Source organism: Achromobacter sp. HZ01, from assembly GCF_003267925.1.
Lineage (GTDB): Bacteria > Pseudomonadota > Gammaproteobacteria > Burkholderiales > Burkholderiaceae_B > Achromobacter > Achromobacter pulmonis_A.
Window position 1 is genome coordinate 568,160 of sequence record NZ_LWKV01000003.1, and the last position, 189,522, is coordinate 757,681.

General features: G+C 67.7%; 165 protein-coding genes, 1 other RNA gene and 1 pseudogene (1 of these 167 running past the window's edge). 100 read left to right on the forward strand and 67 right to left on the reverse strand.

Annotated elements, in window-relative coordinates; all coding sequences use genetic code 11:
* From A6B37_RS18695 to A6B37_RS18745, 11 genes are all read left to right on the forward strand, one after another.
* A protein-coding gene (locus A6B37_RS18695; RefSeq protein WP_102774557.1) for a hypothetical protein crosses the window boundary here: on the forward strand, window positions 1-153 show its end. 306 nt of this gene lie to the left of the window's left edge; the window shows 153 of its 459 coding nt (coding positions 307-459); its start codon lies off the left edge, out of view; the stop codon is at window positions 151-153.
* On the forward strand, window positions 150-749 hold the full coding sequence (gene rpoE / locus A6B37_RS18700; RefSeq protein ID WP_043543305.1) for an RNA polymerase sigma factor RpoE: 600 nt from the start codon (window positions 150-152) through the stop codon (window positions 747-749). The genes A6B37_RS18695 and rpoE overlap by 4 nt, the downstream gene beginning before the upstream one ends.
* A gap of 12 nt (window positions 750-761) precedes the next feature.
* Complete coding sequence (locus A6B37_RS18705; protein ID WP_102774421.1) at window positions 762-1,274, forward strand: sigma-E factor negative regulatory protein; 513 nt, start codon at window positions 762-764, stop codon at window positions 1,272-1,274.
* Window positions 1,274-2,335: a MucB/RseB C-terminal domain-containing protein gene (locus A6B37_RS18710; protein WP_111826594.1), complete on the forward strand. Its 1,062-nt coding sequence runs from the start codon at window positions 1,274-1,276 to the stop codon at window positions 2,333-2,335. The genes A6B37_RS18705 and A6B37_RS18710 overlap by 1 nt, the downstream gene beginning before the upstream one ends.
* Window positions 2,336-2,369: 34 nt before the next feature.
* Entirely contained in the window at window positions 2,370-3,842 is a 1,473-nt protein-coding gene (locus tag A6B37_RS18715; protein WP_111826595.1) for a DegQ family serine endoprotease, read from the forward strand.
* A gap of 232 nt (window positions 3,843-4,074) precedes the next feature.
* Complete coding sequence (lepA, locus tag A6B37_RS18720; protein ID WP_102774424.1) at window positions 4,075-5,868, forward strand: translation elongation factor 4; 1,794 nt, start codon at window positions 4,075-4,077, stop codon at window positions 5,866-5,868.
* A 23-nt stretch (window positions 5,869-5,891) separates the two neighbouring features.
* Entirely contained in the window at window positions 5,892-6,776 is an 885-nt protein-coding gene (gene lepB / locus A6B37_RS18725; RefSeq protein WP_102774425.1) for a signal peptidase I, read from the forward strand.
* 2 nt (window positions 6,777-6,778) lie between these two features.
* Entirely contained in the window at window positions 6,779-7,540 is a 762-nt protein-coding gene (gene rnc, locus A6B37_RS18730; protein WP_111826596.1) for a ribonuclease III, read from the forward strand.
* Window positions 7,537-8,427, forward strand: a complete 891-nt coding sequence (gene era / locus A6B37_RS18735) for a GTPase Era (RefSeq protein WP_111826597.1) — start codon at window positions 7,537-7,539, stop codon at window positions 8,425-8,427. Before rnc ends, era begins: the two co-directional genes overlap by 4 nt.
* The gene (gene recO / locus A6B37_RS18740) at window positions 8,420-9,007 is read left to right on the forward strand and encodes a DNA repair protein RecO (RefSeq protein WP_102774428.1); all 588 of its coding nucleotides are present in this window, start codon (window positions 8,420-8,422) and stop codon (window positions 9,005-9,007) included. Before era ends, recO begins: the two co-directional genes overlap by 8 nt.
* Window positions 9,008-9,012: 5 nt before the next feature.
* Window positions 9,013-9,921, forward strand: coding sequence for a LysR substrate-binding domain-containing protein (locus tag A6B37_RS18745; protein ID WP_111826598.1), 909 nt, complete (start codon window positions 9,013-9,015; stop codon window positions 9,919-9,921).
* Between the two features lie 115 nt (window positions 9,922-10,036).
* Here A6B37_RS18745 and A6B37_RS18750 read toward each other — a convergent pair whose 3' ends face one another.
* From A6B37_RS18750 to A6B37_RS18790, 9 genes are all read right to left on the reverse strand, one after another.
* Window positions 10,037-11,134 carry a pyridoxal-phosphate dependent enzyme gene (locus A6B37_RS18750; RefSeq protein WP_111826599.1) on the reverse strand — a complete coding sequence of 366 codons (1,098 nt, stop codon included), beginning with the start codon at window positions 11,132-11,134 and terminating at the stop codon, window positions 10,037-10,039.
* Between the two features lie 6 nt (window positions 11,135-11,140).
* On the reverse strand, window positions 11,141-12,121 hold the full coding sequence (locus tag A6B37_RS18755) for a succinylglutamate desuccinylase/aspartoacylase family protein (RefSeq protein ID WP_111826600.1): 981 nt from the start codon (window positions 12,119-12,121) through the stop codon (window positions 11,141-11,143).
* Between the two features lie 19 nt (window positions 12,122-12,140).
* The gene (locus A6B37_RS18760) at window positions 12,141-13,109 is read right to left on the reverse strand and encodes a tripartite tricarboxylate transporter substrate binding protein (protein ID WP_102774432.1); all 969 of its coding nucleotides are present in this window, start codon (window positions 13,107-13,109) and stop codon (window positions 12,141-12,143) included.
* Between the two features lie 90 nt (window positions 13,110-13,199).
* Window positions 13,200-14,471: an MFS transporter gene (locus A6B37_RS18765; RefSeq protein WP_111826601.1), complete on the reverse strand. Its 1,272-nt coding sequence runs from the start codon at window positions 14,469-14,471 to the stop codon at window positions 13,200-13,202.
* A 4-nt stretch (window positions 14,472-14,475) separates the two neighbouring features.
* A complete protein-coding gene (locus A6B37_RS18770; RefSeq protein ID WP_111826602.1) occupies window positions 14,476-15,393 on the reverse strand; it encodes an aldo/keto reductase in 918 nt (305 codons plus the stop codon).
* A 73-nt stretch (window positions 15,394-15,466) separates the two neighbouring features.
* Window positions 15,467-16,177, reverse strand: coding sequence for a Bax inhibitor-1/YccA family protein (locus A6B37_RS18775; RefSeq protein ID WP_111826603.1), 711 nt, complete (start codon window positions 16,175-16,177; stop codon window positions 15,467-15,469).
* Window positions 16,178-16,304: 127 nt separating this feature from the next.
* Window positions 16,305-16,607 (reverse strand): hypothetical protein, encoded by a 303-nt coding sequence (locus tag A6B37_RS18780; RefSeq protein ID WP_111826604.1) that lies wholly within the window; start codon window positions 16,605-16,607, stop codon window positions 16,305-16,307.
* A gap of 53 nt (window positions 16,608-16,660) precedes the next feature.
* Window positions 16,661-17,125, reverse strand: a complete 465-nt coding sequence (locus tag A6B37_RS18785; protein WP_102774436.1) for a DNA polymerase III subunit chi — start codon at window positions 17,123-17,125, stop codon at window positions 16,661-16,663.
* 22 nt (window positions 17,126-17,147) lie between these two features.
* Entirely contained in the window at window positions 17,148-18,656 is a 1,509-nt protein-coding gene (locus tag A6B37_RS18790; protein WP_111826605.1) for a leucyl aminopeptidase, read from the reverse strand.
* A 57-nt stretch (window positions 18,657-18,713) separates the two neighbouring features.
* Between A6B37_RS18790 and lptF the strand changes: the two genes are divergently transcribed.
* Complete coding sequence (gene lptF, locus A6B37_RS18795) at window positions 18,714-19,817, forward strand: LPS export ABC transporter permease LptF (protein WP_102774438.1); 1,104 nt, start codon at window positions 18,714-18,716, stop codon at window positions 19,815-19,817.
* 9 nt (window positions 19,818-19,826) lie between these two features.
* Here lptF and A6B37_RS18800 read toward each other — a convergent pair whose 3' ends face one another.
* Window positions 19,827-20,747 (reverse strand): LysR family transcriptional regulator, encoded by a 921-nt coding sequence (locus A6B37_RS18800; RefSeq protein ID WP_102774559.1) that lies wholly within the window; start codon window positions 20,745-20,747, stop codon window positions 19,827-19,829.
* 201 nt (window positions 20,748-20,948) lie between these two features.
* Between A6B37_RS18800 and A6B37_RS18805 the strand changes: the two genes are divergently transcribed.
* From A6B37_RS18805 to A6B37_RS18820, 4 genes are all read left to right on the forward strand, one after another.
* Window positions 20,949-22,166, forward strand: coding sequence for an ABC transporter substrate-binding protein (locus A6B37_RS18805; RefSeq protein ID WP_102774439.1), 1,218 nt, complete (start codon window positions 20,949-20,951; stop codon window positions 22,164-22,166).
* An 89-nt stretch (window positions 22,167-22,255) separates the two neighbouring features.
* Window positions 22,256-23,749 carry a CoA-acylating methylmalonate-semialdehyde dehydrogenase gene (locus A6B37_RS18810; RefSeq protein WP_102774440.1) on the forward strand — a complete coding sequence of 498 codons (1,494 nt, stop codon included), beginning with the start codon at window positions 22,256-22,258 and terminating at the stop codon, window positions 23,747-23,749.
* Between the two features lie 94 nt (window positions 23,750-23,843).
* Window positions 23,844-24,788 carry a CysB family HTH-type transcriptional regulator gene (locus A6B37_RS18815; protein WP_102774441.1) on the forward strand — a complete coding sequence of 315 codons (945 nt, stop codon included), beginning with the start codon at window positions 23,844-23,846 and terminating at the stop codon, window positions 24,786-24,788.
* Window positions 24,789-24,979: 191 nt separating this feature from the next.
* On the forward strand, window positions 24,980-25,303 hold the full coding sequence (locus tag A6B37_RS18820) for a DUF2325 domain-containing protein (RefSeq protein WP_102774560.1): 324 nt from the start codon (window positions 24,980-24,982) through the stop codon (window positions 25,301-25,303).
* A gap of 129 nt (window positions 25,304-25,432) precedes the next feature.
* Here the strand turns inward: A6B37_RS18820 and A6B37_RS18825 are convergent, their stop codons facing one another.
* Window positions 25,433-26,101, reverse strand: coding sequence for a C40 family peptidase (locus A6B37_RS18825; protein WP_168202247.1), 669 nt, complete (start codon window positions 26,099-26,101; stop codon window positions 25,433-25,435).
* A gap of 300 nt (window positions 26,102-26,401) precedes the next feature.
* On the opposite strand from A6B37_RS18825, the gene A6B37_RS18830 reads away from it, so the two are divergent.
* The 6 genes from A6B37_RS18830 (at window position 26,402) to ltaE (ending at window position 34,316) form a co-directional block, all read left to right on the forward strand.
* Window positions 26,402-28,291, forward strand: a complete 1,890-nt coding sequence (locus tag A6B37_RS18830) for a propionate--CoA ligase (protein WP_111826606.1) — start codon at window positions 26,402-26,404, stop codon at window positions 28,289-28,291.
* Window positions 28,288-28,695 carry a heme-binding protein gene (locus tag A6B37_RS18835; protein ID WP_102774444.1) on the forward strand — a complete coding sequence of 136 codons (408 nt, stop codon included), beginning with the start codon at window positions 28,288-28,290 and terminating at the stop codon, window positions 28,693-28,695. Before A6B37_RS18830 ends, A6B37_RS18835 begins: the two co-directional genes overlap by 4 nt.
* A 113-nt stretch (window positions 28,696-28,808) precedes the next feature.
* Window positions 28,809-30,032, forward strand: coding sequence for an MFS transporter (locus A6B37_RS18840; protein ID WP_168202263.1), 1,224 nt, complete (start codon window positions 28,809-28,811; stop codon window positions 30,030-30,032).
* Between the two features lie 253 nt (window positions 30,033-30,285).
* Window positions 30,286-32,265, forward strand: coding sequence for an acetate--CoA ligase (gene acs / locus A6B37_RS18845; protein WP_168202248.1), 1,980 nt, complete (start codon window positions 30,286-30,288; stop codon window positions 32,263-32,265).
* Between the two features lie 119 nt (window positions 32,266-32,384).
* On the forward strand, window positions 32,385-33,272 hold the full coding sequence (locus A6B37_RS18850) for a DMT family transporter (RefSeq protein ID WP_102774447.1): 888 nt from the start codon (window positions 32,385-32,387) through the stop codon (window positions 33,270-33,272).
* Between the two features lie 33 nt (window positions 33,273-33,305).
* On the forward strand, window positions 33,306-34,316 hold the full coding sequence (ltaE, locus tag A6B37_RS18855) for a low-specificity L-threonine aldolase (protein ID WP_111826609.1): 1,011 nt from the start codon (window positions 33,306-33,308) through the stop codon (window positions 34,314-34,316).
* A 16-nt stretch (window positions 34,317-34,332) separates the two neighbouring features.
* Here ltaE and A6B37_RS18860 read toward each other — a convergent pair whose 3' ends face one another.
* The 3 genes from A6B37_RS18860 to A6B37_RS18870 form a co-directional block, all read right to left on the reverse strand.
* Window positions 34,333-34,677 carry an antibiotic biosynthesis monooxygenase gene (locus A6B37_RS18860; RefSeq protein ID WP_111826610.1) on the reverse strand — a complete coding sequence of 115 codons (345 nt, stop codon included), beginning with the start codon at window positions 34,675-34,677 and terminating at the stop codon, window positions 34,333-34,335.
* 77 nt (window positions 34,678-34,754) lie between these two features.
* The gene (locus tag A6B37_RS18865) at window positions 34,755-35,606 is read right to left on the reverse strand and encodes an NAD-dependent epimerase/dehydratase family protein (RefSeq protein ID WP_111826611.1); all 852 of its coding nucleotides are present in this window, start codon (window positions 35,604-35,606) and stop codon (window positions 34,755-34,757) included.
* A gap of 42 nt (window positions 35,607-35,648) precedes the next feature.
* Entirely contained in the window at window positions 35,649-37,295 is a 1,647-nt protein-coding gene (locus tag A6B37_RS18870; RefSeq protein ID WP_168202249.1) for an electron transfer flavoprotein-ubiquinone oxidoreductase, read from the reverse strand.
* 112 nt (window positions 37,296-37,407) lie between these two features.
* Between A6B37_RS18870 and A6B37_RS18875 the strand changes: the two genes are divergently transcribed.
* From A6B37_RS18875 to A6B37_RS18885, 3 genes are all read left to right on the forward strand, one after another.
* The gene (locus tag A6B37_RS18875; RefSeq protein ID WP_181391011.1) at window positions 37,408-37,857 is read left to right on the forward strand and encodes an acyl-CoA thioesterase; all 450 of its coding nucleotides are present in this window, start codon (window positions 37,408-37,410) and stop codon (window positions 37,855-37,857) included.
* Between the two features lie 152 nt (window positions 37,858-38,009).
* A complete protein-coding gene (locus A6B37_RS18880) occupies window positions 38,010-38,708 on the forward strand; it encodes a CoA transferase subunit A (RefSeq protein ID WP_111826612.1) in 699 nt (232 codons plus the stop codon).
* Between the two features lie 11 nt (window positions 38,709-38,719).
* A complete protein-coding gene (locus tag A6B37_RS18885) occupies window positions 38,720-39,370 on the forward strand; it encodes a CoA transferase subunit B (protein ID WP_111826613.1) in 651 nt (216 codons plus the stop codon).
* Window positions 39,371-39,463: 93 nt separating this feature from the next.
* Here the strand turns inward: A6B37_RS18885 and A6B37_RS18890 are convergent, their stop codons facing one another.
* The gene (locus A6B37_RS18890) at window positions 39,464-39,925 is read right to left on the reverse strand and encodes a GNAT family N-acetyltransferase (protein ID WP_111826614.1); all 462 of its coding nucleotides are present in this window, start codon (window positions 39,923-39,925) and stop codon (window positions 39,464-39,466) included.
* A gap of 182 nt (window positions 39,926-40,107) precedes the next feature.
* Between A6B37_RS18890 and A6B37_RS18895 the strand changes: the two genes are divergently transcribed.
* The 13 genes from A6B37_RS18895 (at window position 40,108) to ftsB (ending at window position 55,384) form a co-directional block, all read left to right on the forward strand.
* A complete protein-coding gene (locus A6B37_RS18895; protein WP_102774455.1) occupies window positions 40,108-40,983 on the forward strand; it encodes a MurR/RpiR family transcriptional regulator in 876 nt (291 codons plus the stop codon).
* Complete coding sequence (locus tag A6B37_RS18900; RefSeq protein WP_102774456.1) at window positions 40,980-41,960, forward strand: isoaspartyl peptidase/L-asparaginase; 981 nt, start codon at window positions 40,980-40,982, stop codon at window positions 41,958-41,960. The genes A6B37_RS18895 and A6B37_RS18900 overlap by 4 nt, the downstream gene beginning before the upstream one ends.
* A 44-nt stretch (window positions 41,961-42,004) precedes the next feature.
* Window positions 42,005-43,888 (forward strand): dipeptide ABC transporter ATP-binding protein, encoded by a 1,884-nt coding sequence (locus A6B37_RS18905; protein ID WP_111826615.1) that lies wholly within the window; start codon window positions 42,005-42,007, stop codon window positions 43,886-43,888.
* A 64-nt stretch (window positions 43,889-43,952) separates the two neighbouring features.
* A complete protein-coding gene (gsiB, locus tag A6B37_RS18910) occupies window positions 43,953-45,506 on the forward strand; it encodes a glutathione ABC transporter substrate-binding protein GsiB (RefSeq protein WP_102774458.1) in 1,554 nt (517 codons plus the stop codon).
* Window positions 45,507-45,597: 91 nt separating this feature from the next.
* Entirely contained in the window at window positions 45,598-46,518 is a 921-nt protein-coding gene (gene gsiC, locus A6B37_RS18915) for a glutathione ABC transporter permease GsiC (RefSeq protein WP_102774459.1), read from the forward strand.
* Window positions 46,519-46,525: 7 nt separating this feature from the next.
* Window positions 46,526-47,425: a glutathione ABC transporter permease GsiD gene (gsiD, locus tag A6B37_RS18920; protein ID WP_102774460.1), complete on the forward strand. Its 900-nt coding sequence runs from the start codon at window positions 46,526-46,528 to the stop codon at window positions 47,423-47,425.
* Between the two features lie 103 nt (window positions 47,426-47,528).
* Window positions 47,529-48,623, forward strand: a complete 1,095-nt coding sequence (locus tag A6B37_RS18925; RefSeq protein WP_111826616.1) for a P1 family peptidase — start codon at window positions 47,529-47,531, stop codon at window positions 48,621-48,623.
* A 22-nt stretch (window positions 48,624-48,645) separates the two neighbouring features.
* A complete protein-coding gene (locus tag A6B37_RS18930; protein WP_102774462.1) occupies window positions 48,646-49,479 on the forward strand; it encodes a M55 family metallopeptidase in 834 nt (277 codons plus the stop codon).
* Window positions 49,480-49,502: 23 nt separating this feature from the next.
* Window positions 49,503-51,293 carry an aminopeptidase P family protein gene (locus A6B37_RS18935; protein WP_111826617.1) on the forward strand — a complete coding sequence of 597 codons (1,791 nt, stop codon included), beginning with the start codon at window positions 49,503-49,505 and terminating at the stop codon, window positions 51,291-51,293.
* Window positions 51,294-51,474: 181 nt separating this feature from the next.
* On the forward strand, window positions 51,475-53,127 hold the full coding sequence (locus A6B37_RS18940; protein WP_102774464.1) for a CTP synthase: 1,653 nt from the start codon (window positions 51,475-51,477) through the stop codon (window positions 53,125-53,127).
* A gap of 203 nt (window positions 53,128-53,330) precedes the next feature.
* On the forward strand, window positions 53,331-53,615 hold the full coding sequence (locus A6B37_RS18950) for a DUF1330 domain-containing protein (RefSeq protein WP_102774466.1): 285 nt from the start codon (window positions 53,331-53,333) through the stop codon (window positions 53,613-53,615).
* 4 nt (window positions 53,616-53,619) lie between these two features.
* Entirely contained in the window at window positions 53,620-54,906 is a 1,287-nt protein-coding gene (eno, locus tag A6B37_RS18955; protein WP_102774467.1) for a phosphopyruvate hydratase, read from the forward strand.
* Window positions 54,907-54,967: 61 nt separating this feature from the next.
* On the forward strand, window positions 54,968-55,384 hold the full coding sequence (gene ftsB / locus A6B37_RS18960) for a cell division protein FtsB (RefSeq protein WP_111826618.1): 417 nt from the start codon (window positions 54,968-54,970) through the stop codon (window positions 55,382-55,384).
* A gap of 53 nt (window positions 55,385-55,437) precedes the next feature.
* Here the strand turns inward: ftsB and A6B37_RS18965 are convergent, their stop codons facing one another.
* From A6B37_RS18965 to A6B37_RS19035, 16 genes are all read right to left on the reverse strand, one after another.
* Window positions 55,438-56,124 carry a TadE/TadG family type IV pilus assembly protein gene (locus A6B37_RS18965; RefSeq protein ID WP_102774469.1) on the reverse strand — a complete coding sequence of 229 codons (687 nt, stop codon included), beginning with the start codon at window positions 56,122-56,124 and terminating at the stop codon, window positions 55,438-55,440.
* A 59-nt stretch (window positions 56,125-56,183) separates the two neighbouring features.
* Window positions 56,184-57,113 (reverse strand): Hsp33 family molecular chaperone HslO, encoded by a 930-nt coding sequence (hslO, locus tag A6B37_RS18970; RefSeq protein WP_111826619.1) that lies wholly within the window; start codon window positions 57,111-57,113, stop codon window positions 56,184-56,186.
* A gap of 73 nt (window positions 57,114-57,186) precedes the next feature.
* A complete protein-coding gene (locus tag A6B37_RS18975) occupies window positions 57,187-57,708 on the reverse strand; it encodes a gamma carbonic anhydrase family protein (RefSeq protein WP_111826620.1) in 522 nt (173 codons plus the stop codon).
* 22 nt (window positions 57,709-57,730) lie between these two features.
* Window positions 57,731-59,425 (reverse strand): AMP-binding protein, encoded by a 1,695-nt coding sequence (locus A6B37_RS18980; protein ID WP_111826621.1) that lies wholly within the window; start codon window positions 59,423-59,425, stop codon window positions 57,731-57,733.
* 126 nt (window positions 59,426-59,551) lie between these two features.
* The gene (locus A6B37_RS18985) at window positions 59,552-60,394 is read right to left on the reverse strand and encodes a UDP-2,3-diacylglucosamine diphosphatase (protein WP_102774473.1); all 843 of its coding nucleotides are present in this window, start codon (window positions 60,392-60,394) and stop codon (window positions 59,552-59,554) included.
* Window positions 60,395-60,484: 90 nt separating this feature from the next.
* A complete protein-coding gene (locus A6B37_RS18990) occupies window positions 60,485-61,000 on the reverse strand; it encodes an RDD family protein (protein ID WP_111826622.1) in 516 nt (171 codons plus the stop codon).
* Window positions 61,001-61,074: 74 nt separating this feature from the next.
* Window positions 61,075-62,334, reverse strand: coding sequence for a saccharopine dehydrogenase family protein (locus A6B37_RS18995; RefSeq protein ID WP_111826623.1), 1,260 nt, complete (start codon window positions 62,332-62,334; stop codon window positions 61,075-61,077).
* A 38-nt stretch (window positions 62,335-62,372) separates the two neighbouring features.
* The gene (locus A6B37_RS19000; protein ID WP_111826624.1) at window positions 62,373-63,470 is read right to left on the reverse strand and encodes a carboxynorspermidine decarboxylase; all 1,098 of its coding nucleotides are present in this window, start codon (window positions 63,468-63,470) and stop codon (window positions 62,373-62,375) included.
* Between the two features lie 115 nt (window positions 63,471-63,585).
* The gene (locus A6B37_RS25990) at window positions 63,586-63,780 is read right to left on the reverse strand and encodes a hypothetical protein (RefSeq protein ID WP_146748015.1); all 195 of its coding nucleotides are present in this window, start codon (window positions 63,778-63,780) and stop codon (window positions 63,586-63,588) included.
* A gap of 383 nt (window positions 63,781-64,163) precedes the next feature.
* Window positions 64,164-64,352: a hypothetical protein gene (locus A6B37_RS19005; RefSeq protein ID WP_168202251.1), complete on the reverse strand. Its 189-nt coding sequence runs from the start codon at window positions 64,350-64,352 to the stop codon at window positions 64,164-64,166.
* 199 nt (window positions 64,353-64,551) lie between these two features.
* The gene (locus tag A6B37_RS19010) at window positions 64,552-66,123 is read right to left on the reverse strand and encodes a THUMP domain-containing protein (protein WP_111826625.1); all 1,572 of its coding nucleotides are present in this window, start codon (window positions 66,121-66,123) and stop codon (window positions 64,552-64,554) included.
* A gap of 32 nt (window positions 66,124-66,155) precedes the next feature.
* The gene (locus A6B37_RS19015) at window positions 66,156-66,578 is read right to left on the reverse strand and encodes a CopD family protein (protein ID WP_102774563.1); all 423 of its coding nucleotides are present in this window, start codon (window positions 66,576-66,578) and stop codon (window positions 66,156-66,158) included.
* Window positions 66,579-66,678: 100 nt separating this feature from the next.
* Window positions 66,679-68,130: a bifunctional 2-methylcitrate dehydratase/aconitate hydratase gene (locus A6B37_RS19020; RefSeq protein ID WP_111826626.1), complete on the reverse strand. Its 1,452-nt coding sequence runs from the start codon at window positions 68,128-68,130 to the stop codon at window positions 66,679-66,681.
* Between the two features lie 82 nt (window positions 68,131-68,212).
* Window positions 68,213-69,406, reverse strand: coding sequence for a 2-methylcitrate synthase (gene prpC / locus A6B37_RS19025; RefSeq protein ID WP_102774483.1), 1,194 nt, complete (start codon window positions 69,404-69,406; stop codon window positions 68,213-68,215).
* 84 nt (window positions 69,407-69,490) lie between these two features.
* Window positions 69,491-70,381: a methylisocitrate lyase gene (gene prpB, locus A6B37_RS19030; RefSeq protein WP_102774484.1), complete on the reverse strand. Its 891-nt coding sequence runs from the start codon at window positions 70,379-70,381 to the stop codon at window positions 69,491-69,493.
* Between the two features lie 193 nt (window positions 70,382-70,574).
* Window positions 70,575-71,564, reverse strand: coding sequence for a malate dehydrogenase (locus A6B37_RS19035; RefSeq protein ID WP_049072248.1), 990 nt, complete (start codon window positions 71,562-71,564; stop codon window positions 70,575-70,577).
* 368 nt (window positions 71,565-71,932) lie between these two features.
* Here A6B37_RS19035 and A6B37_RS19040 point away from each other — a divergent pair, with 368 nt between their 5' ends.
* The 8 genes from A6B37_RS19040 (at window position 71,933) to A6B37_RS19075 (ending at window position 79,076) form a co-directional block, all read left to right on the forward strand.
* Window positions 71,933-72,712: a GntR family transcriptional regulator gene (locus tag A6B37_RS19040; protein WP_102774485.1), complete on the forward strand. Its 780-nt coding sequence runs from the start codon at window positions 71,933-71,935 to the stop codon at window positions 72,710-72,712.
* A gap of 144 nt (window positions 72,713-72,856) precedes the next feature.
* Window positions 72,857-73,270 (forward strand): succinate dehydrogenase, cytochrome b556 subunit, encoded by a 414-nt coding sequence (gene sdhC, locus A6B37_RS19045; RefSeq protein WP_102774486.1) that lies wholly within the window; start codon window positions 72,857-72,859, stop codon window positions 73,268-73,270.
* Window positions 73,270-73,653: a succinate dehydrogenase, hydrophobic membrane anchor protein gene (gene sdhD / locus A6B37_RS19050; RefSeq protein WP_102774487.1), complete on the forward strand. Its 384-nt coding sequence runs from the start codon at window positions 73,270-73,272 to the stop codon at window positions 73,651-73,653. The genes sdhC and sdhD overlap by 1 nt, the downstream gene beginning before the upstream one ends.
* Window positions 73,654-73,656: 3 nt before the next feature.
* Window positions 73,657-75,435 carry a succinate dehydrogenase flavoprotein subunit gene (gene sdhA / locus A6B37_RS19055; RefSeq protein WP_111826627.1) on the forward strand — a complete coding sequence of 593 codons (1,779 nt, stop codon included), beginning with the start codon at window positions 73,657-73,659 and terminating at the stop codon, window positions 75,433-75,435.
* Window positions 75,436-75,453: 18 nt separating this feature from the next.
* Entirely contained in the window at window positions 75,454-76,170 is a 717-nt protein-coding gene (locus A6B37_RS19060; protein ID WP_102774489.1) for a succinate dehydrogenase iron-sulfur subunit, read from the forward strand.
* Between the two features lie 102 nt (window positions 76,171-76,272).
* Window positions 76,273-76,533 (forward strand): succinate dehydrogenase assembly factor 2, encoded by a 261-nt coding sequence (locus tag A6B37_RS19065; protein WP_102774564.1) that lies wholly within the window; start codon window positions 76,273-76,275, stop codon window positions 76,531-76,533.
* Window positions 76,534-76,553: 20 nt separating this feature from the next.
* A complete protein-coding gene (locus tag A6B37_RS19070; RefSeq protein WP_102774490.1) occupies window positions 76,554-77,864 on the forward strand; it encodes a citrate synthase in 1,311 nt (436 codons plus the stop codon).
* 102 nt (window positions 77,865-77,966) lie between these two features.
* Window positions 77,967-79,076 carry a hypothetical protein gene (locus A6B37_RS19075; protein ID WP_111826628.1) on the forward strand — a complete coding sequence of 370 codons (1,110 nt, stop codon included), beginning with the start codon at window positions 77,967-77,969 and terminating at the stop codon, window positions 79,074-79,076.
* Window positions 79,077-79,091: 15 nt separating this feature from the next.
* Here A6B37_RS19075 and A6B37_RS19080 read toward each other — a convergent pair whose 3' ends face one another.
* The 3 genes from A6B37_RS19080 to mdeB all read right to left on the reverse strand — a co-directional run bounded on the left by A6B37_RS19080 (window position 79,092) and on the right by mdeB (window position 84,854).
* Window positions 79,092-79,544 carry a DUF2214 family protein gene (locus tag A6B37_RS19080; RefSeq protein ID WP_102774492.1) on the reverse strand — a complete coding sequence of 151 codons (453 nt, stop codon included), beginning with the start codon at window positions 79,542-79,544 and terminating at the stop codon, window positions 79,092-79,094.
* Window positions 79,545-79,683: 139 nt separating this feature from the next.
* Window positions 79,684-81,981 carry an NADP-dependent malic enzyme gene (locus tag A6B37_RS19085; protein WP_102774493.1) on the reverse strand — a complete coding sequence of 766 codons (2,298 nt, stop codon included), beginning with the start codon at window positions 81,979-81,981 and terminating at the stop codon, window positions 79,684-79,686.
* A 185-nt stretch (window positions 81,982-82,166) separates the two neighbouring features.
* Window positions 82,167-84,854 (reverse strand): alpha-ketoglutarate dehydrogenase, encoded by a 2,688-nt coding sequence (mdeB, locus tag A6B37_RS19090; protein ID WP_111826629.1) that lies wholly within the window; start codon window positions 84,852-84,854, stop codon window positions 82,167-82,169.
* Window positions 84,855-85,068: 214 nt separating this feature from the next.
* On the opposite strand from mdeB, the gene A6B37_RS19095 reads away from it, so the two are divergent.
* Complete coding sequence (locus A6B37_RS19095) at window positions 85,069-87,117, forward strand: oligopeptide transporter, OPT family (RefSeq protein WP_102774495.1); 2,049 nt, start codon at window positions 85,069-85,071, stop codon at window positions 87,115-87,117.
* Window positions 87,118-87,266: 149 nt separating this feature from the next.
* Here the strand turns inward: A6B37_RS19095 and A6B37_RS19100 are convergent, their stop codons facing one another.
* The 4 genes from A6B37_RS19100 to A6B37_RS19115 form a co-directional block, all read right to left on the reverse strand.
* Window positions 87,267-88,496 (reverse strand): M20/M25/M40 family metallo-hydrolase, encoded by a 1,230-nt coding sequence (locus A6B37_RS19100; protein ID WP_111826698.1) that lies wholly within the window; start codon window positions 88,494-88,496, stop codon window positions 87,267-87,269.
* A 5-nt stretch (window positions 88,497-88,501) separates the two neighbouring features.
* Window positions 88,502-90,184, reverse strand: a complete 1,683-nt coding sequence (locus A6B37_RS19105; RefSeq protein WP_111826630.1) for a hydantoinase/carbamoylase family amidase — start codon at window positions 90,182-90,184, stop codon at window positions 88,502-88,504.
* Between the two features lie 11 nt (window positions 90,185-90,195).
* Window positions 90,196-91,137, reverse strand: coding sequence for an allantoinase PuuE (gene puuE / locus A6B37_RS19110; protein ID WP_111826699.1), 942 nt, complete (start codon window positions 91,135-91,137; stop codon window positions 90,196-90,198).
* A 256-nt stretch (window positions 91,138-91,393) separates the two neighbouring features.
* On the reverse strand, window positions 91,394-92,410 hold the full coding sequence (locus A6B37_RS19115; protein ID WP_102774497.1) for a 1-aminocyclopropane-1-carboxylate deaminase: 1,017 nt from the start codon (window positions 92,408-92,410) through the stop codon (window positions 91,394-91,396).
* Between the two features lie 192 nt (window positions 92,411-92,602).
* On the opposite strand from A6B37_RS19115, the gene A6B37_RS19120 reads away from it, so the two are divergent.
* The 9 genes from A6B37_RS19120 (at window position 92,603) to A6B37_RS19160 (ending at window position 104,091) form a co-directional block, all read left to right on the forward strand.
* Window positions 92,603-93,073, forward strand: coding sequence for a winged helix-turn-helix transcriptional regulator (locus A6B37_RS19120; RefSeq protein WP_111826631.1), 471 nt, complete (start codon window positions 92,603-92,605; stop codon window positions 93,071-93,073).
* A 328-nt stretch (window positions 93,074-93,401) separates the two neighbouring features.
* The gene (locus A6B37_RS19125; protein WP_111826632.1) at window positions 93,402-96,269 is read left to right on the forward strand and encodes a 2-oxoglutarate dehydrogenase E1 component; all 2,868 of its coding nucleotides are present in this window, start codon (window positions 93,402-93,404) and stop codon (window positions 96,267-96,269) included.
* Window positions 96,270-96,361: 92 nt separating this feature from the next.
* A complete protein-coding gene (gene odhB, locus A6B37_RS19130) occupies window positions 96,362-97,588 on the forward strand; it encodes a 2-oxoglutarate dehydrogenase complex dihydrolipoyllysine-residue succinyltransferase (RefSeq protein ID WP_111826633.1) in 1,227 nt (408 codons plus the stop codon).
* Window positions 97,589-97,690: 102 nt separating this feature from the next.
* Entirely contained in the window at window positions 97,691-99,118 is a 1,428-nt protein-coding gene (gene lpdA / locus A6B37_RS19135) for a dihydrolipoyl dehydrogenase (RefSeq protein ID WP_102774501.1), read from the forward strand.
* 80 nt (window positions 99,119-99,198) lie between these two features.
* Window positions 99,199-100,290, forward strand: a complete 1,092-nt coding sequence (gene zapE / locus A6B37_RS19140; protein ID WP_102774503.1) for a cell division protein ZapE — start codon at window positions 99,199-99,201, stop codon at window positions 100,288-100,290.
* Between the two features lie 163 nt (window positions 100,291-100,453).
* Window positions 100,454-100,735, forward strand: coding sequence for a DUF3649 domain-containing protein (locus tag A6B37_RS19145; protein WP_102774504.1), 282 nt, complete (start codon window positions 100,454-100,456; stop codon window positions 100,733-100,735).
* The gene (locus A6B37_RS19150; protein WP_111826634.1) at window positions 100,732-102,360 is read left to right on the forward strand and encodes a PepSY-associated TM helix domain-containing protein; all 1,629 of its coding nucleotides are present in this window, start codon (window positions 100,732-100,734) and stop codon (window positions 102,358-102,360) included. Before A6B37_RS19145 ends, A6B37_RS19150 begins: the two co-directional genes overlap by 4 nt.
* Complete coding sequence (locus A6B37_RS19155) at window positions 102,357-102,680, forward strand: DUF3325 domain-containing protein (protein ID WP_102774506.1); 324 nt, start codon at window positions 102,357-102,359, stop codon at window positions 102,678-102,680. Before A6B37_RS19150 ends, A6B37_RS19155 begins: the two co-directional genes overlap by 4 nt.
* Window positions 102,681-102,747: 67 nt before the next feature.
* Window positions 102,748-104,091 carry a tryptophan--tRNA ligase gene (locus A6B37_RS19160; protein WP_111826635.1) on the forward strand — a complete coding sequence of 448 codons (1,344 nt, stop codon included), beginning with the start codon at window positions 102,748-102,750 and terminating at the stop codon, window positions 104,089-104,091.
* 79 nt (window positions 104,092-104,170) lie between these two features.
* On the opposite strand, the gene tex is transcribed toward A6B37_RS19160, so the two are convergent.
* On the reverse strand, window positions 104,171-106,543 hold the full coding sequence (gene tex / locus A6B37_RS19165) for an RNA-binding transcriptional accessory protein Tex (RefSeq protein WP_111826636.1): 2,373 nt from the start codon (window positions 106,541-106,543) through the stop codon (window positions 104,171-104,173).
* A gap of 203 nt (window positions 106,544-106,746) precedes the next feature.
* On the opposite strand from tex, the gene A6B37_RS19170 reads away from it, so the two are divergent.
* Window positions 106,747-108,843 (forward strand): ATP-dependent DNA helicase, encoded by a 2,097-nt coding sequence (locus tag A6B37_RS19170; protein WP_102774509.1) that lies wholly within the window; start codon window positions 106,747-106,749, stop codon window positions 108,841-108,843.
* A gap of 33 nt (window positions 108,844-108,876) precedes the next feature.
* Here A6B37_RS19170 and A6B37_RS19175 read toward each other — a convergent pair whose 3' ends face one another.
* The gene (locus tag A6B37_RS19175; protein WP_102774510.1) at window positions 108,877-109,665 is read right to left on the reverse strand and encodes an outer membrane protein assembly factor BamD; all 789 of its coding nucleotides are present in this window, start codon (window positions 109,663-109,665) and stop codon (window positions 108,877-108,879) included.
* A 107-nt stretch (window positions 109,666-109,772) separates the two neighbouring features.
* Between A6B37_RS19175 and A6B37_RS19180 the strand changes: the two genes are divergently transcribed.
* The 12 genes from A6B37_RS19180 (at window position 109,773) to A6B37_RS19235 (ending at window position 119,876) form a co-directional block, all read left to right on the forward strand.
* Entirely contained in the window at window positions 109,773-110,783 is a 1,011-nt protein-coding gene (locus A6B37_RS19180) for an RluA family pseudouridine synthase (RefSeq protein ID WP_102774511.1), read from the forward strand.
* Window positions 110,771-111,538, forward strand: coding sequence for a peptidoglycan editing factor PgeF (gene pgeF, locus A6B37_RS19185; RefSeq protein ID WP_111826637.1), 768 nt, complete (start codon window positions 110,771-110,773; stop codon window positions 111,536-111,538). The genes A6B37_RS19180 and pgeF overlap by 13 nt, the downstream gene beginning before the upstream one ends.
* A gap of 123 nt (window positions 111,539-111,661) precedes the next feature.
* Entirely contained in the window at window positions 111,662-113,299 is a 1,638-nt protein-coding gene (gene phaC, locus A6B37_RS19190; RefSeq protein ID WP_111826638.1) for a class I poly(R)-hydroxyalkanoic acid synthase, read from the forward strand.
* A gap of 73 nt (window positions 113,300-113,372) precedes the next feature.
* On the forward strand, window positions 113,373-114,110 hold the full coding sequence (phbB, locus tag A6B37_RS19195; protein WP_102774514.1) for an acetoacetyl-CoA reductase: 738 nt from the start codon (window positions 113,373-113,375) through the stop codon (window positions 114,108-114,110).
* Window positions 114,111-114,226: 116 nt separating this feature from the next.
* Entirely contained in the window at window positions 114,227-114,793 is a 567-nt protein-coding gene (gene phaR, locus A6B37_RS19200) for a polyhydroxyalkanoate synthesis repressor PhaR (RefSeq protein ID WP_042792481.1), read from the forward strand.
* Between the two features lie 225 nt (window positions 114,794-115,018).
* Window positions 115,019-115,555, forward strand: coding sequence for an iron transporter (locus A6B37_RS19205; protein WP_102774515.1), 537 nt, complete (start codon window positions 115,019-115,021; stop codon window positions 115,553-115,555).
* Between the two features lie 2 nt (window positions 115,556-115,557).
* Entirely contained in the window at window positions 115,558-115,911 is a 354-nt protein-coding gene (locus A6B37_RS19210) for a cupredoxin domain-containing protein (protein ID WP_181391014.1), read from the forward strand.
* Between the two features lie 14 nt (window positions 115,912-115,925).
* Window positions 115,926-116,777 (forward strand): FTR1 family protein, encoded by an 852-nt coding sequence (locus A6B37_RS19215; RefSeq protein ID WP_102774516.1) that lies wholly within the window; start codon window positions 115,926-115,928, stop codon window positions 116,775-116,777.
* A 39-nt stretch (window positions 116,778-116,816) separates the two neighbouring features.
* On the forward strand, window positions 116,817-118,214 hold the full coding sequence (locus A6B37_RS19220) for a 4Fe-4S binding protein (protein ID WP_102774517.1): 1,398 nt from the start codon (window positions 116,817-116,819) through the stop codon (window positions 118,212-118,214).
* 58 nt (window positions 118,215-118,272) lie between these two features.
* Complete coding sequence (locus A6B37_RS19225) at window positions 118,273-119,145, forward strand: PhzF family phenazine biosynthesis protein (RefSeq protein ID WP_102774518.1); 873 nt, start codon at window positions 118,273-118,275, stop codon at window positions 119,143-119,145.
* A 66-nt stretch (window positions 119,146-119,211) separates the two neighbouring features.
* Window positions 119,212-119,502 (forward strand): nucleotidyltransferase domain-containing protein, encoded by a 291-nt coding sequence (locus tag A6B37_RS19230; protein WP_102774519.1) that lies wholly within the window; start codon window positions 119,212-119,214, stop codon window positions 119,500-119,502.
* The gene (locus tag A6B37_RS19235) at window positions 119,499-119,876 is read left to right on the forward strand and encodes a DUF86 domain-containing protein (protein WP_111826639.1); all 378 of its coding nucleotides are present in this window, start codon (window positions 119,499-119,501) and stop codon (window positions 119,874-119,876) included. Before A6B37_RS19230 ends, A6B37_RS19235 begins: the two co-directional genes overlap by 4 nt.
* Before the next feature lie 127 nt (window positions 119,877-120,003).
* Here the strand turns inward: A6B37_RS19235 and A6B37_RS19240 are convergent, their stop codons facing one another.
* From A6B37_RS19240 to cphA (A6B37_RS19260), 5 genes are all read right to left on the reverse strand, one after another.
* On the reverse strand, window positions 120,004-120,342 hold the full coding sequence (locus A6B37_RS19240; protein ID WP_102774521.1) for a BON domain-containing protein: 339 nt from the start codon (window positions 120,340-120,342) through the stop codon (window positions 120,004-120,006).
* Window positions 120,343-120,415: 73 nt separating this feature from the next.
* The gene (locus tag A6B37_RS19245) at window positions 120,416-120,580 is read right to left on the reverse strand and encodes a DUF1328 domain-containing protein (protein ID WP_006389411.1); all 165 of its coding nucleotides are present in this window, start codon (window positions 120,578-120,580) and stop codon (window positions 120,416-120,418) included.
* Window positions 120,581-120,607: 27 nt separating this feature from the next.
* Window positions 120,608-120,808 (reverse strand): CsbD family protein, encoded by a 201-nt coding sequence (locus A6B37_RS19250; RefSeq protein ID WP_042792487.1) that lies wholly within the window; start codon window positions 120,806-120,808, stop codon window positions 120,608-120,610.
* 565 nt (window positions 120,809-121,373) lie between these two features.
* Window positions 121,374-123,944 carry a cyanophycin synthetase gene (cphA, locus tag A6B37_RS19255; RefSeq protein WP_102774522.1) on the reverse strand — a complete coding sequence of 857 codons (2,571 nt, stop codon included), beginning with the start codon at window positions 123,942-123,944 and terminating at the stop codon, window positions 121,374-121,376.
* Between the two features lie 62 nt (window positions 123,945-124,006).
* Window positions 124,007-126,622, reverse strand: a complete 2,616-nt coding sequence (gene cphA, locus A6B37_RS19260; protein ID WP_111826640.1) for a cyanophycin synthetase — start codon at window positions 126,620-126,622, stop codon at window positions 124,007-124,009.
* Window positions 126,623-126,882: 260 nt separating this feature from the next.
* On the opposite strand from cphA (A6B37_RS19260), the gene A6B37_RS19265 reads away from it, so the two are divergent.
* A complete protein-coding gene (locus A6B37_RS19265; protein WP_111826641.1) occupies window positions 126,883-129,168 on the forward strand; it encodes an ABC transporter ATP-binding protein in 2,286 nt (761 codons plus the stop codon).
* Between the two features lie 20 nt (window positions 129,169-129,188).
* On the forward strand, window positions 129,189-129,659 hold the full coding sequence (locus tag A6B37_RS19270) for a DUF1854 domain-containing protein (protein WP_111826700.1): 471 nt from the start codon (window positions 129,189-129,191) through the stop codon (window positions 129,657-129,659).
* Window positions 129,660-130,011: 352 nt separating this feature from the next.
* Here A6B37_RS19270 and A6B37_RS19280 read toward each other — a convergent pair whose 3' ends face one another.
* A complete protein-coding gene (locus A6B37_RS19280) occupies window positions 130,012-131,142 on the reverse strand; it encodes a GNAT family N-acetyltransferase (RefSeq protein WP_111826643.1) in 1,131 nt (376 codons plus the stop codon).
* 87 nt (window positions 131,143-131,229) lie between these two features.
* Between A6B37_RS19280 and A6B37_RS19285 the strand changes: the two genes are divergently transcribed.
* The 4 genes from A6B37_RS19285 (at window position 131,230) to A6B37_RS19300 (ending at window position 134,791) form a co-directional block, all read left to right on the forward strand.
* Window positions 131,230-132,051 (forward strand): ferritin-like domain-containing protein, encoded by an 822-nt coding sequence (locus A6B37_RS19285; protein ID WP_111826644.1) that lies wholly within the window; start codon window positions 131,230-131,232, stop codon window positions 132,049-132,051.
* A 4-nt stretch (window positions 132,052-132,055) separates the two neighbouring features.
* Window positions 132,056-133,273, forward strand: a complete 1,218-nt coding sequence (locus A6B37_RS19290) for a lytic murein transglycosylase (protein ID WP_111826645.1) — start codon at window positions 132,056-132,058, stop codon at window positions 133,271-133,273.
* A gap of 112 nt (window positions 133,274-133,385) precedes the next feature.
* Window positions 133,386-133,802 carry a YidB family protein gene (locus A6B37_RS19295; RefSeq protein ID WP_111826646.1) on the forward strand — a complete coding sequence of 139 codons (417 nt, stop codon included), beginning with the start codon at window positions 133,386-133,388 and terminating at the stop codon, window positions 133,800-133,802.
* A 50-nt stretch (window positions 133,803-133,852) separates the two neighbouring features.
* Complete coding sequence (locus tag A6B37_RS19300) at window positions 133,853-134,791, forward strand: DUF4434 domain-containing protein (RefSeq protein WP_246842515.1); 939 nt, start codon at window positions 133,853-133,855, stop codon at window positions 134,789-134,791.
* A 12-nt stretch (window positions 134,792-134,803) separates the two neighbouring features.
* On the opposite strand, the gene A6B37_RS19305 is transcribed toward A6B37_RS19300, so the two are convergent.
* The 5 genes from A6B37_RS19305 to A6B37_RS19325 form a co-directional block, all read right to left on the reverse strand.
* Window positions 134,804-137,095, reverse strand: coding sequence for a hypothetical protein (locus tag A6B37_RS19305; RefSeq protein WP_111826648.1), 2,292 nt, complete (start codon window positions 137,093-137,095; stop codon window positions 134,804-134,806).
* Window positions 137,092-138,777 (reverse strand): glycosyl transferase family protein, encoded by a 1,686-nt coding sequence (locus A6B37_RS19310; protein ID WP_111826649.1) that lies wholly within the window; start codon window positions 138,775-138,777, stop codon window positions 137,092-137,094. The genes A6B37_RS19305 and A6B37_RS19310 overlap by 4 nt, the downstream gene beginning before the upstream one ends.
* Window positions 138,778-138,792: 15 nt before the next feature.
* Window positions 138,793-140,994 carry a cellulose biosynthesis cyclic di-GMP-binding regulatory protein BcsB gene (locus A6B37_RS19315; protein WP_111826650.1) on the reverse strand — a complete coding sequence of 734 codons (2,202 nt, stop codon included), beginning with the start codon at window positions 140,992-140,994 and terminating at the stop codon, window positions 138,793-138,795.
* Window positions 140,995-141,032: 38 nt separating this feature from the next.
* The gene (gene wecB / locus A6B37_RS19320) at window positions 141,033-142,184 is read right to left on the reverse strand and encodes a UDP-N-acetylglucosamine 2-epimerase (non-hydrolyzing) (RefSeq protein WP_111826651.1); all 1,152 of its coding nucleotides are present in this window, start codon (window positions 142,182-142,184) and stop codon (window positions 141,033-141,035) included.
* Window positions 142,185-142,437: 253 nt separating this feature from the next.
* Window positions 142,438-143,976: a sensor domain-containing diguanylate cyclase gene (locus tag A6B37_RS19325; protein ID WP_111826652.1), complete on the reverse strand. Its 1,539-nt coding sequence runs from the start codon at window positions 143,974-143,976 to the stop codon at window positions 142,438-142,440.
* A 209-nt stretch (window positions 143,977-144,185) separates the two neighbouring features.
* Here A6B37_RS19325 and A6B37_RS19330 point away from each other — a divergent pair, with 209 nt between their 5' ends.
* The 6 genes from A6B37_RS19330 (at window position 144,186) to A6B37_RS19350 (ending at window position 151,528) form a co-directional block, all read left to right on the forward strand.
* Entirely contained in the window at window positions 144,186-146,213 is a 2,028-nt protein-coding gene (locus tag A6B37_RS19330; protein WP_246842527.1) for an alkyl sulfatase dimerization domain-containing protein, read from the forward strand.
* Window positions 146,214-146,347: 134 nt separating this feature from the next.
* Window positions 146,348-146,749, forward strand: a complete 402-nt coding sequence (locus A6B37_RS19335) for a DUF2946 family protein (protein ID WP_111826654.1) — start codon at window positions 146,348-146,350, stop codon at window positions 146,747-146,749.
* 157 nt (window positions 146,750-146,906) lie between these two features.
* A complete protein-coding gene (locus A6B37_RS19340) occupies window positions 146,907-148,967 on the forward strand; it encodes a TonB-dependent copper receptor (RefSeq protein WP_111826655.1) in 2,061 nt (686 codons plus the stop codon).
* A gap of 119 nt (window positions 148,968-149,086) precedes the next feature.
* Window positions 149,087-150,256, forward strand: a complete 1,170-nt coding sequence (locus tag A6B37_RS19345; protein ID WP_111826656.1) for an MFS transporter — start codon at window positions 149,087-149,089, stop codon at window positions 150,254-150,256.
* Between the two features lie 98 nt (window positions 150,257-150,354).
* Entirely contained in the window at window positions 150,355-150,867 is a 513-nt protein-coding gene (locus A6B37_RS25995) for an anti-virulence regulator CigR family protein (RefSeq protein WP_146748016.1), read from the forward strand.
* A 370-nt stretch (window positions 150,868-151,237) separates the two neighbouring features.
* On the forward strand, window positions 151,238-151,528 hold the full coding sequence (locus A6B37_RS19350) for a DUF4148 domain-containing protein (RefSeq protein ID WP_111826657.1): 291 nt from the start codon (window positions 151,238-151,240) through the stop codon (window positions 151,526-151,528).
* A gap of 2 nt (window positions 151,529-151,530) precedes the next feature.
* Here the strand turns inward: A6B37_RS19350 and A6B37_RS19355 are convergent, their stop codons facing one another.
* The 7 genes from A6B37_RS19355 to A6B37_RS19385 form a co-directional block, all read right to left on the reverse strand.
* Window positions 151,531-152,343, reverse strand: coding sequence for a ChbG/HpnK family deacetylase (locus A6B37_RS19355; protein WP_111826658.1), 813 nt, complete (start codon window positions 152,341-152,343; stop codon window positions 151,531-151,533).
* A 16-nt stretch (window positions 152,344-152,359) separates the two neighbouring features.
* Window positions 152,360-153,838, reverse strand: a complete 1,479-nt coding sequence (locus A6B37_RS19360) for a phospholipid carrier-dependent glycosyltransferase (protein WP_111826659.1) — start codon at window positions 153,836-153,838, stop codon at window positions 152,360-152,362.
* Window positions 153,822-154,862 carry a glycosyltransferase family 2 protein gene (locus A6B37_RS19365; RefSeq protein ID WP_111826660.1) on the reverse strand — a complete coding sequence of 347 codons (1,041 nt, stop codon included), beginning with the start codon at window positions 154,860-154,862 and terminating at the stop codon, window positions 153,822-153,824. The genes A6B37_RS19360 and A6B37_RS19365 overlap by 17 nt, the downstream gene beginning before the upstream one ends.
* Before the next feature lie 66 nt (window positions 154,863-154,928).
* Window positions 154,929-155,282, reverse strand: a complete 354-nt coding sequence (locus A6B37_RS19370) for a DUF190 domain-containing protein (RefSeq protein ID WP_246842517.1) — start codon at window positions 155,280-155,282, stop codon at window positions 154,929-154,931.
* Window positions 155,279-158,524 carry a CusA/CzcA family heavy metal efflux RND transporter gene (locus A6B37_RS19375; protein ID WP_111826661.1) on the reverse strand — a complete coding sequence of 1,082 codons (3,246 nt, stop codon included), beginning with the start codon at window positions 158,522-158,524 and terminating at the stop codon, window positions 155,279-155,281. Before A6B37_RS19375 ends, A6B37_RS19370 begins: the two co-directional genes overlap by 4 nt.
* 3 nt (window positions 158,525-158,527) lie before the next feature.
* A complete protein-coding gene (locus A6B37_RS19380; protein ID WP_111826662.1) occupies window positions 158,528-159,700 on the reverse strand; it encodes an efflux RND transporter periplasmic adaptor subunit in 1,173 nt (390 codons plus the stop codon).
* Window positions 159,701-159,738: 38 nt separating this feature from the next.
* Complete coding sequence (locus tag A6B37_RS19385) at window positions 159,739-160,935, reverse strand: TolC family protein (RefSeq protein WP_246842518.1); 1,197 nt, start codon at window positions 160,933-160,935, stop codon at window positions 159,739-159,741.
* A 216-nt stretch (window positions 160,936-161,151) separates the two neighbouring features.
* Between A6B37_RS19385 and A6B37_RS19390 the strand changes: the two genes are divergently transcribed.
* Window positions 161,152-162,483, forward strand: coding sequence for a heavy metal sensor histidine kinase (locus A6B37_RS19390; protein WP_111826664.1), 1,332 nt, complete (start codon window positions 161,152-161,154; stop codon window positions 162,481-162,483).
* A gap of 188 nt (window positions 162,484-162,671) precedes the next feature.
* Window positions 162,672-163,358 (forward strand): heavy metal response regulator transcription factor, encoded by a 687-nt coding sequence (locus A6B37_RS19395; protein ID WP_111826665.1) that lies wholly within the window; start codon window positions 162,672-162,674, stop codon window positions 163,356-163,358.
* A 35-nt stretch (window positions 163,359-163,393) separates the two neighbouring features.
* Here the strand turns inward: A6B37_RS19395 and A6B37_RS19400 are convergent, their stop codons facing one another.
* Entirely contained in the window at window positions 163,394-164,557 is a 1,164-nt protein-coding gene (locus tag A6B37_RS19400; RefSeq protein ID WP_111826666.1) for a porin, read from the reverse strand.
* A 484-nt stretch (window positions 164,558-165,041) separates the two neighbouring features.
* On the opposite strand from A6B37_RS19400, the gene A6B37_RS19405 reads away from it, so the two are divergent.
* Complete coding sequence (locus A6B37_RS19405; RefSeq protein ID WP_111826667.1) at window positions 165,042-165,344, forward strand: DUF4148 domain-containing protein; 303 nt, start codon at window positions 165,042-165,044, stop codon at window positions 165,342-165,344.
* A gap of 76 nt (window positions 165,345-165,420) precedes the next feature.
* Here the strand turns inward: A6B37_RS19405 and A6B37_RS19410 are convergent.
* From A6B37_RS19410 to ompA, 7 genes and pseudogenes are all read right to left on the reverse strand, one after another.
* A pseudogene (locus A6B37_RS19410) lies at window positions 165,421-165,705 on the reverse strand (type II toxin-antitoxin system RelE/ParE family toxin); the annotation flags it as partial.
* A 30-nt stretch (window positions 165,706-165,735) separates the two neighbouring features.
* Window positions 165,736-165,987 (reverse strand): type II toxin-antitoxin system Phd/YefM family antitoxin, encoded by a 252-nt coding sequence (locus A6B37_RS19415; RefSeq protein WP_111826669.1) that lies wholly within the window; start codon window positions 165,985-165,987, stop codon window positions 165,736-165,738.
* 250 nt (window positions 165,988-166,237) lie between these two features.
* Window positions 166,238-166,626: a transfer-messenger RNA gene (gene ssrA / locus A6B37_RS19420) on the reverse strand.
* 80 nt (window positions 166,627-166,706) lie between these two features.
* Entirely contained in the window at window positions 166,707-167,885 is a 1,179-nt protein-coding gene (locus A6B37_RS19425) for an MFS transporter (protein ID WP_111826670.1), read from the reverse strand.
* A 244-nt stretch (window positions 167,886-168,129) separates the two neighbouring features.
* Window positions 168,130-168,804 carry an HAD-IA family hydrolase gene (locus A6B37_RS19430; RefSeq protein WP_102774895.1) on the reverse strand — a complete coding sequence of 225 codons (675 nt, stop codon included), beginning with the start codon at window positions 168,802-168,804 and terminating at the stop codon, window positions 168,130-168,132.
* Window positions 168,801-169,529 carry a bifunctional 2-polyprenyl-6-hydroxyphenol methylase/3-demethylubiquinol 3-O-methyltransferase UbiG gene (gene ubiG / locus A6B37_RS19435; RefSeq protein WP_102774894.1) on the reverse strand — a complete coding sequence of 243 codons (729 nt, stop codon included), beginning with the start codon at window positions 169,527-169,529 and terminating at the stop codon, window positions 168,801-168,803. The genes A6B37_RS19430 and ubiG overlap by 4 nt, the downstream gene beginning before the upstream one ends.
* Before the next feature lie 150 nt (window positions 169,530-169,679).
* Window positions 169,680-170,273, reverse strand: a complete 594-nt coding sequence (gene ompA, locus A6B37_RS19440) for an outer membrane protein OmpA (protein WP_102774893.1) — start codon at window positions 170,271-170,273, stop codon at window positions 169,680-169,682.
* Between the two features lie 414 nt (window positions 170,274-170,687).
* On the opposite strand from ompA, the gene gyrA reads away from it, so the two are divergent.
* The 15 genes from gyrA to cysM all read left to right on the forward strand — a co-directional run bounded on the left by gyrA (window position 170,688) and on the right by cysM (window position 187,120).
* Window positions 170,688-173,357, forward strand: coding sequence for a DNA gyrase subunit A (gyrA, locus tag A6B37_RS19445; protein WP_102774892.1), 2,670 nt, complete (start codon window positions 170,688-170,690; stop codon window positions 173,355-173,357).
* Window positions 173,357-174,487 carry a 3-phosphoserine/phosphohydroxythreonine transaminase gene (gene serC / locus A6B37_RS19450; protein WP_168202252.1) on the forward strand — a complete coding sequence of 377 codons (1,131 nt, stop codon included), beginning with the start codon at window positions 173,357-173,359 and terminating at the stop codon, window positions 174,485-174,487. The genes gyrA and serC overlap by 1 nt, the downstream gene beginning before the upstream one ends.
* Complete coding sequence (gene pheA, locus A6B37_RS19455; protein ID WP_111826671.1) at window positions 174,480-175,565, forward strand: prephenate dehydratase; 1,086 nt, start codon at window positions 174,480-174,482, stop codon at window positions 175,563-175,565. Before serC ends, pheA begins: the two co-directional genes overlap by 8 nt.
* A gap of 11 nt (window positions 175,566-175,576) precedes the next feature.
* A complete protein-coding gene (gene hisC / locus A6B37_RS19460; protein ID WP_111826702.1) occupies window positions 175,577-176,698 on the forward strand; it encodes a histidinol-phosphate transaminase in 1,122 nt (373 codons plus the stop codon).
* A complete protein-coding gene (locus A6B37_RS19465) occupies window positions 176,695-177,597 on the forward strand; it encodes a prephenate dehydrogenase/arogenate dehydrogenase family protein (RefSeq protein WP_111826672.1) in 903 nt (300 codons plus the stop codon). The genes hisC and A6B37_RS19465 overlap by 4 nt, the downstream gene beginning before the upstream one ends.
* Window positions 177,598-177,602: 5 nt before the next feature.
* Window positions 177,603-178,925: a 3-phosphoshikimate 1-carboxyvinyltransferase gene (aroA, locus tag A6B37_RS19470; RefSeq protein WP_102774888.1), complete on the forward strand. Its 1,323-nt coding sequence runs from the start codon at window positions 177,603-177,605 to the stop codon at window positions 178,923-178,925.
* 13 nt (window positions 178,926-178,938) lie between these two features.
* Window positions 178,939-179,634, forward strand: coding sequence for a (d)CMP kinase (cmk, locus tag A6B37_RS19475; protein ID WP_102774887.1), 696 nt, complete (start codon window positions 178,939-178,941; stop codon window positions 179,632-179,634).
* Window positions 179,635-179,787: 153 nt separating this feature from the next.
* Window positions 179,788-181,500 carry a 30S ribosomal protein S1 gene (gene rpsA / locus A6B37_RS19480; RefSeq protein ID WP_168202253.1) on the forward strand — a complete coding sequence of 571 codons (1,713 nt, stop codon included), beginning with the start codon at window positions 179,788-179,790 and terminating at the stop codon, window positions 181,498-181,500.
* 3 nt (window positions 181,501-181,503) lie between these two features.
* Entirely contained in the window at window positions 181,504-181,863 is a 360-nt protein-coding gene (locus A6B37_RS19485) for an integration host factor subunit beta (protein WP_013392394.1), read from the forward strand.
* Between the two features lie 156 nt (window positions 181,864-182,019).
* Window positions 182,020-182,334 (forward strand): LapA family protein, encoded by a 315-nt coding sequence (locus A6B37_RS19490; RefSeq protein WP_102774885.1) that lies wholly within the window; start codon window positions 182,020-182,022, stop codon window positions 182,332-182,334.
* A 51-nt stretch (window positions 182,335-182,385) separates the two neighbouring features.
* Entirely contained in the window at window positions 182,386-183,600 is a 1,215-nt protein-coding gene (gene lapB / locus A6B37_RS19495) for a lipopolysaccharide assembly protein LapB (RefSeq protein ID WP_102774884.1), read from the forward strand.
* A complete protein-coding gene (gene rfaE1, locus A6B37_RS19500) occupies window positions 183,597-184,538 on the forward strand; it encodes a D-glycero-beta-D-manno-heptose-7-phosphate kinase (RefSeq protein WP_102774883.1) in 942 nt (313 codons plus the stop codon). The genes lapB and rfaE1 overlap by 4 nt, the downstream gene beginning before the upstream one ends.
* Entirely contained in the window at window positions 184,535-185,527 is a 993-nt protein-coding gene (gene rfaD / locus A6B37_RS19505) for an ADP-glyceromanno-heptose 6-epimerase (protein ID WP_111826673.1), read from the forward strand. Before rfaE1 ends, rfaD begins: the two co-directional genes overlap by 4 nt.
* A gap of 156 nt (window positions 185,528-185,683) precedes the next feature.
* On the forward strand, window positions 185,684-186,130 hold the full coding sequence (locus A6B37_RS19510; RefSeq protein ID WP_102774881.1) for a DUF655 domain-containing protein: 447 nt from the start codon (window positions 185,684-185,686) through the stop codon (window positions 186,128-186,130).
* 81 nt (window positions 186,131-186,211) lie between these two features.
* Entirely contained in the window at window positions 186,212-187,120 is a 909-nt protein-coding gene (gene cysM / locus A6B37_RS19515) for a cysteine synthase CysM (RefSeq protein WP_102774880.1), read from the forward strand.
* A 221-nt stretch (window positions 187,121-187,341) separates the two neighbouring features.
* On the opposite strand, the gene mltB is transcribed toward cysM, so the two are convergent.
* Complete coding sequence (gene mltB, locus A6B37_RS19520; RefSeq protein ID WP_102774879.1) at window positions 187,342-188,496, reverse strand: lytic murein transglycosylase B; 1,155 nt, start codon at window positions 188,494-188,496, stop codon at window positions 187,342-187,344.
* Between the two features lie 10 nt (window positions 188,497-188,506).
* Between mltB and A6B37_RS19525 the strand changes: the two genes are divergently transcribed.
* On the forward strand, window positions 188,507-189,430 hold the full coding sequence (locus tag A6B37_RS19525) for a histone deacetylase family protein (protein ID WP_210405811.1): 924 nt from the start codon (window positions 188,507-188,509) through the stop codon (window positions 189,428-189,430).
* Window positions 189,431-189,522 lie beyond the last annotated feature (92 nt).

Genomic DNA, 189,522 nt, shown 5'->3' on the forward strand with positions numbered 1-189,522 from the left:
TTGCCCACCGGGAGTACCGCCTTTACCCCTAGCACCATCACCCTCACCGTCTGGCAGCGGACGCTGCGACCCGAGTCCTGGCGGCGCCTGTGCCTGCTGACGGGCACGGCGCGGCGCACGCCGCCGGCGGCCGGCCCCCAGGAGGCGTCATGAGCGAGCGCGAAGTCGACGCCGAGCTTGTCGCGCGCGTCCAGCGGGGCGACAAGAAAGCCTTCGACCTGCTGGTGCTCAAGTACCAGCGCAAGATCCTCCGCCTGCTGGCCCGGATGATCCGCGACCCCGCGGAAATCGAAGACGTGGCCCAGGAAGCCTTCATCAAGGCCTACCGCGCCCTGCCCCAGTTCCGGGGGGAGAGCGCCTTCTACACCTGGCTGTATCGCATCGCGATCAACACCGCGCGCAACTGGCTGGCCTCCCAGGGCCGGCGTCCGAGCGCGCCCAATGCGATAGAAACGGAAGACGGTGAAACTTTTAACGAAACCGACAACCTAACCGATATAAGCACGCCGGAATCCATGGTCGCCAGCCGCGAAATCGCCGAAACGGTGAACGCGGCCATCGAGGAATTGCCTGAAGAGTTGCGCACCGCAATCGTCCTGCGTGAAATCGAAGGTATGAGTTACGAAGACATCGCCCAGAGCATGGACTGCCCGATCGGTACGGTGCGCTCCCGCATTTTTCGTGCGCGTGAAGCCATCGCCACCAAGTTGCGCCCATTGCTAGGCACCGATGACGAGCGTCGCTGGTAAGGAGTGGCAGTCATGCAAACAGCAGCCAAATCCGTCGAGATATCCGAGTCCTCCTGGGAGGAGTCGCTCTCCGCCTGGATGGACGGAGAGGAATCCGACGATATTTTTCCCGGCTTGTTGTCCCGCGAGGGACGCCAGACCTGGGACACCTATCACTTGATCGGTGATTCCCTGCGCAACGCCGACCTGGCGCTGACCCCCAGTTCGGCCTTCCAGGCCCGGCTGGCGCGCGCCCTGGACGCGGAATTGCCCATTGTCGCGGCGCCTCGGCGCCGCTCGCCTTTGCGCGTGGGCCTGTCCGGCCTGGCGGTGGTGGCGGCCGTGGCGACCGTCGCCTGGGTGGCGCAGCCCTACCTGACCGGCGAATCCGGCGGGGAAGTGCGGGTGCTGGCCGACGCCAGCGCGCCGTCGTCGGCCTCGGCCGCGGACGATTCCGGCCTGCGCGACTACCTCGAGGCGCATCGCCAGATGGCCGGCCCCAGCGCCGTGCGGCAGGTGTCGTTCGAGATGGGAGCGGGGCGCTGATGGCGTTGGTGATTCCATCGCGCTGGCCGGTGCTGGGTCTGGGACGAACCGCTACCTTGCAGGCCCATCGCGCCGCCTGGTTTGCCGTAACGCTGTTCACCGTTTTCCTGGCGGCGCAGGAGCCGGCCCGCGCCGCCGACGCCGCGCCGCCCGCCGAGGACGTGGTGCAGCTGCTCACCAGCATCCAGCAGGCGGCCCGCAAGCAGGACTACGCCGGCGTGTTCATGTATCAGCAGGGCGAGACCATGCAGTCCTCGCGCCTGGTGCACGTCCTGGACGGCACCGGCGAGCGCGAGCGCCTAGAGATCCTCGACGGCCAGCCGCGCGAATACCTGCGCCACAACGACGACGTGCAGTGCCTGATCCCCGAGCGCAAGACAGTGCTGCTGGAGCGCCGCCGCGGCGACCGCTTCCCCGGCCTGCTGCTGGGCGAGGCCGCCGGCCTGTCCGAGAACTACACGATCCGCACCGAGCCCAAGCTCTATCGCGTCGCCGGCCGCGAGTGCCGCCTGATCACCATAGAGCCGCTGGACAAGCTGCGCTACGGCTACCGGCTGTGCGCCGACGTCGAGACCAATCTGCTGCTCAAGGCCCAGACCCTGAACGCCGCGCGCGGCGTGGTCGAACAGGTGGCCTTTACCTCGCTGCGCCTGGGCGCCGAGGTCGATCCCCAGCTGCTGACTTCCCGCTGGAGCACGCGCGACTGGAAGGTGATGGAAGCCGCCATGAAGCCGGTGGACCTGGCCGCCCAGGGCTGGCGCATTCCGGCCCCCAAGGGCTTCAAGACCGTCATGCAGGTGACCCGGGCCATGGGCCGCGGCGCCACGGTCAGCCAGATGGTATTGTCTGACGGGTTGGCGGCCATTTCCGTGTTCATCGAGCCCTACGACAGCCAGCGCGGACACCGTCCGCCCCATGGCGCGGCGCAGCGCGGTTCGATTACCGTATATGGCACGCGCATCGCGGATTTCTGGCTGACGGCCGTGGGCGAGGTGCCCGTGGCCACGCTGGAACAGCTGGCCGAGTCCACAGAATACGTGCCCGCCGCCGGGTCCCGCTGATCCGGGGCGGCAAGCAGCAATTTCGGAGAAGTCTATGAATGCAATGACAGTGTCGAACGGGTATTTCCGACGCTTTCTGGCGGCCGCCGCGCTGGGCGTGGTGATGTCCGTCGGCCAGGCGCCGGCGGCGCTGGCCCAGGCGCCGACGGTCGCTTTGCCTGATTTCACCAGCATCGTCGAAAAGGCCGACCCCGCGGTCGTGAACATCCGCACCACGGCCACCGTGCCGGTGCGCGGCATGGGACCGGGCGGCGGCAACGACCCCTACGAGCTGTTCCGCTGGTTCTTCGGCCCCGAATTCCAGCCGCCGGGCGCGCCGCCGTCGCCGCGCCAGCGTCCCCAGCCCCAGCCCGAAGAGCGCACCGTGCCGCGCGGCGTGGGCTCGGGCTTCTTCATTTCCGAAGACGGCTACATCCTGACCAACAACCACGTGGTCGTGGACGCCACCGACATCTACGTCACCCTGACCGACGGCCGCGAATTCAAGGCCAAGGTCATCGGCACCGACGAGCGCACCGACGTGGCCCTGATCAAGATCGAGGCCAAGGACATGACGCCGCTGGTCATCGGCGATCCCAAGAAGCTCAAGAAGGGCCAGTGGGTGCTGGCCATCGGCTCGCCGTTCGGCCTGGATTCCACCGTGACCTCGGGCATCGTCAGCGCCATCGGCCGCGACACCGGCGAATACCTGCCCTTCATCCAGACGGACGTGGCGGTCAACCCCGGCAACTCGGGCGGCCCGCTGATCAACCTGGAAGGCGAGGTGGTGGGCATCAATTCCCAGATCATTTCGCGCAGCGGCGGCTTCATGGGCATTTCGCTGGCCATCCCCATCGACGAGGCCATGCGCGTCGTCGACCAGCTGCGCACCACCGGCAAGGTCACGCGCGGACGCGTCGGCGTGCAGATCGGCGAAGTCGGCAAGGACGTGGCCGAGGCCATCGGCCTGCCCAAGGCCGAAGGCGCGCTGGTCAGCAGCGTCGAGCCCGAAGGCCCGGCCGAGCAGGCCGGCGTGCAGCCGGGCGACGTGATCCTGAAGTTCAACAACGAACCCATCAAGCGCTGGTCCGACCTGCCGCGCATCGTCGGCGAAACCAAGCCGGGCACCCGCGCCGACATGCAGGTGTGGCGCAAGGGCAAGACCGTGACGCTGACCGTCAAGGTGGGCGAGATCCCGACCGAGAAGAGCCCGGCCGCCGGCAAGCAGGGCGCGGCGCCCGTGCCCGAGGCCACCAACGCGCTGGGCCTGGGCGTGGCCGACGTGCCGGCCGACGTGCAGAAGAAGCTGCGTATCAAGGGCGGCGTCCAGGTCAAGATCGCCGAGGGCGCGGCCGCCAAGGCCGGCCTGCAGGAAGGCGACATCGTGCTGGCCCTGAACGACACCGACGTCACCAGCGCCAAGCAGTTCGGCGAACTGGTCGCCAAGCTCGACAAGGGCAGGGCGGCCGGCCTGCTGGTGCGCCGCGGCGACCAGACCCAATGGGTGGCGGTTCCCGCCAGCAAGTGATGCTTTACGGCGACGCCCCTGAAAAGGGGCGTTTTTTGCCGTCGCGGGCCTGGCGGCAAAAAAATGGTTCAAGACCGGCTAAAATGGCTGGTTGCCGCAAGAGGGGGCGCATGGCGCCCCCTCGTTTTGCCCGGGCTATGCCCACAGGCACCCCTCTCGTCAGCCGTGCGTACTCCGGCGGCGGTGTCTTCCGGCCTTGTGCCGAGTGTTCCGTCCCCTTATAACTTCAAGCATGCAGCATATCCGCAACTTCTCCATCATTGCCCACATCGATCATGGCAAATCGACCCTGGCCGATCGCCTGATCCAGCGCTGCGGCGGATTGGCGGACCGCGAAATGTCGGCGCAGGTGCTCGACTCGATGGAAATCGAGCGCGAGCGCGGCATCACCATCAAGGCGCAGACGGCCGCCCTGCACTACAAGGCGCAGGACGGCAAGGTCTACAACCTGAACCTGATCGATACCCCGGGGCACGTGGACTTCTCCTACGAAGTCAGCCGCTCGCTGTCGGCCTGCGAAGGCGCGCTGCTGGTGGTCGACGCCTCGCAGGGCGTCGAGGCCCAGACCGTGGCCAACTGCTACACCGCCATCGAGCTGGGCGTGGAAGTCGTGCCGGTGCTCAACAAGATGGACCTGCCCCAGGCCGATCCCGAAGGCGCGCGCCAGGAAGTCGAGGACGTGATCGGCATCGACGCCTCGCAGGCCGTGCTGGCCAGCGCCAAGACCGGCATGGGCATCGACGAAATCCTCGAGGCCATCGTCGCCCGCGTGCCGGCGCCCCAGGGCGATCCCGACGCGCCGCTGCAGGCGCTCATCATCGACTCGTGGTTCGACAACTATGTGGGCGTGGTGATGCTGGTGCGCATCATCAACGGCGTGCTCAAGCCCAAGGACAAGATCCTGCTGATGGCCTCCGGCGCCACCCACCTGTGCGAGCAGACCGGCGTGTTCACGCCCAAGTCGCAGCAGCGCCCGCACCTGTCGGCCGGCGAAGTGGGTTTCGTCATCGCCGGCATCAAGCAGCTTGCCGACGCCAAGGTGGGCGACACCATCACGCTGGCCGGCAAGCCGGCCGCCGCGCCGCTGCCGGGCTTCAAGGAAGTCAAGCCGCAGGTGTTCGCCGGCCTGTACCCGGTGGAAAGCTCCGAGTACGACCAGCTGCGCGACTCGCTGGAAAAGCTCAAGCTCAACGACGCGGCGCTCATGTTCGAGCCGGAAGTCTCGCAGGCGCTGGGCTTCGGTTTCCGCTGCGGCTTCCTGGGCCTCCTGCACATGGAAATCGTGCAGGAGCGCCTGGAGCGCGAGTTCGACATGGACATCATCACCACGGCGCCGTCCGTGGTGTACGAGGTCGAGCAGCGCGACGGCTCCATCATCACGGTCGAAAGCCCGTCGCGCATGCCGGAGATCGGCAAGATCGCCGACATCCGCGAGCCCATCGTCAAGGTCACGCTGTTCATGCCGCAGGACTACGTCGGTCCGGTCATGACGCTGTGCAATAACAAGCGCGGCGTGCAGATCAACATGAGCTACCACGGCCGCCAGGTGCACCTGGTCTACGAGATCCCGCTGGCCGAGATCGTGCTGGACTTCTTCGACAAGCTGAAGTCGGTCTCGCGCGGCTACGCCTCGATGGACTACGAGTTCCAGGAATACCGCTCGGCCGACGTGGTGCGCGTGGACCTGCTGATCAACAACGACCGCGTCGACGCGCTGGCCATGATCGTCCACCGCAGCAACGCGCGCCACCGCGGCCGCGACGTGGTGACCCGGATGCGCGGGCTGATCCCGCGCCAGATGTTCGACATCGTGATCCAGGCCGCCATCGGCGCCGAAATCATCGCGCGCGAAAACGTGAAGGCCCTGCGCAAGAACGTGCTGGCCAAGTGCTACGGCGGCGACATTTCGCGCAAGAAGAAACTGCTGGAAAAGCAGAAGGCCGGCAAGAAGCGCATGAAGCAGGTGGGTAGCGTGGAAATCCCGCAGGAGGCCTTCCTCGCCATCCTGCAGGTGGAAGACAAATAGAACCAAAAGAAGGCGGTTAGCTGATGAGTTGGAACTTTGCCCTGATCCTGTTTGTATTGCTGGTGGTGACCGGCATTATCTGGGTGCTCGATCTGGCGGTGCTGCGGCGGGGCCGGGAACGCCGGGCCCAGGCGGCGATGGCGCAATACGACGCGGCCCTGGTCGGAGACGCCCAGGAAGCCGAGCGCCTGCGCCGCGAGGCCGGCGACGCGGCGCGCCGCGTGCCGTGGTGGGTGGAGTACGCGGTCAGCTTCTTCCCCGTGATTCTGTTCGTGTTCCTGCTGCGCTCGTTCGTGGTCGAGCCGTTTCGCATCCCGTCGGGCTCCATGCTGCCCACGCTGCAATCGGGCGACCTGATCCTGGTGAACAAGTTCAGCTATGGCCTGCGCCTGCCGGTCATCGACAAGAAGGTGATCGAGGTGGGCGAGCCCAAGCGCGGCGACGTGTTCGTGTTCCGCTATCCCGTGGACCCGGACGTCGATTACATCAAGCGCGTGGTCGGCCTGCCGGGCGACGAGATCGCCTACCTGGACAAAAAACTGTATATCAACGGCGAACTGGTGCCGCACGTGCGCGACGGGGATTATTTCGAACCCGACCGTGTCTCGTATATTGCGCAATATAAAGAGAAGTTGGGCGAAGTTGAGCACCAGATCCTGCTGGATGAAGGCAAACCGCAGGAATACGGGCCGATGTGGCAATTTCCCAACCGTCAGAACTGCCAATACAGCCGCAATGGGGTACGCTGCAAAGTACCCGAAGGCCAATTTTTCGCTATGGGCGATAATCGGGACAACAGCGCGGACAGCCGGTACTGGGGCTTCGTACCCGAATCCAATATCGTCGGACGCGCGTTCTTCATCTGGATGAATTTCAGCGACCTCAGCCGCATCGGCCGGTTCAACTGATTATGTCGCTAGCCACGCTAGAAAACCGCCTGGAGCACCACTTCGGTGATCCGGCATTGCTCGAACAGGCGCTGACGCATCGCAGTCACGGTTCGCGCCATAACGAGCGCCTGGAATTCCTCGGGGATTCCGTGCTGAACTTCGTCGTCGCCGCGATGCTGTTCGAGCGCTATTCCAAGATCGACGAGGGCGACCTCTCGCGCCTGCGGGCCAACCTGGTCAAGCAGGCCTCGCTGGCCGACATCGCCCAGCGGCTGGAGCTGTCGCAATACCTGCGCCTGGGCGAGGGCGAACTCAAGAGCGGCGGTTTCCGCCGTCCCTCGATCCTGGCCGACACGGTCGAGGCGCTGTTCGGCGCCGTGTTCCTGGACGCCGGCTTCGACGCCGCGCGCCGCGTGATCGTGCGCCAGTACCAGCCGGTGCTGGCCTCGGTCGATCCCAAGACCCTGGGCAAGGACGCCAAGACGCTGCTGCAGGAATTCCTGCAGGGCCGCAAGCTGGCGCTGCCGCAGTACACGGTGGTGGCCACGCACGGCGCGGCCCACAGCCAGCAGTTCGAGGTCGAATGCGCCATCCCGGCGCTGGAGATCAAGGTCATGGCCGCGGGCGCCAGCCGCCGCGCGGCCGAGCAGTCGGCGGCCAAAGTGGCGCTGGAGGCCGCGTTGGCCGTCAGCCCGGCTTCCAAGGCTGCCCGCAAGTCGGGCAAGGCGCGCAAGACCGCGCAATTGTCGCTGCCGGTGGCAGTGGCTCAAGAGACTAAATGAGCGATACCCCTTTCCGTACCGGCTTCGTTGCCATCGTCGGCCGTCCCAACGTCGGCAAATCCACGCTGACCAACGCCCTGATCGGCTCGAAGATTTCGATCGTCTCGCGCAAGGCGCAGACCACGCGCCACCGCATCCACGGGGTGCTGACGCGCGAGCATGAACAGTTCGTGTTCGTCGACACGCCGGGCTTCCAGACGCGCCACGGCGGCGCCATGAACCGCATGATGAACCGCGTGGTCACGCAGGCGCTGGCCGATGTGGACGTGGTGGTGCACGTGGTCGAGGCGGGCAAGTGGTCCGAGGGCGACGCCAAGCTGCTGCCGCTCTTGCCCGCGCCGGAGCGCACCATCCTGGCCATCTCCAAGATCGACGCGCTCAAGAACCGCGACGATCTGTTCGCCTTCGTCTCCAAGATCATGGCGCTGCATCCGTTCGGCGCGGTCGTGCCGGTCAGCGCCACCAGGAACCAGCAGCTCGACCAGCTGCTGCAGGAAATCGCCGCGCGCCTGCCCGAAGGCGAGCCGATGTTCGAAGAGGACACGCTGACCGACCGGCCCATGCGCTTCATCGCCGCCGAGCTGGTCCGCGAGAAGATCTTCCGCCTGGTGGGCGACGAACTGCCCTACGGCTGTACGGTCGTGATCGAGCAATGGGAAGAGAACGACAAGGGCGCGCGCATCGCCGCCTGTGCGGTGGTCGAGCGCGACAGCCACAAGCCCATCCTGCTGGGCGCGGGCGGCATGCACATGAAGCGCATCGCTACGGAGGCGCGGCAGGACATCGCCAAGCTGCTGGACAAGCCGGTGCACCTGGAGGTCTACATCAAGGTGCGCAAGGGCTGGTCCGACCGCGAGGGTGCGCTGCGCGACCTGGGCTATGAGTAGAAGGGCGCCTCGCGTCCAGGACCGACCCGGCTATATGCTGCACGCCACCGCGTGGCGTGAGACGTCCCTCATCGTTCAGACTTTCTCGCGCGACCACGGCTGTGTGGCCATGGTCGCCAAGGGCGCCAAGCGCCCGTATTCCGTGCTGCGGCCCGTGCTGTCCGCGTTCCAGCCGCTGCTGCTGTCCTGGACCGGCAACGGCGAGGTCAAGACGCTCACGCGCGCCGAGATCGCCGGCATCCGGCCGCTGACCGGCACCGCGCTGATGTCGGCCTGGTACATGAACGAGCTGCTGCTGCGGCTGCTGCCGCGCGAAGACGCCCACCCCCTGCTGTTCGACGCCTACGATTTCGCCCTGCAGCAGCTTTCGGGCGGCACGCGCGCGGCCGGCGCGCTGCGCCGCTTCGAATGGACGCTGCTGCGCGAGACCGGCTATGGCGTGGACGAGGCGCCGCCCGATTTCGACGATCCGGCGATCGAGCCGGCCCTGCGCCGCGACCTGCGCGAGCGCCTGGCCGAAATCCTCGCCGGCCGGCCTTTGTCCACGCGCCGCGTGCTGCTGGACCTGCAGCGCATCTGAGCGCCATGACCTTCACGCTCAAACAGGTCGAGACCTTCCGCACCGTCTACGAGACGGAAAGCGTGACCGCCGCCGCCCGGCGGCTGGACGTGTCGCCGGCCACCGTCAGCGCGACCCTGGCCGCGCTGGAAGCCAGCATCGAGCTGCGCCTGTTCGAGCGCGTGCGCCAGCGCATGCAGCGCACCCCCGAGGCGACGCTGCTGTACGAGGAAATCCGGCGCCTGAACGTCGGCCTGGAGAGCCTGGGCCGCAAGATCCGCGCGATCCGCGGCGCCGCGCAGCCGCGGCTGCGCGTGGGCTGCATCCACGCTTACAGCGGCGCCATCATCAGCGACACCATCGCGCGCTTTCGCGCCCGCTATCCCGACACCGCGCTGTACCTGCAGATCCGGGATTCCAACACCTTGCGCGACATGGTGGTGTCGGGCGAGCTGGACCTGGCCGCCGTGGCCGACGAGTCCGAACTGGAAGGCCTGCGCGGCCACCGGCTCGCCAGCCTGCGGGCCGTGGCGGTCTTTCCGCGCAACCATCCGCTGGCGCGCCTGGAGTGCGTGGAGTTCTCGCACCTGGCCGGCGCCGACGTGATCGCGCTCAACGCCGAGGACGGTTCGCGCAAGCGCCTGGACGCCTTGCTGGCGCAGGCCGGGCAGCATCTGAAGGTGGCGATCGAAACGCCGTATTCCAGCACCGTGTGCCAGCTGGCGCTGGCCGGCCACGGCGTGGGCATCGCCAATCCGGCGACCGCGCTCGGCATGGAAGCGGCCGGCCTGGGCCATCGGCCGCTGGCCGCGTCCGTGCATTTCGAATGCCACATGATCCTGCACGGCAGCCGCCCCTTGTCCGAGGCGGGGAAGTTCTGGGCCACCTGTTTGCGCGCGGCCTTGGCGCCGCTGGTGGAGCGGTATGGGGTTTAGGTTTCGGGCGGGGTGATGGGTCTCGCGCTGCACCCATCCTACATTCCAGACGTAGGATGGGTGCAGCGCGAAGAACCCCTGAGCAAGAACACGAACATCAAACGCGCGAAACCCATCACCCCCGCCGCCCATCCGAAGTCAACACCAGCACGACCGACGATTCCGCGTCCAGCAGTCCCGACCGCCGCAGCCGCGACACCGCCGCCAGCGCCGCGGCCGACGACAGTTCGGTGGCCAGCCCGGCGCGCTCCAGGCGCTGCTGCGCCTGCGCCGCGGCGGCGTCGGACACTTCCACGGGCGAGCCGCCCGAGCGCGCCAGCGCTTCCAGCGACTGCAGCGTGCTGGTGCTGCCGGCGATCGAGTACTGGTCCGTCACGCCCTCCCAGTTGCCGCGCGCATCGCCCGTGGCGCGCGCCCGCGACAGCCGGGCATAGGGCTCGACCGCGTGCATGCGGGGCAGGCGGTCGATGCGGCCGCTTTCCCGCAGATGCTGCCAGCCCAGGTAAATGCCCCACAGCAGGTCGCCGCGCGCGGTGGGCACCACGATATCGGTGGGCACGCCGCAGGCTTCGAAGATCTCCAGCGCGATGGGCTTGTAGCCTTCCACGCCATAGGCATGGGTGCCCACCGGCGGATTCAGATAGTTGGTGCCGGCGAACGCGCCGTGGTCGCGGCACAGGTCCGCGACATAGGGCCAGCGGCTCAGGCTGTCGTCGAAGGCGCGCAGGCGCGCGCCGAAGCGCTGCATGGCGTCGCGCTGCAGCGGCGGGCAGTCGCGCGTGATGGCGATGTCGGCCTCCAGGCGCGCCGCGGCGCAATAGGCGGCCAGCGATACGCCGGCGTTGCCGCTGGAGGCCGCCGCCACGCGGGTGGCGCCGGCCAGGCGCGCGCGCGAGACCAGCTGGGCCGCCATGCGGTCCTTGTGGCTGCCGGTGGGATTGGCGCTTTCGCACTTGAGCCACATCCGGCCGACGCCCTCGGCCTGCGCCAGCGCCGGCGCGGCCAGGCAGGGCGTGGCGCCTTCGCCCAGCGTCACCGGGTCCAGCACCGGCAGCGGCATGGCCGCATCCCCGCCGGGCTCGTAGCGGCATTCCAGCGAGGCGGGGTGGCCGGCCTCCAGGCAGCCGGGGCAGCCTTCGGGATAGTCGGCGACGGGCCACAGGCGTTCGCAGCGGATGCAACGCAGGCCGGACAATCTGGGGTTCATCTGCATGGTTCTTCAGTACCTCGAAGGAAGCGTATCCAGGGGAAGGGCGGGCGCGATCTGGAACAGGCAGTCGCCCTCGCCGCTGCGGGCGATGGCGCGCAGGCACACCACGGTGCCGCTTTGCGGGCTGACCAGCGCGCGCGGCGCAAGCTCGGGGCGGGCGGGTTCTATCAGCTGGCCGATGCGCTGGCGCGCCGTGACCGCCTGTCCCAGCTCCACGCCGGGGACGAACACGCCCGCTTCGCGCGCGCGCAGCGTGGCGGCCGGCGCGTCCAGGTCGTAGAGCCGGACCTCGGGGTTGCGCGGCAGCGGGCGGCCGGGCAGCAGGCCCAGCTCGGTCAGGCAGCCCAGCAGCCCGTCGCGGCAGCGTTCGACCAGGGCGGCGCTGGTTTCGCGGCCGCCGCCGATCTCCGCGCTCAGGCGCAGCACGCCGTGGCGGCTGGCGGCGGCCGGCATGGACCCGGCTTCGACGCCGCGGAAGAACACGCATTGCGGCAGCCCGAAGGCGCGCGCCAGGCCCGCCAGGCGCGGATCGTAGGCGTCCTCGCCGTACCGGGTGATCACCGACGAAGGCAGGTAGCGCAGCGAGGCGCCGCCGCTGTGCACGTCCACCAGCGCCTGGATGCGCGGCAGCAGCCGGGCCTCCAGCGCGGCGGCCACGCTTTCGGTGTAGCCGCGCGCCGGCGCGCCCAGGAAAGCACGGTTCAGGTTGCCGCCGTCGGAAGGCGAGAGCCGGGTGCCGGCCAGCGAGGCCTCGACGTTGGCCGCCGGCAGCAGGTAGACCGTGCCGCGCTGGAGCATGCCGGGCAGGCTGTGCCACAGGTCCAGGATGGCCGCCTGGCCTTCCCATTCGTCGCCGTGCACGCCGGCCATCAGCGCGACGGCCGGCCCGGGGCCGGCGTCGATCCTGAGCACCGGCACCGTGACCCGGCGGTAGGCCGATTCGTTGGTGGCGGCGGCGCAGGAAAAATCCTCGCGGCTTACCGTGGCCATGCGCGCGCTCCTGCCTGGCTCAATCCAGCGTGGTGCCGGCGGCCTTGATGATGCCTTCCCATTTGGGCAGCTCCTTGCGAATCTGGGTCTGTACGTCCTGCGGCGTGCCGCCCAGCGGTTCCTGGGAGCGGCTGCGCAATTCCTTGCTGACATTGTCCGAGCGCAGCGCCTGGTTCATGGCCTCGTTGAGCCGGGCAATGACGGCGGGCGGCGTGCCGGCTGGCGCGACCAGCGCGCTCCAGGCCGACTGCTCGTAGTCGGGGTAGCCCTGCTCGGCCACGGTGGGCACGTCGGGGTTGGAGGCGGCGCGTCCGCGCGTGGTGACGGCCAGCGCGCGCAGGCGGCCGTCCTTCAGGTTGCCGATCAGCGGCGGCAGGTTTTCCATCATCGAATCCACGTGGCCGCCCAGCAGGTCGGACAGCTGCGCGGCCGTGGCCTTGTACGGAATCTGGCGCACCTCGGCGCCGGTCTGGGCGATGAACAGCTTGACGCCGACCTCGCTGGTGGTGCCGGGGTCGGCCGAGGTCATGGTCAGGCGCTGCGGCTGGGCGCGGCTGGCTTCGATGAAACCCTTCAGGTCGCGATAGGGCGAGGCCGCGTTCACCACGATGACGTTGGGCGTTTCGGCCACCAGGCCGATGGGCGCGATGTCGCGGTCCAGGTCGTACAGCTGCTGCTTGAACAGGTAGCGGTGCAGGACCAGCGTGCCCACGTGGGCGTAGCCGATGGTGTAGCCGTCGGGCGCGGCGCGCACCACGGCCTGGGTGCCGATGCGCCCGCCCGCGCCGACGCGGTTCTCCACCACCACCGGCTGGCCCAGCTGGCGGCTCATTTCCTGCCCGATGAGGCGGGCGGTGATGTCGGCGTTGCCGCCGGCGGCGGCCGGCACGATCAGCGTGATCGCGCGTTCCGGGTAGTCGGCCAGCGCGGCAGGCGCGGCCAGGCAAAGCGACAGGGCGGCAAGACAGGCGATGGCGTTGCGGTTCATGGCGGTTCCCGAGGCATTGAAAGCGCTGCCATTGTGCGGCGGCGGCCCCCGGAATCCGTTTGGGCCAATGATATGCATGTTCAGTAAAACCTAATCGCCGTCGGCGCGCCGCCCCAGCGCGTAACCTACGGCCGCCGCGCCCAGCGCGAAGGCGGCGCCCAGCAGCGCGACCAGGGCCGCGCCGTGGCCCAGCATGTCCACGCCCGCCTTGACCCAGCCGCTGGCCGCGTCGCCGGCGCGGTAGACCACCGTGTCGATCACGTTCTTGGTCTTGTACTTGTCCTCGGGCGGGACCGTGGTGAACAGCATTTCGCGCCCGGGCCGGATGAGCGCGTATTCGCCCACGCGGCGCGCGATCATGACCGCCGCCAGCACGCCGAAGACCGGATACGCCGCCAGGACCAGGAACCCGGCCGCCATCGCCAGCGGCACCGCGGCCAGCAGGAAGCGCAGCCCCAGCCGCGCGGCCACGCGCCCGGTGACGAACACCTGCGACAGCAGCGAAAGCGCCTGGACCGTGAAATCCAGCACGCTGAAGACCCGGATGCGCTGCGCCGTGTCGGGAAAGGCGTCGGCCACCAGCCGCGCCTGCTCCATGTAGAGAAAGGTGTTGAGCGTGGCCAGCAGGATCACCAGCAGCGAGATTCCCATCAGGTAGCGCGAGCGGAACACGCCCGACAGGCCGGCCAGGATCGAGCCTTCGATGGGACGCCGCATGTCGTCATTGGCCGTCTCCTGGCGGTCGGCGGCGCGCCAGCGCAGCAGACGGACCTTGAGCGGCAGCGTCGCCGCCAGCAGCAGCGCCGACAGCAGCAACAGGCCGGCCGGGCCCAGCGCGCCGGCCAGCAGCCCGCCCAGCAGCGGGCCGCACAGCCCGCCCGCGCTGGCGCCGGCGGCGATCAGGGCGAACAGGCGCTTGGCCGATTCCATGCGGAACACGTCGGCCATCAGGCTCCAGGCGATGGAGACCACGAACAGGTTGAACACCGACAGCCACACGTAGAACACGCGCGCGGCCCAGGCGCTGCCGGGCAGCAGGTGCAGCACCGCGCCGAAGCCCGCCATGGCCAGGGCGAACACGGCGTAGACCCAGCTCACCAATGTGGCGCGCGGCACCCGCGCCGACAGCCAGCCGAACAGCGGCGCCACCGCCAGCATGGCCACGAAGGTGGCGGTGAACAGCCATTGCAGCTGGTCCACGCCGGCCTGTATGCCCATGGTTTCGCGGATCGGGCGCAGCATGAAATAGCCGCAGAACAGGAAGAAGAAAAAGGCGAAGCCGCAGGCCGCCGGGCCCAGTTCGTCCTCGCGTATGCCCAGCGCCAGCGCCGCTCGGCCCCGCAGGGTGGCTGGGGGCGCCATGCCGTCAGGCCAGCAGGGCGGCGATGCGTTCGCGCAGCGCGGCGTCGGGCTGCTGGCCGAACCCCGCGCGGGCGTTGTCCGCCATGTTGGCCGGCTTGGAGGTGGCGGGGATCACCGCCGTCACGGCGGGATGGCCGATGATGAATTTCAGGAACAGCTGCGCCCAGGAGGTGCAGCCCAGCTCCGCGGCCAGCGGTGGCAGCGCCATGCCGCGCACCTGGCGAAACAGCGCCCCGTCCTGGAACGGCCGGTTCACCAGCACCGCCACGCCCCGCGCCTGGCAGGCCGGCAGCAGGCGCTTTTCGGCGTTGCGCGCGCCCACCGACAGGTTGACCTGCACGAAGTCGGGCCGCTCGCGCTCGACCAGCGCGGTCAGCTCGTCATGCGCATGGTCGGCGTAATGCGTGATGCCGACGTAGCGGATCACGCCCTGGCGTTTGAGGTCGCGCAGCAGCGCCAGCTGGTTGGCGGTGTCTATCAGGTTGTGCACCTGGACCAGGTCCAGCTTGTCGCTGCCCAGCGCCTTTTGCGACTGGCGCAGCTGGCGCATGGCCGACTCGTGCCCCTGCGTGCTGATCTTGGTGGCCAGGAAGGCCTGCGACCACAGGCCGCCGTTGCGGGCCAGCAGCGCGCCGGTCACGGCTTCGGCGTGGCCGTAGCTCGGGGCCGTGTCGATCAGCGAGCCGCCCGCCTGCAACAGCGTGTCCAGCACCTGGGCCAGCGGCGCCAGGGCGGCGGCGTCGCCGGGCGGAACGTTGAAGGTGTCGGCCGTGCCCAGCCCTATCACCGGCAGCGCCTCGCCGGTGGCGGGGATGGCGCGCGTCAGCATGGGCGCCTGCCGGCTGAGCGCGCGGGCGGTCCAGGACGGGCCGAGCAGGGCGGCGCCGGCGGCGGTCTGGATGAAGCGGCGGCGATTCGGCATGGCGCGGGCTTCCCGAATGAAAAAAGGGCCTACATGGAAATGTAGGCCCTTTGGACTGGCAGGCGGACGGCGATTACTCGCGGTTACCGCCGAAGATGCCCAGCAGCATCAGCAGGTTGGAGAAGACGTTGTACACGTCCAGGTAGATCGCCAGCGTGGCGGACACGTAGTTGGTTTCGCCGCCGTTGACCACGCGCTGCAGGTCCACCAGCATGAAGGCCGAGAAGATCACGATGGCCAGGACCGAGATGGTCAGCATCAGCGCCGGCAGCTGCAGGAAGATGTTGGCCAGGGCCGCCACCAGGATCACCACCGCGCCGATGAACAGGAACTTCTGCAGCCCCGAGAGATCGCGCTTGATGGTGGTGGCCAGCGTGGCCATGGTGCCGAACACGACGGCCGTGCCGCCGAAGGCCGTCATGACCAGCTGGGCGCCGTTGCCCATGCCCAGCACGAAGCCGAGCAGGCGCGACAGCATGATGCCCATGAAGAAGGTGAAGGCCAGCAGCAGGGCGACGCCCAGCGAGTTGTTCTTGTTTTTCTCGATGGCGAACATCATCCCGAACGCGCCCACCAGGAACACGATCGCGGACAGGCCGGGGCTGGCGCCCATGACGGTGTTGATGCCGGTGTACAGGCCCACGGCGGCGCCCAGCACGGTGGGGATGAGCGACAGCGCCAGGAGCCAATAGGTGTTGCGCAGGACCTTGTTGCGCGCGACCTCGCCCGGCGCGCCGGCCAGCGCGCCGGAACGGTTAAAAGGGGACGGACGATATTCGTTCATGGAGAACTCCTGTGTGCGGCGAAATGACGATTGCCTAGAATTAGATGCGAAGGATACCTTACAGTTCCCTGAAGAATCCAGTTTCGTCAGGAATTAGACCAGACGCCGGGCGAAGGTTCCAGGCGGATCAACCCGGGCGCACGTCGCGCAGCACGCGGGCCACGATGACGGGTAGCTCGGCGTCCATGCGGGCCTGGATCTGTTCGACGGCGTCGGCCAGCGCCTGCTGCATGAGCTGTTCCACCTCGGCCTGCAGGCGGGCGCTGAGCACCGCCGGGTCGGGCAGGGGGACGGATCTGGCCGGCGCGGGCTGCGCCACTTCGGTCAGCACCGGAAACGCCTCGTCGGCGTCGTCCGCGCCCGGGGGTAGCGCGGGTTCGGCCCGCTGGGTCAGGGTGGGGATGCCGGGGTCGTAGCGGCGAGAGGGCATGTTGGCTCCCGAAAATCGATGGGGCGGCGGCGCGCGGAGCGCCGGCTGCCGGTTCAGCCGCCGGCGGACTGGCGGCTGAGGTCGTGGCTGTGCGGCGTATGGCCGGCGCCCTGGTAGGCGCGCCAGCGCTGGCGCGCGGCCTGCTTGTCCTCGGGGTCGTCGGAGACGATTTCGAGCAGCCTTTCGAAGGCCTCGAAGCCGGGCGGGCAGTCGTTGTCCAGGTTCAGCAGCCAGGCGGGGGGCGGCTGTTCGCCCTGGCCCGCGGCCGCCGCGGCCTGCTGCGGATCGCCCGCCGTCAGCACCACCGGGGTGTCGGCCGCCAGCGGGTCGTTGGCCAGCACGTGCGGCACGAAAGACGTGTCGTCGAACGCCCACAGCATGCGGTCGAACGCGGCCAGGCGGCTGCCGTCTTTACAGTACACCACCAGCCGCTGGCCTGCCAGGTAGCGCTTGCGCACGACCTGGCAGGCCATGCGCAGGCGGTCCGGCGCGCCGAAGGCGAAATCGATGCGCGTCATGCCGGATACCGTCGCAGGCGCTTCAAGCCTGGTCCAGCAGGTACTGCATCAGCAGCGGCACGGGGCGGCCGGTGGCGCCCTTGTCCTTGCCGCCGCGCCAGGCGGTGCCGGCGATGTCCAGGTGCGCCCACGGATAGGCCGTGGCGAAGCGCGACAGGAAGCAGGCCGCCGTGACCGCGCCGGCCGGGGGGCCGCCGATGTTGGCCAGGTCGGCGAAGTTGGACTTCAGCTGTTCCTGGTAGGCCTCGTCCATGGGCATGCGCCAGGCCGTGTCCAGCGAGGCGCGGCCGGCGGCGGCCAGCGCCTCGGCCAGCGCGTCGTCCTTCGAGAACAGGCCGCTGTTGACGTTGCCCAGGGCGACCACGCAGGCGCCGGTGAGGGTGGCGATGTCGATGACGGCCGAGGGCTTGAAGCGCTCGGCGTAGGTCAGCGCGTCGCACAGCACCAGGCGGCCTTCGGCGTCGGTGTTGAGGATTTCGATGGTCAGGCCGGACATGCTGGTGACCACGTCGCCCGGCTTGTTGGCCTTGCCGCTGGGCAGGTTTTCGCAGGCCGGGATCAGGCCGACCACGTCCAGCGGCAGCTCCAGCTCGGCCAGGGCGCGGAACGAGCCCAGCACGCTGGCGGCGCCGCACATGTCGTACTTCATTTCGTCCATGGTGGCAGCGGGCTTGAGCGAGATGCCGCCGGCGTCGAAGGTGATGCCCTTGCCGACCAGCACGATGGGGCCGGGGGCGTTCTTCGCGGTCTTCTTGGCGGTTTTGCTGCCGGCGTGGCGCAGCACGATGAAGCGCAGCGCCTCGTCGGAGCCGCGCGCCACCGACAGGAACGAGCCCATGCCCAGCGCCTCGACCTGCTTCTTGTCCAGCACTTCGACCTTGAGCGACTTGAATTCGCGCGCCAGGCGCTTGGCGGTTTCGCCCAGGTAGGTGGGGGTGCAGATATTGCCGGGCAGGTTGCCCAGCGTGCGCGTCAGTTCCATGCCGTTGGCGATGGCGGCGCCTTCGCGCAGGCCTTTCTGGGCCTGGGCGGCGTCGGCGCGCTCGACGACCTGCACGATCTTCTTGAGCTTGGGACGGGCGTCGCGGTCGGGCTTGCCGAAGCTCGCGTCGTAATGATAGGTGGCGTTGCCGGCGGCGATGGCGGCGCTGCGCGCGCGGGCCGCGACGGCCACGTCGGCGATGGGGTCGGCGACCAGCGTGGACACGCCTTCGGCGAGCTGGGCGGCCACGCAGGCCGCGGCGAAGGCCTGCTCGGCCGAGGCGTGGGCGCGGGCCGAGTATTCCTCCTGCTTGCCCAGGCCCACCAGCACCACGCGCTGCGCGGTCACGCCGGGCAGGTTGCGCAGCGTCAGGGTCGAGCCGGTGCGGCCGCGGAACTCGGCCTTGACCACCGCGCGCACGGCGCCGTTGGAGGCGCGGTCGATGAGGTCGGCGGCCGGGCTCAGCACGCCTTCCGCATAGACGCCGACGGCCAGGGCGGCGGTTTTCACCTGGTGCAGGGAAGCAGTGGTCTGTGTGCTAAATTCCATGAGGGTTTCCCGTGTACGTCTGTGTATGATGCGGTCGATTATCCCGCATATTCTCCCATGTCTCTATTCAAACGATCGGTCGTCAGCGAGATCACCAGTCACGCTGTCGTTGTCTTCTCCACTCTGCTCGTCGTGTGGCTCAGCGTGTTGCTCGTGCGCCTGCTCGGCGAAGCCGCGGGAGGCAACATCGGGGCCGACGTGGTGCTGGTGCTGGCCGCGCTGTCGACCATCACGGCCCTGCCGACCGTGCTCGCGGTCTCCGTCTTCATCGCGGTCCTGACCACGGTCACGCGCAATTACCGCGAATCCGAAATGGTGGTGTGGTTCGCCAGCGGCCTGTCGCTGGCCGACTGGCTCAAGCCCGTGCTGCGCGTGGCCATTCCGGTGGCGCTGGCGGTGGCCGGGCTGACGCTGGTGGCCGCGCCGTGGGCCTATCGCCAGATCGGCGAATACCACGAACGCTTCGAGCAGCGCTCCGACCTGGCCAAGGTCACGGCCGGCCAGTTCGCCGAATCCTCCGGCGGCAGCCGCGTGTTCTTCGCCGAAGATCCGCTCGACGCCAGCGACGAGCTCGGCACCGTGTTCGCGCGCGAAACCGGTCCCGAATGGCTGAGCGTCCTGACCGCCAGCAGCGCGCACAGCGAAACGCAGCCCAACGGCGACCGCTTCCTGGTGCTGGGCGAAGGCCACCGCTACGATCTCAAGCCGGGCACGCCGGAACTGCGCCTGGTGCACTTCGAGAAATACGGGCTGCGCCTGGAAAGCAAGGCGGGCGCCGATCCGGTGGCCGAGGCCCGCGCCGCCGCCGAGCGCTCGTCCAAGGCGCGCACCACCATGCAGCTCATGGAAGACAACACCGACAGCAGCTGGTCGCAGGTCATGTGGCGCATCTCGCTGCCGCTGGCGGCGCTGAACCTGGCGCTGCTGGCGATTCCGCTCGGGGCGGTCAACCCGCGCCTGGGCCGCTCGGGCGACCTGCTCATCGCGGGCCTGGTGGGCCTGCTCTATATGAACCTGATCAACCTGTCGCGCGCCTGGATCTCGGGCGGCAAGCTCAGCTTCGGCGTGGGCGTGTGGGCCATCCACGGCGTGGTGGCCCTGTTGACGGTGTTCCTGCTGATGCGCCGCCTGCGCGTGAAGGCGCCGCGCAACAACGCCTGAGCCCGGCCGTCACGGCAGGTATTTCATGGTGCCGCGGCGGCCGGCCAGCAGGTCGGCGTTCTTCAATATCGACCTGCGGATGAACTCCCACAAGACCGTCACGCGCTTGAGCTTGCGCAGGTCTTCGTGGCAGTACATCCAGAACGAGCGGGTGATGGCCACCTCGTCCTCCAGCACTGGCTTGAGCCGCGGGTCCTGCGCGGCGATGAAGCAGGGCAGGATCGCCAGCGACTGGCCCTGCAGCGTGGCGTGGTATTGCGCCACCACGCTGGTGCTGCGCAGCACCACCTTGCTGGCCGGCAGCAGGTCTTCCAGATAACGCAGGCGTTCGCTGAACAGCAGCTCGTCCACATAGCCGATGAAGGAATGGCCGGCCAGGTCCGCGCGCGACGTGATCGGCGGGTGCCGGGCCAGGTAGCCCGGCGTGCCATACAGGCGCAGCGTGTAGTCGCACAGCTTGCTGCATACGTAGGGGCCGCGCTGCGGGCGTTCGATGGTGATGGCCAGGTCGGCCTCGCGCTTGGACAGGCTGACGAAGCGCGGCACCGGCAGGATGTCCAGCGTGATGTGCGGATAGCGTCGCTGGAAGTCGGCGGCCAGCGGCGTCAGCACATAGCTGCCGAAGCCCTCGGTGGCGCCGATGCGCAGATGCCCGGACAGCGCCTGGCCGATGCCCGACAGGTTCTCGCGCGCGGAGTGCACCGCGCTTTCCATCTGTTCGGCGTGGACGAAGAGACGCTGGCCGTCGTCGGTCAGCATGAAGCCGGCGCTGCGCGATTTCTCGAACAGCAGCGTGTCCAGCTCCGCCTCCAGCGCGCGGATGCGCCGCGACACCGTGGTGTGTTCGACCCCGAGCTTGCGCGCGGCCGCGCTGACCCGCTGCGTGCGGGCCACTTCCAGGAAATACCGCAGACTGTCCCAATCAAGCACGATCCGGCGCTCCGCGCCCGCGCCGCCATGGCGGCGGCGGGCATCCATCCTATTGTTCATTCATGCACAAGGAATGTGCATTTCTGGCCTTGCTTGTTGATTTTCACACATCTACACTGGGTTGGCAGGTCCAGGGGGAACCCCCGGGGCCGCAGGCCGCAAAGACGGCGCAACAACGCATAAAACTCAGGAGACAAATCCATGAAATTGCACGCACGCGGGCTGGCCGCAGGGCTGTGTCTGGGCGCCGCCCTGGTCGCCCAGGCCCATGCGGCGGATAAGCCGCCGGTGAAGATCGGGATTCTGACCGATATGTCGGGCACCTACGCCGCCATGGGGGGCGCGGGATCGGTGGCTGCGGCCCAGTTGGCGATCGACGATTGCCTGGCCGCGGAGTGCAAGGGCATGAAGATCGAGCTGGTGTCCGCGGACAACCAGAACAAGGCGGACGTGGGCGCGGCCAAGGCGCGCGAATGGTTCGACCGCGACGGCGTCACCGCCATCGCCGACCTGACCAACTCCGCCGTGGCGCTGGCGGTGCAGGGCATCGCGCGCGAAAAGAACAAGGTCGTGATGTTCTCCGGCCCGGCCACCACGGCCCTGACCAACAAGGAATGCTCGCCGGTCGGCTTCCACTGGATGTTCGACACCTATTCGCAATCGGCCGGCGGCGCCAAGGCCACGGTGCGCGCGGGCGGCAAGTCCTGGTTCTTCATCACCGTGGACTACGCCTTCGGCCACTCGCTGGAAGCCGACACCGCCAAGGCCGTGCAGGCCCTGGGCGGCACGGTCGCCGGCAGCGTGCGGCATCCGCTGAACGCGCCCGACTTCGCTTCCTACCTGCTGCAGGCGCAAAGCTCCAAGGCGCAGGTGGTGGCGCTGGCCAACGGCGGCCAGGACACCGTCAACGCCGTCAAGCAGGCGCGCGAATTCGGCATCGTGGCGGGCGGCCAGCGCCTGGTGTCGCTGCTGATCTTCCTGTCCGACCTGCGGGCGCTGGGCCTGGAGAACGCCCAGGGGCTGTCGTACGTCGACGGCTTCTACTGGGACTACGACGACAACACCCGCCAATGGTCCGGACGCTTCGAAAAGGCCTTCCGCGGCCTCAAGCCCACCATGACCCAGGCCGGCGTGTATTCCAGCGTGCTGCACTACCTGCGCGCGGTGGCGGCTACCGGCAGCACCGACGGCAAGGTGGTGGCCGACAAGATGCGCGAGCTGCCCATCAAGGACCCGATCATGCGCAATGCCTCGATCCGTCCCGATGGCCGCGTGATCCACGATATGTACCTGTACGAAGTGAAGAAGCCCGCGGAATCCAAGGGCGGCTGGGACTATTCCAAGCTGGTGGCCACCATCCCGGCCGCCGAGGCCTTCCAGCCCCTGTCCGATTCCACGTGCCCGCTGGTGAAGAAATAAGGCAATGCGGGCGCCGCCCCCGCGGCGTCCGCTGAATCCATGAACGCGGAGTCCGCTCCGCATCGACTAGGCAGTGTGAGGAGCATCAAATGAGTGAAGTCCCGCGCGTTCCGCTATTGATCGGCGGCAAGCTAGTGCAGTCCAAAACCACCGAATGGCGAGACGTGATCAATCCCGCTACCCAGGAGGTCGTCGCCAAGGTTCCCTTCGCCACCCGCGAGGAACTGGACCTGGCCGTCTCCAACGCCAAGGAGGCCTTCAAGACCTGGCGCAACAGCGGGCAGGGCTTGCGCATGCGCGTCATGCTGAAGTTCCAGGAGCTGCTGCGCGCCAACACCGGCAAGCTGGCCGAGATGATCACCCGCGAGCACGGCAAGACCCTGCCGGACGCCGAGGGCGAAGTCGGCCGCGGCCTGGAAGTGGTCGAACATGCTTGTTCCATCGCCAACCTGCAATTGGGCGAATACGCCGAGAACGCCGCCACCGGCATCGACGTCTACACCCTGATCCAGCCGCTGGGCGTGTGCGCGGGCATCACCGCGTTCAACTTCCCGGTGATGCTGCCGTGCTTCATGTTCCCGATCGCCGTGGCTTGCGGCAACACCTTCGTGCTCAAGCCCTCCGAGCAGGACCCGACGTCCTCGCTGTTCCTGGCCCAGCTGGCGCTGGAAGCCGGCCTGCCGCCGGGCGTGCTCAACGTCGTGCATGGCGGCCCCGACATCGCCAACGGCCTGTGCGAGCATCCCGACATCAAGGCGGTCTCGTTCATCGGCTCGACCCGCGTGGGCACCGAGATCTACAACCGCGCCTCGGCCGCCGGCAAGCGCTGCCAGTCCATGATGGGCGCCAAGAACCACTGCGTGGTGCTGCCCGACGCCGATCCCGAAGTCGCGCTGAACCAGCTGCTGGGCGCCGCCTTCGGCGCGGCCGGCCAGCGCTGCATGGCCTCGTCCGTGGCCGTGCTGGTCGGAGAAGCGCGCAACTGGCTGCCCGACTTCGTCGAGCGCGCCAAGAAGCTCAAGGTCAACGCCGGCACCGACCGCGCCGCCGACCTCGGCCCGCTGGTCTCGCCCAACGCCAAGAAGCGCGTCGAAAGCCTGATCCAGAAGGGCGTGGACGAAGGCGCCAAGCTGCTGCTCGACGGCCGCGAACTGAAGGTGGCCGGCTTCGAGCAGGGCAACTTCGTGGGCCCGACCATCTTCGAAGGCGTCACCGAGAACATGACCATCTACACCGAAGAAATCTTCGGCCCGGTCCTGTGCGTGGTGGGCGTCGAAACCCTCGAAGAAGCGGTGGAGTTCATCAACCGCAACCCCAATGGCAACGGCGTGGCGCTGTTCACCCAGGACGGCGGCGCGGCCCGCTACTTCCAGAACAACATCGACGTTGGCCAGGTCGGCATCAACGTGCCGATCCCGGTGCCGGTGGCCTGGTTCAGCTTCACCGGCTCGCGCGCCTCCAAGCTGGGCGACCTGGGTCCCAACGGCAAGCAGGCGGTGCAGTTCTGGACGCAGACCAAGACCGTCACCGCGCGCTGGTCGGCCCATGCCAAGAGTGTGAACACCACGATCACGATGCGCTGAAAGCGGGACGCCTTGCGCCTAAGCATATACAAATAAGTCATATAGCAAGGCGTCCTTATTACTTATAATTGGCCCGTCTAACAGGGGCCAATTCATGAACCTGCAGCAATTTCGTTTCGTGCGGGAAACCATCCGGCGCGACTTCAACCTCACCGAAGCCGCCCGGATGCTCTATACCTCCCAGCCGGGGGTATCCAAGGCGATCATCGAGTTCGAGGACGAACTCGGCATCAAGATCTTCGAACGCCACGGAAAACGCATCAAGGGGCTGACCAAGCCCGGCCTGGCGGTGTCGCAGGTCATCGACCGCATCATGCGGGAAGTGGACAACCTCAAGAAGGTCAGCGACGAGTTCGCGCGCCGCGACGAGGGCGGCCTGGTCATCGCCTGCACCCACACCCAGGCGCGCTACCTGCTGCCCAGGGTCATTCCGGCGTTTCGCAAGCAATTCCCCAAGGTCCACCTGTCGCTGGCCGAAGGCAGCCCCGCCCAGCTGGCGGAAATGGTGCTGCACGAGCAGGCCGACCTGGCGCTGGCCACCGAATCGCTGGCCCTGACGCCCGGCCTGGCCACGCTGCCGGTCTACGCCTGGGAGCACACGGTGGTGGTGCGCCCGGACCATCCCCTGGCCGAACTGACCTCCAGCGCCGCCAAGCGGCTGACGCTGGCGCAGTTGGCCGAATACCCCATCGTCACCTATGACCGCGCCTTCACCGGCCGCACCACCATAGACGAGATCTTCGCCAACCAGGGCATACACCCGGACATCGTCCTGGAAGCCATCGACGCCGACGTGATCAAGACGTACGTCGACGTAGGATTGGGCATAGGCATCATCGCCGGCGTGGCCTACGACCCGCGGCGCGATTCCAACCTGGTCGGGCTGGCCGTGGGCCACCTGTTCGGCACGCATACCACCCGTGTGGGCGTCAAAGCGGGCGTGTTCCTGCGGGACTACGTCTACACGTTCCTGGAAATGCTGGCGCCGTCCCTGACCCGCGCGGTGGTGACCGAAGCCGTGCAGGGAAGCCCCAAGTAGGCTTGGCATGCCTTCGCGGGCCACCCGCACGGCGCCTTCGGGCGCCATTTTTTTTGTCGATCCGGGGATCTCGCTATCCCCGTTCAGGGGCTCATAAAAATAATTAAATAAGAACCGATCTCATTTGGGTTGACTAAAAAATGGGAATCATTATCATTACTACCAGTCTCAACGACCCAGCGAGGTTCATCATGACCGCAGGACTCAGTGCAGTGATAGTGGGCGCCGACCGCCTCGGCAACATTCCCGACCTACTCAAGGGGCACAACATTTCGATCACGCACCACATCAGCGGGCGCGATCCTTCGCACCAGAAAAAAACCTTGCAGCTGCCCTCGGGCACCCAGCTCGTCATCCTGCTGACCGACTTCCTCGGCCACAACGTCATGAAGACCTTCCGCAACGCGGCGCAACGCGGCGGCATCCGGGTCGTCGCTTGTCGCCGCTCGGTATGCAGCATGCAGCAGGCGCTGCAGCAATGCGGCCTGTGCGCGCACGCAGGCACGGTGCACTAGGCAGGTCCTGCCGCCGGGGCAAGCTGGGTAGACCCGCTGCCGGCAGGCCGCAAGATCAAGGCAAAACGCCGCCGGACTTCGCAGTCCGGCGGCGTTTTGCTTATGCGTTATCCGGGGGGGGCGGGCGGATCAGTTGGCCGCGCGGGCCGAGGCGATCAGGCTGTTGTCCAGGCGGCGGGCGCCGTTATAGCGCTTGGCCCAGTAGGTCATGGTCATGTTCTCGACGCGGACCACGCCGCCGGAACTGGGCGAGTGCACGAAACGGTCGTCGCCAAGATAGATGCCGACGTGCGAATAGCGGCGGCCCAGCGTGTTGAAGAAGACCAGGTCGCCGGCCTTCAGTTCGCTCTTGTCGATGACGGTGCCCTGGCGCGCCATTTCGGCGGCGTTGCGCGGCAGTTTCAGGCCCAGCGAGCGTTCGGCCGTGTAGGTGACCAGGCCGCTGCAATCGAAACCGGTGTCGGGAGAACTGCCGCCGAAGCGGTAGCGGATGCCGAGGTAGTTCAACGCTTCGCTGACCATGGCGTTGTCGCTGTCGACGCCGGTGTGGGGCTTCTGGCGCTCGCGCTTGAATTTCTGCGCCACCAGCATGCCGATGGGGTCGTAGCTGGCTGTCAGCGCGCCGGATTCGTAGGGATCGATTTCCGACGTATAGGCGGTAGACTTTTGACTTGTGCCGGCACAGCCGGCCAGAACCACGCACGCCGCCAGCGCCAGCAATTGCAGACTGCGAGGCAGACCGCGGCTTGCTTGGCCCGGGGATGAATTCAGTCGCGCGCGTGTGGAGTGTCGATGCATTCGCCTGGGGAAGATCTGCTGATGACGGCAGAAAACACGGCGATCACCGTGAATCCGGCCAAGATGTCAGCAAAATCAACATTTTTGTACAACTTCGCGGGGATTCTACCAAACTTTCAAGTCCGGTTTGTGACGTTTGTGTCACTTTAAGGACTTTAATGTCCATGCAGCGTGGACGTCGGGCAGAATGTTTTGACTTGCGGCAAGCCTCGTGCAAGGTTCGCCTACCAAAATGTGGCTGAAAGATTCCAGAAAAAAGCAATCAGCCCAAAGGCGGAAGAAAGATAACAGGAGACATAAATGCAAAAAACCCGGGATTTCCATTACCGCTCGGTACATGACCGCGACGCGTTCTGGCGCGAACAGGCCGACCGCGTGCATTGGGAGACGCTGTTCGAGTCCGTGCTGGACTTTTCGCGCCCGCCGTTCGCCAAGTGGTTCACGGGCGGGCGCACCAATCTCTGCTACAACGCGGTCGACCGTTGGCTGCCGACCCAGGCCGACAAGCCGGCCCTGATCTGGGTCTCCACGGAAGTGGACCGCGAGCGCGTCTATACCCGCCAGGAGGTCTACGACGAGGTCAACGCGGCCGCCGCCATGCTCAAGGAACTGGGCGTGGGGCGGGGCGACCGGGTGCTGCTTTACATGCCGATGGTGCCGGAAGCCGTGTTCGCCATGCTGGCCTGTGCCCGTATCGGCGCGGTGCATTCGGTGGTGTTCGGCGGTTTCGCCTCGGTCAACCTGGCGCAGCGCATCGACGATGCGGCGCCCAAGGTGGTGGTCTGCACCGACGGCGGTTCGCGCGCCGGCAAGGTGGTGCCGTACAAGCCGCTGCTGGACCGCGCGCTGGCCCTGGCCAAGTCGCCGCCGGCCTCGGTCGTGGTGTTCGACCGCGGCCTGGCGCCGTTCGAGCCGGTGGCCGGGCGCGACCTGGACTACGCCACGCTGCGCCAGCGCCACCAGGGCGCGCGGGTGCCGGTCGAATGGCTGGAGTCGTCCGAGCCCAGCTATATCCTCTACACCTCCGGCACGACCGGCAGGCCCAAGGGCGTGCAGCGCGACACCGGCGGCTACGCCGTGGCGCTGGCTTCGTCCATGGAATACCTGTTCAACGGCAAGGCCGGCGACACCTTCTTCTGCACCAGCGACATCGGCTGGGTGGTGGGCCATTCCTATATCGTCTACGGCCCGCTGATCGGCGGGCAGGCCACGGTGCTGTACGAAGGCACGCCGGTGCGTCCGGACGGCGCGATCCTGTGGAAGCTGGTCGAGCAGTTCGGCGTCAACACGCTGTTCTCGGCCCCGACCGCGGTGCGCGTGCTCAAGCGCCAGGACCCCGAACTGCTCAAGCGCCACGACCTGTCCTCGCTGCGCGCGGTCTACCTGGCGGGCGAACCGCTGGACGAGCCCACGGCGCAATGGATCTCCAGCGGCCTGGGCAAGCCCATCATCGACAATTACTGGCAGACGGAGTCGGGCTGGCCCATCCTGTCGGCGCAGCCGGGCGTGGAAAAGGTGCCCACCCGCTATGGCAGCCCGTCGTTCCCGGTGTACGGCTTCGATGCGCGCATCGTCAGCGAATCCACCGGCGAGGACCTCGGGCCCGACCAGAAGGGCGTGGTGGCCATCGTGCCGCCGCTGCCGCCCGGCGCCATGTCCACCATCTGGGGCGACGACGAACGCTTCGTGCAGACCTACTTCACGTCCATCCCGGGTCGCCAGGTGTATTCGACCTTCGACTGGGGCCTGGTCGACGCCGACGGCTACTGGTTCATCCTGGGCCGCACCGACGACGTGATCAACGTGGCCGGCCACCGGCTGGGCACGCGCGAGATCGAGGAATCGGTCAACAGCCACAGCGCCATCGCCGAATGCGCGGTGGTGGGCGTGGCCGACTCGCTCAAGGGGCAGGTGGCGATGGCCTTCGCCGTGCTCAAGAATCCCGCCGGCGCCGAGACGCCGGAGGCGGCAAAGCAGCTGGAAGGCGATATCATGCGGCTGGTGGAAGATCAGCTGGGAGCGGTGGCCCGACCCGCCAGGATCAGGTTCGTGGGCGCGTTGCCCAAGACCCGCTCCGGCAAGGTCCTGCGCCGCGCGATCGTCGCGGTATGCGAAGGACGCGATCCCGGAGATCTGACCACCATAGAAGATCCAACCGCCCTGGAACAGATAAAGGAGTCGCTGCAATGAATACCAAGCCCGTGCTGAGCGCCGAAGACGTCAAGAAGATCCTGGCCGCGGCCGAAGCACACGCCCTGCAGAACAAGTGGGCCGTCACGATCTCCGTGGTCGATGACGGTGGCCACCTGCTGGGCATGCTGCGCCTGGACGGCGCGGCTCCGATCTCGGCGCACATCGCTCCGGCCAAGGCCAAGACCGCGGCGCTCGGCCGCCGCGAGTCGCGCGTCTACGAAGAGATGATCAACAACGGCCGCTACTCGTTCCTGTCGGCCCCCTCGCTCGACGGCCTGCTCGAAGGCGGCGTGCCGGTCGTGGCCGATGGCCACGTGGTCGGCGCGGTCGGCGTGTCCGGCGTGAAATCGAGCGAGGACGTGCTGATCGCTCAGGCAGGTATCGCCGCGCTGGGCCTATGAGCGATGGCATGCCGCCGCAGGCGCCGTCCGGCGCTTGCGCGAAAAACGCCGGGGCAGGCGACGACAGTCCCCTGAACCCCGGCGTGGCCAGGCGCGAAGTCTGGGCCTGGGCCATGTACGACTTCGCCAATTCCGGCTACACCACCGTGATCCTCACGGCGGTGTTCAGCACTTATTTCGTCGGCGTGGTGGGCGGGCGCGCCCCGTGGGCCACGCTGGCATGGACCGCGGCGCTGTCGCTGTCCTATCTGCTCATCATGCTGACCATGCCCGGCCTGGGCGCCCGCGCCGACGCGCGCGCCGGCAAGCGCCGCCTGCTCTACGCGAGCACGGTGGGCTGCGTCGCGGCCACGCTGATGCTGACCCAGGCGGGTCCGGGCGACGTCTGGCTGGCGCTGGCCGCCATCGTCGTCTCCAACTACTGCTATTGCGTGGGCGAGTCGGTGGTCGCGGCCTTCCTGCCCGAACTCGCCAGGCCCTCGGCGCTGGGGCGGGTCTCGGGCTGGGGCTGGAGCTTCGGCTATTTCGGCGGCATGCTGACGCTGGGCCTGTCGCTGCTGGTCGTGACGCAGGCCGAGGCGCGCGGCGCGGGCGCCGAGCAATTCGTGCCCTGGGTCGTCGTCGTCACCTGTACGGTGTTCGCGCTGGCGGCGCTGCCGTCTTTTTTCATGCTGCGCGAGCGCGCCCGGCCGCAGCCCGGCCAGACCCAGGCGCTGCACATGCTCAAGCGCCTGGCCTACGCCTGGCGCGAGACCGGACAGCACTTTCCCGAGTTCCGCCGGCTGCTGATGTGCATCGCCTGCTACCAGGCCGGCATCTCGGTGGTGATCACGCTGGCGGCCGTCTACGCCTCGGAAGTCATGGGCTTCACCACGCCCCAGATCATGCTGCTGGTGTTCACCGTGAACATCGGCGCGGCGGCGGGCGCGTTCTCGTTCGGCTACGTGCAGGACCGCATCGGCCACAAGCCGGCGCTGGCCATCACGCTGGCCGGCTGGATCGCGATGGTGCTGGTGGCCTACGCCGCCGTGACCGCGCCGGTGTTCTGGGTGGCCGCCACGCTGGCCGGGCTGTGCATGGGCACGACCCAGAGCGCCGGCCGGGCCATGACGGGCGCGCTCGCGCCCGCGGGCCGGCTGGCAGAGTTCTATTCGCTGTGGACCTTCGCGGTGCAGCTCGCCGCCGTGATCGGTCCGCTGACCTATGGCCTGGTGACCTGGGCCACGCACGGCAACCATCGCCTGGCGATCCTGGTGACCGGCCTGTTCTTCGTCGGCGGCCTCATCCTGCTGGCGCGCGTGGACGTGCGCAGCGGCCTGGCGCGGCGGGGCGCCTGACTCGCGAAAGCGCCGCCGCGGCTGCTATCCTTATGGTCTGCCCAGCGGCGCCGCCACCATGCGGCGCCGATGCGCCAATGGCTTGTGCGGGCCGCGAGGCCTATGCCCTGCGATCCCGGCGCTCCAGGCGCCTGCGCACGCGGACTCCGGCCCGCATTTTGCGTAAGGTGCCCGTAAGAGCGTGGCGATACGGTTGCAGGTAGGTCTGAAAAAGCGGCACAAACAACAGAATCACCGATTGGAGACAAAAATCATGTCGAACGCTATTGAGTCCGTCCTGGTGGAAACCCGCGTATTCCCGCCGCCCGAGCGCGCGGCGCAGGGCGCCGCGATTCCCAGCATGGACGCCTACAACGCGCTGTGCGCCCAGGTCGAGAACGATTTCGACGGCTTCTGGGCCGGCCAGGCGCGCGACAACCTGCAATGGACCAAGCCCTTCACGCAGGTCCTCGACGAATCCGACGCGCCGTTCTACCGCTGGTTCGGCGACGGCGAACTCAACGTTTCGGCCAACTGCCTGGACGTGCACCTCACCAACGGCAACGCCGACAAGACCGCCATCATCTTCGAATCCGACGACGGCAAGGTCGACAAGATCACGTACCGCGAACTGCTGGCGCGCGTGTGCCGCTTCGCCAACGGCATCGCCGCGCTGGGCTACAAGAAGGGCGACCGCGCCATCATCTACATGCCGATGTCGATCGAAGCCGTGGTCGCCATGCAGGCCTGCGCGCGCCTGGGCGTGACGCACTCGGTGGTGTTCGGCGGCTTCTCGGCCAAGAGCCTGCAGGAGCGCATCGTGGACGTGGGCGCCACGCTGGTCATCACGGCCGACGAGCAGGTGCGCGGCGGCAAGACCATCCCGCTCAAGCCGGCGGTCGAGGAAGCCTTCGCCATGGGCGGCTGCGAAGCCGTCTCCAAGGTCATCGTGTACCGCCGCACCGGCGGCAAGGTGCAGTGGAACGAAGGCCGCGACCTCTGGATGCATGACGTGGAAGCCGGCCAGGCCGACACCTGCGAACCGGTGCCGGTCAACGCCGAGCACCCGCTGTTCATCCTCTACACCTCCGGCTCCACCGGCAAGCCCAAGGGCGTGCAGCACTCGTCGGCGGGCTACCTGCTGTGGGCGCTGCTGACCGTGAAGTGGACCTTCGACGCGCGCAAGGACGACGTCTACTGGTGCACGGCCGACGTGGGCTGGGTCACCGGCCACACCTACATCACCTACGGCCCGCTGGCCGCCGGCCTGACGCAGGTGGTGTTCGAGGGCGTGCCCACCTACCCGAACGCCGGCCGCTTCTGGGACATGATCGCGCGCCACAAGGTCAACACCTTCTACACCGCGCCCACGGCGATCCGCTCGCTGATCAAGGCGGCCGAGGCCACGCCCGAAGCGCATCCTGGCAACTACGATCTCGACAGCCTGCGCATCATCGGCACGGTGGGCGAGCCCATCAACCCCGAAGCCTGGATGTGGTATCACAAGAACGTGGGCCGCGAGCGTTGCCCCATCGTGGACACCTGGTGGCAGACCGAGACCGGCGGGCACATGATCACCCCGCTGCCCGGCGCCACGCCGACCAAGCCGGGTTCCTGCACCTTGCCTCTGCCTGGCATCGCGGCGGCCATCGTCGACGAGACCGGCGCCGACGTCGAGCAGGGCAACGGCGGCTTCCTGGTGGTCAAGCGTCCGTGGCCGGCCATGATCCGCAACATCTGGGGCGACCCGGAGCGCTTCAAGAAAAGCTATTTCCCGTCCGAGCTTCGCGGCTACTACCTGGCCGGCGACGGCGCGCAGCGCGACGCCGACGGCTATTTCTGGATCATGGGCCGCATCGACGACGTGCTGAACGTCTCCGGCCACCGCCTGGGCACGATGGAAGTCGAATCGGCCCTGGTCGCCCACGAAATGGTGGCCGAGGCCGCGGTGGTGGGCCGTCCGGACGATACGACGGGCGAGGCCGTGGTGGCCTTCGTGGTGCTCAAGCGCGCCCGCCCCGAAGGCGACGAGGCGCAGGCCATCGCCAAGACGCTGCGCGACTGGGTGGCCAGGGAAATCGGCCCCATCGCCAAGCCCAAGGACATCCGCTTCGGCGACAACCTGCCCAAGACGCGTTCGGGCAAGATCATGCGCCGCCTGCTGCGCGTGGTCGCCAAGGGCGAGGAAGTCACGCAGGACGTCTCCACGCTGGAGAACCCCGCCATCCTGGAACAGCTGTCCAAGCCGCTGTGAGCGGGCCCGGCCGGCGCCGTCCGGCCGCGCGCTGCGCGACAGGCGCATAATGTGAGGCGCCCGTGCTCTTTCCGGCACGGGCGCCTTCTTTTTTTCTCGAACAACACGGAGTCGAAGACGTGAGCCGCAGCAGTTTCGATCGCGCAGGGCTGGCCCTGATGCTCAGCACCATCCTGGTCTGGGCGGGTAGCTGGATCGCGATGAAGCTGATCGTGCCCTACATCGGCCCGTTCGATTTCGTCGCGCTGCGCTACGTATCGGGCAGCCTGGTGCTGTTCGCGCTGGCCATCGCGACCCGCCGGCCGCTGGCCATGCCGCCGTGGAAGCTGACGCTGCTGATCGGCCTGACCCAGACCGCGGGCTTCCAGGGCTTCGTGCAGACCGCGCTGGTGACGGGCGGGGTCGGCAAGGTCTCGCTCATGGCCTACACCATGCCGTTCTGGGTGATCCTGTTCGCATGGTGGCTGCTGCGCGAACGGCCCACCGCCACGCACGCGCTGGGCATCGGCCTGGCCGCCGTCGGCCTGGTGTGCTTCGTCGAGCCCTGGAACGGCCTGGGCGACATCCGGCCGGTGCTGCTGGGGCTGGGCAGCGGCCTGAGCTGGGGCGTGGGCACCGTGCTGTCCAAGCGCATGTTCGAGCGTCACGCACCGGACGTGATGACGTTCACCGCGTGGCAGATGCTGTTCGGCGGCCTGGTGATGGTGCCGGTGGCCTGGCTCATGCCGCAGATGCCGGCGCAATGGGGCTGGCAGCTCTGGGCCGGCATGGTCTATATCGTGCTGATCGCCACCGCCGCGGGCTGGCTGCTGTGGCTGCAGGTCGTGCGCCGGGTGCCGGCCTCCATCGCCGGCCTGTCCAGCCTGGGCGTGCCGGTGGTGGCCATGCTGCTGGCCTGGCTGCTGCTGTCCGAGCGGCCCACTGCCGTGGAACTGGGCGGCATGGCGCTGATCCTGGCCGGCATCTGGGTGGTGAGCCGCGCCGCGCCGGCCCAGCGCGCCGACTGACCGGACCCCCATCCCATTTATCGAGGACTAATCATGATCGATCTGCGCAGCGACACCGTCACCCGACCCTCGGCGGCCATGCTGCAGGCCATGGTCGCCGCGCCGCTGGGCGATGACGTGATGGGCGACGATCCCACCGTGATCCGGCTGCAGGAAGCGGTGGCCGCGCGCGCCGGCAAGGAGGCGGGCCTGTTCTTCCCGTCCGGCACGCAGAGCAACCTGGGCGCGCTGATGGCGCATTGCGGGCGCGGCGACGAATACCTGGTGGGCCAGCTGGCCCATACCTACAAGTACGAAGGGGGCGGGGCGGCCGTGCTGGGCAGCATCCAGCCGCAGCCGATCGAGCACGCCGAAGACGGCACGCTGCCGCTGGAAAAACTGGCGGCGGCGCTCAAGCCGGCCGACGACGCGCACTTCGCGCGCACCCGTTTGCTGGCGCTGGAGAACACCTTCCACGGCAAGCTGATCCCGGCCGCCTACGTGCAGGCCGCCACCGACTGGGCGCGCCGCCACGGCCTGGCCACGCATCTGGACGGCGCGCGCGTGTTCAACGCGTCCGTGGCCAGCGGCCTGCCGTTGGCGCAGCTGTGCCAACCCTTCGATACGGTGTCGATCTGTTTTTCCAAGGGCCTGGGCGCGCCGGTGGGCTCGGTCCTGGCGGGCAGCGCCGAACTGATCGCGCGCGCCCACCGCTGGCGCAAGATGTTGGGCGGCGGCCTGCGCCAGGCCGGCGTACTGGCCGCGGCCTGCCTGTACGCGCTGGAACACAACGTCGAGCGCCTGGCCGAAGACCATTCCAATGCGCGCCTGCTGGCCGAGGGCTTGCGCGGCATCGCCGGCGTCAGGGTGCTGAGCCAGGACACCAACATGGTGTTCGCCGAATTCGAGCCCGCGCGCTGCGAGGCGCTGACCGCCGCGCTAGGCGCCGAGGGCATTCTGATGCGCGCCGTCTATGGCGGCCCGACGCGCCTGGTCACGCACCTGGACGTGTCCGCCGACGACGTGCGCCGGGTGGTCCAGGCCGTGGCGCGGCACCTGGCCTGAGGCCGCGGGCGCAGCCTCAGCCGTGCCGTTCGCGGCTGTCGGCCGGGGCCTGTTCGCGCTCGTGCATGCCGTAGTCGCGCAGCACCTGCGCGACCCGCAGCCGGTAGCCGGCGAACACGCCGCCGCGCCCGGCTTCCTGTGCGCGGCGGTGCGATTCCAGCGAGCGCCAGCGCCGCACGGCGTCTTCATCGCGCCAGAACGATAGCGACAGCAGCTTGCCCGGCTGACTCAGGCTCTGGAAGCGTTCGACGGAAATAAAGCCGTCGACGGCCCGCAGGTCCTCGACCAGTCCCGCGGCGATGGCCAGATAGGGCTCGGGATTGCCGTCGGCCGGCTGGACTTCGAATATCACGGCGATCATGGGGTGTGGTCCTTGGCAGTGTCGGGATGGCGCCAGTATCCGGCGCGTGCGCGGCCCACGCTTCGGCGCGCGGCGAACTATGCCTGCGGCGGCCGGGCCTCGGCCAGCAGCGCGGCGTAGCCCAGGCGCGAGTCGGGCCACTGCAGCGTGAAGCCGCTGGCACGCAGACGGGCGTTGCTGAGTTTCTTGCTGCCGACGTTGGCCGGGGCGGGCGCGGTGCGCGGCGCGGGCGCGCCGGCCAGCCTGGCCAGCTCGGCGTACAGCGTATGCAGGGGCAGCGGCGTGTCGTCGCAGCCGATGTACACCGGCGCGGCCTCGGGCAGCAGCGCCAGATGCGCCACGGCCGCGGCGGCGTCGTCGATATGGATGCGGTTGGCCCAGTGTTCGGGCTGGCGCGGCGCGCCGGCCGCGCCGCTGCGCAGGCGTTCGATCAGCTGCAGCCGGCCCGGGCCGTACAGGCCCGCCAGCCGCAGCGCCGTGGCGGGCAGGCCGCGCGCCGCCAGCGCGGCCTCGGCCTGCAGCAATATGCGGCCGTTCTCGCCCAGGGGAGCAGGGGGCGTGTCTTCGGTGACCCAGTCGCCGTCGTGCTCGCCATAGACGGCGCTGGAGGACACGAACACGATCCGCGCCAGCCGCGAGGCGTCCAGCGCGTCCAGCACCCGCGCCAGGCCGTCGATGAATACGCCGCGATAGGCCGCGGCGTCGCGCGCGCCGGGCGCAGGCAGGTGGATCAGGCGCGTGACGCCTTGCGGCAGCGCGCCGACTCCGCCGGGCGCGGCGATGTCGCCGCGCAGCCAGCGGATGCCCGAAGGGCCGTCGGCCGGCGGATGGCGGCGCAGGGCATGGACCTCGTCGCCGCGCGCCAGGAAGCGCCGGGCGACCCGCAGGCCCAGGTCGCCGCAGCCGATGAGCAGCACGCGTTCGGTCATGGGATTCGCGCCATTGCGCGCCGCCCCGCGGGGCGGCGCCGCTTACATGCCGCTGTAGACCGGACCTTCGCCGCCTTGCGGCGCCACCCAGACGATGTTCTGGGTCGGGTCCTTGATGTCGCAGGTCTTGCAGTGCACACAGTTCTGCGCGTTGATCTGCAAGCGGTCCTCGCCGTGGTCGTCCTTGACGAACTCATAGACGCCCGCGGGACAGTAGCGCGCTTCGGGCCCGCCGTACTTGGCCAGGTTGATCCGCACCGGAACGGTGGGGTCCTTCAGCGTCAGGTGGATGGGCTCGTTCTCTTCGTGGTTGGTGTTCGAGATGAACACCGAACTGAGCTTGTCGAAGGTGAGCTTGCCGTCCGGCTTGGGATAGTCGATGCGCGCGCATTGCGAGGCCGGTTGCAGGCAGGCGTGATCGGGCTTGTTGTGGCGCAGGGTCCAGGGCATCTTGCCCTTGAACACCAGCTGCTCGATGCCGGTCATCAGCGTGGCGATCGTGCGGCCCTTCTTGAACCACTGCTTGAAGTTGCGCGCCTTGTTCAGCTCGGCGTGCAGCCACGAGGCTTCGAAGGCCTGCGGATAGGCGGACAGCTCGTCCTGGCGGCGATCCGCGACCAGGGCGTCGAAGGCCGCTTCGGCGGCCAGCTTGCCGGACTTGATGGCGGCGTGGCTGCCCTTGATGCGCGAGGCGTTGAGGAAGCCCGCTTCGCAGCCGACCAGCACGCCGCCCGGGAAGGTCAGCTTGGGCAGCGCCAGCAGGCCGCCGGCCGTGATGGCGCGCGCGCCGTAGGCGATGCGCTTGCCGCCTTCGAAGGTGCCGCGGATGGCCGGGTGCGTCTTGTAGCGCTGGAATTCGTCGAACGGCGACAGCCACGGGTTGGCGTAGTCCAGGCCCACGATCATGCCGACGGCCACCAGGTTGTTGTCCAGGTGGTAGAGGAACGAGCCGCCGTAGGTGTCGGAATCCAGCGGCCAGCCGGCCGTGTGGATGACCAGGCCCGGCTTGGACTGGGCCGGATCGACTTCCCACATTTCCTTGATGCCGATGCCGTAGGACTGCGGGTTGCGGCCTTCGTCGAGCTTGTAGCGTTCGATCAGCTGGCGGCCGAGCTGGCCGCGCGCGCCTTCGGCGAACACCGTGTAGCGGGCATGCAGTTCCATGCCGGGCTGGTAGTGGTCGGTGTGGCTGCCGTCGCGCGCCACGCCCATGTCGCCCGTGGCCACGCCGCGCACCGCGCCCTTGTCGTCATACAGGACTTCCACCGCGGCGAAGCCAGGGAAGATGTCCACGCCCAGCGCTTCGGCCTGTTCGCCCAGCCATTTCACCACGTCGCCGAGGCGCACGATGTAATTGCCTTCGTTGTGGAAACAGGGCGGCAACAGCCAGTTGGGGGTCGCGCGCGCGCCGTTCTCCGACAGGAACAGGAACTTGTCCTGCGTGACGGGCACGTTCAGCGGCGCGCCTTTTTCTTTCCAGTCGGGGATCAGCTCGGTCAGCGCCAGCGGGTCCATGACGGCGCCGGACAGGATGTGCGCGCCGAGTTCAGCGCCTTTTTCAAGTACGCAGACGCCGATCTCCTGGTTCTTTTCAGCGGCCAACTGCTTCAGACGGATAGCAGTGGCCAGGCCGGCGGGTCCACCGCCGACCACGACCACGTCATATTCCATCGACTCGCGTTCAGACATTTGCAAAGCTCCCCGTATGTATTCCATATTTGGCTGGAAGTATTATCGGCGATTGTATTGCAGGCGGAGCCATGCCTGCCTTCGTATTTCATTCAGCCATCAGGAGTTATTGGTGAACCCGGACAATCTGTCTGCACGGATTCTTGCGGTGGGCGATACCCACCAGACGGAATTGCCTTTGCGTTGGGGCGATTCCGACGCTTTGAACCATCTCAACAACACGCTGTATTTTCGGCTCATGGAAGAGGCGCGGATGCAGATCCTCTATGGCGCCGGCTTCAAGCTGCCCTCGGAGACGGGCCTGATCCTGGCTCACGCATCCTGCGATTTCCTGCGTTCCTTCACCTATCCCGCGGACGTGCTCGTCAAGCACACGGTCACGCGCATCGGCCGTTCCAGCGCCGAATTCGAGCTGACCCTGGAGAAGGCCGGCGACCCGAGCGGCCCCTATGCGCGCGGGCGCAACGTGCTAGTCTGGATGGACTACGTGGCCAACGTGTCCGCCCCGTGGCCGCAGCAGGTGCTGGCGCAACTGGGCGCCATGTTCACGCCGGCCGCCTGAGGGACGCGCCGCGACTGCGGCAAAATGGCGATGGCGCCGGCCGGTCATGCCGGTAAAATCGAACGCAAAGCACAATAGCAACAGGAAAAACAGGGTCCGTTGCGGCGCGGGACGGGCTCTCTACGGTTTTACCTTAACTAGGAGTTGGAGCGATGGACAAGGTTTATGCAAGCGCGCAGGAGGCGCTGGCAGGCATCGTCAAGGACGGCCTGATGATTGCCGTCGGCGGTTTCGGCCTTTGCGGCATTCCGGAGGCGCTGATCGCCGCGTTGCGCGATTCGGGCGTCAAGGATCTCACCTGCGTGAGCAATAACGCGGGCGTCGACGGCTTCGGCCTCGGCCAGCTGCTCAACACGCGGCAGGTGCGCAAGATGATCGCCTCGTACGTGGGCGAGAACAAGGAATTCGAACGCCAGTACCTGTCGGGCGAACTCGAGCTCGAATTCACGCCGCAGGGCACGCTGGCCGAGAAGCTGCGCGCCGGCGGCGCCGGCATCCCGGCCTTCTTCACCCGCACCGGCGTGGGCACCATCGTCGCCGACGGCAAGGAAATCCGCGAATTCGACGGCCACCAGTACGTGATGGAGCGTTCGCTGGTGCCGGACGTGTCGCTGGTCAAGGCCTACATCGCCGACCGTAGCGGCAACCTGGTGTTCCGCAAGACCGCGCGCAACTTCAACCCCAACGTCGCCATGGCCGGCAAGCTGACCGTGGTCGAGGTCGAGAAAATCGTTGACACCGGCAGCCTGGACCCCGACCAGATCCATCTGCCCGGCATCTATGTGCAACGGATCGTGCTCAACGCCACGCCCGAAAAGCGCATCGAACAACGCACCACTCGCCCGGCCTAAGGAGAACAGACATGGCATGGTCCCGCGATGAAATGGCGGCTCGCGCCGCGCGCGAACTGCAAGACGGTTTTTACGTGAACCTGGGTATCGGCTTGCCGACCCTGGTGGCCAACCACGTGCCCAAGGGCGTGGAAGTGTGGCTGCAATCCGAGAACGGCCTGCTGGGCATCGGCCCGTTCCCCACCGACGACGAGGTCGACGCCGACCTCATCAACGCCGGCAAGCAGACGGTGACGACGCTGCCGGGCTCTTCGATCTTCTCCTCGGCCGATTCGTTCGCGATGATCCGCGGCGGCAAGATCAACCTGGCCATCCTCGGCGCCATGCAGGTCTCCGAAAAGGGCGACCTGGCGAACTGGATGATCCCGGGCAAGATGGTCAAGGGCATGGGCGGCGCCATGGACCTGGTGGCCGGCGTGGGCCGCGTCGTGGTCCTGATGGAGCACGTGGCCAAGAAGAAGGACGGCACCGAGGACATCAAGCTGCTGCCCGAATGCACGCTGCCCCTGACGGGCGTGGGCGTGGTCGACCTGATCATCACCGACCTGGGCGTGATGGAAGTCACCGAAAACGGCCTGAAGCTGCTGGAACTGGCTCCGGGCGTGACGGCCGACGAAATCCAGTCCAAGACCCAAGCCAAGCTCGACGTGTCCGGCGTGTGATGCCGGGCCGTTGACCGGCCGAGTCTTTCGACGCCCCGCGAGGGGCGTTTTTGTTTTTTGCGGAAAGGACGGGCGGCTGGAGCCGTCCTTCGATCAAGCCCCGCCCGCTTCCAACAACATCCCCACATGCGGGATGCCATCCTCCATATATTCCTCGGTGACCGCCACGAACCCGTGTCCGCCGTAGTACCCGCGCAGCCGCGCCTGCGCGCCCAGGTACACCGGCTGGCCGGGCCACAGGCGTTCGACCTCGGCCTTGGCGCGGCGCATCAGTTCGTGGCCCAGGCCGGCGCCGCGCGCGGCCGGCGCGGTGATCACGCGGCCGATGACGGCGCGGCCGTCGTTCAGGGCCGGTTCCAGCAGGCGGCAATAGGCCAGCAGCGCGCCGTCCTGCCAGGCCATCAGGTGTTCGGTCGCGCCGTTCAGGTCCTTGCCGTCCATGTCGAGGAAGACGCAGTTCTGTTCCACCACGAAGACTTCGGAGCGCAGGCGCAGGATGGCGTAGAGCTCGGCGGTGGTCAGGGCGGCGTGCGGTTTGCAGGTCCAGACGGGCATGGGGGCGTGCGGCAGGAGAGGGAGGAGCGGATAGGGTACCGCATGCCGGCGCCGCTTTTCAGGCCGCTCCGTTACATTTTTACGCGGGTATACCCCTAGTATGAAAATCTATTTTCTTATCTAAAATTTGCATGTAAACAGATTTACATAGATCTCCGCTACACATTCCCCCCGCTTTCCCGATGACCAAGGCCGCACTCACGATCGCTGATCGGATCGCCCGGGCCCAGCCCGCGTTGAGCCGCACCCAGCACAAGATGGCCGACTACGTGCTGGCGCACCAGTTCCGGGTCGCCACCATGACCATCGACGAATTCGCCGCGGCGGTCGGGGTGTCCGTGGCCACGGCGAACCGTTTCGCGCGCGCCCTGGACCTGCCGGGCTATCCGCAATTCCGCGCCGAACTGGCGCGCGGCTTCGAGGCCGCGCTGGAGCCGGTCGAAAAGCTGCGCACCGAGCTGGCCCATTCGGCCAGCGCCGTGCAGATCTTCGCCGCCACGCTGGAAGAGGACGTGCGCAACGCGCAGCGCAACCTGCAGTCGCTGGACGCGGCCGCCTGCGAGCAGGCGGTGCAGGCCATCCTGGCGGCCGAACGCGTGTTCATCATCGGTTTCGGCGCCAGCGGTTTCCTGGCGGGGCTGCTGCAGCGCGGCCTGTGCATGCACCTGCATTCGGTCGAATCGCTGGCCGGACCCGGCGGCGTTTCGCACGCGGCGCGCCAGATGTCGCGCATGACTTCCCAGGACCTGGTGATCGCCATCGGCTTTCCGCGCTACCTGGCCGACACCGTGACCCTGGCCGGCGCGGCCCGCCAGGCCGGCGTGCCGGTGCTGGTGCTGACCGACAAGCCCACGTCGCCGCTGGCGCCCACGGCATCCGTGGTGTTGTACGCGTATTCCGCGCGCCAGCTCAGTCCCAATTCCGAAACCGCCGCGCTCGGGCTGATCGAAGCCCTGTCGGCGGCGGTGGCCTATCGGGCCAAGAATTCCGTCGCGGCCGCCGCTGGGGTGACCCAGTCCGTCATGCCGTGGCTCATCCATGGAGTAGGTAAACGATGATTCAACCCGTGATCGCGATCCACGGCGGCGCCGGCGCGATGTCCCGCGCGGCCATGTCGCCGGAGAAAGAACAGGAATACCTCGACGCGCTGGAATCCATCCTGGCCGCCGGCCAGGCGGTGCTGGCCCAGGGCGGCAGCGCGCTGGACGCCGTGACCGAAGCGGTCCGCCTGCTGGAAGACTGCCCGCTGTTCAACGCCGGCCACGGCGCCGTGTTCACCAGCGCCGGCACCCATGAGCTGGACGCCGCCATCATGGACGGCGCCACGCTGCGCTCGGGCGCCATCGCCGGCGTGCACCGCGTGCGCAACCCGGTGTTCGCCGCGCGCAAGGTCATGGAAAACAGCAAGCACGTGTTCTTCGTGGGCGAGGGCGCCGAAGCCTACGCCAAGGAAGAGGGCCTGGAGCTGGTCGATCCGTCGTACTTCTCCACCGAAGCCCGCCGCGAGCAGCTGCTGCGCGTGCAGCGCGAGACGCCGGAAGCGGCGGTGCTGGACCACGACGGCCAGGCCCTGGTCGCGCGCGGCCAGCCTGCGCCGGCCGACCCGCTGGACGCCGACAAGAAATTCGGCACGGTGGGCGCGGTGGCGGTGGACGCCCAGGGCAACCTGGCGGCGGCCACGTCCACCGGCGGCATCACCAACAAGCAGGTCGGCCGCGTCGGCGACGCGCCGCTGATCGGCGCCGGCACCTACGCCAGCAACAAGACCTGCGCGGTGTCCACCACGGGCACCGGCGAGATGTTTATCCGCATGGTCGCCGCCTATGACGTGGCGGCGCAGATGGAGTACTGCGGCGCCACGCTGGAAGCGGCGGCGGACCGCGTCGTGCATGAAAAGCTGCCCACCATCGGCGGCAAGGGCGGCCTGGTGGCCGTGGACGCGCAGGGCAACGTGGCCCTGCCGTTCAACACGGAAGGCATGTACCGGGGCTACGCCCGGGTCGGCGAAAAGCCGGTCACCGCGATCTATCGATAAGCGGCGGCAGGTTCATTTTTTCAGTATTTGGGGAATCAAAAAAGATGGTTGATCGCGCAAACAGCCTGGCGCTGCCGGATAACCGCGTGGTCCAGGTCGACGACCTGACGGTGCGCTTCGTGGGTTCCGAGCGCACGGTCGAAGCCGTGCGCAATCTGTCGTTCCATGTGGACCGGGGCGAAACCCTGGCCATCGTGGGCGAATCGGGTTCGGGCAAGTCGGTGACGTCGCTGGCGCTCATGCGGCTGGTCGAGCACGGCGGCGGACGCATCGCCCAGGGCAGCATGGCGCTGCGCCGGCGCAACGGCTCCGTGATCGACCTGGCCGGCTCCAGCCAGCGCGTCATGCGCAATGTGCGCGGCGCGGACATGGCCATGATTTTCCAGGAGCCGATGACCTCGCTGAACCCGGTGTTCACGGCCGGCGACCAGATCGCCGAATCGATCCGCCAGCACCAGGGCAAGGACGCGGCCTCGGCCCGCGCCGAAGCCCTGCGCATGCTGGAGCAGGTGCGCATCCCGGAAGCCAGGTCGGTGCTGGACCGCTACCCGCACCAGCTCTCGGGCGGCATGCGCCAGCGCGTCATGATCGCGATGGCGCTGGCCTGCAAGCCGGCGCTGCTGATCGCCGACGAACCCACCACCGCGCTGGACGTCACCATCCAGGCGCAGATCCTGCAGCTGATCCGCCAGCTCCAGGAAGAAATGCACATGGGCGTGGTGTTCATCACCCACGACATGGGCGTGGTCGCCGAAGTGGCCGACCGCGTGCTGGTCATGTACCGCGGCGACAAGGTCGAGGAAGGCCCGTCCGACCGGGTGTTCGCCGCGCCCCAGCACCGCTATACCAAGGCACTGCTGTCGGCCGTGCCGAAGCTGGGCGCCATGCAGGGCACCGACCTGCCGGCGCGTTTCCCGCTGTTGCAGGTCGACGGCCAGGCCCAGCCCGAGGAAGCGCCCGCCGTCAGCGCGCCGCAGGCCGGCGAGGCCAAGCGCGAGCCCATCCTGAGCGTGCGCGACCTGGTCACCCGCTTCGACCTGCGCGGCGGCATCCTGAGCCGCGTGCAGCGCCGCGTGCACGCCGTGGAGCGCGTCAGCTTCGACCTGTACCCCGGTGAAACCCTGTCGCTGGTGGGCGAGTCGGGCTGCGGCAAGTCCACCACCGGCCGTTCGCTGCTGCGCCTGGTCGACAGCCAGGGCGGCGAGATCCGCTTCGGCGGGCGCGACATCGTGCGCCTGAAGAACAACGAGCTGCAGTCCCTGCGCCGCGACATCCAGTTCGTGTTCCAGGACCCGTTCGCCTCGCTCGACCCGCGCGTGACCGTGGGCTTCTCCATCATGGAGCCGCTGCTGGTGCATGGCGTGGCAAAGGGCCGCGACGCCGAACGCCGCGTGGCCGAGCTGCTGGAGCGCGTCGGCCTGCCGGCCGAGATGGCGCAGCGCTATCCGCACGAATTCTCCGGCGGCCAGCGCCAGCGCATCTGCATCGCGCGCGCCCTGGCCCTGAACCCCAAGGTGGTGATCGCCGACGAATCCGTGTCGGCGCTGGACGTCTCGATCCAGGCGCAGATCGTGAACCTGCTGATCGACCTGCAGCGCGACATGGGCATTTCGTTCCTGTTCATCTCGCACGACATGGCCGTGGTCGAACGCGTCAGCCACCGCGTGGCGGTGATGTACCTGGGCCAGATCGTCGAGATCGGCCCGCGCCGCGCCATTTTCGAGAACCCGCAGCACCCGTACACCAAGAAGTTGATGTCGGCCGTGCCGATCGCCGATCCGGCGCGCCGCCACCTCAAGCGCGCGTTGCTGTCCGATGAAATCCCAAGCCCGATCCGCAAACTGGGCGACGAGCCGGTGGTGCAGCCGCTGGTGCAGGTCGGAACGGATCACTTCGTCGCCCGCCATGCGGTCGGCGGAGCGTATTGAGTCTTTGCCGTACTTGTTTTTCTTCCACCAAACCCCCTAATTCCTCACGGAACCAGGAGTTGCAATGATGAAAGTTCTGCGCCCCACCAAGCTGATGGCCGCCGCCGCCGTGGCCTTCGGCATGCTCAGCGCGCCGCTGGCGCACGCCTCGAAGGACGTGACGTTCGCCGTCCAGATTGCGCTGGAAACGCTCGATCCGTACAACACCAACAGCACGCTGAACCAGGCTGCCGGCAAGGCCTATTACGAGGGCCTGTTCGAGTTCGACAAGGACCTGAAGATCCAGAAAGTGCTGGCCACCGACTACTCGGTCAGCGAAGACGGCCTGGTCTACACCTTCAAGCTGCGTCCCGGCGTGAAGTTCCATGACGGCACCGATTTCAACGCCGAAGCCGTCAAGGTCAACTTCGACCGTCCGTCCAACCCGGACAACCGCCTGTCGCGCTACATCCAGTTCAGCGTCATCGAAAAGACCGAAGTGGTCGATCCGATGACCGTCAAGATCACGCTGAAGAAGCCGTTCTCGGCCTTCATCAACGCGCTGGCCCACCCGGCCGCCATGATGATCTCGCCGGCCGCCCTGGCCAAGTACGGCAAGGAAATCGGCTTCCACCCGGTGGGCACCGGCCCGTTCGAATTCGTCGAATGGAAACCGGCCGAATACCTGAAGGTCAAGAAGTTCGACGGCTACTGGAAGAAGGGCTATCCCAAGATCGACACCCTGACGTTCCGCACTGTCACCGACAACAACACCCGCGCCGCCGTGGTGCAGACGGGCGAGGCGCAGTTCGCCTTCCCGGTGCCCTACGAGCAGGCCGCCGTGCTGAAGAAGAACGACAAGCTGGACGTGGTCGACAACAAGAACTCGATCATGGCCCGCTACATCGCCATGAACACGCAGCAAAAGCCGTTCGACAACGTCAAGGTGCGTGAAGCCATCAACTACGCCATCAACAAGGAAGCCCTGGCCAAGGTCGCTTTCTCGGGCTACGCCAGCGTGGTCGACGGCGTGGTGCCGGCCGGCGTGGACTTCGCCCACAAGACGGGTCCGTGGCCGTACGACATCAAGAAGGCCAAGGCCCTGCTGGCCGAAGCCGGCTACCCCAACGGCTTCGAAAGCACGCTGTGGTCCGCCTATAACGACGGCACCTCGGTGAAGGTCGTGCAGTTCCTGCAGCAGCAGCTGGCCCAGGTCGGCATCAAGGTCTCGGTCGAGGTGCTGGAATCCGGCCAGCGCGTGCAGCGCGTGCAGCAGGTGCAGAAGCCCGAGGACGCCAAGGTCCGCATGTACTACGCCGGCTGGTCGTCCTCGACCGGCGAGGCCGACTGGGGCCTGCGTCCGCTGCTGACCACCGCCGCGTTCCCGCCGGTGCTCAACAACGTGTCGTACTACTCGAACAAGTCGGTCGACGAAGGCATCCAGCAGGCCCTGGCCACGACGGATCGCGCCAAGAAGGCGGAAATCTACAAGAACGTCCAGGAAACCATCTGGAAGGACGCTCCGTGGGCCTTCCTGGTGACCGCCAGCAACCTGTACGTCAAGTCCAAGAACCTGTCGGGCGTGTACGTGGAGCCGGACACCTCGTTCTGGTTCGGCGACATCGACCTGAAGCAGTAACCCTAGCAGCAACCCCCGGGGCCGCCAGGCCCCACAGTAAGGCCGCATACGGCGGGGACGCGGTGTCCCCGCCGATGTCGCAGGAATTTCAATGCTGACCTACATCGTCAAACGTCTTTTGGGCATGATCCCCACGCTGCTACTGGTGGCCGTGGTCGTGTTCCTGTTCGTGCACATGCTTCCGGGCGATCCGGCTCGTCTGGCCGCCGGCCAGGACGCCGACCAGGCGACCGTCGAACTCGTGCGCCAGGAGCTCGGGCTGGACCTGCCCCTGCCGCAGCAGTTCGTGCGCTACTTCAGCCACATGCTGCAAGGCGACCTCGGCACCTCGCTGCGCACCAAGCGCCCGGTGTCGACGGAAATCGCGGACCGCTTCATGCCCACACTGTGGCTCACCATCGCCAGCATGGTCTGGTCGGTGGCGTTCGGCATGGTCATCGGGATCGTGTCCGCCGTGTGGCGCAACCGCTGGCCCGACCGCCTCGGCATGACGCTGGCGGTGTCGGGCATCTCGTTCCCCGCGTTCGCGCTGGGCATGATGCTGATGGAGATCTTCTCGGTCAAGCTCGGCTGGCTGCCGACCGTGGGCGCCTCCACCTGGCAACACTACATACTGCCGTCCATCACGCTGGGCGCCGCCGTCGCCGCGGTGATGGCCCGCTTCACCCGCGCCTCCTTCGTGGAAGTCATCCAGGAAGACTTCGTGCGCACCGCCCGCGCCAAGGGCCTGACCGAGAAGCGCGTGGTCATCAAGCATGCGCTGCGCAACGCGCTGATCCCGGTGGTCACCATGATGGGCCTGCAGTTCGGCTTCCTGCTGGGCGGCTCCATCGTGGTCGAGACCGTGTTCAACTGGCCCGGCCTCGGCCGCCTGCTGGTGGACGCCGTGACCCAGCGCGACTATCCGGTGATCCAGGGCCTGGTGCTGCTGTTTTCGCTGGAATTCATCCTGATCAACCTGATTGTCGACGTGCTCTACGGCGTCATCAATCCCAGCATCCGTTACAAGTGAGGCGGCCATGAGCAATACCACCCCCGCCGCGACCCTCGCCGCCGCGCCCAAGAACGACGTGCGCACCCCCGCCACCGAGTTCTGGCGCAAGTTCAAGAAGCAGAAGCTCGCCGTCGGCGCCGGCATCTTCGTCCTGCTGCTGGTCGCCGTCGCGGTCTTCGCGCCGTGGATCGTGCCGTTCGACGCGGAAAACTACTTCGACTACGACGCGCTCAACGCCGGGCCCTCGGCCGCGCACTGGATGGGCGTGGACTCGCTGGGCCGCGACATCTTCAGCCGCATCATCATGGGCGCGCGCATCTCGCTGGCCGCCGGCTTCCTGTCGGTCGCCATGGGCGCCGTCGTCGGCACCTTCATGGGCCTGATGGCCGGCTATTACCAGGGCTGGTGGGAGCGCATCACCATGCGCATCTCCGACGTGCTGCTGGCGTTCCCCGGCATGCTGCTGGCCATCGGCGTGGTCGCCATCCTGGGCTCCAGCATGGTCAACGTGATCGTCGCCGTGGCGGTGTTCAGCGTGCCGGCCTTCGCCCGCCTGGTGCGCGGCAACACGCTGTCGATCAAGCAGATGACCTACGTCGAAGCCGTCAAGAGCGTGGGCGCGTCCGACTGGACCATCATCATGCGCCACATCCTGCCCGGCACGATCTCGCCGATCGTGGTGTACGGCACGATGCGCATCGGCACCTCGATCATCACCGCCGCCAGCCTGTCCTTCCTGGGCATGGGCGCGCAGCCGCCCACGCCCGAGTGGGGCGCGATGCTCAACGAGGCCCGCGCCGACATGGTGATCGCGCCGCACGTGGCGATCTTCCCGGCCCTGGCGATCTTCCTGACCGTGCTGGCGTTCAACCTGCTGGGCGACGGCCTGCGCGACGCGCTCGATCCCAAGATCGACCGCAAGTAATCCTTCGCCGCCGTTCTTCGTCGCGCAACGCGCGCGCTGGCGCGCGCCGGCGGCGAAGACCGGCGGTGTTTTGCATTCTGGAGCGTGGCGACACGCAGCAAGCATGGAAAAACAAGTGCTGGAAATTCCCCGCATCGGGCGCCTGCCCGCGGGTCCGCTGGATTCGATCTGCGACGTGGGCGACGTGACCGTCGGCCACTGCACGCTGTCGGAAGGCGCGCTGCAGACCGGCGTGACCGTGGTGCGTGCGCACGGCGGCGATCCCTATCTGGACAAGACGCCCGCGGCCGCGACCGTGCTGAACGGTTTCGGCAAGAGCACGGGCCTGGTCCAGGTGCAGGAACTGGGCGTGCTGGAAACCCCGATCGGCCTGACCAACACCTTCGGCGTGGGCACCGTGGCCAATGCCCAGATCCGCGCCGCCGTGGCCGCCAACCCCGAGATCGGGCGCGGCATGGCCACCGTCAATCCGCTGGTCTTCGAGTGCAACGACGGCTACCTGAACGACATCCAGGCGCTGGCGGTGCAGGAAGCGCACTACGCGCAGGCGCTGGCCGCGGCCGGCAAGCGCTTCGAGCAGGGCGCCGTGGGCGCCGGCCGGGGCATGTCCTGTTTTTCCTTCAAGGGCGGCATCGGTTCGGCGTCGCGAGTGGCCGCCATCGAAGGCGAGCGGGCCTATACGGTGGGCGCGCTGGTGCTGGCGAACTTCGGCCGTCTGCCCAACCTGACCGTGGCCGGCCGGCCGTTCGGCCGCCGGCTGGTCCAGCAAGTCGCCGGCGGGCAGGCGGGCGTGGCGGAGAACGCCGCCATCGCGCCGGAGAAAGGCTCCATCATCCTGCTGCTGGCCACCGACGCGCCGCTGGATTCGCGCCAGTTGCGCCGCCTGTCGCTGCGCGCGGGCGCGGGCCTGGCGCGCACCGGCTCGGTGTTCGGCCACGGCAGCGGCGACATCGCGCTGGCGTTTTCCACCGCCTACACCGTGCCGCAGCAGCCCGACCGGCCCATGCCCGCGCTCGCCATGCTGCACGAGGCGCGCATCGATCCGCTGTTCGAGGCGGCCGCCGAGGCCTGCGAGCAGGCCATCATCGCCGCGCTGTGGCGCGCCGAGGCCGTGACCGGCCGCGACGGCCATCGGCGCGCGGCCATCCGCGAGGCCGCGCCGCACTGGCGCCAGTGGCTGGCCGACACGGAATTCTGAACCTCCATCCAAGGCACTCCCCATGAAGATCCTCATCTCCACCGATATCGAAGGCGTCGCCGGCGTCTTCCATTCCGAGCAGGTCCGCGCCGGCAACGGCGAATACGAGCGCGCCCGCGCCTGGATGACCGCCGAGGCCAACGCGGCCGTGCTGGGGGCGATCGCCGGAGGCGCGGAAGAAATCCTGGTCAACGATTCGCATGGCGGGTTCCGCAACCTGCTGCCCGACGGTCTGGACGAGCGCGCCCGCCTGGTGCTGGGCAAGCCGCGCTACCTGGGCATGATGGGCGGGCTGGAAGAGGGCTGCGACGCCGTCGTCATGATCGGCTACCACTCGCGCTCGCAGGGCCGCGGCATCCTGGCCCACACCATCAACAGCTTCGCCTTCGCGCGCGTGTTCATCAACGGCATGGAGCTGGGCGAGGCCGGTCTGTACGGCGCGCTGGCCGGGGAGATGGGCGTGCCGGTGATCCTGGGTTCGGGCGACGACGTGTTCATCGAGGAAACCCGCGATCTCTTCCCCGGCGCCGAATGGGTGCAGACCAAGACGGCGCATGGCCAGGGCAGCGGCGTGACCCTGTCGCCGGCCGCCTCGCGCCGCGCGATCGCCGCGGCCGCCGAGACCGCGGTGCGCAAACTGAAGGCGGGCGGCGCCGGCAAGGCCGTTCCTTTCCGCATTCCCGCCCCTATAGAATGCCGGTTGCAGACGCAAAGCGCCGCCCTGGCCGACCTGTTCTGCATGTGGCCCAGCCTGGAGCGGGTCGATGGCGCGACCCTGCGGTTCACTACCGACAGCATGCAGTCCGCCATCCGCACGCTCAACAGCCTGGCGGCCATGTCCTTCATGTTGCGCTAGGGCCCACAGCCTTCGAGGATTCCATGCCAAGCACCGACGCCCGTATCGCCCAATTGCGGCAGGCCATGAGCCGCCGCGGCCTGTCCGCCTATATCGTCCCGTCTTCGGACCCGCATCTGTCCGAGTATCTTCCGGAGCGCTGGCAGGGGCGGCGCTGGTTGTCCGGTTTCACGGGGTCCGTCGGCACGCTGGTGGTCACCGCCGATTTCGCCGGCCTGTGGGTCGACAGCCGCTACTGGGTGCAGGCCGAGGCGCAGCTGGCCGGGACCTGCGTGCAGCTGATGAAGATCGCGCTGGCGTCCACGCCCGGCCACGTCGACTGGCTGGCCGCCAACACCGGCCCGGGCGACGTGATCGGGGTGGACGGCCAGGTACTGGGGCTGGGCGCGTTCCGCGCGCTGTCGGCGGCCGCGGCGTCTTGCGGCGCCGCGCTGGAGATCCGGCTGGACCTGCTCGACGAGATCTGGCCCGGCCGCGCCGGCCTGCCGACCGCGCCGATCTACGACCACGTGGCGCCCGAGGCCTGCGTCACGCGCGCCGACAAGCTCGCGCAGGTGCGCGAAGCCATGCGCGCACACGGTGCGGACGTGCATTTCCTGTGCACGCTGGACGACATCGCCTGGCTCTTCAACCTGCGCGGCGCGGACGTGGACTACAACCCGGTGTTCGTCGGCCACGCGCTGGTCGGCCTGGACCACGCCACGCTGTTCGTGGCCGAGGGCAAGATCGACGCCGCCCTGCGCGCGCTGCTGGCGCGCGACGGCGTCGAGGTGGCCGACTACGCCCAGGCGGCCGATGCGCTGGCCTCGCTGGAACGGGACCAGAAACTCCTGATCGATCCGGCGCGCGTGACCTGCGGCGTGTTCCATGCGATGGACCCGGCCGTGCCGCGGGTCGAGGCCATCAATCCGTCGACGCTGCTGAAATCGCGCAAGACCGACGCCGAACTGGCCCAGGTGCGCCAGGCCATGGCGCAGGACGGCGCGGCGCTGTGCGAATTCTTCGCCTGGTTCGAAGGCGCGCAGGGCGGGCAGACCATCACCGAACTGACCATAGACGAGCAGATCACCGCGGCCCGCGCGCGCCGGCCCGGCTACGTCTGCCCGAGCTTCGCCACCATCGCCGGATTCAACGCCAACGGCGCGATGCCGCATTACCGCGCCACGCCCGAGTCGCACGCCGTGATCGAAGGCGACGGGCTCTTGCTGATCGATTCGGGCGGCCAGTACCTGGGCGGCACCACCGACATCACCCGCGTGGTCGCGGTGGGCGAGCCCAGCGCCGACCAGAAGGTCGATTTCACGCTGGTGCTCAAGGGCATGATCGCGCTGTCGCGCGCCTCGTTTCCGCGCGGCACGCCGTCGCCCATGCTCGACGCCATCGCGCGCGCGCCGATCTGGGAAGGCGGAGCCGAGTACGGCCACGGCACGGGACATGGCGTGGGCTATTTCCTGAACGTGCACGAAGGGCCGCAGGTCATTTCGTACCGCGCCGCGCCGGGTCCGCACACGGCGATGGAGCCGGGCATGATCACCTCCAACGAACCCGGCATCTACCGCCCGGGGCGCTGGGGCGTGCGCATCGAGAACCTGGTGGCCAACCGCGCCTGGCTGACTTCCGAGCTGGGCGAGTTCCTGTGCTTCGAGACGTTGACGCTGTGCCCGATCGACACGCGCTGCATCGAGCCCTCGCTGATGCGCCCCGACGAGATCGCCTGGCTCAACGACTATCACCGCACGGTGTACGACCGCCTGTCGCCGCTGGTCCAGGGCGAGGCGCTGGCCTGGCTGGAACGCCGCACGGCGGCGATCTGAACGGCCGCGGCCCGGCGGCGCGCCGGGTCGCGATAAAACAGGGACGCAGCACGCGCGCGACAGCGCGGGAGTGCTGCCAAATGTTACGCCTGTTCGCTAAGGGAAAACCCAAACAAGTTCCGCCTCCCGGCTATAATCCAAATTTCCCGCACGCGCCCGTTCGTCCCGGGTGCTCATTACGATGACCAAATACGTATTTGTCACCGGCGGTGTGGTGTCTTCCCTGGGCAAGGGCATCGCCGCCGCGTCGCTTGCCGCCATCCTCGAGTCGCGTGGCCTGCAAGTCACCATGCTGAAGCTCGATCCGTACATCAACGTCGACCCGGGCACCATGAGCCCGTTCCAGCATGGCGAGGTTTTCGTCACCGAAGACGGCGCCGAGACCGACCTGGACCTGGGCCACTACGAGCGCTTCATTTCCGCTCGCATGCACAAGGTGAACAACTTCACCACCGGCCAGATCTATGAATCCGTGCTGCGCAAAGAGCGCCGCGGCGACTATCTGGGCAAGACCGTGCAGGTCATTCCCCACATCACCAACGAAATCCAGGACTTCATCGCCCGTGGCGCCGAAGCCGCCTGGAACGGCAACACCGACGTCGCCATCGTCGAGATCGGCGGCACCGTGGGCGACATCGAGTCCCTGCCGTTCCTGGAAGCCGCGCGCCAGATGAGCCTGCGCATGGGCCGCAACAACGCGGCCTTCGTGCACCTGACGCTGGTGCCGTTCATCGCCTCGGCCGGCGAACTCAAGACCAAGCCCACCCAGCATTCGGTGCAGAAGCTGCGCGAAATCGGCATCTACCCGAACGCGCTGCTGTGCCGCGCCGACCGCCGCATCCCGGACGACGAGCGCGCCAAGATCTCGATGTTCTCCAACGTGCCGCTGGACGCGGTGGTGTCGGTGTGGGACGCCGATTCGATCTACAAGATTCCGGCCATGCTGCACAAGCAGGGCGTGGACAACATCGTCTGCGAAGCGCTGGGCCTGACCCCGCCGCCGGCCGACCTGTCCATGTGGGACAACCTGGTCGAAGCGCTGGAAAACCCCCAGCACGAGCTCACCATCGGCATGGTCGGCAAGTACGTCGACCTGACCGAATCGTACAAGTCGCTGACCGAGGCCCTGGTCCACGCCGGCATCCACACGCGCTCGAAGATCAACATCGAGTACATCGATTCCGAAGACATCGAGACCCGCGGCACCGACCAGCTCAAGCACCTGGACGCCATCCTGGTGCCGGGCGGCTTCGGCAAGCGCGGCACCGAGGGCAAGATCGCCGCCATCCGCTACGCCCGTGAAAACGGCGTTCCCTACCTGGGCATCTGCCTGGGCATGCAGCTGGCCGTCATCGAGTTCGCCCGCCACGTCGCCGGCCTGGGCGGCGCCAACAGCACCGAGTTCGATCCGTCCGCCCCGCATCCGGTGGTGGCCCTGATCACCGAATGGATGGACCGCGAAGGCAAGGTCGAAAAGCGCGACCACTCGTCCGACCTGGGCGGCACCATGCGCAAGGGCGCGCAGCGCGTGCCGATCAAGCCGGGCACCCGCGCGCAGGCCATCTACGGCGACGAAGTCAACGAGCGCCACCGCCACCGCTACGAAGTCAACAACGTCTACGTGCCCCGCCTCGAAGAGGCCGGCATGGTGATCAGCGCGCGCACGCCCACCGAGAACCTGCCCGAAATGATGGAACTGCCCAACCACCCGTGGTTCGTGGGCGTGCAGTTCCACCCGGAGTTCACGTCCACGCCGCGCGACGGCCACCCCTTGTTCTCCAGCTATATCCGCGCCGCCATCGAGCAGAAGGCTCGCCGCGGCCAGGAAGCGTAATGCGCGGCTGCGGTCTCGAGTTCCGCGTGCGGATCTCCGGGACCGCGGCCCCGCGTAGCGGCGCCGCCCTGTACGGCGGCGCTGCTTTCGGATACAACCAATTAGCATCGGATATGCGTCGCCAGGCCGCCTTGCGCGACACTGGCGGCGTCGCCGCATCCGGCGTCACACCGAAACCAACGCAACTGTCCTGAAGGAACCCCATGAGTGCTTACCTCATCGCCGACGTCACAGTGACCAAGCCCGCGCAATACGAGGACTACAAGCGTCTGTCCACGCTCGCCATGCGCGCGTACGATGCAAAGGTCCTGGTGCGCGGCGGCGAGTCCAAGCACCTCGAGGGCCGTAAGCCTGGCCGCACCGTCGTCATGGAGTTTCCCTCCCTGGCCGCGGCCCAGGCCTTCTACGACTCCTGGCAGTACCGCCGCGCCCGCAATGCCCGCGAAGGCGCGGCCGTCATGAATATGTTTATCGTTCAGGGAATGTAAAGTCATGAGTGCAATCGTCGACATCATCGGCCGCGAGATTCTGGATTCGCGCGGCAACCCCACCGTGGAATGCGATGTGCTGCTGGAATCCGGCGCCATGGGCCGCGCGGCCGTGCCGTCGGGCGCCTCCACCGGCGCGCGCGAAGCCATCGAACTGCGCGACGGCGACAAGAGCCGCTACCTGGGCAAGGGCGTGCTGCGCGCCGTCGAGAACCTGAATACGGAAATCTCGGAAGCCCTGATGGGCCTGGACGCCCAGGAACAGACCTTCGTCGATCGCACCCTGATCGAGCTGGACGGCACCGAATCCAAGGAACGCCTGGGCGCCAACGCCATCCTGGCCGCTTCCATGGCCGTGGCCCGCGCGGCGGCCGACGAATCCGGCCTGTCGCTGTACCGCTATTTCGGCGGCAGCGGCCCCATGAGCATGCCCGTGCCGATGATGAACGTCATCAACGGCGGCGCGCACGCCAACAACACCCTCGACCTGCAGGAACTGATGATCCTGCCGGTGGGCGCCGGCAGCTTCCGTGAAGCCCTGCGCTGGGGCGCCGAAGTCTTCCACATGCTCAAGAAGCTGATCCACGGCCAGGGCATGTCCACGGCGGTGGGCGACGAGGGCGGTTTCGCGCCCAACGTGGCCAGCCACGAAGCCGCGATCCAGCTGATCCTGAAGGCCATCACCGAAGCCGGCTACGAGCCGGGTTCGCAGATCGCCCTGGGCCTGGACTGCGCCAGCTCCGAGTTCTACCGCGACGGCAAGTACACGCTGGCCGGCGAAGGCGGCATTTCGCTGTCCTCGCAGGAATTCGCCAACCTGCTGGCGACCTGGTGCGACAAATACCCGATCATCTCGATCGAAGACGGCATGGCCGAAAACGACTGGGAAGGCTGGAAGCTGCTGACCGACCAGCTCGGCAAAAAGGTGCAGCTGGTGGGCGACGACCTGTTCGTCACCAACACCAAGATCCTGCGCGAAGGCATCCAGAAGGGCGTGGCCAACTCGATCCTCATCAAGATCAACCAGATCGGCACGCTGACCGAAACCTTCGCCGCCATCGAAATGGCCAAGCGCGCCGGCTACACCGCCGTCGTGTCGCACCGTTCGGGCGAAACAGAGGATTCCACCATCGCCGACATCGCCGTGGCCACCAACGCCATGCAGATCAAGACCGGCTCGCTGTCGCGTTCGGACCGCATGGCCAAGTACAACCAGCTGCTGCGCATCGAGGAAGAACTGGCCGAAGTGGCGTCGTATCCCGGCCTGGAAGCCTTCTACAACCTGCGTTGATGAAAAACGCGGCCCGCAACCCGGGCCGCGCAAACGCCGCGACTGCTGAGGGTTCTCGCGTATGCGCCTGTTGTTCCTGGTGCTGTTCGTGCTGCTAGGCCTGATCCAATACCCGCTGTGGCTGGGCAAGGGAGGCTGGTTCAAGGTCTGGGATCTGCAACGCCAGGTGGCGGAGCAGCGCGAGACCAACGAAGGCCTGCGCGCGCGCAATGCCGCGCTCGAAGCCGAAGTGCGCGACCTGGAGGGCGGCTCCGGCGCCATCGAGGAGCGCGCCCGCGGCGAGCTGGGCATGATGCGCGAGGGCGAGGTCTTTGTGCACATCCTGCCCCAGAACACCCAGCCGCCGGCAGGCGGCGCCTCGCTGGCGGCCGAACCGGCCGCGGCGCCGGCCAAGCCGGCCAAACCCGCCGCCGGCACGCCCGCGCGCGCCAGCGCCCAGGCGCCCAAGCCCGCCAATCCGGCGCCGGCGCGCCACTGAGGGGCCGCCGCAGGCGCGGCGCTCCATTCCCCATTCCCCATTCGCGTTTCCGTTCAGCCGCAGCGCAGCCTGCGGCATTCGCCGTACACGATGCCGGCGGGCGGTGGCGCGCCGCGCGCCCAGTCCGCCGGGTGCGAGTGCATTTCCGTTTCCAGTTCGACCCGGATGGGCAGCAGGCCTGCGCGCAGCGCATTGCCGGCATAGCCGGCGCGGCCGCGGCTCAGCAGCGCCAGCAGGCCGCGCACGGGCGGCAGCAGCGGCCGGTGCAGATAGGTCAGGCGCAGTCGCAGCGTATTGGCCTGGAAGATGCTCTGGCCGCCCGGGCGGGGCGGGCGGCGCGCGTGCTGCAGGTCCTGGTAGTCGTTGTCGATGGCGCGCAGCCCGGGGCCGGCGCGCAGGCCGGGCCGGGCATGTTCGCGAAACGATTGCGCGTCGGGCAGCAGCACTTCGATGCGCCACGGATGCACGCCGGCGATGGCTGCGAGGTCGGCCCGGCCCTGGCGCGGCGGCAGGGCCTGCAGGAAGGCCGCGCGCATGCGCGCCGGATCGCCATGCGCGGTGGCGCCGGCGCGCGCGGCTTCCATCAGCGCCAGGTGGGCCAGCTGGCGCGCGCCCTGCCAGTGGGCGGCCTCGATGGCCAGCAGGCCCAGCAGCAGCACGATGGCCGCCGCCACGGCGAACTCGACGGCGGCGGCGCCGCGCTGCGGGCGGCGGGGCGGGACAATGAAAAAGGCGGTCATGGCAGCGCAGTCTGGCGCCGGCATGACCGCCTGTCGATGCGGACTATCCGAGGGGTGGCTCAGTGCACGGTGGGGGGCGTGTCGCCCGCGGCCGGCTGGTGGGGCGAGAACAGGGCGGCGCAATCGACCGCGTCGAACTTGTAAGGCTTGCCGCAGAAATCGCAGGACACGTCCACCTCGCCGCGTTCGGCCAGGATGTCCTGGATCTCGGCCTCGCCCAGCGAGCGCAGCATGTTGGCCACGCGTTCCCGGGTGCAGGGGCAGTGCCAGCGCACCTCCAGCGGGTCGAAGCCCACCAGGGTCTCTTCCCAGAACAGGCGATGCACCAGGGTATCGATTTCGGTGGCCAGCAGTTCGTCGCGCTTGAGGGTGCCGGCCAGGGCGCAGATGCGGTCCCAGGTTTCGGCGGCGTCCTGGTCGGTCAGGACCGGCGCGTCCGTGCCGCCGTTGTGCGGCAGGCGCTGGATGAGCATGCCCGCGGCGTGTTCGGCGTCGGCCGCCAGCCACAGCCGGGTGTCCAGCTGTTCGGAGGCTTTCATGTAGTGCTGCAGCGCTTCGGCCACGGTCTCGCCTTCCAGCGGCACGACGCCCTGGTAGGCCTGCTGGCCGGGCAGCTTGCGCTGCGGGTCCAGCACCACGATGAAACGGCCGTTGCCGCCGGGATTCAGCAGGCTTTGCATATCGCCTTCGGCGGGAACCTCGTGGCCTTCGCGTATCTTGACGGTGGCGCGCAGGCTCAGGTCGTGGCGGCATTCCACCACCAGCAGGGCGATGGGGCCGTCGCCCTGGATCTGCAGCACCAGGGAGCCGTCGAACTTGATGTTGGCGGCCAGCAGCGTGGACGCGGCCACCAGCTCGCCGAGCAGGTTGGTGATGGCGGGCGGGTAGTCGTGGTTGGCCTGCACGGCCTTCCAGGTCGCTTCCAGGCGCACGGCCTGGATGCGGCCGCTACGGTCTTCGGTAAGGTATTTTTTAAGCTGATCGGTCATGGGGGAATGTTAGCCGATCGGGCCGGCCAAATTCCCCTGTTGCCGGCAGGGGCAGGGGCGCTGCGGGCGGGCCTCAGCCGATCCGCTTCAAGGCCGTCTTGTAGTGTTGGCCCCGCGCCACGTAGTGGGCGGTGTTCTTGTGCAGATTGGCGATTTCCTCGTCGGAGAGCTCGCGCACGATCTTGCCGATGCCGATGACCAGGGAGTTGTCGGGGATGACGCGGTCCTCGGGAATGATGGCGCCGGCGCCGATCAGGCAGTTGCGGCCGATGACCGCGTTGTTCAGCACGATGGCCTGCATGCCGACCAGCGCGCCTTCGTGGATGGTGCAGCCGTGCAGCATGGCCTGGTGGCCCACGGTGACGTTGGGGCCGATGGTCATGGGGCAGCCGGCGTCCACGTGCAGCACGCTGCCTTCCTGGATATTGGTGCCCTGGCGGATCAGGATGGCGTCGTTGTCGCCGCGGATCGAGACGTTCGACCAGATGCTGACGCCGGCCTCCAGGGTCACATTGCCGATGATGTCGGCGCTGTCGGCCACGTAGGCGGCCGCGTCGATGCGCGGAATCAGGTCGTCGAGCTGGTAGATGGGCATGCCTGGGGTCTCCTGTGCGGCCTCAGGCCTTGGAGGCCGGCGGCGCGTCTGTCGTGGCTGCGGCCAGGCGCGCGAGGTCTTCTTCGCGCTGGCGCAGGATGCGACGTTGGATTTTACCGGTGGTGGTCATGGGCAGCTCGTCGACGAACTCGATCTCCTTCGGATATTCGTAGGGGGCCAGGCGCTCGCGCACGTGTTCCTGCAGGCTTTCGACGAGTTCGCCGCGCTCGCGCTGGGCGAATTCCGGGGTCAGGACCACATAGGCCTTCACCAGCGCGCCGCGCTCGGGGTCGGGCTTGGGCACCACCGCCGCGTTGGCCACGGCAGGATGCCCGACCAGGCAGCTTTCGATTTCCCCGGGACCGATGCGGTAGCCGGCGGACTTGAAGACGTCGTCGGCGCGGCCGGCATACCAGAGGTAGCCGTCGGCATCCACGGTGGCCAGGTCGCCGGTCAGGCACCAGTCGCCCTTGAACTTTGCCTGGGTGGCGGCTTCGTTGCGCCAGTAGCCCAGGAACATCACCGGGTCGGGGTAGCCGTGGATGTCGAGCCGGTTGACGGCGATCTCGCCGGTGCCGCCGGGGGCCACCGGCTTGCCTTCGTCGTCCAGCACGGCGACGTTGTGGCCGGGATAGGGGCGGCCCATGCTGCCGGGCTTGGCGGGCCAGCGCTTGTGGCTGTTGCCCACCACGTAGTTCATTTCAGTCTGGCCGAACATCTCGTTGGGCGTCACGCCCAGCGCCGAGCGGCACCATTCGAACACGCTTTCGCCCACGCTTTCGCCGGCGCTCATGACCGAGCGCAGCGCCAGCTGGTAGCGGTTGCGCGGCTCGGGCACGGCCTTCATCATCATCTTGAGGGCGGTGGGGAAGAGAAAGGTGTTGGTGACCTGGTAGCGCTCCATCAGCTCGAACGCGCGCTCGACGGAAAAGCGCCCGCGCGTGCCGACGATGGCGTGGCCGAAGTAGAGCGTGGGCAGCAGCGCGTCCATCATGCCGCCGGTCCAGGCCCAGTCGGCGGGCGACCAGAAGACGTCGCCGGGCTTGGGGAACCAGTCCTGCGAGGCCACGAAGCCCGGCAGGTTGCCGATCAGCACGCTGTGCGGCAATAGCGCGCCCTTGGGCGCGCCGGTGGTGCCGGAGGTATAGAGCAGGATGGCCGGGTCGGAGGAGCGGGTCGGGACGGCCTTGAATTCGCTGGGCTGGCGGGCCAGCAGGCTGCGCCAGGGCAGCACGCGTTCGTCGGCGAAGCCGATGCCGATGATCTGCTGCAGCGCGGGACAGTCGTCGCTGATGGACAGCAGGTTGGCGCTGGAGGCGTAGTCCACGATCGCGACGCGGGCCTCGGCGTCGCGCAGGCGGCTCTCCAGGGCTTCCGGGCCGAACAGGGCGGATAAGGGCAGGACCACGGCGCCGACGCTGTAGATGGCCATGTGCGCCACCACGGTCTCGGGACGTTGCCCCAAAACCACACCGACCCGGTCGCCGCGGCCCACACCCATCTTGATCAGGCCGTTGGCCAGCTGGTTGGCGGCTTCCGCCAGGCGCGCATAGGTCCAGACCTCGCGGTTGCCGGATTCGTCTTCGTAGTAGATGGCGATGCGCCGCGCATCCGGACTGCTGGATGCCCAGCGGTGGCAGCACGCTTCCGCGATGTTGAACTGGGTGGGTACCAGCCAGCGGAATGTTTGGTAGAGCGCCTGATATTGGTCGTTCATGGCCCTATGTTGTGAGCATGTTGCAGCGTGAACGGGTCAGATCGCCCGTCGCCCCAGGTGCAAGCATGACCTAGAGGGCCGTGAACTGCAACATCCCCGTTGCGTAACGGGGACGCATAAGGGTTATCACGGGTGTTTGCTTTGGCGGCGCAGCGCCGAAGGCAGGGCGGGCAGGGTCAGCGAGCGCTGGCGGGGGCCGGGCTGGGTGCGCCGTTCGGCCTGCATGGCGGCCCAGTCCAGCAGTTGGAGCTGGCCTTCGTGGGTTTCGCCCAGGGCCGACAGGCTTTCGACCCAGTCTCCATCGTTGCAATAGAGTATGCCGTTCACGTCGCGCAGCTCGGCCTTGTGGATGTGGCCGCAGACCACGCCGTCCAGGCCGCGGCGGCGGGCCTCGCCCGCCAGCGCTTCCTCGAAGTCGGTGATGAACGACACGGCGTTCTTGACCTTGTGCTTGAGGTATTGGGACAGCGACCAGTAATGCAGCCCCAGCCGGTGGCGCAGCCGGTTGAAGTGATGGTTGACCCACAGCGCCAGCTGGTAGAGGCCGTCGCCCAGGTGGGCCAGCCAGCGGCTGTGCTGGACCACCCCGTCGAACTGGTCGCCATGCAGCACCAGCAGCTGCAGGCCCTTGGCGGTGACGTGCACGTCCTCGTCGAGGATTTCGATGTCGCCGAAGGCGTAGCCGGCGAATTCGCGCGCGAACTCGTCATGGTTGCCGGGAATGAACACCACCCGGGTGCCGTTGCGCGCCTTGCGCAGGATGCGCTGGATCACGTCGTTGTGGGCGCGCGGCCAGTGCCAGTGCTTGCGCAGCTGCCAGCCGTCGACGATGTCGCCCACGAGGTACAGCGTGTCGGAATCGTTGTGGTCCAGGAAGTCCAGCAGGAACTCCGCCTTGCACCCGGCGGTGCCCAAGTGAATATCGGAGATCCAGAGGGTGCGCCAGTGTGCAGGCTGGATGTCGTTCACGGTCGCGTCCCCAAGGGCTGTGGTTGTTCATGGCAATGAAACCACCCCGCGATGACGGGACCGTGAAACCTTTATGACGCTGTTGTGACGCTAGCGTGCCTTTTTGTGCGGCGGCGCGTTGCGCAGCCGCGTGCCCAGGATGCGGTCATGCAGGAACTGGCCGTCGGGATCGAACCACGACCAGATGAAGACGGTGAAGGGCGCGGCCACGATGAACATGTCCATCGACGGCCAGCCGGTGGCCTGGGCGGCCGCCCAGACCAGGCCGGCGCCGGCCAGCACCAGCGGCCAGGCCAGGACGTAGCGCAGGATCAGGCGGGGGGTGGACGGAATGCTGCCGTCCTGCTCGACCAGGCGGATGTTCCAGGTCTTCATGGGCAGCGTCTGGCCGCGGCGGCGCCAGCACAGCACGAAATAGGCGCCGATCGCGACGAACAGCCAGGCCTGGCGGGCGCTGCGCAGGTCCAGCGCGTTCCGGCTCTGGGTCAGCGTGTCCATCAGGTAGCCGGCCAGGAACACCACGCCGAACAGCAGCACGGCTTCGTACATCATGCAGGCGAATCGGCGCAGCCGATTGGGGGTCTGGTCGAGATGGGCGTCGGTCATGGACGCGTATTATGCCCGGAATGCCGGCGCCGGCATTCCGGCCTGTGCGTGGATCCTTTTAGTGTGAACAGGCCCTAGGCGTCGACCGAATCTTCCAGCGTCGACAGCGGCAGGTCGCGGCCGTCCTCGCGCACCCGGGTCTCCAGGCCCATGGCGGCCAGCAGCGACAGGAAGGGGCGGGGCGGCAACTGCTCGATGTTGGCCATGCGGCGCACGTCCCAGGTGCCGTCGGCGATCAGCAGGGCGGCCGCCGCCGCGGGCACGCCCGCCGTATAGGAGATGGCCTGGCTGCCGATCTCGCGATAGCTTTCCTCGTGGTCGCAGACGTTGTAGATGAAGATCTCGTGCGCCTTGCCGTCCTTTTCGCCGCGCACCAGATTGCCGATGCAGGTCTTGCCGGTATAGGTGGGCGCGAGCGAGGCCGGGTCGGGCAGCACGGCCTTGAGCACCTTCAAGGGCACCACTTCCAGGCCCTCGGCCGTGCGCACCGGCTTCTCGGACAGCATGCCCAGGTTCTTCAGCACGGTGAACACGTTGATGTAGTGCTCGCCGAAGCCCATCCAGAAGCGGATGTCGGGCACGTCCAGATGCTGCGAGAGCGAATGCAGCTCGTCGTGGCCGGTCAGGTAGGCGGTCTGGCGGCCCACCACCGGCAGGTCCCATTCCTTGCGGTACTGGAACATCTGGGCGGAGGTCCACTGGCCGCCCTGCCAGGACCAGACCGTGCCGGTGAATTCGCGGAAGTTCACCTCGGGATCGAAGTTGGTGGCGAAGTAGCGGCCGTGCCTGCCCGCGTTGATGTCCACGATGTCGATCGACTCGACGCGGTCGAAGTAGTGGTCGCAGGCCAGGCGCGCATAGGCGTTGACCACGCCGGGGTCGAAGCCCGCGCCCAGGATGGCGGTGACGCCGGCGGCCTGGCAGGCCTCGCGCCGCTTCCATTCGTGGTTGGCGTACCAGGGGGGCGCTTCGCAGACCTGGTCGGGCTGCTCGTGGATGGCGGTGTCGAGGTAGGCGGCGCCGGTGCGCAGGCAGGCCTCCAGTACCGACATGTTGAGAAAGGCCGAGCCCACGTTGATGACGATGCGGGCGGCGGTCTTCCTGATCAGCGCTTCGGTGGCGCCGATGTCCATCGCGTCCAGGCGGTGCGCGCGCAGCAGGCCGGGCTGGCGCAGGCTGCCCTTGGCGTGCACGGACTCCAGGATGGCCTGGCATTTTTCCAGGGTGCGCGAGGCGATGTGGATTTCGCCCAGGCGGTCGTTGTGCTGGGCGCACTTGTGCGCGACCACGTGCGCCACGCCGCCGGCGCCGATGATGAGGATATTGGGCTTCATCTGGACAACTCCTTGTTGTGGATGGCCTGGCCGGACGCTCAGGACAGACTGTCGACGTAATCGCGGTAGCCGAACTGGCGCACCACGCGTTCGGTGCCATCCAGGTCGCGCACGACGATGGCGGGCATGGTCAGGCCGTTGAACCAGTTTTTCTTGACCATGGTGTAGCCGGCGGCGTCGCGGATCGACAGCCGCTGTCCCACGGCCAGCGGCTGCGGGAAATCGAATTCGCCGAAGATGTCGCCGGCCAGGCAGGACTTGCCGTAGACCAGGCAGCGGTGCGGCCCGGCATCGGGCTCCACGCGCGCCTGCAGGCGGTAGATCAGCAGGTCCAGCATGTGGGCCTCGATGGAGGCGTCCACCACGGCCAGCTGCTTGCCGTTGTACGAAGTGTCCAGCACCGTCACTTCCAGGCTAGCGCTGTCGGTGATGGCGGCCTCGCCGGGCTCCAGGTAGACCTGCACGCCGTACTTCTCGGAGAAGGCGCGCAGGCGCGCGCAGAAATCGTCCAGCGCATAGCCTTCGCCGGTGAAATGGATGCCGCCGCCCAGGCTCACCCATTGCACCCGCGCCAGCAGCTCGCCGTAGCGCGCCTCGACCTCGCCCAGCAAGGCGTCGAAGCGCGCGAAATCGCGGTTCTCGCAGTTGTTGTGGATCATGAAGCCGCTGACGCGGTCCAGCACGGCCGCGATGCGCGCCGGATCGCTTTCGCCCAGGCGGCTGAACGGGCGCGCCGGGTCGGCCAGGTCGAAGCCCGAACTGCTCACGCCCGGGTTCAGGCGCAGGCCCACCGGCAGCCCGGCCGCGCGCGCGCCGTAGCGTTCCAGCTGGCCCAGGCTGTTGAAAATGATCTTGTCGGCGTACGAGACCACTTCGTCGATTTCATGGTCGGCGTAGGCCACGCTGTAGGCATGGGTCTCGCCGCCGAACTTCTCGCGGCCCAGCCGCACTTCGTACAGCGACGAGGACGTGGTGCCGTCCATGTATTCGCGCATCAGGTCGAATACCGACCAGGTGGCGAAGCATTTGAGGGCGAGCAGCACCTTGGCGCCGGAATGCCGGCGCACGTGGTCGATGCGCCGCATGTTCTCCATGAGGCGCGAGCTGTCGATGAGGTAGTAGGGCGTCTGGATCACGATGTCCCTTGTACGTAAGCGCAGGCCCGGCGGGGCGCGCGCAATGACGGAACCTGTCCGGCTTGCGGCCGGGCGGGCGCGGGGCGGGCAGCAAAAGCGGCCCTCGGTATCCGGGCTAGATGCTCGGGAAGTGCTCGGGATGAGGCCGGCCACGGCCGACGGCCAGGCGAGCGCGGGAATATTCCCGGCTATCTGGGGTTTCCGGGGTTTCCGGGTTTTCCGGGGTTTCCGGGTTTTCCGGGGTTTCCGTTAGGGAGGTGTTCAGACGGACTGAGACGATCCCCAATTGGAACAGGGCGTCTGGCGACATGGCGTCCTCTCCAACCAGCAGATGTGGTTCCGGCGCAAGGCCGGGCGTAACCGATTATTCTAATTCAGTACGCGCGCAAGCACAAAAGCGGCGCGGCGCGATTGGCCGCATTTCGGACCAGATGACCGCATCATGGCCGCAATTCGCGCCATGCGATCGATGCGCAGGCCGTCCTGGCCGCCGCCGGCCAGCGAGTACATGCCGCCGAGCGCGACTGGCTGCGCCGCGGTCCCGCCTCGCGCGTCGCGACGGTCACGCCGCGCCGCTATGCGGCCTAGTCCTGCGCGGCGGCGAAAAAAAACCCGCCGGTAAGGGCGGGTCTTAAAAGGGGCTGTGCAGCCCCCAAGGGGAAAATCGTCGGGGCCTTGCGGCCCGGGCCATGCTCAGGCGGCGGAGTGCGCGTCTTTGGCGCTCGTCTTGCCGGCCAGGGCACGGACGCCGTGGGCCAGCTTACGCAGGCCGGCGGCCAGCGCCCGCATCGGGTGCGGACGGAATTGTTCTTCAATAGCCTGGAGCATCAGTTGGCGCTCGAGTTCGTCGGTCAGGCGGATGGTGTTGTTCGGGTTGATCACGTTAGCCTCCACGGGCTTGCACAGTTGTTTCGCTACTAGGGATAACCCGAATTATAGGGGTTAACCCTGAACTTGTGCAAGAGGCTGGTGCATATCGGCAACACCACCGTCCGATGATGCACCAAAACGGCACGGCGCAGCACCATAAGCAAAGATAGATGCACTATGTTGCTGCGCGTTGACAGGCAGGCGAGGGGATTCAGGCGTCCCGATAGCCGGCCGCGACCAGTTCGAAGCCGAACAGTCGGCAGTCCAGCGAGCCGTTGTGCAGCGGCACCCGGCGCTTGGGCTTGAGGCGCATCTGGTTGGGCAGGGTCAGGTCGCTGGTGATGGCGTGCAGCTGCCAGCCGGCGAAGTTGCGCTTCAGGCAGGCCGCCCAGTCGCGCCACAGGTCCGGGTCCTGTTCCGTCCCCATGCGTTCGCCGTAGGGCGGGTTGGTGACGATCCAGCCGTGGTCGGCGGGCGCCGTGATGTGGCGGGCGTCGCCGACTTCGAAGCGGATCGAATCCGCCGTCAGCCAGGCGCGCTCGGCGTTGTTGCGGGCGAACTCGATGGCTTGCGGGTCCAGGTCGTAGCCGACCAGCGGCGCTTCCAGTTGCGGCAGGATGCGCGAGCGGGCGTCTTCCTTGAGGTCGCGCCAGCGGTAGGGATCGTGGCCGCGCAGGCGCTCGAAGCCGAAGGGGCGCGAGATGCCCGGCGGCACGCCCAGGGCGATCCAGGCGCCCTCGATGAGAATGGTGCCGGAGCCGCAGAACGGGTCGAGCAGCGGCGCGGCCGGGTCCCAGCCCGCCAGCGCCAGCATGCCGGCGGCCAGGTTCTCGCGCAGCGGCGCCTCGCCCTTGTCCAGGCGCCAGCCGCGCTTGAACAGGGATTCGCCGGACGTGTCCAGGTACAGCGTGGCGGTGTGGCCGGTCAGGAACAGGTGCACGCGCGCGTCCGGGCGCACCGTGTCGATGCTGGGACGTTCGCCTTCGCGTTCGCGCAGGCGGTCGCAGATGCCGTCCTTGGCGCGCAGGTTGCAGTATTGCAGGCTTTGCACCGGGCTCTTGATGGCCGAGGTGTCCACGCGCAGCGTCTGCTCCGCGCCGAACCAGCGTTCCCAGGGCGTATCGCGCGCCAGGTCCAGGATGTCGTCCTCGTGCGAGATCTCGGCGTGCGCGACCTGCACCAGGATGCGGGTCGCCAGGCGCGAATACAGGTTGGCGCGCTGCACGCCCGACCAGTCTGCGCTGAACGAGCAGCCGGCCCGGCCGATGCGGGCGTCGTCGAAGCCCAGCGCCTGCATTTCCGCCGTCAGCGCTTCTTCCAGCCCCTGGGGGCAGGGCGCGAAGACCGGGAACACCTCGGCCTGGCGCGGTTCGCGCGGGCGGCGGGGGCGGACTTCGACGGCGGGTTCGTGGCGCTGCGGCGCGTCGTCGGGCTCGGATTGCTCCAGGTAGCCGGGCGGCGGGGCGTCGTCCTCGAACGGGTCGTAAAAGCGCCCGGCCGGCGTGGCCGGGGCGATGTACTGGTCGTCGCGTTCGCGCGGGGCGCGGCGCGGACCGCCGGCGCGCTTGCGTGCCGGGCCGCCGGCCTCGTCCTGCTTGGACCGCGGCGCGGGCGCCGGATTCTTCTGCCGCTCGGCGGCTTCGCGGGCGCGCTCGTTCTGCGCCACCAGCCGGGCGCGGGCGCCGCTGCGGGTGCGCTTGCGGCTGTCTTCGGCGTGCGCGTCGCGCGCGGTTTTCTTGATGGTCAGCGTCTTGCGCGGACGGTCCTGGTCATCTGAGGACATACGAATCCTGGCGAATGCAGAGGTAGGGGGAATCAGAAGGGTTTGACGACGACCAGCGCCACCACCACCAAGAGCAGCAAGACGGGAACTTCGTTGAACCAGCGATAGAACTTGTGCGTACGGGTGTTTTCGCCCCGTTCGAATTTGCGCAGCATCGAGCCACAGGCGTGATGGTAGCCGATCACGAGCAGGACGAAAAAGAGCTTGGCGTGCATCCAGCCGTTGCCGGGCCCCATGCCGATGCCGTAGCCGATGTACAGCCACAGGCCGAGCAGCACGGCGACCACGGCGAGGATGCTGGTGAAGCGGTACAGGCGGCGCGCCATGCCCAGCAGCGTGGCCTGGACGGTGGGGTCCGATTGTTGCGCCAGGTTCACGTAGATGCGCGGCAGGTAGAACAAGCCGGCGAACCAGGAGGCGATGAAGACTATGTGAAAGGTCTTGACCCAAAGCATGGCCATGGCGCGATCCGTCCGAGGAAAGCCGCATTGTAAGCTGCGCGGCCACGGCAGGCCCGCGTTCGCGCGGGCCCGCGGCCAGCCTTCGGATCAAGGTTCAGATCACATACAGATCCACGTACTCGTGCACCGGCATGGCCTCCAGCGCGCCCTGGTCCAGCGAGGCCTGCAGGATGCGCGCCTGCTGGCGCGGCGGGAACATGCGCGCCAGGTTGGTGCGGAATTTTTCCTCCAGCAGCGGGATGCCTTCGGCGCGGCGGCGCTTGTGGCCGATGGGATATTCGCAGACCACTTCGTCCAGGCGGGCGCCGTCATTGAATTCCACCGTCAGCGCGTTGGCGATGGAGCGCTTGTCGGGATCGTGGTAGTCGCGGGTGTAGGCCGGGTCCTCGACGCAGACGATGCGGTCGCGCAGCGCGTCGATGCGCGGATCGCGGGCCACCGAGTCCTCGTAGTCGGCCGCGGTCAGGCGCCCGAACAGGATGGGCACGGCCACCATGTACTGGATGCAGTGGTCGCGGTCGGCCGGATTGGCGAGCGGGCCTTTCTTGTCGATGATGCGGATGCACGCCTCGTGCGTGCGGATCGTGATCTTCGCGATGTCCTCGGGACGCTTGCCCGCCGCGGCGAGCCGGCGATGGATGTCCATGGCGCATTCGACGGCGGTCTGCGCATGGAATTCGGCCGGGAACGAGATCTTGAACAGCACGTTTTCCATGACGTAGCTGCCGTAGGGGCGCTGGAAGCGCAGCGGCTGGCCCTTGAACAGCACGTCGTAGAAGCCCCAGGTGGGAGCCGTCAGCACCGAGGGATAGCCCATTTCGCCGGTGCGGGCGATCAGGGCCAGGCGCACCGCGCGGCTGGTGGCGTCGCCGGCGGCCCAGCTCTTGCGGCTGCCGGTGTTGGGCGCGTGCCGGTAGGTGCGCAGGCTTTGTCCGTCGACCCAGGCCAGCGAGACGGCGTTGATCACTTCGTCGCGGCTCAGGCCCAGCATCTGCGCCACCACGGCGGTGGAAGCGACCTTCACCAGCACCACGTGGTCCAGGCCGACCTTGTTGAAGGAATTCTCCAGCGCGATGCAGCCCTGGATTTCATGCGCCTTGATCATGCCGGTCAGCACGTCGCGCATGGACAGCGGCGGCTTGCCGGCGGCCACGGCGGTGCGCGAGAGCCAGTCGGCGGTGGCCAGGATGCCGCCCAGGTTGTCGGACGGGTGGCCCCATTCGGCGGCCAGCCAGGTGTCGTTGAAGTCCAGCCAGCGGATCATCGCGCCGATGTTGAACGCGGCCTGGACCGGGTCGAGCTGGAACTGGGTGCCGGGGACCTTGGCGCCGTGGGGAACGGCGGTGCCGGGCACGATCGGGCCCAGCAGCTTTCTGCACGCCGGATATTCCAGCGCTTCCAGGCCGCAGCCCAGGGTGTCGATGAGGCAGTTGCGGGCGGTCTCGTAGGCCAGGCCGCTGTTGATTTCGTAGTTCAGTACGTAGTCGGCGATGTCGACCAGGACCTGGTCGGGATCGGGACGCACGTTGGATATCGGGGCAGACATGTCGGAACCTCTCCTGAGTGAGTACAGGAGGCCCGGGGCCCGCGCGGCGCTGCCGGTTTCATGCGCGGGCCCATGGGTCGCCTTACTTGCGCTTTTCGATCGGCACGAACTTCTGATCTTCCGGACCCACGTAGTTGGCGGTGGGGCGGATGATCTTGTTGTCGATGCGCTGTTCGATGATGTGGGCCGACCAGCCCGCGGTGCGCGCGATGACGAACAGCGGGGTGAACATGGCGGTGGGCACGCCCATCATGTGGTAGCTGACGGCCGAGAACCAGTCCAGGTTGGGGAACATCTTCTTGATGTCCCACATCACGGTTTCCAGGCGCTCGGCGATGTCGAACATCTTGGTGCTGCCGGCCTTCTTGGACAGCTTCTTGGCCACGTCCTTGATGACCTTGTTGCGCGGGTCGGACACGGTGTAGACCGGGTGGCCGAAGCCGATCACGACTTCCTTGGCTTCGACGCGGCGGCGGATGTCGGCCTCGGCCTCGTCCGGGGTCTCGTAGCGCTTCTGCACTTCGAAGGCGACTTCGTTGGCGCCGCCGTGCTTGGGACCGCGCAGCGCGCCGATGGCGCCGGTGATGGCCGAGTACATGTCCGAGCCGGTGCCGGCGATGACGCGCGAGGTGAACGTGGACGCGTTGAACTCATGCTCGGCGTACAGGTTCAGCGAGATGTGCATGGCCTTGACCCAGTCCTCGCTGGGCTTCTCGCCGTGCAGCAGGTGCAGGAAGTGGCCGCCGATGCTGTCGTCGTCGGTCTGCACGTCGATGATGCGGCCGTTGTGGCTGTAGTGGTACCAGTACAGCAGCGCCGAGCCCAGGTTGGCCATCAGGCGGTCGGCGATGTCGCGCGCGCCGGGGATGTTGTGGTCGTCCTTCTCGGGCAGCACGCAGCCCAGCACCGACACGGCGGTGCGCATCACGTCCATGGGGTGGCTGGCGGCGGGCAGGGCTTCCAGCGCGGCTTGCAGCTGGGCGGGCAGGCCGCGCAGGCTGCGCAGCTTTTCCTTGTAGGCCTTCAGTTCGGCCTTGTTGGGCAGCTTGCCGTGCACGAGCAGGTGGGCGACTTCCTCGAACTCGCTGGCGTCGGCCAGGTCCAGGATGTCATAGCCACGGTAGTGCAGGTCGTTGCCGCTTCGGCCGACCGTACACAGCGCGGTGTTGCCGGCGACCACGCCGGACAGCGCCACCGACTTCTTGGGTTTGAAGCCGGCCTTTTCTTCCGGCTTGGCGTCGGTCTTCGCTTCCTGCTTCTTGGGAGCCATGCTCATGTCTCTACTCCTTTCCTTTCGCGGGGGTCGATGCAATGGGTGGGTTTGCATGGCGCCGGGCCGTGGCCGCGGCGCCGGTTATCGTCAGGCCTTGCCCTTCTGGAACAGCGCGTCCAGTTTCGATTCGAATTCGTGGTAGCCGATGCGGTCGTACAGTTCCTCGCGCGTCTGCATCAGGTCGACCACGTTCTTCTGGTGGCCGTCGCGGCGGATGGCGGTGTAGACGGCTTCGGCGGCCTTGTTCATGGCGCGGAAGGCCGACAGCGGGTAGAGCACCATGCCCACGCCCACGCTCTTGAGCTCTTCAACCGAGAACAGCGGGGTCTTGCCGAATTCGGTGATGTTGGCCAGCACCGGCACCTTGACGGCCTTGACGAAGCGGTCGTAGGTGGGCAGGTCGTAGGCGGCCTCGGCGAAGATGGCGTCGGCGCCGGCTTCCACGCAGGCCAGCGCGCGCTCGATCGCGGCGTCCACGCCGTGCGAGGCGATCGCGTCGGTGCGGGCGATGAGGTAGAAGTCGCTGTCGGTGCGGGCGTCGGCCGCGGCCTTGACGCGGTCGGCCATTTCCTCGGTCGAGACGATTTCCTTGCCCGGACGGTGGCCGCAGCGCTTGGCGCCGACCTGGTCCTCGATGTGGCAGGCGGCGGCGCCGAACTTGATCAGGCTCTTGACGGTGCGGGCGATGTTGAACGCCGACGGGCCGAAGCCGGTGTCGATGTCCACCAGCAGCGGCACGTCGCAGACGTCGGTGATGCGGCGCACGTCGGTCAGGACGTCGTCCATCGTGTTGATGCCCAGGTCGGGCAGGCCCAGCGAGCCGGCCGCCACGCCGCCGCCCGACAGGTAGATGGCGCGGTAGCCGGCGCGCTTGGCCAGCAGCGCGTGGTTGGCGTTGATGGCGCCGATGATCTGCAGCGGGCTTTCTTCGGCGAGCGCGCGGCGGAAGAGGGCGCCGGCGGATTCGGGTTTGGACATGGGTGGTCTCCGTATGTATGTGAGGCCCGGGTGTTCTTGGAAGCCCCGGATGGCACGATGGGGAAGCGGGCTGCGGGCCCGGAACATAAAGCTGTCCCCTTCGCGCGGGCAAAGGGACAGGTTTATGCCGCGCATGCGCGGGCAGCTAGGAATTGGGCCCGAAAACGGGCCCAATCCTTTCATCCTGCGCTGCTTACTTCAGCAGGTCCTTGACGCCGTCGCGCTCTTCGAGGAGCTCTTTCAGCGTGAAGTCCAGGCGCTCGCGCGAGAAGGCGTCGATTTCCAGGCCTTCGACGCGCTTGTATTCGCCGTTTTCGGTCGTGACCGGCACGCCGTAGATGATGCCTTCGGGGATGCCGTAGGAGCCGTCCGACGGGATGCCCATCGTGACCCACTTGCCGTTGCTGCCCAGGACCCAGTCACGGACGTGGTCGATGGCGGCGTTGGCGGCCGAGGCGGCCGAGGACAGGCCGCGGGCTTCGATGATGGCGGCGCCGCGCTTGCCCACGGTGGGGATGAACGTGTCGCGGTTCCAGGCGTCGTCGTTGATCAGCTTGGCCAGCGATTCGCCGCCGACGGTGGCGAAGCGGTAGTCGGGGTACATGGTGGGCGAGTGGTTGCCCCACACGACCAGTTTCTCGATGTCGGCCACGGCCTTGCCGGACTTGGCGGCCAGTTGCGACAGGGCGCGGTTGTGGTCCAGGCGCAGCATGGCGGTGAAGTTCTTGGCGGGCAGGTCCGGCGCCGACTTCATGGCGATGTAGGCGTTGGTGTTGGCGGGGTTGCCCACGACCAGCACCTTGACATTGCGGCTGGCCACGTCGTTCAGGGCCTTGCCCTGCGCCGTGAAGATCTGGGCGTTGACCGACAGCAGGTCCTTGCGCTCCATGCCGGGGCCGCGCGGGCGGGCGCCGACCAGCAGGGCCACGTCGGCGTCCTTGAAGGCGGTGCGCGGGTCGCTGTGGGCGGTGACTTCCTGCAGCAGCGGGAAGGCGCAGTCATCCAGTTCCATGATGACGCCCTTCAGGGCCTTTTGCGCCTTCTCGTCGGGGATTTCCAGCAGTTGCAGGATGACGGGTTGATCTTTACCCAGCATTTCGCCCGAGGCGATGCGGAATAGCAGTGCGTAACCGATTTGGCCGGCGGCGCCGGTGACGGCGACACGCAAGGCAGGCTTGGACATGGACGTTCTCCGTAATGGTTTGGCGAGAAAAAAATCTCACCAATCAGTGTAATCGCTGGGCCGTTGAAACCGGCGCGCGCGTAGCGCGCGACCTGGCGCCCGGATAGCGCTGAATCCTAGATTGATTTTACGTATGCGTCAATTGCTCTTCTATCTTATATAAGACATAAGACGTTGGACAGCGCCAGCCGCGATATGCCACAATAGAGCGTTTATTCGAATGCGCCGCAGCCTCGACGGGCCACGCGCCTGTATCGAGCCGGCACGCTGCACCGACAGCGCGCGGCGGCAGCGCATTGCGGATGGGTTCGCGTCCCTTGCGCCGCCTTCCCATTCTCCGGATAAACATGACACAACCAAAAAGATCCATGGCAGAGTCCCGGCCCGAAACCTCCCTACGCAATCGCGCCGCCCGTCCGGCGGGCGAGGGGGCCGCTTTCAGTCCGCTGTATCGCCAGATCAAGGACCTGCTGGTCCAGAGCCTCGAACGCGGCGAATGGAAGCCGGGCGAGCTCATCCCCAGCGAGATCGACCTCGCCGCCCGTTTCCAGGTGAGCCAGGGCACGGTGCGCAAGGCGGTCGACGAACTGGCCGCCGAGCACATGCTGCTGCGCCGCCAGGGCAAGGGCACCTTCGTCGCCACCCACCACGAAGCGCGCGTGCGCTACCGCTTCCTGCGCCTGGCCCCCGATGACGAGACCGAGGCCGGCCGCGCCGAAAGCCGCATCCTCGAATGCCGCCGCCTGCGGGCGCCGGCCGAGATCGCGCGCGCCCTGGACCTGCGCGCCGGCGAAACCGTCGTGATGATCCGCCGCCTGTTGTCCCTGGGGCATGCGCCCACCGTGGTCGACGACATCTGGCTGCCGGGTTCCATTTTCCGCGGACTGACCCTGGAACTGCTGACCGCCAACAAGGCGCCGCTCTATGGTCTGTTCGAATCCGAATTCGGCGTGAGCATGGTGCGCGCGGACGAGAAGCTGCGCGCGGTCGTCGCGCCGGCCGAGGTCTGTGCGCTGCTTAATGTCCCCGCCGGGACGCCGTTGTTGCAGGTGGATCGGGTGTCCTACACCTACGGTGACCGCCCCATGGAAATACGTCGGGGCTTGTACTTGACCGATCGATACCATTACCGCAATAGTTTGAATTGATGAGCTTTTTGACTACGATTTGATACCAACCCTGTCTCTGGGCGAAAATACCGTGATTTCCCGCCAGGGTCCCCGCAAGGGGCTCGAAATGGGCACGGCGTTCTTGCCGTAACGATTCCCTAGTTCCGAAACACCGAGGCCGTCATGTCCGACACCGCTGCCAAGCCACGTCCGCAGTTTCGCAATATTGGCATTGCGCAACTCGCCAGCTATCGCCTGCCCCTGGCCGGCAAACTGTCCATCCTGCACCGCGTCAGCGGCGCGCTGCTGTTCCTCTGTCTTCCCTTGGTCATCCTGCCGCTGTTCGCGGCCAGCGTGGCCGCGCCGCAGACGTTCGCCGCCGTGGCCGTGTACGCCGGCAACCCGATAGTCAAGCTCGTGTTCCTGGTCCTCGTCTGGGGTTATCTGCACCACTTCTGCGCCGGTATCCGCTACCTGCTGCTGGACCTGCATCTCGGCATCGACAAGCTGTCGGCCAAGAAGAGCGCCGGCGTGGTTTTCGGGGTGAGCCTCGCGCTGACCCTCGTGTTCGCCCTCAAACTGTTCGGAGTGCTGTAATGGCCGACGTCAAAAACTACGGACCCAAGCGTCTGGTCGTGGGCGCCCATTACGGCGTCATGGATTTCATCATTCAGCGCGTCACCGCGGTCATCATGGCCGTGTACACGCTGGTGCTGCTCATCGGCATCCTGATGATGCCGGCCTTCACGTACGAACACTGGACCGCGCTGTTCAATTTCTACGTGGGCGTTCTTCCGGTCGGCCAGATCCTGGCCACCCTGGCATTCGTTGCGCTGGCCTGGCACGCCTGGATTGGCGTGCGCGACATCTGGATGGACTACGTCAAGTCGGCGGGCCTGCGCCTGCTGCTGCAAGTGCTGACGATCCTCTGGCTGGTCGGTTCGGTCGTTTACTTTGCGCAAATCCTCTGGAGCATTTAAGCCGTGGTCTCTGTCCTGAAATCCCTGCCGCGCCGCCAGTTTGATGTGGTGGTCGTCGGTGCCGGTGGAGCCGGCATGCGTTGTTCGCTGCAACTGTCCCAAGCGGGCCTGTCCGTTGCGGTGCTGTCCAAAGTGTTCCCCACGCGTTCGCACACGGTTGCCGCCCAGGGCGGCGTGAGCGCCTCGCTGGGCAACATGAGCGAAGACAACTGGTACTGGCACATGTACGACACTGTCAAGGGGTCGGACTGGCTGGGCGACCAGGATGCCATCGAATTCATGTGCCGCGAAGCCCCGAACGCCGTGTACGAGCTCGAGCACTTCGGCATGCCCTTCGACCGCAACCCCGACGGCACGATCTACCAGCGCCCGTTCGGCGGCCACACCGCCAACTTCGGCGAGAAGCCGGTCCAGCGCGCCTGTGCCGCGGCCGACCGCACCGGCCACGCGCTGCTGCACACCCTCTACCAGCGCAACGTCGCCGCGCGCACCCAGTTCTTCGTCGAATGGATGGCGCTGGACCTGCTGCGCAACGAGGCCGGCGACGTCGTGGGCGTGACCGCCCTCGAAATGGAAACGGGCGAAATCTACATTCTGGAAGCCAAGACCACGGTGCTGGCCACCGGCGGCGCCGGCCGCATCTGGGCCGCTTCCACCAACGCCTTCATCAATACCGGTGACGGCCTGGGCATGGCCGCCCGCGCGGGCATCCCGCTGCAGGACATGGAATTCTGGCAATTCCACCCGACCGGCGTGGCCGGCGCCGGCGTGCTGATCACCGAAGGCGTGCGCGGCGAAGGCGGCATCCTGCTGAACAAGGATGGCGAGCGCTTCATGGAGCGCTATGCGCCTACGCTGAAGGACCTGGCCCCGCGCGACTTCGTCTCGCGCTCGATGGACCAGGAAATCAAGGAAGGCCGCGGCTGCGGTCCGGACGGCAGCTACGTGGTCCTGAAGCTCGACCACCTGGGCGCCGACGTGATCAACAAGCGCCTGCCCTCGATCCGCGAAATCGCCATCAAGTTCGGCAACGTCGACCCGATCAAGGAACCGATCCCCGTCGTCCCGACCATCCACTACCAGATGGGCGGCATCCCGGCCAACTACCACGGCCAGGTGCTGACGCGCGAAAACGGCGAGAACAAGATCGTCAACGGCCTGTACGCCATCGGCGAATGCGCCGCGGTGTCGGTGCACGGCGCCAACCGCCTGGGCACCAACTCGCTGCTCGACCTGATCGTGTTCGGCCGCGCCACCGGCAACCACATCGTGAATTCGCACCCCGAGCGCCAGCACTCGCACCAGCCGGTGCCGCAGCAGGCCGTCGAGTTCTCGCTGGACCGCATCAACCGCCTCGAATCGCGCACCTCGGGCGAGAAGCCCCAGGACATCGGCAACGCCATCCGCTTCTCGATGCAGCGCCACTGCGGCGTGTTCCGCACGCTGGACCTGCTCAACGAAGGCGTCGAGCAGATCGAAGACCTGGCCAAGCAGGCCCAGGACATCTACTTCAAGGACAAGTCCAAGGTGTTCAACACCGCGCGCGTCGAAGCGCTGGAAATCGCCAACATGACCGAAGTGGCCCGCGCCACGATCAAGTCGGCGGCCAACCGCACCGAAAGCCGCGGCGCCCACGCGCTGGATGACCACCCGAACCGCGACGACGAGAACTGGCTCAAGCACACGCTGTGGTACTCCGAAGGCAGCCGCCTGGAGTACAAGCCCGTGCAGATGAAGCCGCTGACGGTCGAGTCCTTCCCGCCCAAGGCACGTACCTTCTAAGTCCGGATAGAGCCTATTATGAGCACCAAGAGAATCGTCAAGTTCGAAATCTACCGCTACGATCCGGACAAGGACGAGCGCCCTTACATGCAGAAGCTGGAAGTCGAACTCCAGCCCACCGACAAGATGCTGCTCGATGCGCTGGTGCGCATCAAGAACGACGTGGATGACAGCCTGGCCCTGCGCCGCTCGTGCCGTGAAGGCGTGTGCGGTTCGGACGCCATGAACATCAACGGCAAGAACGGCCTGGCCTGCATCACCAACCTGCGCGAACTGAAGGAACCCATCGTCCTGCGTCCGCTGCCGGGCCTGCCCGTGATCCGCGACCTGATCGTGGACATGACGCACTTCTTCAACCAGTACCACTCGATCCGCCCGTACCTCATCAACGACACGCCGCCGCCCGAAAAAGAGCGCCTGCAGTCGCCCGAGGCCCGCGAAGAGCTCGACGGCCTGTACGAGTGCATCCTGTGCGCGTGCTGTTCCACTTCCTGCCCGTCGTTCTGGTGGAATCCGGACAAGTTCGTCGGCCCGGCCGGCCTGCTGCAAGCCTACCGCTTCATCGCCGACAGCCGCGACGAAGCCACGGGCTCGCGCCTGGACAACCTGGACGATCCGTACCGCCTGTTCCGCTGCCACACCATCATGAACTGTGTCGACGTCTGCCCCAAGGGCCTGAACCCGACCAAGGCGATCGGCAAGATCAAGGAACTGCTGGTCCGTCGCACGGTCTAGTGTTTACGGTCTGTATGTAATGCCGGGCCATGTCCCCTGTAAAACGGGGACGGCCAGCCTGCCTGACGGGCCCGGCGCAGGACTTTTTATTAAGGTGTAATGATGAGCAGGCTTACTGAACTACAGCGGGCGCGTCTGCGTTGGCGGGCACGCCGTGGTCTGCTCGAAAACGACTTGATCATCACCCGGTATCTCGATGCCCACGAGGCCGAGCTGACCGATGATGACGTAGCCGCATTGACGCAGTTGTTCGAGCTGGGAGACAACGATCTGCTCGACCTGCTGCTGGCCCGCAAAGAGCTGGAAGGCGAGCTGGACACGCCCAGGCTGCGGAGCATTATTGGCCAGATGCGCGCGCTCTGATTAATTGAGAGGAAAAAAGCATGAACCTGTCTGACAAAAAAGCCACGCTATCCTTTTCGGATGGCAGCGCCCCCATCGAGTTCCCTGTGTACAAGGGCACGGTCGGTCCGGATGTGATCGACATCCGCAAGCTTTACGGCCAGACGGGCATGTTCACGTTTGACCCGGGCTTCATGTCCACCGCCGCCTGCGAATCGGGCATCACGTACATCGACGGCGACAAGGGCGAACTGCTGTACCGCGGCTACCCCATCGAACAGCTGGCCGTGAACTGCGACTTCATGGACATCTGCTACCTGATCCTGAACGGCGAACTGCCCAACAAGGACCAGAAGGCCGATTTCGACTCGCAGGTGACCCATCACACGATGGTCAACGAGCAGCTGCATTTCTTCCTGCGCGGCTTCCGCCGCGACGCGCACCCGATGGCCGTCCTGACGGGCCTGGTCGGCGCGCTGTCGGCGTTCTACCACGACTCCACCGACATCACGAACCCGCAGCACCGCCACATCTCGGCCATCCGCCTGATCGCCAAGATGCCGACGCTGGTCGCGATGGCCTACAAGTACTCGCAAGGCCAGCCCTTCATCTACCCGCAGAACGACCTGTCCTACACGGGCAACTTCCTGCGCATGATGTTCGCCACCCCGTGCGAAGAATACAAGGTCAATGAAGTCGTCGAGCGCGCGCTGGACCGCATCTTCATCCTGCACGCCGACCACGAACAGAACGCCTCCACCTCGACCGTGCGCCTGTGCGGTTCGTCGGGGACCAACCCCTTCGCCGCCATCTCGGCCGGCGTGGCCTGCCTGTGGGGTCCGGCCCACGGCGGCGCCAACGAAGCCTGCCTGCAGATGCTGGAAGACCTGCAAGCCAACGGCGGCATCGCCAAGGTCGGCGAGTTCATGGAGAAGGTCAAGGACAAGAACTCGGGCGTGCGCCTGATGGGCTTTGGCCACCGCGTCTACAAGAACTACGACCCGCGCGCCAAGCTGATGCAGGAAACCTGCAAGGAAGTGCTCTCGGCCCTGGGCCTGGAAAACGACCCGCTGTTCAAGCTGGCCATGGAACTGGAACGCATCGCCCTGGAAGATCCGTACTTCGTGCAGCGCAAGCTGTACCCGAACGTCGACTTCTACTCGGGCATCGTGCAGCGCGCCATCGGCATCCCGACCTCGCTGTTCACGGCCATCTTCGCGCTGGCCCGCACGGTGGGCTGGATCGCCCAGTGGAACGAGATGCTGTCCGATCCCGACTACAAGATCGGCCGTCCGCGCCAGCTGTTCACCGGTTCGGTCACGCGCGACGTGCCCCCGATGGACAAGCGTTGATACGCTTTCCGGCTTGAACAATAAACCGCCTTCGGGCGGTTTTTTGTTGCCGGGCCGGCCCGCGCGGCGGGCAGGCGCCCGTAGGCGTATATCATCCTGCCCATGATTCCGATCGCACTGCCTTCCGCCGGCTTCTATATCTTTGTTTCCCTCGGTTTTCTTGCCGGCCTGGCGCTGCTCGGCTGGGCGCTGGTCCTGGTCGCCAGCGCGGGCGCGCGCCGCACGGTGCGCAGGTACTGGAAGACCTCTGCCCTGATATTCGCGGTGCTGGCCGTGCCTTTCGCTTTCTATGCCTGGGTCCAGATGGCGATCTGGCAGGTGGAGAAGGAAAGCGCGCGCGCCCAGGCCGCGCGCAAGGTGACCTTGCAGCAAGAGACCACGGTGGGCGGCGTCGCCATGCCGGCCGGCACGCGCCTGGAGCTGCAGGACGAAGCGCAGCTGGAAACCTATCTCGAAGCGCAGTTCCCGCGGCCGGTGGCCATGTATGGCGTTCAGGCCACGAGCGCGCGCCGCTACCTGGATTCCGACTACGACCGCGAGACCTACGCCTTGCTGGGCCGCCATCCGCGCAACGTCATCCTGCGCGGCGAGGGCAGCCAGACGGTGCTGGGCTGGCGATGCGACGCCACCCAGGATATCGAGTTCGACGTGGCGCCCGACGGCGCCATGAAGGCGCTGGATAAGTGCGTGCTGGGTCCGGGCAACCGGGCCGGGGACCTGGCGCTTGCGCCGGGTTCGGTGGTCTATGGCTCGGACGGTTCGGTCTACACCGATGGCTCGCGCGATCCCGACCGCTGGCGCATCGAGGTCAAGAATCCGGTGGCGCTGCGCATTTACGGGCTGCCCCTGAGCGAGCCCACGCTATACCTGGACGAAGCGCGGCGCCTGCTGCGGGTCGACAATGCGGAACTGGCCTGCGCGGCGCGCCTGGGCGAGCTGCGCTACGCCGCCGGCACCCGGGTCAAGACGACGCGGCGCGGCCGCGGCGACCGGCGCGAGCCGTTTCCGGGCGTGCTGGTGTTGAGCCCCTGGAACGGCCAGGCCGCGCAGCGCGATGGCGCGGCCGACGTACCCGAGGGCATGTCGGTGATGCAGACGCTGGCCGGCGAGGTCGTGGAGGTGGTGAAGAACGACGCGGTGGGCGTTTTCCATTTCGCCACCATCACCGTGGGCGACCAGGAGCCGCAGCAGAGCAGGGCGTCCTGCCCCTGAGCGGCGGCGCGCGTCCTACGCGCCGATGCCGCGCGCCATCAGCACGGCGAACAGCGGCAGGAAGATGAACAGGTGCGATTCGATCATGACCCAGCGGCGGGCGCGCTTGATGTCGGCCGCCGCCGGCAGGAATTCCGGCTGCTGGCGCGACTGCCTGGCCCAGCGCAGGAAGGTCATGGTGGGCGGGATCGAACACAGCGCGATGATGACGAACAGCGTGATCTTGGCGTGGAACCAGGGATTGGCCATGTAAAAGGCGGCGCCCTTGATGCCCAGCGTCAGGCGCAGCACGCCGGTGATGAGCACGACCACGGCGCTGGCCAGATAGAGGCGGTCGTAGATGACCAGGCGCTTGAGGCCATTGACGGTGAGCTCGGGACGCAGCAGCACCGCTTCGGCCGTCAGGACCACCACGAGCAGGAAAATCGCCAGGTAGTGAAACCAGGCATACAGGGCATCGGCCAGCATGTTGACTCCATAAGCAAGGGCAACACCGGTTTTACCATCAGCACAGGCAGGCGGGCCAGCGCGATGGCCTGGCCGCCTGCAAAGAAAAAGGGCGCCGCCGCGAACGGCGGGCGCCCTTTGCCTTAGCGGCCGTCGGGAATCAACGGCGCTTCTTGGCGGCCTCGGCGGCTTCCTGCTGCGCGTCCACCACGGCCAGCGCCGTCATGTTGACGATGCGGCGCACGGTGGCGCTGGTGGTCAGGATGTGCACCGGGCGCGCCGCGCCCAGCAGGATCGGACCCATGGCGATGCCGTTGCTGCCGGTCATCTTCAGCATGTTGTACGTGATGTTGCCGGTGTCCAGGTTGGGCATGACCAGCAGGTTGGCGCGGCCCTTCAACGTGCTGTCCGGGTAGGCCAGCATGCGGATCTTCTCCGACAGGGCGGCGTCGGCGTGCATTTCGCCGTCGACTTCCAGGTCGGGGGCGCGGTCGCGCACCAGCTGGTTGGCCTGCGCCATCTTGCGCGAGGAGTCGGTCGCGCGGCTGCCGAAGTTGGAGTGCGACAGCAGCGCGATCTTGGGCACCACGCCGAAGCGCACCATCTCGTCGGCGGCCTGGATCGTGATGTTCGCCACTTCTTCGGCCGTCGGGTTTTCGTTGACGTGCGTGTCGGTGACGAACAGCGTCTGGTCGGGCAGCATCAGCACGTTCAGGGCGGCGTAGGTCTGGCCTTCCTTCCGGCCGATGATCTCGTCCACGTACTTGAGCTGGTTGTCGTACTTGCTGGCCACGCCGCACAGCAGCGCGTCGGCGTCGCCGCGGCGCAGCAGCATCGCGCCGATCAGCGTGTTGTGCTTGCGGATCATCGCCTTGGCGATGGCCGGGGTCACGCCTTCGCGGCCCTTGAGCTGGTAGTACGCGTTCCAGGTTTCGTTGAAGCGGCTGTCGTCTTCGGGATCGACGATCTCGAAATCCTTGCCGGCGAGCAGGCGCAGGCCGAACTTCTTGATGCGCATCTCGATGACGGAGGGGCGGCCGACCAGGATCGGGAAGGCCAGCTTCTCGTCGCTGACGGTCTGCACCGCGCGCAGCACGCGCTCGTCTTCGCCGTCGGCATAGATGACGCGCTTGGGCGCCTTCTTGGCCTGGGCGAACAGCGGACGCATCAGCTGGCCGGAGTGGTAGACGAAGCCCATCAGTTTCTGGCGGTAGGCCTCGATGTCCTCGATGGGACGGGCGGCCACGCCCGAGTCGGCGGCGGCCTGGGCCACGGCCGGCGCGATCTGGACGATCAGGCGCGGGTCGAAGGGCTTGGGAATGATGTAGTCGGGGCCGAACGACAGCTCCTGGCCGGCGTAGGCGCGGGCCACTTCGTCGTTCTGCTCGGCCTGGGCCAGTTCGGCGATGGCCTTGACGCAGGCCAGCTTCATTTCTTCCGTGATGCGCGAGGCGCCGGCGTCCATGGCGCCGCGGAAGATGAAGGGGAAGCACAGCACGTTGTTGACCTGGTTCGGGTAGTCCGAACGGCCGGTGGCGATGATGCAGTCGGGGCGCGCGGCCTTGGCGACTTCCGGCCGGATTTCCGGTTCCGGGTTGGCCAGCGCCAGGATCAGCGGGCTGGCGGCCATGGTCTTGACCATGTCGGCGGTCAGCACGCCGGCGGTCGAGCAGCCCAGGAACACGTCGGCGCCGTTGACCACGTCGGCCAGCGTGCGCGCGTCGGTCTTCTGCGCGTAGCGCTTCTTGTTGGCCTCCATGTTCTCGTCGCGGCCTTCCCAGATCACGCCGCGGGAGTCCACCACGTAGATGTTCTCGCGCTTGACGCCCAGGTTGACCAGCAGGTCCAGGCAGGCGATGGCGGCGGCGCCGGCGCCCGAGCAGGCGAGCTTGACCGAGCCGAGATCCTTGCCCACGACCTTCAGGCCGTTGAGGATGGCGGCCGACGAGATGATGGCGGTGCCGTGCTGGTCGTCGTGGAAGACGGGGATCTTCATGCGCTCGCGCAGCTTCTTCTCGATGTAGAAGCACTCGGGCGCCTTGATGTCCTCGAGGTTGACGCCGCCCAGCGTGGGTTCGAGCGCCGCGATGATGTCGACCAGCTTGTCGGGGTCGTTTTCGGCCAGTTCGATGTCGAACACGTCGATGCCGGCGAACTTCTTGAACAGGCAGCCCTTGCCTTCCATGACCGGCTTGGCGGCCAGCGGGCCGATATTGCCCAGGCCCAGCACGGCCGTGCCGTTGGTGATCACGCCCACCAGGTTGCCGCGCGAGGTGTACTTGGACGCGGCGTCGTCGCCCTGGTCGAAGATGGCCATGCACGCGGCCGCCACGCCGGGGGAATAGGCCAGGGACAGGTCGTCCTGGTTGGCCAGCGTCTTGGTCGGGGTGACCGAGATTTTGCCGGGGGTGGGGTAGGCGTGGTAGTCCAGCGCCAGTTTGGTGAGAGTTTCGTCCATGGGTACAAGCCTTAGAGGCGTAAAACGGAAGAGAAAACGGACTGCAAAAAGCGGGCTCGCGGCCCGCCGTATTGGTTTGGCAATGCTTGGGAACACCCGTATTTCAACAGAAAGCGGGGCGACTTGGTTGTTGCGGTGCAGCGAACGTTGACGGCGGGGCGCCTCGTCCGCCCGTCTTGCGGCCGTTACAGCTCCCAGGGCGGGGTCTGGCGGCCCGCCGCGTTCAGCCGGGCGCGCACGGCCTGGGCGTCGTCCTGCCGGCCCAGGCTGTCGAGGGCGTAGAGCACGATCCAGTCGGCGCTGACTTCGAAGAAATCGCGCAGCTGGGCGCGGGTGTCGCTGCGGCCGAAGCCGTCGGTGCCCAGCGTGCGATAGGGCGCGGGCACCCAGGCGCGGATCTGTTCGGGCACGGCGCGCACGTAGTCGGTGGCGGCGACGACCGGCGCGTCGCTGCCGCCCAGGCAGGCTTGCACCCAGTCGGCGGCCGCGCCGGATTCCAGGCCCAGCACGCGGGCGCGCTCGGCCTGGCGGCCGGCGCGGGCCAGTTCGGAAAAGCTGGTCACGCTCCAGACTTCGGCGTCCACTCCGTGGTCGGCCAGCAGCCGCTCGGCGGCCATTTCGGCCTCGCGCAGCATGGGGCCGGCGCCCAGCAGGCGCACCTGGGCCTGGCCGCGGGCCGGACGCAGGCGGTACATGCCGCGCAGAATGCCTTCGCGCGCCTGCGGGTCCGAGGGCATGTCGGGCTGCGCCAGGTTCTCGTTGGTGACGGTCAGGTAGTAGAACTCGTCGTGCTGCTCGTCGAGCATGCGGCGCATGCCGTGCTCGACGATCACGGCGACCTCGTAGGCATAGGCCGGATCGTAGGCGCGGCAGTTGGGCACCGCCGCCGCCATGATGTGGCTGGAGCCGTCCTGGTGCTGCAGGCCTTCGCCGCCCAGCGTGGTGCGCCCCGACGTGGCGCCGATCAGGAAGCCGCGCGTGCGCTGGTCGGCGGCCGCCCAGATCAGGTCGCCGATGCGCTGGAAGCCGAACATCGAGTAGTAGATATAGAACGGCAGCATCGGCAGGCCGTTGACCGAGTAGCTGGTGCCGGCGGCGGTCCAGGAGGAAATCGCGCCGGCCTCGGTAATGCCTTCTTCCAGGATCTGGCCGTCGCGGGCCTCGCGGTAGTACAGCACCGACCCGATGTCCTCGGGCTCGTACAGCTGGCCCTGCGCCGAATAGATGCCGATCTGCCGGAACAGGTTGGCCATGCCGAAGGTGCGAGCCTCGTCGGCGACGATGGGCACGATGCGCGGGCCCACGGTGGCGTCCTTGAGCAGCGCGGTCAGCATGCGCACGATGGCCATGGTGGAAGACATTTCCTTGCCGTCGGCGGCCAGCGCGAAGCGCGCCCATTGCTCGGCGGCCGGCGGCGCCAGGCGCGGCGCCTGCGTGCCGCGCCGCGGCAGGTGCCCGCCCAGCGCCTCGCGGCGCGCCTGCAGGTGGCGCAGTTCGGCGCTGTCCTCGGCGGGGCGGTAGAACTTCAGCGCCAGGCAGTCGGCGTCGGAGATCGGCAGCGCGAAGCGGTCGCGGAAGGCCAGCAGGGCCTCGTCGTCCAGCTTCTTCTGCTGGTGGGTGGTCATCTTGCCCTGGCCGGCCGCGCCCATGCCGAAGCCCTTCTTGGTCTGCGCCAGGATGACGGTGGGCTGGCCGCGGTGGTTCGCCGCGCGGTGATAGGCGGCGTAGATCTTCACCATGTCGTGGCCGCCGCGGTGCAGGCGGTCGATGGCTTCGTCGGTCCAGTCGGCCACCAGCGCGGCCAGCTCGGGATTCTGGTTGAAGAAATGGGCGCGGTTGAAGGCGCCGTCGTTGGCGGCGAAGGTCTGGAACTGACCGTCCACGGTATTGGAGAACGCGCGCGCCAGCGCGCCGCCGGTGTCGCGGCGCAGCAGCGCGTCCCAGTCGCTGCCCCAGACCAGCTTGATGACGTTCCAGCCGGCGCCGGCGTACAGCGTTTCCAGCTCGTCGATGATGCGGCCGTTGCCGCGCACCGGGCCGTCGAGGCGCTGCAGGTTGCAATTGACCACGAACACCAGGTTGTCGAGCTTTTCGCGCGCGGCCAGCGTCAGCGCGGCGATGGATTCAGGCTCGTCCATTTCGCCGTCGCCGAAAATGCCCCAGACCTTGCGGTCGCCGCCGGGCATCAGCGAGCGGTGTTCGAGATAGCGCATGAAGCGCGCCTGGTAGATCGCGTTGATCGGGCCGATCCCCATCGAGCCGGTGGGAAACTGCCAGAAATCCGGCATCAGCCACGGGTGCGGGTAGGAAGACAGGCCGCGCAGGCCGCGTCCGGTGGCGGTGATTTCCTGGCGGAAATGCGCCAGGTCGTCCTCGCTCAGAAAGCCTTCCAGGTAGGCGCGGGCGTACACGCCGGGCGCCGAGTGCGGCTGCATGTAGACCAGGTCGCCCGGTCCCTGCGGTGTGCGCGCGCGGAAGAAATGATTGAAGCCCACCTCGAACAGGTCGGCGGCCGAGGCGTAGCTGGCGATGTGCCCGCCCAGCTCGCCGTGCGCCTGGTTGGCGCGCACCACCATCGCCAGCGCGTTCCAGCGGTTGATGCGGGCGATGCGCTCTTCGACGGCCAGATTGCCCGGAAACGCCGGTTCCTGGTCGGCGGGGATGGTGTTCAGGTAGGCCGTGCGCGTCTGGCGCCGGGCGCGCAGGCCCAGCGTGGCGGCATGGCCCAGCAGATTGTCCAGCACGTAGGCCGCGCGCACGGGGCCTTCGGCCTGCGCCAGCGACTGCAGGGCGTCGCGCCATTCGGCGGTTTCGTCGGGGTCGATATCGTGGTCCGGGTCCTGCCCCGAACGCAGGGAACTGGCGTCGCGCATGGTGGTGTTGTCTCCTGGTTTAATGTTCATGCTAGACCCCAACCCCTGGCATGGGTGATTGAAATTCCGACGCAATTCCCGCAGTTTCAGCATAATCTTTTGCAGGGTGGGCTGCCTGCAGCAGCTTATGCCGCAGATTCGCCCGATCGCCACCTTCCCGGACCGATGCCTGCGAGGCGCTAGAATTCGCGGCTAGAAATTAAGGAAGATTTCCATGACCCAACCCAACAGCGTCCCCGCAGAGGTCACGCTGCCGGAGCTGACGTTCCGCGGCATCCTGCTGGGCGCCCTGATCACCATCATTTTTACCGCCTCCAACGTGTTTCTGGGGCTGAAGGTGGGCCTGACGTTCTCGTCGGCCATCCCGGCGGCGGTGATTTCGATGTCCGTGCTGCGCCTGTTCAAGGACGCCAATATCCTCGAGAACAACATGGTGCAGACCCAGGCCTCGGCGGCCGGCACCCTGTCCTCGATCATCTTCATCCTGCCGGCGCTCGTCATGATGGGCCACTGGCAGGGCTTTCCGTTCTGGCAGACGCTGGGCATCTGCGCCGCCGGCGGGATGCTGGGCGTCATGTTCACGATTCCGCTGCGCCACGTGATGGTGGTGCAGAGCGACCTGCCGTACCCCGAAGGCGTGGCGGCGGCCGAGATCCTGCGCGTGGGCAGCGCCGAGCGCAGCCAGGACGAGGCGGCCGACGCCGGGCAGGCGCCGGCCAGGACCGCCACCGGCATGGGCGACATCGTGGCCGGCGGCCTGACCGCCGCCGCGGTCAGCTTCGCGGCCAGCGGCCTGCGGGTGCTGGGCGACAGCGTCAGCGGCTGGTTCTCGCTGGGCGGGGCGGTGTTCCGCCTGCCCATGGGCTTTTCGCTGGCGCTGCTGGGCGCCGGCTACCTCATCGGCATCGTCGCGGGCCTGGCCATGCTGACCGGGCTGGTCATTTCGTGGGGCATCGCGGTGCCGATCCTGAGCGCGATGGGCGACATGCCCGCCGGCCAGACGATCGCGCAATACGCCAACGGCCTGTGGGCCACGCAGGTGCGCTTCATCGGCGCCGGCGTGATCGGCGTGGGCGCCATCTGGACGCTGGCCACGCTGTTCATGCCGATGGCGCGCGGCGTGAAAGCCTCGTTCGCGGCCCTGACCAAGGCCGGCGCCGCCCGCGCCGGCCGCGCCCCGCGCACCGAACGCGACCTGTCGGCGGGCTGGATCTCGGTGGTGACGCTGGCGCTGGTGGTGGTGCTGGTCGTGACCTTCCAGGTGTTCCTGTCGGGCGCGCCGCTGTCGGCCGGCGCGATCTGGAAGCTGGTGGCCTACGCCGTGCTGTTCGCCTTCGTGTTCGGCTTCCTGGTGGCGGCCGCCTGCGGCTACATGGCCGGCCTGGTGGGTTCGTCGACCAGCCCGATCTCGGGCGTGGGCATCGTGGCCATCGTGCTGGTGTCGCTGCTGATGCTGACCTTGGGCGGCGAGCTGCTGGGCGCCGAGAACGGCGTGCAGATGGCGATCGCGCTGTCGATCTTCAGCACCTCGGCGGTGGTGGCCGTGGCCTCGATCTCCAACGACAACCTGCAGGACCTGAAGACCGGCTGGCTGGTGGGCGCGACCCCGTGGCGCCAGCAGGTGGCCCTGCTGATCGGCTGCGTGGCCGGCGCGGCGGTGATTTCGCCGGTGCTGGAGCTGCTGTACAACGCCTACGGTTTCGCCGATTCCATGCCGCGCGAAGGCATGGACCCGGCGCAGGCCCTGTCGGCGCCCCAGGCCACGCTGATGCTGGCCATCGCCCGCGGCATCTTCACGCACCAGCTCAACTGGACCATGATCGTCATCGGCATGCTGGTCGGCCTGGGCCTGATCCTGGTGGACCAGGTGCTCAAGCGCACCTGCCGCGTGGCCCGCATGCCGGTGCTGGCGGTCGGCATCGGCATCTACCTGCCGCCGACCGTGGCCGCGCCCATCGTGGCCGGCGCGGTCCTCGCCTGGCTGCTCGAGCGCGCGCTGCGCCGCCGCGCCGCCGCGGCCGGCCAGCCCTACGAGCAGTTCGCCGACGCGGCCAACCGCCGTGGCGTGCTGATCGCCTCCGGCCTGATCGTGGGCGAAAGCCTGGTCGGCGTGCTGATGGCCGCCGTCATCGGCGCGGCCGGCACCGAGGCCCCGCTGGCGATTGCCGGCGCGGGTTTCGAGCACATCGCGTCCTACCTGGGACTGGCGGTGTTCGTGCTGGTGGCGGTGTTGTTCTGGCGCAGGGTGTTGAGGTTGGCGTAGGCGCCGACCGATGGGTTCCGCGCGGTCGGCGGTGGCGTTTTTGCCGAGGGTTTGCCGCGCTACATCCATCCTACGGCATGGTGTCGTAGGATGGGTGCAGCGCGAGATGCCTTAAAACAAGAAAACGAATATCAAGCGCGCGGAACCCATCACTCTCCCAGCAAATCACACAGCGTGCGCGCAATCACCTTGGTGGCGCGCCGCAGATCCTCCAGCGCGACGCGCTCGTCGTTGCGCTTGGCGTGCGATTCCAGCACGGTTCTCGGCCCCGCGCCGTAGATCACGCCGGGGATGCCGGCTTCGGCATACAGGCGCACGTCGGTGTAGAGCGGCGTGCCCATGGCCGGTATCGGTTCGCCGAACAGTTCCTGCCCGTGTTTCTGGATGGCCTGCACCAGCGGCTGATTGCCGGGCAGGGGGCGCATGGCGTTGGCCAGCAGCAGGCGCCGGATCTCCACCGTGATGCCGGGCTGGGCGGCGGCGGCCTCGGCGATGATGCGGCGGATGTCGGCCTCGACTTCGGCGGCGTTTTCCTCGGGGATCATGCGCCGGTCCAGCTTGAACACCACCTTGCCGGGCACCACGTTGGTGTTGGTGCCGCCTTCGATGCGGCCGATGTTCAGGTAGGGGTGGGTGATGCCGGGCACCTGCGAGCGGATCTCGCGGTAGCGCGCATTCTGCGCGTACAGCGCGCCCAGTATCGCGACGGCGGCCTGCAGCGCGTCCACGCCGGTGGCGGGAACGGCGGCGTGGGCCATCTTGCCGTGCACGGTCACTTCCATCTGCAAACAGCCGTTGTGCGCGGTCACGACCTCGTAGCTGAAGCCCGCCGCGATCAGCAGGTCGGGCCGGGTCAGCCCCTGCGACAGCAGCCAGCCGGGTCCCAGCAGGCCGCCGAATTCCTCGTCGTAGGTGAAGTGCAGTTCGACCGCGCCGCGGCCGGGACGGGCCACGGCCTCGAGCGCGCGCAGCGCGAAGGTGTAGCTGGCGAAGTCGCTCTTGCTGACGGCGGCGGCGCGGCCGTAGAGGCAGCCGTCCTCGATTTCGCCGCCGTAGGGATCGTGGCGCCAGCCCTCGCCGGGCGGCACCACGTCGCCGTGGGCGTTGAGCGCGATGCGCGGCCCGCCGGCGCCGTATTCGCGCCGCACGATCAGGTTGGTGATGGATTGCAGCCCGTAGTCGCGGACCTGCGCGGCCGGCACCGGATGGGCCTCGGCCGGCAGGCCAAAGCCTTGCAGCAGCTCGGCGGTGCGCTCGGCGTGCGGGGCGTTGTTGCCGGGCGGCGTGTCGGTGGGCACGCGCACCAGCTCCTGCAGGAAGCGGACCTCTTCGTCGAAGTGGGCGTCGATCCAGGCGTCGAGTCGGGCGTAGTCGGTCATGGCGGTCATGGTGTTTCGTGGGCGAGGTTGTCGAGCAGGTTGAGCATGGCCTGCGCGGCGAGCTGGATGTCGTCGCTGGTGGTGGATTCGCGCGGGTTGTGGCTGATGCCGGCATTCTGGCCGCGCACGAACAGCATGGCCTGCGGCATGATTTCGTGCAGCTTCATGGCGTCGTGGCCGGCGCCGCTGGGCATGCGGTGCACCGGCAGCCCGAGCGCGTCCACGGCCCGTTCCCAGCGCTGCTGCCAGGCGGGATCGCTGGGGGCGGCGGCGGCGCGCATGGTTTCCTCCAGCGCGTAGCGCAGGCCGCGGCGGCGGCACACGGCTTCCAGCTCGGCCAGCACGTCGCGGGCCAGCGCATCGCGCTGCGCGTCGCTGGGCGCGCGCAGGTCGAGGCTGAAGCGGCACTCGCCGGGCACCACGTTGATCGAGCCGCCGGGCACTTCCAGCATGCCCACGGTGCCGACCGAATCGCCGTCGAGCGCGGCGCGCCGCTCCACGTACAGCACCAACTCGGCGGCCGCGGCGGCGGCGTCGCGGCGCCGATCCATCGGCGTGGTGCCGGCGTGGCAGGCCAGGCCCGAAACCTGGACCTGGTAGCGCAGGCAGCCGTTGATGGACGTGACCACGGCTAGCGGCAGCCCCATCTCGTAGAGCACGGGACCCTGTTCGATATGGATTTCGACAAAGCCCAGGTAGCGCGCCGGATCGCGGCGCAGCGCCGGGATGTCCTCGGGGCGCAGGCCGGCGCGCGCCATGGCCTCGCGCATGCTGACGCCGTCGGCGTCCTGCTGCGCCAGCCATTCCTCGCGAAAACCGCCGGTCAGCGCGCCCGAGCCCAGGAAGGTGGCGCGGTAGCGCTGGCCTTCCTCTTCGGCGAAACCGATCACTTCCAGGTGATAGGGCAGGCGCCGGCCGGCGCGGCTCAGTTCGCGCACGCAGGCCATGGGCACGAAGATGCCCAGGCGGCCGTCGTACTTGCCGGCGTTGCGCACCGTGTCGTAGTGGCTGCCGGTCATCAGCGTGGGCGCGTCGGCGCGGTCGGCCAGGTAGCGGCCCACCACGTTGCCGACGGCGTCGATGCCGACCTCGTCGAAGCCGCAGTCGCGCATCCATTGCGACAGCAGCCCGGCGCAGGCGCGGTGCGCGTCGGTCAGGTAGGTGACGGTCAACTGGCCTTTTTCCGCATAGCCCGGATCGCTGTGCGCGGCGAGCCGTTCGCCCCAGTCCCAGATGTCGTTGCCGATGGCCGGCGCCTCGCCGAAGCGGTCCTGCAGGCGGATCTCGGCGATGCGGTGCAACTGGTGCAGCGCCTCCTGCAGCTCGACCTCGGGCGGGTTGTCCTGGCGGCGCGCGAATTCGTCGGCGATTTCCTGGCGCGTCAGATCCGTGCCGCGCGGGCCCTGCGGGGCCAGCACGAAGGGAAAGCCGAAGCGCTCGCGGTAGGCGGCGCCGCGTTCGGGCAGGTGCGCAGGCTCGGGATGGGCGCGCACCAGCGCCAGGCGCGTTTCGGCGTCGGCCTCGTCGACCGCCTGTCGCATGCGCTGGCGCAGCTCGGCCAGCGAGCGGAACGGACGCGAGCGCAGCGCGCTTTCGGCGATCCAGGGGGCTTGTTCGTAGAGGCCCTCGAGCATCGCGGCGGCGGCCGCGGGCGGGGCTGAATTGAGTTGGGCTAGGGTGTGGGCCATGGCCGTCCTGTTCAGGGCTGAGGGGTGTAGGGATGCGCCGCTCTCCAGTGGCGCGCGATGTCGATCCGGCGGCAGACCCAGACGCGGTCGTGGCGGGCGATGTGGTCCAGGAAGCGCTGCAGCGCGACGATGCGTCCGGGGCGGCCCAGCAGCCGGCAGTGCATGCCTATGCTCATCATCCTGGGCGTCTCGTCGCCTTCGGCGTAGAGCGCGTCGAAACTGTCTTTCAGGTATTGCAGGAACGGGTCGGCGTGCGAAAAGCCCTGCGGCAGCGCGAAGCGCATGTCGTTGCAGTCCAGCGTATAGGGCACGATGAGCTGCGGCGCGCTGCCGCCGTCGGTCTTGCGCACCAGCATCCAGAAGGGCAGGTCGTCGCCGTAGTAGTCGCTGTCGTACTCGAAGCCGCCGTAGTCGGCCACCAGCCTGCGGGTGCGCGGGCTGTCGCGGCCGGTGTACCAGCCCAGCGGGCGCGTGCCGGTCAGCTGCGTGATGGCCTGCATGCCCAGGCGCATGTGTTCGCGCTCGGTGGCTTCGTCCACGTCCTGGTAATGGATCCAGCGCCAGCCGTGGCAGGCGATCTCATGGCCCAGCTCGACGCAGGCGCTGGCCACCTCGGGGTGGCGCTGCAAGGCCATGCCGACGCCGAACACGGTCAGCGGCAACTGCCGCTTTTCGAATTCGCGCAGGATGCGCCACACCCCGACCCGCGAGCCGTACTCGTAGATGCTTTCCATGCTGAGGTGGCGCTCGGGATAGCTCGCGGGATTGAACATCTCGGACAGGAACTGTTCCGAACCGGCGTCGCCGTGCAGCACGCTGTTCTCGCCGCCTTCCTCGTAATTCAGCACGAACTGCACGGCGATGCGAGCCTGTCCCGGCCAGCCGGCATGCGGCGGGTTGCGGCCGTAGCCGATCAGGTCGCGTGGGTAGGGGCGGGTGGCGTCGTAAGTCATGGCGGGCGAAGAGTGGGAATGCGAACCGGCGATGACCGGCACCATAGCCGGAAATCGCAGTTTTGTATACAAATTATGTACATCATCTGGACGGTCAAGCCGGCGCCGGATACAGAACGCCCCGCTCGGGGGCACTCCCGGCGGGGCGCGGGCCCATGGCCATCATGGGCGCGGAAGGGGCGCGCTGGCAAGTCCGGGCGGGCCCGGCGTTCAGCGCAGGTCGCCGCAAGGCCAGCCCAGCGGGCCGTAGGCGCTCTTATCCGTTGCGGTACAGAAAGCTGTAGGCGTTGATCGCCGGCACCCCTCCCAGGTGCGCATACAGTACGCGGGAGCCGGCGGGGATGTCGCCGCGGCGCACCAGGTCCATCATGCCCTGCATCGATTTGCCCTCGTACACCGGGTCGGTCATCATGCCTTCGAGCCGGGCGCACAGGCGGATGGCCTCGTTGGTCTCGGCCGAGGGCAGGCCGTAGGCGGGGTAGGCGTAGCGCGTGTCCAGCACCACGTCGCGGTCTTCGATGGCCCGGCCCAGCCCCACCATGTCGGCGGTGCGCCGCGCGATGCGCAGGATCTGCGCGCGGGTCTGGTCCGGCGTGGCCGAGGCGTCGATGCCGATGACGCGGTCCGCGCGCCCGTCGGCGGCGAAGCCCACGACCATGCCGGCCTGCGTGCTGCCGGTGACGGCGCAGACCACGATGTAGTCGAACTTGAAGCCCAGCTCGGCCTCCTGGCGCCGCACTTCCTCGGCAAAGCCCACATAACCCAGGCCGCCCAGTTCGTGATCGGAGGCGCCGGCCGGAATGGCGTAGGGCTTGCCGCCGCGCCGCCGCACCTCTTCCAGCGCTTCCTCCCAGCTCGGGCGCAGGCCGATGTCGAAGCCCTGGTCCACCAGGCGCACGTCGGCGCCCATCAGGCGGCTCATCATGATGTTGCCGACGCGGTCATACACCGCATCCGAATAATCCACCCAGTTCTCCTGCACCAGCACGCAGCCCAGTCCCAGCTTGGCCGCGACCGCGGCGACCATGCGGGTGTGGTTGGACTGGATGCCGCCTATCGTGACCAGCGTGTCGCAGCCCTGTTCCAGGGCCTGCGGAATGAGGTACTCCAGCTTGCGCAGCTTGTTGCCGCCGAAGGCCAGGCCGCTGTTGCAGTCCTCGCGCTTGGCGTAGATCTCGACCTTGCCGCCCAGGTGCGCGGACAGGCGGTCGAGCTTTTCGATCGGGGTATCGCCGAAGGTCAGGCGATGACGGGGAAAGCGTTGCAGATCCATGCGGGCTCCTGTGGGGTCTGGACGTGTCGGCCGGGATGGCTCGCACGGAAAAATCATAGGAATCGCACGAATATTTGGTCAATTGCGTATTTTTTTGATTCATCGTTTTTTAAAACAGATAATTATCCAGATATGGATTTATTATTTGGCAGATAAAAATCCTGGCGAAATTTAATTTTTAGGGACGTATTAATGGCAGCCATTTCCGGCCTGGACCGCATCGACCGCCAGATCCTGCGCGTGCTGCAGGAGGACGCCCAGATCACCAACCTGGAACTGAGCGCGCGCGTGCACCTCAGCCCGGCCGCCTGTCTGCGCCGGGTCGAAAAGCTCAAGGCCGAGGGCATCATCCGCAAGACCGTCGCGCTGCTCGAACCGGCCGAGGTCGACATGGCCACGCTGGTCATCGTGGGGGTGGTGCTGGACCGCTCCACGCCCGAATCCTTCACCGACTTCGAAGCCGCCGCGCGCGGCATCAGCGGCTGCCTGGAGTGCCACCTGGTGGCCGGCGAGTTCGACTACTTCCTGATGCTGCGCATCCGCGACCTGGAACGGTTCAACAAACTGCACGCCGGCGAGATCATCAAACTGCCCGGCGTGCGCCAGATCCGCACGTTTTTCGTGCTCAAAGAGATCCTGTCCACCACCGAGTTGCCGGTCTGATCGCGGCGAACACGCAACACTCGCCTTGCGTCCGATCAAAAATGACGCGCCGCCGCATTTTGGAATGACGGTTTTTGAGCGCGCGTAGACGGCTCGATAGAAGGGGTTCGCCGGACATTCCAATACCGCATGCAGCCATTCCCCATGCGCTTTTGCGGCACGCAATCGCAGGCAGACGCCCGTAAACTCAAAGGGTTATACTTTCGGGCATACGGCTTTCAAGGCTTGTACGCGCCTTCTGCCCCTGCTATCCGCTAACCGGGAAGCCCGTGTCGCGGAAGGTTTTCCTGCATCGTGTCGAGTGAAGCACTCGTAAAGGTGAAGCGATATGTCTTCGGAATTGGAATCTCTATCCACGTCTTATCTATTCGGGGGTAATGCCCCGTATGTCGAGGAGCTTTACGAAGCCTACCTCGATAACCCCGGTTCGGTGCCCGACAACTGGCGCGAATATTTCGACCAGCTGCAGCACGCTCCCGCCACCGACGGCCAGGAGTCCACCCGCGATCAGGCCCACGCGCCCATCGTCGAATCGTTCGCTCAACGCGCCCGCGCCAACGCCTTCGTGCAGCGCTCGGCCGAGCCCGACCTCAGCGTCGCCAGCAAGCAGGTTTCCGTTCAGTCGCTGATCGCCGCCTACCGCTCCCTGGGTTCGCGCTGGGCCGACCTGGACCCGCTCAAGCGCCAGGAACGTCCGCCCATCCCCGAGCTCGATCCCGCCTTCTACGGCCTGACCGAAGCCGACCTCGACCAGACCTACTCGGCCACCAACACCTACTTCACGACCGCCAGCACCATGACGCTGCGCGACATCCTGAAGGCGCTGCGCGACACCTACTGCCGCAGCATCGGTGCCGAATTCACGCACATCTCCGACCCCGCCGCCAAGCGCTGGATCCAGGAACGCCTGGAAGCCACGCTGGGCGCGCCCACCTACACGGCCGAAGAAAAGCGCCACATCCTGCAGCAGCTGACCGAGTCCGAAGGCCTCGAGCGCTTCCTGCACACCAAGTACGTCGGCCAGAAGCGCTTCTCGCTGGAAGGCGGCGAAAGCTTCATCGCCTCGATGGACGAAGTGGTGAACCACGCCGGTGAAAACGGCGTCCAGGAAATCGTGGTCGGCATGGCCCACCGCGGCCGCCTGAACCTGCTCGTGAACATCATGGGCAAGATGCCCGGCGACCTGTTCGCCGAATTCGAGGGCAAGCACGCCGAAGGCCTGACCGACGGCGACGTGAAGTACCACAACGGTTTCTCGAGCGACCTGTCCACCCGCGGCGGCCCGGTCCACCTGTCGCTGGCCTTCAACCCCTCCCACCTGGAAATCGTCAACCCGGTGGTCGAGGGCAGCGCCCGCGCCCGCCAGGAACGCCGCGGCGACGCCGAAGGCAAGCAAGTGCTGCCGGTGCTGGTGCACGGCGACGCGGCATTCGCCGGCCAGGGCGTGGTCATGGAAACGCTGAACCTGGCGCAGACCCGCGGCTACGGCACGGGCGGCACGCTGCACATCGTCATCAACAACCAGATCGGCTTCACCACCTCCGACCCGCGCGACTCGCGTTCGACGCTGTATTGCACGGACGTGGTCAAGATGATCGAAGCCCCGGTCTTCCACGTCAACGGCGACGATCCCGAAGCCGTGGTGTTCGTCACCAAGCTGGCGCTGGACTACCGCCTGCAGTTCCGCCACGACGTGGTCGTGGACATCGTCTGCTTCCGCAAGCTGGGCCACAACGAGCAGGACACCCCCTCGCTGACGCAGCCCCTGATGTACAAGCGCATCGGCCATCACCCCGGCACGCGCAAGCTGTACGCCGACAAGCTGACCACGCAGGGCGTGCTGGCCGAAGGCGAAGCCGACCAGCTGGTCAAGGACTACCGCCAGCTGATGGAAGACGGCCAGCGCACCATCGAGCCGGTGCTGACCGACTACAAGAGCAAGTACGCCATCGACTGGTCGCCGTTCCTGGGCGCCAAGTGGACCGACCAGGCCGACACCGCCGTGCCGCTGGCCGAGCTCAAGCGTATCGGCGAACGCATCACCACGGTGCCGGAAGGCTTCACCGTGCACCCGCTGGTCGCCAAGCTGCTGAACGACCGCCGCACCATGGCCAAGGGCGAAATGAACCTGGACTGGGGCATGGGCGAGCACCTGGCCTTCGCCACGCTGGTGGCTTCGGGCTACGCCATCCGCATCACCGGCCAGGACTCGGGCCGCGGCACGTTCACGCACCGCCACGCCGTGCTGCACGACCAGAACCGCGAACGCTGGAACGACGGCACCTACATTCCGCTGCAGAACGTCTCGGAAGGCCAGGCTCCGTTCACCGTGATCGACTCGGTGCTGTCCGAAGAGGCGGTGCTGGGCTTTGAATACGGCTACTCCAGCGCCGAGCCCAACACGCTGACCATCTGGGAAGGCCAGTTCGGCGACTTCGTCAACGGCGCCCAGGTCGTGATCGACCAGTTCATCAGCTCCGGCGAAGCCAAGTGGGGCCGCCAGTCGGGCCTGACCCTGATGCTGCCGCACGGCTACGAAGGCCAGGGCCCCGAGCACTCGTCGGGCCGCATCGAGCGCTTCCTGCAGCTTTGCGCCGACAACAACATGCAGGTGATCCAGCCGACCTCCGCGTCGCAGATCTTCCACGTGCTGCGTCGTCAGATGATCCGCCCGTTCCGCAAGCCGCTGGTGCTGTTCACGCCCAAGTCGCTGCTGCGCAACAAGGACGCCGGCTCGCCCCTGACCGAACTGGCCGGCGGCAGCTTCCGCCCGGTCATCGGCGAGGTCGACGAGGCCATCGACGCCGCCAAGGTCAAGCGCGTGCTGGCCTGCTCGGGCAAGGTCTACTACGACCTGGTCAACGCCCGCCGCGAGCGTGGCGCCGACAACGTCGCCATCATCCGCGTCGAGCAGCTGTACCCGTTCGCGCACAAGTCCTTCGAGGCCGAACTGCGCAAGTACCCGAAGGCCAGCGAAGTCATCTGGGTCCAGGACGAGCCCCAGAATCAGGGCCCGTGGTTCTACATCCAACATCACGTGTACGAGAATATGGCCGAAGGCCAGAAGCTGGGTTACGCGGGCCGCGCCGCGTCGGCATCGCCGGCCGTGGGCTACCTGGCCAAGCACCAGGAGCAGCAGAAGGCGCTGATCGAAGCGGCTTTCGCTCCCAAGTTCAAGGTCATGTTGACGAAGTAACCATCGCTAGCTGCGCGCGTGGCGCGCGGCAGGTTTGCTGAAAGCCTGCCGCGCCTCGCGGTCAGAACTCAAACCTCTACGGAATAAACAAAATGGCTATCACCGACGTCGTCGTCCCCCAACTTTCCGAATCCGTCTCCGAAGCGACGCTGCTGACCTGGAAGAAGCAGCCGGGCGCTGCCGTCGAAGCGGACGAAATCCTGATCGAAGTCGAAACCGACAAGGTCGTCCTGGAAGTGCCGGCTCCCGCCTCGGGCGTGCTGGCTGAAATCGTCAAGGGCGACGGCAGCACCGTCACCTCCGGCGAAGTGCTGGCCCGCATCGACACCGCCGGCAAGGCCGCCGCCGCCGCGACCGCCCCGGCCGAAGCGCCCAAGGCCGCCGAGCAGGCCGCTGCCGCCGCCGCGCCGGCCGCCGCCGCCCCGGCCTCGACCTCGGCCGCCGGCGTGGCTTCGCCCGCCGCCTCCAAGATCCTCGCCGAGAAGGGCGTGGACGCCGCCAGCGTCGCCGGCACCGGCCGCGACGGCCGCGTGACCAAGGGCGACGCCCTGGCCGCCAGCGCGCCCGCCAAGGCCGCGCCCGCCGCCGCCCCGGCCCCGACCACGCTGTCGCTGGACGGCCGTCCGGAACAGCGCGTGCCCATGAGCCGCCTGCGCGCCCGCATCGCCGAGCGCCTGCTGCAGTCGCAGCAGGAAAACGCCATCCTGACCACCTTCAACGAAGTGAACATGCAGGCCGTCATCGACCTGCGCGCCAAGTACAAGGACAAGTTCGAGAAAGAGCACGGCATCAAGCTGGGCTTCATGTCGTTCTTCGTCAAGGCGGCCGTCGCCGCGCTGAAGAAGTTCCCGCTGATCAACGCCTCGATCGACGGCAAGGACATCATCTACCACGGCTACTTCGACATCGGCATCGCCGTGGGCAGCCCGCGCGGCCTGGTCGTGCCGATCCTGCGCAACGCCGACCAGCTGTCGATCGCCGACATCGAAAAGGCCATCGCCGACTTCGGCCGCCGCGCCGCCGACGGCAAGCTGGGCATCGAAGAGATGACCGGCGGCACGTTCTCGATCTCCAACGGCGGCGTGTTCGGCTCGATGCTGTCCACCCCCATCATCAACCCGCCGCAATCGGCCATCCTGGGCGTGCACGCCACCAAGGAACGCCCGGTGGTGGAAAACGGCCAGATTGTCATCCGCCCGATGAACTACCTGGCGCTGTCCTACGACCACCGCATCATCGACGGCCGCGAAGCCGTGCTGGGCCTGGTCGCCATGAAGGACGCCCTGGAAGATCCGCAGCGTCTGTTGCTGGACCTGTAATCTCGACGCCCCGGCCCGGCGCCCGCGCGGCGCCCGGGCCCGGCTTGCAGCCGGCCCGCAGGGCGGGGCGTGTTTCACTCCCTTCCTCACCGCGAGAACACTATGTCCCAACAATTTGACGTCGTCGTGATCGGCGCCGGCCCCGGCGGCTACATCGCCGCCATCCGCGCGGCCCAACTCGGCATGTCGGTGGCCTGCATCGACGCCTGGCAGAACGGCCAGGGCGGCCCGGCTCCCGGCGGCACCTGCACCAACGTCGGCTGCATCCCCTCCAAGGCGCTGCTGCAGTCGTCCGAGCACTTCGAACAGGCCAACCACCACTTCGCCGAACACGGCATCGAGCTCAAGGGCGTCAGCCTCAAGCTCGACACGCTGATCGGCCGCAAGAACACGGTGGTCAAGCAGAACAACGACGGCATCCTGTACCTGTTCAAGAAGAACAAGGTCACCTTCTTCCACGGCAAGGGCGCCTTCGCCGGCCAGGTCGACGGCGGCTGGTCGATCAAGGTCACCGGCACCACCGAGGCCGACCTGGTCGCCAAGCACGTCGTGGTCGCCACCGGCTCCTCGGCGCGCGAGCTGCCGGGCCTGCCGTTCGACGAAAAGGTCGTGCTGTCCAACGACGGCGCGCTGGCCATCGGCGCCGTGCCCAAGACGCTGGGCGTGATCGGCGCCGGCGTGATCGGCCTCGAAATGGGCAGCGTGTGGCGCCGCCTGGGCTCCGAAGTCACCATCCTGGAAGCGATGCCGGAATTCCTGGCCGCCGCCGACCAGCAAGTGGCCAAGGAAGCCCTCAAGGCCTTCACCAAGCAGGGCCTGAACATCCAGATGGGCGTCAAGATCGGCGAGATCAAGGCCACCGCCAAGTCGGTGACCGTGCCCTACGTCGACGCCAAGGGCGCCGAGCAGAAGCTGGTGGTCGACAAGCTGATCGTCTCGATCGGCCGCGTGCCGTACACCGGTGGCCTGAACGCCGAAGCCGTGGGCCTGAAGCTCGACGAGCGCGGCTTCGTCGCCGTCGACGGCGACTGCAAGACCAACCTGCCCAACGTCTGGGCGGTGGGCGACGTGGTGCGCGGCCCGATGCTGGCGCACAAGGCCGAAGAAGAAGGCGTGGCGGTTGCCGAGCGCATCGCCGGCCAGCACGGCCACGTCAACTTCGACACCGTGCCGTGGGTGATCTACACCTCGCCGGAAATCGCCTGGGTCGGCAAGACCGAGCAGCAGCTCAAGAAGGAAGGCCGCGAGTACAAGGCCGGCAGCTTCCCGTTCCTGGCCAACGGCCGCGCCCGCGCGCTGGGCGACACCACCGGCTTCGCCAAGGTGATCGCCGACGCCAAGACCGATGAGGTCCTGGGCGTGCACATCGTCGGCCCGATGGCCTCGGAACTGATCTCGGAAGCCGTGACCATCATGGAATTCCGCGGCGCCGCCGAAGACATCGCGCGCATCTGCCACGCGCACCCGACGCTGTCGGAAGCCGTCAAGGAAGCCGCCCTGGCGGTGGACAAGCGCGCGCTGAACTTCTGATCGGCGCGCAGCCGATGCAAGACGAGGGCGGGTTCTCGGATCCGCCCTTTTTTCATGTTGCTTCTTAACCGCTTTCCCACATGAACGTCAGCGAATACTACGAACACGCCCTGGCCGAACGCGGCTACAAGCCCGACGCCGCCCAGAAGAAGGCGATCGACCGGCTGCAGCGCTATTACGACGACTGGGTCAGGTTCAAGTCGATGCGCTCGAACGCGCTGAAGAAACTGCTGAACCGGCCGGACGTGCCGCGCGGCGTCTACCTGTGGGGCGGAGTGGGGCGGGGCAAGAGCTTTCTGATGGACGCCTTCTACGCCACCGTTCCGGTGGTGCGCAAGACCCGCCTGCACTTCCACGAATTCATGCGCGGCGTGCACCGCGAGCTGGAAGAAGTCAAAGGCATGCAGGACCCGCTCGACGAAGTGGCCCGCCGCCTGGCCAAGCGCTACCGCCTCATCTGCTTCGACGAGTTCCACGTCTCCGACGTGGCCGACGCGATGATCCTGTACCGCCTGCTGCTCAAGCTGTTCGAGTACGGCACCTCGTTCGTGATGACCTCCAACTACGAACCGTCCACGCTGTACCCCGACGGCCTGCATCGCGACCGCATACTGCCCGCCATCGCGCTGATCGAATCGCGCATGGACGTGCTGAACGTGGACGCCGGCATCGACTACCGCCGCCGTTCGCTGGAGCAGGTGCAGTGCTACCACACGCCGCTGGACGAACACGCCCGGCAGGCGCTGCAAAAGGCCTTCGACACGCTGGCCGACACGCCGCCGCAGGAACCGGTGCTGCACATCGAGCACCGCGAGATCCGCGCGCTGGCGCTGGCCGGCACCGTGGTGTGGTTCGACTTCGCCACGCTCTGCGGCGGCCCGCGCTCGCAGAACGACTACCTCGAACTGGCCAACCGCTTCCACGCGGTGATCCTGTCCGGCGTGCCCAAGATGGGGCCGCGCCAGGCCTCCGAGGCGCGCCGCTTCACCTGGCTGATCGACGTGTTCTATGACCACCGGGTCAAGCTCATCATGTCCGCCGAATGCGAGCCCGAGGAGATCTACACCGAAGGCGCGCTGGCCAACGAATTCCATCGCACGGTCTCGCGCATCCTCGAAATGCAGTCGCGCGAATATCTGGAATCGGAGCGCCGGTTGACGGTGTCGCTCTAGGGGAGGGCGGGGGGGCGCCGCCTGACGGGTTTCCCAACGCCACATCGTAGTGAGAATGGTTATAATTCACGGCTCTGATCGAGCAAACCCGGCCTGGCCGGTCGTGAATCAAACCCATCTTGGCGTCCATACCCCAGTGAAAGCTCCCGCTGCCGGCGCAGGCATGATGCGCTACCGATTTGCCGTATTGTCCCGGGCCGCGGCCGCCATCCTGGGCGGTTATCTGCTGGCCTCGGCCGCGGCGGCCTGCCTGGCCGTGTGGCTGCCGCTGCAGCGCGCCGACGCCGTGGTCACGGCCCAGATGCTGTCTTTCGTGTTCTACACCTGCGGCGTGATCTGGGTTTTCGCCACGCGCAATGCGTGGCGCGCCTGGGCGGGCCTGCTGGCGCCGGCCGCGCTGCTCGGCGCGCTATTCCTGGCCGGGCGCGCGATGGGGGCGGCATGAAGGCGGCCAAGGCGCCGGGCCAGGAGGGCCTGCGCCAGGCCATGTCGTGGCTGCACACCTGGTCGGGGCTGATCTTCGGCTGGGCGCTGTTCGCGATGTTCCTGACCGGCACCCTGGCGTTCTTCCGCCCCGAGATCACGCGCTGGATGCAGCCCGAGATCGACGCGCAGCCGGTGCCGGCGGTCCAGGCGGTGGCCCTGGGGCAGCGCTACCTGGCGCAGCACGCGCCCGACGCCACGCGCTGGTTCATCACGCCGCCGTCGCGGCGCGAGCCGACGGTCCAGCTGCTGTACCAGCAGCCCAAGCCCAAGCCGGGCACGCGCGGTTTCGTGCGCGTCAAGCTCGACCCGGCCACCGGGCAGGCGGTGAGCGCGCGCGAGACGCGCGGCGGGGATTTCTTCTACCGCTTTCATTTCGAACTCGAAATGGCGTTTCCGTGGGGGCGCTGGCTGGCCAGCATCGCCGGCATGTTCATGCTGGTGGCCATCATCAGCGGCATCATCACCCACAAGAAGATCTTCGCCGATTTCTTCACCTTCCGGCCGCGCAAGGGCGGCCAGCGCGCCTGGATGGACGGGCACAACGCGCTGTCGGTGCTGGGGCTGCCGTTTCACCTGATGATCACCTTCAGCGGCCTGGTGCTGTTCATGACCATGCTGATGCCGGCCGGCATCCAGGCCGTCTACGAAAACCCGCGCCAGTACACCGACGAAGTCTTCAAGTCGTTCAAGATCACGCCGGCGCGCAATGCGCCCGCGCCGCTGGCCGAACTGGCGCCGCTGGTCGAGCAGGCCCAGCGCCATTGGCAGGGCCGGGTCGGCCGCGTGATCGTGAATCACCCCGGCGACGCCGGCGCGACCATCACGCTGGTGCGCGACGCCGCCGACGGCGTGTCGTTCGGCCGGCTGGCGCCCTACGTGCGGCTCGACGGCGTGAGCGGCCAGCGGCTCGAAGGCGAGGACGACCTCAGCGCCGCGGTGCGCACCGCGGGCGTGGTGACCGGCCTGCACCTGGGCCTTTTCGCCGAGCCCCTGCTGCGCTGGCTTTACTTCCTGGTCAGCCTGGCCGGCACCGGCATGGTCGGTTCGGGCCTGGTGCTGTGGATCGCCAAGCGCCGCCAGAAGGCGCGTCCCGGCGCGCGCGAGGCGTTCTCGCTGCGGCTGGTGGACGCGCTCAACGCCGGCACCGTCGCCGGCCTGTTCCTGGCGGTCGCGGCCTTCTTCTGGGCCAACCGCCTGCTGCCCGCCGACCTGCCCGGCCGCCAGCTCTGGGAAGTGCGCGCCTTTTTCGCCGGCTGGGGCCTGTCGCTGGCCTATGCCTTCCTGCTGCCGCGGCGCAAGTGGCGCGACCTGCTGGCCGCCGCCGCCACCGCGCTGGCGCTGGTGCCGGTGCTCAACGCGCTGACGACCTCGCGCCACCTGGGCGCGTCGCTGCCCGCCGGCGACTGGGTCATGGCGGGTTTCGACCTGACCTGCCTGGCCGCAGCCCTGCTGCTGGCCTGGATGGCCCGCAGAGCGGCCCGCGCCGGCGCGGCGCAGTCCGCCAGGCGCGCTCCGGCGCCGGCCGCTCCGACCCAACAGGCGCCGGCCCTCGGCGCCTACGAAGCAAGAGGTGATACGCCATGACGCTAGCCGCCTTCTGCCTGGCCTACGCCGGATTCTCCGCCTTGTGCCTGGGCATGGACCGCCACTACGAAGACCTCTTCAACCGCGCGCTGACGCGGCGCCATCGCGTGCCGCTGCGGCTGTTCGGCTGGGCCGCGCTGGCCCTGTCGCTGTGCGCGTCTGCGGCGGTCTGGGGCTGGAGCTACGGTACGGTCGAATGGATAGGCATACTCAGCATCGCCGGCCTGCTGCTGATCTGGTTCCTCACCTTCCGCCCGCGCGCCGCGCTGACCGCCGGCGGCCTGTGCGCGCTGGCCGCGCCGGTGCTGGCCGTACTGTAGCGGCGGCGGGCGCGGCGCCCGTCCGGCACGTTACACTGGGCGTTTTCCCCCAACGCCTTTTCGCCTCATGAATACCCGCGTCCTCACCGGCATCACCACCTCTGGAACTCCCCACCTCGGCAATTACGCGGGCGCGATCCGTCCCGCCGTCCAGGCTAGCACCCAGCCCGGCGTGGACGCATTCTTCTTCATGGCGGACTACCACGCGCTGATCAAGTGCGACGATCCCGTCCGCGTGGCGCGTTCGCGCCTGGAGATCGCCGCCACCTGGCTGGCGGTGGGGCTGGACCACGAGCGCGTGACCTTCTACCGCCAGTCCGACATCCCCGAGATTCCCGAGCTGACCTGGATGCTCAACTGCGTCACGGCCAAGGGCCTGATGAACCGGGCGCACGCCTACAAGGCCGCGGTGGACCAGAACGAGGCCAAGGGCGTGGAGCCGGATGACGGCGTCACGATGGGGCTGTTCTCGTATCCGGTGCTGATGGCCGCGGACATCGTCATGTTCAACGCCAACAAGGTGCCGGTGGGCCGCGACCAGATCCAGCACCTGGAGATGGCGCGCGACATCGCGCAGCGCTTCAACCATCTGTACGGCCGCGAGTACTTCACGCTGCCGGAAGTGGTGATCGAGGAAGAAGTGGCGACGCTGCCGGGCCTGGACGGCCGCAAGATGTCCAAGAGCTACAACAACACCATTCCGCTGTTCGAGGGCGGCGCCAGCGCGCTGCGCGCCTCGGTGATGCGCATCGTGACCGATTCGCGCCAGCCCGGCGAGCCCAAGGACGCCGAGAACTCGCACCTCTACACCATCTACCGCGCCTTCGCCACGCCGCAGCAGTCCGCCGCCTTCCGCAAGCAGCTCGAAGAAGGAATGGGCTGGGGCGACGCCAAGCAGGCGCTCTACGACCATCTGGAGAACCTGCTCGCGCCCATGCGCGAGAAGTACTTCGACCTGATGGCCAACCCCGGCCGCATCGAAGACATCCTGCAGGCCGGCGCCGCCAAGGCGCGCAAGCTGTCCACGCCGTTCATGCAGGAACTGCGCCAGGCCGTGGGCCTGCGCAACCTGCAGGTGGCCAGCGCCGCGCAGGGCGCGCCGGCCAAGAAGGAAAAGGGCAAGGGCGCGCGCTTCGTCAGCTTCCGCGACGAGGACGGCGGCTTCCGCTTCCGCCTGCTGGCCGCCGACGGCGAGGAACTGCTGCTGTCGCAGCGCTTCGCCGATCCGAAGGAAGCCGGCGCCTTGATGCGCCGCCTACAATCGGAGCCGGCCGACGCGGTGCTGCAGGCCGACGGGCAGGGCTATGCCGCCGTGATCGACGGCGTGGCCGTGGCGGCCGCGCCGGCCGGCGCGCAGGCCGAAGCGCTCGAGCGCGCACGCGCGGCGCTGGCTTCGATGGCCCAGGAATAGGCGATGGCCGGCAGGTCCGGCCCATGAATAAAAAATCGGCGCGATTGCGCCGATTTTTTTTGCAGGCCGGGAACGGGACTCAGCGCTTGAGCTTGGCGAAGGCGTCGGCCATGGCGCTGTTCATCATGCCGCCGCCGGCGCCGCCACGACCGCCATCGCCTTGCGGACGGCGGCCGGCGCCGGCGCCCTTGGGCGCATCGCCGCTGCGGCGGGCAGGGGCCGCGGTGTCGTTCAGGCGCATCGTCAGCGCGACCCGCTTGCGCGCCACGTCCACTTCCAGCACCTTAACGCTGACCGTCTGGCCCACGCGCACCACGTCGCGCGGGTCCTTCACGAACTTCTCGGCCAGGGCCGAGATGTGGACCAGGCCGTCCTGATGCACGCCGATGTCGACGAAGGCGCCGAAGTTGGCGACGTTGGTCACCACGCCTTCCAGGATCATGCCCGGATACAGGTCGTTCAGGGTCTCCACGCCTTCCTTGAACTGCGCGGTCTTGAACTCGGGACGCGGGTCGCGGCCGGGCTTTTCCAGTTCGGCGAAGATGTCGCGCACCGTCGGCAGGCCGAAGCGCTCGTCGGTGAAGTCCGAAGGCGACACGCCCTTGAGCGCGTCGCGCTGGCCGATGATCTGTTTGACCTCGGCCTTGATCTTGGCGACGATGCGCTCGACCACCGGATAGGCTTCCGGGTGCACCGACGAGGCGTCCAGCGGGTTCTCGCCGTTGGGGATGCGCAGGAAGCCGGCGGCCTGCTCGAATGCCTTGTCGCCGAAGCGCGGCACCTTGCGCAGCACTTCGCGGGTGGGGAAGGCGCCGTTCTCGTTGCGCCAGGCCACGATGTTCTTGGCCAGCAGCGAGTTCAGCCCGGACACGCGCGCCAGCAGCGCGGCCGACGCGGTGTTCACGTCCACGCCCACGGCGTTCACGCAGTCCTCGACCACGGCGTCCAGCGAGCGCGCCAGCTCGCGCTGGTTGACGTCGTGCTGGTACTGGCCCACGCCGATGGCCTTGGGATCGATCTTGACCAGCTCGGCCAGCGGGTCCTGCAGGCGGCGCGCGATCGACACGGCGCCGCGCAGCGTCACGTCGAGGTCGGGGAATTCCTGCGCCGCGGTTTCCGAGGCGGAATAGACCGACGCGCCGGCCTCGGAGACCACCACGCGGGTGACCTTGAGGTCGGGGAAGCGTTCCATCATGTCGCCGACCAGCTTTTCGCTCTCGCGCGAGGCGGTGCCGTTGCCGATGGCGATCAGGTCGACGTTGTGGCGCGCGACCAGCGCGGCCAGCGTGTTGATGGTGCCGTCGCGGTCGCGGCGCGGCTCGAACGGGTAGACGGTGGTGGTGTCCACGACCTTGCCGGTGACGTCGATGACCGCGACCTTGCAGCCGGTGCGGATGCCGGGGTCCAGGCCCAGCACGGCCTTGGGGCCGGCCGGCGCGGCCAGCAGCAGGTCCTTGAGGTTGGCGGCGAACACGCGGATGGCCTCGGCTTCGGCGCTTTCGCGCAGGCGGCCGATCAGCTCGCTTTCGAACGCCGTCAGCAGCTTGACGCGCCAGGTCCAGCGGCAGACTTCGCCCAGCCAGCGCGCGCGCGGCGAGGCGTCCAGCGCGAACAGGCCGTTGCCCAGCTTGAGAAAGCCGGCGATGCGGGCCACGCAGGGATGCGGCAGCTGCGCTTCGAGTTCGGCTTCCAGGCCCAGGCGCAGTTCCAGCACGCCTTGCTGGCGGCCGCGCAGCAGCGCCAGGATGCGGTGCGAGGGCAGGGTGCGCAGCGGTTCGCTGAAGTCGAACCAGTCGCGGAAATTGGCGCCCTCGGCTTCCTTGCCTTCGACCATCTTGGAATAGAGCAGGCCGGTGGACCACAGGTGTTCGCGCAGGTCGGCCAGCAGGTCTGCGTTTTCCGCGTAGCGCTCGGCCAGGATGTCGCGCGCGCCGTCGAGCGCGGCCTTGGCGTCGTTGATCGAGGCCTCGGGGTTCAGGTATTGGGCGGCCAGCGCGGCGGGATCGCAGGCCGGATCGGCCAGGATGGCGTCGGCCAGCGGTTCCAGGCCGGCTTCGCGCGCGATCTGGGCGCGGGTGCGGCGCTTGGGCTTGTACGGCGCGTACAGGTCTTCCAGGCGCTGCTTGGTGTCGGCGGCGCTGATTTCCTGCTGCAGTTCGGGCGTGAGCTTGCCCTGCTGCGAAATCGATTCGAGGATCGCGCCGCGGCGCTCTTCGAGTTCGCGCAGATATCCCAGGCGGACTTCCAGGTTGCGCAGCACGGTATCGTCCAGGCCGCCGGTGGCTTCCTTGCGGTAGCGGGCGATGAAGGGCACGGTGGCGCCGTCGTCCAGCAATTCCACCGCCGCGGCGATCTGGGAGGCGCGCGCGCCGAGTTCGGTGGCGAGTTGCGCGACGATGCGGGCGTTGTCGACGCCGGCGGCGACGTTCGTGATAGTGGAAGTTTCAGACATCTCTATACGACGACAAAAAGGGAAAACAAGGGGCGGATTGTGCCATAAGCCGCTGTTACAAAACGTGCCAGAGCGGACCGATATGTCCCTCTTGCGGCGCGCCGAAGTCCGGAAGCGGATGCGGCAGCGGGTATCATTTGGTCCTTTCCCACATAAAGTTGTCTGGCGCCCGAACCGCAACCGGCACCGGCGAGACTGTTCTGATGCTGGACCTGGATATTTCCGAATTCTTCGACGAGGACGGCCCTCTGGCCACGGCCTTGCCCGGCTACAAGCCGCGCCCCGCGCAAGTGGAGCTGTCCCAGGCCATCGGCCAGGCCATCCAGGACCGCGCCACGCTGGTGGCCGAGGCCGGCACCGGCATCGGCAAGACCTGGGCCTACCTTGTACCCGCCTTCATCCAGGGCGGCAAGGTGCTGATCTCCACCGGCACCCGCACCCTGCAGGACCAGCTTTTCTCGCGCGACCTGCCGCGCGTGCGCGCCGCGCTGGCCGCGCCGGTGACGGCCGCGCTGCTCAAGGGCCGCGGCAACTACGTCTGCCATTACCACCTCGACCGCCTGCAGGGCGACGAGCGCGCGCTCAAGTCGCGCAGCGAAATCCAGCAGCTGCGCCAGATCCAGGTGTTCGCCGGCATCTCCAAGACCGGCGATCGCAGCGACCTGGCGCAGGTGCCCGAAGACGCCGACATCTGGCAGCGCGTCACCTCCACGCGCGAGAACTGCCTGGGCCAGGAATGCCCGCGCATCCGCGACTGCTTCGTGGTCAAGGCCCGCCGGCAGGCGCAGGAAGCCGACGTCGTGGTCGTCAACCACGCGCTGTTCATGGCCGACCTGGTGCTGCGCGAAGAGGGCGTGACCGACCTGCTGCCCGAAGCCGACACCGTCATCTTCGACGAAGCGCATCAGTTGCCCGACACCGCCACGCGTTTTCTGGGCAGCAGCGTGTCCACCCACCAGCTGATGGACTTCGGCCGCGCCATGGAGGCCGCGGGCCTGGCCTACGCGCGCGAAGCGGCCAAATGGAGCGACGTCAGCCGCCACCTGGAGACGGCCGCGCGCGAGCTGCGCCTGGTCTGCGCGCCGCTGGACCGCATGCCCGGGCGCAAGGCCACCTTCGAGGCCATTCCCAATGCCGACGAGTTCGACGCCGCGCTGCACGTGCTGCGCGAGGCCGTCGACGGCGCGGCGCAGGCCCTGGCCGCGGTGTCCGAAAAACATCCCGACCTGATGGCCGCGGCCCGCAGCGGCGCCGAGATTTCCGCGCGCCTCAAGCGCTGGGCCACGCCCGGCCGCACGGGCGCGGAGCCGGCCGACGAAGGCTGGGGCCGCGACGACCAGGCGCCCGAACCGGTGGCGCAATCCGTGGCCGGAGACGGCCTGCCCACGCCGGCCGCCATCCTGGCCGGGGCCGCGGCCGCCGCGCAGCAATGGACCGGCCCGGCCGTGCGCTGGGTCGAGCACGGGCAGCACCACGTGCGCCTGCATTCCGCGCCCTTGTCGGTGGCGCAGGCCTTCTCCAAGTACCGCAAGCCCGGCCAGGCCTGGATCATGACGTCGGCCACCTTGTCGGTGAACGGCGAGTTCACGCACTTCACCAGCCAGCTGGGCCTGGACCAGGCGCGCACCGGCAAATGGGAATCGCCGTTCAACTATCCCGAGCAGGCCTTGCTGTTCGTGCCCCGCGGCATGCCCGAGCCGCAGTCCCCGCAGTTCCTGGACCGTTTCGTGCAGACGCTGATGCCGCTTCTGGAGGCCAGCCCGGGCGGCACGCTGGTGCTGTGCACGACGCTGCGCGCGGTGGACAAGGTCGCGAACCTGCTGGCCGATGAATTCGACGACGCCGGCCACGACTGGCCCCTGCTCAAGCAGGGCGACGGCACGCGCCGCGACCTGCTGGACCGCTTCTGCCGGCTCCAGCATCCGGTGCTGGTGGGCAGCGCCAGCTTCTGGGAAGGCATCGACCTGCCCGGCGATGTGCTGACCCTGGTGGCGATCGACAAGCTGCCGTTCGCCCCGCCCGACGATCCGGTGATCGAGGCGCGGCTGCGCGCCTGCCGCGCGCAGGGCGGCAATCCGTTCTCGGAATACCAGTTGCCCGAGGCCGCGATCTCGCTCAAGCAGGGCGCGGGCCGGCTGATCCGTACCGAATCGGATTGGGGGGTGTTGATGGTGGGCGACGGCCGTCTGGTCGAAAAACCCTACGGCAAGCGTCTGTGGCGCGGGTTGCCGCCGTTTGCGCGGACCCGGGAATTGGAAGAGGTGCTGGCGTTTTATCGGCGCAAGGCCGAGGGCGGGTAGCGCGCGGCCCATCGGCCGCGCGCAGAAATCAGATCAATCGAACGGATTCCACCAGCTCCGGTCCGCCTTCAGGCCCTTGGTGCGGAACTCGCTGTTGGGGAAGTTCTTTTCGTAGACGCGCTGCGAGTCGTTCTTCAGTTCGGTCATGCCGAGCTTGTCGTAGGACTCGACCATCAGGTAGAGCGCTTCCTCGGTGGCCGGCACGCCTTCGAAGTCGGTGATGACGGTCTGTGCGCGGTTGGCCGCGGCCACGTAGGCGCCGCGCTCGTAGTAGTAGCGCGCGACGTGCACTTCGTTCATGGCGATGGTGTTGACCAGCCAGGCCACGCGCTTTTCCGCGTCCACCGTGTACTTGCTGTCCGGATAGCGCTTGATCAGTTCGTTGAAGGCGTCATAGGACGCGCGCAGGCCCTTGGGGTCGCGCTCGGACGGGTCCTGGCCGGTGATGTTGCTCATGAAGGCGCTGGCCGGCGTGAAGTTGATCAGGCCTTTCAGGTACAGCGCGTAGTCGGTGCCCGGATGGTTGGGATAGAGCTGCTGGAAGCGGTCGATGGCGGCCAGGGCCTGTTCGTTTTCGCCGTCCTTCCAGTTGACGTAGGCCAGCTCCAGCAGGGCCTGCTGGGCATAGACGCCGAAGGGGTAGCGGCTTTCGATGGCGGTCAGGCGTTCGCGGGCTTCTTTCCAGCCGCCCGAGGACATTTCGGCCTTGGCGTCGGCGTAGAGCTGCTCGGCGCTCCAGTTTGCGGTCTTGTCGTACTTGCTGTTGGACGAGCCGCAACCGGCGATCGCGATGACGGCAACCAGCGCGATGACCACGCGCAAGATCGGCCCGCTGCGGGAGGCGGGGTTCGAGGGAGCTGCGGAGTGGTGAATCACGAGAATCCTATCCTTGGTGTTAGCATGGCAGGCTGATTATATGATTTGTCTCCATGTCTGATACAGCCGCCGGCGCCGATCTCGTTTCCGACGATGACTTCCTGGGTATTCCGGACGGAAATCCGGAGCAGAATCCCAGGGGAGAACCGCAACTTGTAACCGTGCCTGACGGCACGCGGGCCGACCGGCTCGACAAGGTGCTGGCGGGGCTGATGCCCGATCATTCCCGCAGCCGGCTGCAGGGCTGGATCGAAGCCGGCAACGTCCACGTCAACGGCGCGCCCGGCAAGGTCCGGCAGACGGTCGGCCCGGGCGACGAGATCGCCGTGTGGCCGCAGCCCGCGCCCGAGGCGCTGGCCTTCTCGCCCGAACCGGTGGAATTCGGCGTGGTCGCCGAAAGCCCGGACTGGATCGTGGTGAACAAGCCCGCGGGGCTGGTCACGCATCCCGGCGCGGGCAACTGGAGCGGCACCCTGCTCAACGGCCTGCTGCACCGCTATCCCGAACTGGCCCAGGTGGCGCGCGCCGGCATCGTGCACCGGCTGGACAAGGACACCTCCGGCCTGATGGTCGTGGCCCGCAACGAAACCGCGCAAACCCATCTGGTGCGCCAGCTGCAGGCGCGCAGCATGGGCCGCGAATACGTGGCGCTGGCGCATGGCTGGCTGGCCGCGGCCGGCAAGGTCGATCGCCCGATCGGGCGCGATGCGCGCGTGCCGGTGCGCATGAGCGTGGAGCGGCCGGTGGCGCCCAAGCCCGCCGTGACCCATTATGCGCCGGCGCGCCGCGGGCAGGTCGAGCCCGGCGGGCGCGTCACCGAAGTGGTGTGCCGCCTGGAAACCGGCCGCACCCACCAGATACGGGTGCACCTGGCCAGCCTGGGGCACCCGCTGCTGGCCGATACCATTTACGGCGGCAAGCTCATCGCGGGCGCGCAGCGGCAGATGCTGCATGCGCGCGCGCTGCATTTCGAAGATCCGGGCGGCCGCGGCGAAGTCGAATTCACCGCCGCGGCACCCGCCGACATGACCCAGGTACAGGAAAGCATCGCATGGAACGCGTAGTGGCAGGCCTGCCGGTGGTGACCGGCCCGCAGTGGGCGGGCGTGAACTATTTCTGCACGACGCGCGCCGGCGGCGCCGGCGTCGCGCCGCACGACACGCTGAACCTGGGCCGGCGCGCCGGCGACGATCCCGACACCGTCGCGGAGAACCGGCGCCGGGTGCGCGCGGCCGTGCCGGACGAGCCGCTGTGGCTGCGCCAGGTCCACGGCAGCGAGGTGGTGGATGCGGATCGCGCCGACCTGCCCGAGGAGCCGGCGGTCGACGCCAGCGTCACCGCGCGTCCCGGCCGGGTGCTGGCCGTCATGGTGGCCGACTGCCTGCCCGTGGTGATCGCCGACGCGCAGGGCACGGTGCTGGGCGCGGCGCATGCCGGCTGGCGCGGCCTGTCGGGCGGCGTGCTCGAAAACACGCTGGCGGCCATGCGCGCCAAGGCGCCGCAGGCCGCCGGCTGGCGCGCCTGGGTGGGGCCGGGCATCGGCCCGCAGGCGTTCGAAGTGGGCCAGGACGTGCTGGACGCCTTCGTCGCGCAGGCGGAGGACGCGCGGCGCTACTTCACGCCGCGGCCCGAGCGGCCGGGAAAATGGCTGGCTGACCTCGCCGGTCTGGCCGATTTCCGCCTGCGCCGCGCCGGTGTAGAAGAAGTGCACTTGAGCGGCCTGTGCACCGTGGCTCGAGCGGACCGGTTCTTTTCCTACCGGCGCGATGGAGAAACCGGCAGAATGGCCTTGTTGGCCTGGCTCCAGCGGAATTCTTGATCTTTCGCAAGAAGACCGTTTGGGTTTGCGGTCTGCGCGGCAGCTCTCCTTGTATACCCGCATTGACAGGCCCTGACCCGGAATGCAACATCAATCGCGTAGTTTCGATAACAAGGTGTCGAAGTGAATGCCAATCTCTCCGCCGCAGGGCCCATTCCGGTGAGCGTGGCACCGGAAGCACTGGCCGACATACAGGCCGAATTCTCTCGCGAATGGCAACGCCTTTGCGATGATGCACGCCGCGGCGCGCTCGCCCCGCCGCCGGACCGCCGTTTCGCGGGCCAGGCCTGGGCCGCCAATCACTCGCACCTGCTGCTGGCGCACACCTATCTGTTGTCGGCTCGCGCCATGTCGCGCATGGTCGACGCCGCGCAGGTCAGCGAACCCTTGCGCGAGCGGCTGCGCTTTTCCATTATGCAGTGGGTCGACGCGCTGTCGCCGTCGAACTTCCTGGCGCTGAATCCGGACGCGCAGCAATCCATCGTCGAAAGCGCCGGCCGCGCGCTGAACGAAGGCCTGGCCAATCTGCTGGGCGACGTCAAGAAAGGCCGCATCACGCAGACCGACGAGACCAAGTTCGAGATCGGCCGCAACGTGGCGGTGACGCCCGGCGAGGTCGTGTACGAGAATCCGCTCTTCCAGCTGATCCAGTACGCGCCGTCCACCGCCACCGTGCACGAGCGCCCGCTGGTCATCGTGCCGCCCAACATCAACAAGTTCTATATCCTCGACCTGCAGCCCGAGAACTCCTTCGTGCGGCATGCCGTGGACCAGGGTTTCACCGTCTTCCTGATCTCGTGGCGCAATCCGGTCGCCAGCGACACCGACGGCGTGGACCGCGCCACCTGGTCCGACTACCTGGACAACGCGGTGCTGCAGGCGCTGCGGGTGGCCAGCGACATCACCGGCCAGCCGCAGGTCAACGCACTGGGTTTCTGCGTGGGCGGCACGATGCTGGCCTCGGCGCTGGCGCTGGCCGAAGCGCGCGGCGAGCATCCGGTGGCCTCGCTGACGCTGCTGACGTCGCTGCTGGACTTCCACAACACGGGCGTGCTGAACGTGTTCGTCGACGAGGCCCACGCGCTTTTGCGCGACCATCAGCTGGGCAAGGGCGGGCTGATGCCGGGGCGCGAGCTGGCCACCACCTTTTCGTTCCTGCGGCCCAACGAACTGGTCTGGAACTACGTGGTCGGCAACTATCTGAAGGGCCAGACGCCGCCGGCCTTCGACCTGCTGTTCTGGAACGGCGACAGCACCAATCTGCCCGGTCCCTTCTTCTCCTGGTACTTCCGCAACACCTACCTCGAAAACAATCTGAAGGTGCCCGGCGGCGCGCAGGCCGCGGGCCTGCCGCTGGACCTGACGCGCCTGCAGATGCCGGCATACATCTTCGGCTCGCGCGAGGACCACATCGTGCCCTGGGTCTCGGCCTATGCGTCCACCCAGGTGCTGCGCGGTCCGCAGCGTTTCGTGCTGGGGGCTTCCGGGCATATCGCCGGCGTGGTCAATCCGCCGGCCAAGAAACGCCGCAGCTACTGGGTGGCGGACGAACTCGAACAATCGGGCCATTACCTGCCCGGCGATCCCAACGCCTGGCTGGCGCAGGCGGTGGAGCAGCCCGGCAGCTGGTGGCCGGACTGGACCCATTGGCTGGCCGGCCATTCCGGCAAGCAGGTCAAGGCGCGAACCAAGTTGGGCAACGCTAGGCACCGGCCGATCGAACCGGCGCCTGGCAGGTATGTGAAGGTCCGGGCAGCCTGAAACCGCGAATTGCGGTAGGCCCGGGGCAGTAAATCAATCAACGAGGCGTCCGTCGCACACAGGAGGAAATCCAATGAGCGGAAAACTGGCTTACGTTACAGGCGGGATGGGCGGGATCGGCACCTCAATTTGCCAGCGCCTGGCCAAAGATGGCTTTCGCGTGGTGGCAGGCTGCGGCCCCAGCCGCAATTACCAGCAGTGGCTGGACGAACAGGCCGCGCAGGGCTATACGTTCTACGCGTCCGTGGGCAATGTGTCCGACTGGGACTCCACGGTGGAGGCCTTCGAGCGGGTCAAGCGCGACCTCGGTCCGGTCGACGTGCTGGTCAACAACGCCGGCATCACGCGCGACGGCTTGTTCCGCAAGATGAGCGCCGACGACTGGCGCGCCGTCATCGACACCAACCTCAACAGTCTTTTCAACGTGACCAAGCAGGTGATCGACGACATGGTGGAACGCCAGTGGGGCCGTATCGTCAACATCAGCTCGGTCAACGGCCAGAAGGGGCAGTTCGGCCAGACCAACTATTCCACGGCCAAGGCCGGCATCCACGGCTTCACCATGGCGCTGGCGCAGGAAGTGGCCAGCAAGGGCGTCACGGTGAACACCGTGTCGCCCGGCTACATCGGCACCGACATGGTTCGCGCCATCCGTCCCGACGTGCTGGAAAAGATCGTCGCCACCATTCCGGTGCGCCGCCTCGGCACCCCGGAGGAAATCGCGTCGATCACGTCGTGGCTGGCCTCGGATGAGTCGGGCTTCTCGACCGGAGCGGACTTCTCGCTCAACGGCGGCCTGCACATGGGCTGACGCACACGGGCCGCCGGCAGGCGGCCCCTGGCGCCGGACGGTCTCGGGGAGTGGGCCGTCCGGCATTACACTAACCTTATTCTAAGTCTTAGAGATCGCCCGATCCGGGGACAACCATGACGCAAGCACAAACCGGCGCCAGCCTGCGCCTGATTAAAAAGTACCCCAACCGTCGCCTGTACGACACCCGGACCAGCACCTACATCACGCTCGCCGATGTCAAGCAACTGGTCCTGGCCAACGAGGAGTTCCAGGTCGTCGACGCCAAGAGCAGCGAAGACCTGACCCGCTCCATCCTGCTGCAGATCATTCTCGAAGAGGAAAGCGGCGGCATGCCCATGTTCTCCTCGAACATGCTGTCGCAGATCATCCGTTTCTACGGCCACGCCATGCAGGGCATCATGGGTTCGTACCTGGAGAAGAACATCCAGGCCTTCATGGAAATCCAGCAGCGCATGGCCGAGCAGTCCAAGGGCCTGTACGGCAGCCAGTTCGGACCCGAGGCCTGGGCCCAGTTCATGAACGTGCAGACGCCCATGCTGCAGAACATGATGAACAACTACATCGACCAGAGCAAAAACCTGTTCGTGCAAATGCAGGACCAGATGCAGGACCAGACGCGCGCAATGTTCTCGACCTTCCCGTTCACGCCGGGCGGCACGCAAGGCCCGGGCCGCAAGTAGCCGCGCCGTCGCGCCACACCTTGAATGTGCACGCCCCTGCGGGGGCGTTTTGTTTTGCCGGCCGCCGCGCCGGGCCGCGAAGCGCGCTTGACCAAACGCAACGATCTCGGAATTTTCCCAGGCGCAGGTTCAGGGATATGTCAGTTGTTTTGGTTACATTAATGAAAACGGTTCTTGTTTATGTTTTTGAGCCGCCACTTCATTCGTGTCTCGAGGATTATGCACATGTTCAAGAAAGCCTTGGCCCTGGCCATCGTCGCGCTGAGTGCTTCCGCCGCGCATGCGGCCGAATACCCCATCGGCAAGCCGGTGGAGAAGGGCGGCATGGAAATCGGCGCCGTGTACCTGCAGCCGATCGAAATGGACCCGCCCGGAATGATGCGTCCGGCGAAGGATTCGGACGTCCACCTCGAGGCCGACATCCACGCCACCGCTGGCAACAAGACCGGTTTTCCCGAGGGCGAGTGGGTGCCTTACCTGGTCGTGAAGTACGAGATCCAGAAGGTCGGCAGCGACAAGATCCAGAAGGGCACCTTCATGCCCATGGTCGCCAACGACGGTCCGCACTATGGCGAAAACATCAAGCTGGAAGGTCCGGGCAAGTACAAGCTGAAGTACTCGATCCTGCCGCCGACGGCAGACAAGATGAGCCACTTCGGCCGCCACATCGACAAGGAAACCGGCGTGGGTCCGTGGTTCGAGCCGTTCGACCTGGAATATGAATTCGTCTTTGCCGGCACCGGCAAGAAGGGCGGCTACTGATCGTGAAACGCCTGCTCCGCGTCGCCGCCGCATTGCTGATCGGCCTGGCCGGCCTGGCCGGCACGGCGCCCGCGCGGGCGGCCGACCTGCCCACCTTCACCCTGAAGTTCAAGCCCGACGGCACGTTCGAGCCCGCCACGCTGGAAGTGCCGGCGGGCCGTTTCAAGATCGAACTCATCAACGAAAGCAACGAGCCGGTGGAATTCGAAAGCATTCCGCTGCGCAAGGAAAAAGTCCTGGGCCCGGGGGTGAAATCCTTCGTGGTGATCACCATTTCGCGCCCGGGCGAATATCCGTTCTTTGACGACTTTCACCAGAGCGTGAAAGGCACCCTGGTCGTCAAACCCAAGGAATAACGCGGTACCTATACATGGAACAGGTTCTATTCATCGTCTGGCGTGAAAGCGTCGAAGCCATGCTGGTGGTGGGCATTCTGTACACCTGGCTGCGCTCCACGCCGGAAGGCAAGCGCGGGCTGAACTACCTGTGGGGCGGCGTGGCCGGCGGCCTGGCCCTGGCCGTGGCGCTGGCGCTGGTGCTGCTGGGCGTGTCGTCCTGGCTCAGCGACGAAGGCCAGGAATGGTTCCAGGCCATCATGTCGCTGGCCGCCTGCGCGCTGGTGGTGCAGATGGTGGTGTGGATGAAGAAGCACGGCCGCACGCTCAAGGGCGAACTCGAAGGCGGCGCGCGAGCGTCCATCGCCAACGACAACTGGTGGGGCCTGTTCGTGCTGGTGGCCATCGCCGTGGCCCGCGAAGGCAGCGAAACCGTGGTGTTCCTGTACGGCACCGTGTCGGCCGGCAGCGACGGCAGCAGCATGCTGATGCTGGCGCTGGCCGGGGTCGCCGGCTTCGCGATGGCGCTGCTGACCTTCTGGCTGCTGCAGCTGGGCGGCAAGCTCATCACCTGGCGCCGCTTTTTCCGCGTGACCGAAATCCTGCTGCTGCTGCTGGCCGGCTCGCTGCTGGTCGGCGGCCTGGACCACCTGATTTCCCTGGACGTGCTGCCCACGCTGGTCGATCCGGTCTGGGACAGCTCCTGGCTGCTGGACGACAGCACCGGCCTGGGCAAGGTGCTGGCCGACTTCGCCGGCTACCGCGCCTATCCCGCCCTGATCTCGGTGCTGTTGTGGGCGGCGTACTGGCTCGCCGTCTGGGCGCTGCTGCGCTGGGCCGATGCAAAGCCCGGCCGGGCGGCGTCGGCGGCCCGCAGCGCGTCCTGACCCGGAGCCGCACCGGACCGAACACTCGAAGGCTAGACCATGGCTGCTGCACTCGGGAGGGCGACCTCCCGTATCGCCGATTTCCTCCGCGACCATGCCCCGCTGCTGCGCAAGCTGCAGTGGGGCATCGTCGCGATATACGCATTCCTGCTGATTGTGCCCGTGCTGCTGCCGCTGCCGGACAACGCGTCATCGGTGTTCAACAACCTGACCATCGTCGCGCAGTTCGCGTTCTGGGGCGTGTGGTGGCCGTTCGTGCTCATCTCCATGCCGATCCTCGGCCGCGCCTGGTGCGGCTGGCTGTGCCCCGAGGGCATGCTGACCGAATGGGCCAGCGAACGCGGCAAGGGGCTGGCGATTCCCAAATGGATACGCTGGGGCGGCTGGCCGTTCGTGGCGTTCGCGCTGACCACCATCTACGGCCAGCTCGTCAGCGTGTACCAGTATCCGCTGGCGGTGCTGGCGGTGCTGGGCGGTTCCACGGCGGCCGCCATGGTGGTCGGCTGGCGCTATGGCCGCAGCAAGCGGGTCTGGTGCAAATACCTGTGCCCGGTCAACGGCGTGTTCAACCTGCTGGCCAAGCTGGCGCCGTGGCACTTCAAGGTCGATGAAGAAAAATGGCGTCATCCCGTCATCCGCATCGAACCCATCAACTGCGCGCCGCTGGTGCCGCTGCGCCACATGAAGGGCGCGGGCGATTGCCATGTCTGTGGACGCTGCAGCGGCTACCGCGGCGCGATCCAGCTGACCCCGCGTTCGCCCGAAGAGGAAATCGTCCGCGTCGCCTCGGGCGATCCCTGGCAGACGGCGCTGCTGTGCTTCGGCATGATGGGCATCGCCATGGGCGCCTTCCTCTGGACCGCCAGCCCCTGGTACGTGACCGCCAAGCAATGGGCGGCCACCTGGCTGGTCGAGCACGACATCATGTGGCCGCTGCTGGACAACGCGCCCTGGTTCATCCTGACCCATTACCCCGAAGTCAACGACAGCTTTTCGTGGCTGGACGGCGCGGGCATCTTGCTGTTCGTCTTCGGCGCCGCGATCAGCGTCGGCGGCGCGGCCTTCCTGTCGCTGTGGATCGCCGACCGCCTGGCCCCGGCCGCGCCCGAGCCGGGCGAAACCGCGGGGCGCTGGGGCCGTCCGGGCCTGCACAAGCTGGCCCAGGCCCTGATCCCGTCGGCCGGCATCGGCGTGTTCCTGGGCCTGTCGGCCACCACCATCAACCTGCTCAAGCACGAAGGCGTGGAGGCCGCGTGGGCCGCGCCGGTGCGCTTCACGCTGTTGAGCCTGGCGGTGCTGTGGACGCTGCGCCTGTATGCGCGCCTGCTCAAGCCGCGCGCGGCCAGCGCCTGGCGCAAGGGCCTGGCCTGGCTGACGCTGGCGGCCGGGCTGGCGCCGTTCTGCATCGCCTGGGTGCTGTTCTTCGCGATCTGGTAGCCGGCCCCGGGGGGCTGCGATAAAGTGGAGGGCCGCTTCCACGACATCGCCTGCTCCCATGGCTTCATACGCTTTCCGCCTGCTCAACGTTTTTGCCGCCACCACGTTCGGCGGCAACCAGTTGTGCGTCTTCGAAGACGCGCGCGGCATGGACGACGCCACCATGCTCAATCTGGCGGCGCAATTCAACCTGTCCGAAACCACGTTCATCCTGCCGTCGCAGCGCGCCGACGCGCGCGTGCGCATCTTCACGCCGGGCTACGAAATGAAATTCGCCGGCCATCCCACCATCGGCACTTCGCAAGTGGTGCGCGACCTGTTCAAGACCGGCGATGCGCTGACACTGGAATTCACGGCCGGCGTCGTGCCGGTGACCGCGCAAGGCGACGCCTGGACCTTCACCGCGCCCTGTCCCGACGGCGTGCGCACCGCGCCGCCGACGCTGGGCCGGGCAGAGATCGCCGGCCTGGCCGGGCTGGACGAGTCGGACCTGCTGGACGACCCGATCTGGGTGGACACCGGCGCGGACCAGCTGCTGGCGCCGCTGGCCAGCGTGGACGCGGTGCGCCGCGCCGCGCCCGACGTTTCGCGGCTCGAGCGCTGGCAGGCCAACAGCCTGGATCGCAAGATCCTGTACGTGTTCGCCTTCGACGGAGACCGCAGGCAGGACGGCCGGCAGGTCGTGGTGGCCCGCTACTTCTACGCCAAGCCCGGCGGCGGCGTGAACGAGGACGCCGGCACCGGCTCGGCCTGCGCCAACCTGGGCGGCTGGCTGCGCCATCGCGGCCATGCCTTGCCCGCCAGCATCCTGGTGGAGCAGGGCGACCAGATGGGCCGCCCATGCCGGCTGCTGCTGGACGTCCAGGCCGACGGCCGCATCCAGGTGGGCGGGCGCGCGCTGGAGATCGGGCGGGGTGTCGTGGATATCTGATCGCGCGGTTGTCTTCCAGCGCCGGTTGCACTACCGTGGAACCAGACCATGTAGGGAGACCGCCCGATGAAACCGTCTGAAGCCCTGGACTCGAACCGCATCGTGATCCGGCGTGTGGTCGAATCCCATCGAGCCCGCAATGCCAGGGTTTTCGGTTCCGTGCTGTACGGCCTGGATACCGAAGGCAGTGATTTGGACATACTCGTCGACCCGACAGCGGAAACGACGCTGATGGACGTGGCCGCCATTCAAGTGGAATTGCAACGTCTGCTCGGCGTGTCGGTCGACGTGCTGACTCCCAAGGCTTTGCCCGATGCGTTTCGCAACCGGATTCTCTCCGAAGCCGTGCCGGTATGACGCAAGCGCAGCGCATCCCCGACTACCTCGCGCATATTCTGGAGGCGATCGATCGCATCCATCGTTATACGTCCGACATGGATGAAGCCTCGTTCCTGGCCAATGAGCTGGTGCAGGACGCTGTCATTCGCAATATTGAGATCATCGGCGAAGCGTCGAACAAGATCCAGCGCACGGCGCCGGCATTTGCAGCGCGGCATGACGGCGTTCCTTGGCTCGTCATGTACACGATGCGAAATCGTGTCTCGCACGCTTATCACAATGTGGATTTGGAAATCGTCTGGAAGACGATTCAGAGCGACTTACCCGCCTTGCGCAAGCAGATCCATGGCGTGCAGGCCGATATCGCTCGCAACCCAGGCATGGAGTCGTGACGAAGCATTCACTGATCCGGGGCCCAAAGGCTTTGGGGCCGCGCATGGAACCGCAATAAAAAACGGCGCCCGCATATCGATGCAGGCGCCGTTTGCCGCTCCGGGCGCAGCCCGAAGCCATCTTGCCTTAACGCTTGTTCTTGGCAGGGTCGACCTTGACGTTGTTCATCACCTGCTTGACGCCTTCGACTCCGCGCGTGACGGTGGCGGCGTGATCGGCTTCGGCGGCGGTGCCGACGGTGCCGGTCAGGGTGACGACGCCGTTATTCGTTTCCACGGCGATGTCGAGCGCGCTCAGCTGCTTGTCGGCCACGAAGGCTGCCTTGACCTTGGTGGTCACGGTGGCGTCGGACGCATATTCACCCACGGACTGTTTCGGCTTGCCGTCGTCGGCGGCAAAGGCGATGGAAGTGAAGGCGGCGCCCGTGCCCAGTGCGGCGGCGGCGATCAGCTTGCGTAGTTCCATAGTCGTGCTCCTTGTTGATATGGTTGGGCGCGTTCGAGGCGCAACAGTGGTCGGAATGCCTTGGGTACGGGTTCTATTTCTTGCGGAATGCGCCGCCCAGGATGGACAGCAGCGCCAGTACCAGGAAGACGAAGAACAGGATCTTGGCGATGCCCGCGGCGCCGGCGGCGATGCCGCCGAAACCCAGGACAGCCGCGATGATGGCGATGACGAAGAAAACGACGGCGTAGTGCAACATGTCAGCTTCTCCTGGTGGGGTGAGGGATCAGGGATTGCGGTCGAAGAAGTCGCGGACTTCCTTCTCGGCTTCTTCCCGGGTCTTGCCGTAGCGTTCCTGGATCAGGCCCGCCAGGCGTTCGGCGTTGCCTTCGGTGCGGGTCAGCTCGTCATCGGTGAGTTCGCCCCAGGCCGCTTTCGCCTTGCCCGTCAGTTGTTTCCATTTGCCCGCGATGATGTCGTTATTCATGGTGACCTCTCCGTTTGCATGCGGCGGCGGGGTTTGCGGCCTACAAACCTTGCCCCCGCGGTTGAGTGGGACACTGATCAGTCGGCCTGCCTGGCGGATGCCGCCGGCGCAGGCCATGTGTTCAACGTACGGGGGGCCGGCAAGCGCTGTCAAACGCGGCTGTGGGCAAATGTAACAGCGCCGCGAGGGCGGCTTCGCGGAATTTCCGGCGGCAGGGGTTGCAGGCGCACTAGGGGCGTACGTTACATTCTGGCAACGTCTTGTCCGCTTTTGTGGGGAGGCTGGTAACGGGATCTACGGGCGGAGCCGGGCGCCGCGGCAGGGTATAGTCGTGGCGGAATCCGCGCGGGCGGAATGAAAGAGGAGCAGGGATGACGCAACGACTTTGCAGTGCGATCTTGTTGGCGCTGGCCGCGATGGCGGCGACGGGATGCGCGCAGGTGACGGACCGCTACCAGGCCAATGCGCCGGCGGCGGCCGCCGCCGGCTGAGCCGGGCCGCAAGCGGCCATGCATGAAAAAGGGGCGCCCGCGGGCGCCCCGTTGCATTGCGCCGACGCGCCGCTTCAGGCTTGCGCGATGCGGCCGGCGATATGCGCCAGCGCCTCTTCCACCTGGTCCACCAGGATCAGGCACAGGTCGCCCGGCGTCAGGCGCGCGAGCGCGGTGTCGATGGCCAGGAACTCGCCGTAGATCTCATCGACGCGCTTGCTGCGCGTGGCGTTGGCCAGGCCCTGCTGCAGCAGCGCCAGCACCTCGCCGTCGGCGCGGCCGCGCTGGCACTGGTCCTGATAGAGCACCACCTCGTCGAAGGCCTCGCCCAGGATCTCGGTCTGCATGCGGATGTCTTCGTCGCGCCGGTCGCCGGCGCCGCTGATGACGACCGAGCGGCGCTTGGCCGGCATGGCGTCCACCGCGCGCACCAGCGCCAGGATGGCGTCGGGGTTGTGGCCGTAGTCCGCGATCACCGTGGCGCCGCGGTAGTCGAACACGTTGAAGCGTCCGGGCGCGGTCTGGGCGTCGTTGACGAAGCTGGCCAGGCCGCGGCGGATCACGTCCTCGCTCAGGCCCAGCGCCCAGGCCGCGGCGACCGAGGCCATGGCGTTCTCGACCTGGAAGCTGATCGTGCCGTTGCGCGTGAGCGGAATCGCCGCCAGCGGATAGCGCGTCTCCGCCGCGCCCTGCGCGGCCACGATCGCGTCGCCGTCGCGGTACACGGCGCGCAGGCCCTGCGCGCGGTGCGTGGCCATCACCGGATGGTTGCGGTCCTCGGCGAAGTAGGTGATGGAGCCCGGGCAGCTCGCGGCCATTTCGGCCACGATGGGGTCGGCCGCGTTCAGCACGGCGGTGCCGTCGGGATGCACGTGCTGCACGATCACGCGCTTGACCACGGCCAGGTCCTCGACGGTGCTGATGTAGCCCAGGCCCAGGTGGTCGCCCATGCCGATGTTGGTGACCACGGCGACGTTGCAGCGGTCGAAGGCCAGGCCTTCGCGCAGGATGCCGCCGCGCGCGGTCTCGAACACGGCCGCGTCCACGTCGGGATGCATCAGCACGCTGCGGGCGCTGCGCGGGCCGCTGCAGTCGCCGGTGTCGATGCGCAGATTGTCCACGTAGACGCCGTCGGAGTTGGTCATGCCGACCCGGTTGCCGGCCACGCCCAGGATGTGCGCGGTCAGGCGCACCGTGGTGGTCTTGCCATTGGTGCCGGCCACCGCCACCACCGGGATGCGGCCGTCGTCGCCGTCGGCGTACATGTTCGCGATGATGGCCTCGCCCACCGCGCGGCCCTTGCCGAACGAGGGGTTCAGGTGCATGCGCAGGCCGGGCGCGGCGTTGACTTCGACCACGCCGCCGTGCTGGTCCTCGAGCGGATACAGCACGCTTTCGGCCACCACGTCCACGCCGCAGATGTCCAGCCCGATCATGCGGGCCGCGGACACCGCGCGCGCCGCCATCTCGGGATGCACTTCGTCGGTCACGTCCGTGGCCGTGCCGCCGGTGCTCAGGTTGGCGTTGTTGCGCAGCAGGATCAGGGTGCCGGCCGGCGGCACGGAATCGGCCTCGAAGCCCTGCTTCTTCAGCGTGGCCAGGGCGATGTCGTCGAAGCGGATCTTGGTCAGCGAGGTCGCGTGGCCGTCGCCGCGCAGCGGGTCGGCGTTGACCTGGTCGACCAGCTGGCGAATGGTGTGCTGGCCGTCGCCGGTGACCTGCGGCGGGTCGCGGCGCGAGGCCGCCACCAGCGAGCCGCCCACCACCAGCAGGCGGAAGTCATGGCCCGGGATGTAGCGTTCGACGATGACCTCGGCGCTGATCTCCTCGGCCGCCTCGAACGCCTGGATCACGCGCTCGCGGGTCTCGATATTGACCGCCACGCCGCGTCCCTGGCTGCCGTCGCGCGGCTTGACCACGACCGGGCCGCCCAGCTCCTGCGCCGCGGCCCAGGCGTCTTCGGCGGTGGTGACCGAGCGTCCCATCGGCACCGGCACGCCGGCGGCGTCCAGCAGCATCTTGGTCAGGTCCTTGTCCTGCGCGATGGATTCGGAGATGGCGCTGGTCCTGTCGGTTTCCGCGGCCTGGATGCGGCGCTGCTTGCTGCCCCAGCCGAACTGCACCATGCTGCCCTGCGTCAGGCGGCGGTAGGGAATATTGCGCGCGACCGCGGCGTTGACGATGGAGCCGGTGCTGGGGCCCAGGCGCACGTCTTCGTCCAGCTCGCGCAGGCGCTTGAGGGCGTCGGCCAGGTCGAACGGCGCGTCGTCCAGCGCGGCGCGCACCAGCGTCTGCGCCAGCTCCATGGCCAGCCGGCCGACTTCCTCCTCGCTGTATTCCACCACCACCTGGAACACGCCGGGCTCGATGGTGGAGGCGACGCGGCCGAACGTGACCGGGCAGCCGGCGTGGGCCTGCAGCGTCAGCGCGACGATCTGCAGCACGTGGGCGATGGACACCGCGCCCTGGTGGCCTTCGGGGCGCAGCACCCCGGTCTGCGGCAGCCGCGCGCGCAGGCGCGCTTCGAACTCGGGCAGGTTGTCGATGGAGCACTCGGCGTCGGCGCAGGAGACGATGGCCTCGATCGCCGTGTTCTTGCTCCACAGATTGGGACCGCGCAAGGCTCGGATACGGGAAACTTCCATGGCAGGTATTCCTGTCTAGCTCGCGCGCGCCCGCGCGATGCGCAGGGCGCGCGCGGATATTGTCAGTATTGCTGAATCCAGCGGCGGACCAGGTCGATGGTGGGGCCGGAGAACGCCTCGTCCGATTGCAGCAGGATGAAGTCGCCCGCGACGATGCCCTTGAGCAGGCTGTCGATCGCCTTGCCGTGGTCGGGCTCGTCCAGCACTTCCTGCACCCGCGAACCCTGCGCCAGGCCCTGGCGCAGCAGCGCGCGCGCCTGGCCCGGCGGGCGCTTGCTCCGCACCGTGAGGTCGTCGTAGAGCACCACGCGGTCGAAGGCGTCGCCCAGCAGCCTGCCTTGTTCGACCAGGTCCTGGTCGCGCCGGTCGGCGCCGGCCGAATAGGCGGCGGCGCGGCGCGCCGACGGGAACTGGTCGATGGCGGCGATCAGCGGGCGCAGGGCCGAGGCGTTGTGCACGTCGTCGACCACCACGGTGCTGCCGTTGCGTTCGAACAGCGTGAACTGCCAGGGCGCGTCGGCCTGGTCGATGTCGAAGGTCTCGATGCCGGCGCGGATCAGTTCGACCGGAATGTCCAGCGCCCAGGCCGCGCCGACCGCGGCCAGCACGTTCTCGACCTGGAAGGCCACGCGCCCGCCGTGGGTCAGCGGAATGGCGGCCACGGCGGCCAGCTTTTCCTCGCGCGCGCCTTGCGCCAGCACGATGGCGCCGTCGCGCACGAACACGGCGCGGCCATCCTGGGCCAGGTGCGCGGCGATGGCGGGCAGGGCGGGGTCGATGCCGAAGAAGATCACCGCGCCGTCGCACAGCTCGGCCATCTCCACCACTTGCGGATCGCGCGCGTTGAGCACCGCCGCGCCGCCGGGCAGCACCACGTCGACCTGGGTGCGGAACACATTGAACATGCGCTCCGTGTCGTTGATGTCGAAGTCGCCCAGGTGGTCGGCGTCGTCGATATTGGTGACCACGCCGACCTGGCAGCGGTCGTAGGAAAGGCCCTGGCCCAGGATCACGCCGCTGTCGTTCTCGATGACGGCGGCGTCCAGGTTGCGGTTCATCAGCAGGCGCGTGCCGGAATCGAAATCGGCGCGGTCGCCTTTCTGCACCAGGCGGCGGTCGAGGTACAGGCCTTCGCTGCAGGCCAGGCCGGTGCGCTTGCCCGACAGGTGCAGCAGTCGCGCCACCAGGCGCGCCACCACGGTCTTGCCGTTGGTGCCGGTCACGCCCACGATGGGGATGCGGCCGCTGTCGCCCTCGGGGAACAGGTGGTCGACGATGGCGCGGCCCACCGGGCGCGGCGCGCCGTCGGCCGGCTTCAGGTGCATCAGCAGGCCGGGGCCGGCATTGACCTCGACGATGGCGCCGCGCTGCTCGTCCAGCGGGCGCGAGATGTCTTCGGCCACCAGGTCCACGCCGGCGATGTCCAGGCCGACGATGCGCGCGGCCAGGGTCACGGTGGCGGCGACGCTGGGATGCACGCGGTCGGTCACGTCGAAGGCGACGTTGCCGCTGCGCTGCACCAGCACGCGCTGGCCTTCGGCCGGCACGCCGTCCTCGGACAGGCCCTGGCGCGCGATCTCCAGGCGCGCCGCCGAATCCAGGCGCACCGGATTCAGCGGGTGGTTTTCGGTGCGGCCGCGGCGCGGGTCGGTATTGATCTGGCTGTCGATCAGCTCGGCGATGGTGGACTTGCCGTCGCCCGTCACCCAGGCCGGCTCGCCGGCGGCGGCGGCCACCATGCGGTCGCCGACCACCAGCAGGCGGTGCTCGTTGCCCAGCACGAAGCGTTCGACGATCACGCCGCTGCCTTCGTCCACCGCCACGCGGTAGGCCGATTCCACTTCCTCGCGCGTGACCAGGTTGGTGAATACGCCGCGGCCGTGGTTGCCGTCATAGGGTTTCACGACCACCGGCAGGCCGATGTCCTCGGCCGCCGCCCAGGCGTCTTCCGCGCTGTCGACCAGGCGGCCTTCGGGCACCGGCACGCCGCAGGTGGACAGCAGCTCCTTGGTCAGGTCCTTGTCGCGCGAGATGCCTTCGGCGATGGCGCCGGTGCGGTCGGTCTCGGCCGTCCAGATGCGGCGCTGCGCCGAGCCGTAGCCGAACTGCACCAGGTTGCCCTCGAACAGGCGGATGTACGGGATGTCGCGGTCGTCGGCGGCGTCCACGATACAGGCGGTGCTGGGACCCAGGCAGTGCTGGTCGATCAGGCCGCGCAGCTTGGAGACGGCGGCGGGCACGTCGTAGGGGCGGTCTTCGATGGCGGCCATGACCAGGTCGCGCGCCTCTTGCAGCGCGGCGCGGGTGACCTGTTCCTGCCAGGCGCGCACGACCACCTTGTAGACGCCGCGGGTGGAGGTTTCGCGGGCCTTGCCGAAGCCGCCGCGCAGCCCCGCGAGGTTCTGCAGCTCCAGCGTGACGTGCTCCAGGATGTGGCCCGGCCAGGTGCCTTCGCGCACGCGGGACAGGAACCCGCCCCGCACGCCCGGGCTGCAGCGGTGCTCGATCAGCGTGGGCAGCCATGCGGTCAGGCGTTCGTAGAAGCCGGGAATCGTGTTGGAGGGATAGTCCTCCAGCTCTCCGATATCCACCCATGCTTCCAGAACCGGGCGATACGTCCAAATGTTCGGGCCGCGCAAAGCCACGACATCGAGAAATTCAATGTCTTTCTTTTTCATGTTTTAATTTGCTGAAGAAGCAGGTTGGCACGCGCGGACGCCCCTATGCTAGACCGCGAATTTATTGGGGTTGCGCCTTTAGAATAATGCCAACGAGTCGGGGGATCCCAGATATTCCTAATTAGAAAAATCGGCTGATACTATACGACGCCTTCAGGGCGTTAACTCGTTGTGTTGTAAGGAAGGGACACGTTTCCCGCCCCTCCCGGTGGCGAACCGGTGGCCTCGTAGGGCAGAGTCCTGGCCCGGTATGCGCTTCAATGAAAAAAACACACCTGTTTTCCGGCTTGGCCGCTGCCGTTCCTGCCCGCTGGCAGGATGAAATCCGCGCCGAACTGGCCGATGGCGAGAGCCTGCTCGCCTGGGTCGAGACCGATCTGGACGCCCGTCTGCAATTCCGGCCCGGCCTGGTCGCCGCCACCGACCGACGCCTGCTGGCCCGTCGCGCCGACGACGCCGGCTGGGAATCCTGGGCCTATGGCCCCGGGCTGAAGCTGGGCCTGAGCGACCACGCCGGCGCCGCGCTGCTGGAGCTGCACGACGACGCCGCCCGCCTGGGCGCGTGGCGCTTCACCCTGGCCCGCAACCCGGCCGCGCTGCGCCTGCTGGCGCAGTTCGAGGCCCAGCAGGCCATCCGCCTGTCCGGCCGCCCCGCCGAGGAGCCGGCCGAACGCACCTGTACGATCTGCAACAACGCCATTCCCGCGGGGGCGCAGGAGTGCCCCACGTGCAAGCAGGAACAGGCGGCGCCGTCCTCCACCTGGGCGCTGCTGCGCCTGTGGCGTTTCGCGCGGCCCTACCGCGGCCCGCTGCTGGCCGGTTTCCTGCTGACGCTGATGGGCACGGCGGCCACCCTGGTGCCGCCGTACCTGACCATGCCGCTGATGGACGACGTGCTGATCCCGTTCCAGAACGGCGCGCCCATCGACTACGGCAAGGTCCGCCTGTACCTGGGCGGCCTGCTGGCGTCGGCCTTCCTGGCCTGGGGGCTGGGCTGGGCCCGTACCTACATCCTGGCCTGGGTCAGCGAGCGCATCGGCGCCGACCTGCGCACCACCACCTACGAACACCTGCAGCAGCTTTCGCTGGAATACTTCGGCGGCAAGCGCACCGGCGACCTGATCTCGCGCATCGGCAGCGAGACCGACCGGATCTGCGTGTTCCTGTCGCTGCACCTGCTGGACTTCGCCACCGACATTCTGATGATCGTCATGACGGCGGTGATCCTGGTGTCGATCAATCCCTGGCTGGCGCTGGTCACGCTGGTGCCGCTGCCCTTCATCATCTGGATGATCCACGCGGTGCGCGACCGGCTGCGCCACGGCTTCGAGAAGGTCGACCGCATCTGGTCGGAAATCACCAACGTGCTGGCCGACACCATACCCGGCATCCGCGTGGTCAAGGCCTTCGCCCAGGAAAAGCGCGAGGTCGCGCGTTTCCGCGAGGCCAACAACCGCAACCTGGAAGTCAACGACCGGGTCAACACCACCTGGTCGCTGTTCTCGCCCACGGTCACGCTGCTGACGGAAGTCGGCCTGCTGGTGGTGTGGATCTTCGGCATCTGGCAGGTGTCGCAAAAGCAGATCACCGTCGGCGTGCTGGCCGCGTTCCTCGCGTACATCGGCCGCTTCTACACGCGCCTGGATTCGATGAGCCGCATCGTGTCGGTCACGCAGAAGGCAGCCGCCGGCGCCAAGCGCATCTTCGACATCCTGGACCACGTCTCCAGCGTTCCGGAGCCGCAGAATCCGGCCCGGCTGCCGCACATCGACGGCCGCATCGAACTGCGCGACGTGGGCTTTCGCTACGGCAACCGCCAGGTCATCCGCGGCCTGAACCTGAACATCGAGCCGGGCGAGATGATAGGCCTGGTCGGCCACAGCGGTTCGGGCAAGAGCACGCTGATCAACCTGATCTGCCGCTTCTACGACGTGTCGGAAGGCGCGGTGCTGGTCGACGGCGCCGACATCCGTTCGGTGCGCGTGGCCGACTACCGGCGCAACATCGGCCTGGTGCTGCAGGAGCCTTTCCTGTTCTTCGGCACCATCGCCGAGAACATCGCCTACGGCAAGCCCGAGGCCACGCGCGACGAGATCGTGGCCGCGGCGCGCGCCGCGCACGCGCACGAGTTCATCCTGCGGCTGCCGCACGGCTACGACTCGCTGGTGGGCGAGCGCGGCCAGGCGCTGTCGGGCGGCGAGCGCCAGCGCATCTCGATCGCGCGCGCGCTGCTGATCGACCCGCGCATCCTGATCCTGGACGAGGCCACCTCGTCGGTCGACACCACCACCGAAAAGGAAATCCAGAAGGCGCTCGACAACCTGGTGCGCGGACGCACCACGATCGCCATCGCCCACCGCCTGAGCACGCTGCGCAAGGCCGACCGGCTGGTGGTGCTGGACCGCGGCCAGATCGTGGAGCAGGGGCCGCACGAGGAACTCATGGCGCGCGAGGGCGCCTACTACCGGCTCTATCAGGCGCAGGCGCGCCAGGCCGAGGCCGACGCCCAGGCGTCGGGCAGTGAAGACATGGCCGCCGTGGCCTGACGCCAACCGGGATGACCGCCATGACCCTGCCGCCGTTTCAATTGCGCCGCAACGCCTTCGGGCGCCTGGAGTTCCAGTCCGCCGAGGGCGAGGTCCACGAGGGCGTCATCCCGGTGCGCGCCTTCCCGATCAGCGAGGCCGGCCGCGGCCTGTCGCTGGTGACCGGCGAAGGCCGCGAACTGCTCTGGATCGAACAGCTGTCCGACCTGCCCGCCTCCGCGCGCGCGTTGGTCGAAGAAGAGTTGCAGCGCCGGGAATTCATGCCCGAGATCCGCAAGCTGGCCAGCGTGTCCAGCTTCGCCACGCCCAGCGTCTGGAAGGTCGAAACCGACCGCGGGCCGACCTCGTTCACGCTGCGCGGCGAAGAGGACATCCGGCGCCTGAGCCCGCAGACCCTGCTGATCGCCGACAGCCACGGCATCTTCTATCTGGTGCGCGACATCCAGTCGCTGGACAAGCACAGCCGCAAGCTGCTGGACCGGTTTCTGTAGGATGGGTGCAGCGCGAGAATTCTTGAGCAAGAACTCCAACATCCAACGCGCGAAACCCATCAAGCGGCGCAGCCGCCGCCTTTCGCGGCAGACGCAAATACCGGCTGCCACCGGCCGATGGGTTACGCGCGTTCGATGATTGGGTTCTTGCCCAGGAACTGCCGCGCTGCACCCATCCTACGTGCCTTGGCCTGCACGCCTGCGTCCGCGCCGACGTGGGCGTGTAGGATGGGTGCAGCGCGAGAGCCCTTAAGCAAGAACACCGATCGCGAGCGCGCGAAACCCATCAGGCGGCGCAGCCGCCGCCTTTCGTGGCAAGAGCCAAGCGCCGGCTCCCGCCACGCCATCCACCTCAACCCACCCGCTTGAACGGCGTGTGCGTTTCCAGTTCTCCAAGATAATCCGCCACCGCAACCGTCTCTTCGTCCAGAAAGCCCCGTATCGCGTCGGCGAAGCCGGGGTGGGCGACCCAGTGGGCCGACCAGGTGGGGGTCGGCAGCAGGCCGCGGGCCATCTTGTGCTCGCCCTGCGCGCCGCCCTCGAAGCGGGCGATGCCGTTCGCGATGCAATAGGCGATCGACTGCATGTAGCAGGTCTCGAAATGTAGCCCCGGCACGTACTCGGTCGCGCCCCAGTAGCGGCCGTAGAGCGCGTCGCCGCCGGCCAGGTTGAGCGCGGCCGCCACCGGTACGCCGTCGCGTTGGGCCAGGATCAGCACGAAGGCCTCGGGCTGTTCGCGATGCGCGCGTTCGAAGAATTCGCGGCTCAGGTAGGGCGGGTTGCCGTGGCTGAAGTAGGTGCGGCAGTAGCACTCGTAGAAAAAGCCGAGTTCGGCCGCGCCGATCTGCTCGCCGCGCAGCCAGCGGTAGTCCAGGCCGGCGGCGGCGACCTTCTTGCGGTCCTGCCGGATCTTCTTGCGCTTGTCGTGGCTCATCGCGGCCAGGAAGGCCTCGAAGTCCGCATAGCCCGGGTTGGTCCAGTGGAACTGCACGCTTTCGCGCACCATGAAGCCGGCCGCGCGCAGCGCGCGCAGGTCGGCGTCGTCCGGAAACAGCAGGTGCAGCGAGGACACGCCGATTTCTTCGGCGAAGGCGACCAGCCCGCGCACCAGCGTGTCGCGGTCCTCGTCGGTGCGCGCCAGCAGCCGCGGGCCGGTCACGGGCGTGAACGGAACGGCCGACAGCAGCTTGGGGTAGTAGCGCATGCCGTGGCGCTGGAAGGCGTCGGCCCAGGCGTAGTCGAACACGTACTCGCCGCGGGAATGCGATTTGAGGTAGAGCGGCGCGGCCGCGGCCAGCGCGTCGTCCCGCCACAGCGCCAGGTAGTGGGGCGCCCAGCCGGTTTGGGGCGCGGCGCAGCCGGTCTCGTGCAGCGCGTGCAGGAAGGCGTGGCGCAGGAAGGGCTGGTCGCCCGCCAGGGCATCCCACTGTCCGGCGTCGATGCGGGCCAGGTCGGTTTCTATGGTCAGGCGCAGGGAATCCATAGGCGGATGATAAAGTCTCCGTGCTTGCACGGCGTTGAAGCCGTGGCGTTTTTTGGCGAGGCGCCGTTTTCCGGCGCGGGATGGAGTATGGATATCAAGACGGCGCCGCCGGCTGGCGGCAATGGGCGCGATTGCCTGCGCGGACAGGCCCTGGCGGCGCTGGCCGCCACGGCGTGGCAGGACAAGCTGGCCGCGGTGCGCGCCATTTCGGACGCCGCAACGCTGGACTGCGACGCGGTGTTCACGCCCGACGCCGCGCTGCCGGGCCGCCCGGCGCGGCCGCCGCTGGTTGCGCCGTCCGAAGTCCGGCAGCGTTCCATGGCCACGCAGGAAGGGCGCGCGGCGCTGCTGCACGCCCTGGCCCATATCGAGTTCAATGCGATCAACCTGGCGCTGGACATCATGTGGCGCTTCGAAGGCATGCCCGAGGCCTTCTATCGCGACTGGCTGCGCGTGGCGCGCGAAGAGGCGTATCACTTCGATCTGCTCAGGCAGCGCCTGGAGGCCCTGGGCCACGCCTACGGCGATTTCCCCGCCCACAACGGCCTGTGGGAAATGGCGGAGCGCACGCGCGACGATCTGCTGGCGCGCCTGGCGCTGGTGCCGCGCACGCTGGAGGCGCGCGGCCTGGACGCCTCGCCGCTGATCCGCGACAAGCTGGCCGGGGCCGGCGACCGCGAAAGCGCGGCCATCGTCGACATCATCCTGGCCGACGAGATCGGCCACGTCGCCATCGGCAACGCCTGGTACAAGCGCCTGTGCGAACAATCGGGCCTGGACCCCGTCGCCTGTTACGCGGAACTGGCCAGGCGCCACGGCGCGCCGCGCCTGCGCGGGCCGTTCAACCTGGAGGCGCGCCGCGCCGCCGGCTTCGACGACGCCGAGCTCGCGGCGCTGCAGGAGGGCTGAACCCATGCGCAAGCGTATCCCTGCCCACGCCTTGCTGGCCTGCGCCGCGCTGGCGCTGCCGGCTTTCGCGGCCCAGGCCGCCGAGCCCTTCGCGGCCTGCCTGGCGCAGCTGCGCGGGCCGGCCCTCAAGGCCGGCGTGTCGGGCGCGACCTTCGACACCCATACCGCGGGCCTGGCGCCCGACATGGCGGTGATCGGCCTGCTCGACGCGCAGCCCGAATTCAAAACGCCCATCTGGGACTACATGGCCGGACTGGTCGACGACGAACGCGTGGCCGACGGCCAGGCGGCGATGGCGCGCTGGCAGGCCGAGCTGCAGCGGGCCGCCTCGCGCTATGGCGTGGACCCGGCCACCGTGGCCGCCGTCTGGGGCGTGGAAAGCAATTACGGCCGCACGCTGGGCGGACGGCCGCTGCTGGTCTCGCTGTCGACGCTGTCCTGCTTCGGCCGCCGCCAGGCCTATTTCCGCGGCGAGTTCTATGCCACCCTGAAAATCATCCAGGACGAGGGCATGGCGCCGGAACGCCTGACGGGGTCCTGGGCCGGCGCGTTCGGCCAGACCCAGTTCATGCCGTCCACCTACCTGCGGCTGGCGGTGGATTTCGACGGCGACGGCCGCCGCGACCTGGTCGACAGCGTGCCGGACGCGCTGGCCTCGACCGCCAATTTCCTCAAGCGCGCGGGCTGGAACCCGGCCCTGGACTGGGGCTACGAGGTCCGGCTGCCCGCCGGCCTGGACGCCGGCGTGTCCGGCCGCAAGAACAAGCGCCCGATGTCCTATTGGGCGCAGCGCGGCGTGGCGCGCGCGGACGGCCGGCCCTTGCCGGCGGGCGACGCGCCGGCCGGCCTGCTGCTGCCGGCGGGACGCAACGGTCCGGCCTTTCTGGTCACGCGCAATTTCGACGCCCTGTATTCCTACAACGCCGCCGAAAGCTACGCGCTCGCCATTGCCCATTTGTCGGACCGGCTGCGCGGCGGCGGGCCGCTGGTCCAGGCCTGGCCGACCGACGACCCGGGCCTGTCGCGGGCCCAGCGCCGCGAACTGCAGCGCCTGCTGATCGCGCGGGGCCATGACGTGGGCGAGCCCGACGGCATGATAGGCGCGCGCACCCGGGCCGCCTTGCAGGCGGCGCAGCGCGAGCTGGGCCTGCCCGCGGACGGGCGCGCCGGCCTGAAGTCGCTGCAGGCGCTGCGGGCGGGCCAGCCCAAGGCGGTCGACTGAAACGGCCGGCAACGACAAGCTTTGCAAAGATCTGCAACCGCGAGCGCCGGATGACGCCCGCCGCGCCGGACTCGGGCCTATACTGGTTTTCCGATTTTTCTGGAGCACGATGATGAGCCTATTGGATACCTTGGCCTCGATGGCCGGCGGCAATCAGCAAGGGGGCTCGGCGTCGCTGTTGCCCGCGCTGATCGAGCAGTTGAACAACTACCCGGGCGGACTGGCGGGACTGATCGCCGCCTTCCAGAAGGGCGGCCTGAGCGAGATCGTTTCCTCCTGGGTAAGCACCGGCCAGAACCTGCCGGTCAGCGCCGACCAGCTGGGCTCGGTGCTGGACCCCGGCGTGGTCAATGAGCTGGCCGCCAAGACCGGCCAGGACACGAATTCGGTGCTGGGCTCGCTGGCCTCGCTGCTGCCGCAGCTGGTGGACCAGGCCACGCCCGACGGCGCGGTGCCGGCCAGCCCGCAGTTCAACCCGGCCGACCTGCTGGCCTCGCTGTCGGGCATGTTCGGCAACCGCGCGGGCTGATTCCCATCGCCCGGCAGTCCCAGCCCGCATCTTCCGGCCGGCGGCGCCTGTTGTGCGGCCTGGGCCTGGCGGCGGCCGCCGCCGGCCTGCCCGCATGCGCGCCCGCCTGGTCGCCGCAAAGCACGTTCTGGCAGTTGTGGCCCAGCCACCTGGACCTGGCGCCGCAGGCATGGCGCGAACGCATCGCCGCCATGCACGGGCTGGGTTTCCGCGAGATCGTCATCCAATGGGTGGGCGCCAGCGGCGGACCCCGGCCGTGGCAGCTGCCGGCCGCCACGCTGGGGCTGATCTTCGACGAGGCCGAGCGCCTGGGCATGGGCCTGCAGCTGGGCCTGCCCTACGACGAGCGCTGGTGGCGGCAGCTGGGCGATCCCGACGACGCGGCGCTGGCCGCATTCCTGCAGGCGGCGGGCGCGGCCGCGCTGGACTATGCCGGCTCCTCGCCCTGGCCGCGGCGCGCGGCGTTTCGCGGCTGGTACATCCCTTACGAAATCGAGCAGCACAGCTGGGCCGCGCCACAGCGCCGCCAGCGCCTGCGCGAATGGCTGGCCGGCCTGTGCGCGCCGCTGGCGCAGCAGGCCGGCGCGGCCCTGCCGATCTCCACCTATCACAGCAAGCTGCCCGGGCCGTTGAGCCTGGCTGACCTGTGGAGCGAGCTGCTGGACGCGGCGCCGCTGCATCCCATGCTGCAGGACGGCGTGGGCGTGGCGGGCATGGCCGCCTACGATGCGCTGGAGCCGCTGCACCGCATGCTGCTGGCGCGGCGCGCGCCGTTCGACCTGATCGTGGAACTGTTCGAGGAACTGCCCTCGGAACGGCAGGACGGCACCACCTTCCGCGCGCGCTCGGCCGACGCCGCGCGCGTCCGCAGGCAGCTGCGCATCGCGCGCGGCTATCGCGCGCAGCGCGTGGCCGCCTTCGCCGCCGATCCCTGGCTCATCGGACCCACGCCCGAGGCCGAGCGCCTCAGGCGGCAATGGCCGCCGTAGCGCCGCGGCGCGTCAATACGACAGCGTCATGTTCATGAACCAGCCCTTGGCGCGGTCGCTCGCGCCGCCGCCGATGCTGGCCCGGTACTGCACGCCCAGGTCCAGGTAGGAGCGGGGCGCGTTGTAGTGGTCTTCGCGGAACCAGTAGCGCACGTTGAAGCCCGGGCCCACGCCCAGCGACCAGGAACTGTCGTGATTGGACAGGACCACGGACTGGCTGCCATAGAGCGGCATGTCGTCCAGTTTGGCTACGTCTTTCTGCCACAGCCAGTCCGCGCCCACCACCGCGTAGGGGAACAGCACCAGCTTGTCGCTGATGGCGGTCGCGCGGAAGCTTCGGCCCACGCGCAGCTCGCCGGACAGGAAAGCCTGCTCGCGCTTGAGGCGGCCGGAGGCGCTGCCCAGTTCCTGCTGGCGGTTGCCGCGCGAGTCCACCGAATAGGCGGTATAGCGCGCGCTGTTGTCGTCCCAGGCATAGCCGGCCTGCGCGTAGCCCTCGATGGTGAGCCAGCTGGGCGTGTCCACGCGCAGTTCGCGGCCCCGGTAATAGCCATAGGTGACGTAGGTCATCCATCCGCCGGCGTTGCCGTTGAGCTTGTAGCGCGCCACCGCGCTCTGGTCGTCCAGGCCGGGGTATTGCTGGTGGAAGGCCTTTTGCGCATTGCACTGGACCGAGCTGGATTCGGGATAGGCATAGCCCTGGCGCGTGGCCGAGCCCAGGTAGAAGCGGCGTTCGATGCCGAAGGTCACGCCGGTGTCGGCCAGCAGGTAGCGCAGGCCCAGCGCGCCGATGGTGCTGGGGATGCCCGAGGCCGTGCGGTTGTCGCGGAAGCGCTCCTCGTCGTCGCGTTCGTCCGGCGTGCGCTCGCCGGTGCAGGGGTCGACGTTCTGGCGCGATTCGTAGGTGCTGCCGCTGTCGTGCAGCGTGTTGGAGCTGCGCGCATAGGCTTCCAGCATGCCCCAGCGGTTGTTCAGTTCGGGCGGGCGCCAGAAGATCTCGGCGGTGCTGAACACCACGTCGCCGGGCGTGTTGATGGCGGCCCCGCCCAGGCTGGAGCTGGCCGGCCGCGCGCCGCGGTACGAGGCCGAGAACGACGCGCCCCATTCGCGCGACAGGTTGGCGATGGCGCTGCGCGTGTTGTAGCGCTCCAGCGGGTTCAGCCCCAGCTGGCCGGCGTCGTCCTGGTCTATCGCCTGCTTGAGGGTATCGGTGGCGGCGCGGTTGTCTCCCATCGCCGATTGCGCATAGGCCTGGTCCAGAATGAGGCGGGGCGGGGCCTTGCCGGTGGCGCGCGCGGCGGCGAAATCGTCCGCCGCGCCGGCCGGCTGGCCCAGGCGCTGGCGCACGTAGCCGCGTTGCGCCAGCAGTTCGGCCGAATCCGGCTGGCGGGCGATCTCGTCGTCCAGCCGGGCGCGCGCCTCGGCGGCCTGGGCCGGATTGCCCGCGGCCAGCGTGGTCGTCAGCAGACGGGCGTAATCCGGATTGCCGGGCGCCTGCGCCACGGCCTCGCGGGCCTGCGCGATGGCCTGCTGGTATTCGCCGCGGTCGTAGGCGGCATAGGCGCCGGCGGCGGCCTCGCTGCCCGGGGCGGGAGCCGGCGGCATCCGGCTGGCGGCGATCTGCCGCTGCAAGTCCTGCTTGCGCGCGCGCAGCGCGGCCTTGTTGGGCGCGCCCAGCGCCAGCGCGCTGTCGACGGCGCGGCCGGCGGCTTCGAACTGCTGCTGCGCGCCCAGCGATTCCACCCACAGCAACGCCCATTCTCCTTGCGACGGCACGGCGCGGAAGGCGCGCTCGGCGCCGGCGGCAGCCGCGGCGTAATCGTGGCGCGCATAGTCCGCGTAGGCGCGCGCGGCCACGGGATAGGCGCGCTGGTAGGCGGTCCTGGGGGCGGGGCGGGCGGCGGTCCTGGGCGCCGGTTGCGCGGGCTGCTGCGCGGATTGCGGCGCGGGCGTGCGCACGGCGGCGGCCGGCGCGGCCCGCAGGCCGGCCAGGGCCTGGCGCAGTTCGGGCGTGCCCAGGCCGTCGGCGATCGCGCGGTCGGCGGCGCGCGCCGCCTCCTGGCGCTTGCCCTGTTTCTCCAGCGCGTAGACCAGGAGCAGCCGCAGCCGCGCCACGTCGGGCCGCAGCCGGATGGCGTTCTCCGCCATGACCTGGGCGGTTTCGTAGTGGCCGGCGTCGTACTGTTTGTAGGCCTGGTCGGCGAGCTGGTAGGCGTCGCCGTCGAGCGGCCGTTCGGCGGCGCCGGCCGCCGCCGCGCACGTCAGCAGGGCGGCGATCGCCAGCGAGCGGGAAAGAATAGTCATGGCGAAGACGGCTTGTGGGAGGGCGGGTCGGCCGAGGCGCCTTGCTGGAACGAGAGCGCTTCGTGCAAGGTATGCGGGTCCAGCGAGCCCTGTTCCATCAGGATCTCCCCGAGCGGGCGTTTCTCGCGCGACTGGATCTCCAGCGCGCGTTCCAGCGCGGCGTGGTCGATGGCCTGCCACGACAGCAGCAGGTCGCCCAGGCGCTGGCGCTGCTGGCTCAGCTGGTCGGTGGACGGGAAGTCGTGCATGGTCTTGTCCCACGCCAGGCGCTTGCCGGTGATCAGATGGCCGATGAACAGCCGCCACGCGCGTGCCGCCGCCATGGCGTTGATGAAGTTGCCCACGATCATCCGCGGCATGGAAAGCAGGGCGTGCTCCCAGCCGTACATGCGGTTGACGAAATAGGCACGCTGCACGACCCGCAGCAGCAGTGCGACGGCGTTGACCCACATCAGCGTGACCAGCCAGCCGTCCGGCCGGAAGTACGAGGGGTAATACACCGTCCACCAGCCGTAGCGGTCGGCCAGGTAGAACAGGAAGAAATTGGCCAGCAGCAGGTAGGCCAGGATCGCGATGAACGAGGTGACCAGCCCCTTGCGGTCGCGAAACAGCAGGTACTTGGTGGCCAGCGTGCCGGTCCAGCCCACCTGCTGCCAGCCCTGCAGTCCGATGCCCAGCGTCCAGCGCGCCTTCTGCCGGTAGGCGGTGCGGAAGGTGTTGGGGAAATACTCGCGCACGCCCAGCGGCATCGAGATGGCCGAGACTTTCTCGGGGCCCAGGCCGAACCACGAGCGCCGGCGGGCGACGTACTCCACTTCGAACTTGCCGAAAATCTGGCGCATGCCGCGCTGCGCCAGGCGCGCGCCGATGTCGTAGTCCTCGGTCAGCGTGTCGGTGTTGAAGGGCTGGTTCTGGGTTTCCGCCGCCAGTTCGGTCAGGGCCCGGCGCGAAAAGCAGGTGCCCACGCCGGCCGAGGGCACCATCTTCGACAGGCTTTCGCGCACCACCAGGTCCTTGGTGTGCCATTCCGCGAATTCGTCCATGTAGGTGCCGGCGACCAGCTCGTACCAGTGCCGTTCCAGCGAGGTGACCGGCAGTTGGATGAAGTCGATGCGCGGCAGCAGGTAGTTGTAGTACTTCAGTTCCAGCGGGTGCAGCACGTCCTCGCTGTCGTGCAGGATCACGCCGGCGAAGGGCACAGGCTGGCGGCCGTCCTGCGCGAAGATCGCCTGCACGATCCAGTTCAGGCAGTCGGCCTTGCAGGTCGGGCCGTCGTGCGGCACTTCCACCCGTATCAGCTGGCGGTAGCGGCGCCGCATGCGCTCGACTTCCTTGATGGTGCGCTCGTCGTTCTGGTAAGTGCCGGCGAAGATCATGTAGTTCTTGTATTCCAGCGTGGAAACCATGGTCTCCAGCATGGACGCGATCACGTCGTACTCCAGCCATGCCGGCACCATGATGGCCAGCGGCTGCTCGGGCTTGGCGCGCAGCTGTTCGGCGGTCAGCGGCGCGTAGCGGCGCTTGACCGTCAGCGCGCGGCGCGCCTGCCGCAGCCAGTACCAGGCGTCGATGAACAGGTCGTCCAGGCTCGACAGCAGGATGATCACGCCGACCGCCGCGGTCACGATTTCCAGGCCGCGGTAGTAGTCGGCGATGAGGTAGGGCCAGTAAAGCGAGGACATGGCGCCGCCTCCGGATTACTTGGGGCCCTTGTTCCTGCGATTGATCCGCATCGCGGCGATCAGGATCAGCAGCAGCACCAGCAGCCCGACGCTCAGCGCCGGCACGCCCCACGACAGATAGCGGCGCCATTCGAAGAACGCGCTGTCGCCCGCGCCCGGCGCCTGGCCGGCGCCGGGATTGGCGCTGTCGATCCAGGCCAGCGGGCCGGCTGCGCCGATGATGGCGATGTCGCCGCGGTTGAGCACGAAAGGCGTGTCCAGGCCCGGCTCCTGGCCCAGCGCGTGCCACAGCACGCCGTCCTGGCCGCCCGCGCTCACGACCTCGGCGGTGCTGAGCTTGTCCAGGCCCGAGATGTCCAGCCAGGTCGCGCGCTTGCCGGCGACCGTGAGCTGCTTGCGGTCGGCGACCTTGACCTGCGGCTGGGCGCCGTCCAGCGCCACTTCCATCGCCACGAAGGGACGCCCCGGCCTGGCGGCCTGGCCGGCCGGCGCGACCGACAGCGCCGCGCGCGAGGCCGACAGCCCGCTGGCCGCGGCGATGCCGATCACGCGCTTGAGGCTCGCGGGGGCGTCGGCCAGATAGGCGTCGGGCACGATCAGTTCGGGATGGCCCGCCAGCAGCGGCAGCAGGCCGATGAAGCTGCCGTCGGGCCGGGCGCGGCCGGGCTTCACATGGCTGGTGGGCAGCACGTTGACGGGATAGCCCTGCGGCGTCTCGTTGCAGTCCACCGAGACAGGCTGGCGCTGGAACGTCACGCGCACGGTGTTGGTCACGCCCAGCGCATAGCCGGGCACGCGCGCCGTCAGGCGTTCGGGCTTGCCGTCGGCGTCCATCTGCCTGGCGCCCAGCAGGATGCCGTTCCAGAACACCGAGGCCACCGGCCGGGTGGACGAAGCGCCGGGCGCGGCGGCCAGGTCCAGCACCAGTTCTTCGGGCATGCCGCCGTCGGCCGACACGGCGGCCAGCGGAAAGCTGAGGTTCCAGTCTCCGCGCGCCACCACGTCGAAGCTGGCCGACGAGCCGCCCAGCGTGCTCAGACGCAGGCCGCCGTGGTCCAGCGCCTGCGGCGGGGTGGCCGCCTGCACCTGGACCTGGCGGGTCACCAGGATGCGGCGCCAGGCGTTATCGAACGCGCCCGCGCCTTGTGCGCCGGCATCGGCGGCCACCGCGATGGCGGGCTGGCGTCCCAGCGGCAGCACGCGGATCTCGCGGGATTGCAGCGCCTGGTCGGCCAGCGGCATGCGCCGCGCGCGCCACGTCTTGTAGGCCTGGGCCGCGTCGGCGTCCGAGTCGAACTGCGCCTGCAAGGCGTCGAGCGCCTCTTTGTAGCGGGCGCGCAAGGCGGCGTCGGCGATCACCACGTCGCCGCTGACCGCGGGCGCGCCCATCACCAGCAGCGCGCCGATTTCGGCGGGGTTGGCGAGCTTGTGCTTGTCGCCGCCGGCCAGCGCGGCGAAGGCCGCGAGCTGCCCCAGCCCGGCCGGGACCTGCAGGCCGCGCGTGTCGACCTCGTCTCCCACGGACGGGAAGCCGCGGACCGCCACGCGCTTGCCGCTGCGTTCCATCGCCACGCCCAGGCGCCAGGCGCTGTCGAACGCCTGCTGCTCCAGCCGCGCGCCCGACACCATCAGCACCGGCCGGGCGGGCAGCATGCCCCAGGCTTCGTCCAGGCTGTCGATGGCCGAAGCGTCGTAGCGGTAGCTCAGCCGCGTGCGCGGCGAGATCGTCAGGGCATTGGCGGTGGCGCGGTTGCTCTCGCACTGGCGCAGGCCGATGTCCGATTGCCAGTCCACGCTCAACCGCAGAAAGCCGGTCTCGCGGCTGCGGCGCTCCACCTTCAGGCTGCGCGCGGCCGAGCCTTCCCCGTCGGCGATGCGCTGCGCGGTCTGCGGCACGCCGTCCACCCACAACACCATGCTGGCGCGGCCCGGCTCGCCCTTGGCGTAGCGCGCGTCGAATTCGAGCGCGGCGTCGGCGATGGGCGCGCTGCGCGGCACCGGCAGATAGAACTCCTGGCGCGCGTCGCTGTTGCTGAGCACCACCGGCTCGCGTATGCCCAGATCCTCCAGGCTGACCTCCCGCGCGACCCAGTCGTCGGTCTGGCGCCGCAAGGCGTCGCCGGCGGGACTGGCCAGGGCGCCCAGGGGAAGCAGCAGCCCGGCGGCCATCAGGGCGCGGCGGAGAAGGCGGGCGGAGGAGTGCGGGGCGTGAGACATGAGGGCTCCGGGCAGGGGAGGTATCGCGGGAACAGGGACTAGCCGGCGGCCGGGCCGTAGGGATCGAATTCGGCGACGGCGCGGCCGCACAGCGCATCGACGATGCGCCGGCTCGCGCGGCCGTCGCCATAGGGATTGATGCGGCGCGAGTAGGCCGCGTGCAGCTCGGGATCGTCGAGCAGCCGGCTCACTTCGGCGAGGATGCGCTGCGTGTCGGTGCCGACCAGCGCCACCGTGCCCGCGCGCACCGCTTCCGGACGTTCGGTGACCTCGCGCATCACCAGCACCGGCTTGCCCAGGTAGGGCGCCTCTTCCTGCACGCCGCCGGAATCGGTCAGGATCAGATAGGCGCGCTGCATGAACCACACGAAATCCAGGTAGTCCAGCGGTTCGATCAGATGCACGTTCCCCAGGCCGCCGAGTTCTTTCATGACCACGTTGCGCACCTGCGGATTCAGGTGCACCGGATAGACGATCTGCAGGTCGTCGCGCCGCGCCAATCCCGCCAGCGCCGCGCAGATGTTGCGAAAGCCCTCGCCGAAGCTCTCGCGCCGATGGCCGGTGACCAGCAATAGGCGGCGCGACGGGTCGAGCCAGGCGTAGCGCGCGGCCAGCTCGCGCGCCAGCGGCCCGGGCGCGGCCAGCTTGGCGCAGGTCGCGGCCAGCGCGTCGATGACGGTATTGCCGGTCACGGTGATCCGCCCCGCCAGGTTTTCGCGCAGCAGATTGCCGCGCGATTCGGCGGTGGGGGCGAACAGCCAGTCGCCGACCGCGTCGACCACGCGCCGGTTCATTTCCTCGGGGAAGGGCAGCGCCAGGTTGCCGGTGCGCAGGCCCGCTTCGACGTGGCCGATGCGCGCGCGCCGGTGGAAGGCGGCCAGCGCGCAGGCCGAGGCCGTGCTGGTGTCGCCATGGACCAGCACGCAGTCCGGCCGTTCGGCCTCGAGCACGCCGTCGACGCGGCTGATCAGGCGCGCATACAGTCCGTTGAGCGTCTGGTTCGGCACCATGATGTCCAGGTCGTGCTGCGCATGCAGCTCGAACAGCGCCAGCACCTGGTCCAGCATCTCGCGGTGCTGGCCGGTCACGCAGACGACGCTGTCGATCCGGGGTTCGCTTTGCAGCGCCGCGACCAGCGGCGCCATCTTGATCGCCTCGGGGCGCGTGCCGAATATGGACAGGACTTTCATCGCGGGCGGCCCCCCATCCGGTGGCATTTACTCGCGAGAATTATCGATTGAAAGCATTGGTAATACGTGACGGAATATTTCCTTTCGATAAACACGCAAGGAAATATGTCGTCACATTCGCGATGCCGCCGGGCGGCGAACGGGGGATGGCACGAGGGAACAGGGCGATCCTCGCACGGGAAAGCGCGTCCGCCGGGGCACTACCGCCTGTTACGTTGTCGTCCGTCCGCAACAGCCGCGAGGCGCGGCCGGCTCACGATGCGCGCCACAGCGTGACGCGATTACGCCCGTCCTGCTTGGATGCATACAGCGCCTGGTCGGCGCGTTCGATCACGGCCTGCGGCGCGGCGCCGTCGCGGGGCCACAGGGCCACGCCGATCGACACGGTCACCGCGCCCACGCCTTCGGGCATGGGCCGGGCGGCGACCGCGGCGCGCAGGCGTTCGGCGACTTCCGCGGCCTGTTCGGGCCGGTCGGTGGGCAGCAGGGCGATGAACTCTTCGCCGCCGGTGCGAAACGGCCGGTCAGGGCCGCGCAGTCCCTCGCGCATCGCCTGCGCCAGCGCGATCAGCACCTGGTCGCCGACCGCGTGGCCATGGGTGTCGTTGATGCGCTTGAAGTGATCCAGGTCCAGCGCGATGACGGCGAACGGCTCCTGCTTGTCCTCGTAGTCCGCCAGCGCCTCGTCCAGCGCGCGGCGGTTCATCAGGCCGGTCATCGGGTCGGTCAGGGTTTCGCGGTTGAGGCGACCCACCTCGCGCCGGTGCTGGGCCAGCGTGGTCTTGACGGCTTCGCGCAGCGTGTCGGCTTCGGCGTACCAGGCCGGCAGCCGGTCCAGGTCGCGGCCCGCGTCCTGGCCGCGCACCAGCGCGCGGCTCAGGCGCGACAGCGGCGACGCCACCGCGTAGGCCAGCGCGCACACCAGCGCCAGCGTCAGCACGAAGGCCGGCACCGCGAAGCGCAACGATTCCGCCAGCAGGGCGCGCAGCGGCGAAAGCACGTGGTCCAGCGTGCGCTGCGTGACGATGGCCCAGCGTCCTTGCGCCAGCGGCGCGTAGCCGGTCAGCACCGTCTCGCCGGCCGCGTCCTGCAGCGGCGCGGCGCCGGCCTCGCGTATGGGCGCCAGCCGGGCCAGCACCAGCGCGCTGCGGGCGCTTTGACGGCGATACAGCACGTCGCCCGCCTGGTTGACCAGGAACACCGAGGTGCCGTCGGCCGGCACCTGGCCGCTGATCACGCGGTCCATGCCGCTGCCTGCGTCGAGCGCCACCGCCATGGCCACATAGCCGGCCGCGCCGCCGCCGCGCATCACCGGCTCCACCACGACCAGCGCCGCGCCGGCCGGACGCAGCCATATCCATTGGCCCGCGCGCAATTCGTCCACGCCCAGCTCGGCCAGGCGCCGCACGCCGCCGGCGGTGCCGTCGATGACGCGGCCTTCGGCGTCGGCCAGCCAGACCGCGTGCACGGCGTCGGCCTGGCTGGCCAGGCGCTGCAGTTCGGCGCGCGCGGCGGGCGCATCGTTTTCCAGAAGCGCTAGCTGGCGCGCGCCCGCGCGCAGCTGCAGATGCACGGCGTCGACATAGACGTCGATGACCTGCGCGAGCTTTTCGGCATAGACGCGGTTGGACGCCAGCGAGTTCGCCAGCACCTGCGCCTTCTGCACCTGGTACCCGGAATACAGCGCGTTGCCGAAGCCCACGCACACGCCCAGGACCGCCAGCAAGGTGAGCACGGCCAGCAGGCCGATCTTGCGCTTGCCGCCGGATGCCGCGCCACGCCGTTCGATCATCGTCGCTCCCGCACAGAATGTGCATCGTGGAAAGAAAGGGGCGCGGCCATCGCGCGGCGCCGTTGCATTTGTAGCATTGGCCGTTGTATTACGCGAAATCTTGTGTACGATTTATGCAAACAACGCACACATTTGCACGACCTCATTGCCTGACTGATCCCGCGTTACCGCGCGGCCATCCATTCCACACGTCTGGAGCGCATGTCATGATGAAGTTAGACCGCGGTGCAGCTGTTTTTCCCGATATCCAAACACGTTCCCGCGCGCCCAAGAGACGGCTGGCGCAGGCGGCGTTGACCGCGCTGGCGTTTTCGCTGGCCGGCGGCGCATGGTCGGCCGAGCAGGCCAAGCCCGCGGAGGCCGCGACCAGGGACGCCAACGCGGCCCTGCTCAAGGAACTGCCGTTCGACGACAAGACCTCGTTCGACCTGGCGCACAAGGGTTTCATCGCGCCGCTGCCGGCCACCGTCATCAAGGGCGAGCAGGGCAACCTGATATGGGACCCGGCCAAGTACGACTTCATCAAGGAAGGCGCGCCGGCGCCGGACACCGTCAATCCCAGCCTGTGGCGCCAGTCCCAGCTGCTGAACATCTCGGGCCTGTTCCAGGTCACCGACGGCATCTACCAGGTGCGCAACTACGACCTGTCGAACATGACGATCGTCGAGGGCAAGGAAGGCCTGACGATCATGGACCCGCTCATTTCGGCGGAAACCGCCAAGGCCGCCCTGGACCTCTATTACCAGCACCGTCCCAGGAAGCCCGTGGTGGCGGTGATCTACACCCATAGCCACGTCGACCACTATGGCGGCGTGCGCGGCGTGGTGGACGAGGCCGACGTCAAGGCCGGCAAGGTCAAGATCTATGCGCCGCTGGGCTTTCTGGAACACGCCGTCGCCGAGAACGTGATGGCCGGCAACGCCATGAGCCGCCGCGCTTCCTATATGTACGGCAACCTGTTGGCGCCCAGCGCCACCGGACAGGTCGGCGCGGGCCTGGGCACGACCACCTCGGCCGGGACCGTCACGCTGATTCCGCCTACGGACATCATCGAAAAGACTGGCGAGACGCGCACCATCGACGGCCTGACTTACGAATTCCTCTATGCGCCCGGCAGCGAAGCGCCGGCCGAGATGCTCTACTACATCAAGGAAAAGAAGGCGCTGAATACGGCCGAGGATTCCACCCATACGCTGCACAACACGTATTCGCTGCGCGGCGCCAAGATCCGCGATCCGCTGGCCTGGTCCAAGTACCTGAACCAGGCGCTCGCGCTGTGGGGCGACGACGTCGAAGTCATGTACGCCATGCACCACTGGCCGGTGTGGGGCAAGAAGGAAGTCCAGGAACAGCTCGGCATGCAGCGCGATATGTACCGCTACATCAACGACGAGACCTTGCGCCTGGCCAACATGGGCTACAACAAGGAAGAAATCGCCGAGAAGGTCAAGCTGCCCGAGTCCATCGCCACCAAGTTCTCGAACCGCGGCTACTACGGCTCCGTGAACCATGACGTGCGCGCCACCTACGTGCTGTATCTCGGCTGGTTCAACGGCAATCCCGCCACGCTGCACACCCTGCCCATCGAAGAGTCTTCCAAGCGCTACGTCGACATGATGGGCGGCGTGCCGGCCATCCTGAAGAAGGCGCGCGAGTACTACAAGCGTGGCGACTACCGCTGGGTGGCCGAAGTCGTGAACTACGCGGTCTTCGCCGATCCGAACAACCAGGAGGCCAGGAACCTGCAGGCCGACGCGCTCGAACAGATGGGCTACCAGGCCGAGAGCGGGCCGTGGCGCAACTTCTACCTGACCGGCGCCAAGGAACTGCGCGAAGGCGTGCAGAAGCTGCCGACGCCGGACACCGCTAGCGCGGACACGGTGCGCGCGATGACGCTGGACATGCTGTTCGACTATTTCGCGGTGCGCCTGAACCGTGACAAGGCGGCGGGCAAGCACGTGGTGCTGAACCTGGACTTCACCGACACCAGGCAGAAGTACACGCTGGAGATGGTCAACAGCGTGCTCAACCATACCGAGGGCAAGCAGGCCAAGGAGCCCACGGCCAGCATGACGCTCAGCCGCGACACGCTCAACCGCATGATGCTCAAGGAAACCACGCTCAAGGACGCCATCGCCAAGGGCGACGTGCAGGTCAGCGGCGACCAGCAGAAGATCACCGACATGTTCGCCGCGCTCGACAACTTCGAGTTCTGGTTCAACATCGTCACGCCGTGACGCGCTGAAGCGCCCGGCGCCGCCGCATCCGCGCTGCGGCGCCGGTTCTTGTTCCAGATCATATCGGCCCGGATTTCCCCGGGGCGTCTGCTACGCCCCTGCGTGATACCATCTGCGCTCATCGGGAAATACGAATGCATACAGCTATCAACGCCAACAGACGGTGGGTCGCGCTTGCGGCAGCGCTGCTGTTCGTGTTCCAGGCGTTGATCGCATCTTCCTCGATGGCCTCGCCGGGCCCCGCGCCAGGCAAGACCGCCACCACCATCGTCTGCACGGCCAGCGGGCCGCGCGTCGTCTCCCTCGATATCTCCGGCGCCACCCAGGACGCCAGCCAGCACAGCGGCTCCCTGCCGCATTGCTGCGTCGCCGGCTGCGCCATGCTGTCCGGCGCCACGCTGCCCGAGCTTTTCGTGCTGGCATGGCTGCTGCCCGAGGCTGCGCCCGTCCTGCCGCGCCCGAGCGTCGCGGTCCATTTCTCCAGCGCGCTGGCGCGGCTGCCGCAGAAATCGCGCGCCCCGCCGCCGTCCGCCTGACCGTCTTCCTGCGCCTTCGATGCGTTGCGTGCGCGGCCGCCGGCCGCGCGCGCAGGCACGCACGCGCGCCGACCTGATTCCCGACACTGCGCAGCGGCGCTGCTTTGGCGCGGCCGTCGCACGCGGGTGTCCGACAAGAATTCCGATAGAGCCCGACATGTACAAGAAAGACGAACTCCTGCGCACGGCCGGCCTGGCCGCCGCGCTGGCCGCCCTGTTCCCGGCAGGCGCGCAGGCCGCCGACGCCAACGCCGCTCCCACCATGGACACGGTGGTCATCACCGGCGTGGCGCCCAGCGCGCCGCTGACCTTCACCACCGATCCGAAAATCCCGCGCCAGCCGCTGCCGGCCAGCGACGGCACCGACTATCTCAAGACCATTCCCGGCTTCTCGGCCATACGCAACGGCGGGACCAACGGCGATCCGGTGCTGCGCGGCATGTTCGGCTCGCGCCTGAACCTGCTGACCAACGGCGCCTCCATGCCCGGCGCCTGCCCCGCCCGCATGGACGCGCCCAGCTCCTATATCTCTCCGGAGAACTTCGACCAGCTCACCGTCATCAAGGGACCGCAGACGGTGCTGTGGGGGCCGGGCGCGTCGGCCGGCACCATCAAGTTCGACCGCGACACGCCGCGCTTCACCGGCGCCGGCGTGCGATTCGACGGCAGCCTGCTGGGCGGGTCGTTCGGCCGCAACGACCAGGCGGCCGACCTGGCCGTGGGCAACGAAAAGGTCTACACCCGCTTCACGGCCAACCATTCCCACTCGCAGGACTACAAGGACGGCGACGGCAATACGGTGCCGTCGCGCTGGGACAAATGGAACGCCGACGTCACGCTGGGCTTCACGCCCGACGCCGACACGCTGTACGAACTGACCGCCGGCACCGGCGACGGCGAGGCGCGCTATGCCGGGCGCGGCATGGACGGCGCGCAGTTCAAGCGCGAGACCTTCGGCCTGCGCTTCGAGAAGCGCAACATCGGGACCGTGCTCGATCGGGTCGAGGCGCAGCTCTACTACAACTACGCCGACCACGTGATGGATAACTACACGCTGCGCTCGCCCGACCCGATGAGTTCGATGCCCATGCGCATGGCTTCCGACGTGGACCGCGCCACCTGGGGCGGGCGCTTCGCCGGCACCTGGAACCTGTCCGCCGACGTGGAGCTGGTGACCGGCATGGATTTCCAGCAGAGCCGCCATCGCTACCGCAACGGCATGGGCGCGATGTCGTACCGCAGCCAGTCGTGGATCAAGGACGCGGACTTCTCCAATACCGGGCTGTTCGGCGAACTGACCTGGCGCGCCGCGCCCGGCAGCCGCGTCATCGGCGGCGCGCGCGTGGACTGGGCCTCGGCCAAGGACTTCCGCCAGACCACGGGTTCGATGATGCCCATGCCCAATCCCACCGCGGACGAGCGCCGCCGCGACACGCTGCCCAGCGGTTTCCTGCGCTACGAGCATGACCTCGAAGCCGTGCCCGCCACCCTCTACGTAGGCCTGGGACACGTGGAGCGCTTCCCCGACTACTGGGAGCTGTTCTCGCCCAACCGCGGGCCGGCCGGTTCCGTCAACGCCTTCGACGGCGTGCGGCCCGAGAAGACGACGCAGCTGGACTTCGGCGCGCAATACCGTACCGATGACCTGGACGCCTGGGTGTCGGGCTATGCGGGCTACGTCGACGACTTCATCCTGTTCAACTACACCTCGGGCGGCATGATGGGGCCGTCGTCCCAGGCCACCAACGTGAACGCCAGGATCGCCGGCGGCGAGCTGGGCGCGTCCTACCGGGTCGCGCCCAGCTGGAAACTCGGCGCCACGCTGGCCTATGCCTGGGGGCAGAACCGCAGCGACGGCAGGCCGCTGCCGCAGATGCCGCCGCTGGAAGCCCGGCTCAGCGCCGCCTATGACGACGGCACCTGGTCGGCCGGCGCGCTGTGGCGCATCGTGGCGGCGCAGAAGCGCTACGCCTTGAACGAAGGCAACGTGGTCGGCAAGGACTTCGGCCCCAGCGCGGGTTTCGGCGTGCTGTCCATCAATGGCGGCTACGCGGTCAACAAGCAGGTGCAGTTGTCGGTGGGCGTGGACAATCTGTTCGACAAGACCTACAGCGAGCACCTGAACCTGGCCGGCAACGCCGGTTTCGGCTATGCCGCCAACACGGCGGTCAACGAGCCGGGCCGCACGTTCTGGGCGCGCCTGAGCTTCAAGTACTGAGGCCCGCGGGCCCGTGTCGTCGCCGCGCCGGCTGGAAAAGTTGCTACGATACGGGCTCATTGCCGCAACGGACGGCGCAGCGCGTTCAGACCGTCAAAACGTCGTGGGGAGTATCCGCCTTGCCCGCCGTTCCTGCCCGCATCCTGCCGACCATCGTCCTGTCGCAATTCGCCGCCACCTCGCTGTGGTTCGCCGGCAATGCGGTAATGCCCGACCTCAGCCGCAGCGCTGGCCTGCCGGAATCGGCGGTCGGCGACGTCACCATTGCCGTGCAGCTCGGCTTCATCGCCGGCACCCTGGTCTTCGCCTGGCTGGCGCTTGCCGACCGCTATTCGCCGCGCAGGCTGTTCTTTCTGTCCACGCTTGCCGGCGCGGCGGCCAACGCCGCGACGCTGGCCGCCGGCGGCGAATTGCTGCCGCTGCTGGCGGCGCGCTTCGCCACCGGCTTTTTCCTGGCGGGCATGTATCCGGTGGGCATGAAGATCGCTTCGGGCTGGTACGACCGCGACCTCGGGCTGGCGCTGGGCTGGCTGGTCGGCGCGCTGGTGCTGGGCACGGCGCTGCCGCACCTGATCCGCGGCCTGGGCGGCGACCTGCCGTGGCAGGGCGTCATCCTGTCGGTGTCGGCGATCGCCGTGGCCGGCGGCCTGGCGATCCTGCTGCTGGTGCCAGACGGTCCGCATCTGCGCGCCGGCGCGAAATTCGACCCGGCCGCCTTCGTCGAGATCTTCCGATCGCCGGACTTCCGCGCCTCGGCTTTCGGCTATTTCGGCCACATGTGGGAGCTGTACGCGTTCTACGCCTTTCTGCCGGTGCTGCTGGCCGCGCGTCTGGGCGGCGACGGCGCGGCGGTATCGGTATGGAGCTTTGCGGCCATCGGCGCGGGCTTCCTGGGCTGTACGCTGGGCGGCTATCTGTCGCGCCGGATCGGCAGCGCGCGCGTCGCGTTCATGCAGCTGGGGGCGTCCGGCCTGTGCTGCCTGGTCTCGCCGCTGGCCTTCGCGGCGCCGCTGCCGGTGTTCCTCGGATTCCTGTTGTTCTGGGGCGTGGTCATCGTTGGCGATTCGCCGCAGTTCTCGACGCTGAATGCGCGTTTCGCCCCGCCGGCGCTGGTCGGGTCGGCACTGACCATCGCCAACTGCATCGGCTTTTCGATCACCATCGCCGCCATCGCGCTGCTGGCCCGCCTGATAGATGCCGTCGGCCCGCAGTATGTCTTCCTGATCCTGGCGCCCGGGCCGGCGCTGGGACTGGCGGCGTTGAAACGGCTGGCCGTCCGGCCGGCGTGAAGCGCATTCTGCTTACATATTTATCGGTTTTGCCTCTACGCCAAAAGATTGGACCCGCTCTAGAATCGGTGCAGTCTTTCGGCTGAGAGGAGCCATCCATGAAACGTCGTCCCGCACTCAAGCATGTTGCCGCCGCCATTCTGTGCTGCGCCTTCGCGGCCGGCCAGGTCCTGGCCGCGCCGCCCGACGGCAAGGGCAAGCCGGACAACGCCGGGCAAGGGCAGGGCAAAGGCAATAGCGGCAAGGGCAATAACGGCAAGGGCAATAGCGGCAAGGACAATAACGGCCACGGCAATTCGTCGGGAGGCGGAAACAAGGGCGGCGGCGACGTCACGCTGCGCCACGCCGGCATCACGATCACCACCGCCCGCGGGTACGCACAGGAATACGGGCTGTCCGGCTACAGTTCGCTGCCGCCGGGCGTGCGCAAGAATCTGGCTCGCGGCAAACCGCTGCCTCCGGGAATCGCCAAGAAAATGGTGCCCGGACCGATGCTGGCGCGCCTGCCGGTTTATCCCGGCTATGAATGGCGGGTGGCCGGTTCCGACCTGATTCTGGTGGCCGTGGCCACCGCCATCGTGGCCGACGTGCTGTTCGACGTTTTCGACTGAATTCGACATTCCGGATACTAAAAAGTAATCAAGCTGTCCGGATTCTGTCGGGAGGACATCCGTAGAATCTGCAATGACGGTTCCGGAATGCCGATGCGGCTGTTGTCGAGTTCAACCGCGTCGGCATTTGCGGGAATCGTTCAGGGCGTGACCTCCATCCTCCGCGAAGGGATGAGGCATTCCGGCCGCGCATACCATGCAGGATCATGGTATGCGCGGTTTTTTTACGGCCGCCAGCGGCGCCAAGCCGGTTTATCGGAAACCTGCGCAGCGATGACCAAAAAGTAATTTCCCGGTCGACATTTAGCCAGAACCCGATATTTAGAATTTGTTTTACCCCTTGGTTGAACGCCCACTGATGGAGTAAAGCATGAAGACGACTACCAAATATCTGGCCGCCGCACTGGCTTTGATCGCCGCGCAGTCCGTATATGCCGGCGCCGCCAATTCCGACAAAACCTTTGCGCAGAAAGGCGAACTTACCCGCGCCGAGGTGCTGGCCGATCTGGCGATATGGAAGCGCGCGGGCATGGATAAATTCTGGCGCGGAAACAATACGCCGGATATTTATAGCCGCGAATATCGCACCGCCCAGGCCGAGTATCTGCGCATGCGCAGCGGCCCCGAATACCAGCAGGAACTGCAGCGGCGCACGCAGTAACTTCAATACCGGCCCAGCCGTGCGCAACGTATGCCGTTGCGCCGCAGCCATTCGGCCATTTCCGGCCGCCTCCATACCTCGAATTCCGCCTGGCGCTGGGCCGCCCGCGCATCCTGCGCGCCCGGCCCGGCCGGGTGGCAGACCAGCAGGTCGCCGTCGCAGGCATTGTCCAGCCAGCGCTGCAGCAGTCCCGCATAGCGGCGCGCGCCGCCGCGCATCTCATAAATGCCGTGCATGCGACGGTTGATCGGCCAGTTTTCCCGGCGCGCGGCGCGTTCGACGCCGCGGGCGCCAAGCGCGCCGATCAGCCGGGCCCTGGCGCAATCCGCCATCGGGATGCCGTGTTGCGATCCGGCTGCGGTGTGGCGCAGCCAGGGCCTGGGGCCGTTCCCATAGTGCCGGCGCAGCGCGCCCAACAGCGCCGGCAGCACGGCCGGCAGTTGGTGGACCTGCCGGTAGCCGCCGATATGGTCCGGCGCGCGGCCCAGCACCCGCTCGAAAGTTTCCAGCTGCGCCCGCAGCTGCCGCTCGATCCAGGCGGAATCCAGGCGGCCCGAGCAGGCCCGCGCCAGCAGTTTTCCCGGCGCCAGCACCTCGGGCTGGGCGGTCGATCCGAAGCGCTCCGTGAGATTGAAGTGCAGCCCGACGTCCAGGCCGGCGTCGCGCAGCGCCGGCCCGTGAGCGGCGAAGGAGGGGCCATGCGCCAGGCAGCTGACCGCGCTGAGCCGGTTCAGCCCCGCCAGTTCCAATATGCCGGCATCGACACCGGCGTTCAGGCCGAAGTCGTCGCCGCAGAATACGATGCGCCGCTGCACGGTGGCCCGGTCCGCTTCAATCGGCGCCGGACGCCGGCTGCCGGGCGGCGGCGCCCGTCAACTCGTACAGCGTGAAACGGCGGCTGGAATAGCGTGCCTGCGCGCTTATGCCGGGCTGCTGCAGCAACGGCCAGGACTTGCCGCGCGGCACGGCCACCAGCATGCGGCGCGCAGGCCCGGGCGCGGCGATTGCCGCGTCCTGCCAGGAAAGAAGCCGCGTGGCGCCGCGCGAATAGAAGCGGGCGGAGAACGGCTCCGAGCCGACGAAGTAAAGCGTCTCGCCCGGCGCGAGAATCCGGCCGGCCGCCGCGATCAGGCCTTTTTCGGACTTGAACCGCTGCTCGTCGTAGATGCCCAGCACGCCCAGCGTGACGGCCACCGCCGGGATCAGCAGCAGGGCCGCCGTCAGCGCATGGCTGGCCAGCCGCGCGCGCCCCGCGGGCTGGACGCGCGCCAGCCAGAGGCCCAGGCCCAGCGCCGCGGCGGGCAGGCTGGGCAGCACATAGGTCCACAGGATATTGCCCGAAAGCGTGAATAGCCCGGGCGCGGCCAGCGCCCACAGGATCAGCAGCTTGACCGCCGGTTCGCGCAGGCGGTTCGTCGCGGCCTGGCGCGCGCGGCGGCTGAAGGCCAACGCGGCGATGGCGGCCACGCACAGCAGGCTCCAGGGCGCGCCGGCCGCCAGCCAGTCCAGCCAGATTGCGCCCCACGGGCGGGCATGCGCCGAGCCGTAGCGGTCGCCCGCCCAGCCCGAATCCACGAAGCGCATGAAGTGTTCGCCCACCAGGAAGTAGTTCAGGAAACCCGGCGTCTTCAGTTCGGCCGCGACGTACCAGGGCAGGCTTAGGGCCAGCATCAAGCCCAGCCCGCCCAGCCAGGGCAGGGCGGCCAGCCTGGCGCGCGCCTCGCGCGACCAGAGCGCCCAGGCGGCGCACACGCCGCCGACCAGCGCCAGCGCGAGCGGGCCCTTGGCCAGCAGCCCGATGGCCAGCCCCACGAAGAAGCCATAGCGCCAGAATGCGTTCAGGCGCGGCGGCGGCACCAGCAGCGCCAGCATCGGCAGCGCCACGCCCAGCGCCAGGAACGGATCGGTCAGCACGGCGCCGGCGCAGAGCAGCGGCAGCAGCATCGTCGCCAGCACCAGGGTGGACCAGCGCGCCGTCTGGCGGCCGAAGCCGGCGAGGGCGGCGGCGTAGACCAGGCCGGCCACCAGCGCCATGACCGCGAACGTGGGCAGCCGCAGCGCGAACTCGCTCAGGCCGAACAGCTCGATGCTCAGGGCCTGGGCCCAGAAGGCCAGCGGCGGCTTGCCCCAGAACGGCACGCCCGGCTCGAACCACGGCGTGATCCAGTCGTCCGAAGCCGCCATCAGGCGCGCGATCTCCGCGTAGCGCGGCTCCGAGGTGTCGGCCAGCGGAATTGCGGCCATCGCGAACAGGCGGGCCACGATGACGAGACCCAGGACGATCAGGAAGCGCTTATTGCCGATGGGCATCGAGGATCTCCACGTTGGCGCGCATGCTGCCGGACGCCGCGGCGGGTTCGATCACCTCGCGCACCAGATAGACGGGGCGCTGCTTGGATTCCATGTACGTCTTGCCCAGGTACTCGCCGAGCAGGCCGATGGTCAGCAGCTGGATGCCGCTGAGCACGGTGATCATGGCCATCAGCGAGGGATAGCCCGGCACCGTGTCGCCGTACAGCAGCGTCTTCAGGACGATGGCCACGCCGAAGCCGCCGCCCAGCAGCGCGATCACCGCGCCGATGGCCGTGGCCCAGCGCAGCGGCGTGGTCGAGAAAGAGGTAATGCCCTCCATCGCCAGGCCGAACAGGGAAAAGTAATTCCACTTGGTGGCGCCGGCCGCGCGCGGGGCGCGGTCGTAGTCGATCACCGTGGTGGGCATGCCGACCCATGCGTACAGGCCCTTCATGTACCGGCAGCGCTCCGGCAGGCTCAGCAGGGCGTCGACGGCGCGCCGGCTCATCAGGCGGAAATCGCCGGTGTCGGCGGGAATCGTGGAACGGCTCAGGCGGCTCAACAACCGGTAAAAGGCATAGGCCGAGAGCCGTTTGAGCAGGCCTTCTCCCTGCCGCGAGCGGCGCCGCATGGACACCACGTCGGCGCCCGCGCGCCAGGCTTCCATCATTGCCGGGATGAGCTCGGGCGGGTCCTGCAGATCGGCGTCGAGCACGATCACCGCGGCGCCGCGCGCATGCGCCAGGCCGGCCGACATGGCGGCCTCCTTGCCGAAGTTGCGGCTCAGGCGCACGATGCGCAGCGTCGGATCGTGGCGCGCCGCCGCCGTCAGCAGGGCGACGCTGGCGTCGGTGCTGCCGTCGTCCACGAAAACGAGTTCATACGGATACCCCTGGTCCTGCAGCAGGGGCCGCAGGCGTTCCAGGCACAACGGCAGCACTTCCTGCTCGTTGAGAAACGGAATCACGACGGACAGGCAGATCGCGTCGGAGGCGGTGGCGGATCGCGCAGGCGCTGGCGCTTCGGAAAACAATGCGTGCATGGGAGCAATCGATAATGCGATGCACCACTCTAATCGGCCGCCCGCGACAACATACGGTCCGCAAAATTACATTTCTGTCTGGTTCGAGACGCGCGCGCCCCAGGCCTTTCCGCCCAGCACTTCCACCGCCTCGAGCGTCATGAGGCCGATGTCCGTGACCTGCTCCAGCGAGGCGGCGAAGGCGCGCAGCTTCGCCTCGGTGTCGACGATCTCCACCACCACCGCGCGGTCGTTTTCCAGCACGTGTCTGCGGTGGATCTGCGCGGCATGGCCGAAGCCCAGCAGGGCTTCCAGCACGGTCACGCCGCCCAGCCTGGCGTCGCGCGCGGCCGAGGCGATGTATTCGAACACCCGCCGGTCGCCCACGTAGGCGGATTCGTCGGTGTAGATGCGCAGCAGTTTCATGTCGGATGCGTTCACAGCGCTTCTCCCGGTTGCGGCCGGACCGTGCCGGCGGGCCCGCCTTCCTCTTCCTTCTTCGATCCCAGCACCACCCTGGCGATGGCCGGCAGCACCAGCAGCGTCAGGATCGTCGCGGCGATCAGGCCGCCGATCACCGTCGTCGCCAGCGGCTTCTGCACTTCCGCCCCGGTGCCCATGGCCAGCGCCATGGGCACGAAGCCGATGGCCGGCACGAAGCCCGTCATGATCACCGCGCGCATTTTCTCCTTCATGCTTTCGCGGATGGCGTCGGCCAGCGGCAGCCCGGCTTCGGTGTGGGTGCGCACGGCCGACATGACGACCAGGCCGTTGAGCACCGCCACACCGGCCAGGCAGATGAAGCCCACCGCCGCGGAGACCGAGAAATTGATGCCCGTCAGCGCCAGGGTGTAGACCCCGCCGGCCAGGCCCAGCGGCACGGCCAGGAACACGGCCAGCGCGCGGCCCAGTCCGCCCAGGGCCATGTAGAGCAGTCCGAAGATGGCCAGGAAACATATCGGCACCACGATGGACAGCCGCTGCGAGGCCGCCTGCAGGCTTTCGAACTGGCCGCCCCATTCCAGGTAATAGCCGGCGGGCAGCTGCAGCTGCGCGATCTTGGACTGCGCTTCCTGCACGAAAGAACCGGCGTCGCGGCCCGCCAGGTTGACCTGCACCACCACGCGCCGCTTGCCGTTCTCGCGGCGAATCTCGTTCAGCCCTTCGGTCAGGCGGATCTGCGCGACCCGGGCCAGCGGCACCTGGCGGCGCAACTGGCCTTCGGTTTCGGGCAGCAGGATGGGCAGCGACTGGATGTCGTCCAGGTTCTTGCGGGTCGCCTCGGGCACGCGGACCGTGATGTTGAAGCGCCGGTCCCCTTCGTACAGCAGGCCGGACGGACGTCCGCCCAGGGCAGCGGCGATGGTGTCCGAGACGTCCTGGATGGTCAGGCCGTAGCGCGCGATCTCCGCGCGGTCGAGCTTGATGTCCAGCGTCGGCGCGCCGCCCACCTGGTCGGCCTTGACGCTGCCCGCGCCGGGAATGTCCTGCAGCACGCGCACCATGTCATTGGCGGTCTGCTGCATCTTGTCGAGGTCGTCGCCGTAGAGTTTGATCGCGATGTCGCCGCGCACCCCCGCGATCAGCTCGTTGAAGCGCAGTTCGATGGGCTGGCTCACTTCGTACAGATTGCCCAGCTGGCCGCCGGCGGCCTTCTCGATGCGCTCGATCACCTGCGCCTTGCTGGTGACGCCGTCGGGCCAGGCTTCCTTGGGCTTGAGGATCACGAACGCGTCGGAGACGTTGGGCGGCATCGGGTCGGTCGCGACTTCGGCCGTGCCGGTCTTGGAGAACATCAGTTCCACCTCCGGCAGCTGCTTGATCGCCGTCTCCACCTTGCGCTGCATGGCGAGCGACTGCTCCAGGCTTACCGACGGCACGCGGGTCGAGGCCAGGGCCAGATTCTTCTCGTCGAGCTTGGGGATGAACTCCGAGCCCAGCAGGCCGAAGGCGGGTATGGCCGCCAGGAAGAACGCCAGCCCGGCGAAGATGAACGGCCAGGGGCGCGCGATGGCCCGGTCCAGCAGCGGCAGATAGCGCGCCTTGGATTTGGCGATGAGCCAGACTTCCTTTTCCGCCACGCGGCCGCGGATCAGGATCGCGACCAGCGCGGGAACCAGCGTGATCGACAGGATGAACGCCGCGATCAGCGCCAGCATGATGGTGATCGCCATCGGCGAGAACGTCTTGCCCTCGACCCCGGTGAACATGAGCAGCGGCGCGAAGGTCAGCAGAATGATGAGCTGCCCGAACACCGTCGGCTTGATCATCTCCTGGGCCGCGCGCATGGTCTCTTCCAGGCGCTCGCGCAGGTACAGCAGCCTGCCTTCCTGCTCCTGCCTGTGCGCCAGCCTGGCCAGGCTGTTCTCGATGATGATGACCGCGCCGTCGACGATCAGGCCGAAGTCCAGCGCGCCCAGGCTCATCAGGTTGCCGGGCACCTTGAACGCGTTCATGCCCATCGCCATCATCAGGAACGAGAACGGGATCACCAGCACCGCGATCAGCGCGGCCCGCCAGTTGCCCAGCAGCAGGAACAGCGAGGCCGCGACCAGGATCGCGCCTTCGGTCAGATTGCGCTCCACGGTGGCGACGGTGGCCGACACCAGCTTGGCGCGGTCCAGCACGATTTTCACCTCGACGCCGGGCGGCAGGCTCTTGGCGATCTGGTCGAGCTTGGCCGAGACGTCCTCGGCCACCACGCGGCTGTTCTCGCCGATCAGCATGAGCACCGTGCCGATGACCGCTTCTTCGCCGTTCATGCTGCCGGCGCCGGTGCGCAGGTCGCCGCCGATCTTCACGTCGGCGATCTGCCCGACCGTGATCGGCACGCCGCCGCGCGTGGCGGCCACGGCGCTGCGGATCTGGTCCACCGAACGCACGCGCGCATCGACGCGCACCAGATAGGCTTCGCCGCCGCGGTTGTAGTAGTTGGCGCCCACCGCCAGGTTGGCCCGTTCCAGCGCCTCGCCCAGCTCGCTGTACGAGATGCCGTAGCTGGCGAGCCGGGTCGGATCGGGCTCGACCACGAAGGTCTTGGCGTAGCCGCCGATGGAGTCCACGCTGGCCACGCCGGGCACCGCCTTGAGCTGCGGGCCGACGATCCAGTCCTGCACGGTGCGCAGATACCCGGCCTGGCCGACCTCGTCGGTCAGCAGATCGCCCTCGGGCGTCAGATATGCGCCGCCGGGCTGCCATCCGGGCTGGCCCGCCACCGCCTCGGCGCCGGCGCCGTCGGGATTGCTGTAGCCGACGGTGTACATGATGACTTCGCCCAGGCCCGTCGTGACGGGGCCGATCTGCGGCTGCACGCCGTCGGGCAGGCTTTCCTGCGCCTTGATCAGGCGTTCGCCGACCTGCTGGCGGGCGAAGTACAGATCGGTTTTCTCGCTGAAGATCGCGGTCACCTGGCTGAAGCCGTTGCGCGAAATCGAGCGGGTCGATTCCAGGCCCGGTATGCCGGCCAGCGAAATCTCGACCGGATAAGTCACCAGCTTTTCGATCTCCACCGGCGACAGGCGCGGGTCCACGGTGTTGATCTGAACCTGGTTGTTGGTGATGTCCGGCACCGCGTCGATGGGCAGCTTGATCAGCTGCCAGACGCCGAGCGCGCCGATGGCGATGAAGATGAACAGGACCGCCCAGCGCGCGCGTACCGATAGGGCCATGAGGCGTGCAATCATGCTTTATTCCTCCTCGCCCGCGCCCTTGGCGAGTTCGGCCTTGAGCAGGAACGCCTGGCCGGTGGCGATGGTCTCGCCGGCGGACAGCCCCTTGGCGACTTCGATGCGGCCGGCGCTGCGCGGCCCGATCGTGACGAAGCGGGCCTTGAAGCCTTCGGCGGTGCGGATGAACACCGCGTCCTTGCCTTCCAGCGTCTGCACCGCCTCCTCGGGAATGACGATGCCGGCGGAAGCCGCCTTCTTTTCTGGAAAGATGCGCACGCGCACCGCCAGTCCGGGCTGCAGCGAGCCGGCCGCGACGTCGATGACGGCGGTCGCCTGGCGGGTGGCGCTGTTGAGCGATGGCGTGACCGAGCGGACCTGCGCCTCCAGCGTGGCGTTGCCGGGCAGCTCGACGACGGCGCGGTCGCCGGCGGCGATGCGCGCGGCGTCGCCGGGCAGGATGGCGGCCTCGACCTGGATTTTCCGGGGGTCGGCGATCCGGAACAGTTCGGCGTCGGGTTGCACGTAGGCGCCCAGGCTCGCGCTTTGCGCGGTGATGCGGCCGTCGATCGGGCTGGCCACGGCCACGCCCTGGCCGTCCTTGGTGACGTTGGCCACTTCGGCTTCGACCTGCGCGCGGCGCGCATCGGCGGCGGCGGCGCGCGCCTCGGCCTGGGCCTGCTCCAGGTCGACCCGCGCCGAGACCTGCTGCTTGTAGAGATACTGCTCGCGCGCCAGATTCTTGCGCGCCAGTTCGGCGCGCGCGTTGGCGGCGGTGCGCGCGGCGGCCAGCTGGGCGGCATCGCGGCTGGCGACCACCGCCAGCGCCTCGCCGGCCTGCACCGGATCGCCCAGCCGCTTGAGCACCTGCGTCACCGCGCCCGCGGCGCGGGCGGTGACGACGGCCTCGCCGCCGGGCTGCGGCGCGACGATGGCCTGCGCATTGATTTCCGATTGCAGGCCGCCGGCGCGCAGCACTTCCGTGGTGATGCCGGCCTCGCGTATCGCTTCCTCGCTCATCGCCAGGCTGTCGGCGGGGACCGGTTCGGCGGCGGCCGCCGCCGCAGCAGCCGGCGCGCTGCCGGCGACGGCCGCGGCGGGCGCCGTATAGCGGGCGAGGGCGAAGCCGCCGGCGCCGGCCAGCAGCACGGCGCCGATCACGCTGCGGATCAGGCGCTTGTCATATGGATTCATTTCCGGTCTCCGAAACAGTTGTGCAGCGGGCGCCGTGCTCAGCGGCCGATGATGCGGTCGATCTCCGCGCGGGCGAGAAAGGCCTCGCCCAGCACGTTCAAGTAGGAGATGTTTCCCTGCGTCAGGGTGCGCTGCGCGTCCAGCACTTCCAGGTAGTTCATCTTTCCCGCGGCGAAGCCGGTCCGGGCGGCCTCGTACGCTTTCTGCGCGCCGGGCAGCACGGCGTCCCGGTACTCCCTGGCGGACGCCGCGGCCAGGTCGTAGCGCGAGGCCGCCTGCAGCAGCGCCGTGCCCAGGCGCGCCTGGGTGTCGCGGTAGAGATCCTGGGCCTTGTAGGACCGCATCGAGGCGGCGTAGACGTTGCCCTGGTTGCGGTCGAACAGCGGCAGCGGAATGGAGACGCCGAACTGCCCGCGGTTGCGCCCCATCTGGTTGTCGCGCGCCACGCCCACGCCCACGGTCACGTTGGGAAAGCGCTTGGTCTTTTCCACTTCCAGCTCGGCCCGGCTGAGTTCGACCGACGCGCGGCCGGCCTCCATGCGCGGAGACTGGCCCAGCGAGGCCTGCAGCTCGTCGAGCGACGGCCGGGGCGGCAGGCTGTCCAGGCTGGCCGAGACGCGCTCGAAGTCGGGCGCGCTGTCGCCCCAGTTCAGGGCAAGCGCGCGGCGCGCGTTCTCCCAGTCGTTGCGCGCCTTCTTTTCCGCCAGGCGCGCATTGCTCAGCTCGACCTGCGCGCGGGTTTTTTCCAGCGGCGCGCCCTTGCCGGATTCGACCCGCGCGGCGGCGATGCGCAGCGCGTTCTCGGCGATCTGCCGGGTTTCGTCGGCCACGCGCATGTTCTCCTGGGCCACGGCCACCTCAAAAAATGCCGTCGCCACCGCGGCGCGCAGATCGGATTGCGCGGCCTGCACGTCCAGCCTGGACATGTCGCGGGCGAGGCTGGCGGCCTTCACCCGCGCGCCGCGCTTGCCGCCGGTTTCTATCGGAATGTTCAGCATCGTCGTGGTGGTGCGCGTCGCGCGCTTCTGATCGTCCACGTTGATGTCGATGCTGGGGTTGGGTATGAGCCCGGCCTGCGTCACCAGCCCGTCGGCGGCGCGCGATTCATTGCGCGCGGCGGCCAGCATGGGATTGCGTTCCAGGGCCCGGTCCATCGCCTGTTGCAGCGTGATGGCGCCGCCCTGATCCGCCGCCGCGGCCGCGGCTGAAAGCGCGCAAAAAACGGCGCCCGTCATGAATTTCCTGATACGTGGGGAAAGCATAGTTACGTTCCGCTGGAACTGCAGACCGCTGGTACTGTATCGAAGCGTTCCCGTCAGAATGTCGACGTCAGCATGACAAATTTGTCGGACGTTCGTGGCCCTGGCGGACGCTGACCGATTTGTAATCTGGCGGAACGGCGCCTGACGCGATTGCGTCTGTAAGATGTCGGCAATCGATGAGGACTGTTCATGATTCATCCCCGCCGATCGTTGCGGCGTTGGCTTTCGCGCTGGCTGGTGTTGCAGACTTTCGCCGCGCTGGGGCTGGTGTGCGCGGTGGTCTATATCTCCGTCGACCTCAACCTGATGTCGCGCCAGAGAATCCACCTCGAAGAAAGAAAAGAGGTGATCGTCCACCTGGTCCAGGAATTCGATTCCTACGGCGACCTGTCCAGCCTGAAGCACAAGCTGGAGGATTTCTTCTATGGCAAATCCGAACTCAGCCTGCGGCTGAACGTCAATGGCGAACTCGTCACTTACGGCCCGGACGTGTCGCTGCTGGACGCCGGGGATCTCAAGCTGACCCGCTTCACGCTGGCCATGCCCGGCCGGCCCGACATGCGCATGGAGGCGCAACTGCTGCTGGACGCGTCATCCGACCGCCATCTGCTGTCGATGCTGGCATGGACCCTGTTCGCCTGCGCGCTCGGGGGCGCCCTGATCGTGTCGGTCATCGCCGACGTGCTGGTGCGCCGCGCCCTGGACCCGCTGCGCGACGTGGGCCGCCAGGCCGAACAGCTGTCGCCCGACCGCATAGGCGAACGGCTGGACGAGAGCGGCCTGGCCGAGGAGCTGCAGCCGCTGGTGCGGCAGTTCAACCAGGTGCTGCAGCGCCTGGAACGCGCCTACGTGCAGATGGAAGGATTCAACGCGGACGTGGCGCACGAGCTGCGCACGCCGCTGGCGACGCTGGTGGGCCAGACCGAACTCGCGCTGTCGGCGCCGCGCTCCAGCGAAACGCTGCGCGAGATGCTGGGCTCCAACCTCGAAGAACTGCAGCGCATGTCCGGCATCATCAACGACATGCTGTTCCTGGCGCAGGCCGACGGCGGTGCGAAGGCGCGCTCGCGTCAGCCGGCGGACCTGCGCGAACTGGTGCGGGAAGTCCTGGCCTACCACGAGGCCGAAGCGCTCGACGCCGGCGTGAGTTTCGCCATCGTGGGCGACCGGAGCGCGGAGGTGGACCGGACCCTGTTCCAGCGCGCGGTCTCGAACCTGGTGTCGAACGCCGTGCGCTACGCCTATCCCGACACGCAGGTCGAAGTCCATATCCAGGACATCGGCGACAGCCAGGTCCGCATCGCGGTGAGGAACATCGGCGATCCGATAGACGCCGAGCATCTGCCGCGGCTGTTCCACCGTTTCTATCGCCTGGACTCGTCCAGGGCCAGCGATACCGTGCATCACGGGCTGGGCCTGGCGATCGTGGCGGCCATCGCCCGCATGCACGGCGGCCAGTCGTATGCGGCGAGCGACGCCGCCGGCACCACCATCGGCTTCAGCGTCGACCTCGGGCGCTAGCGGACGGCGCGGTCCGAACCTTGCAGCGACATTACATTTTTCGCGGCGCAGCGTGTCATATTCGTAATGCACATGTCTGCCTTTTGACGCTGGCGCGGGAATAAAGTTTTCAGTACCGACTATCGGCGTGGGCGCGCATCGCGCCGGCGCCGGCGTCGCGCCATTTCGGAACTATTCAGGCCGACCGGATGAAAATACTGATAATCGACGACGAGAAAAAACTAGCGGACATAGTAAGACGCAGCCTGATGGAGAACGGCTACCTCGCCGATATCGCGCTCGATGGCACCAGCGGCCTGCAGCTGGCGTATGAAGTGCAGTACGACCTGATCATCCTGGACATCAATCTTCCCGACATGGAGGGGTTTGAAGTCCTGCAGCGCATCCGCCAGAACGATGCCGTCATGGTCATGATGCTGACCGCGCGATCCAGCCTGGAGGACCGCGTGCGGGGGCTGGAGCAGGGCGCCGACGATTACCTGCCCAAGCCGTTCGCGCTGTCCGAACTGCAGGCCCGCGTGCTGGCCCTGCGCCGCCGCGGCGCCAGCGTGGAGAACGGGCGCGGCCCCAACGTGCTGCGCGTGGCCGACCTGGAGCTGGACCTGCTGCGGCGGCGCGTGATGCGCGCCAACGCGCGCATCGACCTGACGGCAAAGGAGTTCTGTCTGCTGACCATACTCATGCGGCGCCAGGGCGAAGTGGTGTCGCGGCTGGTGCTGGCCGAGCAGGTCTGGGACATGAATTTCAGCAGCAACACCAACGTCGTGGAGGTGGCGGTGCGGCGCCTGCGCTCCAAGATCGACGATCCCTTCGACACGCGGCTGCTGCATACGGTGCGCGGCATGGGCTACACGCTCGAACACCGCTCGGACTGAACGGGAGCGGCGCGAGGCCGCTCCCGGTTTGCTGCTTAGAACGAGTGGCGCATGCCCACCAGCGCTTCGGTGGCCTTGGCGTCGCTCAGGAACGCGAAGTTCTTGGTGTACGAACCCACGGCATACAGGCTGGTGCGCTTGGACAGGCTGTAGGTATAGCCCAGCGCGAACGTATTCGACGTGGAGTCGCCGCCGGTCAGGTCGCGGCCGTTCGGATCCACGCGCTGCCACGACGCGAACATGCCGCTGGAGGCGCCGGTGGGAACCGACACGGCGAGCAGGTACGAGTTGGTGTTGAAGTTGTTGAGGAAAGCGTTCGACGGCGTTCCGCGGAAGCCGTTGATGGCGGCCCCGGACGGCAGCCCCTTGCCGGCGAACCAGCCGTCGGTCGCGCGTTCATAGGCCGCGGCGATTTTCAGCGCCTCGAAGTCATAGGACGCGCCCACGGTGTACGCGCGCGGCGTGGCGCTGGTCTGGGCCGAACTCAGCTTGTTGGAGGGATTGAGCTGCTCGTACGAAACGAACGCCATCAGCGGGCCGTTGTTGTAGCTCAGGCCGCTGGTGATCGCGCGGGTATTGTCGGCGGTGGCGAATCCGGTCTGGGCCGCGGTCTGGTCGTTGGCGTTGAAGGCATAGCCGGCGGAGAAGCGGAAACCGCCGCCGAAGCTCGAGGACTCATACAGGGCCAGGTTGTCGTAGCGGACCCAGTACGAACTGCTGAAACCCAGCCCGCCGCCGGTATTCAGCTGGGTGAACCCGCCGCCGAAGTTCGAGCCGAACATGCCGGCCATCATGCGCGTGGCCACGTTGTACTGGCGGCCGAGGCGGAATTCGCCCCAGTCGGCGCTGCCCAGGCCGATCGTGGCGTTACGGCCGAACAGGCGGCCGCCCTGCGACGAACTGCCGTTGGTCGAATCGAAGCCCGACTCCAGCTGGAACGAGGCATACAGGCCGCCGCCCAGGTCTTCCTTGCCGCGCAGGCCCCAGCGCGAACCGGCGGTCTGGCCGGTGGTGGCGCCGAAGCGGCTGGCCTTGAAGTCGCTGCTCACCCCGGTGACCGGGTTGGTGTACGAACCGTCCACCTTGGCGAAGCCGATACCGGTATCGATCTTGCCGTAAAGCGTGACCGACGTTTCCGCGTGCGCCGCCGCGGTCGAGAGCGTGGCCGCCGTAGCGGCCAACAGGATGGTCTTTTTCACGATTGCTCCTTGATAGATTTGGGCTGCTTGCTTGCGCCAGGCCGGCAGAAGGAGCGTCGGGAAAAAGAAGAGCTGTCATTCACGATGCAACTGCCCGATCCACCGGCCTTGGCTTTTGCCAGTGTGGGTAGCGGCATTCGTCAATCAGCCGACATGGGAATTACATATTTGTTCCGATATGGTTATCTTGGCCGCGGAGCATATCCGAGGCCATTGTCTAAGTCCTTGTTTTTGCTGGGGAGCCAGGCGACCCGTCGGGAATGGGCGCGAGCGTCCGATATTCAAGCCGCTGTAAGAGCAGGGCAGTTTTACTGTCGCAAATCCACCACGAACAAATAATCCCGCGCGGCCCGATCATGACCAAAAAGTAATTTCCCCGTCGGGATTTTGGCAGAACCGGATAGGTAGACTTTTTCCTACGCGCTGTCGTCGGCCTGATATCCGGACCGATGACGGATGATGAAACTGCCTACAGGAATGCCCTATGAAAAACTCTCTGAATATGCTGCTGGCCATTATCGCGATCGCAGCCGCGCCGCAAGCCATGGCCCAGTCCGCGCCCCGCGCCGTGGTTCAGGATGCCGCCCGCTCCGCGCCCCAGCGCGAACTCTCCCGCGCCGAAGTCCAGGCCGACCTCGCCCTCTGGAAACGCGCCGGCGTGGCGGACTTCTGGAACCGCGAGCTGACGCCCGATATCTATAGCAGCGAATACCGGGCGGCTTATGCGGAGTACCTGCGACTGCGTTATGGGCCGGCATATCAGGAAGAATTGCAGCGGCTGCAGTAATGCATTCTGATTGAGTGAATGAAAAAGGGCGGACCGGTTATGCGGTCCGCCCTTTTTTAAAACTCAGGAGTGAATATTATTCGTCCAGCTTGCGAGCCGATTCCAGCGCTCCCGCCGCGGCCTCATTAATTCCGCCGTCACGGCGGCCCACGACCAGGACGACTATGTCCGGCGGGATTGCATTATCCCTCACCAGATATACCAATCTATAACCGACGCCGCGCAGCTTGATCTTGTAGCAATCAACCAAGGGTGGATGAAGTTGCGACCCAGGTAACCGGAGAGTGTCCAGCCGTTTCTTCAGAGCCGCTTTGAACAGGGTTTTGATGGAGCCATCCAACGCGTCCCATTCCTGCCTTGCCTCTGGAACAAAGAAAAGTCTGTATGCCGCTTACAGCTCGTCAAGGCTGACTTCGACGGCCCGATCGACCGATTTCAGGCGCGAGCGAACCAGTGATTCGAGTTGGCGCCCATCGTACAGCTCAGCCATCTGCGCCATGAGCTCCGGTGAAACAGTGTAGAAGGCCGGACGATTGTGGTTGAGCACCGCCACCGACTGCCCCTGGGCATCTTCGACCACCTTGCCAGGATTCTGTTTGAACTCGGAGATACTGACGGTCAGCAAGCTATGGATGCGTTCCATACGCTACCTAAATGGGGCTAAATTTGGACCTATTTTGGCTGAAGAAGCGTTTAATGTCGAGCATGAGAGGGGAAGGCATGGGAGTGGCAGCGTGTATTGATCCTGCGGGCTGACGTGCCCCCGGAATGTCCGTACAGATACCAAAACGTCGGTTGCGCCATGTGGCGACAACTGAGACAGTTTTAGACAGAAAAGGGCGGATCGGTTAACCCGTCCGCCCCTGTCCTGTACTGTCTAATGCTTGCTAATTTGGTGGAGCCGGGGGGAATTGAACCCCCGTCCGCAAGCCCTCCGCAACCAGTTCTACATGCGTAGTCGATCTATTTAGTTTTAACCCTGGACTTAGCCAACCGACAGGCCGGACCAGAGCGATTCACGTAATTTAAATTTGAACCGTGTGACCCCAGTTCAAACCGATTCCTTGTGAATGTCGCTGCTGCGGTTCGAGGGTTGCCCCCCTAGGAAGTTGCCTTCCTCCGCCTGACCCAAGGACAGATCAGTGCAGCGGCTCACCGCTTAAGCGGCGAGAGCGAAACGCTCGTCGTTGGCGTTTGTAGTGTTCCAGTGGATTAACGAGCGAACTGGTGCTCGGCATGCCCTGAGTTGTTTCGCGACCCACGTCGAATCCGGATCGGCCCCAAGTAAGACCTATTGTACTGGGAAATCCCATAGCCTGCACGGTTTCCCGTGCAGGCGTGGCCCGGGGGAGACAGCGCCGGTCAGGCCGGGTTCGGGCAGGCGGCCTTGGCCGCCGGGCGGGCGCGGGAGGCGGCCATCAGCAGCAAAGCCAGACCGACCGAAAGGCCGACGATGGCGGCGGCGGCCCAGCCCAGGGCGCCCAGGCCGTACTGGTCGATGACGTGGCCGCCGACTACGGCGCCCAGGCCGATGCCGATGTTGGCGCCCGAGATATTCAGGGACGCGGCAAACGCCGGCGCTTCGGGGGCGGATTTCATCAGCCGCACGTGGCACACGATGAAGAGCGCCGCCTGCGCGATGCCCCAGACGCCCAGCGCCACGGCCAGCAGGCCGTGCGAGGCCATGACCGGCGCCAGCGCGGCCAGGCCGGCGGCCATCAGGCTGGAGAAGAGGGCGGTGGCGCCCAGCGGGCTGCGGTCCACCAGGCGGCCGCCCAGGGTGTTGCCGACCAGGCCGACCGCGCCGAACGCCATCATGGTCCAGCCCACGATCTGGCCGTTGAAGCCGGCCAGCCGCTCCAGCATGTCGGCCAGGTAGGTGTAGGCGGTGAACATGCCGGTGAAGACCAGCAGCGAAAGCAGCACGTGGCCGACCACGATGGGGCGGCGCAGGATGCGCAGCTGCGTAATGAGCCGGACGCCGTCGCCGTGCACCCGGATGCTGGGGAAGGCGAAAAGCAGCAGCACGGCCTTGGCGAAGGCGACGGCCGACAGCACGGCGAAGGCGGCGCGCCAGCCGAAGGCGTCGGAGATGAGCACGCCGATGGGAATGCCGAACACCGTGGCGGCCACGATGCCGAAGGCCACCGTGGAAATGGCGCGCCCGGCGCGGGCCGGGCCGACCAGCTCGACCGCCGTGGCGCTGGCCAGGGACCAGAACACGGGAAGGGCCAGCGCCGGGACGAAGCGGGCGACGGCCATGACCCAGATGTTGGGGGCGGCCGCCGCCAGCGCGTTGGACAGGCCGAAAAGCAGCAGCACGCCGATGAACAGCCGCTTGCGCTCGATGTTGGCCATGAGCGCGGTCAGCAGCGGCCCGGTCGCGGCCACGGTGAAGGCGAACAGCGAGACCAGCAGGCCGGCCTGGGACACGGTGACGTCCAGGTCGCGGGCCAGTCCCGGCAGCAGTCCGACGATCAGGAATTCCGTCGTCAGGATGGTGAAGCCGGCGGCGGAAAGCAGCAGGATGGGCAATAGCATGGGCGTTCTCGGGCGCGACGCACCGCGGCGCGCGGACAGGCGATGGTGAAGGGAGGGCGGCGCCGCGGCGGAGATTGCGGCGAAGGCTTCGGGTAGACCCTGATGCCGTGCATGGGTCACACTTTAAGTGACCGGGCTATCAGGATAAAGATGGCGATTGCGGAAAGATTATTCCGTCTATCAGACTAATTCGCCTGACCGGCGCCGGGACCGGGACGGGCGCGGCCCGTCCCTTCGGGCGGCCCTAGCGCAGGTCGCTGGGCAGCAGGGGCTCGATGGCCGGCCACAGCTCCGCGGGGGAGTGGGCGCAGGTCTCGGCTTCCCAGGTCGTGATGTTGTCGTCTTCGCCGACGTAGCCGTAGGCCGCGGCGACGGCGGGCATGCCGGCGGCGTGCGCGGCCTGGATGTCGCGCAGGTCGTCGCCGACGTAGACGCAGCGGTCCACGGCAAAGCCGGCCTCGCGCGCGGCGTGCTGCAGCGGCAGGGGATGGGGCTTGGCGTGCGCCGTGGTGTCGCCGCAGACCAGCACGGCGCTGTCGCGCGTCAGGTCCAGGTGTTCGACGATGGGCAGGGTCAGGTAGGTGACCTTGTTGGTGACGATGCCCCAGGACAGGCCGCGGCGGCGGATATCGGCCAGCAGCTCGCCGATGCCGGGGAACAGCTTGCTGTGGACGGTGGAGCCGGCCGCGTAGTCTTCCAGGAACTGCAGGCGGGTGGGCTCGTAGTCGGGATCTCCGGGCTTGAGGCCCAGCGCCACGCGCAGCAGGCCGCGCGCGCCCTGCGAGGCCACCGGACGCAGCAGTTCGTAGGCCATCGGTTCCAGGCCCTTGCGGGTGCGTTGGCGGTTGGCCGCGGCGGCGAGGTCGGGGGCGGTGTCGGCCAGCGTGCCGTCGAAGTCGAACAGGATCAGGGCGCTCATTTGCGGGTAGCCATCAGGTAGTTGACCGAAGTATCGGATGACAGGGAGTAGATCTGGGTGATCGGGTTGTATTCCATGCCGCGCATGCCGACCGGCTCCAGGCCGGCGCCGCGCGCCGCCGCCGACAGCTCGCTGGGCTTGATGAACTGCTCGTAGCTGTGGGTGCCGCGCGGCAGCAGGCGCAGCACGTATTCCGCGCCCACGATGGCGAACAGAAAGGATTTGGGGTTGCGGTTCAGGGTGGAGAAGAACACCCAGCCGCCCGGTTTGACCAGGGTCGAGCACGCGCGCACGATGGAGGCCGGGTCCGGCACGTGTTCCAGCATTTCCATGCAGGTGACCACGTCGTAGTGGCCGGGCCGTTCGGCCGCCAGCTCTTCGACCGGGACCTTGCGGTATTCCACTTGCACACCGGATTCCAGGCCGTGCAGGCGCGCCACCTTCAGGGACTTGTCGGCCAGGTCGATGCCGGTGACCGCCGCGCCGCTTTTGGCCATGGATTCGGACAGGATGCCGCCGCCGCAGCCCACGTCCAGCACGGTCTTGCCGGCCAGGCTGCCCGCGCACTCCTGGATCCATTCGAGCCGCAGCGGATTGATGGCGTGCAGCGGCTTGAACTCGCTTTCGGGGTCCCACCAGCGGCTGGCCAGGGCGCCGAACTTGTCCAGTTCGGCCTGGTCGGCGTTGACGGCGGGGCGGGCGGTGTCGTGGGTTTGCGTGGTCATGGGCAGTCCAGCGTAAGGCGACGCTATATATAGAGGGGCTCCTGCGCGCCTGGCGAGGAGGGGCGCCGCACCGCTGCACCAAAAGGGTGCGCAGGCGACGAAAAAAAGGCCTCGCTATGCGAGGCCCCTTTATTGTAGCTAGTCCGGCAATTACTTGCGGCTACCCACGATTTCGATCTCAACGCGACGGTTCTGGGCGCGGCCTTCCTTCGTCTTGTTGGAAGCGATCGGGTTCAGCTCGCCCTTGCCTTCCGTGTAGATACGGTTGGGGTCGATACCCTTGCTGACCAGGTAGCTCTTGACCGAAGCGGCACGACGCTCGGACAGCTTCTGGTTGTAGGCTTCGGTGCCGATCGAGTCGGTGTGGCCCACAGCGATGATGGTTTCGAGGTCGATGCCGTTGGCTTGCTGGGCGACTTGGTCCAGCAGCTGGCGGCCTTCGGGCTTCAGGGTCGACTTGTCGAAGTCGAAGAACGTGTCGGCGTTGAACACGACCTTGGCCGCCATCGGGGCGGGCTTCGGCTTCTGTTGCGCAACCGGAACGCCGTCGCAGCCGGGGATGCCGGTGGCCGGGGTCCAGAACGCATCGCGCCAGCACAGTTCGTTCGTGCCGTTCTTCCAAACGTCACCGAACGGATTGCGCCAGTTGTCCACCGTGTCGGGATAGGTCTGGGCCGAGGCTACACCCGAGGCCGTGACGGCGGCGAAGGCGAGCGCCAGAGCGAATTTGGAGGGTTTGTTCATGTTTCTCCTCGTTGAGCTTGAAGCTGGATAAGTGACTCGCAGCGAACCCCCGCCGCATATCAGGAAAACGGGGCCAGTATAGCAACGCCAAGAGCTGGTTCAAAGGAATAGCTACTGGGTTTCCTGCGTGCTGGAAACAATCTTAAGGCATTTGGGGGGCTTTGGCTTCCCTGGACAGGCGCATTGACGCTGGATATGACGTTTTCGGCGCTCCATCGGTTTTCCATGTTGGTTTTTGACAACAGGCCCGCAGGGCGCGGGCGGACGCGCCGGCGGCCGGGTCTGGATGTCGTCCGGCCGGGCCCGCCGGCGAGCGTCCCGGGGCGCTCCTTCTGACCGCTCGGTGAATCGAATGATAGAATTTCCTGTTTACCCGGCCCGGGTTCCTCCTTACACGATTCTGTCGTTATATATATGGATTCCTTTGCCAAGGAGACGCTTCCGGTATCGCTGGAAGAAGAGATGCGCCGCAGTTACCTCGATTACGCGATGAGCGTGATCGTGGGTCGGGCGCTACCGGATGTGCGGGACGGCCTCAAGCCCGTCCACCGGCGCGTGCTCTACGCGATGCACGAACTGAACAACGACTGGAACCGCGCCTACAAGAAGTCGGCGCGTATCGTCGGGGACGTCATCGGTAAGTACCACCCCCACGGCGACCAGTCCGTCTACGACACCATCGTCCGCATGGCGCAGGATTTCTCCATGCGCTACATGCTGGTGGACGGCCAGGGCAACTTCGGCTCGATCGACGGCGACAACGCCGCGGCGATGCGTTACACCGAAATCCGCTTGGCCAAGATCGCCCACGAGCTGCTGGCCGACATCGACCAGGAAACGGTGGACTTCGGCCCCAACTACGACGGCAGCGAACAGGAACCGCTGCTGCTGCCGTCGCGCCTGCCCAACCTGCTGGTCAACGGCAGCTCGGGCATCGCGGTGGGCATGGCCACCAACATTCCGCCCCACAATCTGCAGGAAGTGGTCGACGGCTGCCTGTACTGCCTGCGCAATCCGGCGTGTTCGGTCGACGAGCTCATGGAGCTCATCCCGGCGCCCGATTTCCCCACCGGCGGCGTCATCTACGGCATGTCGGGCGTGCGCGAAGGCTACCGCACCGGCCGCGGCCGCGTGGTCATGCGCGCCAAGACCCACTTCGAGGACATGGAGAAGGGCAACCGCCAGGCCATCGTGGTCGACGCGATTCCCTACCAGGTCAACAAGAAGACGCTGCAGGAGCGCATCGCCGAGCTGGTCAACGACAAGAAGATCGAAGGCATCTCCGACATCCGCGACGAGTCCGACAAGGACGGCATGCGCCTGGTCATCGAGCTCAAGCGCGGCGAGGTTCCCGAGGTCGTCCTGAACAACCTCTACAAGAACACGCAGCTGCAGGACACCTTCGGGATGAACCTGGTGGCGCTGGTCGACGGCCAGCCGCGCCTGCTCAACCTGAAGCAGATGATCGACTACTTCCTGCAGCACCGCCGGGAAGTGGTCACGCGCCGCACGGTGTTCCAGCTGCGCAAGGCCCGCGAACGCGGCCACGTGCTGGAAGGCCTGGCCGTGGCGCTGGCCAACATCGACGACTTCATCGCCATCATCAAGGCTGCGCCGACCCCGCCGGTCGCGCGCCAGGAACTGATGGCGCGTTCCTGGGATTCGTCGCTGGTGCGCGAGATGCTGTCGCGCGCCGACGGCGACACGCCGGGAGGCCGCGCGGCCTTCCGCCCGGACGACCTAGGCGCCGAATTCGGCCTGCAGGGCGACGGCCTGTACCGCCTGAGCGATACGCAGGCCCAGGAAATCCTGAACATGCGCCTGCAGCGCCTGACCGGGCTGGAGCAGGACAAGATCGTCGGCGAATACAAGGACATCATGTCCACCATCGCCGACCTGCTCGACATCCTGGCGCGCCCCGAGCGCATCACCACCATCATCGGCGAGGAACTGCAGGCCATCAAGGCCGAGTTCTCGACCGGCGCCAAGGACTCGCGCCGCTCGGAAATCGAGCTCAACGCAACCGAACTCGACACCGAAGACCTGATCACGCCGACCGACATGGTCGTGACCCTGTCGCACGGCGGCTACATCAAGAGCCAGCCGCTGTCCGAATACCGCTCGCAAAAACGCGGCGGACGCGGCAAGCAGGCCACGGCCATGAAGGAAAACGACTGGATCGACCAGCTCTTCATCGCCAACACGCACGACTTCCTGCTGTGCTTCTCCAACCGCGGCCGGGTGTACTGGCTGAAGGTCTGGGAAGTGCCGCAGGGCACGCGCAATTCGCGCGGCAAGCCCATCGTCAACATGTTCCCGCTGGCCGACGGCGAGAAGATCACGGTGGTGCTGCCGGTCAAGGAATTCAGCGAAGACCACTACGTGTTCATGGCGACCTCGCGCGGCACGGTCAAGAAGACGCCGCTGTCGGACTTCTCCAATCCGCGCAAGGCCGGCATCATCGCCGTGGACCTGGACGACGGCGACTACCTGATCGGCGCCGACCTGACCGACGGCAAGCACGACGTCATGCTGTTCTCCGACGCCGGCAAGGCCGTGCGCTTCGACGAGAACGACGTGCGCCCGATGGGCCGCAACGCCCGCGGCGTGCGCGGCATGATGCTGGAAGACACCCAGACCGTGATCGCGCTGCTGGTCGCGGGCGACGAAACCCAGAGCGTGCTGACCGCCACCGAGAACGGCTACGGCAAGCGCACCCCGATCACCGAGTACACGCGCCACGGCCGCGGCACCAAGGGCATGATCGCCATCCAGACCAGCTCGCGCAACGGCAAGGTGGTGGGTGCGGTGCTGGTCATGCCTTCGGACGAGATCATGCTGATCACGACCGGCGGCGTGCTGGTGCGCACGCGCGTCTCGGAAATCCGTGAAATGGGCCGCGCCACGCAGGGCGTCACCCTCATCAACGTCGACGACGGCAGCTCGCTGTCGGGCGTGCGCCGGGTCGTGGAAAGCGACGCGGACGATGACGGCGACCTCGACGAGGACGGCCAGGGCACGGATGGCGGCGACGGCAACGGCGCAGCCGACACGACGGATTCGACCGAACCTACGGAGCAATAATGGCCCGCCCCTGGAACTTCTCGGCAGGCCCCTCGGCCTTGCCCGAGGTGGTGCTGCAGCAAGCCGCTGCGGAAATGCTGGACTGGCACGGCAGCGGCATGTCCGTGATGGAAATGAGCCATCGCGGCAAGCACTTCGTGCAGATCTGCGATGAAGCCGAATCGGACCTGCGCGACCTGCTGCAACTGCCGGCGGACTACGCCGTCATGTTCATGCAGGGCGGGGGTTCCGGGGAAAACGCCATCGTGCCCATGAACCTCATGGGGCGCCGCGGCACGCCGGCGGCCGACTTCGTGGTCACGGGCCACTGGTCCAAGCGTTCCTACAAGGAAGCCGGCCGCTACGGCAGCACGCAGCTTGCGGCCAGCAGCGAGCAGGCCGTCGAGCTCGACGGCCGCGAGCAGGCCCCGCTGACCTGGGTGCCGCCGGTCGAGACCTGGCAGGTGCGCAAGGATTCCGCCTATCTGCACCTGTGCAGCAACGAGACCATCGGCGGCGTCGAATTCATGGACTGGCCGGACACCGCCGCGCTGGGCGCGCCCGACGTGCCGCTGGTGGTGGACGCCTCTTCGCATTTCCTGTCGCGTCCCATGGACGTGACGCGCTGCGGCCTGCTGTATGCGGGCGCGCAGAAGAACGCCGGCCCGGCGGGCGTGACCGTCGTCATCGCGCGCCGCGACCTGATCGGCCATGCCCTGCCGATCTGTCCGTCCGCGTTCGACTACGCCAACGTGGCCGCCGAGCACTCGCGCTACAACACGCCGCCCACTTTCGCGATCTACGTCGCGGGCCTGGTGTTCAAGTGGGTCAAGGCCAACGGCGGCGTGGCCGGCATGGAAGCCGCCAACAAGGCCAAGGCCGACCTGCTGTACGGCTACCTGGACAGCACCTCGTTCTACCGCAATCCTGTACACGCGCCGGTGCGTTCGCGCATGAACGTGCCGTTCGTGCTGCGCGACGAATCGCTCAACGAGGCCTTCCTGCAAGGCGCGGACGCCGCCGGCCTGACGCAGCTGAAGGGCCACAAGAGCGTGGGCGGGATGCGCGCCTCCATCTACAACGCCGTGCCCCTGGCCGCCGTGCAGGCGCTGGTCGAGTATCTGAAGGAATTCGAGCGCCGCTATGGATGATGAACTGCAAAACAAGCTGCTTCCGCTGCGCCAACGCATCGACGCGCTGGACGCGCAGATCCTCGAATTGCTGACGCAGCGCGCGCGCGCCGCGCTCGAAGTGGGCGAGGCCAAGCACGCCGCGCACGCCGACGGCCCGGTGCTGCGCCCCGAGCGCGAAGCCGACGTCATCCGGCGCCTGCAGCAGACCAACCCCGGCCCGTTCCCGAACGCGGGCGTGGCGGCCGTGTGGACCGAGATCATCTCGGCCTGCCGCGGCCTGGAACGCGGCATGACGGTCGCCTTCCTGGGGCCGCAGGGCTCGTTTTCCGAACAGGCGGCGATGGAGCATTTCGGCCATGCCGTGCAGCAGCTGCCGTGCGCGTCCTTCGATGAAGTGTTCCGCGCCGTCGAGGCCGGCCAGGCCGACGTGGGCATGGTGCCGGTGGAGAACTCCACCGAAGGCGCCGTCAACCGCAGCCTGGACCTGCTGCTGAACACGCCGCTCAAGATCCTGGGCGAGCGTTCGCTGGTGATCCGCCATTGCCTGATGTCGCAGTCCGGCAGTATGGACGGCATCAAGACCATTTCCGCGCATCCGCAGGCGCTGGCCCAGTGCCAGGGCTGGCTGACGCGCCACTATCCCGGCGTACCCCGCGTGGCCGCGTCCAGCAATTCCGAGGCCGCGCGCGCGGCCGCGTCCGACCCCTCCATCGCCGCGATCGCGGGCGAGGTGGCCGCGCCCGCCTGGAACCTGAAGATCGCCGCCGCCGGCATCCAGGACGACCCGCAGAACCGCACCCGGTTCCTGGCCATCGGCAATATCGAGCCGCTGGTCAGCGGCCGCGACAAGACCAGCCTGATCCTGGCCGTGCCCAACCGCGCCGGCGCGGTCTACGAAATGCTGGCCCCGCTGGCGGCCAACGGCGTGTCGATGACGCGTTTCGAATCGCGTCCGGCCCGCACCGGCCAGTGGGAATACTATTTCTACGTCGACGTGCTGGGCCACCGCAACGATCCGAACGTCGAACGCGCGCTTGCCGCCCTGCAGGCGCAGGTCGCCTACCTGAAAGTGCTGGGTTCCTACCCGGCGTCGTGAGCCTCCACAACATGACCACCGCATCCAAGCCCCTCGCCGCCCCGGCGCACGTCAGCGCCATCGCCCCCTACCAGGCGGGCAAGCCCATCGAAGAACTGGCCCGCGAGTTCGGGCTGGATCCGGCCGGCATCGTCAAGCTGGCGTCCAACGAAAACCCGCTGGGCATGCCCGGCTCGGCGCGCGAGGCCATGCTGGCCGCGGCCGAATCGCTGGCGCGCTACCCCGATCCCAACGGCTTCGACCTGAAGGCCGCGCTGGCCGAGCGCTACGGCGTGCCGATGAACTGGATCACGCTGGGCAACGGCTCCAACGACATCCTGGAAATCGCCGCGCTGGCGCTGCTGGAGCCGGGCGCTTCCGCCGTGTACGCGCAGCACTCGTTCGCGGTGTACCGCCTGGCCACGCAGGCGCGCGGCGCGCGCCACATCGTGGTGCCGGCCAGGGACTACGGCCACGACCTGGACGCGATGTTCGACGCCATCGCCGACGACACCCGCCTGGTGTTCATCGCCAACCCGAACAATCCCACCGGCACCTTCGTGCCGGGCGAGCAGGTCGCGGCCTTCCTCGAACGCGTGCACGCCGCCCACGGCGAGCGCGTCACGGTGGTGCTGGACGAGGCCTATAACGAATACCTCGATCCCGAGTTCCGTTTCGACAGCACCGAGCTGGTGCGCCGCTATCCCAACCTGATCGTCTCGCGCACCTTCTCCAAGGCCTACGGCCTGGCCGGCCTGCGCGTGGGCTTCGCGGTGGCGCAGCCGGCCCTGACCGACCTGCTCAACCGCGTGCGCCAGCCGTTCAACGTCAACACGCTGGCGCAGGCCGCCGCCGTGGCCGCGCTGGGCGACGCCGCCTACCTGCAGCAGGCCTACTCCCTGAACAAGGCCGGCAAGGCGCAGCTGTGCGCCGCGTTCGAGGCCCTGAAGCTGCGCTACGTGCCCAGCTACGGCAACTTCGTGCTGGTGCACGTGGGCGATGCGCCGCGCATCAACCTCGAACTGCTCAAGCGCGGCGTGATCGTGCGCCCGGTGGCCGGAGACGGCCTGCCCGAGTGGCTGCGCGTGTCCATCGGCCTGCCCGAAGAGAATCAGCGTTTCATCGACGCGCTGGGCGCCATCCTGTCAGCATGAACGACGCTGCACTGTCTTCCGATCAGGGGGCCGCTGGCCCCCTGATTCCTGTATTGGCCGTCGTCGGCGTGGGCCTGATCGGCGGTTCGTTCGCCGCGGCGCTGCGCAGCGCCGGGCAGGTCGGCGTGGTGCTGGGGGCGGGACGCAATCCGCAGTCGCTGGCGCGCGCGCGCGAACTGGGCCTGATCGACGAGGCCGTGTCGCTGGAAGAGGCGGCCGCGCGCGCCGACCTGATCCTGCTGGCCACGCCGGTGGGCGGCCTGGCCGACGCCTTGTCGCGCATGCGCGCGCACCTGCGCGCCGGCGCCGTGCTCACCGACGCCGGCAGCACCAAGGCCGAAGTGGCCGCCGCGGCGCGCGCCGCGCTGGGCGAGCGGGCGGCGCAGTTCGTGCCCGGCCATCCGATCGCCGGCGCCGAACGCACCGGACCGGAAGCCGCGCAGGCCGACCTCTATCGCGATCGCACCGTCATCCTGACGCCGCTGCCCGGGAATTCCGCGGCCAGCGTCGATCTGGTGCGCCGCGCCTGGTTGGCCTGCGGCTCGCAAGTGATCGACATGGACGCCGACGCGCACGACCGGCTGCTGGCCTCGGTCAGCCATCTGCCGCACCTGTTGTCGGCGGTCTACATGAACCAGGTGGCCACGGCCGCCGACGCCGCCACCCGCCTGGACCTGGCGGGCAGCGGCTTTCGCGATTTCACGCGCATCGCGGCGGGTTCGCCGGAGATGTGGCGCGATATTTTCCTGTCCAACCGCGACGCGATGCTGGCCGAGCTGGCCGAGGTCCGCGCGGTGCTGGACCGGGCCGAGCACGCCATCGCCGCGGGCGACGGCGCGGCCTTGTCGACGCTGCTGGAGACGGCAGCGCGGGCGCGCCGCAACTGGCGCAAGGAGTAGCTGTCATGGGCGCTTTGCCTTATCTGGATCTGCCCCGGGTGCGCCAGGCGCGGGGCGAAGTGGCCCTGCCGGGCTCCAAGAGCATTTCCAACCGCGTGCTGCTGCTGGCCGCGATCGCCGAAGGCGGCACGGCCATCACCGGGCTGCTGGATTCGGACGACACCCGCGTGATGCTGGCCGCCCTGCGCCAGCTGGGCGTGCAGGTCTCGGACCTGGACGCCGGCCGCGTCACGGTGCAGGGCGTGCCGCGCTTTCCGGTCGAAAGCGCCGACCTTTTCATGGGCAACGCCGGCACCGCCATTCGTCCGCTGACCGCGGCGCTGGCGCTGATGGGCGGCGACTACCGGCTCTCGGGCGTGCCGCGCATGCACGAGCGTCCCATCGGCGACCTGGTCGACGCCTTGAACGCGCTGGGCGCGCGCATCGATTACCTGGGCCAGCCGGGCTATCCGCCGCTGCGCATCGGCCGCGGCGAAATCGCCGGCGACGCGGTGGCGCGGGTACAGGGGTCGGTCTCCAGCCAGTTCCTGACGGCGCTGCTGATGGCCGCGCCGCTGCAGGCGCGCGCCAGCGGCAAGCCGGTGGCGATCGAGGTCATCGGCGAGCTGATCTCCAAGCCCTATATCGAAATCACGCTGAACCTGATGGCGCGCTTCGGCGTGCAGGTGCGGCGCGAGGGCTGGAGCCGCTTCGTCATCGAGGCCGGCGCGTCCTATCGCAGCCCCGGGCAGATCGCGGTCGAGGGCGACGCGTCCACGGCGTCCTACTTCATGGCGCTGGGCGCGATCGGCGGCGGTCCGCTGCGCGTGACCGGCGTGGGCGCCGACAGCATCCAGGGCGACGTCGCGTTTGCCGACACCCTGGCCGGGATGGGCGCCCAGGTCAGCTACGGCCCCGGCTGGATCGAAGTGTCCGGCGCGCGCGTGGCCCAGGGCGAGCGCCTGAAGGCCTTCGACACCGATTTCAACCTGATCCCCGACGCCGCCATGACCGCGGCCGCGCTGGCGCTGTACGCCGACGGCCCGTGCCGGCTGCGCAACATCGGCAGTTGGCGCGTCAAGGAAACCGACCGCATCCACGCCATGCAGACCGAGCTGGCCAAGCTGGGCGCGCAGGTGGAATCGGGGCCGGATTGGCTGCGGGTCACGCCGCCGGCCGCCGATGGCTGGCGCGACGCGCACATCGGCACTTGGGACGACCACCGCATGGCGATGTGCTTCTCGCTGGCGGCGTTCGGCCCCGCGGCCGTACGTATTCTCGACCCCGGCTGCGTCAGCAAGACCTTCCCGGGTTACTTTGATGTCTACGCGGGCCTGGTTGCGGCCTAGCGACAATTACTCCATGACTTCGACTTCCTCCGAACTCTCCACCGCCGTTCCCGTCATCACGATCGACGGCCCCACCGCGTCCGGCAAGGGCACCGTGGCCCACCGGGTCGCCAAGGCCCTGGGCTGGGAAGTGCTGGACAGCGGCGCGCTGTATCGCCTGACCGCCCTGGCGGCGATCGAGCGCGGCCTGTCGGCCGACGACGAGCCCGCCGTGGCGCGCGCGGCCGAGACGCTGGACGTGCGTTTCGACGGCCCCCATATCTACCTGGAGGGCAGGGAGGTCGGCCACGACATCCGCCGCGAGGAAGTCGGCAATTTCGCCTCGCGCGTGGCGGCGTTCCCCGGCGTGCGCCAGGCGCTGCTCGAGCGCCAGCGCGCCTTTCGCCGGGCGCCCGGCCTGGTGGCCGACGGGCGCGACATGGGCACGGTGGTGTTTCCCGACGCGCCGCTGAAAGTGTTCCTGGTCGCCGACGTGGTCGCGCGGGCGCAGAGGCGCTGTAAGCAGTTGATCGAAAAGGGAATTTCTGCTAATCTAGACGACCTTTTGCGGGATATGCGCGAGCGCGACGCACGGGATACCGGGCGGGCGGCCGCGCCATTGGCTCCCGCAGCGGATGCACACGTACTGGATTCGTCGAATCTGACGATTGCGGAAACGGTGCAGGCAATACTGGATTTCTGGGGCGCCACGGCGTCCGGATCTGAATAGATTTGTTTTTTAGGCCCTGCTCAAGCCAGGCGACACCCCCACGGGCCACCCCGCAAGGGTAAGCCAGCAGGCAGGTATTTTGACTCCACTGTGGCGGGCAATCCGCTGCGGTGTGTTTTTAACGGCCATTGCGGCCCAATGGATTTCAACCCCATGTCTTCCGTTTCCACTACCGCCACCGGCGGCGAAAGCTTCGCCGACCTTTTCGCACAAAGCCTCAAGAGCCAGGACATGAAGTCCGGCGAGGTCATCAGCGCCGAAGTCGTGCGCGTCGACCACAACTTCGTCGTCGTCAACGCCGGCCTGAAGTCCGAAGCGCTGATCCCCCTGGAAGAGTTCCTGAACGACCAGGGCGAACTCGAAGTGCAGCCCGGCGATTTCGTCTCGGTGGCCATCGATTCCCTGGAAAACGGCTACGGCGACACCATCCTGTCGCGTGACCGCGCCAAGCGCCTGTCGGCCTGGCTGCAACTGGAAAAGGCCCTGGAGAACGGCGAACTGGTCACCGGCACCATCACCGGCAAGGTGAAGGGCGGCCTGACCGTCATGACCAACGGCATCCGCGCGTTCCTGCCGGGTTCGCTGGTGGATCTGCGCCCGGTCAAGGACACCACCCCGTACGAAGGCAAGACCCTCGAATTCAAGGTCATCAAGCTCGACCGCAAGCGCAACAACGTCGTGCTGTCGCGTCGCCAGGTGCTGGAAGCCAGCATGGGCGAAGAGCGCCAGAAGCTGCTCGAAACCCTGCACGAAGGTGCCGTGGTCAAGGGCGTGGTCAAGAACATCACCGACTACGGCGCGTTCGTGGACCTGGGCGGCATCGACGGCCTGCTGCACATCACCGACATGGCCTGGCGCCGTGTGCGTCACCCGTCCGAAGTCCTGCAAGTGGGTCAGGAAGTCGAAGCCAAGGTCCTCAAGTTCGACCAGGAAAAGAGCCGCGTCTCGCTGGGCGTCAAGCAGCTGGGCGAAGATCCGTGGGTCGGCCTCGCTCGCCGCTACCCGCAAGGCACCCGCCTGTTCGGCAAGGTCACCAACCTGACCGACTACGGCGCGTTCGTTGAAGTCGAAGCCGGCATCGAAGGCCTGGTGCACGTCTCCGAAATGGACTGGACCAACAAGAACGTCGATCCGCGCAAGGTCGTGACCCTGGGCGAAGAAGTCGAAGTCATGGTCCTGGAAATCGACGAAGACCGTCGCCGCATTTCGCTGGGCATGAAGCAGTGCCGCCAGAACCCGTGGGAAGAGTTCGCCACCAACTTCAAGCGTGGTGACAAGGTCCGCGGCGCCATCAAGTCGATCACCGACTTCGGCGTGTTCGTCGGCCTGCCCGGCGGCATCGACGGCCTGGTCCACCTGTCCGACCTGTCGTGGACGGAAGCTGGCGAAGAAGCCGTGCGCAACTTCAAGAAGGGCGACGAGATCGAAGCCGTGGTCCTGGGCATCGACACCGACAAGGAACGCATCTCGCTGGGCATCAAGCAGCTGGAAGGCGACCCGTTCAACAACTTCGTCGCCACTTTCGACAAGGGCGCCGTGGTTCCGGGCACCATCAAGTCGGTCGAAGCCAAGGGCGCCGTCGTGACGCTGTCCGTGGACGTCGAAGGCTACCTGCGCGCTTCCGAGATCTCCTCGGGCCGCGTCGAAGATGCCACCACCGTCCTGAGCGTCGGCGAAAACATCGAAGCCATGATCGTCAACATCGACCGCAAGACGCGTTCGATCCAGCTGTCGATCAAGGCCCGCGACAACGCCGAGACCGCCGAAACGATCCAGCGTATGTCCGATGCCAGCGCCTCGTCCGGCACCACCAACCTCGGCGCGCTGCTGAAGGCCAAGCTGGACCAACAGCGCAACGACGGTTAATTCGTGACCAAGTCGGAGCTGATCGCCGCCTTGGCGGCCCGCTATCCTCAGCTGGCCGCCCGCGACACCGATTACGCGGTCAAGACCGTGCTCGATGCGATGACCCAGGCCCTGGCCTCGGGCCAGCGCATCGAGATCCGCGGTTTTGGCAGCTTTTCGCTGTCGCAGCGGTCTCCCCGAATCGGGCGCAACCCGAAATCCGGCGAACAGGTGCTGGTGCCTGGCAAACAGGTGCCGCACTTCAAGGCGGGCAAGGAATTGCGCGAGCGGGTGGACTTGGCCGGCGGCAACGATGAGGACGCTCAATCCTCCGGATCGAGTGAACCGATGCCGTCGATGGTGAGTCTGCACGCCATGCATTGACGGCACGGCTGAAAGGCTGCCTTCGGGCGGATCGGACCGCGAACCAGGCCCCTTGAGCAATCAAGGGGCTTTGTTTTTGCGGGCCGGGTTTTTTCTCGCGGCGGGCGGGAGACGTCGCTTACAATTGAAAGTCTCGATTTCTAAGGAGCATGCGCCATGCGCTACCTCGTCTGGGCCCTGCGATTGCTCGTGTTCGTTGCGGTATTGATGTTCGCCTTGAAAAACACCGATCCGGTCGCCGTGAAGTTCTACGCCGACTACGTGGTGCAGGACGTCCCGCTCATCGTCGTGATGCTGGTGGTTTTCGTGCTGGGCGCCTTGTTCGGCCTGCTGCTGACCGTGCCCGCCGCCGTGCGCCGCCGCCGCGAGGCCATGCGCCTGCGCCGCGAGCTCGACCGCGTCCAGGCCGCCGTCAACGGCACCACGCCGGCCGTGCCGCCCGAAGCCGTCGCGCCGATGTCGCCGCTGTAATGCCGTTGCCCATCTCGTTTTCCGTACCGACCTGCCGCAAGGGCCTGAACAGTGGATTTTGAACCTTGGTGGTTGATTTTCGTGCCGGTGCTGTTCGCGCTGGGCTGGCTGGCCGCGCGCTTCGACATCCGGCAAATGCTGCGGGAAACCCGCAGCCTGCCCGACTCCTATTTCCGCGGCTTGAACTTCCTGCTCAATGAAGAGCCGGACCGCGCCATCGACGCCTTCGTCGAAGTCGCCAAGCTCGACCCCGAAACCACCGAGCTGCACTTCGCGCTGGGCAGCCTGTTCCGCCGCCGCGGCGAGATGGAACGCGCCATCCGCGTGCACCAGAGCCTGCTCAACCGCTCCGACCTGCCGGCCGCCGAGCGCGAACACGCCCAGCACGAACTGGCGCAGGATTTCCTCAAGGCCGGCATGCTGGATCGCGCCGAAAGCGGCTTCGAGCTGCTCAAGGACACCCGCTACGCCTTGCCGGCGCTGCGCTCGCTGATCCGCATCTACGAATCCGAGCACGACTGGCCGCGCGCCATCGAGGCCGTCAAGACGCTGCAAGGCCTGGTCGACGAGCCGGTGCCGCAGATCGTGCACTACTACTGCGAGCAGGCGCAGTCCGCGCTGGCGGCCAAGCCGGCCGACATCGACGCCGCCCACAAGGCGCTGGACGCGGCCGACCATGCGCTGTCGGGCATAGACGCCGCCTCCAGCCGCGGCGCCATGGTGCGCACCGCGATGCTGCGCGCGCGCCTGGCCCTGACCGAACAGGACCCCAAGCGCGAGCGCCTGTACCTGGAATCGGTCATGAACGACGCCCCCGAATACGCGGGCCTGGTCGCCGAGCAGGTGCTGGCCAACTACCGCGCCGCCCACCAGGAACAGGCCGGGCTGGACGTGCTGCTCAAGCAGTACGCGCGCCATGCCTCGCTGGACCTGTTCAACGTGCTGTTCCGCGAGCTGCGCGTGCAGCAGGGGGCCGCGCCGGCCTGGACGTTCGCGCGCGGCGCGCTGCGCAGCCATCCGTCCCTGCTGGGCCTGGACCGCCTGCTCGAGGCCGAACTGGCCAATGGCGAGGGCGACGCCGACCACGGCCCGGTACCGGGCGCCGACCTGACGCTGCTGCGCAGTTTGATCCACAAGCATACGCAGCGGCTCGACCGCTACGCATGCCGCAGTTGCGGTTTTCAGGCGCGTCGTTTTTACTGGCAATGTCCCGGCTGCAACGCCTGGGAGACCTACGCGCCGCGCCGCCTGGAAGAACTCGAATGAAATCTTTTCCCGCCGAAGCCATCTCGCACAGCCGCGTGCTCGTGGTGGGCGACGTGATGCTGGACCGGTACTGGTTCGGCGAGGTCGAACGCATCTCGCCGGAAGCGCCGGTGCCGGTGGTGCGCGTGGCGCGCCGCGAAGACCGCCTGGGCGGCGCCGCCAACGTCGCGCGCAACGTCGCGGCGCTGGGCGGCCACGTGACCCTGGTGGGCGTGCTGGGCGCCGACGAAGCCGGCGACAGCGTGCGCCGCCTGTCGACCGAGGCCGGCATCCAGGCCGACCTGATCGCCGACCCGTCGCTGCACACCACCTTGAAGATGCGCGTGCTGGGCCGTCAGCAGCAGCTGCTGCGGGTGGACTTCGAACAGCACCCCGAACAGGCCGCGCTCGACAGCGTGGACGCCGCGCTGGCCCGGCACCTGGCCAACCACGACATCATCGTGCTGTCCGACTATGCCAAGGGCGTGCTCACCCGGGTGGAGTCGCTCATCGCGCTGGCGCGGGCCGCGGGCATCCCGGTGCTGGTGGACCCCAAGGGCGACGACTACAGCCGCTATCGCGGCGCCACCCTGGTCACGCCCAACCGCTCGGAAATGCAGCAGGCCGTGGGCCGCTGGAATTCCGAGGCCGAACTCACCGATCGCGCGCAGCGGCTGCGCGCCGATCTGGACCTGGAAGCCCTGCTCGTGACGCGCTCCGAGCAGGGCATGACTTTGTTTACCGATGCGGGACGCGACCACATCGACGCGCAGGCGCACGAGGTGTTCGACGTGTCCGGCGCGGGCGACACCGTGCTGGCCACGCTGGCCGTGTCGCGCGCCATCGGCCTGCCGTGGGCCGATGCCATGGGCTGGGCCAACCGCGCCGGCGGCATCGCCGTGGGCAAGCTGGGCACGTCCGTCGTCACCGCCGCCGAACTGGCTGGAGAATCCTCATGATCGTCGTTACCGGAGCCGCGGGCTTCATAGGCAGCAACCTGGTGCGCGGGCTCAACCGCCGGGGCATCGAAGACATTATCGCCGTCGACGACCTCACCGAAGGCGACAAGTTCGTCAACCTGGTCGACTGCAAGATCGCCGACTACCTGGACAAGGACGACTTCCGCCGCCGCGTGGCCGACGGCAGCATCGGCGAGGTCCGCGCGGTCCTGCACCAGGGCGCCTGCTCGGACACCACCGAGCGCAACGGCCGCTACATGCTGGACAACAACTACCGCGTCACGCTGGAACTGTTCGAGTTCTGCCAGGCGCGCCGCATTCCCTTCCTGTACGCCTCGTCGGCCGCGGTCTATGGCGGCTCTTCGGTCTACGTGGAAGACCCCGCCAACGAAGGCCCGCTGAACGTCTACGGCTATTCCAAGCTGCTGTTCGACCAGGTCCTGCGCCGGCGCATGGACAGCCTGACGGCCCAGGTGGTGGGCCTGCGCTACTTCAACGTCTACGGCCCGCACGAGCAGCACAAGGGCCGCATGGCCTCGGTGGCCTTCCACAACATGAACCAGTTCCTGGAACACGGCCACGTGCGCCTGTTCGCGGGCTGGGACGGCTACCCCGACGGCGGCCAGAGCCGCGACTTCATTTCCGTCGAGGACGTGGTGGCGGTGAACCTGCACTTCCTGGACCATCCGGAGCAGTCGGGCATCTTCAACTGCGGCACCGGCCGGGCGCAACCGTTCAACGACGTGGCCGCCGGCGTGGTCAATGCGCTGCGCGCCGAACGCTGCGAGGCCGAACTGCCGCTGGCGCAGCTGGTCGAGCAGGGCCTGATCCGCTACATCCCGTTCCCCGACGACCTCAAGGGCCGCTACCAGAGCTACACCCAGGCCGACGTCTCGCGCCTGCGCGCGGCCGGTTTCCAGGCGCCCATGCGCGACGTGCGCACCGGCGTGTCGGAGTACGTGCGGTACTGGCGCAACCTGACGCGCTAGCGCCCGCGCGCGGGGCATCGCCCCACGCAGACCACATCCACCCGCGGGTTTCCGGGGTGGATGTTTTCATTCACGGCGAACTCCTGGCGACGGGCCGCGCGGCATGATCGCTGCGTGGCTCGACAACCGTCGCGCCCGGTCCTTCAGGAGACTCGCATGAACCCGTTCCTACATTCCGTCACGGCGCGGCCGTCGCCGTCCACGCAATGGCGCAGCGCCGCCCGGCCCGGGCGCCAGCGCCAGGCCGGCGGCCAGCCGTGCGCCGCGCAGCCGCGCCCGTTGCGGCAGGCGCTGGGCGCGCTGCTGCTGACCGCGGGGCTGGGCCTGGCGGCCTCGCCGGCGCAGGCGGTGGACGTGAACCAGGCCAGCGTGCAGCAGCTCGAAGGCGTGCGCGGCATCGGCCCGCGCACCGCCGAAATCATCGTCCAGGAACGCGAGCGCGGCGGCAAGTTCGAATCGCTCGACGACCTGGCCGAACGCGTGCGCGGCATCGGCGCGAAAAAGGCGCAGGCCCTGGAGGCCGCGGGCCTGCAGGTGGGCAAGGCGGCCGCGGCGCCGAAGCCCGCCGCCGCAAGGCCGGCGCCGGCCCGCGCCAAACCCTGACGCCGGCGTCCGCGCCGGTGGCCCTGGCGGCAGCGCGGATTTAGCCGCCGCGCGCCGCCGGGCGGAGTTATCATCATCCGCATGACTACTACCTATCCCACTATCGAGCAAACCGTCGGCAACACGCCGCTGGTGCGCCTGCAGCGCATCCCCGGAGCCGCGGGCGCCGCGCGGGGCAACGTCATCCTGGCCAAGCTGGAAGGCAACAACCCCGCCGGTTCCGTCAAGGACCGTCCCGCGCTGTCCATGATCAAGCACGCGGAAGAGCGCGGCGACATCAAGCCGGGCGACACCCTTATCGAAGCCACCAGCGGCAATACCGGCATCGCGCTGGCCATGGCGGCCGCCATGCGCGGCTACCGCATGATCCTCATCATGCCGGACAACCTGTCGTTGGAGCGCCGCGCGGCGATGACCGCCTATGGCGCAGAGCTGATCCTGACGCCGGCCGACAAGGGCGGCATGGAATACGCCCGCGACCTGGCCACCGAAATGCAGGCCGACGGCCGCGGCCTGGTCCTGGACCAGTTCGCCAATCCGGACAACCCCCGCGCCCACATCGAAACCACCGGCCCCGAAATCTGGAACCAGACCGAAGGCCGGGTCACGCATTTCGTCAGCGCCATGGGCACCACCGGCACCATCATGGGCGTGTCCACCTACCTCAAGTCGCGCAATCCCGCCGTGCAGGTCGTGGGCGCCCAGCCGGCCGAAGGCTCGTCCATTCCCGGTATCCGCAAATGGCCCGAGGCCTACCTGCCGAAGATCTTCGATCGCAGCCGGGTGGACGCCTACGAATCCATCGCGCAAACGGAAGCCGAGGTCATGGCCCGCCGCCTGGCCGCCGAAGAAGGCATCTTCGGCGGCATCTCGTCGGCCGGCGCCCTGGTCGCCGCGCTGCGCGTGGCCGAGCGCGTCAACGACGCCACCATCGTGTTCATCGTCTGCGACCGCGGCGACCGCTACCTGTCCACCGGCGTTTTCAACTGACCGTTGATGGTGTAGATGGTGGATGGCGTGGACGGCGTAGGATGGGTGCAGCGCGAGACGCCCTGACCCAGAACCCCACCGCCCAACGCGCGTAACCCATCAGCCGGCCCAAGCCGGCATTTTGGCTCGCCGCCAGATGGGTTACGCGCGCTGGATATTTGAGTTCTTGCTCAAGGACTCTCGCGCTGCACCCATCCTACGGCCACCACAAAGCCCCCTCATCACCGCCCCACGCGCGCCTCGATCTCGTCGGCCAGGTCGGCCACCGAGGTGGCGTAGAAATAGCTACGGTTGTACTTGGTCAGCGCGAAGAAGTTGGGCGTGCCCACGCGGTACTGCGCGGTGCCGCGGGCTTCTTCCACCAGGTCGACCACGCCCAGCGGCTGGCTGGTCCAGCCGTCGGCGGAGGCGCCGGGGCGCAGGCGCGCGCCGGCGGCGGTCAGCGAGTTCCAGCTTTGCTTGGGTTCGAGGCCGCCGTCGACCAGCGGCGCGGGATCGACCGGCAGGATCACGGGAGCGAACACCGGCAGGCCGCGCTGCCAGCCGTGCTGGGACAGGAAGCTGCCCACCGACATGATCGCGTCGCGGGTGTTGTTGCTCAGGTCGATATGGCCGTTGTCGTCGCCGTCCACGGCGTAATGCATCACGCTGGTGGGCATGAACTGCGGCATGCCGATGGCGCCCGCGTACGAGCCGCGGGTTTCCAGATCGAGCTTGTCCTGCATGGCCAGCGTGAGGAAGTCGGCCAGCTGCCCGCGGAACATGGTGGCGCGTTCGGGCTTGGCCGGATCGGGATAATCGAAAGCCAGCGTGGTCAGGGCGTCCAGCACGCGGAAATTGCCCATATTGCGCCCGTACAGCGTTTCCACGCCGATGATGGATGCGATGATGGGCGCAGGTACGCCGAAGCGCTGCGCGGCCTGGTTGAGCAGGTCGCGGTTTTCGTTATAGAAGTCCACGCCCCAGCCGATGCGCTTGGGTTCCACGAAGCGCGAGCGGTACGTCAGCCAGCTGCGCCAGATTTTCTTGCCCGGGGGCGACGGCGCAATCAGGCGCGCCACCGTGGCGTTATAGCGCGAGCCCTCCAGCGCGGCGACCATGGGCGCCAGCGGCAGCTGGCGCTCGGCGGCCAGGCTTTCCACGAATGAACGGACTTCCGGGCGCAGCGCGCCGTTGGCGCCGAGGGCGGCGGGGCCGTCGTCGGCCAGTCCGGAGCCTGGAGTCGGCGCACTGGGTCCGATGCGGATGGGAGCGGGAGAGGACGAGGCCGCGGCGGATGGCGAGGCCGGGGCGGTAGCGGTGGGGGCGGTGGTGGTACAGCCCGCCAGCAAGGCGCAAAGGGTTCCGAGTTGCAGTATTCGCCGACAGATGAACATAATCTTCCTTATGGAGACCATGTATCTTACCCACCCGGCATGCCGCTTGCATGAAATGGGCAGTTGGCATCCCGAAAGCCCGCAGAGGCTGGACGCCATTTCCGACCAGCTGCTTGCGAGCGGATTGATGCCTTACCTGGACGACCGCCAGGCCCCGCAGGCGTCGCGTCACGACGTGCTGCGCGTGCATACCGTCCAGTACCTGAACAGTCTGCGCGAAAACACGCCCGAACAAGGGTATTTCCCGATAGATCCCGACACGCTGATGAATCCGCACACCTACGAGGCCGCGCTTTACGCCGCGGGCGCGGGGGTGGCGGCGGTGGATGCGGTGATGGGCGGCGAAGCCCGCACGGCGTTCTGCGCGGTCAGGCCGCCCGGCCACCATGCCTGCCGTTCGCAGGCCATGGGATTCTGCTTTCTCAACAACGTCGCCATTGCGGCGCAGCATGCGCTGGAATTCCACGGCCTGGCGCGCGTGGCCATCGTCGATTTCGACGTCCACCACGGCAACGGCACCGAAGAAGTCTTTGCCGGCGACGAGCGCGTCCTGATGTGCAGTTTCTTCCAGCATCCGTTCTTTCCGAACAGCGGCGCGGACCACCCGGCCGCGAACATGCTGAACGTGCCCGTGCCCGCGTATACGGCGGGCGCCGCCGTGCGGGCCATCGTCAGCGACTCCTGGCTGCCCAGGCTGGAGGCGCACCGGCCCGAACTGATCCTGGTGTCGGCCGGCTTCGATGCGCACCGCGAGGACGACATGGGCCAGATGGGCCTGGTCGAAGCCGACTACGCGTGGATCACCGACAGGCTGGTCGAAGTGGCCGAGCGCCACTGCCAGGGGCGGATCGTCAGCACGCTGGAAGGCGGTTACAACTTGTCAGCTTTGGGGCGCAGCGTCGTCGCGCACATACGAGCCCTGGCTAAGCTGTAGAATCAGGAAAAAATTGTGCACTGCAATCCCGGCGCAAGCCGGGGCAACTATTTCGTTTTCATTTTGGAGACAGCGGGATGAAGGTATTGGTA

Coding starts and splice junctions, on each gene's coding strand:
- rpoE (WP_043543305.1), top strand. CDS start 150: ATGAGCGAGCGCGAAGTCGACGCCGAGCTTGTCGCGCGCGTCCAGCGG.
- A6B37_RS18705 (WP_102774421.1), top strand. CDS start 762: ATGCAAACAGCAGCCAAATCCGTCGAGATATCCGAGTCCTCCTGGGAG.
- A6B37_RS18710 (WP_111826594.1), top strand. CDS start 1,274: ATGGCGTTGGTGATTCCATCGCGCTGGCCGGTGCTGGGTCTGGGACGA.
- A6B37_RS18715 (WP_111826595.1), top strand. CDS start 2,370: ATGAATGCAATGACAGTGTCGAACGGGTATTTCCGACGCTTTCTGGCG.
- lepA (WP_102774424.1), top strand. CDS start 4,075: ATGCAGCATATCCGCAACTTCTCCATCATTGCCCACATCGATCATGGC.
- lepB (WP_102774425.1), top strand. CDS start 5,892: ATGAGTTGGAACTTTGCCCTGATCCTGTTTGTATTGCTGGTGGTGACC.
- rnc (WP_111826596.1), top strand. CDS start 6,779: ATGTCGCTAGCCACGCTAGAAAACCGCCTGGAGCACCACTTCGGTGAT.
- era (WP_111826597.1), top strand. CDS start 7,537: ATGAGCGATACCCCTTTCCGTACCGGCTTCGTTGCCATCGTCGGCCGT.
- recO (WP_102774428.1), top strand. CDS start 8,420: ATGAGTAGAAGGGCGCCTCGCGTCCAGGACCGACCCGGCTATATGCTG.
- A6B37_RS18745 (WP_111826598.1), top strand. CDS start 9,013: ATGACCTTCACGCTCAAACAGGTCGAGACCTTCCGCACCGTCTACGAG.
- A6B37_RS18750 (WP_111826599.1), bottom strand. CDS start 11,134: ATGCAGATGAACCCCAGATTGTCCGGCCTGCGTTGCATCCGCTGCGAA.
- A6B37_RS18755 (WP_111826600.1), bottom strand. CDS start 12,121: ATGGCCACGGTAAGCCGCGAGGATTTTTCCTGCGCCGCCGCCACCAAC.
- A6B37_RS18760 (WP_102774432.1), bottom strand. CDS start 13,109: ATGAACCGCAACGCCATCGCCTGTCTTGCCGCCCTGTCGCTTTGCCTG.
- A6B37_RS18765 (WP_111826601.1), bottom strand. CDS start 14,471: ATGGCGCCCCCAGCCACCCTGCGGGGCCGAGCGGCGCTGGCGCTGGGC.
- A6B37_RS18770 (WP_111826602.1), bottom strand. CDS start 15,393: ATGCCGAATCGCCGCCGCTTCATCCAGACCGCCGCCGGCGCCGCCCTG.
- A6B37_RS18775 (WP_111826603.1), bottom strand. CDS start 16,177: ATGAACGAATATCGTCCGTCCCCTTTTAACCGTTCCGGCGCGCTGGCC.
- A6B37_RS18780 (WP_111826604.1), bottom strand. CDS start 16,607: ATGCCCTCTCGCCGCTACGACCCCGGCATCCCCACCCTGACCCAGCGG.
- A6B37_RS18785 (WP_102774436.1), bottom strand. CDS start 17,125: ATGACGCGCATCGATTTCGCCTTCGGCGCGCCGGACCGCCTGCGCATG.
- A6B37_RS18790 (WP_111826605.1), bottom strand. CDS start 18,656: ATGGAATTTAGCACACAGACCACTGCTTCCCTGCACCAGGTGAAAACC.
- lptF (WP_102774438.1), top strand. CDS start 18,714: ATGTCTCTATTCAAACGATCGGTCGTCAGCGAGATCACCAGTCACGCT.
- A6B37_RS18805 (WP_102774439.1), top strand. CDS start 20,949: ATGAAATTGCACGCACGCGGGCTGGCCGCAGGGCTGTGTCTGGGCGCC.
- A6B37_RS18810 (WP_102774440.1), top strand. CDS start 22,256: ATGAGTGAAGTCCCGCGCGTTCCGCTATTGATCGGCGGCAAGCTAGTG.
- A6B37_RS18815 (WP_102774441.1), top strand. CDS start 23,844: ATGAACCTGCAGCAATTTCGTTTCGTGCGGGAAACCATCCGGCGCGAC.
- A6B37_RS18820 (WP_102774560.1), top strand. CDS start 24,980: ATGACCGCAGGACTCAGTGCAGTGATAGTGGGCGCCGACCGCCTCGGC.
- A6B37_RS18825 (WP_168202247.1), bottom strand. CDS start 26,101: ATGCATCGACACTCCACACGCGCGCGACTGAATTCATCCCCGGGCCAA.
- A6B37_RS18830 (WP_111826606.1), top strand. CDS start 26,402: ATGCAAAAAACCCGGGATTTCCATTACCGCTCGGTACATGACCGCGAC.
- A6B37_RS18835 (WP_102774444.1), top strand. CDS start 28,288: ATGAATACCAAGCCCGTGCTGAGCGCCGAAGACGTCAAGAAGATCCTG.
- A6B37_RS18840 (WP_168202263.1), top strand. CDS start 28,809: ATGTACGACTTCGCCAATTCCGGCTACACCACCGTGATCCTCACGGCG.
- acs (WP_168202248.1), top strand. CDS start 30,286: ATGTCGAACGCTATTGAGTCCGTCCTGGTGGAAACCCGCGTATTCCCG.
- ltaE (WP_111826609.1), top strand. CDS start 33,306: ATGATCGATCTGCGCAGCGACACCGTCACCCGACCCTCGGCGGCCATG.
- A6B37_RS18860 (WP_111826610.1), bottom strand. CDS start 34,677: ATGATCGCCGTGATATTCGAAGTCCAGCCGGCCGACGGCAATCCCGAG.
- A6B37_RS18865 (WP_111826611.1), bottom strand. CDS start 35,606: ATGACCGAACGCGTGCTGCTCATCGGCTGCGGCGACCTGGGCCTGCGG.
- A6B37_RS18870 (WP_168202249.1), bottom strand. CDS start 37,295: ATGTCTGAACGCGAGTCGATGGAATATGACGTGGTCGTGGTCGGCGGT.
- A6B37_RS18880 (WP_111826612.1), top strand. CDS start 38,010: ATGGACAAGGTTTATGCAAGCGCGCAGGAGGCGCTGGCAGGCATCGTC.
- A6B37_RS18885 (WP_111826613.1), top strand. CDS start 38,720: ATGGCATGGTCCCGCGATGAAATGGCGGCTCGCGCCGCGCGCGAACTG.
- A6B37_RS18890 (WP_111826614.1), bottom strand. CDS start 39,925: ATGCCCGTCTGGACCTGCAAACCGCACGCCGCCCTGACCACCGCCGAG.
- A6B37_RS18895 (WP_102774455.1), top strand. CDS start 40,108: ATGACCAAGGCCGCACTCACGATCGCTGATCGGATCGCCCGGGCCCAG.
- A6B37_RS18900 (WP_102774456.1), top strand. CDS start 40,980: ATGATTCAACCCGTGATCGCGATCCACGGCGGCGCCGGCGCGATGTCC.
- A6B37_RS18905 (WP_111826615.1), top strand. CDS start 42,005: ATGGTTGATCGCGCAAACAGCCTGGCGCTGCCGGATAACCGCGTGGTC.
- gsiB (WP_102774458.1), top strand. CDS start 43,953: ATGATGAAAGTTCTGCGCCCCACCAAGCTGATGGCCGCCGCCGCCGTG.
- gsiC (WP_102774459.1), top strand. CDS start 45,598: ATGCTGACCTACATCGTCAAACGTCTTTTGGGCATGATCCCCACGCTG.
- gsiD (WP_102774460.1), top strand. CDS start 46,526: ATGAGCAATACCACCCCCGCCGCGACCCTCGCCGCCGCGCCCAAGAAC.
- A6B37_RS18925 (WP_111826616.1), top strand. CDS start 47,529: ATGGAAAAACAAGTGCTGGAAATTCCCCGCATCGGGCGCCTGCCCGCG.
- A6B37_RS18930 (WP_102774462.1), top strand. CDS start 48,646: ATGAAGATCCTCATCTCCACCGATATCGAAGGCGTCGCCGGCGTCTTC.
- A6B37_RS18935 (WP_111826617.1), top strand. CDS start 49,503: ATGCCAAGCACCGACGCCCGTATCGCCCAATTGCGGCAGGCCATGAGC.
- A6B37_RS18940 (WP_102774464.1), top strand. CDS start 51,475: ATGACCAAATACGTATTTGTCACCGGCGGTGTGGTGTCTTCCCTGGGC.
- A6B37_RS18950 (WP_102774466.1), top strand. CDS start 53,331: ATGAGTGCTTACCTCATCGCCGACGTCACAGTGACCAAGCCCGCGCAA.
- eno (WP_102774467.1), top strand. CDS start 53,620: ATGAGTGCAATCGTCGACATCATCGGCCGCGAGATTCTGGATTCGCGC.
- ftsB (WP_111826618.1), top strand. CDS start 54,968: ATGCGCCTGTTGTTCCTGGTGCTGTTCGTGCTGCTAGGCCTGATCCAA.
- A6B37_RS18965 (WP_102774469.1), bottom strand. CDS start 56,124: ATGACCGCCTTTTTCATTGTCCCGCCCCGCCGCCCGCAGCGCGGCGCC.
- hslO (WP_111826619.1), bottom strand. CDS start 57,113: ATGACCGATCAGCTTAAAAAATACCTTACCGAAGACCGTAGCGGCCGC.
- A6B37_RS18975 (WP_111826620.1), bottom strand. CDS start 57,708: ATGCCCATCTACCAGCTCGACGACCTGATTCCGCGCATCGACGCGGCC.
- A6B37_RS18980 (WP_111826621.1), bottom strand. CDS start 59,425: ATGAACGACCAATATCAGGCGCTCTACCAAACATTCCGCTGGCTGGTA.
- A6B37_RS18990 (WP_111826622.1), bottom strand. CDS start 61,000: ATGACCGACGCCCATCTCGACCAGACCCCCAATCGGCTGCGCCGATTC.
- A6B37_RS18995 (WP_111826623.1), bottom strand. CDS start 62,334: ATGAAGCCCAATATCCTCATCATCGGCGCCGGCGGCGTGGCGCACGTG.
- A6B37_RS25990 (WP_146748015.1), bottom strand. CDS start 63,780: ATGTCGCCAGACGCCCTGTTCCAATTGGGGATCGTCTCAGTCCGTCTG.
- A6B37_RS19010 (WP_111826625.1), bottom strand. CDS start 66,123: ATGTCCTCAGATGACCAGGACCGTCCGCGCAAGACGCTGACCATCAAG.
- A6B37_RS19015 (WP_102774563.1), bottom strand. CDS start 66,578: ATGCTTTGGGTCAAGACCTTTCACATAGTCTTCATCGCCTCCTGGTTC.
- A6B37_RS19020 (WP_111826626.1), bottom strand. CDS start 68,130: ATGTCTGCCCCGATATCCAACGTGCGTCCCGATCCCGACCAGGTCCTG.
- prpC (WP_102774483.1), bottom strand. CDS start 69,406: ATGAGCATGGCTCCCAAGAAGCAGGAAGCGAAGACCGACGCCAAGCCG.
- prpB (WP_102774484.1), bottom strand. CDS start 70,381: ATGTCCAAACCCGAATCCGCCGGCGCCCTCTTCCGCCGCGCGCTCGCC.
- A6B37_RS19035 (WP_049072248.1), bottom strand. CDS start 71,564: ATGTCCAAGCCTGCCTTGCGTGTCGCCGTCACCGGCGCCGCCGGCCAA.
- A6B37_RS19040 (WP_102774485.1), top strand. CDS start 71,933: ATGGCAGAGTCCCGGCCCGAAACCTCCCTACGCAATCGCGCCGCCCGT.
- sdhC (WP_102774486.1), top strand. CDS start 72,857: ATGTCCGACACCGCTGCCAAGCCACGTCCGCAGTTTCGCAATATTGGC.
- sdhD (WP_102774487.1), top strand. CDS start 73,270: ATGGCCGACGTCAAAAACTACGGACCCAAGCGTCTGGTCGTGGGCGCC.
- A6B37_RS19060 (WP_102774489.1), top strand. CDS start 75,454: ATGAGCACCAAGAGAATCGTCAAGTTCGAAATCTACCGCTACGATCCG.
- A6B37_RS19065 (WP_102774564.1), top strand. CDS start 76,273: ATGAGCAGGCTTACTGAACTACAGCGGGCGCGTCTGCGTTGGCGGGCA.
- A6B37_RS19070 (WP_102774490.1), top strand. CDS start 76,554: ATGAACCTGTCTGACAAAAAAGCCACGCTATCCTTTTCGGATGGCAGC.
- A6B37_RS19075 (WP_111826628.1), top strand. CDS start 77,967: ATGATTCCGATCGCACTGCCTTCCGCCGGCTTCTATATCTTTGTTTCC.
- A6B37_RS19080 (WP_102774492.1), bottom strand. CDS start 79,544: ATGCTGGCCGATGCCCTGTATGCCTGGTTTCACTACCTGGCGATTTTC.
- A6B37_RS19085 (WP_102774493.1), bottom strand. CDS start 81,981: ATGGACGAAACTCTCACCAAACTGGCGCTGGACTACCACGCCTACCCC.
- mdeB (WP_111826629.1), bottom strand. CDS start 84,854: ATGCGCGACGCCAGTTCCCTGCGTTCGGGGCAGGACCCGGACCACGAT.
- A6B37_RS19095 (WP_102774495.1), top strand. CDS start 85,069: ATGACCCAACCCAACAGCGTCCCCGCAGAGGTCACGCTGCCGGAGCTG.
- A6B37_RS19100 (WP_111826698.1), bottom strand. CDS start 88,496: ATGACCGACTACGCCCGACTCGACGCCTGGATCGACGCCCACTTCGAC.
- A6B37_RS19105 (WP_111826630.1), bottom strand. CDS start 90,184: ATGGCCCACACCCTAGCCCAACTCAATTCAGCCCCGCCCGCGGCCGCC.
- puuE (WP_111826699.1), bottom strand. CDS start 91,137: ATGACTTACGACGCCACCCGCCCCTACCCACGCGACCTGATCGGCTAC.
- A6B37_RS19115 (WP_102774497.1), bottom strand. CDS start 92,410: ATGGATCTGCAACGCTTTCCCCGTCATCGCCTGACCTTCGGCGATACC.
- A6B37_RS19120 (WP_111826631.1), top strand. CDS start 92,603: ATGGCAGCCATTTCCGGCCTGGACCGCATCGACCGCCAGATCCTGCGC.
- A6B37_RS19125 (WP_111826632.1), top strand. CDS start 93,402: ATGTCTTCGGAATTGGAATCTCTATCCACGTCTTATCTATTCGGGGGT.
- odhB (WP_111826633.1), top strand. CDS start 96,362: ATGGCTATCACCGACGTCGTCGTCCCCCAACTTTCCGAATCCGTCTCC.
- lpdA (WP_102774501.1), top strand. CDS start 97,691: ATGTCCCAACAATTTGACGTCGTCGTGATCGGCGCCGGCCCCGGCGGC.
- zapE (WP_102774503.1), top strand. CDS start 99,199: ATGAACGTCAGCGAATACTACGAACACGCCCTGGCCGAACGCGGCTAC.
- A6B37_RS19145 (WP_102774504.1), top strand. CDS start 100,454: ATGATGCGCTACCGATTTGCCGTATTGTCCCGGGCCGCGGCCGCCATC.
- A6B37_RS19150 (WP_111826634.1), top strand. CDS start 100,732: ATGAAGGCGGCCAAGGCGCCGGGCCAGGAGGGCCTGCGCCAGGCCATG.
- A6B37_RS19155 (WP_102774506.1), top strand. CDS start 102,357: ATGACGCTAGCCGCCTTCTGCCTGGCCTACGCCGGATTCTCCGCCTTG.
- A6B37_RS19160 (WP_111826635.1), top strand. CDS start 102,748: ATGAATACCCGCGTCCTCACCGGCATCACCACCTCTGGAACTCCCCAC.
- tex (WP_111826636.1), bottom strand. CDS start 106,543: ATGTCTGAAACTTCCACTATCACGAACGTCGCCGCCGGCGTCGACAAC.
- A6B37_RS19170 (WP_102774509.1), top strand. CDS start 106,747: ATGCTGGACCTGGATATTTCCGAATTCTTCGACGAGGACGGCCCTCTG.
- A6B37_RS19180 (WP_102774511.1), top strand. CDS start 109,773: ATGTCTGATACAGCCGCCGGCGCCGATCTCGTTTCCGACGATGACTTC.
- pgeF (WP_111826637.1), top strand. CDS start 110,771: ATGGAACGCGTAGTGGCAGGCCTGCCGGTGGTGACCGGCCCGCAGTGG.
- phbB (WP_102774514.1), top strand. CDS start 113,373: ATGAGCGGAAAACTGGCTTACGTTACAGGCGGGATGGGCGGGATCGGC.
- phaR (WP_042792481.1), top strand. CDS start 114,227: ATGACGCAAGCACAAACCGGCGCCAGCCTGCGCCTGATTAAAAAGTAC.
- A6B37_RS19205 (WP_102774515.1), top strand. CDS start 115,019: ATGTTCAAGAAAGCCTTGGCCCTGGCCATCGTCGCGCTGAGTGCTTCC.
- A6B37_RS19215 (WP_102774516.1), top strand. CDS start 115,926: ATGGAACAGGTTCTATTCATCGTCTGGCGTGAAAGCGTCGAAGCCATG.
- A6B37_RS19220 (WP_102774517.1), top strand. CDS start 116,817: ATGGCTGCTGCACTCGGGAGGGCGACCTCCCGTATCGCCGATTTCCTC.
- A6B37_RS19225 (WP_102774518.1), top strand. CDS start 118,273: ATGGCTTCATACGCTTTCCGCCTGCTCAACGTTTTTGCCGCCACCACG.
- A6B37_RS19230 (WP_102774519.1), top strand. CDS start 119,212: ATGAAACCGTCTGAAGCCCTGGACTCGAACCGCATCGTGATCCGGCGT.
- A6B37_RS19235 (WP_111826639.1), top strand. CDS start 119,499: ATGACGCAAGCGCAGCGCATCCCCGACTACCTCGCGCATATTCTGGAG.
- A6B37_RS19240 (WP_102774521.1), bottom strand. CDS start 120,342: ATGGAACTACGCAAGCTGATCGCCGCCGCCGCACTGGGCACGGGCGCC.
- A6B37_RS19245 (WP_006389411.1), bottom strand. CDS start 120,580: ATGTTGCACTACGCCGTCGTTTTCTTCGTCATCGCCATCATCGCGGCT.
- A6B37_RS19250 (WP_042792487.1), bottom strand. CDS start 120,808: ATGAATAACGACATCATCGCGGGCAAATGGAAACAACTGACGGGCAAG.
- cphA (WP_102774522.1), bottom strand. CDS start 123,944: ATGGAAGTTTCCCGTATCCGAGCCTTGCGCGGTCCCAATCTGTGGAGC.
- cphA (WP_111826640.1), bottom strand. CDS start 126,622: ATGAAAAAGAAAGACATTGAATTTCTCGATGTCGTGGCTTTGCGCGGC.
- A6B37_RS19265 (WP_111826641.1), top strand. CDS start 126,883: ATGAAAAAAACACACCTGTTTTCCGGCTTGGCCGCTGCCGTTCCTGCC.
- A6B37_RS19270 (WP_111826700.1), top strand. CDS start 129,189: ATGACCCTGCCGCCGTTTCAATTGCGCCGCAACGCCTTCGGGCGCCTG.
- A6B37_RS19280 (WP_111826643.1), bottom strand. CDS start 131,142: ATGGATTCCCTGCGCCTGACCATAGAAACCGACCTGGCCCGCATCGAC.
- A6B37_RS19285 (WP_111826644.1), top strand. CDS start 131,230: ATGGATATCAAGACGGCGCCGCCGGCTGGCGGCAATGGGCGCGATTGC.
- A6B37_RS19290 (WP_111826645.1), top strand. CDS start 132,056: ATGCGCAAGCGTATCCCTGCCCACGCCTTGCTGGCCTGCGCCGCGCTG.
- A6B37_RS19295 (WP_111826646.1), top strand. CDS start 133,386: ATGAGCCTATTGGATACCTTGGCCTCGATGGCCGGCGGCAATCAGCAA.
- A6B37_RS19305 (WP_111826648.1), bottom strand. CDS start 137,095: ATGACTATTCTTTCCCGCTCGCTGGCGATCGCCGCCCTGCTGACGTGC.
- A6B37_RS19310 (WP_111826649.1), bottom strand. CDS start 138,777: ATGTCCTCGCTTTACTGGCCCTACCTCATCGCCGACTACTACCGCGGC.
- A6B37_RS19315 (WP_111826650.1), bottom strand. CDS start 140,994: ATGTCTCACGCCCCGCACTCCTCCGCCCGCCTTCTCCGCCGCGCCCTG.
- wecB (WP_111826651.1), bottom strand. CDS start 142,184: ATGAAAGTCCTGTCCATATTCGGCACGCGCCCCGAGGCGATCAAGATG.
- A6B37_RS19325 (WP_111826652.1), bottom strand. CDS start 143,976: ATGATCGAACGGCGTGGCGCGGCATCCGGCGGCAAGCGCAAGATCGGC.
- A6B37_RS19330 (WP_246842527.1), top strand. CDS start 144,186: ATGAAGTTAGACCGCGGTGCAGCTGTTTTTCCCGATATCCAAACACGT.
- A6B37_RS19335 (WP_111826654.1), top strand. CDS start 146,348: ATGCATACAGCTATCAACGCCAACAGACGGTGGGTCGCGCTTGCGGCA.
- A6B37_RS19340 (WP_111826655.1), top strand. CDS start 146,907: ATGTACAAGAAAGACGAACTCCTGCGCACGGCCGGCCTGGCCGCCGCG.
- A6B37_RS25995 (WP_146748016.1), top strand. CDS start 150,355: ATGAAACGTCGTCCCGCACTCAAGCATGTTGCCGCCGCCATTCTGTGC.
- A6B37_RS19350 (WP_111826657.1), top strand. CDS start 151,238: ATGAAGACGACTACCAAATATCTGGCCGCCGCACTGGCTTTGATCGCC.
- A6B37_RS19360 (WP_111826659.1), bottom strand. CDS start 153,838: ATGCCCATCGGCAATAAGCGCTTCCTGATCGTCCTGGGTCTCGTCATC.
- A6B37_RS19365 (WP_111826660.1), bottom strand. CDS start 154,862: ATGCACGCATTGTTTTCCGAAGCGCCAGCGCCTGCGCGATCCGCCACC.
- A6B37_RS19375 (WP_111826661.1), bottom strand. CDS start 158,524: ATGATTGCACGCCTCATGGCCCTATCGGTACGCGCGCGCTGGGCGGTC.
- A6B37_RS19380 (WP_111826662.1), bottom strand. CDS start 159,700: ATGAATCCATATGACAAGCGCCTGATCCGCAGCGTGATCGGCGCCGTG.
- A6B37_RS19385 (WP_246842518.1), bottom strand. CDS start 160,935: ATGACGGGCGCCGTTTTTTGCGCGCTTTCAGCCGCGGCCGCGGCGGCG.
- A6B37_RS19390 (WP_111826664.1), top strand. CDS start 161,152: ATGATTCATCCCCGCCGATCGTTGCGGCGTTGGCTTTCGCGCTGGCTG.
- A6B37_RS19395 (WP_111826665.1), top strand. CDS start 162,672: ATGAAAATACTGATAATCGACGACGAGAAAAAACTAGCGGACATAGTA.
- A6B37_RS19405 (WP_111826667.1), top strand. CDS start 165,042: ATGAAAAACTCTCTGAATATGCTGCTGGCCATTATCGCGATCGCAGCC.
- A6B37_RS19415 (WP_111826669.1), bottom strand. CDS start 165,987: ATGGAACGCATCCATAGCTTGCTGACCGTCAGTATCTCCGAGTTCAAA.
- A6B37_RS19425 (WP_111826670.1), bottom strand. CDS start 167,885: ATGCTATTGCCCATCCTGCTGCTTTCCGCCGCCGGCTTCACCATCCTG.
- A6B37_RS19430 (WP_102774895.1), bottom strand. CDS start 168,804: ATGAGCGCCCTGATCCTGTTCGACTTCGACGGCACGCTGGCCGACACC.
- ubiG (WP_102774894.1), bottom strand. CDS start 169,529: ATGACCACGCAAACCCACGACACCGCCCGCCCCGCCGTCAACGCCGAC.
- ompA (WP_102774893.1), bottom strand. CDS start 170,273: ATGAACAAACCCTCCAAATTCGCTCTGGCGCTCGCCTTCGCCGCCGTC.
- gyrA (WP_102774892.1), top strand. CDS start 170,688: ATGGATTCCTTTGCCAAGGAGACGCTTCCGGTATCGCTGGAAGAAGAG.
- serC (WP_168202252.1), top strand. CDS start 173,357: ATGGCCCGCCCCTGGAACTTCTCGGCAGGCCCCTCGGCCTTGCCCGAG.
- pheA (WP_111826671.1), top strand. CDS start 174,480: ATGGATGATGAACTGCAAAACAAGCTGCTTCCGCTGCGCCAACGCATC.
- hisC (WP_111826702.1), top strand. CDS start 175,577: ATGACCACCGCATCCAAGCCCCTCGCCGCCCCGGCGCACGTCAGCGCC.
- A6B37_RS19465 (WP_111826672.1), top strand. CDS start 176,695: ATGAACGACGCTGCACTGTCTTCCGATCAGGGGGCCGCTGGCCCCCTG.
- aroA (WP_102774888.1), top strand. CDS start 177,603: ATGGGCGCTTTGCCTTATCTGGATCTGCCCCGGGTGCGCCAGGCGCGG.
- cmk (WP_102774887.1), top strand. CDS start 178,939: ATGACTTCGACTTCCTCCGAACTCTCCACCGCCGTTCCCGTCATCACG.
- rpsA (WP_168202253.1), top strand. CDS start 179,788: ATGTCTTCCGTTTCCACTACCGCCACCGGCGGCGAAAGCTTCGCCGAC.
- A6B37_RS19490 (WP_102774885.1), top strand. CDS start 182,020: ATGCGCTACCTCGTCTGGGCCCTGCGATTGCTCGTGTTCGTTGCGGTA.
- rfaE1 (WP_102774883.1), top strand. CDS start 183,597: ATGAAATCTTTTCCCGCCGAAGCCATCTCGCACAGCCGCGTGCTCGTG.
- rfaD (WP_111826673.1), top strand. CDS start 184,535: ATGATCGTCGTTACCGGAGCCGCGGGCTTCATAGGCAGCAACCTGGTG.
- A6B37_RS19510 (WP_102774881.1), top strand. CDS start 185,684: ATGAACCCGTTCCTACATTCCGTCACGGCGCGGCCGTCGCCGTCCACG.
- cysM (WP_102774880.1), top strand. CDS start 186,212: ATGACTACTACCTATCCCACTATCGAGCAAACCGTCGGCAACACGCCG.
- mltB (WP_102774879.1), bottom strand. CDS start 188,496: ATGTTCATCTGTCGGCGAATACTGCAACTCGGAACCCTTTGCGCCTTG.
- A6B37_RS19525 (WP_210405811.1), top strand. CDS start 188,507: ATGGAGACCATGTATCTTACCCACCCGGCATGCCGCTTGCATGAAATG.